The organism is Paenibacillus sp. JJ-223 (genome assembly GCF_927798175.1).
In the GTDB taxonomy this organism is placed as follows: domain Bacteria; phylum Bacillota; class Bacilli; order Paenibacillales; family Paenibacillaceae; genus Paenibacillus; species Paenibacillus hubeiensis.
In genome coordinates, this window is sequence record NZ_CAKMMP010000002.1 from 230,686 (window position 1) to 461,371 (window position 230,686).

Genomic DNA, 230,686 nt, shown 5'->3' on the forward strand with positions numbered 1-230,686 from the left:
ACAATAAGGGGGAGAAGCTCATGAACCTCTATTCAATACCTGGTCGTTTCCTGACCAACCCCGCAAAGATGGATCGTTTCGATTCGTTTCAGGATGATGCTTGGTGCTTTTTGACACGGCTCGCCTGAACATAGCATAATAATTGTAAATGAAACAACGGAAGGGAAGGCGGTATTTTGTCACGCAGCTCACTCGGCCGGTTTCTAAGCGGACCGTTCATCTTATTCACCGTGATCATGATGATCAAGAGCTCTCTCGCCTGGATCGTGATCTTCGACGATATTCCGGTATGGAAGCCCTTGTTGACCGAATTGCCGCTCATCTGGATCTGCTTCTGCCTGATCGAATGGTTTGCGGCTAAACGGCGCATGTGGGCGTACCTCGGATTGGATTTGCTCCTGTCCGGCATTTTTTTTGCAGCCATTATGTATTACAAATATTACGGGGTCATCGTCAATTACCATGCCCTGGCGCAAGTCAACCAAGTCACTGCGGTGAAGAGCAGCATGTTCTCCCTGCTTGATCCGTATTATCTGTTTATTTTCACCGATATTATCGTCATCGGAGGCATCCTGATCCGTCGTCGCATCCGGCATGGAGGCCTTGAACTCCCGGGGCGCATTCCGCTTGAGAAGCGTACCCGGAGACGGATTGCGTCCGTCATTCTCGTGCTCTCCTTAGTCGTTTGCTTGCTCAACATTTATCCCAATCGGGCTAGCATGAACGAGCTTATCCAGGCTGAACAGATGGGCATTCTCGGGTATGAGGCATTTACGATTCTGGCGGATCGGCCGAAAAAACCCGTCCCGCTGGAGGCGATCGACCAGAACGCCGTGAACGAGCTCAAGCAGACAACGAGCGTGCCTGCCGTCGTGGAAGCCGGCGCAGCCAAAGGCCGTAATGTCATCGTGCTGCAGTTGGAGTCATTCCAGAACTTCCTGATCGGGCTGGAAGTGGATGGGCAGGAAGTGACTCCGAATTTGAACGAATTGGCACGGAAAAGCCTGTATTTCCCGAATTTCTACCAACAGGTGGGACAGGGAAATACGTCGGATGCCGAATTTGTGGTGAATACGTCGTTTTATATTCCCCCAAACGGAGCCGCTTCAACAGTCTATGCCAGTAAAGAACTGCCCAGCCTGCCCAGACTGATGGGGGCAAACGGTTACCAGACGGCGACATTCCACACCAATGACGTTCATTTCTGGAACCGGGATCAGCTGTATCAAGCGCTAGGATTCGACCATTATTATGATTTGAAATATTTCGGAACGGAGGACACGGTTGCTTTCTCCGCATCAGATGAGGTGTTATACGCCAAAACGCTGGATAAACTGGAGGAAATGCAAGCTTCAGGATCTCCTTTTTACGCACAGGTCATCTCTATGTCGGCGCACCATCCTTATGAATTGCCTGAACGAAAGGTCGATATGACCCTTCCCGAACGATTCAAAAATACGCTGCCCGGCAACTACCTGGTGTCCCAGCATTATGCAGACAAGGCTGTGGGGACTTTCATCGAGGGACTGAAGCAGCGCGGATTGTGGGATAACAGCCTGCTCGTCGTATACGGTGATCACCTCGGCCTTCCGATCTACTCGCTCGACAAAGACGACAAAGCGCTCATGAAAGAGATCTACGGCCGCGAATATACGTCTGCGGACATGATCAACATTCCGCTGATCATCTCTTCGCCGGGCGTGGCGCCGGGAACGCAGCTCGGACAGATCGGCGGCCAGGTCGACATTCTGCCAACGATTGCCGGACTGACGGGTTTGTCCTTGGAGAATCAGCTGCACTTCGGGCAAGATCTGCTGAGGGAAGGCGGCAACCTGCTGCCGGAGCGTTATTATTTGCCTTCCGGATCGGTGCTGAACGATGCGTCATTGTTTATTCCGAAAACCGGGTATGGGGACGGCACCCATTATTCTTTGGAAGAAGCTGCGGCGAGAAACATGCTTGCGCTGAAACCGGCCGTGGATGACTCCGCACAAGATGAAGCCACTCCGGCCATGGTGAATGGCAATGCTGAGGAAGGTAACACTAAAGACGTTCATGCTGCTGATACCGTAAAAGCGGAGGATCAAACAGAGGATCATCAGCCAGAGACTGCTCAGGACGAGAATTCATCGGCAGCTTCCACGCCGTACATCACCAAAGAACAATATGAACGGGCACTGGAACTCATTCATTTGTCCAATAGTTATCTGAGCCAGCTCCCGGACCGAAATCAAGATCAATAACGCCATTATTCAATCTATATAAACCGCACTAATCATTCACACTAGGGCAATGCGAGTGCAGTACCATCTTCCGATCGCTGTTATCCCCAGATTTTTTGGATTCCCCTTTTCTAAGGGGAAAATCCGGTGATAAGCCTATGCTTCCGATGCAGCTTTCTTTCAGAAAGCTTTTAGAACGCTTTGCTTCTCCAGATTGGTTCTGCCTCTTCGTTAACGTGTGTTTGTTTTTTGCGGTTTATATATTCATGAAATGTCGAAAGCCCGCAGACGCGGGTCCGGTGACGGACTGCTCTGCGGGCTATTTTGTGTTAAGAACGGCTACTCTATGTTGCTCATCGTCTCATACAATGAATTACAACGGCAGCAGGGACACCTTGTTCCGTTCCGACAGCTTTGCCGCCATGTCCAGCCATTCCTGCGGTTTGTTCGGCAGTACGGCATAGTACCGGTTCAGGAAATCGTACACCAGGCTTGCCGGGAGCTCGGCCAGCTCCTCGTCGCCAGGCATGAAGCATAGATCCAATCCTCCCACCGCTTCGCCGTCTCCCTGCCAGGACGGATGAACATACGGGAAGTCGATCCGTTTGTATCCGAGGTGCGACAGCACCTCGCGGCGTACGTAAGGGTCCATCGGTTTAATGCCGCCGAACGAATGATCCTGGCTCAGGTACGGGTTGTAGATTTCGGCAAACATGCCGAACAGCTCTTTGCCGTTCGCTGCAGCGAGTGCCTGCAGGTCACGCTTCCGGTGGTTGGCCAGAAATGCGCCAATGCCAAGTCCTTCGCGGCCGATGATCGTGAAGTCGGTCATGGCCACGTTCCAGTCCTCGTAATAGCGATATTCGGTCGCACCTACAACCTGTCCTTCATGAACCGCCACGAATACGCGGATGCCCGGGTCTTCCAGCGGTTCCTTCCACAGCGGGAAGTCAAGCACTTCCTCAGGCGGGAAAATCTCCTTCATCAGGTTGTGCATCTGGGCGAACAGCGGGTCTTCAATCGATGTAATTCGTTGATATTCCATGATGACGGCCTCCTTATCATTTACATGCTTTTGAATGAATGATTGTTAAACGGAGCCACTGCGTGGTCAGAAACATCTTCCGATCGTTATCGTATAAATGTCCAATTCAACCAAGAATCGTTGACTTAAAAGTACTTTGCCGCACGTTACTTGAACGGATTGCGCCACTCCATCAGGGCGGCATAGTTGCAGGACTCCTCGTCGTCCAAATAGTCCGCCGCAACGCCCACGGGCATTCGCCCGCAGCGCAAAAGGAACGAGACGACCGGATCGCGAAGCTCTCCCGCGGTTACGCTCTCCAGGTACGCTTCTGCCGACATCTGTCCGGCAACGAGATGATACCCCGGCATCCGGCCTGCGCCCAGCAAGCGGTCCATCCCTTGAGCGATCACCAGATGGTACATCGCCTGCATCATAAGCTGGGCCAGCCCCCATTTGCGATACTTGGGACGAACGCAAAGATCGACGATATATAACGTATTGCCATCCGGCTGATGATTGCGAATATAACCGTCATCCGTCACTTCGGCCCAGGTATGCTGCGCCGGGTGATCAGGGTCCCAGTTCATGCGCAGCGACGTCATTGATCCTGCCAGCTCGCCATCCACTTCGATACATATGGCTCCGTGAGGATAATGCGCAATGTGGCTGGTGAGCTGCTCATGGTTCCACAGCAGCTCCTCCGGGTATGGCGGCGGGAAACTCTCCGCCTGAATGCGGATCAGCTCGTCGAAGTCGGCTGCGGCATAGCTGCGAATGACGGCCTTGGCCGGTCTGCCGTTCCGATCCGGGCCGGCAATGTACATCTCTTTCCGATACAAGCCATGCTGAGCCATCGCTGAACCCCCTTTCTGCCATAATCGAAGCACGTTTATTTCCAATCGGTGTACAGATCGGTACGACGGTCGCGCCATGTGGTAACCGAACCGCGTTCGCGCACCTCATACAGCAGATCAAGATCAAGGTCAGCCGTTACGAGCATGTCGTCATTGATTTCCCCTTCGGCCAAAATGCCGCGCGGCGGAAACGGTACGTCGTTCGGCGTAATAATCGCGGCTTGACCATAATTGGCCCGCATGAAGTCAACCGTTTTCAGGCTGCCCACCGTTCCGGTGAGTACAACATAGACCTGGTTCTCCACCGCACGCGCGTGGCTCGTATAACGGACGCGATAGAAGCCATGACGGTCATCCGTGCAGGATGGGCAGAAAATGACGTCAGCCCCTTTCGCCTTCGCCATGCGTACGATTTCCGGAAATTCAATATCATAACAAGTCAGCATCGCAATCCGGCCTTTATCCGTGTCGAACACCTCAAGCCCTTCGCCAGGCGCCATGTTCCATTCATCCACTTCCGTAGGTGTAATGTGGATTTTGGCTTGGCGCGCGATGCGGCCGTCCGGATAGAACAGGTGAGCCGTGTTGTACAGCTTGCCTTCACGGCGGATGACATGTGTTCCCCCGATGAGGTGCATGCCATACTTCGCCGCCAGCGACGTAAACAACTGTTCATACTGGTCCGTGAAATCCGGCAAGTCCTCAATGGTCAGTGCGTTACCCTGCTCATCCCCGATGGACATTAACTGCGTGGTAAAAAACTCGGGAAACAGCACGAATTCAGTGCCGAATTCGCTGGCTGCCCGTATGTAATGCTCGGACTGAGCAGCAAATTGCTCGAACGAGCCGATCGTTTCCAAATGGTATTGCACAGCGGATACCCGCAGTTTCATCGAACAAACACCTCCACCATAGTCTGATTTCATTTTACCAATGAAACCGTGATATTCCTAATCATTTCAGCTTCGATTGCGTAAACGAAATCCACTCCCTCGCGGCAAACGAAAGATAACGATCTTTGCGCCAGATCATGCCCAGCTGCCAAGGAATAACGGGCTCTTCCACGGACATGATCCGCACGCGCATATGGTCCACCTCGCGGCAGATCGTTTCCGGCAGCAGCGCCACTCCCAAATTGGCAGCCACCATCGAACTAAGCAGGTCCCACTGCGAGCTCTCATAGACGACGCGCGGCTGGAATCCCGCTCCCTGGCAGGCAGCGATAATCCGGTCGTGCAGCGCGAAGTCCTCCCTGAACAGCACGAAAGCATCATGCTCCAGTTCGCGCAGCGCAACCGTCCCCTTGTCGGCAAGCGGATGGGAAGGATGTACGAGCAGGTTCAGCTTTTCCTCCACGAATACGAAGTGATCGAGCACCTCGTCCACCGTGGGCAGCACGGCCACACCGATATCCAGCGCACCGCTGATCACGTCGGCCTCCACTTTTTTCGCGCCGTCTTCGAACAGTTCGATGGTCACTTGGGGAAATGCCTTGTGAAACTCGCCAATAATCATCGGGAAAAAGCTGGATCCCACCATCGGTGGCAGACCGATGCGCAAATGTCCCTTCTTCAGGTTCATCAGATCGTCCAATTCCGACGACAAGCTGCGGAACGACTTTTCGATTTCCTGCGCCTGACGGAAGAACACATGGCCCGCATCGGTCAACTCCACCCTTTTGCCGTAACGATCAAACAAGATCACGCCGAGCTCGTCCTCCAGGCTTTTTACCGTTTTGCTGATCGTGGGCTGTGTGATAAACAGCACTTCTGCCGCCTTGGTGAAGCTCTGCTGTCTCGCTACCTCGAGAAAATATTGCAAATGGCGAATATCCATCGTAATATGCCCACCCCTTCCATAGATAAATGGAATGATAAATATTCTTAATATGCATTTTACTCATGAAAGATGTCGCTGTAAAATTTGAAATGACAAAGCTTTATTACTTTCATTTTTCATAACAAACATGTTCTTCATTCACATATTCAAAGGAGGGTTTACCGTGAAAAAATGGGGCATTGGCATCGTGCAGGTTGCGCTGCTCATGGTGTTCTCGCTCGGGATGGACCAATTGGCCCGAGTTCTCCATCTGCCCGTCCCGGGATCGATCCTCGGCATGGTGATCCTGTTCCTTCTGCTCCAGGCCGGCGTCGTGAAGCTGCGCTGGATCGAGGTTGGCGCGGGCTGGCTCCTGGGCGAGCTGCTGCTGTTTTTCATTCCGTCGGCCGTAGGCATCATGAATTACGTGCCGATGCTGGAACAGGACGGATTGCAAATTTTGTTCATCGTGCTGTTAAGCACGTTTCTGGTGATGGCCTGCACGGGTCTCGTCGCCAGCCGAATCGCCAAAAGAAAGGAGCGTCATACGGGATGATCGGATTTCTTTGCTTGCTGCTCACGGTCGGCATTTACTGGATCGCCAAACGCATGTACCGCAGTCTGCCCAAAGTATATTTGTCACCGCTGCTCATCACACCGCTGATTGTCACGCTGGTGCTCATCGCTACAGGCACCAATTATGAAACGTACAGCATGGGCGGCAAATGGCTGAGCCTTTTGCTTCAACCGGCTACCGTTGCCTTCGCCGTTCCGTTATATACGTTTTTCCATGTGCTCAAAAAACACGTCTCGGAGATCGTCTTCAGCGTCATGACGGGCTCCGTGGTCGCGGTGTTGTCCTCGGCCCTGCTGGCCAAGCTGCTGCACCTCGACGCCGGGCTTGTACACAGCCTGATTCCGAGATCGATCACCACGCCGATTGCGATGAACGTCTCGGCCACCATCGGCGGCATTCCGGCCGTTACGGCCGTATTTGTCATCATGACCGGCTTGCTCGGCGCCACCATCGGCCCGTCCATCGTAAAAATGCTGCGCATCGAAGGCGAAATTGCCCGCGGCACGCTGCTTGGGACCGGGGCCCACGGCACGGGAACGTCCAAAGCGTTCGAATTCAGCTCGCTGACGGGCACCATCTCCAGCATCTCCATGGTGCTCGCCGCCTTATTCACCTTGGCAGTGGCCCCCCTGCTCTCCAAGCTTATTTTTCCGTAATATAATAGATGGAATTATCCCTTTTTTTTGAAATATAATTGTTGTAATAAAGCCCTTTCTTCCTTACAATAAGGACAGGTTTTCAAAGTTAATATTGCGGGGGAGATGCGATGAAAAGAACCGGAATGAAGAGATCTCTGGACCGCCTTGGACGAATTGTCCTTCCCAAAGAAATGCGGGATACGATGGAAATCCATATCGGCGATCCTCTTGAATTTTTCATTGAAGGGAAAGAGTTGATTTTAAGAAAGTACAAATCGACATTGTGTGTGTTTTGCGGAAACCTGGATACAGAAATGTATTTCAAAGAGCAATTCATCTGCCGGACCTGTGCAACTCAATTAAAACACCCGGAAGACACTCCCGAATGGTTCGTTCCTCAACCGAAAAAATCTCCTGCATCCGCGGAGCGTCCTGCTTCCGAATCCGCCCGAGCCGCTTCATCCAATTCGGACGAGAAAGCCGGCAACGAGTATCCGGACCTGCGGCCCAAAACGGCCCGCATGCTGCAGCAAATGAGAGAAATCGTTGAACAGCATCCCGGCCTGGCCCAGCAGCAAATTGCAGAGAAGCTTGGCATCAGCCAAGGACGCGTCTCCCAATTAAAGAAACTGCTATAATCGCGACATCAAAAACATATGGAGACTTCCGGGTGACCGGGATCCCGTTGCAAGAGAACCCTGAATAACATGCGGGTTCTTCTTTTTTTGGATCAAGCCAAAAAAAGAGGATTGCCGCGGATTCGGGCGTTCCTCTTTTTCAGTGTAAAGTCATATTATGAGATCGCCTGAAAAGCGTCGAGCTCCTCTTCCTCCATTTGGCGCATTCCGATCAGCAGCACAATGATATTCGCCACAAGCAGAATTGCAGGGAACCCTAAGGCCGCATATTGGCCATATATCAGATGGGTGCCCACAGCCCCAATCAGGATAAAAGTCAACAAACCGGCCGCAACCATGCGTGTACGCGGGATAAGCAGGCCCACGGCGCTCAGCAGCTCGACTGCACCGATGAGATACATCGTCCAGGCCGGATATGAAAATCCTTCGAAGGTCTGCACCATCATCTCCGATCCGCTTACCTTGTTGAACCCCGTCATCACGAACACCCCTGTCAAAATAACCAGCGCAATATAACCCAACATTTTCATTTCCATTCACTCCTGACGCATTATATTTGAATGTTCGAAAGCATCCTGCCAACGAAATGCATATTAAAAAGAATCTATGTAATAGCTGAGCAAACAGCTTTATTTTTAAAACAAATTTCTAGTATCGATAATTTAGTTGGTATTATTTAATACATTGTTATATTTTTATTATTTACTTACTTTTATGAAGCGAGTATATAATAATAACATTATTTAATCAAGTAATTTTTTGCGGAATGGTGTATAATACATACAAAAGGTATGTTACAGTAATAATTGTAGTAACTCTTTATTGACTTGCTTGTCCCCTTACCACGGTTCGAGTGACAGAAAGCCAAGCTCTTTATATATACAAATATGGATATGTCTTTACCGGAATTGAGGTGAATAGATTGAAGCTGAGAAAAAAAGCGCCGCCCAGCCCTTGCCTGATCACTCAGGCCATGGATATCATCGGCAAAAAGTGGGTGCTGCTGATCATGTATCAACTGCTGTCCGGCCCGAAACGGTTTACCGAATTGGAAGCCGAGATGGCCATCAGCGGCCGACTATTATCCGAACGCCTGAAGGAAATGGAGATGGAGGGCATCGTCTCGCGGCACATGTATCCGGAGATTCCTCCCCGCGTCGAATATGAACTGACCCCAAAAGGCAAAGCCATCGAACCTGTCATCAATCAAATTTATGGCTGGTCATCGGAGTGGCTCAAGAAATAGGCTTTATGGCTGCCTGCCGACAAAAACAACATGCTTTAACACAAAAAACGCCTGATTCTGGCTGACCCTTGCGGGTCGGTTCAGAATCAGGCGTTTTCGTTTATCGGATGAAGAGTTAGCGGACGTGGAGCTTTACAGGCAGGCCGGACTCGAGCGAAACCTGCGCCGCCACAGTGATTTCCTGCGTCCGATAAGCGTCTTCGTAGTCGGACAAAATGCGTGAGCGGTCGCCGGTGCGAAGCGCGTGAATGAACGCTTCATTTTCCCGTTCGTACGGATTGGCTCCCGCCGGAAGCTCATGGCCGGCCATCGGATGCGGCGCCGCAACGGGCAGCAGAAGCCGATCAGGCGTCCAATCCCACACGCCGCTAGCCGTGTAGAATTGCAGCCCCGCTCCGCCTTCTCCGTCCGGGAGCAGGCAGGTGTTCGCAATGCTTGCAATGGCGCCGCTTTGCAATTGGAGCGTGACATTGGCCACATCGTCCACGGTGACATTCTCGTGAGTCTCGTGCATGACTCGCTGCGCAGCGGCCGCGTATACCTCTGTCACCTCGCCCGCGCAGAAGCGCAGCAGGTCCACGATATGGGTGGTCTGCTCCACGAACTGACCACCCGATCCATCCTGGCGACGCCACCAGGCTACTCCCGGCATGCCGCCCATCCAGCGGCCAAGGGCCATGCCCACTTTTTGATTCTGCATCGCTTCCCGCAGCACCTGTGCAGCCCCTTGGTAACGGAAATGGTATCCCACCGATGTCAACATATTCGTCTTTCTGATTTCGCCAAGCACCTGCTGCGGCACATCCAATCCCGTGCTCAGCGGTTTCTCGACCAGGAACGGGACGCCGCGGCGAATCAATTCCAATTCAATCGCACCGTGGGACATCGGAGGCACGCAAATATAGACAGCATCCAGCTTCTGTCCATCCAACATATGTCCCAACTCTTCATACCCGGCAGCATCGTAGACGTTGGCCATGGCTTCCGCCTTTTCCAGTGATGTGCCAAGAACGGCAGCCACGCGCACGCCCTCCATCCGGGTCAATATATCTGCATGCACCTTGCTGAACCAGCCTGTGCCGATTATGCCAATCTGTAAAGTCATCGCTGCAGTCCCCTCTCCATGTTATACGCTTACATGTTCCATTCGACCCCCATTCGCTAAATCCTCCCTTAACGCCGAAACGAAACCTCGGACAACAATCGGTCCAATTCTTCGCCGTAATGCGAGGCCTGCTCCTCCGTCCAGTGCAAAACCTGGCTCATGTATGCGGCGACAGCGCCCTTCCATTGGCGAACTTCCCCGATCCGGAAAAAGAGAGCCCCTGTGCGCCGTACCCAGAAGTCCGCCGGCGTCGCTGCCATCTCTTCCTCCATGGCATAGCTTGCCATCAAGAAAAGTTCGATCGGCATGCCGTGCACCTCTGATCTGCCCCGCAGACCCGACAAACGTGCATAAAGCCGATCCACGTTGGAGCCATAGGTGCGGACCAGCCTTTCCGCGACGGCTCGCTCCAGCCCCAACGCTACGCCGTCTTTGATTTTGCGCTCCGCATAAACAGCATATCCTGCCGACCCGCCGACGTCTCCGCCGGAAATGGGCAGCCGCTTCGTAATGCACGGGCCTGCGGACCGGCCTGTTTCCTCTTCCAGTTGGCGGGCCGCCAGATCAACGACCATTTCGGCCATTTTCCGATAACCGGTAAGCTTGCCGCCTGCAATCGTAATCAATCCCGAGCGGGACACCCACACTTCGTCTTTGCGGGAAATCTCGGAGGGACCCTTTCCTTCCTCATGAATCAGCGGGCGCACGCCTGCCCAGGCCGACTCCACGTCTTCCGCCGTAACACGCACGTCCGGAAACATGTTCCGGATCGCCTCCAACACATACTCCCGGTCGGAATCGTCGATGAGCGGATGAGCCGGGTCATCCTTATATACCGTGTCCGTCGTTCCTACATAGGTTTTCCCATCCCGCGGGACGGCAAAAACCATGCGCCCGTCGGGCGTATCGAAATATACCGCCTGCCTGAGCGGAAAACGCTTGCCGTCAAACACCAGATGAATGCCCTTGGTGAGCTGCAGCGTCTTCCCTTGGCGGGAACCGTCCAACTCGCGAAGACGGTCCACCCATGGTCCCGAAGCGTTTATCACCTTGTCGGCATGCAGCATGCAGGTTCGTCCATCCAACTGATCGGTCGCCTGAATGCCAACGACTTTGCCGTCCTTCTTAATGAAGCCATCGGCCTTCACATAGTTGATGGCTTGAGCTCCGCGGCTCACCGCCTCTTTCATCACTTCGATCGTAAGGCGGGCATCGTCCGTCCGATATTCCACGTATAGGCCGCCGCCCAGAAGCTCCTGCCTACGAAGCAGCGGCTCCATATCCGAGACGGCACGGGCATTCAGCATACGGCGGCGTTCGCTGTACTTCACGCCCGCCAGGCGGTCGTAAACCATCAAACCGATGGAGGTGCTCAGCCGACCGAACGTTCCGGTTTTATAAATGGGCAGAAGCATGGGTTCCGGCGTCGTCACATGGGGTCCGTTTTCATAAACGACGGCTCGCTCACGCCCGACTTCGGCAACCATTTTTACTTCGAATTGCTTTAAATAACGAAGTCCGCCATGAATCAGCTTGGTCGAGCGGCTGGAGGTTCCGGCAGCGAAATCCTGCATCTCCACCAAAGCCGTCTTCAGTCCGCGCGATGCGGCATCCAGCGCGATGCCGGCTCCGGTGATGCCTCCTCCGATAATCAGTATGTCAAAATGTGCATTCGCCATTTCATGTAATACATCGGTTCGTTTTCCGGCCGAGAACGTTGCAGTCATCCGAATCGCCTCCACTGATTTCCATTCATTTTCTCCGCAAAAGGACAAAAAAAAGACCACGTCATGCGCCGCAGCGATAGCTGAGCGTTACGTGGTCTCTCCCGATCTCCAGACATCATTTTTTAACTTGTGCCTTAATCCTACCACACAATTTGGGCGGCGTGAAGGCCTGAAATGACACATTATTCAAAAAATTTTTGAATCCACCTTTTGCTATAGGGTGTAATTTCAATATGACCCACATACCCTTTTATTTCCCTTATTATGGTTACCCCAATTCTGCGGACCAGGAAAATTAAACCTGCCTCTTATGAATGATTTTCCACCATTTAATCACAGCTATTGTATATCTTTGTCGATAAAGTACAAATATCCACAACAAGGCCCGCCGGGTCTATTTAAACGCCATTGCCGCCCGGACTGCCCGCTGCCAACCCTTGTATAACTCCGTTCTTCTTTCCTCCGGCATGCTCGGACGGAACAAACGCTCCGTATTTTCATGATTGCTCAGCTCGGTTCTGCTCTTCCAGTAACCAACCGCAAGACCGGCAAGATAAGCCGCTCCCAAAGCCGTCGTTTCATTCACTGCAGGCCGCTCTACCGGCATGCCCAGAATGTCGCTCTGGAACTGCATGAGAAAATCGTTGGCCGCTGCCCCGCCGTCCACGCGCAAGGCCCCCACCTCGATACCCGAGTCCGATTCCATAGCCTCAAGGACATCCCGGGTCTGATAGGCCAGCGCCTCCAGCGTCGCCCGTATGAAATGCTCCTTGGTCGTGCCGCGCGTCAGGCCGAATATCGCACCTTTGACCTCGCTGTCCCAATATGGACTTCCGAGCCCCACAAAAGCCGGCACCATGTACACGCCATCCGTCGATGGGACGCGTGCTGCGTAGTCCTCGCTGTCACGCGACGAACGCAGCATCCGCAAGCCGTCCCGGAGCCATTGAATCGCCGAGCCTGCAACGAAGATGCTGCCCTCGAGCGCATACTCCACTCCGCCGTCGATGCCCCAGGCAATCGTGGTAATCAGCCCATGCTCCGATTGAACCGGCTCTTTGCCCGTATTCATCAGCATGAAACAGCCGGTTCCGTACGTATTTTTCATGCTCCCCCGCGTATAACAGCCTTGACCGAACAATGCGGCTTGCTGGTCTCCGGCCGCACCCGCGATCGGAACCCGGTGGCCGAAGAAATGATATTCCGTCGTGTGGGCATATACTTCGGAGGATCCCCTCACTTCCGGCAGCATCGCTTGCGGAATATCGAGAATGGCCAGCAGCTCTTCGTCCCATTTCAACTCGTAAATGTTGTACATCAGCGTACGGGAAGCATTGGACATATCGGTCACATGCGTCCCCCCGCTTAGCTTCCAGATCAGCCAGCTGTCGATCGTACCGAACAGCAATTCTCCGCGCTCGGCGCGTTCCCGCGCACCTTCCACATGATCCAGGATCCAACGTACTTTCGTTCCCGAAAAATAAGGATCTATGAGCAGCCCTGTTTTGCGATGGAATACGTCGTCCAGCCCTTTGGACTTGAGCTCCTCGCAAATTCCCGCCGTTTGGCGCGACTGCCAGACGACGGCATTGTAGATGGGACGCCCGCTTTCCTTGTCCCAGACCACCACGGTTTCGCGCTGATTGGTAATGCCGATCCCGGCAATTTGCGCCGGCTTAATGCCGCTCTCCGCCAGGCAGGAAGCCATGACGGCCAGAATGGAGCTCCAGATTTCGTTGGCATTCTGCTCCACCCACCCCGGCTTTGGAAAATACTGCGGAAATTCCTGCTGTGCCGTGTGCACGATCTCCCCGTTTCGATTAAACAAAATTGCCCTTGAGCTGGTGGTCCCTTGGTCAAGGGCCATAATATATTGATCCATCCTTGCATCCCCTCCTGCACGCATTCGTTATGTTCACAGCACTGTTCATTGCGATTTCACGCCGGGTTACTTTGTAAGCGTTTTCCCATAGTGTCGGATCAGATCGTCATTGGACGTCGTTACCGCTTGAGCTCCGGCATGAAGAGCCTGCTCGACCTCCTGTACGGAACGGATCAAACCGCCCGCTATAATCGGTATCCCTGTGTGTTCATACACCTCGGTAATGATATGCGGAATGACGCCGGGCAGCACCTCGATGTAATCGGGCCGCGTTTTGTCGAGCAGCTGATAGCTTTTTTCCAGTGCATTCGTATCCAGCAGAAACACCCTCTGAATCGCAGTGATCCCTCTTTGCTTCGCTTTCTGAATCACGCTCGCCCGCGTCGAGATCAATCCTGCCGGACGGATCTGCTGACATAGGAACTCTGCCGCGAATTCATCGTTTTTGAGACCTTGCACCAGGTCGGCATGCAGCAGCATGTTTTTGTCCCGCCGCCGAGCCTCGTTCAAAATGCCCTGAAGCTGGCCGATATGGGTATCCAGCAGAATGCCGTATCGGTACGGCCCTGCGATGATCGCTTCGAACTGCTTCATGTTTTTGGCCGCCGGTAACATGCATTGTCCCTCAAATGGCATGGAGCTCCCCCTTACATGATTCGGATGGTTCCATTGTATAATTGACAACTGTCGGTCAGCAAGATTTTCGAATACGAGAAATTATTTCAAATTTTAAGTATTCCGTGCATGAAAAAAGAACCAGTCAATACGTGACTGGCTCCTCGTTGTTTTTTATACGAATAAATTCGCATCTATTCATCAGGCATCAGGCGGGTCGAACAAACAATGATCTGCGGCGAAAGCTTCTTGGTTCTTTCGTTACGCCTGGGCATGCGGAAGAGAACTTGCTGCCACATCCCAAACATCACTTTCCGAAAGGTGGCCGGAACGATTGACCTTGGTTTGCAAATATTTCTCGTTATACGCCGAACGGTCCCCCCAGAGCGGAACGCGTCCGCCAACGTTCAGTCCAGCCTCCTGCAAGGCAGCCAGCTTGCGAGGGTTGTTGGTGATCAGAGTAACCGGCTCTGGACGCAGTGCGCGCAGCACGGCGATGGCGTCATCGTAATTGCGTGCATCGTCCGTGAATCCAAGCTGAAGGTTGGCATCTACGGTGTCCATGCCTTCTTCCTGCAGCAGATAAGCCATGGCTTTGCTGAACAAACCGATGCCGCGACCCTCATGGTTCGCCAAGTAGAACAAAGCTCCAGCGCCGTGAGCGGCAATCATCTTCATGGACTGCTCCAGCTGGAAGCCGCAGTCGCAGCGCTTGCTGCCAAAAATGTCGCCGGTATGGCAAATGCTGTGCATCCGAATGAGCGCTTCCGTGGCTTGGGCGAAATCGCCGTAAACAAGCACGCTGGATTGTTGACGTTCCGCCAGTTCAGCCGCCGCCAGTGATTCGATCAGTTCGCGGCTGTCCATCTCTTTCTCCGCCTTCATCCAGCTGTACCATTGGAAGATGCGTGTTTCGCCATCCAGATTCACCGGAAGCTTGATGGGGCCGACCAAGTATATAAATTCTTTTCCACTTGGAATAGTCTGTATTTTCGGGGCGAGCAATTGTATAGTATGCGAATTTATCATCGAAAGGTTCCTCCCGCTATGCGTTCTAAAGCTATTTTATGATTCGCGTCCGGGTAAGCGGACCACTTGAATAGGCATCTGCAGTGATATATATCATTGTCATCATCATTAGTTACTTTATGTAAGCAAGTTTAAAATAAAAATTAGATGGTGTCAAGTAACTTTTGTTTTTAAAGTAACTGACAAATCTATAACTAAATCATGGACACAAATTTGTGATTCGTTTCAGGAATATTGGTTATGAGTTTAGAAACTGCTCATACAATGATGGTGTAGTCGGCAAAATCCACTTTACTTCACGTTGGCATCTTAACCTTAAGGGGGTAGTGCATATGATCCGCCGAAAAAGAGCTTGCTGGGTCGCCGCATTCATGGCATGCGTTCTGCTATTGGGCGGGTGTTCCATTTGGCCAGGGCAGGACGATTCAGCGACCAGCAAAAAGGCAGCGCTTACATTGTGGTATTGGAACCGTTCCATTGACGACAAGCTGTTAGCCAAGGCACAGGAGCAGTTCCCCAACATTCAACTAACGGCCCAAAAAATCGGGGGCGACTTCAAAGCCAAACTCAAAACCACGCTTGCAGCCCGTTCCGGCGAACCGGATATCGTTGCGTTGAACGACTGGATCATGGAGCTCTTTCCGAGTGAGGACCGTTTCTATAACCTGTATGATCTCGGCGCGGGAGACATTGAAGACCAATATCTGGAGTGGAAGTGGAAACAAGGCGTGACGCCAAGCGGACAAATGATCGGATTCCCGATGGATACGGGACCAACCGCCCTGTTCTATCGCGAAGACCTGTTCCGGGAAGCCGGACTGCCGTCCGATCCGGATGAAGTATCCCGTCAGATCAACAGCTGGGAAGCTTATGCAGCGGCCGGCGAGAAGCTCAAGAATGCGTTCGGAGGCAAAGTGTTTCTGACCGACAATATTGGTAGCGTTTACAATCAAGTGTTGTCTCAAGGCACGGACCGCTACTTCCAGCCGGACGGAACGTTCCTTGGCCTGGATTCGCCTCTGGTCAAGACGAGCTGGGATACCGCGATATCCTTCAAGGAAAAGGGACTGCTGGCCAATGCCGACGGGTGGACTCCCGGCTGGAACGCAGCCATGAACAACGGGGAAATCGCCTCCTTCGTGGGCGCTGTATGGATGAAGCAAGTGCTGCAGGAGGCCGCCCCGGATACATCCGGCAAATGGAGGGTAGCCCGTGCGCCGGGCGGAGATGGCAACAATGGCGGATCCTTTTTGTCCATTCTTAAATCCAGCGAACATCCGCAGGAAGCTTTTGAACTGATTCGCTGGCTGCAAAATCCGGAAAACCAATTGGAACAATACCAGACGTTGAACCTGTTCCCGTCCGCGCCAAGCGTATTCGATTCGCCTTCCATGAAAGAGGAAGAGCCTTTCTTTGGCGGGCAAGCTACCGGAAGCGTATTTGCCGAATCGGCACAACACGTCCCGATTGCCTTCTTTGGCGAAAGGTATCCTTCCGTGCATGGCATCATTACGCGGCGCCTGAACGATATCGCCAAGCAGAATGCCAATCCGCAGCAAGTATGGAATGATACGGTGCAGCGCGTCGACCGCGAGCTGCAGCGTTAGGTTGTATGAATGGCACCGCCCATGCAAGGATGACCCGCAAAGGAGGAAATTCCCATGGCCGTAACTGAACCGCGTCTTACTCCGGATCAAGCCGGCGCACGCCCCGATCTGGATCGTCAGAAACCTCTCCTGTCCCGCATCTGGGAAAACCGCTCGTTATATGTAGCTATTTCGCCGTTTTATATTCTGTTTGCCGTCTTCGGACTCTTTCCGATCGGATTTTCATTATATCTTGCCTTCCACAAGTGGGATGGCATCGGCATCATGACCTATAACGGACTGAACAATTTCAAATACATGTTAACCGATGCCGAGTTCTGGCAGGCGGTGGGGAACACCTTTGCCATCTGGATCTACTCGACGATTCCGATGCTCTTCTTTGCCCTGATTATAGCCTTCCTGCTGCATGCACCGTTTGTGAAATTCCGTACCCTCTTCCGCGTCGGCTATTTCCTGCCTAACGTCACGTCCATCGTGGCCGTTGCCATTATTTTCGGGGCCTTGTTTGCCAACAATTACGGCTTCCTCAATTATTTGCTGCAATCGGTCGGCCTTCCGGTCGTGGAATGGCTGAATGCGCCATGGGGCATCAAGGTTGCGATTTCTTCCATGGTCGTCTGGCGCTGGACCGGGTATAATGCCGTCATTTACCTGGCCGGTCTCCAGAGCATTCCCCAAACGCTGTACGAAGCTGCCCGCATTGACGGGGCTTCGGGCGTGCAGTCCTTTTTCCGAATTACGATCCCGATGCTGCGGCCCGTCATTCTGTTCACAGTCATCACGTCGACCATCGGCGGCATGCAGCTGTTTACGGAACCGCAAATTCTGGTGGGCAATGACGGCGGATCAGGCGCTGCCGGAATGACGATCGTGCTTTATTTGTACCGGGAATCGTTCATCAACAACTATTTCGGATACGGCGCTGCCGTCGGGTGGGGCATGTTCCTGATCATCGCGCTGTTCTCGATCGTGAACTGGAAGCTCGTTCAAGGCAAGTCATCCTGATGTGACAAGGAGGAGCGCTCATGGCATCCAAACACCTCAAATCGTTCGTGCTTTATATCGGCTTGGCCGCAGGCATGATCATTTCGATGTTTCCGTTCTACTGGCTGGTCGTCATGTCTACCCGAACCACGTCCGACATTTATGCTTTTCCGCCCAGGCTCTGGTTCGGCAGGGAGCTATGGAACAACATCACCCGGGTGATGCAGCAAATCGACTTCTGGGGAGCTTTTGTAAACACGTTTCTCGTCGCAGCCACGGTCACGCTGCTGGTGCTGTTCTTCGATTCCCTTGCCGGTTTTGCCTTTGCAAAGTTTGAATTCCCCGGCAGAAAGTGGCTCTTCGTTGTGCTGCTCGCCACGATGATGGTACCTTCGCAGCTGTCGCTCGTTCCATCGTTCGTGTTGATGGCTACCTTCGGCTGGGTCGGCTCGTTCAAAGCATTGATCATTCCGGGCATGGTCAACGCCTTCGGCATATTCTGGATCCGGCAGTATGCGACCGAGTCGATTCCAAGCGACCTGCTCGACGCGGGTCGGATCGACGGATGCGGATTCTTCCGACTATACTGGAACGTTGCCCTGCCGATCTTGCGACCTGCCTTTGCTTTCCTCGGCGCCTTCACGTTCATCGGCGTATGGAACGACTATTTGTGGCCGCTTATCGTCCTGACCGACGAACGAAAGTACACGCTGCAGATTGCGTTATCCCAACTGAACGGGCTATACAACACGGACTATGCCATGGTTATCGCCGGCACGCTGCTGGCAGTCATTCCGCTCATCGTCATGTTCCTGTTCATCAGCCGCCAGTTCATCTCGGATATCGCAGCCGGGGCAGTAAAAGATTAATTTAAATTCCAGATACGGGTAATTTTGATCCGTCCCTGAATTCTGATATGCTTGATGGCAGAGTACCCACCAGACGTTTCAGAAAAGAGGGATAGCAACCATGGCTTCTTCACGTTATATGATCGGCGTGGATATCGGCACTACCTCCACCAAGGCCGTCCTGTTCGAACAAAACGGAACGATCGTGGCCCAGGGCAGTGTCGATTATCCGCTATACACGCCTACGCCTGCCATTGCGGAGCAGGATGCGGACGACATTTTCAACGCCGTCTTGGCTTCGGTCAAACAGGCTACCTCCACTGCAGGCATTCAGCCGGGCGAGGTCATGCTGGTGTCATTCAGTTCGGCGATGCACAGCATTTTGCCCGTAGATGAGCATGGCAAGCCGCTAATGCGAGCCATGACATGGGCGGACAACCGTAGCGCCGAATGGACGGAAGCGCTCAAAGCCGATATGAACGGCCACGAAATATATTTGCGGACCGGGACGCCGATTCACCCGATGTCGCCTTTGACCAAAATCATGTGGTTCACCCGGGAAGAGCCCGAGTTGTTCAAACGGACGCACAAACTGGTTTCCATGAAAGAATATGTATTCTACCAGCTGTTCTCCGACTACGTCATCGACCATTCCATGGCATCGGCTACCGGAATGATGAACCTGGAGAAGCTGGATTGGGACGAAGAAGCGCTCCATGTCGCGGGCATTACGCCGGAACACCTGTCCAAGCTCGTGCCGACAACCCATGTGATCAAACAAGGGTTGAATCCGGAACACGCCAAGGCGATGGGAATTGCCGAAACGACTCCTTTCGTGATCGGAGCAAGCGACGGCGTACTCTCCAATCTCGGGGTCAACGCCATCGATCCGGGCGTGGTCGCGGTCACGATCGGTACCAGCGGCGCCATCCGTACGGTCGTGGACAAACCCGTAACCGATCCGAAGGGACGCTTTTTCTGTTACGCACTCACCGAGAATGCATGGGTGATCGGCGGTCCGGTCAACAACGGCGGCGTGATCTTCCGCTGGATTCGCGACGAATTCGCCGCATCGGAGGTGGAGACGGCCAAACGGCTCGGCATCGATCCGTACGAAGTGCTTACCCGGGTTGCCGAAAACGTGCCTCCGGGTTCCGAAGGCTTGCTGTTCCACCCTTACATGACGGGAGAACGCGCCCCACTCTGGAATCCGAATGCGCGCGGCTCCTTCTTCGGCCTGACGCTGCATCACAAAAAGGAGCATATGATCCGCGCGGCGCTCGAAGGCGTGCTCTTCAACCTGTACACGGTGATGTTGGCCATCGAGGAAAAAATCGGACGCCCCGCCAAAATCCAGGCTACGGGCGGCTTTGCACGCTCCGAGCTGTGGCGGCAGATGATGGCCGACATCTTCGATCAGGATGTCATCATTCCGGAAAGCATCGAGAGCTCCTGCCTGGGCGCAGCCGTACTCGGCCTGTATGCGCTGGGCCGCATCGATTCGCTGAGCGCCGTATCGGGCATGATCGGTTCGACCCACCGGCACAAGCCGGACCCGGACAGCGTGCGTGTCTACCGCGAGCTGCTGCCGATCTTCATCCGCATCTCGCGCAAATTCGATGAAGAGTACGCGGACATCGCCGCTTTCCAGAACAAGGCTGCACGGCAATAAGCATCGCCTGATCACGGCAACGGCAGCGTTCCCGTGATCAGGGCGTAGAATCCGGCAGCCCTCCGGTATCGGGAGGGTTGTCGGTTTTCTTTTTTCTATGGTATCTCATCTCGCTTGGAGACCTTATTCTATATATGATGGGAGAATGAATTTCATGGACAAAAAAGCACTCAAAATATTGCAAAGTTTCTTCTGGGGAAACGGCGGATGGAAATCGCCGCAGACTCCTTTTACGGGGGAAGACTTCGAGTATGCCAAAAGCAAAGGCGTCATGTTCGACCCTCTCACCATTTCGCATGATGAAATCGTTCAGCGGCTGCACTCCATGCACCAGGAACACAACATCAAGGAACAGGCGGCCATCGCATTTCTGCACAGCCTGTCCACGCGAAAAGTACATCTTCGCAGCGCGCTCTCCAGTTGGGCCCTAACGGCGCCTTTGCCGCTGCATACCTACGGCGAGCGTCCGGCGCTTCACGCCAATTCCAGCGCATGTGGAGACTGCAACTTCCAACGGCTGCGTTCCGATCGCGAGTACGTCGCTCAGGACTTGAACGTCCTGAATTTTGAACGCATACGGTGGGGCGGGGTGCGCCATGATCTGCTGTTATACTGCCTGATGGATTTGGAGCTGCTGTTAACTGACGAAGATACCTATGAAGTAACCGATGCCGATATCGCCATCCTGCGCGGCATGCTGGAAACGATATATGCCTGTGAGTCTGGTGAGGGTGCTCGCAAGCTGGAGAAGCGGTGGAAAACCATCTTCCCGTCCAACCAATTTGAGCGCGATGCCATTCTGGAAATTTGGAGCGCAGCCGGCATTTTAGCTGAGACAGATACACCGCGCATCGGAAGAGGTGGTTCAAGCGATTTCCGTTTTGCCTCGACCTGGCAAGGGAATGACCGGTACAGTGAAGAAGCTGTGAAATCGTATTTCGGAGCCTGGCTTTCCTGAACTTACCACGATGGCGACAAGAGCTTCCGGGCAATAATGACAATAATGACATCGACAGACTTCCTGCCGAACTCGTATAATAGGGGAAATATGGAGATGGGAGTGAAACAAGCAAAGTTATGTTATATTTAGCTGCATTTCTGTTGTCATTTGCTGTCGTGGTTCTGCTCATTCCTCCGCTTGGGCGTCTTGCCCACCGTCTTGATTTCGTGGACAAGCCCCGCGAGGACGTGGAGCGCAAACTCCACAGGCAGCCCATTCCGCTGACGGCAAGCTATGCGATATTTACAGGATTTTTTCTTACATATATTTTGTTCACCAAACAGTTGTCTATGGAAACGGCCGCCCTGTTCGTCGGCGGGATGCTGCTTCTGACGATCGGCACCATCGACGATTGGTATAAAACGAAGGGCAAGGACTTTCCAGCGCTGCCCAAAATGATTATCCAGATTTCCGCGGCGGTGCTCGTTTTTGCCTCAGGCATCGCTTTTACGGGATTCGTTAATCCGCTGACGTCCGAATATGTCATGCTCCCGGTCTGGCTGCAGTTCATCCTGACCATTCTATGGATTTTCGGCGTAACTACCGTCATTAACTTTTCCGACGGTATGGACGGGCTGGCTGGCGGACTTTCGGCCATTTCCGCTGTCACGCTGTTCGTCGTAGCGCTGGCGAAAGGACAGGCTGATTCAGCCCTGATGTCCATCGTACTGGTAGGCGTCACGGTTGGTTATCTGAAATACAACAAGCCGCCTGCGAAAGTGTTCATGGGTGATGCGGGCGCAACCTTCCTAGGTTTCATCCTGGCAGTCATCGCTCTTGACGGAGCATTCAAGCAAGCAACGATGCTGTCGCTCTTTATTCCGATCCTTGCGCTTGGCGTACCGATCTTTGACAACATCTTTGTCGTGGTCAAACGTTTCCTGCAAGGAAAAGCGATCTACCAAGCCGATGCCAGCCAAGCCCACTATCGTCTGCTTCGGGCAGGCTTGAGCCATAAACAGGTCGTAGGCGTGCTCTATCTGATCAGCACATGCCTTTGCCTTTCATCGATCATTCTGCTGCTCGTCGAGCGATAGAAGATGTCCATCCCGGCGTCTGCCAGACTTTGCAATATTCAGTCGATGTTAGAGCGTGTGGCTTGGCAACCTGAAGCATGCAGAAAGGAACGATTCCCGCAGGGAATCGTTCCTTTTGGCTTTCATCTGAAGATGCCGCTGCACCCACTGCCTACTTCAGTTTTCATCGGATATCTTGAATGACGTTTTTGCCGCCGCTGCGACCAGATCTTCCATACAGCCGCTGCACGGTTTCTACGAACAATTTCGTCGCACTGGATGCTTCGGCAAACGAAGGCAAGGCCAGGTCTACCTCACGGTAGATTTTAGGCTCCAGCTTAATGGCCTTCAGTCCTGCCGGCAGCCCAGCGAGAAGCATGGTCGGCAGCAATGCCACGCCGAGCCCCTCCTGAACCATGTTCAGGCAAGCGTTGACGTTATGGACCGTGAAACTGACGTTCAGTCCTGCCTTGCTGCGCCGGAAGATGTCATAGATCGGCACCTCGTAACCGCCGTTGCAGATAATGAAAGCCACACCTTCAAGCTGGCGGATGGACAGTACGGTTTCGCTTGCAAGCGCATGGTCATCTCTGCACACAAGCTGCATCTCTTCTTCAAGCAGCGGAATGCTCTCGAATTCCCCCTGCTCCGATGCAATAATCAGGCCGACATCGATTTCGCGTTGGTCCAGCCACTCCCTAATGTCGTTTACCGTTCCTTCACGCAAGTCGAATTCAATGCCCGGGTAACGTTCGCGAATGTCGCGAATGACGCGTGGCAGCAGGTGCGTAGACGTCATTGGGAACGATCCGATGCGAATCTTGCCGATTTCCAACCCTTTCTCGGCAGCGACCAATTGTTCCATCTGTTCAAACTGCTTCAAAATGACGCGGCTCTGGACAAGCAGGCGGCTGCCGATATCGGTCAGCATCAGTCCTTGGCGGCGGTCGCGGATCATCAGCCTGACGCCCAGCTCGTTCTCCAATGCGGAGATGGACCGGCTGACGGCAGGTTGCGTGATGTTCAGCTTTTCCCCGGCCCGGGTGAAGCTGCCGGTTTCGGCTACTTGAACGAATAATTCCAATTGTGCTCTATTCATAACAATATGGTTATACTCCTTATGAATAACATGCATTTCAATCATGGGTGTTTATATTGTACCATGTAGTATACAGTATCATCCATCAGGACGATACATCGTGACTATCATGCGTCCGTGTTAGGTGCAATTAAGGAAAAGAGGGATTCACATGCAGCTTTCCCGTTTCAAAACGAACGTATATCTCGGCATTCTTGTCCTCCTGTGGGGCTGGAACTGGCCGCTCACGAAGTATGGGTTAATCTTTATGCCTCCACTTCTGTTTGCAGGCTTCCGCCTGCTGATCGGGGGCGTCATTCTCGTGCTCATCGCTCTTCCGCGGCTGCACATGCTGCGGCTAAAGGAGAACTGGCCCGTGTATGCCCTGTCCGCACTACTGAACATCGTGTTTTACTACGGTTTTCAGACCGTTGGTTTGGCCCATGCGCCGGCAGGCCTGTTCTCCTCCATCGTTTTCCTGCAGCCCGTGCTGATTGGCATTGGAGCCTGGCTGTGGCTGGGCGAGTCGATGAATGCCATCAAAATCGTCGGACTGGTGCTCGGCTTCGCAGGGGTCGCCACGATCAGCATCGGAGGCATCACGGGCAACGTCTCGGCAGCGGGCATCGCGTTGGCGCTGGCCTCTGCCATTAGCTGGGCCCTCGGCGCGATTTATATGAAAAAAAATGCGGCTCGCGTCGACGGGCTATGGATGACGGCAACGTCGGTATTGGCCGGAGGCATCGTGTTGACGGCCACGGGAAGCATCACTGAGAGCTGGGCCTCGGTGCGCTGGACGATTCCGTTCATGCTGGACACATTGTTCATTGCACTGCTGGTCATCGCGCTGGGATGGTTGCTGTATTTCAAACTGCTCGGCTCCGGCGAGGCCAGCAAGGTCGGTTCGTTCACCTTCCTGATTCCGCTGATCTCCATCCTGACCAGCGTGCTCATGTTCGGCGAGAGCGTCAGCCTGAATCTGATTGCCGGCCTGGTCCTGATTTTGTTCAGCATCGTGCTGGTTAATCGCCGCACAGCAGGACCGCAAACGGCTAAATCCTCAGCTTCATAAAAGCATCACCGCGTTGCTATAAAAAAATTTTTAGCCAAACTTGGGCTAAAAAGATAGGGATTCCCTCTCACATCTGGTATAATAGCAAAAAATTTCAGTAACTTGAGGGGATGACTATGGAATTTATTAGCACACGGGGAAATGTCGGCGGCATCGGTTTTGTGGACTCCATTTTGATGGGGCTTGCCGACGACGGCGGCCTGCTCGTACCGACGGCCATACCACAATTATCATCCGAAACACTTCAATCCTGGCAGTCGCTCAGCTATCAGGAGCTCGCTACGGAAGTGTTCTCGCTATACATTGGTGACGACATTCCGAAGGACGACCTTCGGAGACTGGTAGACGACAGCTATGGCACGTTCCGTCATCCGGAAGTAACGCCAGTGCGGCACTTGCAAGACAACGAATACGTGTTGGAACTGTTCCATGGGCCTACATTCGCCTTCAAGGACGTTGCTCTGCAATTCCTCGGCAACCTGTACGCTTACGTCTCCCGCAAACGCGACATCAAAGTCAACATACTCGGCGCTACTTCGGGTGATACCGGCGCTTCCGCCATTGAAGGCGTAAGCGGCAAGGAAGGCATCCGGATCTGTATCCTGCATCCGCACGGCAAAGTCAGCAAAGTGCAGGAGCTGCAAATGACGACCGTGCACAGCGACAACGTGCTCAACCTGTCCGTCGACGGCAACTTCGACGACTGCCAGCGCATTATCAAGGAACTGTTCGCAGACGTTGATTTCAAGCATCGTTATCACTTGCGTGCCATCAATTCCATTAACATCGCCCGTATTTTGGCACAAACCGTGTATTATTTCTACGCATACTTCCGTCTGAACAAGGCGAACGGAGCTACGATTAACTTTAGCGTGCCGACAGGCAATTTCGGCGACATTTTCGCGGGTTACCTGGCTAAACGGATGGGACTGCCGATCGGCAAACTCATCCTGGCTACGAATGAAAACAATATCCTGGAACGCTTCGTCAGCGAAGGCGTCTATCAGCCTGGCGCATTCCGCAGCACGCATAGCCCATCGATGGACATTCAGGTGGCAAGCAACTTCGAGCGTTACCTGTACTATCTGTACCAAGAGGATGCCTCCGCGGTTGTTGCGCTGATGGACCAATTCAAAAACGAAGGCAAAGTGGTCATCCCTGAGGACAAACTGGCCATCGTTCAGCGCGATTTTGCAGCTTATGGCGTTAAAAACCAGGAGTGTCTCGATAAAATCGCCGAAATTCATGCCGGCACGGGCTACCTGCTTGACCCGCATACTTCTTGCGGCGTTGTGGCCGCGGAGCATCGCGGCAGCCGGGATGAAATCAACGTGACCTTGGCCACTGCTCATCCGGCTAAATTCAACGAATCGATTGCACTCGTGAACATCGAGCAGGAGTACCCTGAGCAAATTCAGGCCTTGTTCGAGAAGCCGCAGTATCAAACGACCGTTGGCAATTCCAATGAGGAAATCGCCCAACAATTGGAGAAGTTTTTCTGATTCGATCCCATTGCAAAAACAGGCCGGCGCGAATATCCCACCGTATTCGCTGATCCCGGTACAAGCAAAGCCCGCATTCCATAAAGGAAGCGGGCTTTGCTGCGTTTTTGCGTCATTAAAGGGACTTCAAGAAGGCTTCACAAAAAGGCTTCATGCAGATCATCGCTTATATCTTCCGATTGAAAAGCGGCTCGGGCTTTTGCCAGGTCTGTGCCCAAGGCTCCCGTTTAGCGTTTCCCGCCCATCCCGGTCGATCCAGTTCCACCAAGCGACGATATCGTTCTTCCTTCGCCAGCAGCTGTTCGTGAGAGCCCCGCATCGCAATTCGCCCGTTCTCCATAAAGATCAGCTCATCCATCTGTTCGGCGCCCATCAGGTGATGGGTCACCCAGATCATCGTTTTGCCCTGCATGCTTTCCAGCATCGTGCGCATCAGCGCGCGTTCCGTCATCGGATCAAGCCCTACCGTCGGTTCGTCGAGGATGACAACGGGCGTATCGCGAAGCAGAACCCGCGCCAGCGCGATCCGCTGTCGCTCACCGCCCGAGAATCGTTGGCCCGTCTCCAGCATCGGCGTTTCGTAACCCAGGGGCAGCGACTGAATGAGGTCGGCAAGCCCTACCTGAGCTGCAACGCGGCGCAGTTGTTCGTCTGTCGCGTCCGGACGGCCGATCCGCAAATTGTTTGCCACCGTCGTATCAAACAGATGCGGATGCTGGTTTAATACGGAAATCACCTCAGGCAGGCTCTCGCCGAGGGACTGTACAGGCTGTTCGTTGAATAACACTTTTCCGGCGGATGGTTCAAGCGCGCCTTGAATAAGTTTAAGCAGCGTCGATTTGCCGCCGCCGCTCCGCCCAAGGATCGCCAGTCGCTTGCCTTGCGGCAGATGAAGCGTGAGTTCATGCACCGCGTCCTCGTCATCCTGGCCGTAGCGAAAGCTGACGCGGTCCAGGCGGATATCCGCTTTGTGCTTTGGATGGATACGGATGCGGATACGATGGTCAGACAGCCGTTCCAGGCTTGGCTCGGCAGGATTCGGCGACATGTGCTCCAGGCGGGGCTCGGCTTCCTTCTGCTGCCCTTGTTCGCCCTCGGTACCTTCCAACCGTCGCAAGCGGTCCAGCGATTCCCGATACCTCGGAATATGCTGGACCGCTTCGGACACGGGAAGTACCGCTTCCGCAAGCGGAAACACGACCAGCGCAAAGGCCGCGATCATCACTGCCGGGACATGCCCGGCAAAGGCTTGTCCGCCTGCCCAGATGGTGACGGAGCAGACCGTCAGGCCGATAACGCACTGGGCAAGCAGGTCGCGCCAGCGCGTCCATTGCTGCAATCTGCCGCGAACCTCATCGGCCCGCCCTTCCTCCGCCTCCTGCTGCAGGACGAATTTGCGTACGCGTCCACTGGCCATCCAGTCGCCAAGTCCCAATACGCCGTCCGTTAAGCGGGTGTACAGGTTGGCGTTTTCCCGTTTCATCCGCACATGCAGCTTCCATGTCATCTTAAGGGACAAGGCGGGCAGGATGCCTACCAAAACCAGCAGATACAGACCGATCCAAAGCGCGAATCCCGGGTCCATGCTGCCAAACGCCGCCACGGCTGCCGCATAGAGAATCAGCGAGGTAACCGCCGGGAATACGGTGCGCAGGTAGATGTCCTGCAGCCGTTCCACATCATCCGCCAATGCGCCCAGTACATCCCCGGCCCGCATGCGGGAACGCAGGAACAAGGCTTGCGGTTCAAGGATGCGGTACAGTTTCACGCGTTGCTCGGCAAGCACGCGCAATACCGCATCATGACCGGCGAGACGTTCGGCATACCGAAATACCGCCCGAAAGATGCCGAATGCACGCACGCCTACAATCGGCACATACACCATCAAGATGTTTTCCGGACGAAGGGCAGACTTGGAGATCAGATAGCCGGAGGTGAACAGCAGCATAACCGCGCACAGCGCAGCAAGCGTGCCGAGCGCTATAACGAGCACGAAGCGCCAGCGATGCCGGAACGCATGGGGAGCAATCCAGCCATCATGATGCGGCGCTTTGCCTTCCATTGCCTCCCCTTCATATCTACCTTGCATGTTACACCGCCTCCATCTGAGCCTGAACCATCTCATAATATACGCCTTTTTGGGCCAGCAATTGTTCATGCGTTCCCGTCTCGGCCACGGTGCCGTTCTCCATGACGATAATGCGATCCATATGCGGCATCCAATGCAGCCGGTGGGTCGCCAGAAATACCAGTTTTTCCTTGAACAATGGCAGCATTGTCGATTTCAGCTCGTATTCCGTCTCGACATCGAGATGTGCTGTTGGCTCATCCAGCAAAAGCACAGGGCGTTTGCTAATTAAAGCCCGTGCCAGCGCCACGCGCTGCTCCTGCCCGCCGCTAAGCTGTCTGCCCCCGGCTCCAATCAGCTCGTCGATTCCCCTTGGCAAGGTCGAAACCAGATGGCTTAATCCGGCAGCCTGAATGGCGCTCCACACCTCTTCATTTGAAGCCTCGGGCCTATAAAAACGCACGTTGTCTGCCAGACTGCCGCTGAAAATATGCGGATGCTGCGGAATGGCCGCCGTCTGCCGCCTCCAGGCCTCTGTCATCTCCAGAGACAACGGGCGGCCGTTGTACAGCATCTGCCCGGAAGTCGGCAGCACGAAACCTCCCAGCACGTCAACGAGGGTGGATTTGCCCGCCCCGCTCGCGCCGATGATTCCGACCTTGCCCATGCCGGTAACCTGGAAAGTCACGTCCTTCAAGGATGTTGGTCCACCGTCCTGATAGCTGACCTGTACATCCCTTAATGCCAACCTGCTGGCTGTATCCCATACCGGCAATGCCGCATCCCCTTCATCCATAGTGTCAGATGCCGGCTGATCGTTTAATGCGTGGATATAAGCCTCCTTCTGCTTCTGCTCGGCAGATTCCCCCTTCAAGATCATGTCGCGAATCGCTTCTCCGGCCTCTTTGCCGTCCAGCGTTGCATGATAATCCGCTCCCAGCATGCGCACAGGCAAAAAGTACTCGGGTGCCAAAATAAGCACCGTCAGCGCCGGAGCCAGCAGTATGCTTCCTTCTGTCAGGCGCAGCCCAAGGCTGACCGCCACCGAAGCGACCGACAGCATCGTGAAGAAATCCAGCGCGAACGAAGACAGGAACGCCATCCGCAGCGTAGACATCGTCGCTTTGCGGTAGCGCTCGCTCACCCGCATGATCGTCCCGGCGTGCCTGCCGCTTTGTCCAAGCGTTTTAAGCGTCTCCAGGCCGCGGAGCGTATCCACGAAATGGTTTGCCAGCGCCTTGTAGGACTTGAACTGCAAGTCGATTTTCCGCTGCGCCGCCAAACCGAGCAGAATGAGAAAACCGATCAGGATGGGCAGCGTTACGGCCAGAATCATCCCGGACATCACATCCAGCTTGGACACATACAACAATATGACCAATGGAACAAGTCCCATGCCCAGCATGCGGGGGATAAACAGCTCCAAATACGTTTTGTACTGCGTTGTCCCTTCCCGCGCCAGCGTGACCAAATGGCCCGTTCCTTCCGTCTTGGCAAAACGCGGCCCGAGCCGGAACCATTGCTCCACCATCTGCCTGCGCAAGTCGGTTCCCGTCTTCTCTGCATATCGCGACACGATCAACTGCAACCAGAAGGAGATCGCGTAACGGGCGGCAAATGCGGCCAGGAACAGCAGCAGCACAGGATACTGCGACGATACGGCAGCACCTTCAAATAAAGCGGTGATGGCCTGGGCCAGCCATTTGGCCTGCATGATGATGGCCATGGCCTGCAGCAGCACCAACGCCGATGCTAGTGCCAGCACAGGGCGCACGCCCGGCAGCTTCAGCAACCCCCTTCCCATCTCAGTACTCCAGATGATGCTGCTCGTTCAAGCGTTTGCGGAAAATGTAATAGCTCCAGATCTGATATCCCAGCACAAACGGCAGCAGCGTGCAGGCAACGATGGTCATGACCTTCAAGGAATAAGCGCCCGACGATGCATTATGTACCGTGAGGTTGAACGCTTCTCCTAACGAACTGATCATGACTCTGGGGAACAATCCGACAAACACGGAGGCAAACAAAATCGCAATGACGGCACCCGTCATGCCGAAAGCCCATCCCTCGCGTTGCTGCCGCACAAAATAGGCAGCGGCGGCGAGGGCAGCGGCACCGAGTGCCACCAGAATCCAAAGCGCCCATCCGCGGACGTCAAACATGTCCGTCATGAAATAGGTCAATGCGGCATAAAGCGCAAGAACGACTGCCAGCGGCAGCATCAGTTTGCGGGCCATGTGCAGCGCGCGTTCCCGGAGCGGTCCGACCGTGCGGAGCGAAGCAAACAACAGACCGTGCACCAGGCATAGCATCGTTACGGCAAGTCCGCCTACCACGGTGTACGGGTTTACGATATCCAGGAAACCTGCCCGAAGCTGCATGTCACCGTCAATCGGCAATCCCTTCATCAGCGTTGCGAATACTACGCCGAACAGGAACGGCAGCAGGGCGCTGGAGATAACAATGATAATGTCCCATGTCTTGCGCCAGCGCTGGTGTTTCATCTTGCTGCGGAATTCAAACGCCACTCCCCGTCCGATCAGAGCAAGCAGCACCACGACCAGCGGCAGGTAAAATCCGCTGAACAAGGTCGCATACCAGTGCGGGAAAGCGGCAAACATCGCACCGCCCGCCGTCAGCAGCCACACCTCGTTCCCATCCCAGAACGGTCCGATCGAATTGATCATCGTCCGTCGTTCCCGGTCTGTCCGCGCGATCAGTCCTGTCGACATGCCCACGCCGAAATCAAAGCCTTCCAGAAAGAAAAAGCCGATAAACAACACGGCAATCAGCACAAACCACAGTTCACTTAGTGACAACTGAATAACCCCCATCCATGCCGAACGGATCGGCCGATTCATCCTGTTCCTCCGATTGGTCGACCGCGTAAGGCCCTGCTTTGATTTTGCGAACGAACAGGTAGACCATCACGATGCCGAGAATCGTATAGGCTGCCGTAAAGGCAATCGTCGAGAACAAAATCTGTCCTGCCGTCACATTGGGCGATACCCCGGCTTCCGTCGTCATGTAACCGAAGACCGTCCACGGCTGCCGGCCCACCTCGGTCATGATCCAGCCGGCCGTGTTGGCGATAAACGGCAACGAAATCGCAAAAATCATCGATTTCATGAACCAAGGGCGGGCACCTTCCAGTTTCCGGCGAAGTGCCAGGTAACAGCCGTACAGCGCAAGCAGGATCATCAACCCGCCCGCAGCAATCATGATGCGGAAGCTCCAGAACGTCGTGCGCACAGGCGGAATGTAATCGCCAGGTCCGTACTTCTGTTCATACTCGGCCTGCAGCTCCTTCATGCCCGTTACGCTGCCGGAAAACTTGCTGTAAGACAGGTAACTCAGCAGCCCGGGAATTTTGAGTTCGCCCGAGTTTTCCTGCTTGTCCGGATCGATAAAGGCAACCACTGTCCATGGGGCAGGATCCTCCGTCGTCGTCCACGTTCCTTCGCTGGCAGCCATCTTCATCGGCTGTGTTTCGACCAGGTACTGCGCCTGGAAGTGACCGGAGAATGCTACCCCGATCGAAGAAACCAGCGCCACGACGATGCCGATATGGAACGATCTGCGGAACACGTCCACATCCTGCTTTTTCATCAGCTTAAACGCACTGATCCCGGTCACGACAAAAGCTCCTGTCATCAAAGCCCCGAAGATCGTATGCGGGAATTCGACCAGCAGCTGCCCATTGGTAATCAAGGCGAAGAAATCGTTCATCTCGGCCCGGCCGTTGTTGATCGTGAATCCGACAGGATGCTGCATGAAGGAATTCGCCGCCAAAATCCAAAGCGCGGACAGGAACGTGCCGGTAAACACCAGCCAGATGCAGGCCAGATGCACCTTTTTGGACAAGCGCTCCCACCCGAAAATCCATAATCCGATAAACGTCGATTCCATGAAAAACGCCAGCAATGCTTCAATGGCGAGCGGTGCGCCGAACACGTCGCCCACAAAGCGGGAATACTCGGACCAGTTCATGCCGAACTGGAATTCCTGCAGAATGCCCGTAACTACCCCGACGGCGAAATTGATCAGGAACAGCTTGCCCCAAAATTTGGCCATCGTCTTGTAAATTTCCTTGCCTTTGACGACGTACAACGTCTCCATGATTGCGACCAGCAGCACCAAACCGATGGACAGCGGCACAAAGAAAAAGTGGAAGATCGTCGTAAGCGCATATTGGATACGCGATAGCATAATCGGATCCATAACTTACCCCTTCTTTCTGTTCACATGCAAAATTTTCGCGTTTGGCATCGGTTTGTCTCCTTTGCCTCACCCTGCCAAACACGTCCTAATGAACGTTATTGTGCCAGATCGCTAAATTTGCACATGTGACAATTATCACAAACTTTGGCATGTCCACAAAAAAAAGTGATGGCGGTCACACAATTTATAAAAATTTAATCTTGGATATCAGGAAATCGAACCGGCTGATTCCCCGTTGCACCCCATAACAGTCGCTGCAGCACAACCCCAACCAACCCAATGAGAAACGTTGCTGCCCCAATGTAGACAAAGGTCAAACCAGGGCCGGCAGCCTGAATCAGAACACCTCCTGCAAGCGGGGCAGCGACTAGCACGATGCTCGACATGGAATTCTGAATGCCGAATACCCTGCCCACCATGTCCGGCGGGCTTTCCTTTTGCAGCAAATAATTCATGGTCACCATGGACAAGCCGTTGCCGAGACCGATGCATAGTCCCCAGAAGATGATCCACCCTTCATGCGTAGACGGTTCCAGCCAGCCAAGTCCGGCGATCCCCGCACCGATCAACAGAAAACCTCCCCCAAGCCCCCAACCGTAACTAATGCGCGACAAACGATTGAGCACCATGATGATGGCTACGGCACCTGCGCCTGCGGAAGCTCCGAGCCAGCCGACCAGCACCTCGTTGTCCGGCTTGATGCTTCGAAAGAGGGTGGCGAATTGATAATCGATCATAAGAATGGCCAACAGTCCTGTGCAGCCAAACCAAATCGTCCGGAATACCGCCGGTTTGCTGCGCAAAAAAATCCATCCTTCCTTCCACTGCGTTATCCACGATGCCTGCCGTGTTTGATCGTTCCCAGCCGCTTGGTCGACATCCGCGGACTTCGCCTCCTCCGTCAAACGCCTTAAGGGCCACAAGACCATCCCTGAAAGCAGGCGGCTGCAGGCATTGACGACAATGCAGGTTTGCGGCGAAAATGCCGCCAAAATCACGGCACCGAGCAATGGCCCTGCCACCTTGGAGCATTGGGCAACAAAGCCGTTCATCGAGGTGGCCTGCAGCAGGTGTTTTTCCGGCACGACTTGGCGTGTCAATGCCTGCTGTGCAGGAATGTGGAACACGCCCATCATCGCTCTCGCACCGAGCAATGGGAGCAGCCAGCCCGGCCCTGGCGCGAACAGAATGCCCACGGTCAGCAGCACGTTCGCCGCATCGCAAATCAGCATGATGTTCACCTTCGGCCACCGGTCGGCCAGCGTGCCTGCAATCGAACCGAACAGGATGCCCGGAATGGCCATGCATACGGGAACCAGAGCAATAATCAGCGGATCTGCTCCCCAGCGGTAAGCAATCATGACCTGGATGGCGAGTGCGTCGAACCAGTCGCCGAACGTGGCCAGCGCGTAGGCCAGGAACAACCGCACGAATCGTATATTTTTCCACAAGCTGCCTTGGGGTGCCGACGCCGATGAATGGGCGGCATGCTTTTCTTCAAATATTGTTGTCATGTTAGTCTCCTCCTGATCCAGTCCAGCAGCCTGGACGGCTGCATCTCTTATAACTGTGATCATATAGGAGCAATATCAGAGGAATATCAGAGGCCTTGGCCCGGGGAAAAAGAGGATAAAAATGTGCGGACTTCATCCAGCATTTGTTGTCTATAGACCGGAACTTCATAGTATTTGGCGATTTCTTCGGATACGATCTTGTATTTTCGCCGCAAACGGCCCTCAATGTGATGATGATCCATAAACAGCAGAATCTGCGAAGCCGAATTCAGGACCAACGGCGCATTCAGCGACATTTTCAACACGTCCAATCCGTCATCCAGCCTTTGCTCCGCCTCGCGCAGCCTGCCCTGTCTCAGCAACCAAAGGCCTTCCATGACCTGAAATCGTCCGACCTCTCGCAAATACGGAGCCTCCTTCAAACTTGCACGCAACGACGCAATCAACGGTTCCACGGCATCCTCACTCCCGCCCCACAGCTCGACATAGAGCCGTGCTAACGCAACCGGCAGCCTGAAGTTCACCAGGCCGTCCCGTTCCATCACTTCGTACGTTTCGACCAATTGCGATCTTGCGCGCCCATACCGTCCTGTTTCCGCATAAACTTCAACAATGTTGAGAATGCGCAGCTCCCGCTGCTGATCCACCGACAAAGCATGTGAGTTTAATGCTTTTTCATATAGCCGTAGAGTTTCCTTGGGTTCCGTCAAGGCATGCATGAAGATAAGCAGCCAGTACAGGCGATCCTCAAACGGAATTTCCTTCGTGGTGACCAGCCATTTCAGATCCCCTTGCACAAAGCGGATATACAGCCGGTAGAACGGGTCGATTTGGATGCCGAGCACATCCTGCTGTTCGATCAGCGTCAACATGGATTTTCCCTGGCCGAACAGATGATATTTGCGAAACAGGCCATGAACGGCTTCGCGCAGCTCCTGATCCGCTTCGGAAGGATTGGCAGGCATGGCATGAACAGGCATACGGATCGTCAATCTGTAGCCGTAACCGCGCACGGTTTCGATCATCACCTCTTCCCAGTCCCTTAACCTTTTACGCAGGCGATAGACATGGTCGTCCACGGTGCGCTCCACTGGATACTCCAGCGGCCATACCCGGTCAAGCAGCTGGCTGCGCGTAAACGCCTTTTCCTTGTTTTCGTAGAGAAAGCGGAGCAGCGCAAACTCCTTGGCCAACAGGCGAATGGATTCGGTACGGCGCGTTACGGTATATGATCCTTCGTCAAATTGCAATGACATGCACAGCGCCTCCTAATATATGCCGTCATCCCATAGGGATTTCATAAAATGTATACTCCATTATAGCCGTGCATCGCACAGTCTGCACAAAAACCCCTTTTGCAGAAATGCAAAAGGGGGAATCACCGCTGCAGCAGTGCTGCAATCGGCATCATTTTTGATTGTTGCGTTTTTGGGATTAACCCAGCACCACGCGGTCATCGGCCAGCGTTTTGCCGCTGATCCGCTCGAATTCGCCCAGCAGCTCGGGTACGGTCAGCGTGCGCTTGCGCTCTTCGCTTACATCCAGAATGATGCGGCCCTTATCCATCATGATCAGGCGGTTGCCAAGACGAATGGCCTGCTCCATGTTGTGGGTAACCATCAAGGTGGTCAGCCGCATCTCGCGCACCAGCGTTTCGGTCAGCTCCGTAATCAGTTCGGCACGGGCCGGGTCCAGAGCCGCCGTATGTTCATCCAGCAGCAAAATTTGCGGCTGGGTAAACGTCGCCATCAGCAGGCTGAGCGCTTGACGCTCGCCGCCGGACAACAGCCCTACTTTGGCGTTCGGGCGTTTGTCCAGACCGATGCCCAGCTTCACCAGCTGCGCGTTGAACAGCTCGCGTTTGGCCCGGGTGACGCCGAAGCTGAGTCCACGCCCTTTTCCCCGTTTATAGGCCATCGCCATGTTTTCCTCGATCGTCATATGCGGAGCGGTTCCTGCCATCGGGTCCTGGAACACCCGGCCGATCCAGCTGCTGCGACGATGCTCCGGCAAATGTTTGATGGAGCGTTCGTTGATTCGCACATCTCCCGTATCGGGCTTCATGACACCCGAGATGATGTTCATCAAGGTCGATTTCCCTGCGCCGTTACTGCCGATCACCGTGACGAAATCGCCGGGTTTCATCGTCAGGTTCACGCCAACCAGCGCGGTCTTCTCGTCGGTCGTACCCGGATTGAACAGCTTCGTTACTTGTGAAATCTCCAGCATGTCACATGCCCCCCTTCATCTGCTGACCGGATCCCTGCATCAGTTCTTGGGTACGCATGCGGGCGAGCCGCTTTTGCTTCATTGAACGGCGCATCGTCGGAATGACCAATGCGATGATCACGATGACGGCGGTGATCAGCTTCAGATCGGACGTATCGAACCAATCGACCTGCAGCGCCAAGGCAACCACGACGCGATAAATAATCGAGCCCACAACCGCGGCAAGGGTAGCCCAGAAAATAGTGCGCGCCCCCAGGATCGCTTCACCGATAATGACCGAGGCCAAGCCGATGACGATCATGCCAATTCCCATCGTAATGTCGGCAAAACCGGATTGCTGCGCGATAAACGCTCCGGACAGCGCAACCAGCCCATTGGACAAGCTGACGCCAATGATCGTTGTCACGTCGGTGTTTGCACCAAAGCTGCGAATCATGCGTTTATTGTCGCCGGTTGCCCGCAGTGCGAGTCCGATGTCCGTTTTCATGAACAAGTCCAGCATGATCTTGAATACCAAAACGACAATGATGATAATAACCATGACATGCTCGCCCGAAAACGGATTGTCGATGCCCATGATGGATTTGTTCGGGGCACCGCCCAAAATGCGCATATTGATGGAATACAAGGCAATCATCATCAAAATCCCCGATAACAATCCGTTAATCTTGCCCTTGGTATGCAGCAACCCCGTGCAGGCCCCGGCAATCATTCCGCAAACCATAGCCACCAGGCAAGCCACCCATGACGAATAGCCATTGGAAATCATCACGGCCGCCACGGCCCCTCCTGTCGTGAAACTGCCGTCTACCGTAAGATCGGGAAAATCAAGAATCCGAAAGGTAATGTATACGCCAAGCGCCATAAGCGAGTATAACAACCCGAGCTCAATCGCTCCTTCAATGGCACCCCAGCTGATACTGAACATATTGCTTCCTCCCATCTGTGACCGAAACATCTGTCAATGCAATTCCACCCAACTTAGCGCTCTCACCGAATGGCAAACACCGATTCCGGATACTCGGTTCTACTGTTATTCCACGACGAAAATTGTCGAAAAAAGGGAGGCGAACCCGTCTGAGCGTCCGCCTCGTATCTGACCCTCCGGAGCAAGTTCCGTCCGGTTATTGAATGATGTTTGCTGCCTGGTCCTTCACTTCGGCTTTCATTTCGTCCGTTACCGTGATGCCTTGCGCTTCAGCCGCTTTCAGGTTCAGGATCAGGTCCAGTTTGTCCGGTACGGTTACTTTCATTTCGCCCGGGTTGGTGCCGTTCTTCAGAATGTCGGCAGCCATTTCGCCCACTTGGTAGCCGTGATCGTAGTATTTGAAACCCACGGTGGCAAATGCGCCTTTTTCGACCGTATCGCGGTCACTGGAGAAGAACGGAATTTTGTTCTGGTTTGCAGTTTGGATCATCGTATCCACCGCACTTACGACGGAGTTGTCCAACGTGATGTAGAACGCATCCACTTTGCCCACGAGCGAATCGGTAGCTTGTTTAACCTCGGACGTGTTTGTTACGGCCGCCTTCACCAGCTTGATGCCGTGCTTGGACAACGCCTTCTCCGCATTGTTTGCCATAACGACGGCGTTGGGTTCCCCTTCGTTGATGACCAAACCTACCGTTTTGATGTCAGTCATGTATTTCGCGATGAAATCGGCCAATTGCACGATCGCTTCCGGGTTCGTGTCGGAAGCGCCTGTCACGTTGCTGCCCGGCTTGTCCAGATCCGTGACCAGTTTGGCTCCCAGCGGATCGGTTACCGCAGCAAACAGCAGCGGTTTATCTTTGACTTGTTGGGCCAATGCCAATGCAGACGGCGTGGCGATCCCCAGCACGAGATCATTTTTCGAGTCGCCGGCAATCTTCTGCGCGATGGACAGGTTGTTGGTGGAGTCACCCTGCGCGTTATTGTAATCGATCGTCAGGTTTTTGTTCTCTTCGATTCCCGCGTCCTTCAATGCAGCGATGAATCCTTCACGAGTCGCGTCGAGCGACGGATGCTCCACGATTTGCGAAATGGCGATGCGGTACGATTTCTCGGTGCTTCCTTCGTTGGCATTGCCCGTTCCCTCGGAAGCGGTATTCGAACTACTGCCATTGTTGCCGCAGCCTGCGGCGACGATCATGGTTGCAGCCATCATCAGAGACATCCAGAACTTTTTTTTCATGTGATAACCCCTCTCTACCTTCTCAAATTTGTGAGCCTTGTCGCGATCAACCGAGTGATGCGACAAGGCGGGACAAAACGAACGCTTCAACGCATTGTTGCTTTGATCGACAAAAGTAGACAAATGCAGACTTTTCGCATGCGACTGAAGTCCATGGCCCGTGTGTGAATTTTGTGTTTCCCTAATATTAAGGTGAGTCCTCTTTCCCGTCAATGGTTGATGCGCTTCCAATTTTGTTTTTTCGCTCACACGTGAGAGGAAACATGACACACCAAAAAGCCATCCGTACAAATCTACGGACAGCTAAATACATCATTTAGTGCATGGAAAGAGATTGATGAGCTCTCTCCCCCTACCCCTAACGAACCTCTCGCACCTTATTCAGACGATTTCCGCCCTCCCAGCATCCTAACAAACCTCAGACACCTTATTGTAGGCAACATGAGAGATATAGACGACACGATGGTGAATAGCGTGCCTGAGATTCGTAACCACAAAAACTAGCGAAATTCACCCGAAATAAGACGCCTCAGGTTCGTTACAGCTAAATTGCAAACACTTGGCCGATTAACAGGAAGCTGCCCGCAAGTTTCAATCCCCACAAAGGCCAAGCTTCGTCCATACAAAAAGGACTGCATTCCGGCAGCACCCCCTCGATGTATAAGCCAATTCTAACATGGCTTACTACAAGAGGGGAACGCCCCGGACAAAAACAGTCCCCGTTGTTCGTTTTATTCTCCCGACGCCTCACGTACCCGATAGGTGCATTTCTTGCCGCCGTCGGCGTAGCATTCCGTTCGTTCCACATCCGCTTGCAGCAGCGAACGGAACAGCTCCAGCTCGCAGCGGCAGGCCTGCTTGTGCACTCTGGCCACCTGTACGATCGGGCAGTTCAATTCGGTGATAACGTACGTGCCGTCTTCTTCCGCAGAAGAATCGGCCATATAACCGTTTGCGTTTTGAATGCGCGCCAGTTCCTCGACTCGTCCGGCCAGGTCCCGGCCTTCCATCTGCGGCATCCCGCTGCGCAGCAGCTTGTCGCGCCGGTTCTCGAACAGCGTGCCGATGATATCGCCGCCAACCGATTCGTTCAGCTCTTCCAGCAATTCCAGCGTAAGCGCCGGGTAGGATTTCGGAAAAAAACCGTCGCCCCGCGTCGTCAAATGGTACACGGAGGAAGGACGGCCAGCCGTCGCCCTCGCTTCGCGCACCTCGATCAGGCCGTCCTGCTCAAGCGCCGACAGATGGCGGCGAATCGCCATGCCGGTCAAACCCAGCTCCGCCGTCATTTCCCTGGCGGTTAACGTGCCTTGCCGTTTCAGCATGAACAAAATCCGTTCACGCGTCGTCATTTCATTTTCATGCTTCACATGCAGCACCTGCTCTCAGGCTTATGCGTGTACGGGCGCTGCCTCCCGGCAGGCATCCGAGCAAAAGCGGTTATGCGTCTCTTCGCAATCCTCGCAGCATACGTGCTGCAGGTTGCAGGTTGGACAGTTGATATATCGGTCATGCGTCGTTCCGCAGTGGTAACAGCTTGCGATAACGATATCTTCATCCGTACGGTTAATCGGCACGGAGATGCGTTCGTCGAACACATAGCATTTGCCATCGAACAGACGGCCCTGCACCTCAGGGTCCTTGCCATAGGTTACGATACCGCCCTCAAGCTGTGCCACATCCTGGAACCCTTCGTTGATCATGAAGCCGGTCAGCTTCTCGCAGCGAATGCCGCCAGTGCAGTACGTAATGATCTTTTTGTCTTTCATGTCGCCCAGATTCTCCCGAATCCACTCCGGAAATTCGCGGAACGACTCGACATCGGGACGGATGGCACCGCGGAAATGGCCGATTTCGTATTCGTAGTCATTGCGGCCATCGATGACGATGACGTCATCGCGCTGCAAATGCTCGTAGAATTCCTTCGGCGAGAGGCGTTTGCCGCTGACTTCGTTCGGGTCCAGCTCTTGGTCCACGCGGAAAGTCACCAGCTCCGCCTTGTGGCGAACAAAGATTTTTTTGAACGCATGCTCTTCGACTTCATCGATCTTGAACACCATGTCGCTGAACAGCGGATTGGCATGCATGTCCTTCATGTATTGCTCGGTTTGTTCCCATGTTCCGGACACGGTGCCGTTGATGCCTTCGGAGGCAATCAGGATGCGGCCCTTGACGCCCAGATCCTTGCAGTATTGCAGATGTTCCTGTGTCAACGTCTCGGCGTCATCGATCTTCACGAACTTATAATATAAAAGCACGCGGTACGCGCTCTTGCACATGTGTATCACCTGTTCCTGTTTTTATATGATGAAAAAGAAAAAGAAACAGCCGCCCGAAACCATGTCTCGAACTGCTGTCCTTAGCTTCGACCTGTATTCCTGCCCTTTAGTTTATCGGAGCGCAATACCTTAGTCAATATTAATGTATAGAAAGGGATGCAAGTTATGGAAGTGACAAATACGATTCGATGGGGTCTCTTCATTTGATTCGCTGCAACCGATAAATATATCAGAGATGGAATAATTAAAATTTCATTCATTTTTGAGGGCGAATTCATTACACTGAACTCAGAACAAGAGAGCCCAATGGTTTCGCAGCACCGAATATTTGCATTAGTCAGTCAGGATTAACACATTCATCGAGAAAATGGAGTGAACTTTTGTGATTGCACAACGAATCAAAAGAGCGGGCATTCTGTCGCTTGTCTTTCTGCTTGCCGTAAGCGGGCTTTCATCGGTCCTTCCCGTCACCCCTCGTGCCCACGCGGCGGCAGCAGAACCTCTTCTTGGAGAAATCAGGCTGTTCCCCTACGATGCTGCGCCTAACGGATGGGTGCCGGCCGAAGGCCAACTGCTCGCAATTTCTTCCAACACCGAGTTATTTTCCTTGCTGGGAGCCAATTACGGCGTGGGTGACAATCAGACATTCGTTTTACCGAATTTGTCCAACCAGGCTCCGGGAGGGACCAGATATTATATCGCCACAAACGGCATTTTTCCATCCAGAGAAGAAGGAAGCGGCATAGCCAATGCCGTCCTGGGCGAAATTCGCTTGTTCCCTTACTATTTTTCGCCTTCCGGCTGGCTGACGGCAGAAGGGCAGACCTTAGAGATTGCCAGTTTCCCGTCGCTTTATTCCCTGATCGGCAAGAAATACGGCGGAGATGGAGAAACTACGTTCCAGCTTCCTAACTTGCCGACTAATGAGCAAACCCCGCTTCATTATGCGATTTTCACAAATAGCACCTACTCCCCACTAACCGGCGGAACAGGGGACGAATACATGGGCGAGATTATTCCGATGCCCGTGCAAGTGAGCAATCCGGAATGGATTCAAGCCGATGGAACGCTGTTGACGATCAATGCCAATCGGGCTCTATTCGACCTGCTCGGAAACCGGTACGGCGGGGATGGGATGACTGGGTTCAAACTTCCCGACCTCACCGGCGACCCGTCTGGCATCATTTATTATATTTCCAAGGTAGGCGCTTCCCCGATCGGTGATCGGGCGTTGGCCAATAACGATCAATACTTAACCAATGGGGGCACGACTCTAACCGTTGCGTCACCAGGGGTTCTCGCCAACGATATCAACGTTTCAACGGCAAGACTGATCAATTCCCCAACGAACGGGGCAATTACGTTAAATTCGAACGGGGCTTTTATGTATACGCCGAATACCGGTTTTTCTGGCAATGACAGTTTCCAGTATATTGGCAGCGGCAGCATAGGCGACAGCAACGCGGCAACAGTCACGATCACCGTTACCGCGACAAATAAACCGGTCATTACCGGAGTGAATGACCAAACGACCTACAACGGTCCGGTTACGCCTGCGTTTGACGGCGGCACCGCACTGTTAAACGGTTCTCCTTTTACAAGCGGTACCTCCATCACCGGTGAGGGCAGCTACACCTTGGCGGTCACCAACAATGCCGGCACCACAACCGTGCATTTTGTCATCGACAGCACCCCTCCTGTCGTCATAGGGGTTGCTGATGATGCCGTCTATGAGACAGCGCCAACCATTGCCTTTAACGAGGGGACTGCCACGCTGGACGGTTCTCCTTTTGCCAGCGGTGGAACGGTAAGCCGTGAAGGAACACATGTCCTGGTTGTAACCGACGCCGCAGGTAACACAACGACAGTCGCGTTCAAATACTATACGCCGCGAACCGTCACCTTTGTCAGCAGCGGGGGTACAGATATCCCAGTACAAAGCGTTCGCTATGCAAGCAGGTTGACCGAGCCCGACGCGCCTTCCCGCACCGGGTACACCTTTGAAGGCTGGTTTACCGATTCGGAACTGACGCAAGCGTTTGATTTCGACAACACGACGATTACCAGCGACCTGACGCTGTACGCCAAATGGACGGTCCGCTCCTTCAACGTGCAGTTCAACACCAACGGCGGCTCGGCGGTCGACGGACAGCAGGTCGATTACAACGACTTCGCTCATCGTCCCGACGCGCCCTCCCGAACCGGGTATACCTTTGCCGGTTGGTTCACCGATTCGGAACTGACGCAGGCGTTTGATTTCGACAACACGACGATTACCAGCGACCTGACGCTGTACGCCAAATGGACAATCCGCTCCTTCAACGTGCAGTTCAACACCAACGGCGGCCCGGCGGTCGACGGACAGCAGGTCGATTACAACGCCTTGGCTCATCGACCCGACGCGCCTTCACGCACCGGGTACACCTTTGCCGGTTGGTTCACCGATTCGGAACTGACGCAAGCGTTTGATTTCGACAACACGACGATTACCGACAACCTGACGCTGTACGCCAAATGGACAGTCCGCTCCTTCAACGTGCAGTTCAACACCAACGGCGGCTCGGCGGTCGACGGACAGCAGGTCGACTACAACGCCTTGGCTCATCGACCCGACGCGCCTTCACGCACCGGATATACCTTTGCCGGTTGGTTCACCGATCTGGGACTGACGCAGGCATTTGATTTCGACAACATGCCGATCACCGACAACCTGACGCTGTACGCCAAATGGGCAGCAATTCCCGCGGAAAATACTGGCGGGGGTTCCGGCAGTTCGGACAGTTCTGGCGGTTTCGGCGGTTCGAGCAGTTCGGGTAGTTCGGGTAGTTCGGGCAGCTCCGGCTCCGTTTCCACCCAAAGTTCCTCCGACGCAGCCGTCTCCACCGATGGACGCCTGACTCTTGCCGCAGGGCAGCCAGGGCGGATCAGCCTCGGACCAGCAATAACGATGAATATTCCCAAAGGTGCCTCGCCGCAGGCAATGGTCATATCCATCAACAAGCTTGCCGATCCGGAGGCTTTGCTGACCAATCAGAAACGTTTGCTGAGTCCCGTGTACGAACTTCTGAAGGACTCCCCCGATCATTTCGGCGTGCCCGTAAACCTGGACATGGCATTCGACACCGCTTTGCTGGCAAGCAATGAACGGGCAGAAATCATGTATTTCGACGAACGGCAGAAGATATGGACGCCTGCGGGAGCTTCAAGCACTCAGGGCTCGCGCATTCAGGTCAATGTGGATCATTTCACCAAATTCGCTGTATTTGCCGTCGCCCAGCCCGAACAACCAGAACCCGCATCATTTCGGGATATCAAGGGACATTGGGCAGAAAATATCATCATTCAAGCCGTGCGCGAAGGAATCGTCAAGGGTTACAGCGATGGCAGCTTCAAACCCGGAAAGGCCGTGACCCGGGCGGAATTCGTCGTTATGCTGATGAACCGTCTACAGCTCCAATCTGATGATGCCACGGCACATTTCACGGATAACGAGGAGATTGGGTCGTGGGCGCAATCTGCCGTAGCACAAGCCGGAAGCCTGGGCTACATCCAAGGCGACGCAAGCGGCGCGTTCCGCCCGCAAGACCCGATCACTCGGGCTGAGATGGCCGTAATTGTGACCAATGTATTGGGCGCCGAAACGTCAGGGAATGCAGCGACTACGTTCGCGGACGATGCAAGCATCCCGGCATGGGCAAGGACGGCCGTTGCCTCCATGCAACGAGACGGCCTCCTGTCAGGCAGAAGTAATAACGAATTTGCCCCAGCGGCAAACGCCACTCGGGCAGAAGCGCTGAACGTATTGATGCAGATCAATCTCCCATAACGGGCTGATGCCCCAAACCGGAAAAGAGCCTCGTGCTTCGATGTCAATCCAATCGAAACACAAGGCTCTTCTGCATGGGCCGCCCAATCACTCCGAAATCGTAATGATCGAGGTGACGAAACGGTACGAATCATTTTCGAGCACGGACTGAGACAGCAGAATCCGATTGCCCTCCGGACTCCAGCTCAGCGGATCGGAGACGTTGTCCATGTCGGCGGAAATCTGGAATTGCTCTCCGGATTCCGTGTTGGACACGAACAGTCCTTTCTCGTTGTCGTTGTCCGAATTGATCGTATAGGCAATCTTCGAATCATCGCCGGACCAGCTTGTGCCGAAAATTTGGGTACCGCGCGCAAGCGTAGCCTTCTCATTGCCTTCCAGGTCAGTAAGCACCAGCGCCCGTTTCGTGTCGGCGGTTTTTTTCACGATGGCGAGCCTTGAGCCATCTGTGGACGGGATCACCCATTCCACGCTTTTCAGCAGCTGCTTCACTTCACCCGTCGCCGTATCCACCGAATTCAACTGGCCATCCTCACCCGTAATGTAATACACGAGGCTGCCTGAAGCCGCAATGCTGCGTGTATTGAAGCTTCCCGTCTCCACCAGCACTTTGGTATCCCCGTTCACGCTCGCCGAAATCAGCTGGCCCTGCATGTTCGGAAATACGACGTGATCGTTGTCCAGCCACGCTCCTTCGCCTACAAAACCTTCATCATCCCCTGTTGGCACCGTCTCTCCGCTGTGCAGGTTCAAAATGAACCCTTTGCCTGTCGCCTCCTGAGGCTCGCGGTAGAATACATGCTGACTGTCCGGCGACACCAGCGGTGCGCCCAAGCTCACTTCGCTTTCTTTCACCGGCGTATCGCTGGCCTTCGCCAAATCGTACATGTACAGATTGTGCGGATAACGCTGCTGCCCTTCGACGTTGACCGGTTTTAAGGATTTGTTCTCTTTATCCGTCAAAATCAGTTCATTGTTCAGCCACGCCACCCCGCGCATATTTTGCAGCTTGTCGATCTTCTCCAGTTTGAAACTCTGATATACCGATGTATTCGTATTGTCTTTAACCGTAATGTCCGTTCCCGAGCCAACATTCGTGCTGCCGCCCGACGTTCCCGCCCCGCATGCCGTTGCCGACAACAGCGCCATCGCCCCAAGCGTGCCCAAGGCCGCCTTCTTCCAATCCATGATGTCCCCCCCTGATTTGCTTTTCTAGGACCAAGCATACCTGTCCGATACTTCGAAAGTTAATCCGAGTTGTTTCCAACTTGTAAACTTGCGTCCGCCAACGGAAAAACCAATTCAAAGGTCGTCCCTTCCTCGTTCTGGTCGCCATTCGGCAACAGCCGGATCGCACCGCCCTGCTTCTCGACAAACTGTTTGACGAGGGATAGCCCAAGCCCTGTGCCCCCGGATTGCCTTGCCCTGTCTTTGTTGACCGTATAAAACGGCTCGAAAATTTTCTCGCGCGCCTCCTCCGGAATGGGGGCTCCCGAGTTGAAAATGCGAATGACCACCTCACGTTTCTTGATTCGCGGCCCGCCGTCGATCCGGATTACCCCGCCGGGCTCGTTATATTTGATCGCATTATCCAGCAGATTGATGAAAATGTGCATCAGGCTCTCCCGATCGCTGCGGATCGTTGCAGGCTGTACGTCCAGCTCCATGCACAAGACGAACTTCTCCGCCTTGCCGCGCATCCGGCCGCAGGCATCTTCAAGCAGTGCACGAATTTCCACATCTTCTGCCTGGTTCTCGAAATCGTATTTTTCGAGCGCGGACAGGTGCAGCACCTTTTCCACCATTTCGTACAACCGCTCGGTTTCTTTGCCGATGTTGTTCGTTGCGTCGTCCAACAGTTGGGGATCGTCCTTGTACATATCCAACAGCTCGACATACGCCTTAATGGAGGTTAGCGGCGTCTTGAACTCATGGCTGATGTTGCCGATATACTGCTTCTGCTGCTGTTCCAGCGCCTGCAGCTTCTCGATGGCCAGCTTGAGCTTGCGTTGTTCTTCGTCCATGGCCGCGATATTTTGCTGGATGGACGTGCTCATGTAATAGATCCCCTGGCCCAGATCCCCCAATTCGTCCTTGCGATTCACCGGCGATGCGGAGATATAGTTCCCTTCCCGAATGGAATCGGCTGACGACTTCAGCCTTGTGATCGCTACGGCGAACCGGTTGTAGAACAAGTAACCCAAGCCGAAGCTGAGCGCCACGACCACGATTCCTGCCCATATGAACAACTGCCGGATTCGGGCGTAGAACTCATGGTAGCTTGCGACGGAATACTGGATCTGCACGGCGCCCATCTGGCCTTCCGGGCCGTCGAGCGGCGCTACGTACAGCATCGTATCTCCCTGCTCGCGATAAGCGATTTTATTGTTCAAGGCATAGCTCAACAGTTCCCCGGCATCTGCGCGATCCCCGGCCATGATGGATGAACCGACTTGCCGCGCATTCAGGTCATATAGGGTAATGGGCAGCCCGGTTGAATTGGCCAGCTCCTGGGCGAGCCTGCGGCCGCTCTGCTGCAGAAAAGCCGACGGCTCCATCCGGACCGCTTCCGTATAATAAGATTGCCTTACGTTCAAATTGACCAAAAGCGTCTGCTGCGACAAAATGCCCTCGATCTGGGCCTGCTGATTACGCTCGATGCCGCGCAGCACCAGATAACTCAGCACAACTACCGTCAAGATCAGAAGCACGGCCAGAAAACCGCTAAACTTCAGCTTGATGCCGGCTCTCATGATGCTCCGCCCGCTTCCGGTGCGGACGCCTTGTATCCGATGCCGTAGACGGTTTGCAGCTTGCGTTGATCCGTATCGCCGATCTTTTTGCGCAGCCGCTGGATATGGATGTCCACCGTCCGGGTTCCGCCCGCGTACTCCATTCCCCACACCTGGTCAAGCAGGTCGTCCCGCGTATAAACGCGTTCCGGATGGGACATCAGGATGGCGAGCAGATCGAATTCCTTCGGCGTGAGCTCTACCCGTTCCCCACCCAGCGTCACGGTGCGATGCGCCACGTGAATGCGCAGGTTGCCGTTAATAAGAACCTGTTTTGCATCCTCTGCCGGAGCAGGAGCGGCACTCTTCTCCACGCGGCGCATCAACGCCTTCACGCGGGCAAGCAATTCCCGAATTTCGAACGGCTTGGTCATATAATCGTCGGCGCCCATCTCCAGACCGACGATCTTGTCGACGATGTCGTTTTTGACAGTAAGCAGGATGATGCCGATATCCTCCCGATCCTCCAGCCTGCGGCATACGCCATACCCGTCCAGTTTGGGCATCATCACGTCCAGAATCATGACCCGCGGGTGGAATGAAGCGACTTTAAGGAGCGCCTCTTCCCCGTCATTTGCCGTTTCCACCTCATACCCTTCGCGCCGCAGCGCATAAGAAATGGCACTGACGATGCTGGATTCATCATCGACCACAAGCACTCTTTTGTTCATATCCATATCATCCTTTGCTGCGATGTCATCAAACGCTTTCTGCATCTATGTTAACAAGGAGCTGCGGATTCGCCAACAATACCGGTCGTTCCTCCCCGAAAAGGGATTTTCCATTTTGCGGGGCAATGGCCGACGCCGCGGGCAGTAAGGACCTGCTTGTAATTTACGTTGATCCTCCCATTTCTAATCATTGGCATGGAAAAAAGAGCCTCTCCGATACTCGGAAAGACTCTGAATAAGCAGATAAACCGATGCCGCGCTGCGTTCGACGTAAAGGACTTCATGACCCTCGTTATCCAGCTGCCCGCATGTATTGCATACACGTACGAATTCTATCCCTATTCCTCAAAAGACAAGTTCGTCGGTTCATCCAGCATCTCGTACTCCGTGCTCATGTGCGTAAGCGGTGTGCTCGGATCGACCTCCTCGAAGCGGAAGCTGTCCACCCATACCTTGCCCGGGCCGCTCAGAATCACGCCAAACGATATGACGGCGCTGCCTTCGGGCACGTCCAGCACGATGCTGTACTGGTTCCATGGCTGCGTGCCGAGAATCGCACGATCATGCATGTTATCGAACTGCAGCACATCCTGCGCATGATTGTCCACGCGCATCCACAGGCTCGCAAATCCCTCTACCTTCTCGGTCCTCACGAAGCCCGTCAGCTTCATCCGCTTGCCGATGTACTTGTCCGCCTTGAACTGCTGCATCATCGTGGCAAATTCACCATCCCCCATCGGTGTCACCGCTTTTAAATATCCCGACGATGTTCCCTGGTGGACTACGGTCGGATCGATGCCCATCTCGTAATTTTGCGGATTGCTGCCTGTCAGTATCCAGCCTTTTACCTTCGTTGATTGGTTCATGCTTATTTCTCCTCCTCTGGTTCTGAATTTGAACAATTTCAGATCGAACAGCTTGCGAAATCGCCCTGGCGGCATGCCGTATATCTTTTTGAACGCACGGGTGAACGCTTCCTGACTCTCGAATCCGCACTCGAACGAAATGTCCAGAATGCCCATGTCGGTACTTCTCAGCAGCGTGGACGCCTGGCTCATTCGGCGGTGGCGAATGTAATCCGTTACCGTCATGCCTACTTCCTTCCGGAATACACGGTGATAATGGTACGGCGACAGCCCCGCTTCAGCGGCAATCTCCTCAAGCCCGAGCGGCTCATGCAGCCGGGTTTCGATCAAATACAGACTTTGTCCGATCATGGTGCTATAACGGCTCAAGCTTGTAACAGCCCCCTTCCATATCCTTACTATACGGGAAGGCACGTTTCACGTTTTGATCATTTTTGCGGAAAATGAAACAAGGAACAGGGTTCCACCCTCAACAAAAAACCGACCAAAGGAACGTTATTCCCTTGATCGGTGATGGTTGATCGCTAACTATCGCAGCGTCCGCTGTCCTAAACGGCAGGAACGGTCTGCGGAACATTTTCATCCTCGTCATGGTCCACAAGTCCATGCTTCTCCCATTTGCGGCTTTTCCAGCGGAAAAACATGATGAAGGCTCGCGTCCACTCGTCTGCGGCAATCGCCAGCCAGATCCCCGCAAGGCCCATGTTAAGCTGGAATACGAGCAGGTAACCGAGCGGCAAGCTCAGGCACACCATGGAGACCAGACCGATGTACACCGGAAACTTTGCATCCCCGGCAGCCCGCAGCGAGTTAATGATGACGATATTGGTCGTGCGCCCGGTTTCCAGCACAATGCTCAGCAGGATCACCTGCGCCGCAATGCGGATGACCTCCGGATTGTCCGTGAATATGCCCACGAGCGGCACACGGAAGGTGATGACCACCAAGTCGACCGCGATGGTGGCGATCATTGCCCATTTTACGCTTTTCCAAACGCGTTGGTAGGCACTCTCATGATCCTTTGCCCCGACGAACCGGCCGACCATGATCGCCGTACCCATGCCAATCGCCATGCTGAACAGGTAAATGTACGATGAAATGTTCGACGCATATTGGCGGGAAGCCAGCGCTTCCGCACCCAGAAACGTGGCGTAAAACAGGAAAACGAGCTGGCAAGAATGGTACATGATCTGCTCTACGGCAGAAGGAATGCCGATTTTCAAAATTTTCGCCACATAGTTTTTCGTGAATTGCAGGTAGAACTTGAATTCAACCCGTACTTCGGTAACCCGGTACAGCAGCCAGAAGAACAGGAGCAGGCACGTAAAACGGCTGATGACCGTCGAGATGGCCGCGCCCTCTACGCCCAGCGCCGGAGCGCCGAAATGGCCGAAGATCAGGATGTAGTTCAGAATGACGTGCATTACGTTCATCAGAACGGATACGTACATCGTTTCTTTCGTAAACCCGTACGTACGGATGATAGCGGCAAGCGAGTTGATCAATGCCTGCAGGAAAATAGCTCCCCCGACGATGTGCATGTACGACTTGGCGTACACAAGCACCTCGCCCTGCACGTTCATCTTTTCGAGCAGCAGCCCGCCAAACAGCAGGAACGCTCCGCTCAGCACTAAACCGATCAGAAGGTTAAGCGTAATCGCCATGCCCGTAATTTTGGACGCTTCAAGAAATTTCTTCGAACCGATATATTGGGCAACAACAATCGCTGCTCCGTTACCGATCACTTCGAGAATCAGGATGGCGATCGAGATAATCTGGTTGGACGCCCCGATCCCCGACACCGCATTGTCCGACACTGAACTGATCATTAGCGTATCGACCGTGCCCATCAGCATAAACAAAAATACTTCCAAAAAAATCGGCCAGGTCAACGCAAACAGATTCATTGATTTGCCTTGCTGCGGTGTCCCGGTCTCCGTAACGGCTGCACTCATGATGTCACCTCTTTAATTCCGTTGAAATGTTGGTCTTTCACTAATGACGACGCTGCAACAGTTAAAGATACTTATACAAACAAGGGGTATATTAGCACAACCTTTCTGAAAAAGCATCCGCTTTTACGAAAATAAATATTTTTATTTCAATAATATTGAAAATGTTTGAAAAAGCGCAGAAAAAGCCTGGACACATCTCATCCAGGCTTGCTTTGAAAGCGTCGGGTTCCATCTCCACGACGCTATTTATTTTACAGACCCTTGCGTAACCCCGGTAATGATCCATTTCTGCGCGAACAGATAGATGATGATCATCGGCAGCAGCGCCAGCAGGTATGACGCAAACGCCAGGTTAAAGTCGGTGTTGAACTGTCCTTGGAACACGTATTGCACGAGCGGCAGCGTATATTGCTTGGGATCGCTGATAATGATCAGCGGCAGCAGGAAGTCGTTGTACGTCGACAGGCAGGTCAGAATGCCCACCGTTGCGCTGATCGGCGCCATGAGCGGAAAGATGATCCGCCAGAACGTGCTCCAAGTGGTCGCACCGTCCACGAATGCCGCTTCCTCCAAAGCCACCGGAATGGACTTAATGTAACCGACATATACGAACACGTTGAATGCCAGTCCATAAACCGTGTGCAGGAAGGTCAGGCCCACCAGGTTTGTCATATCCAGCGAGGACGTCAGTTTGACGATCGGCAGCATGATGATCGGAAACGGAATGAACATCGCGCTGACGAAGTAGTAATACAGCCCTTTGAAAAATTTTCGTTTCTCCATTTTCCGCGCGATGGCGTAAGCCACCATCGAGTTCGTAAGCAGCGTGAGAATGACGGTGGATGCCGTCACCAGGGCACTGTTGCGAAACGCTTGGAAGAAGTTCGTCATGTCGATGGCGCTGGCGAAGTTCTCCCAGTGCAGCTCCGTCGGAAACGCGAAGACCGATTGGGCCATTTGCTCCGGATTTTTGAGCGCAATGGTCACCGTCATATAGAGCGGAAAGAGAATAAACAGCGTGCAGACAGCCACGATCAGCATGACCGGCCAGTTGGTGCGATTGCGGGTTCTCATCACAGATCCATCTCCCTTCTTTGCAGGAACCGGATTTGCAGAATCGAGATCACCGCAATGACGATGAAATAAATGACCGAGTTCGCTGACTGATATGCGTATTCGCCGCCTTCGAATCCTCCCGTATAGATCAGGTGCGAGATCGACTGCGTCGCCCGGCCTGGTCCGCCGTTCGTGAGCGCGACGATCTGGTCGAACACCATGAGCGAGTTTTTCATCGCCAGCACCATATTGATCGTGAAGAACGGGGCAATCAGCGGGAAGGTGATGCTCCAGAATTCGCGCCATTTCCCGGCACCGTCAAGGTTGGACGCCTCATATAGCGTACTCGGGATCGTCTGCAGTCCGGCTAAATACAGAATCGTGTTGAGCGCGACCGATTGCCATACCGCCACGATGACGATCCCGATCCAAGCCATGCTTTCGCTGCCCAGAATATTCGTCGACAAAGCGTTGATGCCCAGGTTCTGGCCCCAGATCGGGAACACGTTCGAAAACAGGTAATTGAATATGTAACCTACGATCAGCACGCTCAGAATGTTCGGCAGAAAGTAGATGCCCCGGAAAAAGTTGCGGAACTTGATCTTTGCATTCAGGCCGAGGGCAATCAGCAGGCTGAGGACGTTCGTCAGGATCGTGACCACGATCGCGAACTTAAACGTGAACCAGTATGCATGGCCCACATTGTCGTCCTGGAAAAGATAGAAATAATTTTTGAATCCGACGAAATCGTAGCTTTTGCCGAATCCGTTATAGTTCGTGAAGGAATAATAGATCCCCTGGAGGGCCGGCAGCGTCATGAACACAAAAAACAATACCACCGCCGGGACCGTCATCCAGTAAAAGGGTGCGATACGTCTGTTCATACTCCATCCTCCTTACGCAGCGTATCCCGGCTTAACGCCGGTTCGCCACCTTGTCCCATTCTTTGTCGAGTGTGTCGAGATATCGGTCGATGTCTTGGTTCTGCAAAAAGGACTGCACGATGGAATTCAGCTGCACCGCAGCCGGAATGTAGTGGTCCGCAAAATCGATGACCTTGCCCTGCTCGATGTATGGCATGAGCTCCTGCACGGCCGGATCGTCCTGCTTGACGCCCTTTACGGCGGAGAAGAGCGTTTGCTCGTCAATGTATTTGCCGATGTTTTCCGGTTTCAGCAGAAAAGCAATAAATTGCTCGGCCTGCTCCTTGTGCGGCGTATCCGCCGAAATCGTGAACAGGGAATCGATGCCGTTCACCAGCTTGATTTGGCTCGGATCATTGCCCGTCGGGAAGGGGAAGAAACCGATGTCGACGTTGGGATTGGCTTTGCGGATCTCGGAAATCGCCCAGGTTCCCTGGATGTACATATAAGCCTCGCCGTTCGCGAATGCCCTGTTTCCGTCGGAATACCCCTTGCCGAAGTTGTCGCCATGGCCGTAATTCATCAGCCTCAGCTGCTTCTCGGCCACCTCCTGGTACTTTTCCTTAAAGGTCACCTTGTTCTCCCGGCGTTCCAGGAAAAAATCGATGCCCACCAGGTTCGGCGCCAGGGCGTTGAACGGCAGGTTCGTTTGCCAGTCGTCTTTATACGTAAAGTAAAACGGGATCTTTCCCGCATCCTTGATCTTTTGCGCGGTCGCGATCAGCTCGTCCCACGTTTTGGGAACGTCCAATCCCGTTTCTTTGAAGAGTGTCTTGTTGTACATGATGCCGTTGGCGTTGGTTGCATAAGGGATGCCTGTCACCTTGTCCATACCCGTGACGTCCTTAAGCATTTGTATGTAATTCGGATCGATCGTTCCCAGCAGCGGGCTGTTCGTCAGGTCGGCGAATATGCCGCTTTGGGCCAAAATCGAGTACGTGTCCGTCGCACCCATCGCCATAATGTCGGGCACGTCGTTTTTGACGACCCGCGTCTTCAGCACCGTTTCTGCATCCGGCGGATTGATCTGGGTAACCTGAATATCGGGATGCGCCTCGTTAAACGCATTGATCAATTCGTCAAAGGTGCCCTTCGCTTCCGGTTTGTTCTGGAAAAACTCAAGCTGCACCTTGCCGCCGGCGGACTCCCCGCTTGATGTGCAGGCAGACAATAACGCAGCCAAGACGCCGCATAGCAGCATGATTCCGAGCGATTTGGTTAGCGTCTTTCTCATGTTGTACCTCCCTCGCCTTGTTGATATATGTACAGATATACCCACTCCGTACGTGAAATAACCATACCCTTAATCCAAGCAGGCACTCCAAGCATGGTGGTCCTTTACTTTTTATCTAAAACGGTTTCGGACTGTTTGAACCAAATGGCATGGAGCCCTGTCTAGGATTCGGCAGCGTATTATGCCTTACGAGGGCGACCTTTCACGCATAACAAAAAACCGCGTCCCGTGAAAGGAGGTTTAATCCCTCATCCACGAAACACGGTATTTGTTTGAACAGCTTCTATGCAAAAGCAAACCTCACACGCTGCGGGAGCAGCCCCTCGCAGCGTTTTGATCCATTAAAATTTCGGCAGCGAGTTGCGCAAACGCTTCTCGCGGTAATTGCGGAAAGCGCGAACGAGCATGCCCAACACCAGCAGCACCACGCCAACGTTGATCGCAACGTCCGCCAGATTGAGAATGCCGCGTCCGGAAGGAAAGACGAGAAAGTCCGTCACCTTCCCATATACGAAGCGGTCGATGGCATTGCCCAGCGCGCCGCCAACCATGAACCCGGCCCCCGCATTCATCAGCAGGCCGCGAATTTCTCCCTTTTTCCGGTAATACAGCACACCTGCCACGAACAGAATGGCAATGATGCCGAACAATCTGGCATTCCCCTGAAACATGCTGCCTGCCATGCCGCTATTCTCGTAATGGTGCAGCTGCATGCCGGAGTTCCCCAGCCGCATGTTCTCGCCAACCTCCATGTACATCCGAACCGCCAATTTGGTGCCCTGATCCACCAGAGTGACCAGCAGCGTTATAAAATAAAAAAGCATCGTCATGTTCCTCCTGCCATACTATCGCTATACTCAGCCATATATCCAACCGTCTCAATGTATCGTTAACAGCCGTACGTGTGCCTCTACTGTACCACAGCACCAAGCCTGAAACCAAACGGATTCTCCCTCAAAAAAGGAAAACCTACCCGAATGCCGCAGCATTGGATAGGTTCTTCTGCTTTTGTTATTTTATTGCGGAAAGCACGTCCAGCAGCATGGACTTGAATTTCGGCCGATCGATCGCCTCGCAGACGCGCACGTTCGGCTCTTTGCCGAAACGCCCGTTGATGTCCACGACGCTGTATCCGCGCGTCAACTCGCCTGCCGCTTCCACGTCGACGTAGTACTTGCCGGACTTCGTCATCACCGATTCGTCGGCAGCGACAGCCATGAGCAGCGTATCGGGATGCGTCGTTCCATTCAGCTTATGTACCGCCTTGTTGAATTGCATGACCACCTTGTTGATGGCCGTGAAAAATTGGCTGCCTGCCGTATCCAGCGCCGCGATTTCGGCATGATCATCGTCATCCATGACGGAATATTCGGTGCACATTTCCCAGCCGACCATCGTCATCGGAATGCCGGAATGCAGCACGATTTTGGCCGCTTCGGGATCCACGTAGAAGTTGTATTCCGCCGCCGGCGTAATGTTGCCGAGCGCATTGTTCGTGCCGCCCATGATGTACAGGTGGGCGATCTCCGGTACGATGGTCGGGTCCTTCTGGATCGCCATCGCGATGTTCGTCAGCGGCGCAATGGCCAGCAGCGAAATTTCGCCCGGGTTCGCGTGCACCTTCTCGATGATGAAATCGACCGCATGGCCGGTCTCGGGACGCTGCACCGCTTTCGGGAAATGAGCGCCGCCCATGCCGTCGTCCCCATGGACGTCCTCTACCGTGCGATGTTGGGCTTTGCCGTATGCCAGCATCGGCCGTTCATGGCCTTTGTAGACCGGAACTTTGCCCCCTTTTCCTGCAACCTGCACGGTGTAAAGCGCATTTTCGACTTCCTGGTCGAACTGCACGTTGCCGCCGGTAATCGTAATGCCCTCCACCTGAAAATGATGCAATGCCGTCAGGATCGCAATCGTGTCGTCTCCTGCCGTATCCGTATCAATGATGACTTTTCTCATGCTGAATCTTCCTTTCCTTGATGTTCAACCATACCTTTTCTGGTTCATTTTACATCAAAAAAGTGCCAATGACGATGGAAACGCCGATGATGATCGAACGCAGCAGCTGAGCCACGGCCATATTGCCCTTGGCAATTTCGTCGCATACGCGCATTTTCGGAGTCAGGAAATCGAATATAATATAAACCAAGCACAGAATAATAATTCCCAATACCGACCAGATCAACATATCCAGCCAGGAATGCGTGGAGAAGGACACCATGCCCACGATAATGCACAGCCCGAGCAGCTTGCTTCCCATGTACATTCCCGCCGCCTCATTGCCTTTAGCGATCTCCTCGCTGTCGTTATAACGGGTCAGTCTGCTGAACGCAAAATACCCGCACACCAGCACCACCAGCAAAATGCCGATGCCTATCGCCACGTTCAGCAGGTTCACTCCCAAATTTTCCATTGCCGTTCATCCTCCTCATCATTCATCCGTTCATTTCACCAAGCTTACCGAAGCGGCGCAATAATAGGCCATATCCCCGGTCACCTTCTCGCCGATCCGCGGCAGCACGCCGGCAAACCGTCCGCCGATCACAAATACGCCTGTCAGCAGATAACCGCTGTACCGCCCGTCTTCGGTCGCCATTTGCGCCCGTTCCATCGGGGCTAATTGCTGATAGATCTTGGGCTGGTTATCATAATACGCCGCGATTTCCGCATCGTCTTCATCCGCGGCATCGCCTTTGCTTGCAATGCACTCCTGCTGACGTTCCTGCAAGAAAGGGATGTGTTCTGTTCCGTGATTGGCACTTCCCGATGCAGGCTCCTCTCCGATCAACGAGGTGCCCCGCCCCTCGCGGCCCCAATAACTTTTGGCCACGTACGGGATCGATTGCAGCTCAAAAGGCCCGGATTCGAAATACGTCGGCAGCAGGTATTTTGAGATCACGGCCAGCTCCGCATCGTCGAACAGCCTGAAGCCGCAATACTCCGGCGTCTGCTCATTGCGTTCGTAGAGCGACCAGATCGCCGCCATGAATCCCTTGCTCTGCATCAGCACATGCTGGGCAGGGTTCATCAGGCCGAGGCGGCCCTCCTGCACCAGCTCCAGCAAAGCTGCGCCGATGTCCACACCCGTTTCTTCGTCGCGATCATCGATCAGATATTCCAGCGGATAAAGCCGGTACAACAGGTCGATCCGGCGGCCCTGATGATAGAGCGCCTCGCCAGGAACGATCTCCAGCTCTTCCAGCGGCGCGTAATGCACGTCGTACCCGGCCTCCCGGCACCTGTCCATCAGATATTGCGTGTTGGTGCGATCCTCCAGGTGGTCGCCGAACGACGTAAACGTTACCGTTCCCATTAGCCCGCGTCGCGCGTACTCCTCCAGCCAGCTGCGGAAGCAAAGGCGGATGCATTCGTCCATATCTGCGGAAGGCGAGGCCAGAGCGGCGCTGCCGTCCGCCATGCCGACCAGAATGCCCTCAAGCACGGCGGCTTCCGGAATGCCGGTAGGCGTATCCGTATTGTTTTCGATGCATTTGAAGCCAGCCTCGCCGATGATCCAGTCCTGACGGGTAATTCCCCCAAGCACCATCTCCATGCGGGCGGCCGGCACAAGTCCGGGATGGATACCCAACTGCTGCACCAGAAAGCCGTCCGGCATGTAGCGCTGGATGAAGCGCAGCACTTTGCCGTAAATGCCTTGTACAGCCTCGGCAGCAACGCGCAGCTCCCGCAGCTCGTCTTCGTTGTACACCGTCAGCGCAGGCACGCAATATTGCTTGCCGTACATGCGATGGTACGGAATGTGGCGCCCCGCTTCGCCTGCAAATACCTCCTCATGGCTGAAGGGCAGCTCATGAATCTGCCTCATGCCGCTTATCCCCCCGAACCGCCAAAGAAGCTGCCGAAGCCGCTCGATTTGGACTTGGAGCTTGAGCTGGATTTGCTGTAGCCGCTCGATTTGCTGGTGCTGGAGGAAGATCCTCCATAATAATAATGCCCGCTGCTGGAGTCGTATTCGCAACCCGTGTCATATTCGGGATCGCATTCGTCGTCGCTGCTGCAGCCGGACAATGCGGCCGGGACGGCCAGCATCAGCGAGAAGGCGATCAGCTTCGCGCGCGATCCGGCTTTGGGTGCATCGCTTCGACCTTCGTCTGCCATTACAGATCAACCTCCTTTACGAAAATAACGACTTTCCTGCGATCCGTATCCAATACCGAATACACGATCTCATAGGTAACGCCTTGGCGAACCAAGTAATGGTCCAGCAGCGCTTCCGCCAGTTCCATCGTGTACGACACGTTGGTACCGGGATCGAACTCCTGAAAAGCCCTTCCATCCCAGCGCATGTATTCCGCACCGTACGTGGAGGACACCCTGCACATGGCAAGGGCAGCGTCCGCAATCGCCGCACCATACTCCGCAGGTTTCTGGCTCTCGTAGTCCGCGACGTAGACGGCATGCTCCCGACCATCCTCGCATTCATTGGAGAGATGCGCCCACAGCCTGTTCTTCATCAGCGTAGCGTCGACCAGCTTGTGCACGAACAGCTCGTCGCGGGATAGCGACAACTGTTCCAATACGCCCGTTTCCATCCGCTTCTCATCCGACCAGTTCCGATAAGTCAATGCGTAATAAATAATGAGTCCTTCCCTTCTGTAAGCCCTGATGGAGCCGTTTCAAAATAATTACAAACGTATTTAACGCATGAGCAAGAAAAAAGTTACACACTTCTCCATGGAACTCAAAAAATCCCACCCTTGCGATAGACAAGGAAAATGCCGATCCAAGCCTGTTTAAAGAAATCACAATATCATTTAGCGAAATTTTTTGATTATATTATCGCTCGGAATGTCCTGTACATTAGAATCCGTCCACTGCATACAAAAAGCGATGGCGACGCCATCGCTTTCCAGTCATTTCGCTGCCGATGGCAGCATCGGACCTGTCTACAACTCGGCCCAACGCGCCAGCAGCTCATTGTGCTCGGAGGAACAGCGCTCCCGCTCGCTCCAAAGTCGGGCGAGCTCCTCGGTATCCGCAAGGGATTCCATCTGCCGGTCGAATTCCTGCATCTCCGCCTCCAGCGCGGCGATCTGCCGTTCCAGCTGCTCGGCCGTCATTTCGGGCTTTCCGCTGCGCGATGAAGCTGCGCCAGAACCGGCATCCAAGCGGGATGCGGAGGGAGAGGCAGCGGTCCGCTCCGCATTACGGGCGGTTTTCCCCGGTCGCGCACCAACGTCTTTGCCTGAATGCTCCGCTTCTGCCCGGCGGTGCAGCTGCTCCGCCTTTTTCGTGCGGTAAGCTTCAAAGTCGCCGAGGTAGGCCGTCATCCGCCCGTTCTCCAGCTCCCATACGCGCGATGCCAGACGATTGACGAAATAACGGTCATGCGAGATCGCCAGCACGGTCCCATCGTAATCGGCGAGCGAATCTTCCAACGCTTCCCGGGACGCGATGTCCAGATGGTTGGTCGGTTCGTCCAGCAGCAGCACGTTCGGCTTCCGCTGCACAAGCAGAGCGAGCCGCAGCCGCGTCCATTCGCCGCCGGAGAGCTGCCCTACCGAACGGAAGACATCTGCTCCGTAGAACAGGTATCGCGCCAGAATGCCTCTTGCCTCCCCTTCCTCGACGCCTGCCTCCAACCGGAAATGCTCCAGCACGGTGAGCTTCGGATCGGCCGGCTCTTCCTGCTGGGCCAGGTATCCGACGTCCACCCGCGCCCCCCACTCCAGCTTGCCGGCACTAGGCTGCTCCTCGCCGAGCAGCAGCTTGAACAGCGTCGTTTTGCCGGAACCGTTGCGGCCGATTAAGGCGATTTTGTCGCCGTATTCAAGCAATCCGGACACGCCGTTCAAGATGGTGCGGCTGCCATAACATTTCTGCACGTCATCCAGCACGGCTACCCGCCGCCCTGTCCGATCTTCCGTGCGCATGTCGAAGTCGGCGTTGCGGCGCTCCAGCACGGGACGTTTCACCTTCTCCATCCGCTCCAGCGCTTTGCGCATGGAAGCCGCGCGGCGGAAAAATTTCTCGTTGCCGCCGATCCGGCCCCATTCTTCGAGCTGGCGGATCGTCTCCTTCATCTTTTTGATCACCTTCTGCTGTTCCTTGAATTCCTCGAACTGCTGCAGCAATCGACGCTCCTTGTCCTGCATGTAATCCGTATAACCGCCTGCCGACGCATGCGCTTCCCCGTCTTCCAACTCAATGGTGCGCGTCACCACCCGGTCGAGGAAATAACGGTCATGGGAGATCAGAACGATGGTTCCGTCGTACTCCTTGAGGAATTCCTCAAGCCACTCGACCCGCTCCAGATCCAGATGGTTGGTCGGCTCATCCAGCAGCAGCAGGTCCGGCCTGACGATCAGCTGGGAAGCCAGCACGACGCGGGTCTGCTCCCCGCCGGACAAGTCGCCGAATGTCCAGCCGTAATGCTCCTTCGCAATGTCCAGCCCGTCTGCAATCTGGTCGATTCGCGCATCCATCTCGTATCCGCCTTGCCGCTCGAACTGCTCCTGCAGCGAGGCGTACCGTTTCAACAGCTTCTCCAGCTGGTCGGCATCCCCCGCGCAATCGGGGTCGGACATTTGCTGCTCCAGTTCCTTCATGCGGGCACGGCAGTCCGTCAGCTCGCGGAATCCGAGGCTCAGCACATCGAGCACCGTGTAATCGTCCAGTCCCTCAGGGATTTGGGCCACGTAGCCGATCTTCGTATCCCTTTTTATGGTCAGTTGTCCCTCATCGGGCTGTGCCAGCCGGGCAAGCAGCCGCATCAAGGTCGTCTTGCCGCTGCCGTTGCGGCCGATCAGGGCAACCTTGTCTCCTTCCATAATTTCAAACGTAATGCCGTCCAGCACCAGATGTGCTCCGTAATATTGGGTCAATTGTTGCGCGCTAATCATCATCATTGTTAGGTTCCTCCTATGGTATGGAAGAGCCCGACCGCAACACAAAAAGAGCCGCAGGAGGTTAGCTCCGCGGCCCTTCAGAATTCAAGCGCAAATTATCGCTTATCGTCCGAATGAGGTCAAGGCAGGCATCTTCTCGCTATGGTTAACTTCCGTATATTCAAAAATGGACAGACTTCTCCCGTTGTACGGAAAAGTATGAACAATGCCAGCCATAGCGATCGGCAGCTGGCTAATACGGTTGTTGACCATCTCGTGATTCACCTGTCTTCACCTCCTTGTCATAATTATTGCCAATATATCATAGCATCATGGCGAACTGCAAGCCCGATTTTTTCAGCGACCTGTTCTGCGCCGATGCGTTACAACCAGCGCAATCACCACGGACACGAAGGAAAGCAGTCCCGAAGCCAGAATGGACATACCCATCAAACCGTATCCAAGCCCGCTCCAGCCGCCGATGCGCGCACTGATCAGAATGATGGTACCCCCGCCCACGATCACGAATCCGGGCAAAACAAACTGAACCCACGTCAGCTTCCGACCCTGTAAACGATAGATGCTCCATCCGATCAGCAGTTGCACCGCGACCATCAGCAGCGTCCATAAGATCAGCACTCCCATACGTACTCCTCCTTATTCGCGATCCTGCCTTAAACCGGTACCGCGGGTCCCGCTTGGCTAGTTCAGCCATTGCGAGAAAAACGCCTGATACCCCTCTTTCATGATCGTGCGCGAGAACGCGCCGAACGCATACTCCCGGTTATCCTCCGATACCTTGCGCGGCGAGGCTGCCGCCATATTGACCAGCTCGAACCAATTGGCTTCGTTGCCTGCAAAGGCATGCGGGCCGCGAATGTGGCCGTAGCAGGCGTGCTCCGGTTTCACAACCAGCTTGCCCATGGCCATCGCTTCGGTCAGCGGCATCGCGAACGTATCGAAGGTCGAGCAGCTCCAATATACCTTGGCCGTGTTCATCAGGGTGAACACCTCGGCCTGCGTCAACGCAAACTTCAGCTTCACGTTGAGCGGAATGTCATACTTTTTCATGCTCTCCTCATAACGGCGGCCGCCGAATACCATGTATACGTCCTTGTCCGGGTTCTGCCGGGCATAGTCCAATACGAGGTCGGGGCGCCGGTTGGCCTCGTCGCGGCCGATCCAGAGCACCCGGTTATGGACGACCTGATCCGGGTCGTAATGCCGGCGTGCAAGCTCTTCGTCGAAGCCGATCGGAATGACGTTGACGTCATGTACGCCGAATTGGCGATCCAGCTCTCTTTTTAGAAAATCGGTCTGCACAATCGCCTTGTCCACCATCGTGTAAAATGGTTTCATCATTTCGTATCCGGTCAGCGCCGGGTCGGGGAAACTGTGCGGGAACAGCACGCTTTTGGGCAAAAACATGTTCAGGAAGGTAAAACCGGACACGGTATAAATGACATGCTCGATATGTTGACTGTAAATTTGGTCGAGCACGATGTCATAGTTCACCAAGTCGCCCTTCTCATGCTCATAGCCCGGAAGCCAGTCGTATCCGCTCACATGCCGCTCCGGCGAAATGAAGACGATCTCCACGCCCAGCTCCTGTCCGATCTGTTTCAGCCGCTCTGCAAACACGCGCGGGCCCTGTGCCTCCGCGAATTGGATTTTACGCATGATCAGTCCTACTTTATGCATACCTCATCCTCCTCATTCTATTCCGCGTTCCGGACGTTCATGCGGGCCCGTAGTTTGGCCAAATAACGCTGCCGCACATTGGTTCAACGCTGCCGCCGTCTCCCGCCATTGATTCCGCAGCTGGTCCTCCGGCCAAACGCAGTGCTCCCGCCGCAAATCGCCTTCGATCAGCCTTAACATCCAAATGGAAAATACGAAGGCATACGCATGATACCACTGTACGAAAGAAGACCGCTTCACCCGCTCTGCCCGCTCGCCATGCCGCTCACGTCCATCCAGATACGCTTCCAGCACACGCTCCCGCAGTTCGGGCGACACCCTGCGCGGAAAAAGCGGATGCGACAAGTCGATCAGATGGTAGACGTCCCATAACGGGTTGTTCAGATGGGCATGCTCCCAGTCGATGATGACGGTCCGCCCCTCTGAAGCGGCAATGTTGCCTGGATGAAGGTCGCCATGGCAAAGGACGGGCGATAATGCTGCCGATGACAAACGAATCCAGACCGGGATGCGTTTCCATTGATCCACAGTCAGGTGAATGCCCAGATTCGCCAGCATCTCGTTAACCGTTTGCCCTAGCTCCAACAACTCGTCCAGCATGCGATCCATTGGAGGCTTATGTCCATGGCGCGGAAGCCCGGCCCACTGCGCTGCAGGCAGCGAATGCCATCGGGCTATCTGCGCCGCAGCCGCAATCATTGTCTCCTCGCTGGAGTCATGCACCAGCCTGCCCAAGTCTTCATAGACGATCCAGCTTCGTTCAGGTGCGGTACCGGGCGAAGATGCCGCGATCAAGCGCGGGTAGATCGGCGGCAACGCGGGCAGCACATGCTCGGCCACCCACTGCTCTTTCCCATATTGGTCAGGATGGGTCAACGGTTTGAAAATATAACTGCATCCATCCGCACCGATGAACCGTTCGACGCATCGTCCGTTCCATCCCTGGTACAGCGTTTCCCGGCCCTTGACATGCCGCTCGTCCAGCTCCCCTTCGGTTGTAACCCATTGCTTCACTCGCAAATGTTCGTTCATCCGACACACCTTCCGTTCATATTCCGATCTGTCCTGCCATAGTTGTAATCATCATACTTTGAGCGCCTACCTGTCTGCAAGAATAAGCCAACCATCTTAACCCTTGCATTTTGGTTAGCGATCACTTACTATACAACCATGACAAACAAACCTCATGCTGACAGCAAAAAGAAAGATATTCTGAGAGCGGCTATGCGGCTCTTTGCGACCAAAGGCGTTGACGGCATTTCCGTCAAAGAGATCGGAGACGCTGCCGGGGTGACCGACGCGGCGATCTATAAACATTTCAAAAACAAGGATGCCGTCGCGCTCGAAGCGTTCACTCAATATTGCGCTGAATATACCGCCTTGATTGACGGATATGTCCGGCAGGAAGGGCCGGTTATGATGCGTTTCACCCAACTCATCACCGACGTGCTGCGTCTTCACGATGAAGACCCTTACGGGTTGCTGCTGATATCCCAGAACCACGAAATCTTTGCCGACATGGGCAGCAGCGACGATTACCGCCAGCCGCTCGACGCGCTCGCCGATTTGATCGAAGCAGGTGTGCAGACCGGCGAGTTGCCGGAGCAGAACGCAAGGTTCACCGCCGTGCTCTTGATCGGTGCCGTAACCAGCATGGCTACGGCCAGCATGCAAGGCGAGCTGCCCCAGCAGCTTGCCCCATACGCAGCTGAAGCGGCGCAGCGATTGGGAGCCATGCTGACGGCCCAACCGAATTTCGGATGATAACCAAAAGAACAGGTCATTCATGGCCTTTTCTTATGCCTATAAGGTTAGTAAACATTAACTAAAATAATGGAACGGGAAGTGTTTGCCCATGAAAAACGTATTGATCATCGAGTCCAACCCGGTCACGAACAGTTTTAACGGCACGCTGGCGGAAGCCTATCGCAAAGGCGCCTTGGCAGCCGGGGCCGACGTGCGCGTCATTCATCTCAACGAAATGCGGTTTGACCCCAACCTTTCGGGAGGTTACCGTGACAAAATGCCGCTTGAACCCGATCTCCTGGAAGCGCAGGAGCTCATCAAGTGGGCAGAACACATCGTGTTTGTCTATCCGATCTGGTGGGGAGGTCCGCCCGCGCTGCTGAAAGGGTTTCTGGACCGGATATTGCAGCCGGGATTCGGCTTCAAATATAAAAAGGGGAGCCCCTTGCCCGAACAGCTGCTTAAAGGCCGCACGGCCCGCCTGATTACAACGATGGACGGACCGCACTGGTACTTCAAGTTCATCCAAGGCCAGCCGGGCCACAACATGATGAAAAACTCCATTCTCCGCTTCTGCGGCATCAAACCGATCGGCATCACCGCGGTGGGCCAAGTGGGCAAGCTCTCGGCGGAACGCCGGCATTCCTGGGCCGGGAAAATAGAACGGCTCGGGCAGCGGCTGAGGTAGCCTCTCCGGCTCCGCCGCCGTGTTTTATTTTCATCCAGACGGACGGCATTCGCCCCACGCAAAAAATGCGGCCCCACAAAGGCCGCATTTCTCATTTTAGTTTGGCATGCGCTATCTTCTATAACTGAAGGAAAGCTTTTAGCGTCCGGTCGGATAGTCCAGGCAAGTATTCGTGCCCGTATTCGGGATACACCAGCAGCTCTTTCTCCGCAGCTATGCGGTTGTACGCCGCAAACTGGGTGGATGGCGGACAGACCGGATCGGCCAGCCCCGTGACGAACAGCACCTTTGCGCGAATACGGTCGGCCAGATTGGATATGTCGATGTACCCCAGCCTGCGAAACACCTCTCCCTCCCGCAGATGGTTCGGGTCGAACCAGCGGAAATAGTAGACGAGCTCCTCATAGGCTGATGTGGATGCCCCCAGCTCCCAGGCGCGCTTGTAGTCGGAGAGAAAGGGATAGACGGACACCGCCAGCTTCACGCGCGGTTCCAGTGCGGCACAGGCCGCGGCCAGCGCCCCTCCCTGCGAGCATCCGTATACGCCCACGCGGTCTTCATCCACGCCAGGCATCGCCATCAGAATGCGCACCGTCTGTACGGTATCGAGGAAAACCTGGCGGTAGTAGAGCTTATCCGGGTCCGGATCGTCCAGGCCGCGAATGATCTGCCCGCGAATGGTCGTCCCCTTCACGGACTGGTTATCCTCCGACAGGCCGCCCTGCCCCCGGCAATCGAGCGCCAAAACGGTCATGCCGTGGGCCGCATACGCGACCTTGTCGAACCAGTCGCCGCTGTCGCACGAGTATCCGTGAAACATCGCCATCGCTGGCCCTTGGTCAGCGGACGATCGGATCGGACGTGCCAGCTTGGCATGTACCCTTGCACCTCCCACCCCCGTAAAGTAGAGGTGGAAACATTCGGCCACCGGCGATTGGAATGATGCCGGCACCAGTTCATAGTCCAGCGGCTGGCGCTCCAGCTCCGCAAGCGCCCGTTCCCAATATACTTCGAAATCGTCCGGCTTCGGACTGCTTCCGCTGTAGGCTTTTAGTTGTTCCAAAGGCATATCGCCCATGCTGCTCACCCCTTCATGGTCAATCATCCCTGCCCGTCTGGAACGGGAGCAAGAATCTCTCCCCCCGCATCCGTTCGGGAAATTACAGGCGTCCTTCCTCTGTATCCCCGGGAATCACTTCGTTGGTTTCGATCACGTAGTTCACGATCTCGCCGACCGTTGTATACGCAACGCCGACATACGTATCTGCAGCGCCATAATAGATCGCGATCCTGCCGGACTCCGCATCATGCAGCGTGGCGCACGGGAATACCACATTGTCCACAAAACCCTGCTCCTCATACCATTGCTCCGGGGTCAGCACAAAGTTGGCGGAACGGTACTTCACCTTCGACGGCTCATCCAGATCCAGGATGACGGCACCCATGCTGTACACGAAGCCGTTGCATGTGCCGGTAACGCCGTGGTAGAACATCAGCCAGCCCTCCGACGTTTCGATCGGAGCAGGACCGCCCCCGATTTTGACCGATTGCCACCAGCCTTGGCCCCCCTTGCTCATCACATGGCGATGTTTCCCCCAATACACCAGATCCGGACTTTCACTGAGGAAAATGTCACCAAACGGCGTATGCCCGCTGTCGCTGGGCCTGGACAGCATGACATAGTTATCGTTGATTTTGCGCGGGAACAGCACGCCGTTGCGATTGAACGGCAGCATCGGATTTTCGAGCCGCACAAACGTTTTGAAATCGTCCGTCCGGGCCAGTCCGAGAGCAGCGCCATAAAAGTCGGTGCACCAAATGATGTAGTAGGCGTCCTCAACCTTCACCAGCCGCGGGTCGTACGCATAATTCGGCATGAAGGGCTCGCCTTGTTCGTCCACGAAGGCGATCCGTTCCTCCTCGATCGTCCAGCTCAACCCGTCTTCGCTTCTTCCCAGATGCAGGTGCGGACGGCCGTTGATTGTTTCGGCGCGGAACACGCCGATGAATTTGCCCTCGTATGGCACCACCGCGCTGTTGAAGACGCGGGCTACTCCCTTGGCCGGATTGCGTGGAATGACCGGGTTGGCAGAATGACGCCACACCGGACCCTCGAAGCCCTCCGGTTTATCCTCCCACGGCATGTTGGACAAGGCCTCGCCGACGATGCGAATTTCTTTCTTTTCGATGACAGTCATCGTATTGATCTCCCTTCATGTGAAATGATTATCGATCCGACTATTTGACCGAACCTTGCGTGAAGCCGTTATAGATGTATTTCTGCAGCAGCAGGAAAATAATCATGGTAGGAATGATAGCGATCATGATGCCTGCGCTGATGACCTCCCATTGGGAGCCGAAAGGGCCCTTGAACTTGAAGAGAGCGGTCGAGATGACCTGCAAATCGGTTTTGGGCATGTACAGGAACGGCGTGTAGAAATCGTTATAGATGTTGACCCCTTTGACGATAATGACGGTCACGATGGCCGGCTTGAGCAGCGGCAAAATGATTCTCCAGTAAATGGTGAAGTAGGACGCCCCGTCCAGCATCGCCGACTCGTCTAGCGCCGTGGAGATCGAACCCAGAAATTGCAGGAAAATATATACGGCAATAATGTCGGTGCCCAGATACATGACGATGGCCGCCCAGCGCGTATTGAACAGCTCCAGCGCATTGATAATCTGGAAGGTGGCGACTTGCGTCGTTACGCTCGGAATGAGCGTCGCCAGCAGAAAGGCGGTCAGCATCACCTTTTTGCCCCGAAAGTTAAAACGGTCCAGAATGTAGGCGATCATGGAACCGGTGAGCGTTGCTCCAATGATGGAGATGACCAGAATGATCAGCGTGTTTTTGAAACCTGTAAGCATGTTGCCGTCCACGAACGCCTTCGTGTAATTCGCGAAGTTAAGCCAGTTCTCCGGCGGGGCCAGCGGGCTGCTCGTTGCGTATTCCCCGTTGGTTTTGAAGGAGGCGAACAGCACGACCACAATCGGAATCAAAGCGACCAATGCGGCGATGATGAGCGAGGCATACTTGAAAATGCCCGCGAGCGTATATTTGGCTTGTTGCATGTTCAGTCCTCCCCTTTAATGGCGACGCGCTGGATCATCGTTACCACGATGACGATCAGCAGCAGCACGACCGCCATAGCCGAAGCCAGCCCCAGCTTGCCGTATTTGAAGGCCAGATGTACCGTCTGGATCACAAATGTCATGCTTCCGTTGGAGCCGTCAGTCATGATATATGGAATATCGAACGCGCTAATGGCGCCGCTGATGGCCAAAATCAGATTAAGCTGCAAAATCTTGACGATGCTCGGCAGGATGATATGCCGGAACTGCTGCCAGCGATTGGCTCCGTCAATATCAGCCGCTTCGTACACATCTTTTTGAATGGAGGAGATCGCTCCAAGGAAAATAATGAAGTTGAAGCCCATATATCTCCAAACCGACGCACTCGCCAGCGAAACGTTGATGATGTTCGGATTTCCGAGCCACAGCTGCGTATATTGACCGAGGCCAAGTGCGTTCAGCAATGTATCCAGCGTGCCGTCCGGCTTGAAGAAAAACAGGAAGATGAATCCGATCGCCACCCCGTTCAGCAGGTACGGGAAAAAGAGCACGCCCTTGAACAAATTTTTGCCTCGCAAATTGAAGCTCAGAATGGTGGCAAAATATAGAGCCAGCCCCATCTGCACAAACGTAGCCACGAAATAATAGGCACTGACGATGAATACTTTGAAATACTCCGGATCACTGAAGATGCGCGCGTAATTTTCGAAGCCGACATAGTCCATGCGCTTGCTGTATCCGTTCCAATCGGTGAAGCTGTACTTGAACATGTTGAACACGGGCAAGTAGGCGAAGGTAAACAAAAGTGCCAACGGCACGATGGAAAAAAGGATAATAATCAGTTTGCGTTGAGCCGAATAGCCCCAATCGGAAACCTTCAAGTATTTCATGCTCTCCACACCTCCCAGCGGATATCTCCGCTATTTGCAAAAACGTCGATTGAACGGCGTTCGGGAACATGCCGCCCGCCGCACGACTCCTGATCCAGACTGAAACGGCTTGCGATCCGGGTGTACGCTACCCGGCAAACGGAACCCGGCAGGCCCCGTTTCCCAGACAACTCCTTTTCTCTCTCACCGGATCGCAACGCCGACGGATGATTTACTTTGCGACTTCGGCACGCGCTTTGACCCACTTGTCGTTCAGGTCTTTCATGATATCGTCATAGGTTTCACTGCGATTGCCGATGGCGGCTTCGATGATGCGTTTCTTGAAGTCCGGCTGCCAAAGGCCGATTTCGCCTTCGTTGTCGATTTTGTCGATCAATCCTTCCTGCCCTTCCTTCGCCGGCGTCAGCGTCGAAAATTTCACGTCGCTGTATTGCTTCAGAATCGGAGGCAGTTCCGCGCTCTTGTCGGCGCTCATGCCGCCGCCCTGCTCGACGGCATAATTGGATTTGGCCAGGAACCAGTCGATCCATGCCTTGGCGGCCGGTTTGTTCTCGCTGTTCACGTTCATGCCGATGTTGTAGTCCGCGGAGAGCGGCACGATGACCTCGCTTGCATTGGTCGGGAACGGCAGAAATCCGATGTCGTCCGGTTTGTCGGTAAGATCCTGAATCTGCGTGATGGCCCAAGAGCCAAGCGCCATCGTCGCGATTTTCCCATTCGCCAGATCCGCCTTGGAGCTCTCCCAATCGGTTGTTGTCGGATCTTTCTCGATCAGACCGTTCTTGGCGGCATCATACAGCACCTTGTACAGCTCGTAATGCGGCTGACCTGGCACGAAGTTATCGTCGGTGTTCGGCTGTTCTACATTCACGTAATCGATGCTGCCGGCCACGGTAGGCAAATCCGATTCCCATTGGGTCAATGCCCAGCCTGATGCATAGTTCGTATAGAGCGGGATCGCATCGGTGTTATTTTTGATGACTTGCAGAGCGGCCTGAAACTGCTCCGGCGTTTTCGGCAATTCGGCAATGCCCGCATCCTTGAAGACCTGTTTGTTATAAATGATGCCGGAGAACGTAATCACCGTCGGAATACCGTACACCTTGCCGTCCACCATGCGTTCTTCGATGGCGGTGTATTTGTCCTTCAGCTCGTCGTACGTGCCAAGCGGCTCGAAGAAATCAGGAATATCCGCAATCGGCACACTGGTCGGAATCATAAGCACATCACCGTAATCCTTCGTGCTCATGCGAATCTTCACCTGACCCTCATAATCGGCCAATGCCTGAAAGTTGACCTTTACATCCGGATACTCCTTGTTGAATTCTGCGGCGTACTCCTTGAATACGGTGTCCACGATATCCGTCCGCTGCGTCAATACCGTAATTTCGCCTTTGATGTCGGCCGGGTCCGTGCTGATTTCTTCGCCTGCCGAAGTCCCGCCTCCCGACGAACATGCTGCAAGCAATGAAGTAATGAGCAGCATGGTGAGCAGCAGCATCCAACCTTTTGGTTTCTTCATGAAGCTTCGACCCCTTTCGAGTTATAAATTAAGTTATCGTTTAGGTTACAAAATGAATTCTATATTGGTAACGCTTACGTGTCAATATAGAGAAACATTGCTTCTTTTCGATGGAATGCATAACGGCTCATTGACATCCAACCTTCTCCCCCATAATATTATAAACTAAGGTTACCGATTACTTTATTTTATGTTTTAATCAAAATACGTTCATACCAAATCTGAAGGAGCGCTCATTCATGATCGAGGCAGCACAACTCAAACACGAAATCAAAGCGCACTGGGAAGAGAAAATTTTGCCTTTCTGGTCCGCCCTTAAGGATGACAAGCACGGCGGATACTACGGCTGGGTCGACAACGGCCTGCGCGTGAATCAGGATGCCCCCAAAGGCGGGATTGCAACCGCGCGCCAGCTATGGTCCTTTGCGGCCGCATATCGCGTGACGGGCGAAGCGAAATGGCGCGAGCATGCGGAGCACGCCTACCGATTTCTCGTCAATCATCTGCTCGATGCCGAGCACGGCGGGCTGTACTGGATGGTAGAGGCCGACGGAAAAGCCCTCGACACCAGCAAACATGTATATGCGCAAGCATTCGGGGTTTACTCGCTCAGCGAGTATTACCGAGCGACAGCAGACACCTCGGCGCTGGGGTTGGCTCGGGCCCTGTTTGACCTGATCGAGGACAAAGGTCTGAACAAGGAGCTGCCTGCCTACAAGGAGCAGTTCGACCGTCACTGGAACGAACAGCCCAATGAAATGTTAAGCGAAAACGGGGTCATCGCGGACTATACGATGAACACGCACATACATGTGCTGGAGGCGTACACCACCCTGTACCGCGTCTGGCCGGATGCCAGGGTGAAGGCTGCACTGGAGCGTTTGCTCGCCATTTTGCATGAACATGTGTACAACCCGGACACCGCATTTCTGGGGGTGTTTTTTGATAAACAGTGGAATTCCATCATTGACCTGCAATCCTACGGACATGACATCGAGGCGAGCTGGCTGATCGACGATACCCTTCGTGTGCTTGGACTGGATCAGCATCCCCAATATTCTTCGATGGTGAAGGATATTGCCTACAACATCGCCGCCGAAGCGATCCAGCCGGACGGTTCGCTCGCCAACGAGCGGGAAGACGGCCGCGTGGACGACACGAGAATCTGGTGGGTACAGGCCGAAGCGATGGTCGGTTTCTACAATGCATATCAGCGCACTGGGGATACTTCGTTTCTGGAGAAGGTAAGCGGATTGTGGAAATACACGAAGGAGCATATCGTCGATTCGCGTCCGGGCGGGGAATGGTTCTGGTCGGTCGCCGCGGACGGCACGCCAAGCCTTCACGAAATGGCCGGGCCATGGAAATGCCCTTACCATAACAGCCGATTTTGCATCGAACTAATCGAGAGGATGGGATAACGATGATACACCCGAAATATTATGACATGCTCGAACAACAAGAACTGCTGCTGAACCGTCCGAATGAGAAATGCGATTCTTTCTACAACGGCATATACGATCGATACCGCTATCCTGTCGTTACGCGCCATCACGTACCGCTGCACTGGAGATTCGATCTGAATGAGCAGACCAATCCGCATTTCATGGAACGGCTCGGCATCAATGCCACTTTGAATCCGGGCGCGATCTATCACGAGGGAAAATATATCTTGGTGGTACGAACCGAAGGATTGGACCGGAAATCCATCTTTGCGCTTGCCGAGAGCGATAACGGCATCGACGGATTCCGTTTCACGGGAGCCCCGCTGGTCTGGAACGACATTGATGCGGACGAAACCAATCAGTACGACATGCGGCTCGTCAAGCATGAAGACGGCTGGATCTACGGCATTTACTGTTCCGAGCGCAAGGACCCTGACGTGCCCGCATCGGACACGTCCAGCGCCGTAGCCCAGGCAGGGCTTGTACGGACGCGGGATCTCGCCACATGGGAGCGCCTGCCGAACATTCAAACGAAATCGCCGCAGCAGCGCAACGTGGTGCTGCACCCGGAATTCGTGGACGGCAAATACGCGTTCTATACCCGACCGCAGGACGGATTCATCTCTACAGGCACCGGCGGCGGTATCGCATTCGGATTGTGCGATGACATCCTTAATCCGAAGATCGACGAAGAGCGCGTCATGGACGAACGCCGCTACCACACGGTTTATGAGGTGAAAAACGGTCAAGGGCCCGCTCCGCTCAAAACCGACCGCGGTTGGATCCATATCGCTCACGGGGTGCGCAATACGGCCGCAGGCCTGCGTTACGTGCTGTACACGTTCGCGACGGCCCTGGAGGACCCGGCGCGAGTGATCGCCAAACCCGGCGGGCATTTCATCGCACCTTATGACGATGAGCGCGTAGGCGACGTATCCAACGTCATCTTCTGCAACGGCGCCGTAGTCAACGAGAAGGACGAGGTATTCATTTATTACGCATCCAGCGATACCCGCTGCCATGTGGCCACGACGACGTTGGATAAGCTGGTCGATTACACCTTCAATACGCCAGCCGATCCATATCGCTCCCTGGATTGCGCCATTCAGCGCGGCGAGCTTATCGCGCAGAACGAAAAACTGCTGCAGCTCCAAACAACCTGAAGCGCATCCGAAGAGACCGATCCTTCCGCTGGCCAGGAACGGCCTTCTTTACCCTCGAATTTCTTTATTCCGCGCGAGTAACGATGTATACTGATATGGATTGTTACTATGCATAACGAAATGAAGAAAACCGGTAATTGGAGGACTGCACACTGGACCTATACCGGCTTGAAGGGGGCGACCAAAGCTGAAGAACAACATCACCATGCGGGATATCGCCGACAGGCTCGGGGTCAGCAGTGTGACCGTCTCGAAAGCACTTAACGATAAGGAAGGCGTCAGCGACGAGTTGAAGGAGAAGATCAAGGCGCTGGCCGTGGAAATGGGCTACCGCTTCAACGCTGCCGCAAGGTCGATGAAGGAAGGCCTGACGCACAACATCGGCGTCATTATTCCCGAGCGCTTCACCGGGCCCGACCAATCGTTCTATGTCCGTGTCTTCCAACGGATTACGAAGCATCTGGAGGATCAGGGCTACTACGGCATCCTCCATATTTTGAACGAACACGACGAAAAAGCATTGACGCTGCCGCGGCTGTACAGCGAGAGCAAGGTGGATGGGTTCATCGTGCTGGGTCAGATCAGCAAAGAATACATCGAGCTGGTGCAGTCGATGGAAGCGCCGAAAATATTTTTGGATTTTTACGACGAACATGCGGATATCGACTCGGTGGTCACGGACAATTTCTATGCCGCATACGAGCTGACCAACTACCTCGTTCAGCAGGGCCATCGCCAAATCGCCTATGTCGGCAATCTGTATTCGACCAGCAGCATTCAGGACCGCTTCCTCGGCTATTACAAATCCTTGCTGGAGCACCGGCTTCCGCTAAACCAGGAACTGGTGCTCAACGATCGGGACGAAAGGGGAACCTTTGTCGAGATCGAGCTGCCCGAGGAATTGCCTACCGCTTTTGTCTGCAACTGCGATCAGGTAGCGCACCTGCTGGTGCAGAAGCTGACCTCCATGGGGGTTCGGGTACCGGATCAATGTTCCGTGGTCGGCTTCGATAACGACATTTACGCTATGCTGTCCGATCCAAAGCTCACCACAGTGGAAGTGGATGTCGAACATATGGCGCGAACCGCCGTACAATCCATTTTGAAAAAAATCGAGCAGCCTAACCGCAGCTTCGGACGCGTGCAGGTCAAGGGGAACATTATCTACCGCGATTCCGTCAGCACGCCGCCCGCTAATGCGGAGCATCCGCTATAAGAACTGTACCGCCCACCCGTTCCTCGGGATGCCTCAATCGCGGCTGCCCAAAGCGTCAGCCTACGCAGTTTGCTCGATCGTTCAAGCCCCGAATGGGTTTGAGCGCAGGCACAGCTTTGCACGTCGGTTCAACCGAATACAAACACCCCGCGAACGCGAACGTTCCCGGGGTGTTTGGCGTTGACTTGGCAAAGCAAAGTGCCGTTCAACTTCACCGTTTCTCAGCCATGTCTGGCAAACTGTTCTCGCCAGGCTCTTTTGCCGTTTAGTAGGCGACCTTCAACCAATTCTCCTTAGACCACGAAAGCTTGCCGGCACCGGCTCCGTTCGAACCGGAGAGCCGCGCGTTCAGCGTGGATGGATCGTCCACCGAATAGCTGTAAGGCAGAGACGAGAAGCCGTTCCACGAAAACGCCTTAATAGCTGCGGGGACAGGGCCAAGCGGGCTCCCCGTGGCATCGCTGTCGCCCCGGAACGAACTTCCGTCCAGCGAATAAATCGTGTCGGCAACCCGAATTTTGCCCGTATACGCTGCATCGGACGGATCGGTCTGATTGTTGCGGACCGGGTATACCACGTCCTTGATGACTGATTTTTCCACCAGCACGGCACCGCTTTCCGTCGAAATCGCTCCATTGCTGGTGACGTCGAACTTATACCCTTTGGACGAAATGGCCGAGGCCATGGCTGACGTAATTTTGCCCTTGGCCGCACGCGCTCCGCTTGCATCCATAATGATGTTGTACGCGTGCACATTGCCGCCGCGCAGGCGCGGCATGCGGTCCTGGATGTCTTTGTACAGGTTATGGTGCAGCGTCATGGACAGATTTGCGTTGGCCGCCTCAAGGCTGGTCGAGCCCACAAGATGCCCTTTTTTCTGCGAGGAAGCGACGGCGATAATGTCCGCTTTGCTCAGGCCCACGTCACTGCTGCGAAGATAGTTGTACATCGGGTAGGCGGATTTGTTTGCCTCGAGCTCGTTGATCTGCTGCGTAACCCAGCTATTCGAGCTGCCGTCGTCGCCTTTGAACAGAGACCAGGAAATGGTCACGCCGCTCGTTCCTTTTTTGGAATCCACGAGACCGTCATACGCTTTGTTGAATGTACAGTGATCGATCCAGACGCCGCTGCTTTCTTCCAGCGTAATGTAATCCCAGTCGTTTTTGTCGTAATCGCCCTTGGTCGACTCGTCCCACTCCCATAATTCATCGAATTCCAGATTGCGAATGACCACATTGGAGCTGCGTTTGATCGAGAATGCTGCATGTTTGATCTTGGACCCGTTGGCCGAAAAAATAGTCAGACCGTTAAAGCCGTCGATCGTCACCTTGCTGACGCCGGTCTGCTTCAACACGGGATGGGTCAGCGCATCGTTATGTTTGGCAAACGGGGATGTCTGCGCTGCGCTCGGAATTTCGTTCCAACCCAGATGGAGATCGTTCATGATCTCGACCACCTTGACGCCAGACCCTTTCTTGAGCGCTGCCTGCAGATCGTTCGCCGTATACACCTTCCGGTATTTGGCGGTATCCGATTCGCTCACGATGCCTCCGCCTGCATTGCCTTGGGAGAAGCCCGTCAGATTATAGTCGGCGTTTCCCGCCGCCTTCACATCCGACCCGCCTGCACCCAGAAGCGTGAAACCCAATGCAAGCGCCAGGGCCCCGCTGCACAACGTACGAATCTTGTTTCTCATAGAACGATGCCTCCCGATTCATAATGGAATGTGTTCGTTCGCCAGCCCTTTCCGGACCGCACGGACATGCTCCCAATGTAATTCGGGAAACCGGTTACGACAATAATCTCTGGATCACATTCATGTTTTTGAGGCGGAAAAGCGGCTGTGATCCACCTAAAGCAACCTCCCATCCTTCATGTTTAACCCTGCCTTGATCCAGTCTGAAATGCCTTCAGCATCAACAAGGTAAACCCTCATCCTAATTTCTACCTCATTCAACCATCATCTTCCAATTCCAACCTTTCCAGAATTCACGCGCTTAGTCGTAACGAGCCCTTATCCTGTTAGGGATGGGGATGCAAACGCTTATGGTCTTTGCACACCTTATACATGAATTTTGGGGTTTGGGCCTCTACACGATTTATGCATCCCAGGCACGCGAATGAGGGCGAAGCAAAGCATACATGCGCCATTCTTTTGAACATAGCGCGAGTACGCTTCGCTTCTCCCCCTGGAATCGTCAGATTTCCGCCAAATAAGACACCTCGGATTCGCGGTTCGTTGATTGTTGAGCTTTACCGCTTAATGGAACGCGTCCAGAATCCGCCATGGAACTGTTTCGGTTCCACCGTGATGACAAACGCCTTCGGATCGAGTGCCAAAATGGTCTGGTAGAGCAGCTTCTGGTTTTTGCGTTTAGCCAAAATCTCCATCACCAGCCGATCCCCGTCCCGGCCGCTGCCAACCCATGAGGTTACTCCGTATCCCTTATCTCTTAACGCATTCGCCAGGCTTCCGTCCATCTGGTTGCAGATCACCTTCACCGTGACGTAGCCCAATGCAATCTTCTCCTCGATCCATGCCCCCAAGAGCACGCCAAGTCCATACCCCACCGCATAGACGATCAACGCCGCAGGCTGCTTCAAATAACTGAGCACGAGATTGAGCCCCAACACGTAAATGACGATTTCGCCCATGCTGATCAGAGCTGCGATGTACTTTTGACCTTTCAGCGTCAGGATCATCCGCAGCGTATATGCCGACACGTACACGATCTGTATCGCGAAAATGAACAACAATATTTTAAACAATCGCACATCCCTCTCTTTTCCGAACCTGGCGGGCAGCATGCGAGAAAATACAACCTCGCTCCAACTCCGATTCGTTCTCTCGCCTGCATCTTCGTTCGACGCACCTTATCTTCATCATTGGACGTAAAGCACGAATTTTAAACGGGATGGACGAAATCTGCCCGGAAGGCATGAAAGTGCCGCGATGCGCGCGGCGGATTATGGACGTTCAGCGCCAGGAGGGAGGTTCAAGCTGCCGTCCGGAAGCCATCCCGGAGCTTGGCCGATAAAGCACCGTCCACAGCACAACATTGGCTACAAGCAATATGGCGAGATAGATCCAAATGCCTGCAGGCAAAGTACGCACCCATGCGTGCAGTCCCCACAGCAGGCCAATGACAGGCAAATACGCGAGAATGATCCATCCATCACTTTGCTGCGCCATGCTGAAGGACTGGGAGAATGGAGGCTGCTTCAGCAGCAGCTTGCCGGACGGCGGAATCAGCGCCAACGCGGTGAGCAGGATGACTATGAGATCAGGGACGATTCTCCACCCGAACGTCCAGCCGAACACGACGGCGTTAAGCAGATACATGGGCAGGAACATGTTGGTGGCGAACGCCTTCAGCGCCGCGCTGTACAATACCCCGTCATGCGCCAGCGGGGCGGCACGGAAGCTCCAGAATGCCTTGTAGTTCCCCGAAAATTTGAGCATGAGCACGACGGACATAATTAGAAACAACATGATATACATCGTATAGAACATCGAACTTTGCCTTAGCTCGCCCCACGACTCCGACTGCAAATAGGTGAGCCAGAACACGTAAGGCAGCACAAAGGATAAGCCGATGGAAGGATATACTTTGAGCTTGAATTCCCGTTCGTTCCGCATCATGTTCGCTGACAAGCGGAAGCAAGCCTGTTCTTCCCTAGAGCGGCACAACAATTGCGCGATGCGCCGATCCCAACGGCCACGCTTGCGCTTCGACGTTTGCCCGGAATGGGCCATTTTCTCCAGATAAAGCTCAAAGGACGGCATAAGCTTCACGTATGCAAACATGCCGATCATCGGGACAAGAACGCCCAGCGCGGTGAAGACGTAAATCCAAGCATTCCCGCCACCGCCTAACAACCATTCAAACGCAGACGCATACCACACCGGAGGGAGAAACATCTGCCACCAGTCTGGGGTATACACCATGTCTGTGTCGATGATGGAGAACGAGCGAATGACGAGCTGATATCCTACCGCGATGCTGATGGACAATGCGATTTGAACCGTGTTAATCATGTCCCTGAGCCTTTCCCCGTCCAGGAATCGCATCATGAACAAATAGACCAGGGATGTGCTTACGAGCACAAGCGATACCATCAGAATGAGCTCAACCAGAAAGATGACAAAAAAGATGATGCCATGTTTGACAAACGCAGCAACGAGCGGAGCGGCCGTCAAGGAACCGGTCAGCAGCAGCAAATACACGCCTGCATGGATGGCTCTTGCCAAGCCCACGGTTCGGGCGTTTACCGGTTTGGTCAAAATGATGTTGCGATCCCGGATATCCAGCAGCACCGCGGAAAAATCGGAAACCATCGACGTCATGATGATGAACATCAACATCGCCGTCACGATGCTCATGGACAGGATGTAGGGGCCCATATCCCAGATCATGAAAGGCACCATAATGATGCCCATCAACGCATAGAACCACAGGGAACGAATGTACATATTGCCGTCCTTGTTTTCCTTGGCTGCCCTGGACCCCGACAAAATGGTCGGCACCCTGCGTCCATCCATCTGGAACTTCACCTGCAAAATCAGACGCAGCATGTCGTAATCGGCTCCCGTGCGTTCGACCAGGCCGCGAAATCGGTCCAAGATCTGCAGCGAGCGAAAGTCCGGTCTCTCCACCATTCAGCCCACCTCCTGTACAATGGACACGAAACGCTCCGCAATCGTCTTATGTTCATTGAAACCCGTCAGCTGGTTGAATACTTCCTCCAGACTGCCCTCCTTGGACTGCTGCTGCAGCTCTCTGAACGTGCCGTCCGCCATGACGCGGCCTTCCTGAATGAGCACGATACGGCTGCTGATCTTCTCTACCACATCCATAATGTGCGAGGAGTAGAAGATCGTCGTACCCTTGGCCGAGAGCTGAGCCATAATCTCCTTGAATACCATGACGCTGTTGGCATCCAGCCCGCTGAGCGGTTCATCCAGAAACAGCAGATCCGGATCATGCAGCAGCGCCGAGATTAACAGCACCTTTTGCCGCATGCCTTTGGAGAAGGATGAGATGCGCGAATGATAGGATTTCTCCAGTCCAAAACAGTCCATCAACCGCTTCGCCTTATAGTCGGCCTCCTCGTACGGAATGCCGTACAGCTCGCCGGTAAACGTCAAATATTCCGCTGGTGTCAATTGTTCATACAGATCGGCCACTTCCGGCACGTAACCGATTCTGCGTTTGTATTCCACGCTGCCATCCTCTATATCTTGGCCAAAGATGCGGACCTTGCCCGAGAACCCCTGAACCAAACCAAGCATGATTTTGACGGTGGTGCTTTTTCCCGCGCCGTTGGGACCGATATACCCGATCATTTCTCCCCGATTTACCTCAAGATCAATGCCATTCAACACGTAACGCCCGCCATATCTCATGCGCAATCCTTCCATGGAAAGCACTTGTTGTTTATTCATTCGGTATTCCTTCCCTTCCATTTGTTATCTGCAATCCCACTATTTTACCACATTTAAGTGTTCAAAAAATGATACATTGTTCGCAATTCGTTTTCCTCCGCAGTTTCTACGATCGACAATGTGCCCCATCCATGCTTTGCAGCGCCGGTAGAACAGCAAAAAGACGCTTCCCCGGAAGCGCCTCCTCTGTTCAGGCACAGCAATGCCTTTTTATAGATAAAATTATATCGTTGGATTTAATCCTCATCATCGAAGTCCTGATCGAACTTCAACACTTTGCCCGTGTCGGCGTCGACATCGACGTCCGCCTCGCCCTGATCCGTTCTCAGCTCGACTTCGTACACATAGCGGCCGTCGTCATGGTCCAGCTCCACTTTGGTCACTTTGCCGCCGCCCACTTGTTTCAACGCGATGCTCGATGCTTGGGCTGCCGTCAGCTTTACTTCTTTGGAACCCGCAGCAACCGTGCCTGTTGTGTAATCGTCGTCATTGTCGTCATCGTCGTCATTAAGCACGGCAACAATTTTCCCGGTGTATGCATCCAAACGCACAACCGCATCGTTGCCTTTCCGGTCGATTTCGACCTCATAGAACGTTTGGCCGTTTCTGCGCTCCAAGTCCACATCGTCCACTTTCCCTTCAACCGCCTTCAAGGCTGCTGCTTTGGCCTGCGCTGCCGTCAACAGCGTTTCCGTGCCCGTTTGAGTCGTCACTTGCGAAGTCGGCTTCGACGCCTGCTGCGCGGATTGTCCACCGATGCCGCTGCTTGCCGCCGCTACGGCCGTTCCGCTCAACAATACTGCCGCCGATATCGTGCCAATCCAAAGTTTACGTTTGTTCATCATCATCCATCATCTCCTCATGTCATGTTCTGATCTCGTCTACAAATACAGCTTAACCCTTAAGGATGAGAGAGCATGGAGAACAAGATTAGAATTTGATGAGAAAACGACAAACCGGTTCGCGCCCCGCTCAATCGTCTTCCTTATCCCACGTAACCGAGCGGATGTCGCCGGAGATGGCGTTGACCTGCACCGTAGCTTCACGGCCGTCTTCCAGATCGATGTCTACCAAGTAATAAGCAATGCCGTCGTCGGTGCTGCGCAGTTCGATGTCATCGACCTCCCCAGGCACCCTTGCCAAAGCTTTGCGTTCGGCTTCCTTTTCGGTCAAAATGTGAGCCGCACTCTCCCCATCCGACTTCCGATCGGACGGCTGCAGTTTTTTCGAGGACAGCACCTTCCCTTCATAAGGGTCGATCGTCAATTCCGCACGACTGTTGTCTGCCGCTTGGACCACGGCCGTGTATACGGGGCTGCCATCCTTCTCGATCAGTTCCAGCGATTCCAATTGTCCCACGGTCTGATTCGATAGCTCCGTTTTGACCTGCTCCCGGCTTAACAGAGGTTTCTCCTCCGATCGCTCGCCGGCTTCCAATCGTTTGATGGCTTGCACGGTTCCCGTTACCGCATCCAGCTGAATGTCATACAGTCCCGTTTCGGAGCGAAGCTGTATCATATAGGTACGGTCTTTCAGCGTGGAGCTGACGATTTCCCCGGGGTACTGCTTCAGTACCGATTGCGCAGCTGCCTCGGCGGTCAACGTTGCCCGTCCGGATTCCCAAGGTCGCCACCACACAGCCGTCCATACAACAACTGCCGCCACAACGAGGCTCCCCACGATCCAGCCTAGAGCACGCAGCCCGACAGTGCCCTTACGTCCGCCAACCTGCGGGATCTGATCTTGCTTCTTCATCCGGGAATGCTGTGATAGATAACCGTTATGGCTATTATGATCGTTATGGCTGTTGTGGCTGTTATAGCCGTTATGCCCGTCCTCCATTCCATGTCCTCCTTCCGTGCTCTATGGGTATTATAAAAGGGAAGAATGAGAAATTCATGAGAACGGGACCTCCCGAGCTGCAGCCGGCAAAACGATGGACGCCTCAGTGCCTCGGCCGACACGGCTTGCAAGCTCGATTCGTGCACCTACCGCCTCGGCGATATCTTTCGCCAGCGAAAGGCCCAGCCCTGATCCGCTAATGCCTTCGCTGCGGGTTCTGGACTGTTCGACGCGATAGAAGCGGTCAAATACCTTGTCCAATTCTTCTTCGCGGATGCCGATCCCCCGGTCCACGATTCGGATCACGCAATCCCTTTTGCTTGCTTCGAGCCGGACAGCAATGTCATCCTCGCTATATTTGCGGGCATTATCCAACAGGATGAACAAAAGCTGTTTCAGCTTGCTTTCATCCGTAACTGCCCAGACGTTGTCTGGAGCTTCGCATGTCACTTTACGATGGTATGCCTCCCGAAAAGCCATGGCCGATTCCTGCACCAGTCGGGAAACATTCACCTTGTCCAGCCGCACATTCCACTGTTCGGGCTGCTTGGCCAGCTGCAGCAGTTGTTCGGTCATTTCCCGCATGCGGACCGCTTCCGACAGGATCGCATCTACCGCTTCCTCGAACACCTCCGGCTGCTCTTTGCCTCTCCGCTGCAGCAGGCTGGCGTAGCTTTCGATAATGGTAAGCGGGGTCTTCAACTCATGCGATGCATCGGAAACGAACCGTTCCTGCCGTTCAAAGTTCGATTCCAGCAAATCCATCATCCGGTTGAACGTCTGGCCCATCGTGTTCAGTTCATCCTTTGAACCCGCGCCCAGCACCAGGCGTTTAAACTGGCCGCTCGACTGAATGTCGCTCATGGTGTTCGTCATCTGTTGAATCGGCCGGGTCATTCGGTTGGCCAGAATCCGGCTGGCTGCGATGGCCGGGATCAACGCCACAACCGTGACGACGATCAGTACCGTGCGCAGCACTGCAAGGCGACTCTCCGTATCCGCAATGCTCTCGGTAACCTGCACGTTGACCACTTTGCCGTCCGGCCAAATCAAGGGCACGGACACCCACACGTAACCGGTCTGGTCGACGCGGATATATTCGGATTTTTTGGCGCTTTCGTATTTGTAGGGCTGCTTGCTCAGCTCCTCCTCGTTAAACGTCGTAACCGGTGGAGAACTGGTGCCGTCCTCGTTCACGATTCGCAGCATGCCGTTCAGCGGCGCATAAGCCCGAAGCAGATCGTCCGGCGGAATCGCATCCGCCGACTGGCGAACCCCGGACACAATCGATTCGGCCTCGGCCTCGATTCGTTTGATTTCATTATCCATGGACATCCATTCAAACACATAATAGATCGACAAATTCGCGGCGATTAGCAGCACGGCGAACAGGACGGAAGAGTACCCGTATATTTTGCTGCGCAGGCTCATATCGTTTCCTTGAGCACGTAACCCACGCCACGCACGGTATGGATCAAAGGCTGCGCGAAGCCGTTATCCACCTTTTTGCGCACATAGCGGATATAGACGTCCACCACGTTGGTATCGCCGTAATAGTCAAACCCCCAAACGGACTGTACGATCTGCTCGCGCGTCAGCACCTGGCGCTGGTTGCGCAGCAAATATACGAGCAGGTCGAACTCCCGCGGCGTCAATTCGATCGGCTTGCCGTTACGCAGCACTTCACGGGTTCCTTCGTTCAGCTTCAGGTCTGCCGCAGATAACCATCCGCTCTCCGGCTCCGCCATTCCGGCATCTGACACCTGACCGCCGTTTCCAGCCTCATTTGGTCCGCCCATCGAAGAAACCGCCGCCGATGCCGCCGCGGCGCTTAACCTCAATGCTGCACGTACTCTCGCAAGCAATTCCTCAATGCGGAACGGCTTCGTAATATAATCGTTGGCCCCCAGGTCAAGGCCCGAAACCTTGTCTTCCACCGAATCCTTGGCGGTCAGCAGCAAGATTGGAATCGATGCATCCTTTGCCCGGATGCGCCGCAAAACCTCGATGCCGCTCAAACCAGGCAGCATAATGTCCAGCAGAATCAAATCCCACTGACCGCCTGCATATTTCTCCAACCCTTCCGTTCCGCTGCCAGCCTTTCCTACGCGGTATCCCTCATATTGCAGCTCAATTTCCAGCAGGCGCGCAATTTTCGGCTCGTCTTCAATGACCAGCACGGCTTCATCCATGCAGCTTTCCCCCTTAATCCACTTTCCAGCTCCCATATCCGATATGCGTGCTACAGCTTGCCCAATGCATCCTCAATGGCATCGTTTCCGGCCACAAGATCGAATGCCCTGCGATACGTCTTCTCTTCCTGCAAAGATGCCGCGATAACGCGGGCAACATCCTCGCGCGGGATGCTTCCCGGCTTCAAGTCCGTGCCAACGGCCACTTTGCCGGTGCCCGGCTCATTCTTTAATCCGCCCGGGCGAATGATCGTGTAGTTTAGTTCACTGTCCAACAACGCCCGATCCGCATAGTGCTTTGCCACATAATAGGGCTTGATGGCCTGGGACCATTTTTCCCGCTGATCCGCGCCAAATGCGCTGACCATAATATATCGTTTGATTCCGCGTTCTTTCGCCGCTTCCATCGTTTTCACCGCTCCGTCCAGGTCGATCAGCAGCGTTTTGTCCGCTCCCGTGGAACCGCCAGAACCTGCCGTAAATACGACTGCATCGTGATCCTTCATCGCTTCGGCAAGCTCTTCCACGCTCCCCTCCAAATCGCCAATGACGACATGGGCGCCAAGCTGTTTCAACGATTCCGCTTGTTCAGCTTTTCGAACCATGGCGGTAACCCGGTGTGCTGCTTCTTTGGCCAACAGTTCTACCAGCAGTTTTCCGATCTGTCCGTTTGCTCCGATAACCAATATGTTCATCATAATACGCTCCTTCCGGTTATGGTGATATACGCCTTAATATACCATAACCAACCGTGGCTTTTATAACCGCTGAACAGCGCCCACTTTCTACTTGAACCAACGACGAAATAATCAAAAAGGCGCTCCCGAGGAGAGCGCCCTGTTGCATTGCTACGGTTATTAGTACGCCAGTGCGAACAAACCGTGAATATGGGACAAGTAACGGATGTTACTTGCTTCTTTCATCATTGTTGCAGGCAGGCCTTTCAGGCGAGTCTGGTTGCCGCCGATCATGCCGACAGCGTCTTTGCGACCCAAGCTTCCCAGTGTTCCGGAGAATACCGGCGTGAAGCTTTCCATTGCGCCACCTTTGAACATTACGCCCAGGTTGTGACCGATGGTTTCACCCATTTGCCAAGCCAGTTGTGCTGTTGGAGGGTAAGGACGAGCACCTTCGCTAGGGAAGACCACTGCGCTGTCGCCGGCAACAAACACGTCTTTGTGGGATGTGGATTGCAGAACTTCCGTAACTTTCGCACGGCCGCGATCCACTTCGATTCCGCTGTTGGCAACAACTGCATTACCTTGGACTCCGCCTGTCCATACAAGCGTATTCGTAGGAATGGAGCTGCCGTCTTTCAGCATTACTTCGTTTTCTTTCATTTCGGTGATCGCAACGCCGATAATGAAGTTTACGCCGCGTTTTTCCAAGCTTGTTTTTGCACGCTCAACCAGCTCTGGCGGGAAACCGGCCAGAATGGAAGGACCTGCTTCGACCGTGTAGAGGGAGATATCTTTGAAATCGATACCTTTCTCTTGGCATACGCCTGGCAGAAGGTCAGCGAATTCGCCGACAAGCTCGATACCCGTCAAGCCGCCGCCACCGATAACAAACGTAGCGTCTGCTTTGTTGCCGGATTGTTTGTAAGCATCCAGACGCGCTTCAACGTGTGCACGGATACGGTTTGCATCGTCAACGGATTTGAGCGTGAAGCTGTGCTCTTGCAATCCAGGAATTCCGAAGAATGCCGTTTCGCTGCCCAGGGCAACGACGAGTGCATCGTAAGAGTATGTGGAACCGCTAGCCATCAGCACTTTTTTCTCGTCAGGTTTGATGCTGTCCACCGTATCGATTTTCAGGTTCACGTCTTTGCCGCGCAGCAATTTCTCCAATGGAAGGGCAACCGCCTTTTCGGCGATGCTTCCGGCCGCAAGACGGTGCAGCTCCGTAATGATTTGGTGCGTAGGGAAACGGTTAACGACCGTAATAGTCGCTTCTTCCGGGGTCAAGTATTTGCGCGCAGTCAGCGCAGTCAACAAACCGCCGTAGCCGCCGCCCAAGATCAAGATTTGCTTCGACATATCCATCCTCCGTTCTTTCTAATCTTAACGCTGTTGTTGACGCTCGTTCAGAACACTCAGGAAAGCTTGAGCGAAACGAAGCGATTTTTGTACGTTTGGATCTTTCAGCATTTTAAGCATACCGAATAGACCGACCGTCGATTGGTCGACTTGTGCACGATCTCCTGCTTCGATGGCAGCGGAAGCTACACCTTTTGCAGTGTTCACTACAGGCTTGGCAAATTCGCCCATTGCGCTCATCGTATCGCTGATCAGAACTTTGTCCGTGGCGATGCTTTGTGCGAAATCGTAAGCTTTGGTCATTACCGTAACCATTTCAGCCAGTTTAGGCAGGTTCTCTACCAGTACGGTAAGGGACTCCTGTACCTCAGGCTTCATCAGTTGATCCAGCACGTCCAGGGACTGTTGCTGGTCGGCGCCTTCTGTTACCGGCACCTCTTGTTGAGTAGGCGATTGTGACATAAGAGAAAGTCCTCCTTTACTTTGGGATAGAAGTCCGCGACTTTCATGATGCCTGTCAATCAGAGCCGAACCAGGAATACAAACGATACAATACCAATGTACCAAATTTCACACAATAGAAAGAGCGCAGCCCTTTGGCCACTCTCACATTATGCATTGTATTTAGGTCAGCATTTTGCATCCTTTCTCTCCAAACGTGGATGGACGCAAAATACATAGGTCTATTGCGGACAACAAGTGTTGACACACAAAACGACAAGCAGGCCGAAATCGAACTCTATATCCTTATATTACACCTCTTGCACATGAACATGAAAAAGAAATTTTTTACACTTGTGAAGATATTGTGAACATTGTAACAAATCCGATTTTTTTGTCAAGTATTGCGGCTCGCCGGGCGGTCCATTTACTTCCATATGCTGCCTTTCACCCTACCATATATGGTATTAGGACAAGCTCCTATATGACCATATGTACGAAGCATCACACCGGTCACGATTTTTTTGAGGCTGATAAGAAGCCCTTCTTCCAAAATCATGGTTTTTCATGCAACGAAATGCGTCACTGTGGTTATTATGCAGCGCGCCTTGCCCGCTTATTCTTCGAAGTTTCCAACAACGTCTCTCCAGGCAGAAATAAGGAATGCACGGTGTGCATTCCTTATGCCAATGACATGAATAATCAAGGTTCCTGCCTCTCATTTTCCCCCAAGCAGCTTTCGAGGTCCCTGCGTCAGCTGTTTCGCCCGCCATTCCGCCAGCATGTTCTCCAATATAGCGATGGCGGACCTTTCAAGCGTCTCAACCTGGTCAAGCAGCCTCATCGCCTGATTCGCGTTCATTTCGTCATTCGGGCGTCCGCCCTCAGGAAAAGGAAACAGGCTTGCAAGCCCATCCAGCCTGTCGGTCATCGTGCGGTAGATTTCCTCTGCATCCAGGCAGAGGGCACTGAAGTCGGCATATTCTGGTTCACTCGCCCACTTTTCGGATAGCGTTTTGAGATATTCAGCCGCATAATACCGCGCATCCTGCAGAACGGCCAGATTATAGGCATTGCCATTGGGTTCGATCCGCCCGCAGCGAAAAGCGTTCCGCCAGGCTTCATAAGCCTCCAGACCGCTAACCGTATCCTGCAAAGCATAAGGGTCCTCTCCGCGGTAGTGAGCCAATGCAGCTTCCAGGGCCCCGCCTACGTCCAAAATTCCATTCGAGCCCGCGGCATCGGCCGCCAGCACGAAAATTTCCTGGTTCAATCCACGCCCCAAATGGTCGACCGGATAAATGCCAGCACGAATGTAATCCGCGCCATATAAAGTATGATTTGAACTGTTATATCCGTAGATGAGCCCGAACTCCGGAATATTCAAATCCCAGACAACGGCTGGAACACCACGGTCAATCGAGTAGTGGATCAAGGAAACGGCACTGGCCAACCGCTGGTCCAGGGGCCTTTTTTCCTTCGCTTTGCCTTCGCGCAGCGCCGGATCAAGCAGGTTGGCATTGAGTCCCGCTCCGGTTCCCACCCCCTCGACGGAATATGAAGGAAACCCCATGAAGCGTAAGGCTCGCGATAGCACTTCTTTGAAATGATATGCGGTTGGACCGGCGATATGGATATCCTGCGGGAAAAGTGTCAATCGAAACGCCAGTCCGCTCATCCCCATCACCATGGGCAAGGACAAGGCTGAGCCGGTGTACAGCAGCATTTCATGCAGCGTTTCAGCGGCTGAGCTCCAGGATTGCGGGCTGCGAAAGAACCCAGGCTCACGCAAAATGACCTGTTTGCTGCCATAAGGCGCCCGTTCGGCCAGTACATCGTTTAACGAAAGACGGATATGGCGCTGAGCCAGCTTTTTGCGCCCCCGGGACAACAGCTGATACGTGTTGGCGAGAGTGAGGTCCAACGCGGCAGCAATCTCTTGCGGTGAACGCTCCTCCATAAGATAAGCATGCATGACGCCGCGTTCCTTGCCGCTCAGTCCATGAAGCAGTTCGTGAAACCGTCTGAGCTGCTCGCGCTCTGCAAGCCTTTGCTCCGGGTCGGCATCGCCGCTGGTGATGACAAACGAATCGCAATTCGCCCCGTCCCCCCTCCCGTTCCTGTTCCAACAGTGCGGGGGAGCGCCCTCATTGGGCAGGAAGGCCTCCGTTAATGCCGACAAACTGTACTCCTTCTGCCGATCCTGCCGCCGCATCCGGGAGTACGCCTGATTTCGCACGATGCGCTGTACCCAGGCCGAGAACCGTTCCGCATCCTGAAGCTGCTCCAGATAGACAAAAGCCCGAATCAACGACTCCTGCAAAATATCCTCAGCGAGATATGCATCCCTCACCAGGGAACGCGCATAGCCGAATAGCCGGACCCGGTAACGTCGCACCAGCTCTTCGAATGCAGCCGAATCGCCAGATTTCGCCTGCTTGATGAGAACAATATCCTCAAGCACGGATAATTCTGTACACTGCGCATGCGCTTCCCTGTCCAAATGATCCATGGATCGCTTCAGCGTAGATTTGTTCACGTCGATTCTCTCCTTCCCAAGATGCATGTTTCAGACTGGATACAGCAAGGCTACAGCTGAAGCAGAGCCTCTTCGATGGCAGCCTCCGTCTCGGCCAGTGCTTCCATCGCATCTGCCGCCGCTTGCCAGTGACGGGCAGCAAGGCGGGATTGACACTCGCCAAACTGTCGGGATTGTTTGTACTTCAAGCCCGATAGCTGACCATGATTATTTTTGAAAAAGGAGCCGTAATCATGGGCGCGCCGCGCACCTACAGGCAGGGCAAAATATACGTAATGACTCCATTCGTCCATATCAATCGCGCCATCACGGATCTGGTTTGCCTTATGCAGTATTGCCTGTTTTCCTGTCCGCCCGGATTCCGCGGCCTTGGTCTGATACTGATTTTGCATCGTTTCCCTGAACCAGCTCAGCACGCGCTGATGCAGTTCCTTGACGTCAAGTTGCTCAACCCGCTCAGGGCCTGACCAAAAACGATAGGCACCCGGACTCCAAGGAAATACGCCTCCCTTCCATGCCTCGTTCAGCTGTTCCAGTGTCAGGCAGACATAAGGAAAGCCTGCGGGGTCATGGAGCCAGACTTCATGCTCTCGTATCTCCAGCGCCAGCACATAATGGTCGCACCCGCCAAGATTGTTATGGTTCGGGTTATACACCAGTTTGCCCATATCCAGAGGCCCAAGCATAACCGGGCCTTGATCCAGCGCCTCCCCTAGCTCATACAGAGGTAGTGCAGTGCCCTCCTCCTGTACCCGATGCTGCACGCGGAAGCCCAGCAGTTCCATCGCCCTCGTGATGCCCGAATCCGGAGTTTCGGAGCAATTGTCAAAAAAGAGCAATCCACTGGGTATCAGATGCGCTCCCAGCGAGAAACCACTGGCCACTTCGAGCAGTCCCGGCTCAATGGTCTCTCCCTTGGCCGCCAGCATCATGGCTGCCGAGTTGGCGTAGCAGTACGCTCCATTTCCGATATATGCATTCATATCATACCATCCTCCCTTGAAGTTGAAGAAGCACCGCCATTCAGTGCCTATACTTGATTGACTCCGGAAGGGATCGATTTCTGACAGCTTTTTCAACAAAAAGACGTACGAAGTGAAGAAAGGTTTCCACGCTCGGCGTTTAAAACATGCGCATCCCGGTTAATAAAGGACTACACTTCCGATGAAGGAGATGATCGACATGAGCAATTCGGCTAGCGACAAGATCAAGGCAGGCGTGAACAAAGCCAAGGGCGAGATCAAGGACCAGGTCGGCAATGCAACGGATGACAGATCCCTTCAGGCAGAAGGCAAGATGGACAAAGCCAAAGGGGCGGTCCAAGACAAAATTGCCGATGTAAAAAAACATCACTAACCGTTCGCCAAGAGGGCGATATCTAATCGTTGCGATTCATCCAACAACAGGATGAGGGCATCCCGGTCCGTTACTACATGTTTTTCGTCCATAAGTACGGTGCGGACACGTTAAAAAGCCAAGGAAGGCGTTCGGATCCATCGACCCTTCCCTGGCTTTTTTGCTTTTGTCAGACGGCAACAACTCCGTATCTCGCCATATCCACAAGAAAATCGCGGTTCTCTCTGGAGCAACCATACTGCTTTGCGAACTGTCGCACCCAATCCTTATGTGTTTCATACCAAACGAATGTCCGCTCGAGACCTTCTTCAAGCGTCGTTTGCGGCTCCCAGCCCAGTTCGGCGCGCAGCTTGCCGGAATCGATAACCAGGCTTGACCCTCGGGAATTGGTCGGCTCTTCTTCAGACAGGTTTACCCGTCCTGACGGTTTCAAATTTTGAAGTTCCCGTCCGATCTCTTGCATGGTTGTGCCCACGCCCGAAGAAATATTGTAGACATGGCGCTCCCGCCCATGATGGAGAATCAATTCGATGGCACGCAGCGCATCTTCTATATACAGGAAATCCCGGACGGCAGAACCCTGTATATCCAAAGGAAGGCCGGCGATCATTCTGGCCATGTTGCGGGGCACGACCCGGTCAGGCAATTGCCACGGCCCGTAGAGGTTGGTGAGTCGAAAGACTTTTACGGAAAGCCCGTAACATTGGGCATAGGATTGAGCCAGCATTTCGCAGGCTACCTTGGAGGCGGAATAAGGGGATACCGGCGCATACTCATCCGATTCGCGATATACCTTCCCATGCTGCCCGCCATACACTTCAACGGAAGAAGCAAGGATAACCGGAATGCGATGATCGGCTGCGTGCTGCAGAACGGACTGAGTGCTTGCCGTATTGTTTTGAAACACTTCAACAGGCCGGTGGTACGAGTAATCGACATGAGGCATTGCCGCAAGATGAATGATGCAATCTGTGTTTTCAGGCCATTTCAAACCGCCGCTTATCAGATTATGAGCGATAAGATGCATCGTTGAGCTGTTCGATCCCATGGAGAATCGCTGGCAATAATCATCGAGATCGATCAAAGTAAGGCCATGTCCCCGCTCCGCCAAATAACGGGCGAGATTGAATCCAACAAATCCGGAAGCACCTGTAATGACAATGTTCACCAGTTCATCCCTCCTAGGCCATCATTGTATGCTTGAATCGTACATGCAATGATTATACCTCAAAACGATACAATTCGTATCGTTTTTTCATGCGTTTTCAGAGTTCTTTGTCCGCAGCGTCGGGAATGGGTAATACTTAGTGAGGTGATGCATAGATGAATTCAAAAGAGGCTGGCGTGGATACCCTGTATTTCAAGGATGACGGGATCATTCCAAACAACCCCATTTTGCCTGTTCTGCTGTACCGGCATGTTTGGGCAGCCCAACCGGTTGAAGCCGAACATCTCCTGAACAGGAACGGTTGGGGAAATAGCTGGACCAACGGCGTATTTGATTTTCACCACTACCATAGCAATACGCACGAAGCGCTTGCGGTCATCCAAGGATCGGCAAAGCTCTTGCTCGGCGGAGAGCATGGGCAGCCCGTTTGGGTTGAAGCAGGGGATGTCATCGTGCTGCCTGCCGGAACAGGCCACAAACGCATGGAAAAAAGCCCTGACTTTCGCATCGTCGGGGCTTATCCGGAAGGAATGAACTACAATCTTAAGACTGGCGAACGATCTGAACGACCAGCGGTGCTGCATGAAATTCGGGAAGTGCCCTTGCCTCTTACCGACCCCGTGTACGGCAGTGGGGGCCCGCTGGTAGAGCATTGGGGCAAATTGCGGGGATAGGGGCCGCAAGCAGCCGGCATGGCGCGCGACCTCCATTGTTTAGGGGATATCCCCTCAGGAGGAAATCGACTCGCCTGCCGGTGGATCCAGCTTGCTTACATCCTCGCGTTCGGAAGAACGGGTAAAGTGGCGTTCCAGCTTGCGGCTGGCCCACAGCGAAATCGCAATGAACAGCAGTACGCCCAGCCAGCGCACGGGATGCTCAAGGAACTGCTCCACGTTTGAACCGATATATGTCACGCAGAAGATCATGATCGCTTTCCCCAGCCCGACTGCCACCAAAAAAGAGGCCAGTCTCATTCTTGCGATGCCTGCAGCCACATTAATGATGACAAACGGGCCCACCGGGAAGATGCTTAGCAAAAACACATATCCCATGGCATTGCGCCGGATCCATACCATGCTTCGCTGTACGCGCGGTTTGTTGGACCAGCGTTCCACGAACCTGGATTTGCCGACTTCCCTGACCAGCAGGAACGTCACCGTGCAGCCCAGCACGATTCCGATCCATGAATACAGGAATCCGGCCCACAATCCGTACACGGCTCCGTTTATCCCCACGATCAGCAAGGTCGGCAACGGCGGCACGAACGACTTCATAAATGTCAGCAAAATGCCCGGCAATGGTCCGAGCGAGCGAAACTTCTCCATCCAGAACCGGATGTTCTCTTCCGTGATGTACGACATGATGTCCAAGGTCGTCAGAGTCATGCTCTCCCTCCATCCGTCAGTATTCAAACCTTTATTCGAAGGCGTTGATTCTCATAAATGCGCTCACCCAAGTATAACGTAGAAGCCAGTCCCGAATGGATGTTAATTTGATGAAATTTTAGCTTCTCGGCGTGTTTACGCCCGGCATTAGCGAACCGTTTTTTTATGTACTTGCTGTTTAGACAAAAAAAGAGCCTAATGGCCCTTTTCTCATTCCATGATCACATTCATTTCTTCCTCTATCGTGTTCATCTCATCCTGTATCGCGTTCATCTCTTCCTGATGGGCTGCATTCCATTCGGGTATGCCGGAGCGCATGAACTCGTCCGCATCCATCGCCGCCTTGGACTGGTTGCACAGATTGCAGGCGCACACGCAGTTCATCGGCGTGGTATGACCGCCCTTGGCCCGAGGGAGAAGGTGATCGATCGTGTCTCCATAGGAACCACAGAAATAACAGGTATATCTGTCACGATTCAGAATATATCGCTTGAAGTCCTTGTTGCTGAACAATCGGCGAATCGTATATCGATTGACAACGACGGCGGCCTTCTCCTTCACGAGCGTTACCGCAAGCTCCATCTCGACTTCCTGATGCCAGCGCCGCCCCTTGTCCGTCTTGCCGCGCATGCGTACCAAGCCCTGCCTGTTCGTACGCAAAAACGAAGGGTCTTCCGGGTCCAATACCGAAGGTTTCGCCGCAGCATGGCGACGCGGGCGACCATCCGCGACGGCACTTCGGTTGCGATTGGCATGGGCAGCTGCCGGACGTTTGCCGTCACTCGCGGCAGCCTCTCCATCTGCTGATTCCTTTCGTGCGGGGGATGCTTCTTGACGCCCGCTCTCCGCCCGGACCAACGGGCGTGTGCCTGCCTCATCCCCTGCAGACTGTTCGGCTATCGCCTGCAGTTCCGGACGTTTGCTTTTGCGTTTGCGCCTTCTCCGCTTTCGTTTGACGGTTGCGGAATCAGCAGCAACAGCAGCTGCAGGTATGCTTGCCGTCCCGGAATCGGGTTCGGTTGCGAGACCTTCCGTGATAACCGGCGATCGTGCAGGCTTCGGAGATGCAGCTGTTGCACTGTCGAAAGCTGCGGTTTTGGCACGTTTTTTTCGCGGTTTGCCGATGCCGGACGCGCCCGATAAATCCTTGGTCTCAGATGAAGCTCGCCCTTCGTCTCGAGCCTGAAGCGCTGCGGCATCCACACTTCTCTGCCCTGACCATGCCGGTCCGCTTGCCAGCCCGGCCATCGGCTCACCCTTATTCGCGCCAAGTTGGCGACAATTGCGGCAGGCCCCGCGTCTGGAGCCGGCACCAGCCCTTTTTCCGGTTCTGCGCCGAAAAGCGGACAACGGGTAGGTATGTCCGCAATATGTACATGTTTTGGTCTGTCTGGCCTCATGTTCTGTCATGCTGTTCCGGAAAGGGGCTGTGCCCATCTCCATGATGTCACCTCGATTCCGTATGAATCCGGTTTCTTTCCATTGTATCACATCCGATAAGAAAACCTCTAACGGAGGCATTCAGGGAGTCAGACTGCTTTTCGAAGACGGATCGGATTAAGATTGCATCGTTAAGCCCTGCCGAACGGTCTAATTCCGGCAATCCTTATACCAGCACTCCTGTGCGATTTCCGGACCGTTCTCCGTTCCGTTTCCCTGCGCTCGTCCGCATTCGCGCAATATATGTTCCACATACTCAAGTATATCTTCAACTGCTTTTCCGCATTGTTCGCATGTCTTCATTCGAATCACCTTATTTCCAAAATTGGTTTCATGTCCACACCCTTCTTACCCATTATACACCAGAATGAAACACCTGTTCTCATTTTTTTCGAAAAACGCTGTACAAAGCGTAAACAAAAAAACCGTATCCCTAACCCTAAGGTCGACAAGGATACGGTTTATTATTCCATGCAGGATAGACGTTAACGAACGTCCACCTGTCCCGGATTGCTTTGAGGTACCAAACGCGGTTTGGGCTTCGGCAGATTTCCGAAAATGACCCAAGCGAACGGGATGAACCTCGCTGTCAGGGCTACCACGATCCACGAGGCAACGAGTGCGATGCCGAAACCTCCCGCATACCACAGATGCACCAGCCAAGATGTTCCCGTTTGCGGCGGAAACTCGCGATAGACCAGCAGGAAGAACGGATGAATCAGGTAGATGCCGAACGACAAAGCCCCAAGCGAGCTCAGCGGCTTCACGAGGAATTTCGGACCCTTGCGGTACAGCAGGTAAGAAATCTGGATGAGCACCAGCGCGCAGGCAAAGGTGTGCACATTCCACAACAGCTCATAATACAGCGTATTGTACGTAGCTATTTTCATGCGAAGCAGATAGTAGATGTATACATGGCCGAGACCTGCCCCGATCCATACAATCCATAAGGCAATCCATGAAGCTACGCGGCCTGTGGTCGCATTTTCGCGGCTAACGATAAACCACTGCTTGATCTTCGGAAAATACACCCCGATGAATGCTCCTAGCATGAAGTAGGAGAAGTAAGAGAATGCCCAGCTTCCTTTGTTCGGTACCTGGAATCCGTATTTGTTGCTTACGATGAAGGCCCATTGAATAAGCAGCCCGATCGGCACGGACCATTTAACGACGGCGGGATATTTCTTGAGCAGCCATAATACCAACGGAAAGAGCAGGTAAAACTGCATGTTGATAAACACGAAGTACAAGTGCGTGTAAGCTTTGCCCGTAAACAACTTGCTGATGAAGCTGATGGCCGATTCCCCGAACGGACGCCCCTGATAATGCGTAACGTGAAGAATCACGAAGTAGAACAGGGAGAACAGGAAATAAGGCAGCAAGATATACACGAACCGTTTCTTGTAGAAGTTGCCGATCAACTTCTTGTCGAGCGGACGGGAATAATAGTTATAGAACAGCACAAAGCTGCTCAGAAAAATAAAAGAAGGCGTACCATACTTCATGAAAATGTTAATGAAATTGTACAACCAGTAGTATCCCGATTCCGTCATGTCAACAGTGGCATATGAAGTCGAGTGCACGCACAGAACGCCGATAATGGCCATGGCGCGGACCAGATTCAACTCCGGTATTCGTTCTCTTTTGATCGTTTCTGTCATGTTTTGCGTTTCTCCTTAATTATTTCGTCAATAACGTATTGCGATAATCTCAATCTCTATTAAAAAGCATATAGCTTAATAAGGGTAGTCCAACTTCTTAAAAATTCCTGAATTTTCAACTTTTTTTGCCATCATAAAATTTCACCAAATGCAAAAAAGACCGCAACGACGCGGTCTGGAGGAATAAAGCGGAATCAACCTGTATGCCAAAAAAATTATTGGCTGACGGGGATGAATATGGAAAACTCAGGTTCAGGATCGTACGGGTCCTGATCCATCGGGTACACCTCATAATGGGTAAACGGCTCGTTCAACGCTTTGAAGCCTTGTTGCTCGATCCAGGCATAAATATGGTTGTAGGATGCCTCGATGCTCTGTCCTTTGACATGACTGCATGTGGCATAGGTCTGTGCAGGTACATCCATGCGCAGCATGCCTTCGGGAACCGAAGCCTCTTGTTCCGCTTCAACCTCGACAGCGACAAGATGCGAAAAATGAGTTTCCGTCATATGATAGGACAGACCTAGCAGTTCCTTTGGATGGAGAACACCTTCAATTTCCGGCAATCGCCGTTTGAATTCCATCTGCACGGCTCGAATGCCACCGGCACCCGCCTCCGCAAATGTTCCCTCCCACTTCAATCCGATGACTACCGCGGCATCCTTATGCAGAAGCATCGCTTCGTTGACCTGATTCATCGTTCTCCTCACCCTTTCAACATTGGTTCTTGTTCACGCATGCTGTCTTTGTTGTCGCTAGCCTGACTCTATTTTATACTAATATAATGACAAATTCTGTCACAATAAAAAACATTTCTTCCTAAGGAGCGACCGGTATCATGACCAAAACGCAGCGCTTGATCGAACTGATGATGCGGGTATATGAGAAACGAACCTTTACCGTGGAAGACATGGCCTCCGAGTTCGGCGTATCCTATCGGACCATGCTGCGGTATTTGCACGAGCTCAGCGGCATGGGGGTACCTTTGTATGCAGAGGCCGGCAGGGCCGGAGGGTATTCCTTGCTGCCCTCTGCTGCACGAAAAGGAATCATGACCGATTCCATACAGCCGGCCGCCGATCCATTCCGGCGCGTATTACGTCCCGAGATCCACATTGTCGGCATCGAGTTCCAAGCCCCCTTCACAGCCGTGTATATGGCCAAGGTCATGATCCCCAGGTTATGGTCGGAACTGGAGCGCAGGCGGCATGAAATCGTTCGTCAAAAGCAAGCAGGGAACAGTACGGGCGTTACGCTGAGCCGTTCAAAGATATATCGTTACGTGGCCGGGGTGGAGGTGTCGCACCTTCACGAAATACCGCAGGGTATGGTCGGCTTGACCCTTCCTGCGTGCGAATATGCTGTTTACACCCACCAGGGCGGCTCCGACCGGGCTGAAACCGATCAAACCTTCTTATGGTTGGCAGAAAAGCTGAGGCAACGCGGGTTGGAGCCGAACATGACAGCTTACTCGTTGGAATCAAGGCATTCCGGCGATGCGCAGTCCATGGACATTTACATCCCCTTACTCGATAACGCTGCAGAAGGCGTAAGCCCATAATCCGTTCATAAACCTCGTTAGCTCCCTGCCGCGAAGTCTAAGGTTCTTATAAAATACAAAAACCACAGGATTCTCCCGGCATTCCGTCGGAGCATCGCTGCGGCTTTTGACATGCTATCGTTCTATTCGGAATCAGGCGTGGCCTTCCACGACCCGACCGAGCTTCTGTACAATTCCAGTCCAGCCCTGAGACATTTTCTCTCGTACGATGGCGTGAGCCTGCCCAAACTCGGTCAGCTTGTCCGCATCCCAGCCGTCGTGAATCAACGTGAAGTCCGTGCTCTCCCCATGCGCTTCAAGCTCGAAGGTCAGCGTCCAATCTTTCCCCCAACGAAAAGAGAGCTTATGCAGCGGCTGCACTTCGGTGACCTCACAAGGGGATTGACCAAATGGTCCTGCCTCCAAAATGAACTTGTGGCCCACCACAGGCTCCAAGTTGCTGGGCATGAACCAGGAAGCCATGCCTTCGGACGTGGACACGATATTCCATACCTTCTCCGCAGGGGCCTGCAGCGTGAGTTGTTGCCGGATTGCCGGCAATGCACTTGATGATTCCATATCTTCGCCTCCTTGGCAAGGTTATTGTTCTCTGTACACTTTGTTTCAAACGTTGCTCCTACCACTATATCCGGGGATCGTGCAAATATGCAAATAAGCCGGTGCATGGCATCTCCATGCATCGGCCCGGCCTCAATCAGTATCCACGTGTATATTGCTGCGCAATGGCTGCCTGCTTGACGTCCGCACCCAACTTCAGTGCGGCATGGTTGGCCCAATACGGATCACGCAGCATGCCTCTGCCTACCGCCACGAGGTCGGCATCGCCGTTGCCGATCACGGCTTGAGCAAGGGAGGCGTCATCCAGCAAACCCACGGCAATGACCGGGACGCCGAGCTCATCTCGGAAACGGCGGGCAAACGGAACCTGGTACCCCGGATAATTGCCCGGCTTCCGCGTTCCAGACGGGCCCTCGCCGCCGGAACTGATGTGGAACATGTCGACGCCCGCTTCCTTGTATGCCCGTGAAATGTCGAGGGTATGGTCGATATCGTAGCCTCCGTCGGCGTATTCCACGGCGGAAATGCGCATAATAAGCGGCATGGTATCCGGCATCACCTTTTTAGCCGCACGAATGATTTCGCAGCCGAAGCGCGACAAATCTTTACCGTATTCGTCCTCGCGATGATTCATCAGCTTGGAATGGAATTGGTGGATCAGGTATCCGTGCGCCCCGTGAAGCTCAATCGCGTCTACACCCGCTTGAACTGCTCGCCGTACGCCGTCCGCGAATTTTTGCACCATGACCTGAACCTCTTCCGTGCTCAGCGCACGTGGAGTCTTGAAGTTTTCGCCAGGGAACGTCACTACGGAAGGAGCCACCGGCTGTTTGGCATCCTCTGCTTTTCGCCCTGCATGCGCGATCTGGATCGCCACTTTGGAGCCATATGCATGCATTCCATTCACAAGCTTGGCAAAAGCGGGAATATGCTCATCGGACCAAATGCCCAGGTCATTGTCGGTAATGCGCCCGTCCGGTTCCACATCGGTCATCTCAATGACGATCAGGCCGGTTCCCCCAACCGCCCGGCTCACGTAGTGAACGTGATGCCAATCGTTGGGAATGCCGTCTTTCGCCGTTACGGAGTACTGGCACATCGGTGCCATGACCACGCGATTATTCAACTCGAGCCCCTTGAAGCGATATGGCGAAAACAAAGATTCTGTCATTTTCTCATCATCTCCTAAGTAAATCGTTATTTATTTCAATGTCCTGAAACACGATCGGAAAACAACCCATTCGTCATTCAATATCTTATTATGAACCTGATCAGCATAATTACAAGTACGGACATTTTTTACCGCTCTACTCTTTTTATACTTAACCCGGCCCGCGCGAACCCCATCCAAAACATGGTATGATATTTGCAAACCGTTCTGAAGGAGTGATACGGATGAAAGATATTTTAATCCAAAGACTGACCACCTATGCCCAAATGGACACCCAATCCGACGAAAACAGCGAAACCTGCCCTTCCACGCCAGGCCAATTGGAGCTCGGCAAACATCTGGTCGAAGAATGCAAAGCCATCGGTCTGCAAGACGTCACCATGGACGAGAACGGTTATGTCATGGCAACGCTGCCTTCCAACACGGATAAGGACATCCCGGTCATCGGCTTTCTGGCCCACCTGGACACCGCAACTGACTTTACGGGCAAAAACGTCAAACCGCAAATCCTTGAAAATTACGATGGACAAGACATCGTCCTTAATGAAGAATTGGACGTTGTTCTGTCCGTCGCCGAGTTCCCTGAGCTGCATGAATACAAGGGGCATACATTGATGACGACGGACGGCACCACGCTGCTCGGCGCGGATAACAAAGCAGGCATCGCCGAAATCATGACGGCCATGGCTTATCTGATCGAGCATCCGGAGATCAAACACGGGAAGATCCGCGTTGCCTTCACGCCGGACGAGGAGATCGGTCGGGGACCGCACCGCTTCGATGTGGCAGCATTCGGGGCCAAGTACGCATATACGGTCGACGGCGGTCCGCTTGGAGAATTGGAGTACGAGAGCTTTAACGCCGCAGCCGCCAAAATTACGATTCGCGGCACCAACGTGCACCCCGGAACGGCAAAAGGCAAGATGGTGAACTCGGCCAAAATCGCGATGGAGCTGAACAGCCGTCTGCCGATCAAAGAGGCCCCCGAGTTTACGGAAGGCTACGAAGGTTTCTATCATTTGTTATCGATTGAAGGAGACGTGGAGCAGACCCGAATGAGTTACATTATCCGGGACTTTGACCGCAACAGCTTTGAAGCCCGCAAATCCACGATGCAAACGATTGTGGCCGAACTGAAAACCAAATATGGCGAAAAGATCGTTACGCTCGAACTCAAGGATCAGTATTTCAATATGCGGGAAAAGATCGAGCCTGTGAAGCATATCGTGGATATTGCCCATGAAGCGATGACGCGGCTGGACATCGAACCCGTCATTCGTCCGATTCGTGGCGGAACGGACGGATCGCAGCTCTCCTATATGGGCATGCCTACGCCGAACATCTTTACCGGGGGAGAGAACTATCACGGCAAATTCGAATACATCTCGGTCGACAATATGGTTAAAGCAACGAAGGTTATTATTGAAATAGCGAAGCTGTTCGAGGAACAAGACGCGAAGTAAACAACGTCCTTCACTTTCTCGGCAGTGCACGCCTCACGCCGCATGCCGGCTAGCAAGTCAACGCAACCTGCAAAGAGCACCCTCAGCAACGATCGGGGGTGCTTTTATGCATGGGCATCGCTCACGTTGCTCCCGTTTATCCGTTTCGGACCATTATTCGTACATGTTCCCCCCGGCGATTTCCCGCAGCTGCTCAACATCCCGAACCACGATCTTTTTCTGTTCTTTGCGGATGATGTCCCGCTCGCACAGATCCGAAATGACGCGGTTTAAATGCCTGTAGCTCGTACCTAACAGATCGGCAAGCTCCGTCAAACGGGAGGTCTGGATCTCCTCATTGACTTGTCCCCCTTGCTCCATCGTGGATAACATGTAACTGGCAAAGCGGCTTTCTACCGGATATAACAAGTTCAGGCTCGAAAAATTGGAGAACGTATAAAGCTTGTGGGTTATATGGCCAAGCATGAAATGGAGAAATTTTGGATTGCTGGCATACGTGCTTTGCAGGAAATGGTAGCTTATACCAAGCAGCAAGCTTTTGCTCACCGTTTGCACCGTGTTTTTGGCCTCCTTGCCATTAACGAGCTCCAGATCGCCCACCAAAGCAGGCGGAGTGGAGAAACGAAGCAGCAACGATTTCCCGTTAGGCGACGTCGTATAAATCTTAAGCTTGCCTTCGACGAGAAAATACAGACGATCGGGCCGTTCGCCTTTGGAACAAATGATTTCTCCCTTGGAAGCTTCCAACAGCCTTAACTCGCCAAGGGCAGCTTCATTCAACACCTGATCCAGACCATGCTCTCTCGCAAGCCGACGAACCTGTTGAAAGTCCAATATTTCTTTCATACCGAATAACCTCCTGCGTCATCTTTTGAAGGCCAGTCATGGACACATGTCCTGTTTTTGATATATGTACATAGGAATATCTTGATATAAAAATAGTTACTATTAGAACTTATATCCAGCACCACGATATAAATGGATGTTTCACTGAAAATATTACGTTAAACATTCACAAATTTATCTAAAATACAGTTAATGATAGCGCACTCTTATCCGATGATATATACAGTTTGTTCACCTTTTGTAGACATCACTCCAGCCAGGAAAGGAACATCAGCCATGAATATTATAGAAGCTCTTACGAAATCCCTGCCTTACATCAGCCGAATTCTTAGAGAACCCATCGGCCTTTCATTATATGATCATGAAAAGGTAGTCGACGTGATCACCAACGAGAAGTTCAGCCTTGGTTTCAAGCCGGGCGAGCCGCTCCTCGATAACTTCAAAAACTTCTCCGCTTTGGTGAATGGTCGGGAAGCCTCGCTTACCAAAGTGCCGGCAGAAGTGTACGGATTCGAAATGGACGTGCTCAGCATCCCGATTTTTGACGACGAAAATAAGGTCGTTGCCGTGTTCTCCGCATCCTACGATCAGTCCAATCAAAATCATCTTGAAGCCATTATCCAAGAAAACCAAGCGATTAACAGCCATCTGGTGGACATGGTGCAGCACGTTGCCGCTCATGCCGAAGAATTGCAAGCGACCAGCGAGCAAATTCTCGAGAACACACGCCTGGCCGTGCAAAATTCGAGTCAGATCAACAAAGTCGCCGGCTTTATTCGAGAGATTTCGGAGCAGACCAACCTGCTTGGCTTGAACGCCGCCATCGAAGCCGCCCGCGTGGGTGAAGCAGGTGCAGGATTCGGCGTTGTGGCGTCCGAAGTCCGCAAGCTCTCGATCGATGCCAAACAAGCCACGACGGATATCGATGCCAGCCTGAAAGACGTGCAGCATGTCATCAAACAAATGGAGGTTGAGGTATCGCAGATCGCGGCTTCTTCCCAAGAACAAGCAACGCTTGTACAGTCTTTCACGGATGTGATCGAAAAGTTGAACGCAACCGGGGAGCGCATGAAACTGCTCGCAGACCAACTCATCAGCTACACGGTTGAAGCCAAGTAATCCGTTATGCAAACAGGACTTCCAGGAAAACTACGTAAGTAGGATCTCCTGGAAGTCTTGTTTACTTTATTTCAATTTATAGAAAACGCATGAATCAACCACGCTAGGCCACTACGAGCGCAGTACCATCTTCCGATCACTGTTGTCCGCAGATGGCGATTCCGGCTCCCAACATTCAACCTCGCCCGGAATGCGGATGCGGTCGCGGGTGAAGACCGGGTCCCGCCCTTCTGCCTTTTGCCTCTTGTAATCCTTCAACGCTTCAAACGTTACTTTAGACAGCATCAGGATTGCGATCAAATTCACCACAACCATCAGCCCCATGAACAAGTCGGCCAAATCCCATACCAGCTGCACCTTGGCAACGGCACCAAACACGACCATCGCAATGACGCAAACGCGGTATAACCAGAGCCATCCTTTATTGGACTTCAGGAATTCGATGTTCGTCTCCCCGTAATAATAATTGCCGATAAGCGTACTGAAAGCAAACAGAAACACCATAACAGCCAAAAAGCCGGAAGCCCATGATCCGATATGCACGCTTAATGCCGCCTGGGTAAGCTCAATTCCGCCCAAATTCGATCCTTCGTACAATCCGGACATCAAGATGATCATGGCCGTGCTTGTGCAAATGATGAGCGTGTCGGTCAATACGCCAAACGCCTGAATGAGCCCCTGCTTGACGGGGTGCGAAGTATCGGCCGTTGCCGCAGCGTTCGGCGCGCTCCCCATCCCCGCTTCATTCGAGAACAAACCGCGTTTGACGCCATTCATGAGGGCAGCACCGAGCGTCCCCCCCGCCACTTGCTCGAACCCGAAGGCATTTTTGACGATCAACGCAATCATTGCAGGCAGTTCCGTGACGTTCGACAGCACCACGAAGGCAGCCACGCCGATGTAGAGCACGGCAAGCACGATGACGATGTATTCGGAAGCTTTGGCGATGCGTTTGACCCCGCCCCAGATGATCGCGGCGAATATTACCGCCATAATGATGCCCACCGTCAGACGATCCGTGCCAAACGAATTTTGAAAGGCAACGGTGATCGTGTTGGACTGCACCGCATTAAACACCAGACCGAACGAGAGAATGATCAGGACGGCAAACAGCGCACCCATCCAGCGTTTTCCCAACCCCCGTTCCATGTAATAAGCCGGTCCTCCTCGGAAACCACCGTTGTCCCGGACTTTATAGATTTGGGCCAGCGTGCTCTCCACAAAACTGGAAGCCGCACCGATGATGGCGATGATCCACATCCAGAACACCGCCCCCGGACCACCCAAAGCGATGGCCAACGCAATGCCCGTAATATTGCCCGTGCCCACGCGCGCAGCCATGCTGATGCAAAACGCCTGAAACGGCGATATGGTGCCCGGCTTCTTGCTCTTCGGCTCGGTAAGCACCTTCACCATGTCTCCAATCATGCGAAACTGCATGAATCTCGTTCTCGTGGTAAAATAGACCCCGCACACGACCAACAAAATAATCAATAACTTGGACCATAGAAAATCGTTGAAAAACATGACGATATCTTGTATTGTTTGCTCCATCAGCACTGCCCCTTATCTTCTATAATTCATTCGAATCGGCGATCTGCCCGGCTCTCGGGCTTTCATATACACATCCTGCACTGCCGTTTGCATCATTTCGCATATGCTTAAAGTAACGATGTTACTTATAGTACGGGAACATCTACCGAAATCGACATTTATCTACGTGTGATGGGCAAAATTTTTGTTATAAAGTGATATTCGGCCATATGTTGTGACTTTACTTGACACGATGAGGATGATAGGCGCAATGACCGCCACTCATCAGAAATGTATGCATGTTTCTGAGACACACCGCCAAAACAGGGCATACTGTGGGCAAAGATAGGATGGGGAGACATCGGATTTTGTGCAAGCCGTTCGCAAATAGGTCGCTTGTGATCAAGAAAGGAGGAAGAAGGTTGAGGTATTTTATCGTGGATGACGATCAAGGAATCCGTTCCATGCTCGGTGATATTATAGAGGATGAAGGACTGGGTGAAATTGCCGGCGAATCCGAAGACGGGATGCACGTACACGCGGAGCTGCTTGAGCTGAACAAAGTGGACATCCTGCTGATCGATCTGCTTATGCCGCAGCGTGATGGTATTCAGACGATCCGCGCGCTTGGAAACCGTTTCGGCGGGAAAATCGTCATGATTTCGCAAATCGAATCCAAAAGCATGATCGGGGAAGCTTACTCGCTTGGCATTGAATACTATATTACTAAACCGCTCAACCGCCTGGAGATCGTATCGGTACTCCGCCTTGTCAACGAGCGGTTGAGAATGCAGCAGTCGATTCAGGAAATCCAGCGCACGCTTCAAGGATTGACAGGGATTCAAGGGTCTGAGCGCCAAAGCGGACAGGCCGCCGAAAAAAACATTACGACCGCGGGACATCATCTGTTATCGGAAATGGGCATGGTGGGGGAAGCGGGCAGCAAAGACCTGCTCGACATGCTGGAGTTTCTGGAGGAAACCGAAACGGAAGAGCATAAGCTATCCCCGTACATGTTCCCTTCCCTTAAGGATGTTTTCCATAACGTTGCCTTGCGCAAACTGGGAGCAGACGCGTCTCCCGCTGAGATCAACAAGGAGATCAAGGCTGCCGAACAACGCGTTCGCCGCGCCATTTTCCAAACGCTCAGCCATGTTGTTTCGCTCGGGCTTACAGACTATACCCATCCCAAGTTCGAAAACTACGCATCAAAGTTTTTTGATTTTACCGAAATCCGCAAAAAAATGCTGGAGCTGCAAAACAACGTCGAGCCATCCTTGTCCCAAACAAGGATCAACACCAAAAAATTCGTTCAAGTGCTGTACCTTGAAGCGAAACGCCTTCTGCAGCATTGACCGCCACATCCACAAACAATGCGGACATGTCCTGACCGGAAGTGCACAGCGCTATCGCTGCCTGCTGCTCCCGGCCATTTGCATGTCCGCATTGGGATAAAGCTATATGAAAAAGAAGATTAGCATGAGAAATTAAATCGGCCTGACCCCAGCCTTGCTTCCATGTTTTCGATGATATTCGTTGATCAGCTCGTCCAATGCCATGGACTGCCGAATGACATCCGGATGCCCTAGCCCACCTTTGTTATGTTCCACCAGCATGTGCAGGTTATGTCTCGCTTTTTCGATTTGACTTTTCAGATCCAAACTCATTACCATCACCCGAGACCTCCTTAATACTGTGATATAGTTTAGGTTTTGCTGTCAATCTTCGGTTGGATTAACATATGGCATCATCGGCTCGGGTGCGGCTGCATCACCCATTTTTTGAGATTCTTTACGGATATAGTAACACATTAAGGCACAATTTGACTCTATAATATCAAAAAATAATGACGAAAAACCCCAAATCCCCCCTCATTCATAGCCATATATGGGATCACATCGTTAATAGGCGTCTATATATTGTGTTCTAGTACAACATGAATCGAATGCTGCAAAATACTAGAAATGGAGTAATAACCCGATGGATTACGATCACAAATTCCAATGTGACTATACTGTGAATATTACCCACTTGTCGCTTTTTATGACATCACATTTGCAAGAAAAATGAATTTCTTGTCCATGTAGACCAAAAAGCACCCCTCTGTCGAGATTCGACCCGCATGGGCCGACCCAGATTGCAGAGAGGCGCTTCTCCTCATTTGCCAACCGATCAATTCGTTATCGCTTTGTGATCTGGATTATTCAAGGTCTGACGGTTACCTTCAAGACATCACTCTTTACCGATCCACTTTCATTGATCCATTCCACAACATACTCATATTCCCCCGGAGCTCTGTCCGAGATCGTCACCTTCGCCTCTTGGGCATTAGGCGTGGCTGCCGTCAGCGTCTGTGCATCGATCTCTGCTCCGTTCTCATACAGGCGATATGAGGTAGCATTGGTGCCCCACCACATATTGATGGTAATGATGTAATTGCCGTCGCCATCCCAATTGTCGGATGAAAGCACAGGTTGGCCTGGCGATGCATCCGCAACCGTCACGGTGAGCGGCGCACATTCGGTCGTCCCTTTGGCATTTATCAGCTCACACGTGTAAACATATGTGCCGTTGACTCGTCCTGAAATGTCCGTGACCGCCTTCTGGGCCGATGGCGTCGACGCAGCAAGCTGCTGGGTATCGATCAGCTCGCCGTTCTCATACAATTTGTATTCGGTACCGTTGTTTCCCCACCACATGTTCATCGTGATCGTATAACTTCCATCAGCGAGGCCATCTCCATGCGTGTTATTATCGGACAACACCGGCATTCCCGGTGCCCCGTCTGCCTGATCCGCAGTCACGACCGTCACTTCGACCGACAATTCGGTGGCCAGACCGGCTCCATTCACCGCTCGTGCAGTGAACTTGTGTTTGCCGACCAGACCCTTCAGACTGATTTCGTCACCCTGTTTCACCAGCTCCCCATCCCAGGTCAGCACCAGTTGGGTAATGCCCGATTCGGGATCTTCGGCTTGGACGTCCACCTTCAATACTTCATCTTCCTTCATTTTCTCTGCAGGCAGTCCGGAAATGACCGGAGGGGTTGTATCCTCGGGGGCTTGCGGTTCACCGACATAGCGAATGCTCGGTGCTGCAGGCTGTTCCATGCCTACGCCAAGATGAAAACCCGTATGCGGCGGTTGGTTATAGGCAACATTTTGCCATGCTACGCCAAGACGATACACCGGATCATGCATCAGCGTGCGAATTCTCACGTCCGTCTCATCCGTTGTCGTGTAGATGCGGAGCTCCGAGCTGTCCTCGCTGCGCCACATCACTTCCTCGCGCCAATCGCCGAACAGGTCAGCCTGCAAGCTCGGATTGGCTTTGGTGCCGTTATTGGAGGCTGATCCCGCAGCCGTGAGCAGGTTCACCGTGGTTTGATTTTCGTAGTCCCATTTGTCGACTCGAATGCCGTCCTGCAGCTCGCGCAGCAGGTCCCCGTCCCACCAGATGCCGAAATTCGTGGAAGAAGGAATATTTGCGGAGATCAGTTCCCCCTGGGCACTGTACAGACCGGTAATCGGGATATGCTGTTCATTCGTAATGGTTGCAGCCCATACTTCCGATCCCGGGTAATTCGGATCGATGTCTGCCGCCATACCGCGTCCGGTATCCATGCCGGTGAATACGCCCCAAAGCACTTCTCCTGTCGCTGCATCGCGCATTTCCATTCCGTACTGCGAGCTTTTGTTCTCGTGCACGCCGAACACTTCCAATCCCGAACGCGTCGGATCCAGATCGCTTAAATGCATGGCATCCCCGTGGCCGAGCTTGGTGTTGTACAACGGTTTGCCGTCATCATCGATCGCCATGGCACCAAACGTAATTTCGTCCTTGCCATCTCCGTCGACGTCGGCAACCGACAAATTATGATTGCCTTGACCGGCATACTCCGCGTGCCCTTCATCATTGGAATCGAAACGCCATACCTGGCTGAGTTTGCCGTCGCGGAAGTTATAGGTTGCAAGCACGGTGCGCGTATAATAACCGCGGCTGAACATGGCGCTTGGACGTTCCCCGTCCACATAAGCTACCGCTGCCAGGAAGCGGTCTACGCGATTGCCGTATCCGTCTCCCCATGAAGCCACGTCCCCACGCGGCGGATCATAGTCCACCGTATCGAGAGCAGCTCCGGTCCTGCCGTCAAACACGGTGAGGAACTCGTCGCCGAGCAAAACATACCCCGAGCTGTTGCGGTGGTCGGCATCGGCGTCGCCAATCACCTTGCCCTGCCCGTCGACGGTGCCGTCGGCAGTACGCATCATCAGCTCTGCCCGGCCATCGCCGTCAAAGTCGTATACCAAGAACGGAGAGTAGTGAGCCCCTGCGCGAATATTCCGCCCCATGTCGATGCGCCACAGCCTGGTTCCGTCCAGCTTGTAAGCGTCCATGTACACGATGCCCGTGTATCCGGCCTGGGAGTTGTCTTTAGCGTTAGATGGATACCACATCAGCACGATCTCGTACTCTCCGTCACCGTCCAGGTCACCCACGCTGGCATCGCCAGCATGGTACGTATATGGCTGACCATCTTTCGTATAGGCATCCGCTGGCTTCTGCAGCGGTATCGGCAAATACTGCTCCTGCCATACGCCGAACTCCTTGGTCGCCGCTTTTTCAATGCCATTCAACACACTTGTAATGCGGTATTTGGAATTCTCCGTTCCTTCCGCATCGGTATAGTTCGTGCTATTCGCGATCGGCTCCTCATTCAGCTTTTCTCCGTCGCGATATACGTTGAATGCAATGGATTCAGGGTCGAGGCCCAGCATGCGCCAGCCGAGATAGTTGCCGTTATCCGTCCGAACCGCTACCGGTGCGCGATCCAAATACTCCATCTCGCGTTCCAGCTTCGTTGCGACAGGCGTCTCAAGGACGGCCGACAGCTCCGATACGCCGCCCGCATTGACGGAAGCGACTTTGTAGTAATAAGGAATCGTGCTCAGAATCGTGGAATCCGTATATGTCGTTTCTTTGGTTCGACCGATCAGGTCGTAAGGTCCGTCTGCCTTGACCGCTCGATAAATCTGATATGAACGTGCACCTGCAGCTTCATTCCAGCCGATGGTGGCATCGTTCTTGTTAATGTTCTGCAACGTTAAGCCGGAAGGGACTTCGGCTTTGTCGACGGTGGAATCAATGGTCGATACGGACAAGGCATTGGAAGTTACCGATTCCGTCCCCGTGCTGTCCACGGCTGTAACCGTGTATACATATTCTCCGCCCAGCTCCACTTCGTTGTCCACGTAGACGGTCTCTGCCGTCGTAATCAGCAGCTCGGCCTTGGAGGCTCCGCCGGATTGGCGATACACCTTGTACTCGGCCGCATCCGCCGCCGCTTCCCATGATAGGGCAGCCGTAATCGGATCGGCGTCGAGGTTCAATTCATCCAGCTTCAGGTTTGCGGGAGCCGTCAATACGGGCGTGATCTCGATCCCGTTCAAATGCGCCGTTTGTCCGCTGAACACCAGATTCATCTGTCCATCCTGAACCGTGACTTGGTTGAACACCTTTTCGGCAATATTTTGGGCGCCGGAGGAGACGGTACCGTAATCTTTGCCTTCGATGTTAACGTTCGTTCTGGCCGATCCGATCCAGTCGCCCGTATACGTCTTCACCGAGTACGTTCCGTTCGGCAAATCCACCTTGAATTCGTACGACCCGCCGAAATAAATGACGAAATCGCGGCGCAGGTCATCGGTGGCGCTGCCACGGTCCCGATCAGCCATATTGGCTGAAGAGGTCAGGCCGTAACCCCGTTCCGGCGTATAAATCGTATTCCGATTGACCTCGGTGTACCCTGCAGCTACCGGCGAGCCGACCGGGCCGAAATCATAACGGTAATTGGCCGATTTGGTCGTAAAGCCGACTTCATCCGAAGCTTCCGATTCGCCGCGTCCGTTCACGGCAGTAACTCGAACGGTGTAGGATTGTCCTTCGGCCAATCCGCTAAGCGTAAGCGTAGGCACGGTGGCCGTTCCTGCCAGCTTGTAGGCTGATTCCGGCTCGGATGCCAGTTTCCGGTACACTTTGTAAATATCAGCGGCGTCATCAGCCGTCCATTTCAACACAGCCCCTGCGTTGCTGATGCTGCCTGCTCTAAGATCCTGCGGTTTGGCCGGCACTTCGGCCGGAACCTGCGCATCCTTGACGGCGGCGGACAACGGAAGGTCCAGCTCACGGATGGCACCGGCAACAAGCCTTGCGATCTGGATCGCTCCGTATTCCTGGAAGTGGGTATTATCCGTTGCGCCGTTCGGGAAGGCCTGGTAGATACCCGCCGGCACATGAAGGAATACCGATAAGGTCGCCTCCGGCCCGATGGAATCGTAATATGCGATGCTAAGCGCGCTGAGATCGATCAATTTCACGTTTTTCTCGGCCGCGACTTCCTTCATCGCCTGCACGTATTCAGGGAAAGACACATTAAATTTGCCCGTATCCGCGTTGAAATCGCGGCGTCCCATCGGCGTCACCAGAATTGGCGTAGCACCCCGCTGCTCCACCCCGTCTATGTAAGTCTTCAGGTAGTTTTTGTAATCGGCGGGTGAGGCGTAGCGATCGGGAACGCTGATCGTTGCGTCGTTATGCCCGAATTGAACCAGGAGGTAATCGCCCGGACGAATGGCGCGCAAAATTTCATCCAGCCTGCCTTGGAAAATAAATGACTTGGAGCTGCGTCCGCCGATGGAATGGTTTTTGATCTCCACGGCATCACTGAAGAACGATGGCAGCATCTGGCCGTATCCGGCTTGAGGTTTCCAGTACGGGTCATACGTCTGCATGGTGGAATCGCCCGCAAGGTACAGCACCGGTTTGCTCCCAGCCTCCCGCTCAGGCAACCTTTCAATCGTAAGCGCATTCAATTTGGCGGCCGTTCCGGCGAACTCAAAGTTCATCTGCCCGTCCACCAGCGCAATGTCGAAGCTCATCTCCAAAAATTCACCAGCCGCTTTGGCCGTGGGCAGCACCTTATCCATGCTCTCCACCTTGATGGCAATGTCCGTATTCCCTTGCGGGTCGCCCGCCACCAGGGAAACGGTGTAATCGCCATTCGGCAAATCAACCTTGAAGCCTGCCCCTTCGGCCAGCAAGGCAAAGTCCGATTTGATCGGATCTTCCGTGCCCCGATCCTGTACCGTAACTTTAGACAGATCCGTGAAGCCGTAACCCGCCCCGGCAGAATAAGCAGCGCTCGCGTCAACCGCCGTATATCCGTCTGCCGTCCCTCCCGAACCGAAGTCGTATTTATGAAAGATTGCATCGGCAGCATTCCCTTCGGAAGCAGCCGCACTTACCGTTGTCATGCCAAACATCGTCCCCCAGCCCATGCTGGAGATGGTAAACACCCATATGAGCAAGATCAAGCCGATTCGTCGCGTCTTCGCGATCATCAATACCCATCCTTTCGTCATCTCATGATTGAATGATTACAGACAAATTGATGAAACCACTAAACAAGTAAGCGCTTGCAATATGTCGTATCCAACGTTTTTCTTCTCTGATTTATGTCATTTCCGGGCCCCGCATCGGCCCGCCCGCTTCCCTCCCCATACCAAAAGTAAATTACTTTCTAGATACTATCCTTTCTCCCAGGGAATGAACATGTAATTTTCCGTCTTCTTCCATTAAAAAACCGATTTTTTGATGTATTACCCTTGCTCAAAACCGTTTCAGTGGATCAGCACCGCCATAGCGATAAATGTCCTTTTCAATCATCAACCATTCAGTTACAATAGGGCAATGTGTGTCCGGACCCGGCGGATACAAATTTAAACCATTCAAGGATGTATGCTTCGCACCATCCGATTTGAACCATTGGAGGCTTATCAACAACTATGCAAACCGATTCACGCACTCAAGTCAAAATCATAAACGCCGATCCCAGCGCGATGGGATTATTCGGGCTGGCCATCGTCACTTTGGTCGCCTCTTCCCAAAAGCTCGGCATCACGGAAGGGCTTAGCTACGCGATCCCATGGGCGATTTTCCTCGGCGCGTTCGCGCAGTTGTTCGCTTGCATTCAAGATTCGAAAAGAAATAACACCTTCGGTACAACGGCCTTTGGCGCATACGCATTTTTCTGGTTTGCGATGGGGGCAAACTGGCTGATCAAAATGGGCGTGTTCGGCTCCACTCTTGCGGAACAAACCGATGGCAAGCAGCTCGGATTCGCTTTTGCCGGATATTTGATCTTCACCCTGTTCATGACGCTGGGCGCCGTGGAAGCGAACAAGGTATTGCTGATCATTTTCATTCTGATCGATTTCCTGTTCCTGGGCCTTACCTTCGACGCCTTCGGCATTGCCCCGCATATTTTCCATACCATTGCAGCCTATGCCGAGCTGTGCATCGGAATCGTATCATTGTACGGTACGGGAGCTTCGGTGCTGAACGCCCACTTCGGGCGAACGTTCCTGCCCGTTGGTGGACCATCCGGCATTTTCAAAGCCAAGGCTTAATAATATAGAAACCGCATAAATAAACCACACCAGGCTACTGCGATTGCAGTACCATTTTCCGATCGCTGTTATCCTTTTCGAAGGGGTGTCCCGAAAGTCATCATCGATGACTGAGGGACGCCCCTCTTTTGTTCAATGCTCGAACATTTCCCCATTTCATTCAAGCACTTTTCCTTTTCAAGCATCGGGAAGATGAAGGTATTGTCGAACGAAGAAGAACGAATTAGAATTTGAGAATGTGCAGCTGACGTCACATCGAAGTTAAAAGACCGCTAACAATCAAAATGTAAGCACTTACAGATTGAAAGGAAACGTGAACCTCATGATCGATTCCCGTAATTTAAACACACTTCGCAATCAAATTTTTATCGGGTCCCTATTTGTCATGATGCTTGTTCTCGGCTCCATTGCTTTTATTCTGTATCAGCAGGTTTCCGTTCTGCTTAGAAACAATGCGGAAAGCCACATTGAGCAGACCGCTATTCAGACAACAGGCAAGCTGGAGGCTTTAGTGAGCCAAATTGATACCTGGACCTCTCAAGTCGCGACGGATCCTTCTGTCCAGCTTTACTTGGCTCAGGAGTCCGCAGGCGGGACACTCAGCTTTACAGAGAGACAAAACCTGCAGGAAGAGGTGCGCAAGCTGGAAGCTTACGCAGCCTCCATCCGCTCCATCGAAATTTACACGAAGGAATACCGTAGACTTCTGCCGCTGGATGATGTGCAGCTGGATCAGCGCGTAGAACACGGACTAGTGGATGAAGCAGATCGAGCACAGGGCAGACTGGTCTGGTTCGGCATTGATCCGCGGGATTCTCACAGTGTCGTTGCGATCCGCAACATCAGACTGATCAACCAGTCGTTTGAGGCAGCCGGTTATTTGGTCGTACGTATCGATAAAAGCTACTTTCAGCTCACCGATACCCAATCCAACAGCAATCGGCCGCTGGAGTACATGAATTTGTTCGACGGAGCCGGCAAGCCTATTTCGATCGCTCCCATGCCAGGCATCAGCGCGAATATTCAAGCGCACCAGCTTCAATCTTCCATTCAGCTGGACGGTAAATCGTATATCACGGTGACGAAGCCTTCGGAAAAGACAGGCTGGAACCTGGTCATTTTATCCCCGGCAGATTACAAGGCAGAGGGCATCAGCCTGCTTCAAACCGTCATTATCGTTTCAGGCATTGGAGGCGCCCTGCTGTTCATCATCCTGTCCTTTTTTCTATCTACAATGATTACGAAGCCCATTCTGAACTTGATTAAGGTGATGCGGAATTCCAAATTCGGGACGTTAAAGCCAAGTACAGTTACCTCTGCCACACTTGAAATACGGGAGCTGAACAACACATACAATCAGATGGTGGACAGAATGAATGAGCTCGTAGAGGTCGTGTATCAAAAAGAAATTTTGCAAAGCCGTACAGAGCTTAAAGCGCTTCAGTCTCAGATCAACCCCCATTTCTTGTTTAACACGCTGGAAGCCTTCTACTGGGCGCTCGACGAAAAAGGAGAGGATGAGCTGGCTGAGAGTGTCATTGCGATGTCCGGTCTGTTTCGCTATGTCATTAACCGGGGGGATGAGGACGAGTGGGTGGCTATAGATCATGAGCTGACGCATGCTGAGCGTTACTTGACGATTATGAATATTCGGATGGGAGACAGGCTCTCCTGGAGTATCACATGCGATCCTTCATTACGATCTGTTCCTATACCCAAGCTGCTGATTCAGCCCCTTGTCGAAAATGCCATTCTACATGGAATTGAACAGCAAGTCGGCCCAGGGAGCATTGAGCTGACGGTTTCTCCATCAGAACGTCCGGGATATACGCAGATTATAGTCAAAGACAGCGGACCGGGAATGGACGACGAGAAGATTCAATCCCTATACACGGCCATGAAAGAAGGACGTTCGGCTTCTTCAAAAGGAAAGGGCATCGGCATTGCCAACATCTACGGAAGATTAAAGCTTAGTTACAGCACCAAGGAACCTGAAATGCGTATAACGAGCCAAGCAGGAAAAGGAACCGTCATTGCACTTACGATACCAAATGAACCGGGAGGGTCTTTTTATCATGAAGACAATACTCATTGTGGATGATGAACCGAGAACCAGAGAAGGCATACGGAAAACGCTAGAATCTTGGTCATCCGGACAGCACACGATCCATATTTTATCGAGTGCAGTAGAAGCGTTGGCATGGCTGCAGGTGAATCATGCCCATCTTGTCATTACCGATATTCGCATGCCGGAAATCAGCGGGCTCGATTTGATTGAACAAATCCATTCATCCCCCTCCCCTCCTGTCGTTATTGTCATTTCAGGGCATGCCGAGTTTGATTACGCCCAAAGAGCGCTGAAATACGGTGTAGTCGAATATTTACTCAAGCCGATCGACAAGAAGAAGCTCGTTGCGGCGGCGGAGCTGGCTCTTAAGCGTTATGAGGACCAGAACCAAGTAGAGCAGATGAAAAAGCTGGTCGATCCAAAATTGATGGAGACCGCTCAAGAGAATCGTATGTACAGCACATCGATTCGGGAAGCGATGGATTACCTTGATCAGCATCTGAACGAGCCGGTATCCCTGCGTGATCTGTCCCGGGTGCTTCATATGAATACAAGCTATCTTAGTTCCCTGTTCAAGGAGCAAACCGGCCTTACCTTCAGCGATTATATGACTCGCAAGAGACTTCAACGCGCCAAGGAGCTCCTCGTGAATACGAGACTTTCCATTAACGAGATTTCGGAGCTCGTCGGATACCAGACTCCGAAATATTTTGTGAAAGTGTTTCGAACAGCGGAGAATGTAAGCCCGGGCAGGTATAGAGCGAATCTGCAAACCAGCTCGGAGGAGAAAATCCAATAAAAGTGGTATTACACCCAAAGCCTGTTACGTTATGCGCTTACAAAAGCTTTGCTACAATTCAACTAGAGTCGATAAAGCGGTTTCACAACCGACCAAGATCAATAAGCAAAGGGGATGTAAACGTGTTCAAATCTAGTAAAAAGTGGACGTTTATGATCATGACGCTATGCTTCGCCATCGCGCTTGCCGGCTGTGGCAGCAGCGGCAGCAATGGCAGCGCAAATGGAGATGAAGGTGTCTCGGACGGCGATAAAACAACAATCAGCTTTATGCATCTGTGGCCTGAGGGTGTATCTGCCGGACAAAATAAAATCGTAAATCAAATTATTCAAGATTACCAGACAGAAAACCCGAATGTAACGATCAAGACAGAAGTGCTGGACAACGAACAGTATAAAAACAAGCTGAAGGTACTCTCTGCTTCCAATGAATTGCCTGATGTCGGCATTACCTGGGCTGCAGGCTTTATGGCCCCTTATGTTGAAGGCGGACTGTTCACTCCGTTAGATGATCTGCTGGACGGTGATTTAAGCGGAAAATTTGTAGAAGGAACAACGGAAGCCTTCAATATTGATGGCAAGACATACGGTCTGCCGCTGGAGTTTAACATTACCCCTGTTTTCTACAACAAGGCTATTTTTGAACAGTATGGACTGAAAACACCGCAATCGTATGATGAATTGAAACAGGTTATTACTACTCTTACCGACAACGGTGTTGCTCCCATTGCGCTCGGCAATAAGGACCGCTGGACAGGATCTCTCATTTACATGTTCCTTGCTGAACGCTTTGGCGGACAAGAGGCGCTTGCTAAAGCGATTAACGGCGAAGGCTCCTTCTCCGATGAAGGCTTGCTCAAGGCGGCAGCTGAAGTACAGTCACTCGTAGACAGCAACGCTTTTATTAAAGGCTTTAACGGGCTTTCCAATGAAGAAGCCAAATCCGAGTTCCTGAATGGAAACGCAGCAATGTACATCATGAGTACTTGGGAGCTTCCTAACTTTACAACGAACGAGGAAATCCCTCAGGAATTCCGCGACAGCGTCGGTTTCTTTAAATTCCCTGCAGTCGAAGGCGGCAAAGGAAGCGTTGACAGCTGGGTAGGCGGACCCGGCGTAGGATTGTTCGTATCTGAGAATTCCAAAGTCAAAGAAGAAGCAAAGAAATTCGTAGAGTATTTTGTAGCTAAATGGGGTGAGCAATCTGTTACCGGCGCAGGTGTGATCCCGGCAACTAAAGTAGACACTGCTTCACTTGAGCTCCCTCAGCTGTATATTGACTTGTTCAACGAAATGAACAAAGCAACCAGCATTACTTTGTATGCCGATGTGCAGATGCAGGCATCAGCGGCTGAAACCCATCTGAATCAAATCCAGGCATTGTTTGGCAAAGCGGTGACTCCTGAAAACTTCGCTGCCGAGCATGACAAGGCTATTTCCGGGAAGTAACCAACAAGAATAACCATCAAAATCAGGTGAGCTGGCCCGGTTCTTGCACCGGGTCAGCTTATTATGCAGAACGGAAAGGAGTTTGACTCAAATGGATAAGGTAATGTCTAACAAGAAGATGATCGCACTCTACGTCCTTCCATCCCTGCTGTTAATTTTGGTGCTCGTTTATATCCCGATTCTGTTAACTGGATATTACGGCCTGCATGAATGGAACGGAATAGGCGCCATGAAATTTATCGGATTGGATCACTATAAGGAGCTGCTGCAGGACAGCGTATTTTGGAGCAGCGCTTGGCACTCCCTCTTGCTCGCTTTCTTCTCAGGCTTAAGCTTGATTATATATCTGGCTGTGGCTATGGTTGTAGCGGGTCGCATTAAGGGAGCTAATCTGTTCCGCAAAATCTATCTCGTCCCGATGCTGCTGTCCTCTGTTGCTATTGCACAGCTGTGGCTTCGGATGTACCATCCGACAAACGGGGTTATTAACAGCTTTCTGACGTCCATCGGCTTCGAGGACCCTCCTGCATGGCTGGCAGACCCTTCACTTGTACTGATTGCGCTCTTTATTCCCATCCTATGGCAGTATGCAGGTTTCTATATTCTGATCTACTACTCTGCACTGAAGAACATCCCGACATCGCTTGAAGAAGCGGCAAAAATCGACGGCGCTACAGGCATACAGATTGCCCTTAGAATCAAGCTTCCGCTTATTATGGAAGTCATTAAGGTTACCATCGTGCTATCCCTTGTGGGTTCGCTTAAATATTTTGACTTGATCTACGTCATGACAGGCGGCGGGCCAAACGGCTCAAGTGAAGTTATGGCCTCCTACATGTACAGCGAGGCATTTAAATCCTACGACTTCGGATACGGCAGCGCCATCGGCTTTTTCCTGCTCATTATCTGTCTTGTCGTGACCTGGATCATTCGTAAATTAACAGCGACCAAAGATACGATTCAATACTCATAAGGAGGTAACACATCATGATGGAAAGCACTGCCCGGCTTGGCGGATCTGCGCAATCCGGTTCCGGTATACTAAAAAAGACCGGATACTCGCTTCTATACATTATATTGATCGGGGTTGCAGCATTCCAGCTGTTTCCACTCGTATGGCTGCTGCTCTTCTCGCTCAAAAATAACCAGGAGGTATTTAACCTGCCTCCGCTGTCTCTACCGGCAAATCCGAAGTGGGAAAACTATGCAAAGGTATGGAACTCAGGCAATATTGATGTTTACTTTTTCAACAGTGTTTGGATAACCGTGGCAGCAACAATCATCACCGTGGTGCTTGGAAGCCTTGTGACCTTTGCCATCACCCGGATGAAATGGAAGGGCAGCTCTCTTGTCCTCGGCCTGTTTATGGTCGCGATGATGATTCCTGTCCATTCCACATTAATTCCGTTGTTCAGCATGTTTAACAAGGTCGGCCTGACGGATCATCCGCTTTCACTGGTGCTCTCCTATGTCGCCTTTAATATGCCGATTACGATTATGATCCTGCTGGGTTTCTATTATGCGCTTCCTAAAGAGGTCGAAGAAGCGGCCGTAATCGACGGGTGCAGCGTTAACCGAATGTTTTTCCGCATCGTTCTTCCGATGACAAGCTCTGTTATTGCCACAACAGGAATCATCAACATGATTTATAACTGGAATGAATTCATCTTCGTAAATACGTTTATCAGCTCCGATCAATATAAAACACTGACCGTTGGCGTCCAGAACTTTATCGGCCAGTACACAACCGACTGGGGCGCCATCGGTGCGACGCTGATGATCAGTATTCTGCCGATTCTCGTTGCCTACATGTTCCTCAGCGACCGGATTGTTGAGGGAATGGCGGCAGGAGCCGTAAAAGGCTGATGTAGAACAGGCTGTTTATGCGATTAATACAAGAAGCTCCGAACCTCTTGCGCAGGATTAATCCTTTGCGGAGAGACTCGGAGCTTTTTTAACACATGTTTAGATTACGCTTCGTTGCTCTTGTAGATGAAGTAATCAAAATCGGCAGGCAGGCTTTGGCCTGATGTGTCTTGAGAACGCATGCCCACAAATGCGCCGGTGAAGAAGCCGCCGCCTTGAATGTAATCATCCGACAGCTTGTGAGATTGGAACTGTACTGGAATAGTCGACCAATTCCGGCCATCCCAAGAATAAGAATACTCGTAAATGTCGTACTTCACATCGACACGCAGGTATACGTACTCCGCTTCGTCCGGGATAACAATCTCCTGCCCCTGCAGAGGCTGGGAGAACGTGAAGTTATCACATACTGCAAGCTCCAGCACCCTTCCCTTTTCCTCATTCCAGGTAATCTGGCAGGAGGTCCAGTTCTGGGTATTGTAGTAGTTTGCAAGTCCTGCCGATTGCTGGAAAGTCGTTGGATTAAACGCAACTTTCGTCTCCGCTGTAAAGCGGAAATGCTGCCAGCGTCTTGCGATGAAGGCCTGCGTAAACTTGGACGAGAAGGACTCTTTGCCGTACAATCTCAAATGCCCCGGGCGATCCGTCAATGAGAGAACCGAGCTGCCAAGCGGAATACGCAGGCTTTGGAAATGCAGATTCAGCTCTTCGCTGTCAAAATCGTCTTTTTCCGGGAAGTCAGGATCCCACTTGACCTCTTCCATATTCGGGCCTTCGATCTGAAGGGAAGGCTGGTTGCCGCCGACGACGTAAGGCCATCCGTCTCTCCATTCAAGGCGTTGAATCGCTGTTTCACGACCGAGCGGACAGTATCCTCTCGGATCAAGGAGCGGATGTCCTTCTCTCGAAAGAGGTCTTCCTGTCAAATGGACAAGGAACCACTCGTCGGTGTGCGTATGCACGATGGAAGAGTGCCCCGCCTTTTGCAGCGGATTCCTCGGATGTGCAAAGGACGAAATGAGTGGATTCTCCGGATGCACTTCATAAGGTCCGCGTAGATCTCGGGAACGGGCCAGCGTGGAGCAATGATCATACTTCGTTCCGCCTTCCGCAGTGAGCAGGAAGTAAACACCGTCAATTTTGTACAAATGCGGAGCTTCTGTCAGCTTGATACTGGTTCCTTTAAAGATAATCTCTGCTTTGCCCACCAGCTTCTGCTGTACCGGGTCAAATTCCTGCAGAGCAATTCCGTAGAAAGGGTGATTTCCAACACGCTGATCCCAAACCATATTGACAAGGTACTTTCTGCCGTCCTCGTCGTGGAACAGGGAGGGATCAAAGCCTGAGCTGTTCAAATAAATCGGTTCAGACCATTCTCCGTCAACGGTGTCACAGGTAACCAGGTAGTTATGAGAATCTTTCCACTGTCCCTCCGTCACTTTAACATCCGTGTAAATAAGCCAGAACTTCCCGTCACAGTAAGACAATGCTGGCGCCCAAATGCCTCCTGAATCGGGATTTCCCATCATATTCAGCTGGCTTAGACGATTTAAAGGCCTTGATACGAGCCTCCAGTTCTTCAGGTCTCTTGAATGATAGATTCCTACACCCGGAAACCATTCAAATGTCGATACTGCAATATAGTAGTCCTCCCCGGCACGGCAAATGCTTGGATCCGGATTGAACCCAGTCAAGATCGGATTCTGAATAACAGCCATCGTTTTGCTCCTTTGCATTACGGATAATCCTGTCTGCTGGCACTATATTTACCCTTCTTCTTCAACAGGCAGAAATCCGTGAAAATTTAGTAGTATACTGTAATCATAGCAAAGTTATTCATACTTACCCATATCCAGAAGAAGTCACTATTTACCCAAATCAAGCAAAAGTTTGCTGACCTATTGGAAGGTGCATCGATTATGGAACGCAGAGAAAATGTGATAAGAGATCATAGGGGGAACAAAGAGGAATATAAAGGAACTGAGTTTATGCTGCCTGATATGAATTCAACCTTCCGTGTCTTTGCTGCCCATTACCGCACCGTAGATCATCATTGGAGCTATCCTGTTCACTCTCATCCCTTCTTCGAGGTAAACCTCGTTTTATCCGGTACTCAAGAGATGAAAGTGAATGGGCAGCATTTTACACAACAGCCAGGCGACCTGCTGCTCCTTATCCCGGGAGAGGAACACGAAAGCTATGCGGCCGCTCACCGAGGCATGACTTATTACTGCATTCATTTTGATGTAGATGAACCGGATTTCAGAGAGCTGCTATGTGCCAGGGTCAGTCCTTTCTCAGCCTCAGACAGCGAGCTTAGCAACGCGATTCGTCCCGCACTGGACAAACTGATTATGCTTACGCTGGAGGGAGCTGGCGTGAGCGTCCAGTCCCGCATGATAATCCTGTCCGCCTTGTTTGAGCTGTTCGGAACACTCAGCCATGTCCTGTCTCAGGAAGGGCACGGCATCTCGTCGCAAATATCCCCCACCGCTTCCTATGTTGCCTCCAGGCTGGAGCAGATCGTCGGCGACATGGACAGTGAGGAGGGGGAAATTCGAACCCATGAAACGATTGAGTCCATAGCACAAGACGTCGGATACAGCACATCTTCAGTCAATCGCATGTTTACCCGTTCATTCGGCTTATCGCCAAGACAGTACATGTCTATGCTGATGCTCAAAAAGGCCAAGTTGCTGCTCATGAATCCCGAGACGTCCATCAAGGAAATTTCCTCTAGACTGGGCTATAAAAATATCGCTCATTTCAGCAGGCAGTATAAACGCTGGACAGGGGAATCTCCAAGCCAATTCCGCGACAGATTCCACAAATAATGGACCGCTTACGCACATGGCGAAGACAGGATAGACTAATTCCGGAAGACCGAGGCATTCGGCAGCTTCAGCGGTCGACATCCTGTTTCCGATCGATCGTCGGACTCGGTAATGCTGGGATCTGTTCGCAACCTGGACGGGCCGGAGTTCGATGAAAATATTCGTGTAGGTGATTCGCGAGGATCTGAAGACAGGGGAAAAGAAAATCGCCGCAACGGCCTTTCTTACCTTTGTGGCTTTGAACGAAAATAAACGCAAGCTGATCGTACCCAGGATCAATCCGGAAACGGAAGAGGAGAAAAAACGATATGAAACCGCTCCTGTACGGGCAGTCATGAGAAGGCAGCGGCGGGAAGAGAGCAACAAATTTGCCGACTTCCTGACCGTTAGCTGCCCTTGGGAATAATGCTTCCTATGTGGTCGAAGCCGGATATGTGGACAGCGTTCTGCGATCCGGCAGCTCCCCGCCCATAGTCAGGCACCACTGCCGATAAATGCGGTATGCCGATCCATCCTCAAGCAAGCCCTGACATGTATAAATGCCTTCCTCGATGGAACTGACGCGTCCCATCGCATACAGGCGAAAGCCTCCATTAAGCGCAACCTGGTTGATAAAAGCAACATGCGCTTCACCGCTCAATACCGCTTCGGCAACCTCCAGCTGCTTCTTCGCCGTCCACGCCAGCTCGGGTGCAGGGATATCCAAATCGTACGCCGCTGGGTCCACGAGCTCCAGCTGCATCTCCCCATTTTCCACGCCGTATACCCGCGTAGGCCGATCAATATACAAGTCCTCGGAGCCTTCCATGCCCTGAACGACATAAGCGCGGCGGTACCGGAATCGGGTAAGAAGCTTGGCGATCCGGTCCAGGAACGTATTATGGAACACGCCGAACACGAGATAAGGGGAGTGGTTGAAATCAATCAGCTTCTCCGCCGTATTGAACACCGTACGGAATCCCAATTCCTCCCGGAGCGGTCTAAGCTTACGCAGCGGCGCGCACCAGTCCTCGGACGATACATACATGACCCCGGTCCGCAGCGCAGCTTCCCTTGCATCCTCGCGATCCATCTGCCGCGGATCAATCCCGGCTTCCCGCAGCAGTACAGGCAAAGTCACCCCCCACTTGGGAGGCAAAGGCTCGCTGCCGTGCAGCGTGACCCGTGCCCCTGAAGCGGCAAGCACAAAGGCGGTCGGATACGTCGCCATGAACGATTTGGTTCGGCCGTCATACGGACCTGCGCAATCCAGCCCGTCTTCGAAGACGGCCATTCGCTCCGCGCCGTTACGGCAGGCATGCACAAACGCCTCCAACTCTTCCACGTTCTCCGTTTTCATGCGCTCGGCCATCAGGAAGGCGGCTGTCTGCACCGGAGATACTTCCCCATTCAATATTTTACCCGCAACCGCAAACGCTTCTTCGTAGTTCAAATCGCGCGCACCCCGTTTGCCCCGTCCAACCTCTCTAAGTATGGCAGACATATCCACAATGAATCCCCCTTCCGAATTAAGACTGAAGCAACTGATGGGCCTTCACGATTGCCTTAGCCACATCCACCATCCGTTTCCGTTCATCCATCGCTTTCCTGCGCAATTGATCATAGGCTTCCGATTCGGAGATATGCCTCATCTCACACAGAATGGCTTTGGCCATATCGATCCATTTCCGGTCCTCCAGCCTGGAATGGAGCTGCTGGCGTTCCCGTTCCCACTGCTTGCGTTCCATATAATGCCTGGCAGCAAAGTGGAGCGTCCAATGAATCTCCGCCCCCGCCATGGAAGGGGTGAGCATTCCATCGAAGGCAACACCGACCTCGCAAACCTCAGCGGATGTCGAAACCGTATCGGGTGCACACCACCAGAGCAGCGGTGTTCCCGTTTTGCCCTTTCCCAAGCAATCAGCCCAATGTTCTGCCTCGGTCAGAGGTAAATGTAGAACAGAAGCATCCACTTCGCCGGCCAACTTGAGAGCATCTTGCTCATTGCTCGTAACCTGAACATGATACCCGTTAGCCCCCAGCAACTTCTCCGGTGTCGGAGGGATCATGTCGGATGAGGCGAATGGAGGCGGCGACACACGGATGACCAATATAGAACGCATGGCGGATCAATCCCTCCCACTACTTAATCGGAAATTTGCACAAAATCGCAATGTAAGCGTTTCAATCGTTAATTTATGTCACATCGAATGACACTTTTCACTTCAATCGCCTTCATGTAATTCGAGACGAGCTTTTCGTTCAACGACCGATTCTGACGCCTAGGCAGCTCGCTTCATAGAAGCAAACGACCGGCTGATACACCCAATGTAAACATAATTAACTTCAAATTTCAATTACTTTTTTGTGTTAACTATGTTGACATATTGAGATGGATATTCTATAGTTAGCCATAACAACACCATATGATATCGATCACAGTTACAACGGCGTAGCTGGTGAAAACGGCAAAGAAGCCTGTTTTGCAATCTCGGAGTCAAGGGATGCGCATGTATGCGCACTCCTCCGGGGCATGACAGGCTTTTTCTATTTCAGGCAAGGCTGCAGGAATCACGCAGAATGGACCAAGGGGGTTATCGACATGAGTACAATGAAAAAACTGGTGCTGGTCGGCAATGGCATGGCGGGCATCCGCACAATTGAACATATCCTCAAGCTTGCACCGCACGCTTACGAAATTACCGTTTTTGGCGCGGAGCCGCATCCCAATTACAACCGGATCATGCTCTCCTCCGTACTGGCCGGCGGAACGAGCATTGAAGATATCGTCATCAACGACTGGAGCTGGTACGAAGAACATGGCATCCGCGTCTATCCAGGCGACCCTGTCATTCACATCGATGCCGATCGCAAGGAAGTGTTATCCCAAGCCGGCGTGCGGGCGAGTTATGACGAACTGATTCTGGCAACCGGTTCCCAAGCATTCATCCTGCCCATCCCGGGCTCCGACAAAGAAGGCGTCATCGGCTTCCGTGACATCAAGGATTGCGAAACGATGATGCAAGCGTCTCAAAGCTACCGCAAAGCTGCCGTCATTGGCGGCGGACTATTGGGCCTGGAAGCGGCGCGCGGATTGCTGAATCTTGGGATGGACGTTACCGTGATTCATATCAACGGTCATTTGATGGACCGGAACCTCGACCTTCCGGCAGGATTGATGCTGCAGCGGGAGCTGGAAGCACAAGGCATGAAGTTCCTGTTAAACAAACAGACCGAGGAAATTACGGGCAAAAAACGGGTTAAAGCGCTGCGTTTCACTGACCAATCGGTCCTCGAAGCCGATCTTGTAGTCATGGCCGTCGGCATTCGGCCGCAGATCGATCTTGCCCGCAAAGCAGGAATCGAGGTGAATCGCGGCGTCATCGTCGACGATTACATGAACACCAGCATCCCGGGCATCTCGGCTGTAGGCGAATGCGCAGAGCACCGGGGCATCGCCTATGGACTTGTCGCTCCCTTATACGAACAAGGGACGGTGCTCGCGAAGCGGCTTGCCGGCGCGGCAACCCAGGGTTACGAAGGGTCGGTGACCTCCACCAAGCTGAAGGTGTCCGGCGTAGATGTGTTCTCGGCAGGACAATTCAAGGATTCGGCCGATACCCGCAGCATCCGGATCCAGGACGACGTGGACAATGTCTACAAAAAGATGGTGATCAAGGATGGCCGGCTGATCGGAGCCGTACTGTTCGGCGATACGACCGACGGCGCCTCCCTCTTCTCCCTCATCAAAAGCGGGGAGAACATCGGCGGCCGCGAGAAGGAAATTCTGCTCGGCGTGCCTGCTGGAGGCGGATCAGGCAGCGGCCCGTCCGCAGCCGAGCGCATGGCGGCCATGCCGGATGACGAGATCGTCTGCGGATGCAACGGAGTCACCAAAGCGGCCATTGGCGATGCCGTGCTGAACAAAGGCTGCAATACACTTGGCGCAATCAAATCGTGTACCAAAGCCTCCGCTTCCTGCGGAGGGTGTAAGCCCATCGTGGAATCGCTGCTCGTACACTTTGCAGGAGATGCCGTCGGTGAACAGGTGAAAGAAGGCATCTGCGGATGCACCTCCCTCGATCGTGACGAGATTGTCGCAAGCATCAAGGAGATGGGCCTCAAGAGTGTCAAAGAGGTCATGAACGTGCTCGGCTGGAACGAGCCAGAAGGCTGTTCCAAATGCCGTCCGTCCCTCAATTATTACCTCGGCATGATCTGGCCGGGCGAATATGAAGACGAGCGGGTATCGAAATTCACGAACGAGCGGTACCATGCCAACATTCAAAAGGACGGCACATACTCCGTCATCCCACGTATCTATGGCGGCGTCACCTCTCCTGCAGAGCTGATTAAAATTGCCACCGTAGCCGAGAAATACGACGTGCCGATGGTCAAATTCACGGGCGGGCAGCGTCTCGACCTGCTCGGCGTGCAAAAGGAAAACCTGCCGAAAATATGGGAGGAACTCGATATGCCTTCCGGCTTCGGTTACGGTAAAGCGCTGCGGACGGTCAAAACATGCGTAGGCTCCACCTTCTGCCGTTTCGGCACGCAGGATTCCATCGAAATGGGCATCCGCCTGGAGAAGAAACTCGACAAAATGGTGGCTCCGGCCAAAGTTAAACTGGCCGTATCCGGCTGCCCGCGAAACTGCGCGGAAGCCACGATCAAGGATCTCGGCGTCGTGGCGATCGATGGCGCATGGGAAATCCATGTCGGCGGCAACGGCGGCGTCAAGGTTCGCGCGGCCGAACTGTTATGTACGGTGAAGACCGATCTGGAAGTGGAAGAATGGACGTATGCCTACTTGCAATATTACCGCGAGAACGCTCGCTGGAACGAAAGAACGGCAGCCTGGATCGAGCGGGTCGGACTGGACCACGTGAAGGAAGCGCTGGCGGACCGGGACGTGCGGCTGGCCTTGATCGAAAGACTGGAGCTGACACTGGGACATACCGTTGATCCTTGGAAGGAAATTATCGAGAACGACGAGCTGCGCAAAAACTTCACGCCGCTGGCCAACGTGCAGCCTGCAGCCCACTAGAGAAGGAGGAACAGCAATGGATCGATTGCGAATTGGACATCTGGCGGACATCGAGGAAAAAGGAGCTCGCACCTTCATGATCCGCGATACGGAAATCGCCGTATTCAAGCTAAGCGATGGCAGTCTGCATGCAGTGGAGAATCGGTGCCCCCATAAAGGCGGGAGGTTATCGGAAGGCATGGTATGCGGCACGGCCGTTCACTGCCCGCTGCATGACTGGAAAATCGACCTTCGGAGCGGCAAAGTATATGAACCGGACGATGGGTGCCTGAACACGTACAAAACCGAAGTGGATAGCAGCAGCGGCGATATTTACATTACGATTGCAGGATAAGCGACAGCGTGGTCGGAAGCAATGGCCGACATTTCATCAAGGAGGAATGGCTCATGAACCAAAGCAACCGAGGCTCCCGGGGGAGCGTCAGCATCATCGGAGCGGGCCCTGGCGATCCTGATCTGATTACGGTCAAAGCGCTGAAATGCATTCAAAGGGCCGATGTCATCCTGTATGACCGTTTGGTAAATGACCGGCTTCTCGCCGAAGCGCCGGAGGATGCCTTGCGCATCTACTGCGGCAAAGCTCCTGGCTTGCACTCCATGACTCAGGAGATGATCGGACGCATGCTGGTAACCCATGCCCTTGAAGGAAAAAGGGTCGTGCGCCTCAAGGGAGGCGATCCGTTTGTCTTTGGCCGCGGCGGCGAAGAGGCTCTGGCGCTCGCCCAAGCCGGCATCGATTACGAGATCGTGCCCGGCATCACTTCGGCGACGGGCAGCTCCGCGTCCTCCCAAATCCCGCTCACCCATCGCGGACTCTCCTCTTCGTTTGCCTGCATCACCGGAACGGGCAGCGATGGCAGAGCTTCTTCCGTCCGATGGGACCTGCTCGCGCACGGCGTCGATACGCTGGCGATCTATATGGGAATAAGCCAGCTGCCCCATATTCAGCAGGAACTGCTTCGGCACGGCAAAAGCGGCTCCACTCCGGCCGCGTTGATCGAACGAGGCACCACGTCAGCCGAACGTGTCATTACCGGTACGCTGGCCGACCTGCATATGCTGGCCGTATCCGAAAAGATCAGCAACCCGGCGCTGATCGTCATCGGCGAAGTCGTGAAGGTTCGCGAACAATTGCTGCATCTGCAGTCTTCCGCGGAGTCCTCCATGACAGGTTAAGGTATAGCCCTCACTCCCCTCGTGCTCATTAATCCGACAATATGCGCTCGTGAATCGTCCGACCCTTCTGCCCTGGCTCGATCAGCAGACGGGTCGGTTTGATGTTGATCAGAGCCGTCAATTGTTCTCCCATATAGTGCGCCGAATATTTGAATCCCGTCTCCGCCCAGTGCATGATGACGCCCACAGTAGCCGAAACGAGATAGCTCAACATGATGTCATAGTTGATCGTCTGCTCGCTATCCTCGGTCACCAGCACGAAATCCTTGGTCAGATACGTTCTGAACATGCTGCACAGTCGCGAATTCATGTCGTTATGCATCGTCATGAGCGCCCGAAAGATGTCCTGATGGGCCTCGATATATTCAAATACAGGCATGGTGGAAGGCAGCATAGCCGTCATGTCCACCTCTTTCAAATTCATATACGGTTCGGCATATGCCCTCCCCACGCCTTGCATGAAATCCTCCAACATAAACTCAAGCAGCTCGGGTTTGCCCGGAAAATGCAAATAAAACGTGCCGCGATTATAATCTGCGCGTTCCGTAATATCGCGAATCGTTACCGCATCTACCCCTTTTTCCAAAATCAAAGACACGGCCGCAGCGATAATTGCATCCTGCGTCCTGCGTGCCCTCCGATCATGAGGATGGTGTATAATCAACATTTTCGCCTCCTTTGTCCATTATTGCAGCCTAAATGAACACTGCTTACATGAATGTACGATAGCGGACATTTTCATCGTCAATGATTATTGTCACAACTTTGTGTATATCTTAACATTAAGACAGGAAGTACAGATGACCATTTGTACCATTCATCAATAGGCCCACCAACCATTTTATACACAAGGAGAGATTTAATCATGAGCACATCCTATACACAAACAGCCGTTATCACAGGAGCAGCCGGAGGCATCGGCAAAGAATTGGCACGTCGTCTCGCCGAACGCAAAATCAACCTGGTTCTCGTCGACTTGAACGAAGAAGCCATCCAACAAACGATTGAAGAACTTCAACTCGACAAAGAACATGTCATCGCGGTCAAAGCGAACGTATCCCAAGAAGAAGACGTTAAAAACTACGTGAAACAGGCGGTTGACAAGTTCGGACGCATCGACTACTTTGCCAACAATGCAGGCATCGAAGGCCCTACCGGCCTGATCGAAGACCTGAGCGTCGAAGCGCTCGACCTCGTATACAACGTGAACGTACGCGGCGTGTTCCTTGGACTGCAGCATGTCATTCCGGTCATGAAACAACAAAAATCCGGCGCGATCCTGAACACGTCTTCCCTCGCCGGCCTGATGGGCGCACCGGCAGTATCGCCATACATCATGTCCAAACATGCGGTCATCGGATTGACTCGTACGGCAGCCAATGAGCTTGCATCGTTCGGAATCCGTGTCAACGCCGTTCTGCCGGGTACAATCAACACACGCATGATGCGCCAAATCGAAGCCAATTCCGGCGACGTGGAAGGTTATCAAGATGCGACAGTAGCCAGCATTCCGATGGGACGTTACGGCGAACCGGAAGAAGTGGCTGCCGTCATGAACTTCCTTCTATCCGAAGAAGCTTCTTATGTAACGGCCTCGTTGTACACCGTCGATGGCGGGATGATGGGGCAATAAAATAATAAGATAGATCTGCTTGCTTGGAATCCCTCAAACCAAAAGACCTGTATCAGCATCGCCAGCGCGGTGGTGATACAGGTCTTTCGTTTTCTTTTGGGCATGTGACGACGGCCTCAACACGCCAATTCCTCACAGCTCTTTAATCTACGTATCCGGCGTGTCCTTTCTCGATCAGGTAATCCATTTCGGCATCGAGAATGCTCTCCACCGTCAGTTCGTCCAGCTTGACATCCTTGCGGCCAACAATGTAGTCGGCCAAATCGTCGCCGTCAATGTCCACGTCGCCTTTGGCGTTCTGATGGGCGCGGTTGATATATTCCTGCTCATGCTTCAGGACAAGCGCGATATCCGCTTGGCCGGCCTTCGTTTTGTCTGCGATATATTGCATCATTTCCTGCTCGTTGATTGCATTTGATTCTGACATGTTATGTTGTCCACTCCCTCGGTTCTTTTCCTTCTGTTATTGTAGCATAGCCATGCCCCAAGCAGGCATGCATTATGCCTGCTTCGCCAATTTTGCCGCCATGGTGCTGCTTATTGCGGCAACCGGACATAGAAAGTAGCGCCTTCGCCCACAACGCTTCGGGCAAAGATTTCGCCCCGATGCTGTTCTACGATGGAACGCGCAATGGCCAGTCCGAGTCCATGGCCACCATGCTTTCGAGCCCTGGAAGCATCTGTCCGATAGAAGCGGTCGAAGATTCGCTCCAGATGTTCTGGCGCGATCCCCTCACCGGTATTGGACACGGCAAGCTGAACGCCGTGATTATGGTATTTTTTCAGCGTCAGATTCACCGCCCCCCGGGGACCGGAGTATTTCACGGCATTATCGAGCAGAATGAGAATGACCTGCTGGATCTGCTCGCTGTTGCCATTCACCATGAGTTCAGGCTCCACGCTGTAATCAAGGGATATGTTTTTTTCGAAAATAACGGCCTCCATCGTCAAAATCACGGTCTCCACCACCTCGCTCAGATTAAAGCGGGCATGGATCATGCTTGCTCGGCTATCATCCATTTCGGTCAGGTACAGCAGGTTGCTCGTCAACCCGGCCATCCGTTCCGTTTCCGATTTGATGTAATGCAGCCATTTCGATTGGTTGGCAATCGTATCTTCGCTGTTGGCCAGCAGTACGTCGGTATTGGTATTAATGATGGCCAGCGGCGTTTTCAACTCATGGGATGCATCGGCAATGAACTGCTTCTGTTTATCGAAAGCTTCCCTCACAGGGGCAATTGACCGGTTCGCAAAATAACGACTCAGGAAAAAAATGACGATCAACATCACCAATCCTACAATGGCAAATGTATAAACCAGGTTCGTCAGAATGCCTTGCTGCGCCGTAACGTCCATAAATACGATCATGTTGCTTGCACTGCCGGAATCGACGACGTACGCCCACTCCGTTCCGTTCAGCGAAAACTGTCCGACTGCACGGCTCGACCGTTCGGAACGGTCGACTTTCGCGAGCGCCTCTTCATAGAAGCTGTCTTCCGCCTCGAATCTGGACTGCTTCTCCGTCATGTTCCACTGGCTGTCCGTCTTTACCATGAACGACAAGGAACGCGAAGGCGGAGAATTGGGGTCGTCCATGGGGCCTCCCCCGAACCCCGGCGAACGCATGTCTCCCAAGCTGCTGTTTCCCTGTCCGTTATGCGACATTTTGGGCGCATGATAGAAGTCGGATACTTTGTACAGCTCCATGTTCGTATCCCGCTGCACGTTCTGATACGTGATCACATAGATGGTCGTGAAAGCAACCAGCATCATGATGGAGATGGATACCAGATTGACGACCAGGAATCGGTTCCGAAGCTGCCGGAACATCAGGAAGTCTCCTCAAGCACATAACCTACGCCCCGAATCGTATTGATCCGAACTTCGGAGTGCAGAAACGTCAATTTTTTGCGCAAAAAGGAGATGTACACTTCGACGTTGTTGTATTCCACGTCGGAGTCGAAGCCCCACAGCTTTTCGATGATCTGCTCCTTGGACGTAATCGCCTGCTTCCGGGTAATCAGCAGTTCGAGCAGCTCGTTTTCCTTCAGGTTCAGCTTGATCTCTTTGCCTTGTACCTTCAGCTTCAGCTGCGCGGTGTTCAGTTCGATGTCCCCAAACTTCAACGCATCCTCGGGTACAACCTCGCCCTTCCGTCTCAGCGCCGCCCGAATTCGGGCCAGCAGCTCCTCTGTCGCAAACGGCTTGGCGATATAATCGTCTGCGCCGTAATCCAGTCCGGCGACCTTGTCCGAAATTTCCCCTTTGGCCGTCAGCAAAATGACCGGCGTATGATTTCCTTCTGCACGCAGCTTCTTAAGTACGGTAATGCCATCCATTTCCGGCATCATGATGTCCAGCAGCAGCAGATCGTAAATGCCGCTGAGCGCATTATCCAAACCCGATCTTCCATCATGTACGATATCCACGGAGTAATTGTGTTTTTTCAATATTTGCGACACGGCTTCTGCCAGGTGAACCTCATCTTCCGCAATTAATATTCTCATCGTCTTTCCATCCCTCTGCATGTGAATTGGTTTCCTATGTTTTCTTCTATTATACCTGCTCATTGTATCCTTCCAACCTTGAATCAACCTTAATTCGGAGACTCTTCCCCCCTTATCAATAAACGGGTTTGGCCCTTGTTCCAAATTTTTTTCACACAACTATTATAGGAAGGTAAAGAAATGTTAACGGAATGTAAAACCATTTAAGATTCATTCAAGGTTGGCGCTCTAAGATACAGACATAACAGCAAGACATGATGCACCACAACATACAAAACACAGCGAAAGGAATGACATGAAATGGCGATTGAAGTATTCAACCGATACGAGAGCAAATACCTCCTGACGGATGAGCAATACGAAGCCTTCTACAACGACTTGCTGCATTATATGGAACTGGACGAGTACAACAAAAAGCATGAGTTCTACTCCATAAGCAACCTCTACTTCGACACGCCGCAGGATTCGCTGATCCGGGCCAGCCTTTCCAAACCGAAATACAAGGAGAAGCTGAGACTCCGGGCCTACGGCGTACCCGAACAGAATGCCAAGGTATATCTGGAGATCAAAAAGAAAGTGTTCGGCCTGGTGAACAAACGGCGCACCGCGTTGAAGCTGGACGAGGCTTATGAATTCGTCCGCACCGGACAGGCGCCTGACCTGGCTGATTATATGAACAAACAAGTCGTTGAAGAAATCAAATATTTCCTCCGCCTGTACGACCTGGAGCCTAAAGTTTATCTGGCTTATGAACGCAAGGCGCTGTTTGACAAAAACAGCCGCGATCTCCGGATCACCTTTGATACCAACATCCGCAGCCGCCGATATGACCTGAAACTGGAGCAAGGAGATTACGGCGAACCGCTTGTCGAGGATGGGCGATGGCTGATGGAGGTCAAAGCGGAAAAAACCGTTCCGTTCTGGCTGTCGCAGCTGCTGTCTGAGCACGGCTTGTACCGTGTCGGGTTCTCCAAATACGGCAATGAGTTCAAACGACTGGCGAGAACCACCAACTTGAATTACCAAGGCGAGCGCATGCTCGTACCCGGCACGGACTTCAATCCGGCCATGCAACCAAATCAAAAGATCAGAGAAAGAGAGAGTGTAGTATATGCTTGATTCCATTTTCAGTTCCGCCCTGACCGATACCACCCTGACATTCAGCAGCGCCGTACTTACGATTGGCCTGGCCATCCTGATGGGGGCCATCATCAGCCTCACATACATGAAGACCAACGCTAACACATACTCGCAAAGCTTCACCTTGACCATGGTTGTGCTCCCCGTCATCGTCGCCATCATCATCCTGCTCATCGGCAGCAACGTAGCCCGCGCCTTCAGCTTGGCCGGCGCCTTCTCCATCATCCGGTTCCGAAGTGCGCCCGGCGACCCGAAAGACATTGCTTACGTCCTGTTCACCATGGCTTCCGGTCTGGCCTGCGGTGTCGGCGCTTTCGGATATGCAATCCTGTTCACCATCATCTTGTGTGTATTGATGTTTGTACTGAGCCACTTCAAATTCGGCGCCAAGAAGAGCCAGCAAAAATTGCTTAAAGTCACCATTCCCGAAAATCTGAGCTATGAAGAAGCTTTTGACGAAGTCTTCAAACAATTCAATGTGCAGTATCAGTTGAACAAAGTGAGAACGACCGAACTTGGCAGCTTGTACGAACTGGTTTACCTCGTCCACATCGGCCAAAACGTCAATCAAAAGGAATTCCTCGACGCCGTTCGTACACGCAACGGCAACCTGGACATCTCCCTGAACATGGCCCCGACGCCAGAATATTAAGCACCACACATTTCTAATAATGAAGGGAACGATATTGTATGAATAAGAAAACATGGATTGCAGGAAGCAAATTATGGTCCGTCGTCATGATTGCCGCCATTGCTACGGCATGCGGCGCCCCCGCAGCAACCAATACCAGCGCCAGCGCGGCAACCACATCAACTGCGGTGACAGCTTCCAAATCCGTCACCGCCAATGAGCAAACTTCCGTTAAATTCGCCGACCTCGTCTCATTGGATGCGGATGACACCAATGTAAGCTGGAGCGAATCCGATGCTACAACCATCAAACTGAACGGCACGACGGCAGCCATTACCGGTTCGGGTGCCAAGGCAGCGAACGGATCGGTGACGATCTCCGAAGCCGGAACTTATGTACTGAGCGGCAAACTGACAGACGGCCAGATCATCGTCAATGTGACCGACAAGGAGACCGTGCACATCGTGTTGAACGGCGTAACGATCCATGACAACGACAGCTCTGCCATCTACATTCAAGAAGCGAAGGGCAAAGCCGTCATTACGCTGCAGGAAGGCACCGTGAACACCTTGTCCGACGGCAAAGAGTATGTATATGCCGACGACGCCACGGATGAGCCTGATGCAGCCGTCTACAGCAAAGGCGACCTGACCTTTAACGGAACGGGCACGCTGAATGTCACAGGCAATTACAACGAAGGCATTACGAGCAAAGACGATCTGAAAATCGTCAGCGGCACATTTAACGTTAAATCGGTAGGGAGCGGCATCAAAGGTAAGGACATGCTGGCTATCAAAGACGGCAATATTACCGTGGATGCCGGCGGGGACGGTATTAAGTCCAACAATGACACGGATGCGGACAAAGGATTCGTAGCCATTGCAGGCGGTACATTCAACATCACCAGCGCCAACGACGGCATTCAAGCAGAGACGATGCTTGTCACGGATGGCGGTACATTCAATATCGTCACCGGCGGCGGCAGCGCCAATGCACCCGAGAAAGTGGAAGAAGGCCCTAGCGGGGGCGGCTTTGGTGGAGGACGGTTCGGCGACGGCATGACTCCTCCGGATAGACCTTCGGGCGATGGCAGCTCGACTTACGGAACACCTTCATCGGGATCGGCTTCTACCAGCTCCAGCGGTTCGGCAACGGCAGCCCCAACAGCGCCGCCAACCAGCCAAAGCACAATGAAAACGGACACCACTGGCAGCTCCACCGATGCGAGCACGACGGAAACGACGGATACCACCGAAACCGAAAGTACAAGCGCCAAGGCGCTCAAAGCAGGAACCAACATTGTCGTGAATGGCGGTACGTTCACCATCGACGCGATGGATGATTCCGTACACAGTAACGGCAACGTCACCGTGAACGATGGCAAACTATCCATCCTCACTGGCGATGACGGGCTCCATGCCGACCTTACCCTTACCATTAACGGCGGTACAATCGACATCGACAAGAGTTATGAAGGCCTTGAAGGCAGCATCATTAACATGAATGGCGGCGACGTCGATCTGATCGCTTCGGATGACGGCGTGAATGCATCTGGCGATGGAACCGCTGCTACAGCGACAACGGACGCCGCGACAGATACTTCTGCGGACACAAGCACGGATGACGCTGCTTCCACAGAAGCAACAGACAGCACAACAACAGCAGATTCCGCAACAGACAACGGCGCTCCACAAGGCTTCGGCGGTCCTGGCGGCGGCGGAAACAGCAATAACGAGCTGAACATCACCGGCGGTACACTGACTCTTGATGCTGGCGGCGACGGGCTGGATTCGAACGGTTCGATCACGATGACGGGCGGTACAGTTATCGTGAACGGCCCGACAACGGACGGTAATGGGCCACTCGACTATGACGGTACCTTCGAAATGACGGGCGGATTCCTCATCGCTGCAGGCAGCGCAGGCATGGCTCAAGCTCCTGGCGACACATCGAGCCAGTATTCTATCGGGATGACATTTACCGATACGCAAAAAGCAGGCACGCTCGTTCATCTGGAAGACAGTGAAGGCAATACGATCATGACCTTTGCGCCAAGCAAATCCTATCGCTCCGTCGTCATCAGCTCTCCGGATCTGAAAGAAAACGGAACGTACACGTTCTATACGGGCGGTACATCGACAGGAACCGAAACAGACGGCCTGTACACCGACGGCACTTACTCGGGCGGTACCAAAGTAGTTGAATTCCAAACGTCCAGTGTCATTACCTGGGTCAATGAATCCGGCGTAACGACTGCTCCATCGGGCATGGGCTTTGGCGGTGGCGGTCGCGGCATGGGCAGACCGGGAAGCAGCACCCAAACTCAAGGCGGAACGACGGAAACGACGGGAACCGTCGTGGATAACAGCACGACAAGCTCCGAGAAGTAAGCACGCCTCCCGGCAGCACAGGATAAAAAAACAACCTAAGTCCACCAATATGGGCTTAGGTTGTTTCGTTGTCGGATCGTTGTGCGGTCATGTTGTGGCCAATATCAGCCCGAACAAACTTTTTAAAATACATACACGTACACCTTGGTGCGCTGCGCATCCCTGCACGTAATCGTACGCAGCGGCTTCTTGCCCGGCAGCGCAAAACAGACGCTGATCACCCGCGCTCCCGGAGGAAGCTCCTTGCTGAACTTGTCCATAAGCCGTTCCATCGCGCCAGGGAACAAATAACAAATAACCCCGTCGGCATGCTCGTAGGAACTGCTGTAGATATCTCCCCGCAGGAAACGGAGGCGCCCTTCCAGCGACTGGCGCTGGCCAAGCATTCGGCGCAGCCGGATACTCAGGAATGCCAGCAATCGGGACGACCATAGCGGCACAAGCGAGTTTTCGATGCCCAATAACCGTTTGCCCGGACAATGCCGAACGACGTCAAGGCTTAGCGTCCCCCAGCCGGAGCCTGCCTCAATCAAATCGCCGTAACCCGGAATGCGATTGACCTCCCGGATGACCGCCCTTCGGACCACCCCGGACGTCGGCATGGGCGAAATGCCGTTTTTCCAACTATAAAGTACGATGGATATGACCGCCAATAACACGATAACAGCCATAATCCACGGGAGAAAATGAATGGCCAAAGGAAACCCTCCCCGGCATGTACTCCTATTCCGTCAGCCGATCGCATTTTGAACATGCGATTTCATGTACACGCCTTTTTTGTACACCGACTTGATCGTGAAATGCTCTCCCAGCTTCCGGTTCGTCCGGTAAATGAGCGAGTTGATCTCGTCGATCCCCACCGGATCGCTCTCGACGATGCTTCGCTCGGGCCATACTTGGCTGACGATCTGCTCCCGGGTCACAAAATGATCGAGCTGGCTGTACAGCAGCTTGAACAACTGGAATTCCTTTTTGGACAGCGGAATCTCCAGCGTGCCCACCTGCACCGTCTGCAAATGATCGTGTACCCGCACACCCTCGCCGAACAAATCCGCGATCCGGTATTCTCTCGTTTCCTCGATGTCGCTCTCGGCGCGAAGCTGGATGAGCCCATTCACGAGCGTGATGCTGTCCCCTTCAGCAAACGGATATTTCTCGAAAGGAACGAGCCTCTGCCCGTTCAGCTCGGTTCCGTTTTTACTGTCCAAATCCTCAATCCACAACTGATGCAGCCCATCGTAATGAATCCGGCAGTGCAATTTCGATATCAATTGATTGTATACGGATAGGTCCGATTCGCCGCTACCCGTGTATCGCCCCACCGTAATGGATCGGTTCTTGGCAACGTAAGCGAAAGAACCGTCGCTCTCCTGGCCGGGCGTGCGAATGACGATTTTGGCCGTCTCCCGCATGACTGATTCCCCCTTTGAATAGGGCTTTTCCTCTGCCTGGCTTGTCCAATGACAGCTTCATCAGATTTGTTCCATTGTTTGCACGCATTGCGATATTTATAGTGTATACAGGCACCCTTCAGGCCTTTTCCATTTTGGCATTCGCAAACTCAAGCATATCCACCAGAGAGGTACCCCAAATGAAAAAAAAGAACGTTTTGATCTATGTGCTGCTGGCATTTGCCTTGTCCATCACGTTAACGGTATTGTCCCACATGAACGGAGATGACGGTGAGTCGCTCCAAATCACTCCGGCTGCCGAAACGTCCTGGATCAAGTAACCCGTCCATCGGCGCATTGGCGTCAATCCAGCCCACATGCTTTCATTCCATTCTATTATAACGCGAAAAGCGCAAAAAGCGTTTCATTAATGTCATGGAGACGAAACAGGCCCCATCGACTGCCATACGGCAGCCAGGGGACCCGAATCATGTCACTCCGCCATTTCGTTTGATAACTTACGAGGCACGGCCTGCCTGAAGAAACTAAGGAGCAATTCCCCCGTCGCGATCAGACGGCCCCTGCGAAGCATCCCCATCAGGCTTTGCTTTGTTCGGCTGAGCCTCTTCCATTCGGCTCGACACTTTCTGATACAGGTAGGAAATGCCGAGCAATAACACTCCAAAGCTGAAATAGGCGATGATTTTGCTGCCTGCAGTCAACAGGCTAACATCATAGAACACCATTTTCCCGGTAGACAGCAAGGTTAACCCCAGTCCCAAACGGCGAATCATCACGTATCTTCTGCGGAAACCGTAGGCAATGTACAGAATAGCCAGCAGCAGGTAGACTAGGCTGAACAGCAGGCCCACATCCCCCCACTGGAATTGTACTGTCAAAAATACCGTAATGATGCCCAGCAAGTACACCCCGGCAATCACGGGATACCACTCTATGCTCTTGAACTGTCCGCGTATTCCCGATATCAGCAGATCCCTTCCTGCAAAGAAGACACCTGTATTGAAAATGATGAGCACGATCAATCCCACGATTTCCGCTGCCGTGTGGTGCTGCGTATCCGGCTGAAGCGCCGGCATCGTCAACGTCACCGCCAGGGCCATAAAGCAGCCTACAATGTGTAAAAAGTTCGTATAATACCGCACCCAGCGATCCTGCAGCAGCTTCACTTTGTTCAATCCGTAAGCAAGGGCAATCGTCAGGGCAGCCAACAGGATCAGCTTGTAGAACATGTATAACACGAACGACGCATCCACCGCACGCACATATAGCTCATTCGATTCGTACAGAACATAGAACCAAAGGTTTACAAGCGAGGCATATTTGAATGCAGCCAGCGCCCCGGCTTCGAAAGCGCCGTAGCGCCTTTTTTCCCGAGAGAACGCCCCACGATCTGCCAGCGCGTAATACACTGTGATCCATATCGCCCCCAGCGTGACGCACGAATATTTCAGCATGAAATAGGACCTGTCACTGATAATGAACTGTGCCAGTACGTCATAGTACACAAACGTAAAGATACACAGCAATGTCACGCCCCAACCGGCCCGTTCCACGGCTCTGAACCGTTTCAGATGCCCGAACGTCACGAGCAGGACACCTTCGATGAGCCAGCCCATGGACAACCATTTGGCTCCAAACTGGAACGGAATGATCAGAATGGCAAAGGTTAACGAGGTCACGTAAAACAGCAGCGTAGTCTGTTTCTCTTGAACCATGCTGCGCTGCACGAATCGGGCCAGCCCGAAGTAAACGAGACAAAATACAAGTGCCAGCACACCATGAGCGTCTTCCCAGCCTTGCGCGCCGAAAAGCAGGTACAGCATCAGACAACTGATGCTCGTATTCAGGGCCAGCAAAGCAAAATCCCACCAGGTCAATTTCACCTTGTGTTTGAACGGGTAGGCCAGCGTGATGCCCAGATACAGGGCAAACGTCACGACGGAATAGCCCATGGCCATGATATGGCTTGGCGAGAGCCACAACAGAATCAGCATGCATGGCGTATTGAACAAAAAGCTGATGTAATGCACGACGGGCCACCGTTTACCGAACGATACCCATGCAATAATGCCGTTTAACAGCAGCAAATAAACCATCGCTGCATACACCGCGTTCCCGTGAAATCCGAAATAGCCCAAATACGAGAAAAACGGCAAATATCCGCCCACCAGGCCGAGCGAACAAATCGTTCTGGATTGGTACCTCAGCGATAGCAGCACTGCTGCGGCCGATACCAGCACGGATAGTCCAAGTGCTGGGTACAGCCCTATGATGCCCAACAGGAAATAGCTGTAGAAGATCGAACCAAACAGCACCGAAATACCTCCACCGAGCAAGCCCATGGCAAAGGTTTGCCGTTTGCGCCGGAACAACCACTCGCCGCCCCCAAGCATGAGCAGCCCAAGCAAAAAGAAGGCAGCCCCCTTCATGTGGTCGTTAAACCATGCGGCATACGAGTATCGGAATGCGGCCCCTACACCAAGGATGATGAGCAGGATGGCTACCTTGTTGATCCAGCTCAGCCCGATTCGCATCTCCATCCGATTTTGGCGAATCCGCCGCTGAATCGTTTCTTCGCTCAGTTCTTCCTCCGCCATATGCTCGTATCCCCGTACCATCTGCTGCCGTACCGCTTCCTCCCTTTCCAGCAACGTTTGCCTGCGCGCATCGATACGTCTCTTCACCTCTGCAGCGAGATAAGCGATTCGCTCCGTGAGTTCGCCCGCTTCTTCCTGCAGCTCCCGCTCCGCGTGATGATACAGCCCGTTTAATTGCGCCCTGGTTCGGTGTTCGTGAGCGTCCAGACGATCGCGGTGCACGGCCGTCCTGCCGTGAAAATACGTCTCCATCTTCTCACGGGATACCCGGATCAGATTGAGCTTCTCATCCAACATTTGCTCCGACAACGCCATCCGCAAGCGGGCGTTCTCTTCCTCCATGCTCCGCATTCTGGCTTCCAGTTGTTCTAACCTAAGCCTGTTGGCTTCATCCTTCTCCCTCAACTGTTCGTTTTGCAGAATCAAATCATCGGACTCATACTCCTGCAGCAGGGCGTTATACTCCCTTACCAGCTGCTTCTGTTGCTCATGGACGTGATGAAGCCGATCCTTAAATTCCTTCATGGACTTCCTCCATTGTTTGTCAAATAATGTTTTCCTTTATTTTACTATATCCATGTCAAAAAATGAGGTTTTAATGCTAACTTTCCATCCCATAGACATGGAGAGCCCACACCACTAATAGACGGATTATCATATAAAAAAGCATCAGCACTCCAGGTTTTTGAAATAACAAACGCCAGGAATATGCTGATGCTTACTTATTTAATCAATGTTGATTTATATAGAACTTATCTTTTCATTCAACAGCTTTAGTGAGCCGCTTTAGGGATAGGTTTTTTCAAGAATACCCCGTAGGATAGTGCACCCAAGAGCAGCAGACCTGCGCCTAGTAAAAATACATTATTAAAGCTGCCTGTCGTATCCAAAATGTATCCGGTTACAATCGGTGCAAGCGCAGCTCCCAGGAATCCGCCAAAGTTCTGGATCGCACCCAAGGAGGCTACTTGTTCACCAGGAGCAATGTCTGCGGCCAGCGTCCAAATCACGCCGGATGGCAGCTGCGAAGCAAAGTAACCCACGGATAACAATACGATGCTCACCACCGTACTATCGATGAACGGTATAGGTGCTACCGAAGCTGCGGCCAGAATGGCTCCGCCAACAATCGGAACCTTGCGTGAGGTGACAGCATTGACCCCTTTACGAATGAAAAAGTCCGAGATCAACCCGCCCAGCAGAACTCCGATAATTCCGGCTACGAACGGAATGGATGCAATCCAGCCGGTTTCTTTCAACGTAAAGCCCTGCTCCTTCTCCAGATAGCTCGGAAGCCATGTCAGGTATACCCAGATGGTAAACATAATACCAAAGTTTCCGACAATCATAAACCAGGTACTTTTATGTTTGAATAATGAACCCCAGTTTGCTTTGGGAGCTTCAACAGCGGCTTTGCCCTCTGTACCCGGGTTCTCGTCTGCAACAGCTTCCGGCCCTTTGATCATCTGCTTCTCGGCAAATGTCGGATCACGGTATACCTTGAGCCAGATCAGCATGATAATCAGACCAATGACGCCGACAAAAATGAACATACCTCTCCATGTCATGGTTAACATCAGAACAGTCAACAGCGGCGGTGCGATTGCGTTGGCGATCTGTGAACCGGTATTAATAATAGAAGTAGGCAGTCCCCGCTCACTTTTGGCAAACCAACGCTCGGTCACCTTCAGGCCGGAAGTGAAAAAAGGAGATTCGGATACACCAAGCAGCATCCGCATCGCGTATAACAGGGAATAGGTGTTGGTGAAAGCACTAAGTATGGTAGCAGTAGACCACAGTCCCGATGCCCATGCAAACATCTTTTTGGGGCCAAACTTGTCCACCAGCCAGCCGGCAGGCAAATTCGCCAATGCATAAGGCCATAGAAAGGCGGACAACAGCAAACCCATCTGAGTGGAAGACAGCCCGAATTCTGCTGCAATGGTTGTATTAGCAATGCTAAGGTTGGATCTGTCCAAATAATTTACAACTGCACCCAGCAGCAATAACAGAATAATTCCCCATCTCAAACCCACTTTCGGAGCTTGAGGTACCGAGGCAGGGGATGGCGATGTTTTTAACGTTGCCATTGAACTCACTCTCCTCAACTTATAAATATCAAATAACTTAAATTATATATAATGAATAAATATGGGAATAAAGGATTATAGCTAAGCCTTACTGCTCTCCAAAAATACGCAGCAGCCATTGAAGTATGCGTTTTCATAACAGTGTTAAAACTTTCGTTAATTCCAGCATTGCTTGCATTCCGTACCTATGCGTTCACAACGGTCAGCATGATTTCTGCCCTGATCGTTGTGAACCTCATTCGCACGGTAATGTATTTGCTTGAAGTTAATTAACGCGCGGCCGCTACTGCCTGCAGAAACTCTTCAGCCGCCTTCGTTACTCGCCCGTAATCACCGGAATCCTTGGCGGCTTTGGTGATATAACTACCCACACCAACACCAACACAACCGGCAGCGATCCATTCATGGACATTTTGCGGTGTTACTCCGCCAGTAGGGGCAATCGCGGCTTGAGGCAACGGCGCAGACATCGCTTTTACATATTGCGGCCCTACAGCTTCTGCCGGGAACAGCTTGACGATATCTGCACCTGCTTCAAGAGTCTCCACGATCTCCTTGGCCGTGAACGCACCACTGACCGTGACCGCCTGGTAACGATTAGCTATCTTGATCATGTCGGGATTAAGCTGAGGACTGACCAGCATCTCTGCCCCTGCCAATATGGCAGCTCGCGCCGTTTCACCATCCAAAATGGTACCTGCACCGATCAGAATACCTTTGGAACAATATTTTCGTGATAAAACCTTGATCACATCCAAAGCTCCCGGCACACTCATCGTAATTTCCAGTGCCCGAATGCCTCCTGCAATTGCCGCCTCTGCAACAGATAGCGCTTCTTCCTCATTGTCCGATCGAATGATCAGTACAATTCCGGTTTCGGCAATTGTGTTCATATTCTTCAGCTTTCGCCACATATCTGTGCCCTCCTCATTCCATATGTCTATTGGTAATACCATGTGTATATTGGGTTTTGGGTTCGCTTCGACCTACTCTTGTGTTCGCGGATATAACCGATCACCGCTGTAACCCAGTTGAGCTGAAAGCTTCCATGCCGCTTCTTTGACCAGCTTTACAATGTTTGCTTCACGTTCCGCGGTCATGGTGGAATACATGCTGGCCACACTGATTGCAGCTACAGGTTCGTCCCACTGATCATAGACAGCAGAGCCAATGCAATACATCTCAAGATGATCCTCCCGGTCATCGATAGAATAACCACGCTCGCGAATCTCCTGCATGTCCTGCAAAATATCGGGAATGGTTACTTTGGAGTAGGATGTACGCGAAGGGATCTCTCCTTCTCCCAAAATCTCCAAAACCTTGCTTGTCGGGAGGGCCGCAAGCAGCGCTTTGCCCAGACCCGTAGTATGCATATATCGGCGGGAGCCCAGCTTGGCTGTCGGCCGCATCACCGAATAACTCTCCGCTTTGTCCAGGTAGACAATCCGTCCCTTATCCTCAATGCCAAGAAAGGCCGTGCTGCCCGTCTGACGATTCAGCTCTTGAAGCAAAGGTCTGGCCATGTGAGGAACACCCATGTTGGACAAATAAGCCATGCCTGTCTCAAACACCGCTATACCTAGGCGGTATGTTTTGAGACGCGCATCATCCATTTCAATAAATCCTTTGTGCAGCAAGGTTTGCACCAATTCGAACCCGCTGCTTTTGGGCATGTTCATCTGTTTGCAAATTTCATTCAGTGTTAGCGGAGTACCACTCTTGGCAAATAAAACGAGTAAATCTGCAACACGCTCCGCAGATTTATTCATGCGAATATTGTCCATGTTATCTCCTTCAAATTCTTCGACGTCGAAGTTCGCATATGTGAACTTATTTCACATCACCGAACGATGCCCTCATTATAGATCAGCCCCTCGGAAAATTTCAACCGCTTTCTTAAAACTTTTTTTGTTTATCCTTTTTCCTCAAAAGGGATTGTATTTCCGAGAAAAACAGTATACTCTAGAAGCGAATGTTCACCAACGCGAATCAGGTTCGCATATACGAACCAAAAAAACACAAAAAACACCCATGATCTAAATGGTCTGGGTATCTTTTTAGGGGGGAACCTCATGAAACCTGTTCTGATTTTTCTGATCGGCTCCGCTGGCTCGGGCAAATCCACGATCGGCAAAAAACTTGCCGCCGAGCACCATTTTTGTTATCTGGATAAAGATGTGGTGTGCAACACTTTCACAGGAAAGCTTCTGGAAGCACACGGCTACTCCCCTCACGAGCGCGACGGCAACACCTATTACCGGGATACTGTTATGGATCTGGAGTATGAAACGTTATTAAACGTGGCGAACGACAATCTGCAATTAGGCAGATCGGTCATTCTTGACGCGCCTTTTGTTGGATATTTTCATAAAAGCGATTACATTGATGGATTAATCTCCAAGTATGGCTGGGAAGAGGTTATTCCTGTCGTGTTACGAGTTGATGTGAATGCAGATGTTCTTCAGCAGCGGATCAGAAGCCGTGGCCTGGAGCGAGACAAGTGGAAACTGGAACACTGGGATACCTTTGTCCAAGGAATACAGGCGAATATATGTATGTGGGAAAATATTGATCTCATCGCCGTAGATAACAGCTCAGAGGATTTTGATCTGAGGCATCTGGCTTCTCAGCTGCCTTTATCTGTCGTGCCATCTTGATGTCATAACGAAAAAGTACACGGAACGCGTTAGGCTTCCGTGTACTTCCCTATTTTCATAATGTAAATAATGAAGAGCTTGTTGCTTCTTACGTTCTAGCTCTTATCCGTCGCGCCGGTTTCATCCGTTGATTCCGGTTCAATGACGGTTTCAGCATTCGGGTCCAACCAGCTGGCAATCATGCCTCTCGCATACTCCAGATCACTCTCCGACAGGTCATAGTACCATGTACCGCTTCGCATTGCCCCGTCGCCTTTCAGCATATAATTGCTGATGGCAGGAATGCTGTCCTTCATGTACAACATCTCGGCAAAATCGATGATAAAGTCCGAATTCATGTTGGTCGTAAAATTGCTTCCGGCAATTTTGATGACGTCCGGGATTTTGGTCAAATTTTTGACTTCAAGCGCACGATTCATGAATGCACTCAGAAATATGCGCTGCCGCATCGTCCGGTTGAAATCCGAATCCTCGCGATAACGGACGTACCCGAGCGCCTCTTCCCCGTTATAGATCGGTTTGTTCGCCGCCACAAATAACTTCTCGTGGGACTTTAACTTGTTTTCAATGTCTTTTTTGATCGGCAGCTCCACGCCACCTACGGCATCCACGATATCCTTGAGACCGTTGAAATTGATCGCGGCATAGAAATCGACCTTGTTTTGCAGCAGCTGCTCCACCGTGTCTATCGCCATTTTGGCTTCACCGTGGGCATATGCCGAGTTGATCTTCGATTTCACGTCCCGGCCGACGATTTCCGTATAAGAGTCTCGCGGAATGGATAACAACAATACCTTATTGTCTTCCGGGCGCACGACAGAATAAATGATGGTATCCGAACGGCTTGGTTCATTATCCCTCTGATCGATGCCTAAAAGCAGCAAGGAAAATGGGTCGGTATGTTTTACCACAGGCTCTTCTTCCGCATCTCCCACAGGTTTGAAGGACTCGTCCAGCACATCTTTAACGGTATCCGATGCGAACAGTTTAAACCCCAGCAGGACCAGATCTTTCCTAAACACGAATCCGAGGCCCCCCAATAAAATCAAAACGCTGAACGCGATCAGCAAGGGTTTCTTCCATGACTTCTTCGGTTTTTGCGGCTTCTTTTTGCGGTCCATCCGGCTTAGACTTGCGATACTGTTTTCCATCATATCTCCTTTGTATACGCGTTAATAGAATCATTTAACTACAATAGTAACGTGTTTTCAACAAAATAAGTTATAATCGGCTATACAACCGTTGACATAAAAAGGAGCGATACCCATGCAATATCGACGTCTCGGAAACAGCGGCCTGCGCGTATCGGCCATCGGGCTGGGCACCAATGCCTTCGGCAAACGGTCGGACGAGCAGACCTCCATTCGCATTATTCATGCCGCACTGGATCGCGGCATCAATTTCGTGGATACCGCCAACATCTATGCCGGAACCGAATCGGAACGCATCATCGGACTGGCGCTGGAAGGCCGCAGAGAGCAAACCGTGCTCGCGACCAAAGCGGGCTTGCCTCGGCATGACGGCCCCCATGGACGCGGCTCTTCCCGTCTCCACCTCCAGCAGGAGCTTGAACAAAGCCTGCGCCGCCTGAAAACCGATTATGTAGACCTCTACCAGATCCATACGTTTGATCCATATACGCCTTTGGATGAAACGCTGCGTACGCTGGACGACATGGTTACTTCCGGCAAAGTGCGCTACATCGGGGCTTCAAACTACGCGGCCTGGGAGCTGATGAAAGCTCTGGCCACGAGCGAATCGAAGGGATACGTACGCTATATTTCCACGCAAACCAGCTATTCGCTGGCAGACCGGACGCCGGAAGTGGAACTCGTTCCCCTTTGCCTGGATCAGGGCGTAGGCATTATTCCGTACTTCCCGCTGGCCGGCGGTATCCTGACCGGCAAATATAATTCCGAATCCGGCGTGCCGGTCGGTTCAAGGGCGGATACGGACCCTTCCTTTAACCGCTTTTTGCAGGAACGGAACATCACGCTCGGCCAGCAGGTCAGCGAAAAGGCCGCCGAATACGGATGCTCGCCAAGCGTCCTTTCCCTGGCCTGGCTGCTGAACCGCCCGGCCGTATCCACCGTCATCGTCGGGGCTACGCGTACCGAGCAGCTAGAGCATAACCTGAGCAGCCTGGAATTGGAACTCACCGATGAAATGATGGACGGGCTGGATCAACTCAGCCAGTCTTTCCGCCATGGCGAACCGTTCGCGACCTATCGCATCGATGGATGACACTTGGCAACCCGAAAAACCCCTTCTGGCTCATTTCAGGCCAGAAGGGGTTCTTCACTATAAGGAAACCCGGACATGCAACCACGCGTCATTAATGATTGAGCCGATCAGTTATTCGGAGGATTCGGTGAACGATGAATGATTGATGAATTGCTGCAACGTTTTCATGAACTCTTCCCTGCGCTCGCCCACCCGACCAAAAAATTCCCGATCCGCGGCCTCTACGACCTGAATTGCCTCAAGCGCCAGCTTCGCTCCCGCCTCTGTCGTGTGAATAATGTTGGCACGCGTATCGGTATGGTGGCGTGACCGCGTGATCAGCCCTCTTTTTTCAAGCGTACGCAGTACTTGCGAGGTTACGTTAACATCCACATTGGCAAATTGGGCAATCTGAACCTGAGTGACTCCCTTTTCTTCGTGATCCCGTTCATTGAGCCATGAAACGGCATGCAGCAATACAAATTGGGGCTGCGTCAGGTTCATGGGCTCCAGCACCCTGCGAATTTCCTTTTGCCACATCGTCGTCACTTGCCACAGCAGGTGTCCGGGACTTTCTTGTGCATTTTTAAACTGTGAGCCTGTCATCTCATCTTCCTCCATCATTGATACTTGGGGCCTGACCGCCATCGCTGTTCGCGTATCAAAACATCACCATGAAAACATGCTTTCAGCATCATTTGTGCCATCCTTCGACACATAGACTAGGGCGCAGAAGCCTTGGCGATTGGATCCGGGTCCATGTAGTGTAATAACGCCTGGATATTGAAATCCGTTGCAAACCGTATGCGTATTCATCATTTCCTAACGCGAAGGAATGAACTGCTTCACCCATTGCCCGAATCCTTGAGGGTTTCGGCTCTGGATCAGGACGATACCTTCTCCGCGGAATCGGCATACAAGGCCTTCCCCGCTGGTTACGCTGGAGAACCACCCTTGCGAAGCTTTTTCAATCCGGTAGTCCATGTACTGGGGCCACGCCACCAAATGGGCATTGTCCACGATCACTTCCTCACCCGCCGCCAATGGAAGGGCATGAATGGCCCCGTATGACGACAGAAATACCGTGCCCCGGCCGCTGATCTCGACGATAAAGAAGCCCTCGCCCGAAAATAGCCCCTTTTTCAGGTTTTGCATCTTGCTGTGGACTTGAATGCCCTCCGTGCCTGCGAGAAAGCCGTCTTTCTGCACATATAGGGAATACGAGCCGTCCAGTTCGACCGCTTCCACGCTTCCTATGCTGGAGGGCGAAAGCAAAATTTCGGCGGGACCGCCGACTGCAGTTAATTCCTGAAAGAAAAACTTCTCTCCGCTAAGCATCCGGCCAAAACCGGCGAGCATGCCGCCTTCCGCAGAACCTTTCAATTCGACCGTCGGCGTCATGGATACCATAGCGCCGCTTTCCGCCTTGAATCGTTCCCCGCGCTGCAGACGAACGCGAAGCATCGCAAACGCACCCTCATGCAAAATTTCGTAATTCATCGTTCCTCAGCTCCTTGGATGAAATGCATTAGAATCGGTTCCAACAATCATATAACGTCGGTGGAATAAGTACCGAAAGAATAATTCATAATAGCATCTGCAGGGAACAAAAATCCACTGAACGAAAACCTGCGGTCTGTACCCTAGTCTCTTCCAATGTTATATAAACTTTAATTTCGTATTTTACTATATTATAATATATTGAGTCCAATTCAATCTATATAGATTCAATCGGATCATATTTAAATTATTCATCCATATCCCTTTGTTTAGGGTTGGATATATCAATCCAGAGGAGGTCATTCCATGACAGCACAACATCTACAATCGACGGTAACCTTACATAATGGCGTTCGTATGCCTTGGTTCGGCCTGGGCGTATTTCAGGTAAACGAGGGCTCCGAATTGATTGCAGCGGTCAAAAAGGCCATCGAGCACGGCTACCGCAGCGTGGATACGGCCGCCATCTATGGCAACGAAGCCGGCGTCGGCCAGGCGATTGCCGAAGCGATGAAAGAATACAACGTGAAGCGTGAGGAATTATTCATTACGTCCAAAGTATGGACGGCTGATCTCGGATATGAGGAAACGCTCGCTGCCTTTGACGCAACCATGAGCAAGCTGGGGTTGGAATATCTGGATCTGTACCTGATCCACTGGCCAAAAGCTGGCAAATATAAAGGTGCCTGGAAAGCGATGGAGGAGCTGTACAAAGCCGGCCGCATCAAAGCCATCGGCGTCAGCAACTTCCAGATTCATCATTTGGAGGACTTGCTGCAGGATGCGGAAATCAAACCGATGGTCAATCAGGTCGAATACCATCCCCGACTGACCCAGGTAGAACTCAAAGCCTTCTGCGACCAACACGGCATTCAGCTTGAGGCCTGGTCCCCGCTCATGCAGGGACAACTGCTGGATAACCCGGTCCTGACCGAGATTGCGGCCGCCAAAGGAAAAAGCGTGGCCCAGATCATTCTGCGCTGGGATCTGCAAAACGGCGTCGTCACCATTCCGAAGTCCACCAAGGAACACCGCATTATCGAAAATGCGTCCATCTTCGACTTCGAATTGACGAAGGAAGAAATGGATCGCATCTCCGGGTTGAACGAAAATGTTCGCGTCGGTCCCGACCCGGATAACTTCAACTTCTAAACCACGACAGATGTTGTATCCGAGCTAATCAATCACACCAAGCAGCTAGACCAAACAAGCCAATGGATTGCCCGCTTTTCGGGAAGTCCATTGGCTTGTTTGGCGCATCAACCCATATCGCAGTGAAAGAACCCGCACCCCGGCCTTCTGCATCCGTCGATAACCGAATTACCGAGCAAAGGGCCGCCAATGATCCTCTCCTGCCACAACCAAGGCATCTGCATATTCTGCCGCCTCTTCGTCGCTCAGCACTTTGGCCCAGGGCACACGCTCTCCGGCCTCGGCTGCTCCGGGTCCGCTGCTTTGATATTCGGCGTAGAGCACGGTAGACTCGGCCTCGCTTTTGTTCCAATTATGCCATCCTTCACGCCTTAGATGCGGGCCCATCCAGCAGTGAAGAAAACATGTTTTGGCATCGTTGCGCCATGGCCGACCCAAATAAACGGATCGGGGCGGAGCGTCGCCGGTAAGGCGGCAATTGCTGAACACATAGCCGTACCGGACTCCCTCCGGCGTGGAAGCCGCCGTGATCCAACCGTTCACTTCCCCCTGCGGCATCTCTTGGCCCGAAAACCTGTTCTTGGAGAAGATTTCACACCCTTGAAACAACGCCGTCGCCGAACCGAAAATGAAATCAACGTCCCCTTCGATGTAACAATCCTCGTAATATTGACGAAGCTTGCGCCGCTCCAGCCCATCGCGAGGTCCGCCGAAAAAACTGCGATCCATCGGCTGCTCCGGCAGCGGTCCGGTAAAGAGCGTATCCTGATGTCCGATGAAATGACAGCGCCTGAACGCGGCCCGGTCTCCATCGACGTAAGCGGCGATGGCCTGACCGACCTGCTTGCCCGGGCCAGCCGCGTTCACGAACGAAATGCCTTCTGCGATAAAATCGTCCGCGGCAATCAAAACGGTATATGAATGGAACGTATGGTAGAGCTCGCCGTTCGGAAAACGTTTAAGCGCATAGTCATCATAAGTAATGACCGTGTTATCCGCCCCTTCGCCGACAAGGCGAACGCCCTCCCTGTCGATGGTCAGCTTCTCTTTGTACACCCCGGCTCTAATGGATATGACCGCCTCCCCGGAAACATCGGCCGGAATGGCATTTAACGCCGACTGAATAGTGCGATAATCTCCGCTTCCGTCCATGGCCACCGTGCAGCGGTATGCCGTCTTCCCTGATCCGTCCATCGGCTGAAACGTCGCCATCCGTTCATCCTCCTTCTTTCATTTCTATTCCATGTTCCTGAAAGTGAAGCCTCATCCCCGGCATGGCCCCACCGAGCTGCGATGGTACAGCCTGGGCTGGATCACGACCGGAACATCCACCTCTTCGTCCCGGATCAACGCTACGATTAACTCCGCCGCTTGCACGGCCAGTTCATCCAGCGGAGGGCCGATCGTGGTCAGCGCCACTTCCGCATACTGCATGTCCGGCAGATCGTCATAACCAATAAGAGAAACGTCCCCCGGAACGCTATAGCCCGCTTCGAGCAGCGCGCGCAGCGCCCCCCGAGTCACCAGGTTGTTCAGACCGATGAAAGCCGTTGGCGAATTCGAATCGAACGCATGCTTGCGGATCGCAAAGTACCCGTCTTCCCAGGAAGAGTGGGCTGGCAGCACATGGCCCGGATTGAACGCCAGACCGGTGCGCTGCATGGCCTCGCGATACCCCTCCAGCTTGATATGCTGGGAGTTTCCGATAAATCCGATGCGCTGGTGCCCCAATCCCTTCAAATGTTCCACCGCGCGGAAAATGCCCTCTTTGCGATCAATTTTAATGTAGGGGGAATTGGGGGTCTCATCCGTGCCCAGCACGAAGCAAGGCATGTTCAGGGAAGCAAAACCTTTCCAGAACGTCTCCCGGTTGTTCAGTGCAAAATCCCACAGAATGCATCCATCCACACGAAGCTGGCTGAAGATGTCCAGACCGTCGTCGGCTACGACGAGAATCATCTGATACCCCCGCTTTTTCAGTTCCGCATGCAGATTCCCCGAGATTGTAGAGAACAAAGGATTGCTAAGTTCGTCCAATACAAAGCCGATAATGCTGCTCCTGCCTGTCGAAAGCTGGCTCGCAAGCATGTTTTTGCGGTAATGATGCTTCTCCGCGATAGCGAGCACTTTCTGTCTCGTCTCATGTTTGATGCGGGGGTCGCCATTCAGCGCCTTGGATACGGTGCTGTAGCTCACCCCCGCCAATTTGGCAATGTCCTTAATTGTTATCAAACGTCCTACACCTCAAAAGGGTTATTTTTGTGCGGCCATGTAGCGGTCATATTGGGCCTGCCTTCCGGCAATGACCTGCTCGACGTTCATGTTTTTCAACGTTTCGATGTAACTGTCGAACTGATCCAGCCCCAGCTCACCGCTGATGAATTTGAAATTCATCTCTTGTACATACGTGGTAATGTCAGGCATGGTTGTGCTTTCAATTGAGGCTTCGTCCGGCAGCGCGTACACAAACGGGAACGGTTCATGCACGTACTTCTCCAGTTCTTTGTCCAAGCTGGAGTGCCACTCCGGCACAACCGCATCGGCTGAGTCGGTGGACTGAATGTTCGGCAGATTCACCGGACCGATGCCCAGCTTCTGAATGTATTCGTTGTCCTTGCCTTTGTCCGTGAATTTCTTCTCGCCATTCTCTTCCGTATACGTGTCGTCTTTGATGCCCCATGTATACATGGTCTGGGCTTCCTCGCTGACTCCGTAATCGAGGAATTTGAAGGCGAGATCCGGATTTTTGCTGTTTTTCGAAATGCCGAAGATGCCGCTCACCGGCGTGCGTCCAATGTAGAACTGATCTCCGTGCGGTCCCTTCAGCGGCGCGATGCCTTTGAATACAGGCTCTTTGGGATCATAATCCTTGAACAGCGGGCTGTATACCATCGACTGGTACCAACTGAAGTTGAACGTCACCCCGGTCACGTCCTGCGAAATGCGGGAAGTCACCTGATCGCCCGTCGTGCTGGCATAATCAACCGTCAGCAGTCCTTCTTTATAAAGACCGTTCAGATACGCCAAATACTCCTTGTATGCCGGCTCGTAATAGCTGAAATGCACCTTGCCTTGATCATCGGCATAGAAGTTGTTGGACAGATCCAGACCAAAGGCCGGCCCAAACGCCATCGGAATAAACTTGGATTCCATGGAAAGCGGAATTTCATCGGCTTTGCCGTTTCCATTCGGGTCCCCAGCCTTGAACGCGCGCAGCATGGCGGTAAATTCGTCCAACGTCGTTGGCTCCTGCAGATTCAGCTTGCCCAGCCACCGCTGGTTGATCATGAATAATGGCATATAGTTCCGGGTCAGCGTTTGCTGCGGCACATAATACATTTTACCATCCGGCGTGGTCAGACTTGCCTTAATGGACGGTGATTTTTCATAAATTTTCTTCAAATTGACGCCGTATTTCTCGTACAGCTCATCCAGCGGGAGAAAAAGGCCGCTATTGATATACTTCATTAATTGGTCCTGATCCGGCAAATAAACGATATCCGGCAGGTCCGATCCGGCCGCCAGCCGCGGGCTGACCGCGTCGGCGTAGTTTTGCGGCGGAATGAGGTCCCAATCGACCGTGACGCCGGCATTTCCTTCGATCTTTTTGACGATTTCAGCTGTGGAAAGGTCCACGTTCGTTGTCCAGGCATTGGTCGCCAGAATCGACAGCCTGGCATCCGGCGTGTCGGTCACCGGGCCGGCTCCCGTGTAGTTATAGCTCGACTCTGCTTCCGCCGAAGCTCCTCCATCAGCGCTTCCTCCCGTCCCCCCGCTGCTGCAGCCTGCCAAACTGATCGCCAGCCATGCAAATAATGCGATTTTGCTTGCCCCTTTGAATTTCATCCGTCGACTCCTCCCTTTTCATGAACAACACATGATTAGATATGGCTTGCGGGTAAAGCTATCCTTTCACGGCTCCGAGGGTGATGCCCTTGACGAAATACCGTTGGATAAAAGGGTAGATCATGACGATGGGAACGATGCTGACCACAATGGATACATAACGCACTTGGATGGTGGATACCGCCAGTGCATTGCTGGTCATCGCGCCGCCCATTTTCTGCATGACCTCGGGGGAGGCCATGACAAGCACCCTGCGCAGAAACATCTGGAGCGGCTGCATATCCTGTTTCCCCAAATAAAGCAATGCGGTAAAAAAATTGTTCCAGTGAAACACGGCATAATACAGTGCCAGCACGGCCAACGTAGGCTTGATGATGGGCACGGCCAGCCGGTACAGCATCGTAATCTCATTGGCCCCGTCAATACTCGCGCTTTCGAATATTTCATTCGGAATGCCTTCCAGTGCGGAGCGGCAGATCATAACGTTAAACGTAATGACCAACACGGGCAGTACCATCACCCAACGGGTGTTATACAGGCCCAGCGAGTTAATCAGCATGTATGCCGGAATCAGGCCACCGGAGAAATACATCGTGAATGCGATGAAAAAGTTAAGTTTCCTGCGCAGAAAAAATTGCGGCCGGGATAACGGAAATGCAGCCAGACATGTGGCCACTACATTAAGCAGCGTGCCCACCACGGTATACCAGACCGTATTGTAGAAGGACACCCACAGTTCACGGTATTGCAGCACCATCTTGTATCCGGACAGCGTAAATTCAACGGGGAACAGAGACACCTTCTGTTTGTCGATGGCATCGACGGAACTGAACGAAATGCTGATCACATATAGAAAAGGATACAGGGTGACCACCACGGCAAGAATGGTCAAAATGTGAACCAGAACGTAAAATAACCGGTCGCTTGCGGAAATCTTCATGTTTCGCCTCCTTTGAAGTTAGAAGCTGCGACGAAATCAAGTACCGCTAAGTTTCTCGCAGCTTCTTAATGATGGGCTTACCATAAGGACATCTTGGTCAATCGTCGCGTCAGCGTATTGGCTGCCAGGACGAGAATAAACGTCACGATGGAGTTGAAGAGGCCGACGGCGGTCGCAAATCCGTAGTTTTGTCCGATAATTCCCATACGGTAAACATAAGTGGAGAGAACATCAGCGGTATCGTATGTAGCGGGATTGTAGAGCAGGTACACCTTTTCGAAGCCTACATTCATGATGCCGCCCAACGACAGCAATAACAGGATCACAATCGTGGGTTTGATGCTCGGCAGCGTCAGGTGCCACAGCTCCTGAAATTTGTTGACACCGTCGATTTTGCCGGAATCGTACATTTCGGAGTCGATGCCCATGATGGCAGCGATATAGATAATCGAGCTGAAGCCGAAGCTCTGCCAGATGTCCGAGCTGGTGAAAATGGTACGGAACCACCCCGGCTCCATCATGAAATTGACGGGATCCATGCCAAGCTTCATGATCAGCGTGTTGACGATGCCATCGGTCGGAGAGAGAAAGTTGATGATCATGCCGGCGACAACCACGGTCGAGATGAAATGGGGAAGATACGTCACGGTCTGCGCGAAACGTTTGAACACCCGGTTTTTGATTTCTACAATGCAAATCGCGAACAGGATCGGAATCGAAAACCCGAAGAGAAGCGGAAGGAATGCAAGCAGGAACGTATTCCGCAGCAGCCTCCAGAAATAGATGGAATGCACGAATTGATCAAACCACTTCAGACCCACCCATTCTCCGCTGAACACGCCCTGACCCGGCATAAAATTCCGGAAGGCCAGCAGAACCCCGGGCATTGGAACATACATAAACACGACGTAATACAGAAAGATGGGCGAGAACATCAGCAGCAGGTATTTGTCGCGCCGCATCAGCTTGAACAGCGCCTCCCACCGTCTTTTCACCTTGAATCAGCTCCTTCTCTTCATAAATTACAACGTTTGAAATTTCGAACAAATTTATAGATAAACCAGATGGAATATCTCATAATTAAATAGGATACGTACAAAAATTTATGCTGGATGTTTATAATTACAACGTTGTAATTTTGCCTTAAATGAATACGCTTACATAACATTTTACCCATCATAGCAGAGCCTCCACAATTTAGCAATAAACAAATCCGTCGGAAGCCACTATTTTTTTGTACAACTAGCCCCTTCAAATCACAAAAAACGTAATGCCTTACGCTCCTTCTACAGAGCAGGCATTACGTCTGACGCCGGTATTCGGTGGGTGTTAAACCCTTGAGCCGCAGAAAGGCCCGATAAAATTGGTCGATGCTTGAGAATCCGCACTGCGCACAAATATCCGTCACTTTTGCCTGCGTTCGGCGCAATAACATCGAAGCCTGTTCCACCCGCAGCCTCAACACATATTGATGCGGGGTCGATCCGGTCATCGCTTTGAACGAACGCATGAAATGATACCTGCTCTGATGCGCAACGGCAGCCATCGAATCAATGTTCATTGCACCGGATGTATAACTGTCGTGAATATATTCAAGCACCCGGGTCAAATGTGTGTCTGCGGTCCCCAGGAAAAAACCGTCCACTCGCGCAGGCTTAGCCGAAAGCAATCCTTCTTCCCGGGGGGAATGCTCCCGCCCCTTCAACAAACCGTCCAGATACCTTTGCACCTTGAATTCAAGCTCCTGCATTTGAAGCGGTTCCGGTGCATCCTCCAGCAGAATGGCGCTACAGCTTCTGAACAACGTGTTGATCTCCCGCGTATCGAATACATGCAGGCTCTTCACCTCCTGCTGCCGATGTTCCCGTTCTCCATCCTTCCCACCGGCCACAGGAAGGCTGCGAAATTTGATGACGATAACGCTCGTATCCGAATCCATCTGAAAAAAGTGCTCGGTTTGGGGATGCGCCACAATGGCCTTTCCGGCAGCGAGTTGATAGGCACGGCGTTCCTGAACGAAATCGCATATTCCGCTCACGGGCATCGTGACCTGATACCAGTCGTCATGGACATGCGGTTCATTGGCAAAACGGCCCGAAGCTTTCCATAGTTCCAGATCGTTCATCATTATGTTCAATTCCATATTGTTCTCACCTGCTGACATTATAGCAAAAAGTGCGTACTTTCCCAGCACTTTTCGCAAAGACAAACCGTTTGCGATCTTCTATGATGAGTAGAAAAATCTTCGAGGTGATTTCCATGGCCCAGACGGCCTACATGAAATTGCAAGTGAACCACGCCGCAAACTGGGCACTGGCCGGCGTAAGCTTCGCTCATCTGCTCAACGACGCGATGCAGACGGTCGTTCCGGCATCGTTCCCGCTCTTCCAGCAAACGCTGCAGCTGAGCTTTGCGCAAATGGGATGGATCGCGTTTATGCTGAACATTACCGCATCCGTTCTGCAGCCGTTGATCGGCTATATGTCGGATCGCAAACCGATGCCGATTCTGCTGCCTGGGGGCATGCTCTGCTCGCTGCTCGGCATGCTGGGATTCGCGCTATCCACCGAACTGTGGATGCTGCTTGTGTCGGCAGCCCTGCTGGGCGTAGGCTCTTCCGTGCTCCATCCGGAATCTTCCCGTGTTGCGCACATGGCTGCAGGCAAAGGACGTGGGCTGGCCCAGTCGATTTTTCAGGTTGGAGGCAATACCGGGCAAGCTTTGGCGCCACTGGTCGTTGCTTACCTGATCCTGCCGCGCGGGCAGCACAGCTTCCTGTGGCTTATTGGTCTGGCCCTGGCGGGCATGCTGATTCAGACCTATGTCAGCCGGTGGTACAAAGACAGGCTGGCCCTGCAGCAGGCGAGCTCGGAAGCGAAGCGGTCACTTAAGCGTCAGGAACAGGCCGGAGGCTCAGCAGTATACAGCAAAACGTTCATTGCCTTTACGCTGGGCATTCTGATCCTGCTTCTCTTCTCCAAGTTCGTCTATTTGGCAGGAATGACGGGATATTATTCGTTTTATTATGCCGACCATTACGGCTTATCGTTGTCCCAGGCGCAGATTTGCCTGTTTATCCTTCAATTTGCGGGCATGGTCGGCACCCTGATTGGCGGTCCTTTGGCCGACCGATTCGGACGTAAGCCGATGATCTGGTTTTCCATTGCAGGCACGGCCCCTTTCTCGATCCTGCTCCCTTATGCAGGTCCGATCTGGGCCATGGTGCTTTGCGCATGCATCGGCATCATCCTGATGTCCGGATTTAGCGTAATTATCGTCTATGCGCAAGAGCTGCTGCCAAATCACATCGGTACGGTATCCGGCCTGTTTTTTGGACTTTCCTTCGGCATGGCGGGACTGGGGTCCGTCGTGCTGGGCTCCCTGATGGATGCCACCAGCGTCGCTTGGGTCATCCAGTTGTGTTCTTTCCTGCCGCTGCTGGGCGTGTTCGCCATCTTTCTGCCCAAAGGAAAGCAGGCAGCCGCCTGATTGCGGTTGAACAATGGCGAGCATTCGGTCTACAATGTACAAAAGCTGACATATAAGCATGAATCGCAAAGACGGCATTTTCAGGAAAACGAGGAATAGGTCAATGGAAAGAAGGGTAACTGACATGATGATTGATGTGCAGCATGTAACGTGGAAAAGAGGGCCGCTCACCTTGCTGAACGATGTGACCTGGCAGGTGGGCGATGGCGAGCACTGGGCCCTGCTTGGCCTGAACGGGTCGGGCAAAACAACGCTCCTCAACATGATTACCGGTTATTTGTGGCCGACCGAAGGCAGCATCTCGGTGCTGGGGCACACGTATGGAGACGTCGACTTGCGTCAACTACGAAAGTCCATCGGCTGGGTCAGCTCCTCCCTGCAGGAGAAGCTGTACGGAACGGATCGTACGCAATACGTCGTGATCAGCGGCAAACACGCCACGATTGGACTGTACGACAAGTTGGATGATAACGACCTCGATCAAGCCAGACATTGGATGAATATGCTCGGCTGCGGGCACCTCTGGGACCGCGAATACCGCACCTGTTCGCAGGGAGAGAAGCAGAAGCTGCTCATCGCCCGCGCGCTGATGGCCAATCCGCGCATTCTGATTCTCGACGAGCCGTGCAACGGCCTCGATCTGTTCTCCAGGGAACAGCTGTTGAACAGCATCAGTGCATTGGCTGCCAGGGAAGATACGCCTTCGCTTATTTATGTCACCCATCACACCGAAGAGATTCTGCCGGCTTTCCGGCACAGCCTGCTGCTGCGCAGGGGCGAGGTGGTCGAGCGCGGACTCACCAAAGACCTGATGAACGTGGATGTGCTGACCCGTTTTTTCGAAGCCCCGGTAGAGGTCGACTGGCACGGTGAACGCGTGTATGTGCGTGCCGCGCAGTCATCATAACTCAAGCCATTTATCCATACGATGTGTACAACCTGTGCAGAAACGCCTTTGTCATGCCCCGAATGATTTATCCACATGTGGATAGATATCGGGGCTGTTCCCTTTCAACGGTTATCCCCACAAATTGTGCATACCTCTCCCGTAAATGTGCAAAACGTCGCGCAGTATGCCACGCCTAACGCAAAAAGACCGTCTCCGAAACCAACCGGAAAACAGTCCTTTACGTTTAACAAGCGACATCAGCCAAAGCGCTGGGTTTTGTACCACTTTGTTTCCCTGCGGAGAATTTTGTCCCCGATCAGGGAGATAAATGCCTTCACGGAAATGATCAGGAATAACTGGGCATACGTGAAGTAGGATATGCATGCCACGATAAAATTCCGTGTGTTCAACTGCCCGATATCGGCCGAAAGCGCCAGCGTGATTTGCAGAACATAAATGTAATACATGAGTGCCCAGGCAATCACGAGGTATACGTACACGTCTCCGGCAAACTGGAACGGCGAGACGACATCAGGATTGAATAACGCAACAATCTGATAAATGATGTTGGATACGAAAATGATGTCCGATACGAGAATGGCGATCATGAACCAAAAATAGCTTGCCGCATAATAAAGCACATGCAGCTTGATTCTCCAACTGGTACGGTCAAACAGGTGTTTCACATTATCGATGACCACCTGGTAGTTGCCTTTGGACCAACGCTGTCTCTGTTTCATGTAAACCTGCAACTGCTCCGGCTCCTGCTGATAAGCCTCGGCACGCGGAGCCAGCGCGATAAGCTGCCCACGCGTGAGCACATCGAAGGAAACCGCCGTATCCTCCGTAATCGCGTCCGGGTCCCAGCCTCCGATTTCCCTGATCAACTGGGATTTGATGATATAGTTGGTTCCGGGAATCGTACCCAGCTTGAACAGTTCCCACAATCCGGTATGGTGGACGCGCTGCACGGTCACAAGCTCGAGATTGATACAATGGGAGAGAAAGTTCTGTCCACGATTGCGGGCTTTGTTCCGGCCAAAAACAGCGCCGTGCTTCTCCGGGTTTTCAAGCGCTTTTTGCACCAGAAATAACAATGCGTTGCGTTCAGGCGCGGCATCGGCATCATATACGCAAATCCATTCGCCCGTGGACATTTGAAGAGCGTCATTCAACGCTCCGGATTTGCCGCCCGCGCCGGTTCGCTCAAGAATCGTGAAATCCCGCTCGGCATAGCTCGTATTGGCCTTCAGTTTTTTCAAGCGTTCGGCCGTATCGTCCGTGCAGTTGTCAGCAATGACAATGACCTGCACCTTATGCTCAGGATAATTCAAACGTAGAATATGCTCCACGGTAGACACAATGACAAGCCCTTCGTTATGGGCGGGCACCAACACCGACACCGTTGGAAAGTGATCCATATTCACGGGAATTTCGATGGGTTGCTTTTCCTGGCGATGAATGAATCGAATGGCCCCGGCCATGATGATAATGGCTTCGGTCACGGAGATCCAGATGCTGAGAATGGACAGCAATAACACGGTATCAGCCATTCATTCTCCTCCGATCATATTTTCTGTTGATCCGTTCCCGGAAACGCAGCGTAGCCACGGTCAGTATAAGGATCGAGATGATAAAAAAACTGCTTACCGCAATGCAAAGCGGGATAAACCAGGATACATAATCCATGGATGATCCTCCCCTTCAGTCTAGATGTATTCTCCAATAAGGTCCGTTTCCGTGTTGCGCTCAAGAGCGGCGATTACCGCATCGACATGTTCGTACTTGTCAAACTGCTCTTTTTGGAACACCAATGCCCCGGACTTGATCACGGTTTGCAGCTCGTTTCCTTTTTTGTCGATAAACTGGAGGTTCATCATGGCATCTCTGATTCGCTTCGTCATCTCCGGCAAAAAGTCCGCATTGGTCATCGGACATAAAATAACGAAACGTCCGCGATCCACATAAAACTTATAATCCTCATACCGGATCTGCTTCTGAATCGTATTCGATAGTTCCTGCAAAAATTGGGCATAACGGACGGAGCCGAGCGATTCCTGCACCAGCGACAAAAACTCGATTTTGAACATGGCCATGCTGAAGCCGTATTGGTCCGAGTAACGCTTTGCCAAATTGCTCTGTTTGATGACCGTATCGGCAAAAGCCTCGCGATTTCCCAGCGACGTATCGAGGTCAACCTCGGGATTGCGGTCCTGCAGCTCCTGCAATCGCTCCATCACGCGTGCGCTGCGTACGAGCCCTACCTTGATAAAGGCTGCCACAGCCACGTTAGCCGGAATGAGCAGCCACCAGGAAAACGAGATGACGTTCACATCGGCATACGTTACAAGCCATACAAAATAAGACACCAAATAAATAAATCCAATGACGACAGAGACGCCTACCGGTATAACAAAACCAACGACCAGCGCGCCAAGGGCAGCGATGCTGAATACAACATCAATCAGAGTGTAGCTTTGATTGAGATACAGCTTGAGATAAACGAGCAGCTGTTGAATGACCGCTAACCCGATCAAAATGGCATAACCCCAAGCCATGCGAAGGATGGGCGCTTTGTTTCTCATGGTTCCCTTCTTTCCAGACGTTTTTCCAAACGTTATTTCGCTAATTTATGACACCGTTTGACAATTATATACTAGCATAAACAATCGTAATTGAAATGAAAATTTTTATATACTATTTTCATATACTATTTCAAGAAATGATACAATTTCGTCTCTCCGAGCAAAGCGACAAGGTTATCAAACATATGCGTATTCCCGCCCGAAACGTATCCTCCCGGATAGCGTGAGTCTTGATCCCGCAATTTCACCATCTGTTTGTACAGCTGCTTCGCCCACTTGGGATCGTCTGCCCGAATGGCTAGCTCGATGGCAAGACCGTAAACGGCAGGCGACTCATAAGTAACGGAGGGCGTGCGCTGGGTACGGTTGTATTGGCCCGGAAGGTAGTGCAGCCGGTTCATTTCCTTTTTCAGAAAAGTGATCAGTTTGTCGGGTTTGCGCGGGGTCTCCATCAAATGGTTGGCAATGATCAATTGGTCGATCAAATTTACCGTATCGCTATATGCAAATTGTTTGGTCGATGGATCAAAGGTTTTGGCATAAAACACGCCATCATCAGGCATGCTTTGAAGCAGGCCTTTGTATTTGCCATAGGTCCCCGGCTGCAGCATTTCATGCGACTCCATCGCTTTCAGGGCAGGCAGATCCACATAGACCAGGCTTAATAGATCCGACGAATAACCATTGGAGAAATCATGGAAATCGACATAGTATCCATGCTGCTGCACGAATTCCGTCAACACCCGAGAGATGGCGGCTGCCGTTTGCAGCTTGTCCTCTCTCCCGTCGGCCCACTGGTCGGCTGCGGCCAACAAGGCATTCACGATGCGGAAATCATCGCCAAGCGCATTGGTCGTCACATGCGATGTTCCATCCGCATCCAGCTTCCAGGCTATGTACTTTTGCGGCATGAGAAAATACGTTTTTAACAATGTATAACTCTGCTCAAACATGGCCTGATCATTTTTGGCCACCGCATATTGCATCCACAGGCCGATCGACTCGGACAGTGCTTCACGTCCTGCGACGATATCGGGATTCTCCGAACGCGCGTCCTGCAAATAAGAGGCCAACGTGCCATTGGGATTGGTCATATGATTTTGGATAAACGATGCCGTGGGGGAGTTTTCGTTCATCACGAATCTTTCCTTTAACATAAAAATCACCGCCACCAGCACAACGGTTGCCACCACCAATGCTGGAATCCAGATTCGCCATGTACGTTTCATACTTTCCTCCTGATTCTGAATCTCGTGTGCCGCCTTCTGATCACGAGCATCCCCGAAACAAGTTCGGCGCACGCCCAAGGGATGTAATTCAGCATGTGTAGGCTTCATTCGGTGGAATCCATGTAGGCTCTTCGGCCGCCTTTCTTGACGAACTTCCAATCCACTTCAATATTGTGGCGCATCCGGCGCAGCAATCGGACCGCTGTTTCGATCTCTTCAGGCGTAAATCCGGCAAGCGTAACCTGGTCCGAATGCACGCCTTCCCGGCGAATGAATTCCCAAGCTTCCAGTCCCGCCTCGGTGGGATAAAGCAGCTTGTTCTTTTTATTGCCCTGCTGAGGCTTCTTGACGATAAAACCGTCCGACTCCAGTTTACTGATGGCCCGGGCAGCCGTCGTCCGGTCAACCTTGATCAGCTCGGCCAGCTGATTGGGGATAATGCCGGGATTTTCGCAGATGCGATAAAGATAAAGGTACTGTCCCCGGGACAGGTTCAGGTGCTGAAACTCGATGTTGCTGATGGAATCGAGACAGCGGGCAATCATGCCGATTTCGCGCAAGACCTCTTTCAAGCTCATTCACGCCTTTCTATACCTTTTGTTGCATTCGCAACATAGTTGGTGTTATAACTAAAACATCTGATTGATGCAACTCACAGGAGACAGACCACGTTTAGCGGTTGTTTTACTTGCAATATCAGGATGCTTTAGCTCCGATGTCGATTCTCGCTGATATTATAACTAAACATCTGATGGTGCAACTCTCAGGAGACAGACCACATTTATCGGTTGTTTTACTTGCAATATCAGGATGCATACGCTCCGATGTCGATTCTTGCTGATATTTCAGGACAAGTTCAGTGTACCATGCCGAAAAGGGTTATTACCGACCAAAGGGGACATTTTCATGAATACTACGGTGACAGAAGTTCAAAATCAGGAACAATTGGAAGCCTGCTTTGCCATTCGCAAAGCCATTTTCGTTGAAGAACAAGGGGTGCCGGCAGAAGACGAGTTCGACCAGTACGATGCGCTTCATACGGAAGCCCGTCACATCCTTGTACATGTCGATGGGGAGCCTGCCGCCTCGGCCAGACTGCGTGTTGTCGAGCAAACGGCCAAGCTGGAGCGAATCTGCGTTATGATGGAATATCGCAAGCACGGTCTTGGAAGAGTGCTCATCGACAAGCTGGAACAAATGTCCTTGGATCAAGGGTTGGTCAAAGCGAAACTTCACGCTCAGGTACAGGCCTCCGGCTTCTACGAACGACTTGGATACGCCCCGGCTTCGGACGTTTTTCTGGAGGATGGCATTCCGCACTTGCTCATGACCAAAACATTGAATTAGGGCTGTTCGCGAGCGAAATCGCCACAATACGCCCAAAGATAACGCAAAAACGCCTATGCACCTACTTCTACAAAGTGGAGTGCATAGGCGTTTTATTCGCTTTAGTGCCTTTGCAGTAAGCCCGCAGTCACAGCTTCATTGGCATGCGCCCAGACACTACTGCCCCAGCGCCAGTTGACCTGGCTGCTGTTTTTTCATCTGTTTGCTGCGCAGCTGTCCGCAAGCGGCGTCGATATCTGTGCCGTGCTCCATACGCACCGTTGCATTGATGTCGTTTTTCTTCAGCGTATCATAGAATCCGAGAATCGATTCCTCCGTACTTCGCTGATACTGGCTGTGTTCATCGACCGGGTTGTACGGGATCAAGTTCACGCTCACCATGCTCTTCCGGCTGGAAAGCAATTCGGCCAGCTCGGCCGCATGCTCGCGTTGATCATTGACATCGCGCAGCAAAATATATTCGAACATGATGCGTTTGTTCGTCGTTTGCAGGTAATAATCCACGGCGTCCATCAGCTGCTCAATCGGGAACGCACGGTTGATCTTCATGATCCGTGTCCGCAGCTCGTTGTTCGGCGCATGCAATGAAATCGCCAGATTCACCTGCAGGCTGCTGTCCGCAAACTCCTTGATTTTGTCCGGCAGTCCGCTTGTGGAAACGGTAATGCGTTTCGCCGCAAGCGCAAGACCCTTCCGATCCTTGATCACTTCGATAAAATCGGACATGTTCTGGAAGTTGTCGAACGGCTCACCGATGCCCATCACCACGATATTGGTGACGCGTTCGCCTTTGCTGGCCGCATCCAGATGACGCTGCACGTGCATGACCTGTTCAACGATCTCTCCGGCAGACAAGTCCCGGCTCTTCTTGATCAGGCCGCTCGCGCAGAAGCTGCAGCCGATGTTACAACCCACCTGCGTGGTTACGCAGACGGTCAAGCCGTATTTTTGCCGCATCAAGACCGTTTCGATCAGATTGCCGTCATAAAGGCGGAGCAGAAATTTGACCGTGCCGTCGGCCGACTCCTGCTTCACGTGTTCGCTGACCGAATTCATCGTAAAATGCTCGGCCAGCACGTCAAGACACTCCTGGCGCACATCGGTCATATCCGTAAAATCGCGAGAGCGCTCCTGATATAGATGTTCCCAGATCCGGGAGGCACGGGATTTCTTCTGTCCATGCTCCGGCAGCCAGGAACGCAATTGATCTAAAGTTAATCCATAGATGGATGGTTTGTTCATTATGCTATCCTCTTTTCGCAAAAAGCATATGGTCTATTGATGAACCGCAAGCCAAACGTCTTTCGATAAACTTCCTAATATGGAGACAGACTGCGTTTCGCTCAAAAAACCTCTACACCTTATTGTCCCAAAATTGCAAAAGGAACACAAGGCCTTTCGCTTTTCTTCCAAGAGGTTTTATGGTTGGTAAAACTGAACAATACATGTCCAGGGTGCGGGTGAATTGCCCGCCCTTGGTTTTAAAAATGAATGATGCCTGACGTATGCAGCAATACCAGGAACACAAGAACGGGCGCTACATACCGAAGCATGAACAGCCATACTTTGAACCAGCCGGCGTTCAAGCCGGAGGCTTCGGCTGCATTTTTCCAGAAGTAACCCGCAAAAATGGTCACCAGCAATCCGCCAATGGGCAGCAGGATGTTGGAAGCAACAAAGTCCATCCAGCTGAACACGTCCGTGCCATTGATTTTCAGCTCCGGCATAAGTCCCATCGACAATGCGGCCGGAATGCCTACGATAAAGACAGCGAGGGAAAGCACCCAAACGGAGCGGCTGCGGCTCCACGACAGTCTTTCCATAAAGTATTTGACCGGCACCTCCAGCAGCGATACAGCCGAAGTCAACGCCGCAATGGCCAGCAGCACGAAGAACAGTCCGCCGAACAAGAAACCCAGCGGCATCGCCGAGAAAGCCGCAGGCAAAGCGATGAAGATGAGCGATGGTCCTTGGTCAGGCGCAATGCCGAACGAAAACGTCGTCGGGAAGATAATCAGCCCTGCAATGAAGGCATATAACAAGTCACCCGCGCCGACGGCGACGGTAGCCGCTCCAAGGGATTGATTCTTGTCTACATAAGAGCCGTATGTGACCAAGATCCCCATCCCCAGCGACAGGGAGAAGAAGGCATGTCCGAGTGCCACAAGCGCCGATTCGGTCGTTAATTGCGAGAAGTCGGGGTTCAGGAAGAACGATGCTCCCGCTCCTGCTCCAGGCAATGTCAATGCGCGAACCATCAGCACGAGCAACAATACCAGCATCGCCGGAATCAATACTTTGTTGAATTTCTCGATCCCGCCGGATACCCCTTTGGCAACGATCAAACCGGTAATGAGAACGGAAACGAGCTGCCAAACGATCGGCAAGTATCCGCCCATAAAGGAACTGAATTGCCCGGCAAAGTCCTGATTGTTGTACAAGGCTCCGCTAAAGGATGTTACCGCGTAATGCAGGGTCCAGCCTGCAATGATGAGATAAAACGACAAGATGATGAACGGCGTCAGCACCTGCAGCAATCCTGCAGCCAGCCATCCCTTGCCTCCGCCTGCCTTGATGAAAGCCGTGGCGGCGCTTCCGCGGCCGCTGCGTCCAATCGCAAGCTCAGCCAGCAGAACGGGCAGACCGATCAACAGAAGACAGACGATAAAGAGCAGGAAGAATGCCGCTCCCCCGTTTTCCCCCGTGATATAAGGGAACTTCCACATATTTCCCAAACCCACCGAGCTGCCGATCGCAGCCAGGATGAAACCTGCGCGTGAGAAGCGTTCCCCCTTGCCGGAGCTGTTTGGATCCAAATTGGAATGACCTAAATTCATGTATCTACTCCACCTGTCCTAAATTTATTTCGTTATTATATACTACTCTCCGTGTCAGGTCATTCAAAAAATCGAAATAAGTCAAAATGTTATTTTATTACAATGACTTGGCACAAAAATATGCTGCCTTGCCCTCTATTCAGATTAACCAAATTTGGCCATGATGCGCTTTTTGCGACTCATTTTCTTTTCCCCATGGTCAAATACAATCCGTTTCCTCCGGGATCGTGTTTCGTTCTCGGAGAGCAATATAGAGTCTCGTTATGTTCCCTCTTCAAAAGCAGTGTGGGTCAATGTCCTTGCCTTTAAACAACAAGTTGCCGCGAATGTAACCAAACCACAATAAAGAAGGGGCGAACAACCAAAGAGTTGGTCGTTTGCCCCCAAGAAGTCAGGTCATACCGTTTTGATTTCAAGCAGCTCGTATTTGATGATGCCCATCGGCGCATTGACGTGAATGACGCTTCCCACTTCTTTGCCCATTAATTCCTTGCCGAGCGGGCTTTCATAGGAAATTTTGTTGTCCGCCACGTCCGCTTCTGCCGGACCGACCAGTTGGTACTCCAGTTTTTCCTTAAACTCGATGTCATTTAATACCACGGTAGAACCGATGCCCACCCGGTCCGAATTCAGGTTGTCGGCCGAAACCACCCGCGCCTTGGTCAGCATCTTCTCCAACTGCAAAATCCGAGTTTCCATAAATGCCTGATCGTCTTTGGCTGAATGATACTCACTATTCTCCTTCAGGTCACCGTAACTGATCGCAAGCTTCAGACGCTCAGCCAATTCCTTGCGCTTGACCGTCTTCAATTCCCTCAGCTCGTCCTCCAGCTTTTGCAAACCTTCCTGCGTCAAAATAACTTCATCATTAGCCATATTTCACATCTCCTAATCGTGCATTCTTCTTCTATTCTAACCTATATCCATTCCAAACGGGTAAAATACCCGTGAAAAAGAATTTAGGCCGTGTAAAACGGAGGGCATTTCCTTAAAGGAAAGCCGCTTCCGTATGCCGAATACAACCGTTAGGTGATGACATATGACAATGACGATGAACATGCATATTCTCTCTGTCCCAGCGGTACTAAACGAAGAACATTGGAACCTGCTTCTCTCTCAAGTCTCTTCCGAACGACGGGAAAAAGCGGCCCGCTTCGTGCATCGGGTCGATGCGTACCGCTCTGTACTCGGGGAAGTACTCGCAAGGGTCACGCTGGGACAAAAGCTTGGGCTGCGACCGGATGAATTGTCCTTCACGCAGAATGCCTACGGCAAACCGTCCCTGCTGACCCGCGATCCGGATGGCGATGTGCCGTTCAACCTATCCCATTCCGGCAGCTGGATCGCACTTATCTCGGGCGGCCGGGCTCCGCTTGGCGTGGATGTAGAGCAAATCGCCCCGATCGACATGCACATTGCGGAACGTTTTTTCTCTAAAGAAGAGAACGGCTATTTGGCCACATTGCCTGCAGCGGCTCGGCTGGAAGCCTTTTACCGGTTATGGACGCTTAAAGAAAGCTACATCAAAGCCGTTGGCACAGGGTTGTCCATGCCGCTGGAGTCGTTCTCCATCCTGCCCGACGGAGCCGGGCATTGGCATTGTCCCCAAACCAGGGCGTATCGCTTTTTCAGCCAGCGTCTGGATGACAATCACATGCTGGCAGCCTGCTCGACCGCGGGAGAGCTTCCGCAACAACCGGAGATTGTAACGATGGAAGAAATCCTTGAGGGACTGGTGCGTTGATATGCGCATCGTTCCCCTGGTTCATATTGAACTTCACATCGTTCCATTGCCGATAGCGAATCAAATTCCTCGTGGCGCGCTTCTCAATTCGCACCCTCGTGTACCATACCAGGCGCGCCCTGCTCGTCACATAGGCTGAGCGGCTTCAGATCGGTCCACTGCTCGGCGATATAGTCCAGGCAAACCCGCCGTTTGGCCTTGCCCAGCATCATCGTCCAGCCCGCCGGAATCTCAATGGATGCCGGCCAGAGCGAATATTGGCCCTCGTCATTCATCAATACCACGTAGTTGCCATCCTCCCGTTCAAACGGGTTCGTCATAGGTGTATCCCCCTTTAAAGCGTATAAAAGCAAATGGATCGGATTCAAAACGCAAGGCTTTGCCCCGCCCGTCCAAGGGGCGAGCGGAGATCCGCTTCGGCTGAACTTAGCCGTCGCTGCGTTTGCCCAGTGCATCGAGTTTGGCCGCGAGTGTGCGGCATATCTCCTTAAGCGGCCCGGGCTGGCACAGGTCCTTGTGCCTGCAATGGATATCGTGGCGCTCCATGCCGCCGCCGACATATTCGTTCCACATCTCGGGATCGATGGGGTCGAACCAATCGGGAATGATGGTGGAACGGAAGAAAAGCAGCTTGCCATCGAAGCGCGACGGCTTGTATTCGCCCAGGATGCGCACGGAATTTTCGTATGTCCTGCGCAGCTTCATGATCGTTTCCTCGTCGAGGCTGGCCAGCGCACTGCCCTCGCTGCGCAATATGCGCATCGCCGTAGACATGTCCAGCGGCGCATCGCCGATGCTGTTCGGATCGTATCCGCCCAGTGCCAGCAAGGCGGTCAGCGCCTCTTCCTCGTCCGGTTCGCCCCGGATCGGCAAGTAATGGCTCGGATACGAATCGAGCATGGCCAGCAGCTCGACTTCCTCTCCCTCGGCCTGCAGCTGCACGGCCATGGCTTGGGCGACATTGCCGCCCAGCGACCAGCCCAACAGGCGATATGGCCCTTGCGGCTGGATGGAACGAACGTGGCGGATGTAATCCGCCGTCATCGCATCCAGCGTGGCCGGCAGGTCTTCGGCTTGGGCGATGCCGCGGGCCTGTAACCCGTAAATCGGAACATCCATGCCAAGATGCTTCATCAACCCGGCATAACACCAGCTAAGTCCCCCGGCAGGATGGATGCAGAACAATGGCGACTGCTCCCCATGTGGTCGGAGCGGCAGCAGCACTTGAAGCGAACCCGTGCCCGATTCGCCATCCATTTTCAGCCGCTCCGCCAAACCTGCCACGGTCGCCGTTTCGAACAGGATGCCGATGCCCGGCTCCTTGCCGAGCGCTTCCCGAATTCGGCTCATAAGACGCACGGCCAGCAGGGAATGCCCGCCCAGTTCGAAGAAGCTGTCGTCGATGCTTACACCGCGAAGGCCCAATACCTCGGCGAACAGGTCGCAAAGAATCTCCTCCTGCGGATTACGCGGTGCCCTGCCGCCCGCGGCGAGCTGCATCTCCGGCATCGGCAGGGCTTTGCGGTCCAGCTTGCCGTTCGGCGTCAGCGGGATCGCCTGCATGACAACCACTGCCGACGGCACCATGTAGTCCGGCAAACTTGCCGATGCATGGCGACGCAGTGCAGCCCACTCCGGCGGCGATGCGTTGTCCGCTGCGGGCACGACATACGCGACGAGGCGCTTGTCTCCAGGCTGATCCTCCCGCACGACGACCGCTGCCTGAGCAACGCTCGCATGGCGGGCCAATACAGCCTCAATTTCGCCCAGTTCGATCCGGAAACCGCGAATTTTCACCTGCTGATCCGCGCGGCCCAAATAATCGAGCGATCCGTCATGCAGGCGTTTCGCCAGATCGCCCGTCCGGTACATCCGGGTTCCCGGCGGTCCGTACGGATCGGCGATGAATCGCTCTGCAGTCAACTCCGGCCGGTTCCAATATCCGCGCGCAAGGCCTGCTCCGGCTATATACATCTCACCCGCGACTCCGGTCGGCACCGGTTGCAGCCGCTCATCCAGCACGTACACCCGCAGATCGGGAATCGCGCAACCGATCCAGCTGCTTGCCCCTTCGTCCGCGCTGCCCCGATGCAGTTCCTTGTAGCTCACATGTACCGTCGTTTCGGTAATGCCGTACATGTTGATCAGCTTCGGCGCATCGTCGGCATGGCGTGCGTACCAATCGTCCAGCCGTCCCAGTTCCAGCGCTTCGCCGCCGAAAATGACGTAACGCAGCGACAGCTCCCTTCCGATGGCAGGCTCCTCGCGATCCGCCTGCATCAGCTGGTAGAAAGCGGACGGCGTCTGGTTCAATACCGTTACCCGCTCTTCGGCGAGCAAACGAAGGAATGCTGCGGGCGAGCGGCTGATTTCGTGCGGAACAACGACAAGGCGTCCGCCGTGCAACAAAGGCCCCCAGATTTCCCAAACGGAGAAATCAAAAGCATAGGAGTGGAACAGGGTCCACGTATCGCTTGCATCGAATTGATACCAATGCTGCGTGGCATCCAACAGCCGAATGACATTGTGCTGGGGTATGACCACGCCTTTTGGTTTGCCTGTCGATCCCGACGTATAAATCATGTAGGCCGGGCTGAACGGCGACATGCGGCCGTTACGCTCGTCGTCAGACACATTACGAGCTGGTTGGGCGTTCAATCGTTTAACAGTTTCCTCATCGTCCATGAGAATGCAGGACACCGATTCGACGTTCGGAAGCAGCGCCCTTACCCCGCCGATGGCAATCAGGACGCGGGGATTCGCGTCGGTCAGCATGTGAATCAGCCGGTCTTCCGGATAATTCGGATCAAGGGGGAGGTACGCGCCCCCTGCCTTCAGAACGGCGAGAATGCCGACCACCATATGGATGGACCGCGGCAGCGCGAGCGCAACCATCTGCTCGGGAGCGACGCCCTCGGCGATCAAAAGCCTCGCGAGCCGGTTGGCACGATCGTTCAGCTCCTGGTATGAGATGTGCTGCTCCCCATGAATCAGCGCGACATGGTCCGGATGAGCGGCCGCCTGCACCTCGAAACGTTCGGCAATGGTCGCTTTTGCTTGCTCCGTTTCATCGATTTGGCTCGCCCATTCTTGCTGGAGCGCAGCCCTCTCCTTCGGTGTGATCACCGGGAAGGAGCCGATGGCCGCATCCGCGTGCCATGCGGCATGATCCAGCACTTGCCGCAACCGTACAGCTATTTCTTCTGCCGTGGAGCGGCGGAACAGGTCGGTGCTATACTCCAGCACGCCCGATATGCCAGCTGGCGAGCCGTCATGCCCGCGCTGCTCCGTCAATTCGACCGTCAGATCGAACTTGGATGCGCCAACGCCATGCACCAGCGTTTCTGCCGTAACTCCCGGCAGATCAAGCGGGGTGTCCGGCGTATTTTGGAGCACCAGCATGATTTGGAACAACGGATGTTTGGCGCGGGAACGCGGAGGATTGATTACTTCCACCAGCCGCTCGAACGGCAGATCCTGATGCTCGTATGCCCCCAGATCCACGGTACGCACGCGTTCCAGCAATTCGCGGAACGTTGGGTCACCCAGAGTGCTGGTACGCAGGACAAGTGTGTTGATGAACATGCCGACCACCTCGTCGAGGGCATCGTCGTTCCTGCCGGCGATTGGCGTTCCGATCACGATATCCGTGCCTGCACCCATGCGGGTCAGCAGCACGTTCAAGGCGGCATGCAGCACCATGAACAGGCTGACCTTATTCTCGCGTGCCAATGCCATGAGCTGGCCGTGAAGCTCAGGGCCGATGGCAAACGGAACCGTATCGCCCTCATAGCTGGATACGACCGGACGGGCATAATCGGCAGGCAGCGTCACCTGCTCCGGCAGACCGTCAAGATGATGTTTCCAGTAGTCCAGCTGCCTCGCGATCAGGCTGTCCGCACGCTGTTCGTCGCCAAGCAGCCTGCCCTGCCATGCCGCATAATCGGCATATTGAATGCGCAGCGGGCTCCATGCCGGCGCATGTCCCAGCAGCCTTGCCCGATATGCTTCGGATACGTCCCGCAAGAGCGGCGATAGCGACCAGCCGTCGCCTGCGATATGGTGGAGCAGCAGCAGCAGCACATTCTCCTTTGGAGCGATCTTGAATAGCGTTGCGCGGAGGCAGGTTTCCTCCGACAGCTCGAAGCTGTAACGCGAGGCTTGCAGCAGTAAACCTGGCAGCATATCCTCCTTGGCCGAAACGGTCTCAAATCGAATGCGGGTACGCTCGTCGGTTTTCGGCAAAATGCTTTGGCTCGCTGCGCCCAGTTGTCGCGGATATAGCGTTCGCAGCGGCTCATGCCGATCGATGACGTCCTGCAGCGACGCACGCAGGACGGCTTCATTCAGAACGCCCGACAACCGCGCCACAAGCGGGATATTGTAGGTCGGGCTGGGTCCTTCCAGGCAATACATGAACCACAACCTTTGCTGCGCAAAAGACAGCGGAATGCTGCCCTTCCGGGAAATCGGCTGAATGGATGGCCGTGCCGTCTGGGCATGATCTAGCCTTCTTGCCAGGGCGGCCGCCGTCGGAGACTCGAACAGAACGCCGATGTTCAGCTCGACGCCGAATATATCACGCACGCGTGCCGTCACTCTTCCCGCGAGCAGGGAGTGGCCGCCAAGCGCGAAGAAATCGTCGTCGATGCCGACTCGGGCAACGCCAAGCACTTCCGCGAACAGGCTGCAGATCATCTGCTCCTGCGGCGTCCGCGCGTCCCTGCCTTGGGATGGGGACAGGACGGATGGAATTGGCAGGCGTTTGCGGTCGATCTTTTTATTTGGCGTCAGCGGCATTTCAGACAGCTGCATCCATGCAGCCGGTACCATGTAGTCAGGCAATGCCTCGGCCACGCGGCTGCGCAGCTCGGTCAGTTCAACATGCCCGGAGGCCTCGGCCGCAACGACATAGGCAGCCAGCCGTCGCTGCCCAGGCTGATCCTCTCTCGCCATGACCGTGACCTGGGCGATGCCCGGAATCCTTGCGATCACCGACTCGATCTCGCCAAGCTCGATGCGAAAGCCGCGAATTTTAATCTGATGATCCGCGCGTCCCAAATAATCAATCTCCCCATCGGGAAGCCATCTGGCCAGGTCCCCCGTACGGTACATCCGGCTGCCCGGCAATCCGTACGGATCGGCAACGAAGCGCTCGGCCGTCAGGTCCGGTCTGCCCAGATAACCGCGCGCAAGTCCATCTCCGGCGATGTACAATTCACCGGCTACGCCCGGCGCCGCTGGCTGCAGCCCCTGATCCAGCACGTAAAGGCGGGTATTCCCGACCGGACCGCCGATCGACGGTTTGCCGGAATGCTCCGGCTTCATGCGTCCTGCCGTGGAGTAGATCGTCGTTTCGGTTGGGCCGTATTGGTTGTTGACCTGACAGCCCATCTCCTCCAACGCTTGCTTCAGCTCGGCCGTCAACGCCTCGCCGCCGGTAATGACCGTCAATCCGTCAAATCGTCCGGGACGGCTGTTCACCAGCGACTGCCATAACGTCGGGGTTGCCTGCATGATGGTCGTTCCCTTCTCCCTCATTTGCCGGGCAAGGGCAGCCGGGTCAAGGATCGTTTCCTTTTGCGCCAAATCGAGCCGCGCGCCTGTAACCAGCGGCAGGAACACCTCCATGACCGAGATGTCGAACGCAATCGTGGTAACGCCCATCCAGCGATCATGAGGACCTACCTTCAGGCGGCCACGCATGTCCTGAAGCAGGTTGGACAACCCCCGATGGGTCACGGCTACGCCTTTCGGCTTGCCGGTGGAACCGGAGGTATAAATGATGTATGCCGGATTCTCCAACGATGCCGGAACCGTCCGATCCTCCTGCTCGGGATTACAGTCGGGCTGCTCTTCCAGCTCGGCCTGAACGGCGGGATCATCCAATCGCATGACAGACACTTGCATATCGCGCAAACGGTCTGGCATACTGTGCTCCACCGTGATCAGGCATGCCGGTTCGGCATCGGACAACATGTAGTTCAGCCGATCTATCGGATAATCCGGGTCAAGCGGAAGATAAGCTGCCCCTGTTTTATGAACCGCCAGGATTGCTACGACCACATTCAGCGATCGGGGAAGGGCAATAGCCACGATTTTCTCCGGACCAGCCCCGAAACGGCGGATCAGCGCATGTGCGAGACGGTTGGCCTGTTCGTTCAATTCGGCATACGTCAGCGTATGGCCCTCGCAGGTTACGGCCTCCGCGGAAGGCGTCCGGCGAACCTGCTGCTCGACCATGGCTGCCGAATGCAGCTGGGGAACGCCCTGATCGGTCGCATTCCACCCTTCAAGCACTTGTTTCCGCTCTGCCGGAAGCAGTACATTCAGATTGCCGACCGGCTGGTCTGCGGCGTTCTCTTGAACAATGGTATCGAGCAAGCGTAAATATCGGAGCTGATGCGACCGCAGCTCCTGCTTGCCATAGATCAACGGATTGGCATCCATATCAACGCGCAGTCCATGACCATGCCCCTGATCCACCACATGGATGGCCAGATCGTCTACGGGCCCTGTCGATAGATTGTGGATCATGCCGGGCTGCCCGGCAAAGTTCAGCTCATGATGGAAAGGCATCACGTTGATCATCGGGCCGAACAATCTGCGATGTTCTCCGAGAAGTCCCAGGTCCCTGCGCAGGTCCTGATGACGATATCGCTGATGCTTGCGCACGTTGCGGATCTCCTGCACGATCTGCTTCAAGAGACTGTCCAGCCGTTGTTCCGGCTCCACGTTCAGGCGAAGCGGCAGCACGTTCATCACCATGCCGGGCACCCGCAAAGCTGACGTTCCCAAACGGCTCATGACAGGCAGCGCCAGAACGACGTCTTGCGTCCCGGTCATGCGGTGTACGTAGACGGCGGCCGCGGCTACGAGCAGATCCGGCCAGGTTACGCCGTACCGCGAAGCCGCGGACTGCAACCGTTCGCGATCCGCGTGGGACAACACGGCACTCTCGCGCAGGAAGCTGTCGGCCGTTCGCGGCGCGCCTTCGCCGAGACTCACGATGTCCGGCGCATCGGCGAACCGTTCCAACCAGAACTGCCGGTCCCGCTCCCTGGCGTCGGACGAATGATAGGCGGCATCCTCGTCCAGAACGGAGCATAGCGGGCCAAAAGAAATTCCAGTCTGCACGGCTTCATCGTTTGCCCTGCCGTCCACCATTGCCGTGTACAGCTGGGCCACCCGCCGTGCAAGGAGCGAGACGCCATAACCGTCGATCGCGATATGGTGCACGCGCTGATACCAGTAATAACAGTCGTCCGAGATGCGGAAGAGCGCCTCCCCGAAAAGCGGACCGACGGCGAGATTGACGGTCTGTTCCATATCCCGTTTCATCCAAGACCATGCCGCCTCGTTCGGTTCCGGTTCGTTCCGTACGTCGATGACATGGAATGGCCATTCCTCTGAGCCGCCGTTTGGCGCCTGCCAGGGTCCCTGCTCATTTTCGCCAAACACCATGTTCAGCGATTCGGCCTCGGCAACCGCCTGACGCAAGCTTGCCTCGAAACAAGCGGCATCCACATGCCCTTGAATCACGACGTATTCGCCGGTGTTGTACATCGGATTATCCGGGTGCAATTGCTGCGCATACCAGATGCCGGCTTGGGCGGAGGACAACGGCATCATGGCATTGCGGCAGGGAGAGAGCTTCGCAGCCCGGCTCAAAAGTAGTCTCCGTTCGGCAGTACTTTATGCGGCGCTCCCGCATTCATCAGGCTTGCCCATGCTGCCAGCGTCGGGGTTTCCGCCAAATCCACGAAGCTCACGTCTCTGCCCGCCATGCGGAAGCGCTCGGCCAGGCTCATCATTCGAATCGAATCCAATCCCCACACCTGGATCAGGTCGTCTTGGTCGCCAAGGTGCTCCGGCTGCTCCTGCAGCATTTCCGCTACCTGGCTCCGCAGTTCATGCAGCGTCGCCGATGCGGCCCCATGTACGTCCAGAACCTCGGCGTTCGTGATGGGCGGCTCGCCTGCCAGTCCGCTCTGTCCGCTACCTTTGCTCGCCCCGGTACCGTAAACCGTGCCGGCGGATGAGCCCAGCGCAGCGGCCGCTTGCTGCGTGGTCAGCGTGACCGCGCAGCGCTCGGCAGCATACGTCAGTGCCATGCGATGCTTCTCCGCGGAAAAATCGGCGACCGCATCCGCCACCAGAAACGCCTGGATATCTTTCATGAATGCCTCGCAGGACGTCATCAGGCAGCCGATATGGGCATATATGCCGCAGATGATCAACTGATCGCGCCCCTGCTCCTGCATCCATTCCAGCAAGTCGGTCTTCTGGAAAGCGCTATAACGCCACTTGGTCATCAGCGTATCCTGCGGAGCAGGCGCCAGCTGTTCGATGACCTGCTTTTGCACCGGACCGCCGTCGATGCCCGCCCCCCAGAAATCGAGCTGCAAGCCGCGCTGCTCCGCCGTCTGTCCGCCAGGCTGGGCCGAATACACGACAGGGATGCCGAGCTCGTGACACTTCGAGCGAAGCTGTGTTATATGCTCGATCAATTCGGTAACGGGAGAAGCCCCGGCCGTAAAAGCATCCACGAAATATTGCTGCATGTCATGAATCAGCAGCACTGCGCGTTTCGCATCCGGAGTCCAGGCCACCTTGTTGACAGGAAGCTCCGATTCAGTAGGCATGGCATATGGCTTAATCACTGGTAGTCCCATGAATATCCCTCTTTTCAGCATAAATTTGGATTCATCCATCCATGATCGCATGACCAACGTTTAGGATTGGACAAAGGAAGATGGGTGCAATAACCGCTCGCGCAGCGCCTTTTTGCTGACTTTGCCTACGCCCGTCTTGGGGAAAGACTTCACGAATTCGAAGCGGTCGGGAATTTTGTAGGCAGCCAGCCCGCGTTCACGCAAGAATGAACGTAATTCTGTCGCTGTCGGCATGGCCCCATCTTCTCCGTTCGGAACGATAAAAGCGCACGAGCGCTCGCCCAGATAATCGTCAGGCATGGCTACCAAGGCAGCGTCGTGAACCCCTCCATGCGCCAGCAGGTGATTTTCCACTTCCTCCGCAGCCACTTTGTCGCCGCCACGGTTGATCTGGTCCTTCGCGCGTCCCTCGACCACGAGATATCCATCCTTCGTAAAGCTGGCAATATCCCCGGTCCGGTAGAACCCGTCCGCCGTAAAAGAACGGGCATTATGATCCTCGGCTTTGTAATATCCGCGTATCGTGTAAGCTCCCCGTGCCAACAAATGCCCGGATTGCCCCTGTTCTACCTCAACGTCCTCGTCATCCACGATTTTCAACTCGTCGTACGGCGACATCGGTTTGCCCTGGGTATGGATAATGACGTCCTCGGGATCGTCGAGCCGCGTATAATTTACCAGCCCTTCGGCCATGCCGAACACTTGCTGCAAGGTGCATCCCAGCACCGGTTTCACACGTCCTGCCACTTCAGCGCTGAACTTGGCTCCGCCCACCTGCAGTACTTGCAGCGAAGGGAATCTCTTCCCTCTAGCGGACGCGGCGTTAAGCCATACGAGCGCCAAGGGAGGCACGAGCGCGGTGATCGTCACCTGGTGCCTGTCAATCAGCGGAAAAGCCTCGTCCGGACTGGAGCCGCGGGAAAGCACGACCCGGCCTCCGGCATAGATCGTACCCAGAATACCCGGCGAGCTGAGCGGATAATTGTGGGCGACCGGCAGTACGGCCAAATACACGCTGTCCGGGCTCAAACCGCACACCTCCACGCTTCTGCGCAGACTGTAGATGTAATCGTCGTGCGTGCGAGGGATCATCTTGGGCAAACCCGTACTGCCGCCCGACAACTGCAGGAAGGCCACATCGGAACTGAGCGGCCGCTCCGCTTCCGGCAAAGCGACCGGTTCAACGTACAGATCGGATAGCGCCGTGTATGGACCGGCCTCTCCGGCAACGATGACATGCCGAAGCCCGGGTACTTCCGCCTGAACCTCTCCGGCCAGCCCGCGGTAATCATAACCGCTGTCGATGTCCGGAATGACATATGCCTCCGCTTCGGCAAAGCGGGCAAAATATGCGATTTCGCTTTTCCGATGCAATGGAAGAGCAAATACGGGCAATGCTCCCAACCGAAACAACGCAAATATCACTTCAATAAAAGCCGTGATGTTGGGCAGCTGCACGATGACCCGATCCTGCTTTCGAATACCCATCGCATGAAACCCTGCGGCGAGCCGATTCACCCGTTCATTCAACCCTTCATAAGTTAACGCTCCATCGTCGCCAATAGCGGCTACCCGATTGCCATATAATGCCGCGCGCTGATGCAGCATCTCGCCAAACGTGATGCCTTCCCAGCAACCCGCCTGGCGATACTGTTCCGCGAGTTCCTCCGGCCAACCCTGAAATCCTGGCAGCATGCTCATTCCTCCCTTGTAGCTCCTGCTGATTGCAATCCCATCGCACGCAGCATCGTGCCAAATTTCGCCGCAGTCTCCGCAAGTTCTGCTTCCGGCGTGGAGCCAGGGACAATTCCAGCTCCTGCATACAGCCGGAGCTGATGACCCTGCACTTCGGCACACCTGATCGCAACGGCCCATTCGCCATCGCCCCTGCTGTCGCACCAGCCGACCATTCCGGTGAACAGCCCCCGGTCAAACGGCTCTTGTGCCTGAATTTCATCGCGTGCATCTTCCACGGGCGTGCCGCAAATGGCCGGCGTCGGATGAAGGACAAAAGCCAGCTCCAACGATGTTGTGGCCGCATCAGCAAGCTCTCCGTAAATATCCGTGGAGAGGTGCCACATGGTACTCGTCTGAATGAGCGATGGCTCCTCAGGCACGGTCAGCTCTTTGCACAGCGGGCGCAATGCAGCCGCAACCGCATCAATGACGACGGCATGCTCGTGACGATCCTTGGCTGACGCCAGCAAAGCTTCAGCACGGCGTCGATCTTCTTCCGGGTCACCACTGCGTGCAGCCGAACCCGCCAAGGGATTGACTCTCACCCGCGTTCCGGTCCGGGTGACCAGAAGCTCCGGACTTGCTCCGAGAAACGTCCGTGGTTTGCCTTTTTCGCCCACACTAATGACGCGATTATCCGTTGTTACTATACTTTTTGGTAATTGCGATTTACGCATCGGGACGGCAAATGTGTAACCATGCGCATTATCCCTAAAGAGGTTACGCAGCAGTTGATGCGTATCCACCTGCGTCTCCGACGTCACGCACAGGGTGCGTGCCAGAACGATTTTGCTCAGTTCTCCTGCATTCAGACGGGTCAGGACGCTCCGTACGCTTTGTTCATAGACCGCCGCGGCCGGCTCTTCTTCAATGCTGCAATTCCCTGCTGCCGGCAGCCTCTCGCGCATGCGGTCCGAGTCTGCAGGCGGCTCCGCCCACTGCACGCTTTCGGGAACATACAGTTCCACGTCAGCACGCCGCGGATTGAAAGGGATGGCTCCAACCGCAACCGGGTTTACTCCCCCTGCCTGCTTCGCCTCGTTCAGCAGCCCCTGAATCCGATGCAACAGACCTTGAATCGGCTCGTCATACCGCAAGCCGGGATTGGGCTGTTCATCCGTATCCAGAGCATTGCCCCCTATTGACGAAGAAGGCGCATCAGACAACCTTTTCCATTCCCCTTGAGCCAGCATCGTATGCAGCGGCGATGACCAGAAAAAGGATTTGCCTTCTTCGTATTGCTCCAACAGGCGAAGCGCGGAAGTCGCAGCAACAGCACTTGCTTTGGACATTCTCATCATCTCCTTGGATTTGGTTTCAAGCACCAAGTGTGGCGCCTCCATCGATGCGCATGTCATGCATCGTGATATGTCTGGCCTGGTCGGATGAGAGGAAAAGCACCGCATCGGCAATATCCGCCGGATCGGCCAGCCTGTTCAGCGGAATGCCTAATCGATACGCATCCAGCGAGCCGGCAATGGCCGCTTCTGCGCCATGCTCGTCCTTCCACAATAAACGCTGCATCTCGGTATCAGTCGAGCCGGGCGACACCACATTGCAGCGGATATGGTCCCGTGCATGTTCCAACGCAAGGCACTTGGTAAACTGGGTGGATGCCGCTTTCGAAGCCGCATACGCCGACATGTGCATTCGCGGTACGGCAGCGGCGTTGGACCCGACAGTGACGATGCTCCCGCCCCGCCTTGCAGCCATTCTGGCCACAACGGCGCGCGATACGTAAAATACGCCATGCGTATTCACCTCAAAGGTTCGCAACCACTCCTCATCGCTAAGTTGGCCCACTCTGCCCATGTGCAAAATCCCCGCCGCATTCACCAACATGCCAATCGGCCCGAGCTCCTCTTCAATGCAAGCAACGCCATTCTCTACAGCCATACGATCGGAGATATCCATTGGATAAGCGGCTGCCCGGCAGCCTTGAGCACGCAGGTCGGTAACCAACAGCTCAAGCCGTCCTGCCTGAAGGTCAACCGCCGCCACGACTGCTCCCTGTGCAGCGAACGCCTTGGCTACGGCCTCACCGATGCCTTGGGCTGCTCCGGTAACCAACACCACTTTGCCCTCGATTCCCGTATAACTCACCAGACATCCTCCATTTCTCTGTATCGATTCAGCTTCCCGCTCTGCAGCCCTTATCCCTGCTCGTGCTCCCTCTTCATATCGGTTCCTTCATTTGCGTGTATCCCTCCGCCACTCTCCATCCGCCGCAATTCTCACCTCTCCGGGCTGCAGGCAAAACGGATCGTACGGCTAATCAGAAACGGAAGCACCGAAACATGGTTTTCATCCTCGAACTCGGTATATCTAATCTCCAGCCCCGTGAGCTTTAACGAGGATAAGCGGTCGGCAAGGCTGGAGGCCTTGTCGTTGTTTCGCGCGGGATGGGTTTTCTCATGCTCCCCCATGCCGATCCAGACCCTCGCGTCGACCGGCCCCTCCTTCATTCGTTCAACGAACCTTCGCTCTTCCGACTGCATCACCTCTTGGTTCCAATGGAGCGATGGGCTGCCTGCAATGTAGTACCGAAACGCACCCGGCCTCGTAAACAACGCATGGATCACGAAAAGCCCGCCAAGCGAATGGCCGAAAATGGCCTGCCTGTTGCGATCGATCCGGTACTGCTGCTCAATGTCCGGCTTCAGCTCCTGCTCGATAAAATTCAGAAACGCATCCGCGCCCCCCTGTTCCGGAATGGGCGTCCCATCCGACTTGTGGGTGTACGCCGTCGTCGCCTGCGGCGTGAAGTCGTAGTACCGATGCGGAGAAAACGGCCCTGCCGTTTCGTAGCCGATGCCTACGACGATCGCAGGAAGGGCTCCGGTCTTTTCCGGCCTGCGGCCTTGGATGCGGACCGCTTCAACCATCGTGCCGAACACGGAGTTGGCATCGAGCAGGTAAATGACCGGATAACCGTTCGGCGGAGGCGGTTCTGCCGGTTGGTGCACCATGATTCGGTAGGCATGCCTGCCGGATTGCGATGTCATGGTCCATTGTTCGGAACGCGGTACGAGTATGGTACTGCGGGCAATCGGGTTAAGGGTTCCGGTAAGGGAAGAGTCGGGTTGAAACGTCATTGCAGGTGGTTCCTCCTTGTGATTCGGCTTATATAAGACAACGATCGTTTATATGAGATTGATTCTCATTACCAATTATAAGAGAGTCATGCAGGTGCTCCCATGGACGATATCCAGAAATGATTTTGACTATCTCCATATCTTGATCCGATCGATTCAAATGCGTGCCTTTTACTTGCATGAAAAAAAGCCCGGCCACAGGCAGACAGAACGGAAAATGCCTTCGTTCCCTCTGCTGTGGGGGCCATTGGTTGTATACCTTGCGATGCTAAGGTCCACGAGATCTCTTGGACCAATCCGAACTTAAGCTCTCATGATGGTTACTGCTGTGTGATTGCTTTCAACGTGTCGTCAATGACGTGACCGTAAGCAATCAGCCCGCTGCCAAGCCATGGCGCAGGATCGACGTTGTACACCTTTCCATCTTTGACTGCGGGCATGCTCTTCCAGACGGCGGTATCGGTCATTTCCTTCATGCTGCCCACGCCTTGTTCCACGGTGAAAATGTAGTCGGCATCGATTTCCGGCAGCACTTCCGTCGATACGATCGCGCTGTTCTCCGTTTCGACCAAAGCAGGCTTGCCCAGACCAAGCTGCTGATATACAACGTAGCCGCTGAAATAGTTTCCGCCCATCATGCTGATGCCGCGCGGAGCAAACCGAATGATCGCCGCCTTTTTACCTTCGGCCACTTTGGAGATTTCGGCTTTGGCTGCATTCACCTTGGCATGGTACGTTTCGATGGCCTGCTTGGCTTCAGCCGTCTTGCCCAGCAGGTCACCAATGATCTCCAGCGATTTTTCCACATCGCCCGATGCATTGTTGAACACGTAGGTCGGCGCGATTTTGGAATAGCTCTCATAAACGCCGTTCTCCGCATAGTTGGCCGTATGCAAAATGATGAAATCCGGATTGTACGCCATGAGCGCTTCCGGCGAAGGCAATCCGCTGGAGAAATCGAGGGTTGGCACCCCGCTTAACTGGTCCTGCAAATAAACGTGCCCCTGCGTACCTGCCGCCCATTGGGCTACCGGTTTGACGCCGAGCGTCAGCAGCGAGTCTTCAAGATAGGGGGCAAACACACGCTCCACCTTGGCAGGTACTACGACATCATGTCCCAGTTCATCCTGCACCGTTCGTTCGCTGGCCTTTTCTGCCGGCTGTTCTTCCTCCACAACCGTCTCCGTCGATGCCGGGGTGGTTGCTTCCGCGGTCTGCTGCTCCTTTCGGTTCTCGCCCGACTCGGAACCCGAACCGCAAGCAGCAAGCAATCCTGTCATTAAAATCAACACCAGCGACATCAGGATTCGGGTGCTGCAGAAGGTGCGAGCACCCGACCGATGAACGGATTTTTTTCTCTGTTGAAACATTGGACATCCCCCTTGATAAACATTCTCATTTATATAGAAGGATTATATGTCATGTCGCCCGGGAATCGCCATGGACGGTATCCAGATGCCGATTTGGACAATATCCCGTAAACATCAGCAGAGCTTCTTCCAGCATACGCATCACCCCGACCGCAGAATAATCAAGCCAGGGGTCGCCTGCGATCAGGTGTACTTTATACTGACGCACAGCCTTGAGCCCGCGCCATGCAGGAGCATGCTGCAAACTGAGCCAATGTGCACGTGAAGCCGCCTCGGGGCACACCATCACCATAATCCGGTCCGGATTCAGCTCTGCCAGCTGCTCTAGCGTCAAAGGGGCGTTTGCCCTTACGTCAGGGAATGTATCTAAACAAAGATCGTGGTACAGCACCTCTCGGATGCCGGGATTGCTATAGAAATATAAATACTGTCCGTAAACACGGATGACGGCGACCTTTTCGCGGCCTACCTCCTTTTGTACGGCTTCGCGTGCCTGGCCCACCCTGCGATCATAAAGTTCAATCCATTGCTTGGCCTGTTCCTCCCGCTCAAGGAACGAGGCAATCGTGCGTAGTTCGCCGCGCCAATCCGGGTTGTTTCTGTGCACGATGCAGCATGGCGCAATTTTCCTCAATTTGTCCTGATCGGCCGCGCTGATCTGGTCCGTGCCGATAATAGCATCCGGACGAATGTGGACCAACCTTTCGACATTGGCATCGAACCGCCAGCTCGTATACGGGTCTGTCAGCTTAAGATGGCACTCGATGTCTGTGCGATGCGCATTATAATAATAAGCCGTCCACTTGGGATCAATGGGTGCGGCGACAGGCATGATTTGCAGGGCAAGCAGTTGTCCCGTCACGCAGGAGGAGCAGATTGCTATCCGTTTGCGAGCCGTCTTGGCATAATCGGAAGGAGACACGCCCACTTCTTTCTTGAACTTCCGGCTGAAATAAAACTCGTCGCTATACCCTACCTTGAGCGCAATGTCCCGCAGCTTGTGGCCTGATTCCTTCAAATAACGTTTGGCCCGGTTGATCCGGAGATCCGTCAAATACTCCATTGCACTCTGCCCGTACGTCTTTTTGAACAGATCCACGAAATATTTCGGGCTGATGCTGGCTTCCTGCGCCAGATCGGCAATCGTCAGCGGTCGGTCGAAGTGCTCATCCATATATGCTTTCACCTTGGCAAGATCCGTCTTGGGGCTGCGGCCGGCAGCAGGCACGGAACCGTCTGACCGCGAACCATCCTCCAGTAACATGTGGCCACTCCTTTCGATCTGCTTGATGAGTATGAAGATTCGATAAAACTGTGATATCATTCATAACGAAAATGATAATCATTATCAATAAAATTATCATATTCTTTTCATCTCAGTCAATCCATATATGGAAAAAATAACACACCTGATGGCATCAGCATCAGAAGCTTACAGGAAAGGGGGACGCGCTGATTTCATCCTCCATGGCTTCATTGTTCTGTGAATTTTGTATTGAATACATATTAATCCATACAGTAAACTCCAAGGTGAACGTTTGTTGAATTCGCCATTAAAGGAGAATCCCTTTAATAATCTCAGCTATTAATGCCAGTAATATGGAAATGAATGAAGGAAAAAGGTTAGAGTTTACTTTGATGACTGGAGGAGAAAGCGATGTCCACGATTAAAGAAATTTCGGAGAAAACCGGAATTACCCCATATACTCTTCGATTTTATGAACGGGAAGGAATTCTGCCATACGTCAAGCGCGATTCGAGTGGCAATCGATTGTATGACGAAGAGAGTATGGAATGGCTGAATTTTATTTTGGCGCTGCGAGCGACGGGCATGCCGCTTGCCGAGATCAGGAAATACGTGGATTTATACCAAGAAGGCGAGAGCACCCTTGAGATACGTAAACAAATGATGCTTATGCACAAGGAAAAAGTGGAGAAGGACCTCTCGGAAACCATTAAATATTTGGAGCAAATCAATTACAAACTGGCACTTTATGACATGCAGGAAAAAGGATTGGCCAAGATGCTGCCCTAGATGTTGGTTTGCAGCATTTCACTCTAAAATGGAGCGCGTTTCCCCGATGGGGACGCGTCTTTTTTGGTGCTTATATTAGAGTGAGCTCTAATATATTTTGCGCTTTTATCCCCTTAAAATTTCCATTTTATGTCCTGTATCATCAAAAATACCACGAATTTATGGGAATTCCGCCTATTCAAATTATTTAATATTCGAGACTTGACTTATATTAAACTCTAATTGATAACCTTGAAGCAAGCCAACGATGAGTGGCTAAACCAAGAACAAAGGAGAAGTACATATGAACACAAAAGTAGCAATCATTACAGGTGCAAGCAGCGGAATGGGAGCGGCCACGGCGAAACTTCTCGCTCAACACAACATTAAAGTCATGCTTGCCGCTCGCCGTGAAGACCGATTGCAGCAGCTGCAAGAAGAAATCCGTAACGCTGGAGGTGAAGCCAGCTACAAGGTGACTGACGTCACTTCGCGTGTTGATCTGGAAGCATTGGCGGATGAAACGATTAAAGTTTATGGACAAATTGACATTTTGATTAATAATGCGGGGATCATGCCTCTTTCGTTCTTCAAAAATTTGAAGGTCGACGAATGGGAGAGAATGATCGATGTGAACATTAAGGGCGTTCTCTATGGGATGGCGGCAGTGTATAAACATATGGAAGAACGTAATGAGGGACATATCATTAATTTCTCGTCCATTGCGGGACATATCATCTTCCCTTCAAGCTCTATTTATAGTGCGACCAAGCATGCTGTACGGATTCTAACAGAAGGTATGCGAACCGAATTGGGATCCACACAAAATATTCGGACAACACTCATCTCCCCCGGTGCGGTAGAGACCGAGCTCTACGATACCATTACTGATAACTCCATTTATCCAGCATTGGAGAAATTGGGCAGCCAGGAATGGAGCCAACTTGACCCAAGCGACATTGCGAGAACGATACTATTTGCAATCCAGCAGCCGACTAACGTAACTATTAACGAACTGATTGTACGCCCAACGTCTCAAAGCTTATAACATGGTCGCCGATCGCCAAGAACATGTCATTTCATAGGATAAAGAGTCAAAATTCACGCTAATTTCAATTTTTGCGACAAAAATTTCAAAATAGTGGTTAACTTCCCTGTTTTAAAGTGGTACTATAGGGGTATGAGGAAGAAATTGGGCACTATGACACATGTCTTTTTATCAACTTCGTTCATTTGAACTAACCAGGTTGGCCCTCTTTTTCATACTGAACGCTGTGAAAAGCGCGCATATCGGTCGTTCAGTGATAGTTTTTCAGATTTCCCATCCATTCGACAACAATTGGAAGACCCATTAGAACGAATGTAGTAGTACCATAGATTTACCATAGCAATGCCACATTCCCTTAGCAAGCAAGATTTAAGTTTCAATATAGCCATCCATGTAGCACGAATCAGAGGGACAGATAGCTATCGAATCCAGATCATGTAGCCTGATAACGAGAAGTGGGAATTTATAGCGTTAGAATTCTAGAAATAAGGAAGCAGTCGTCATCAGCCCGGCAGAAGCCAGGGCTTTTTGTCGTGCCTGTATAACCTGGACCACTCCGGCACAGAATCGGAGGTATCGTGGTTCTTTCTGGCGGGTTTATAATATGGCAAGATACCATTAAGGGAGTGATGGGATGTATTCCGATCTGCAGTTGACGGATGACCGCCCTGTATATATACAAGTCAAGGATTACATGAAACGGTTGATGCTCAAAGGCGGCCTGCAGGCGAAGCAAAAGCTTCCCTCCACCCGTGAACTAAGCACCCTCATGAAAGTGAGCCGCAGCACCGTCCTGCTCGCCTATGCCGAGTTGGAGGAAGAAGGGCTGATCTATGCGGTCAAAGGAAAGGGCAACTACGTCAGTCCTTCCATCGGGACCCCGGAAACGGAGACGCCGCCCTGGGAACCGGACTGGTCTGACCGTGTCAGCGACTACGCCCTTCAAGCTGAACAGCTTGACCTGATGAAGCACGGATCCGGAGCGGAGCGAGGCGAGATTTCCTTTACCAGCATCGCCCCGGACGAGAAGCTATTCGACCTGCATAACGTGAAACGGGCCTTTCTCGACCGCATGTCGCTGGAAGGGGAAGTTCTGCTTAATTACGGGTATGCCAAAGGCTACCGCCCCTTGATGCAATATTTGCTCAGATACATGGAAAACAAAGGCGTCGATCTGGAAGGCAAAGATATTTTGATCACCAACGGGTTCACCGAGGGTTTTGACCTTGTGCTGAGCGCTTTGCGCAAACGAAGCGGCCGGGCATTATGCGAAAATCCGACGCACCATACGGCCATTAAAAATCTCAGGCTCCATCAGTTTGAGCTCACAGGCGTCGATATGGAATCCGATGGGCTGAATTTAAAGCAATTGGAAAACAAGCTGGCTTCGGATACGTACGATCTGGCTTATCTCGTCCCGTCCTATCACAATCCGACCGGCATCGTGACCTCACCGGCCAAGCGGGCCGAGATTATCCGGCTTATGAACCAGTACAAGGTGCCGGTCATCGAAGACGGGTTCAACGAAGAACTGCGCTATTCCGGATCGCACGTTTCCCCGCTGATTACAAGTGTTGGCAAGGGCTCTGGACTGATCTACCTGGGCAGCTTCTCGAAGGTGCTGTTTCCGGGGCTGCGAGTAGGCTGGATAATCGCTGATCAAGCATTAATCGACTTTTTGGAAAGCATGAAGCGTGCGCGAAGCATCCATACCTCGACGCTGGATCAATCATTGCTTTATCAATATTTAAGCAATGGCCATTTCGAGAAATACCTGAAACGGGCACGCACCGAATACAAACGCAAATACGAGCTGGTCGTGCGCTGTCTTAAGCAGCATCTGCCCATGTGCAGAATATCCGGGGAAGGCGGACTTCACTTGTTCGTTCAGTTCCCTGAGGCGTTCAGCACGCGAGAGCTGCTGGAAGCATGCAAGGCAAAAGGGGTTACCTTTATGCCGGGCGATACTTTTTACTTGGAGGAAGGCCAGGGACAGAACACCATGCGTCTCGGCTTCTCCAGGGTGAGCGACGAAAACATACGCAAAGGCATTCGCATTATCGGTGAAATAGCGGCCAAATGGCGCTGATCCGACATGGGTGCAGAACGTGCACCCGAAATCATAAGGGAGGGCATTACATGAAAGTGGGCGTGATTATGGGCGGAACATCTTCGGAGCGGGATATTTCCCTGCTGACCGGAAAGGAGATGATTGCCCATCTCGACAGGCAAAAATACGAGGTCGTCCCGGTGGAGATTAACAGCAAACGCGATCTCATTGACAAAGCAGCCGGTTTGGATGTGGCCTTGCTTGCTCTCCATGGAAAATACGGGGAGGACGGCACCGTACAAGGCACGCTCGAATCGCTCGGCGTACCCTATACGGGATGCGGCGTGCTCGCAAGCAGCCTGTGCATGGACAAAGACTTGTCCAAACGTATTATCCAACATGCGGGCGTAACCACCGGAGCATGGCTGCAAGTGAGCAGCCTGGATGAACTGTCCGGGCCTTCGGTACAACAGCTGTCGTACCCGGTCGTCGTCAAACCCAATTCGGGCGGCTCCAGCATCGGCACGCAGATCGTGCGTGAAGAAGCAGGACTGCGCTCTGCGGTAGAAGCAGCTCTGGCTTGGGACGAAACGGTGATGATCGAGCAATATATCGAGGGCGACGAGATCACCTGCTCCATTCTTGACGGCCGTATGCTTCCGGTCCTGTCCATTCGCACGAACGCAACGTTCTTCGATTATGAAGCTAAATACAGCGACGGCGGGGCCGTCGAACAGGTTATCGAACTTCCGGCCGATCTGCATCAGCGCGTGGAAGCGGCGGCTCTCGCCTGTTACCGGGCCTTAAAATGCAGCGTCTATGCACGCGTCGATATGCTGATTAGGGACGGCATCCCTTATGTGCTTGAAGTGAATACCCTCCCTGGCCTTACCAGCAACAGTTTGCTTCCCAAAAGCGCGGCAGCGGCCGGTTTATCGTTTGCGGGTTTGCTAGATTCCATTATTGATTTATCGTTGAAACAACGGGCGAAGGAGGCTGCATTGGCATGAGTCTGGATGTCAGCATACGGCACAGTACGGAAAACGATATACAGGACATGGTTATTCTCATGGATCAACTTGGTTATCCAACCACCTATGCCGAAATGAGCGAGCGTTACCGCCATCTTGCGTCAGACGCCAACTTTACGACACTGATCGCCGAAGTGCGGGGACGCGCCATTGGGCTGATCGGCCTGCAAACCTCATATATGTATGAAAAAAACGGGCGTCATTGCCGCATCATGGCACTGATCGTGCATGATCAGTTCAGAGGTTCGGGCATCGGCACCCGGTTGATTCAAGCCGCTGAGCAATGGGCAGCGGAGCAGGGCGTATTTTCCCTGTCCCTGAACAGCGCCAACCGCGAGGAGCGCCAGGCTGCCCACCAGTTTTATCGCGCGATGGGATATACAGACGGCAGCACCGGCTTCAGCAAAACACTGCGAGTTCCGCAGCACGTTTAACAAATGGATCTTATCCTATTGAAAAGCCCGCTCCCGGACATCATGCCGGAAACGGGCTTCTTTTTTCAATCGTTTTTTTCACCCGATTTGCATCTTTCATAAGCCGCCAGCAAATCCTCCACAGCTACCCCGTCGATCTTCATGCCTTTCACGCTGCATCCGTCCAGCTGCACGCCGGACAAATCGCAATCCCGAAATACAGTACCGGCAAGGTCGCAGCGCTCCCACTGCATGGGCCTTCTCTCTGCGCCAAGATGCGTATCGCGAAATGGATGCCATCCAGCGCACCCCATTCCACCACGCTTCCGCTTAAACGCAAATCTGCTAGCAGCATGTCGGTCATGTTCAAATTCGTAAACCGGCTGCCGCTCAAATTGCAATCCGTGACGCGCAGGCGGGACAGATTGCTGCTGCTGATTCTTCCCTCTTCCAAATGGGCCTGTATCCATTCGACGGAGCCTTCATCCAACATGGGTTTCGGAACAGACCGATGCAAACGTTTCTCATACCCATACTCATCCTTGGAGCTATATAACCGCTCATACCCCATCTTCTCGTAAAAGTGGTGATTGTTCGGTTGCCGCCCGGACGTCTCCAACCTCCATACCGCAACCTCGGGATATGCGGCCTCAATAAGTCTCACGACCTGAGCCCCGACTCCCCGGCCCTGCCACGCGGGATCGATAAAGATTTTGTCGAGCCGCGCATAAGCACGCCCCAACACCTGTACGCTCACTCCCCCGATCAGGCAATCGCCCAGTTCGACCGTAAAGTAATCCCACTCGCGAATGACGTAACGATGCATGTGTACCGACGAATAGCCGGGCGGACACAGGTTGGGGTCCAGATCATCCGGCCCTTTGGACCATTCTTTCATTGCTTGGTCAAATGCACGGGTACAAGTCTCCGTCAGCATGGCGGCGTCTTCCATCTGGGCTCGGCGCAGACGTACCCGTGCTGGCGGTTGATCATTGCCTGTCTGGCCTGATTCCTTGCCGATCAGTTCAAAATAATCATAATCCGCTCCATCGGCCAGCCTTCGGCGTGAAACCAATCGAAAGCCCGCGTGCTCCAGCACCTTGCGGGAGGCCATGTTAAATGGTTTGACGATGCCTACGATTCGTTCCAAACTCGTATGCTCGAACAGATGTCGGCTGATGGCCCGAACCGCCTCGGTCATGTATCCCTTGCTCCGATGATCACGGGAAATCGCATACGCGACTTCACGGTCGGAAGCGTCCAGCATGTCGTTGGGAAATACGCCGCACCAGCCGATCACGCGTTGATCCACATTGTGAATCACTGCCAGCATTACACGCACATCTCCCGGATCGAATTGCTCGTAACTCCCAATCACAAACTGCAGGAAGCCTTTCAGTTGCTCGACAGTCATCTTCCACTCGGGCAAAACATTCGTAATCTCCGGTTGGGCAATCAGGCACAACAGCTCGGCTTGATCTTCCATGGTAAAAGGACGAAGAGAAATATGGCTGCTCTGGATAAACAAATGATGGTTCATATACAAACACCTCTGGGGATTATTTTGGTGATGACGCAAAAAAGGCACCTCCAATCGAGGTGCCCCCTTCGTTTCATCGTTTCAGAAACGCCGAGGTTCCTCGTAACGGGTAAAAAAGGACACACGTATCCCGTAGACCAATCCACGGAATTTTTTAAATGTGCACTTCATCGCCATTACAAGAAATCCGGCATATTCCGAAATCCCCTTTCATGAACATCATTTCAAATGAAATCAAATCTTACTTGCGTTCGATCCAAAGCCAACCTGCATCGTCCTCCGTCACTGTTGCGCCAAGCGATTCGGCTGCAAACTGGAGCGGTACATAGGTTTTACCATCTCTGCCTACAAAGGCAGATCCCGTCATTCTCACTTCTTTCCCCGCTACGGTTGCTTGATCCGAATTCAGAGTCAAGATAACCTCATTCCCGGTAATGTCGTCGATGACGACGATTCGATCCGATCCTTTGGTCCACTTCACTTCGGCATCCAACTGCTCGGACAGGTAACGAACGGGAACAAACGTGACTCCGTCAACGTCGACTGCACCCGAATATTCGTCATCCGTTTGGAGCATAACCGTTTTGCTTGTAATGCCTGCTTCGTTTTTGAGCAAGTCATAGATGACGGAATCCGATTCGAAGTTGCGCAGGAATTGACCTGGCGTAATACCCGAATCTTCCACATCGATTACGCCGTTCGTTGTATCGACCGCATTGACCGCAACCGTGCCGCCAATGTTCCACATCTCGCTCACGCTCGACAATGTCGCGGATTTAATGGGGAGGAACTCGGAAGCCGGCAGCGCCACTTTCAAGTCAAGGCTTTGCTTGCGGATGTTCTGCGCACTGTCCAGATAGAGGTCCAGCTTCAGTACGGTGTCTTTGCCAAGCACCGTCTTCAGTTCAGGCGTGTCTGCGAGAAGCTGCTTCAGCCCCTCATCGTAACTTGCGAGCAATTCATCCAAGCCTGCTTTTACCATGCCGTACATTGCCGTTACTGCCGCATCGCGGGATTCGGGCACGATCGCGGCAAAAGCGTCATCTTCGGCGCCCTCCACCGTATTCACGGCTTTAATCACCGGATAGAATACGTCATACAGGTCGCCAATCAGACTTTTGAGTCCTTCTTCATCCTTCGCCACACTGGTGAGGAACGGCTTAACCAGCGCCAGCAGTTCTTCGCCGTTAATCTCCACATGCAGTTTGGAAAGGCTGAGCGATTCCCCGTGAACCGTTTCCTGTACAGAATTCACGGAAATGTTTGTTGGATTGGACAGATGTTTCAGCATAAATGCCAGCATTTTCGGAGAGAGCTCCTCGATTTGCTTCTCGAACGCGGCCGTATCCAAACCGAGCAGGGCATCATTGCCTGCAAGCGATATGTAGAGCGGCTTTTTCGCGCCATCTACATCAAACACGATGGCCGACTCGTCCATCGACAGATGGAAAGGCAGCTTTTTGTCCTGAATGCTCAGCGCGCCCTCAATGGAGGCCGTCTTGGAATCTTTCAATTTGGCATCCGTAATATTCAGGGATAACGAATTAATCAGTTCTATCATCTCAAGGTCATCGTCCGAATCGATCCATTCGGATGCCGGTTCGAGCTTTATGTTCAGCGTTTGATTGGATTCAGCGGATTTCACTGTTGCATTGTTCTCAATGGCTTTACCAACGTCAACCCCACCTACGGCTTGGCACCCCGTAAGCGTAACCATAATCAAAATGAGCGGTATGGCGATCCATTGCGCAAATTTGCGGTTAATAATACGATCTCCTCCTTTTTCATGGGCGAAATGTCGTTCATTTCTATTATGGAGGCAGAGGTAATTGTTGTAAATGATATTGATGCAAAAATTCCAAAAAAAGTTAAACATCCGGCGATCATGTGAACGAATCGGGATAATACGCAATGGATCAGATCCATTCATCAGGGATCTCCCATTTAACACAGACGTCAAAGTACTGCATGTGTCGGAAGATACCGCATCCATTGCAGCTCATTGACGGCAGGACGTTCATCCGCCTCGGGATAGAGGGTGGACCACAATGTGGTTTGTTCGACCACAAGTCCCGCTTCGTTCATTCCGCCCTTCATAAAGGCGCATTGACTTATGGAAACATCTGTATGAGAATCTAAATAGTCCAACCTTTTCAACCTAGCCTATAAAAGGAGAATGCATATGATGTCATCCCCCAACATTCCATTAAGCACCGGGCAGAACACAGCCATTCCGTCAGCCGCCCAACTGCAAGTAACGATCCAATGCGATTCGGGGCCATCAACGCTCGATGTCAGTTGTTTCATGGTCAACGAGCGGGGCCATGTTCCTTCCGACGACTACTTTGTATTTTACAACCAGACCTCGGACCCTCATCGCAGCGTAGAGCTGCAACAGATGGAGGCGCGCAAAACTACTTTTGCAATCGACACTGACAGACTTCGCCAGGCCCCCGTCGAAAAGTGCGTTTTCACCGCTACCCTGGATGAAGGCGGCACTTTCGCTCAGGTCCGCAACTGCCGGGCCATTGTACAAGCAGGGCAACAGCAAATTACATATGAGATTACCCAGGCAACCGCCGAAACGGCATTGATTTTCATCGAAGTGTACAAACATAACGGCGAATTCAAGGTACGCGCCATTGGACGCGGCTTCTTCGGGGGGCTTAAACCACTCGCTGAATCGTTCGGCGTAGAAGTGGAAGGCAACCCTGGACCTGAGGTGGCTGCTGCCACAGAGACTCCTGTACCGCCTGTTGCCGAACCTGAGCCAGCCCCGTTAAACCTGACCAAAATCGATTTGCTTAAACGAAAAGTGAATTTGTCCCTGCAGAAGAAGCAGTCCGAACCGATCCGGGCACGCGTAGCGGTTGTATTCGACGCCTCCGGCTCCATGTACCACCTGTATCGCAACGGAACCGTGCAAGAAGCGTTCGAACGCATTCTGGCCATTGCTGCAGCCTTTGACGATAACGGCGAACTGGATGTTTGGTTTTTTGCCAAAGACTTCTTGCGTGCACCGAGCGTAACCGCGCAGGATTATGAAAACTACATCAATCGCGCATATACTTTGGGAAGCAAGGGCGGAACCAACAATGAGCCTCCTGTAATGGAAGACGTCATCCGCAAATATACGGTGGAGGAACCCAATGTGCAGATTCCAACGTATATTATCTTTTTCAGCGATGGCGGCGTAGGCAACAAAGGAAAAATCACACGGTTGATCACCGAAAGCTCTACCAAAAATCTGTTCTGGCAATTCGTTGGCCTGGGACGAGCCAATTACGGCATTCTTCAGAAGCTGGACGACATGCCTGGCCGATTCATCGATAATGCCAACTTTTTTGAGTTGGACGATATTTCACGGATCAGCGATGAAGAATTGTATGACCGCCTGCTGGGCGAATTCCCTGCCTGGATTAAGGAAGCTCGTTCCAAAGGCATTCTGGCTTAAAGATGGAGCCTTGCAATCATAGGTACATCCCCTAAGTCCTTTTCAAATTCGATATCACCAAAAATAACTGCAAAAAAGACGCTAACCATGGAGTAACCACGGTTAGCGTCTTTTGGCGTTTAAGTTAAGCTTGGGCCTGCTCCGCTTCCCAGCGTGCGATTTCAGCCCGTACTTTCGGCGCAACTTCTTTGCCGAGCAGTTCGATCGCTCTCATGACATCGGCATGAGGCATCGTGCCGAGCGGGGTATGCAGCATGAAACGGGTAATGCCCACTTGTTTGCGCAAATAAATGATTTTTTCGGCGACGGTATCGACATCTCCGACATACAACGCGCCTTCAAGCGAACGAGCGGCGTCAAAGGTCGCCCGACTGTAATGTCCCCAACCGCGCTCGCGTCCAAGAACGTTCATGACGGCTTGCGTTGGCGGGAAAAACTTCTCTACTGCCTCTTCCGTCGTATCGGCAATGAAACCATGCGAGTGAGAGGCAACCGTCAGCTTGGATACGTCATGTCCGGCATGTTCCGCCGCTTTCTTGTACAGCTGCACCAGTGGCGCGAATTGGGTTGGGCGACCGCCGATGATGGCCAGCACAAGCGGCAATCCGAGCAAACCTGCGCGCACGACCGACTCCTGGTTGCCGCCGCTGCCGATCCAGACTGGCAGTTTTTCTTGTACCGGGCGCGGATAGATGCCCAGGTTGTTGAAAGAAGGACGATGTTTGCCTTCCCAGGTTACTTTTTCGGAGTCCCGCAGTTTCAGGAGCAAATCCAACTTCTCGTCGAACAGTTCATCATAGTCGTTCAGGTCATAACCAAACAGCGGGAACGATTCGATGAACGAACCACGTCCGGCCATAATTTCCGCGCGCCCGTTCGAAATGCCGTCCAGTGTGGCAAAATCCTGATACACCCGCACAGGGTCATCCGAGGACAATACCGTCACTGCACTTGTCAGGCGAATACGTTTCGTTTGGGATGCTGCCGCTGCCAAAATAACGGCTGGAGAAGATGCCGCATAGTCCACGCGATGATGCTCGCCTACTCCGTATACGTCCAAGCCTACCTCATCCGCAAGAACGATCTCTTCCACGACTTCGCGAATGCGCTGCGCATGGCTGATCACCTCTCCCGTTTTGACGTCCGGCGATGTTTCTACAAAGGTACTGATTCCGATTTCCATGCCTAATTCCTCCCTTATGATTAATGTTCCGTATTTACTGCTCATCTATTTCTAACGTATTGTAAGCTAATAACATTTCGTTAATAACTACTCTAAACGATTTGAGATAAAAAAACAAGTGCCCTCTGCTCAGGTACGCAGAGGGCTTTGCAAGGATCTACCACGCAGATTGTTTAGCTGCTGATCCTGCCTAGATTTTTTTCACAAACTCCGACTTCAGCTTCATTGCGCCGAGGCCGTCGATCTTGCAGTCGATGTCATGGTCGCCTTCGATCAGGCGGATGTTTTTAACTTTCGTCCCCATTTTGACGACGAGCGAGCTGCCTTTCACCTTTAGTTCCTTAATGACGGATACGGTATCCCCGTCCTGAAGCACATTGCCGTTCGCGTCGCGGACGACCTTTTCCTCTTTCCCGGCCGTTTGTTCGGATTCCGGATTCCATTCATGTGCGCATTCGGGACATACCAGCATGAAACCATCCTCGTACGTATACTCGGATTTGCATTGCGGGCAATTTGGCAAATTGGACATATGTATTTAGCTCTCCATTTCTATGATGGCTTCCTCGCAAGTATACGGGAATATGCGCCGTTGTTCTACCTCTGGATCGAAGGTTAATGGAAAGAAGGAGTGTTTGCCATCCGGGAACAAGACCATCTGGCTCATCGTTTAAACTAAATTTAAGGTTGGCACGTTCCTTGATTTAAGGTAAACCGCTTATGATGGAGATCCGGAACAACTTTCCATGTTAATATTGTAAGCATGCAGTCAGAACATATATGATTTTTTCAGAAAAAGGAGCTTCCCTGTATGACACCCTATGTGTTTCCCGTTAAAACCGCTTTTTTCATTTTTCTTATCGCTGCCATGTTTTTGTTGATTCCTTGGCTCATTTACGGCTATCGCAAGGACGGTTTTTTTAGCTGGTCCCGCTTTGCGATCAGTTTTTCGTTTGTTTTCTATATGCTTGCCGCCTACTGCCTCGTTATTCTGCCGATGCCCGAAACCCGCAACAATTGCGCACAGCAGGCGGCGGACGCCGTTTATTACAACCTGATCCCGTTCACCTTTATCAGCGACATGTTCAAAGAAACGCCGATGAACTGGTCGCAGCCGTCCAGTTATATGGCAATGATCCGCAGCAGAGCTTTTTTGCAGGCCCTTTTCAACGTATTTCTGCTCATGCCGCTCGGAGTATATATCCGTTATTTCATGCAGCAACGATCCCACTGGAAAAAGGCGCTGATCGCCGGATTCGGGCTCTCCCTATTTTTCGAACTCACGCAAATTACGGGTCTGTATGGCTACTTTGCCTGCCCCTATCGGCTGTTCGATATCGATGACCTGATGCTGAATTCGTCCGGCGCCGTGCTTGGTTTCCTGATTGCGCCTATTTTGCTGGCCATGTTCCCTTCCAGGGCGCACCTTCAAGCCAAAACCGAGCAGATTGTCGAGCAGAATAAAGTATTTCCGGTAGCACAGCTGCTTGCGTTAATGATCGATGCGGCAGTCATCGCGCTGTTATCCAACCTGTTTTCCATATTCAATTTGGCTTCAGGCAGCAATATTGTCACCGGGGCCGTCAACACAACGCTAGCCATGATGATCCTGCTCTTTTTCGTTCCAATGGCACGGGGTGGCAAAACGCCAGGATCCGCATTTATGCGCTTCCGTTACGTCAATATCAGCACAGGGCAGCCTTCCTTCAAAACGTTGTTCAAAAGATGGCTGGCACTGTATATTCCCTGGCTCATTCTTAGCGCGATCCGAATCATGAACGAGTATGCAGTCATCCAAAATGCATATATCCCCGAAACCTATCAAGTGTGGATATCGGTCGGCATATATGGCCTGTACATGCTTGCCTGCATCGTTCTGGCTTTCCATCTCATACTCGTCCTCTTCTCGCGGGGTAAACGCAACTTCTATTTTGATGAAGTGTCCGGCACGAAACCTTCGCGTAAATAAGAAATGCTATAAGCTTTAGTAAATAATCCATCAAACATTCGATGGGTTATTTTTTTTTGGGGGGAGTTTTGCTGTCGTTGTCATCCTCTATTTTCACGTAAGATGGGGAATTAAACAAAAATAAGATTCCAGGTTAAGGAAAACTATTATATGATGAAGCTATGGAAAACTAACAATATAATAGTCGGGGATGGTATTCGATAAGATGGGCCTAATAACTAAAATCAAAGATATGAGTTTATTCAAAGAAGAGGATAACTCAGCCAATAGCTTTATACTATACGTAGCGCTATCTTACTTTGTATTAATTCCATTTGCCCTATTCGGGGCCTTTAATAATGTTTCCTTTCTGATTTCATTCGCATTTTCAGGCCTTTTCTTTACCTTGTATGATATGACATCAAAAAAAAGTGGATTCATGTTATTTTTAGGTATTCTATTTACAATAACTATTCCTCAAATTCTCCAATTAAAAGCGATCCATCGTTTTCTGAATTGGATATTGACTAGCTTCAACACCTTCTTCTCTTCTGAAATCAGCTCAACGTCAATTAGCAATGCTCTCACCATTGCGAGTTTAGGACTCGTCCTGTTTAGCTTATCGAAGAAAAATAGAAAAATAAAGGAGATTAACGCTGAAAACATCCGATTGAACGAAACCATTGATCAACAAAACGATTGGACAATGAAATTTGAACAGATCAATCAGCTTGATGAGATTGAAGAACAAATCATTGCTTTAACAGAACTTATTGAAAGTGCGACCGATCCATTAATTTTAGCAAGAGCGTATGCCATGCGGGGGAGTGCGTTAAGAAAAAACGGCATGTTATCTGAGGCTTTAGAAAGTCTAAATATATCCATTAATCTAAATCCTGGTTTTGCTCAGGCATATAACAGTCGTGGAATTATCTATAAAGATAAAGAACTCTATGACAAGGCTATACAGGACTACAGCAAAGCTATCGAGTTGAATCCGGATTACTCTATAGCCTACTATAATCGTGCCAATGTTTTTGGCAAGAAAAAACTCTATGATAAAGCTATACAGGACTATAGCAAAGCTATCGAGTTGAATCCGGATTATTCCATAGCCTACAACAATCGCGCTAATGCCTTCAGTAAGAAAAAACTCTTTAATGAAGCTCTAGCAGATTATAATCAGGCCATTGAGTTGAATTCAGATTATTCACTTGCATATAACAACCGAGGGATACTTTTTAGAAATATGGATCTCTATAGCGAAGCCTTACAAGATTATAACAAGGCCATTGAGTTGAAACCGGATTTCGCTGAACCTTATTTGGGTCGGGCCAACCTCTTTTTAAAGAAGGATCTCCATGATGAAGCGCTGCAGGATTATAGCAAGATCATTGAGTTGAAACCGGACTATGCTGAAGCTTACTTCAATCGTGGCAATCTCTTTTTCAAGAAGGATAGCTATGATAGAGCCTTGCAAGATTATAGCAAGGCCATTGAGTTAAAATCGGATTACGCTGAAGCTTATAATAATCGGGGCTATACATATAGAAAAATGAATCTCTATGAACAAGCTCTTCAGGATTATAAAAAGGCCTTCGAGTTAGGAGCTAAATTTCCCGAAAACCTTCCTGTCATTATTGAAGAACTGAAAAAAAATATAGTTGAAGCTGCTTCAAGCTTAGAAGAATAGTTGCATCGACCTCATACAGTAAAAATTTCAAACGGCACCCCTTCGGGTGCCATTTTTATAATGCGGCTCTATACAAATTATTTCGTTTCAGGCAGTCTCGTTCATGCCACTACAATCCAAATTGTACGAATATACTTGTTAAGTATTCTACATCTAGACACCCAACCGTTTGCGTTTCTCCGCTTCCGGATCGTGTTCGAGCTTGATCTCGTGATTAAAGATCATCGTTGCACGATCCTGTTCATACGTCGGCCATTCCATGCCGGCTACTTGAGGCTGACCCGTTTTGGCAAAAGCAATCCATGCATCCTGCACCCGAAGCGCGAGCGCGGCGGCAGCCGCGTCCGGCTCGGCCTTCATGAATTTCAATGCATGCAGCGTATTGAATACAAAGAACATTTCGATGCTGTGAATCGCTTTTTTGAGAAGCGGGTGCTCCGGCATGACCCAATCAAAACGATACATCCACACCGGTGCATGCTTCTGCTGGGCAGCAGCATATTGGAGCGATGAACGCCAGAAGAACATATCGGTCATGGCCTGGGCCTGTCCGTCCGCCGTTTTGGGATAGCTGTCGGCAATAGCCTTGCGATCGGCAAGGTCTGGCGCCATGAAGTCGACTCCGCGCACCATGTCGATCTGCTCGGAAAATGGCGTGTCGGGCTGGATAAACAGCGAACCTTCATCGAGCGTCGTACCGATCAGCACCGAAATATCCCGGGCTGACCCTGCGGCAACGGCCTGAAGCGGAGGTTGCGGAAGCGTATCGCCATCCAGCACCGGCTGAAACAGCAAGGCCATTCCTACACCGCTTTGCTCTTTGAACCTCTCGGCAGCTTCGACGATCCGCTCTGCCGGGATGTCCTGCAGCTTGTGCAGCTCGTCCGCACCGATGCCAAGCATCTTCAGCACGCCTTCACGCACCCCGTTAGCCTGCTCGGCAGGCATGAACTGCGATGCGCCGCTTTCCATAATAGCGCGCCGGAACAGGCCCTTGGCCGCAGGCATCGCCATCAGGGCAGCAATGCTCATGCTGCCCGCCGATTCACCGAATACGGTAACGTTGGCCAGGTCCCCTCCGAAAGCGGAAATGTTATCCTGCACCCATTGCAGCGCAGCGACCTGATCCAGCAATCCCGCATTGGTGGCGTACGATTCCCCGAGCGGCGACATATGCAAAAATCCGAGCGCCCCGAGACGATAATTGATCGTGACTACGATCAAATTGCCTCGTACGGCCAAGGACGTGCCGTCATATACGGGTAAGCTGCCCGAACCGGTAACGAAGGCACCGCCATGAATCCACACCATGACCGGGAGGGGATGATCGCTTTCTTTTTCCGGAGCCCAAACGTTCAGATACAGGCTATCCTCGGATTCCCGAATCGCTCCCTCAGCTTCTTTCAGGTGAGAACTGCGCGGCTGAATGTTTTCCGGCCCGTAAAACCGGGCTTCGCGCACGCCTTCCCATGATTCCGGAGGAACCGGGGCTTTGAAACGCAGTTCATCCACTGGCGGCTTGGCATAAGGAATGCCTTTCCATGCGTTCGCTCCATGCGAATTTTCGCCCTCCACAATCCCGTAGCTGGTCATCACTTGAAGTTTTCTCATTCCGCGTCTACATCCTCTCTATTGAGTAGTGTTCCGACATGTATCGGTACGATCAACTTGCAGCAATCCATGGAAAATTTTATCTACCTTTTGAGTATAGAACGCATATGTACCCTTTTACAACTTCCCCCAATTCACGCTTCATCCAACGTTTCACGTGGAACTTTTTATGACACCGGCCCTTCTTGCGCACGATTCCATGTGATCCAAATGATGATCACGAGCGATTTTAGTTCAAAGTCTGCTGTCCCTCAAATAGTTCACCGTAAACTCAGCGCCCTCAATCCAGCTCCCTTTCACGAGGCCCCTGCCCTTCACGACGACGCGATCCGCATAAACCTCCACATGCAGCCCTTGGCTTCCTTCCAAATGTTCATCATCGTCCGTCCACAAATAGGCGACAGAGGAGGCGTTGAACATCGTTGGCATGTGATCGCCGCCTTAATAATAACGAGATTTTTTATCCTGTTTTTCTTGCTGACGTATAACTTCGATGATCCGAAAGGCTTATTCCGAGTTTTGGCGGTCCATCATTTTGAGCCGGGATCGGCATGCTCCTGATCTTTACGCGGTCTATAATCCCGCAGCAGCCCCTCATAGATCAACTCCAGCCGCTCGTTTTGACGAAAATCATCCGGCGTCACCAATGCAGGCAGCTTGTTCCACAGCTTGATCCCCGATCGCTGCAAAATTTCAGCCACAAACTGCGAGCAGAAATACGAGTTGCTGAACTCCACCGGTTCTTTAAGCGTGATGCCAATGACGCCGAGCAGATTGTACATGAACTTCTGGCGGCTGCGGATGAAGATGTGCAGCACGCGTTTCATTTTTTCCACCTCGCGCTCGGTCACCTTCAGCTCATAAATGACACAAGTCGTGTCCGGAAATTTGCTGAACGTGCCCTTCTGGATATCTTCTTTCACAAAGCCGCCGCTGAGCGGATTGTTTGGATGTTTGCGCCCAAAGCTGTATAACTCGGAAAGTTCCCGATTGAATGAAATGGATGCATGATTATAGGGTGCGCGCGTGTAAGTCTGAATCATTTTGGTAAACAAAGTACCTGTATTAGTCAACAAAATATAAACCGAACGATCCGGTGTCATCGCAAAATTACCCCTTATCAAGTGTCGAGTATTCCTTCATAATAACATAGGAACCCTATAATGGAATCTCACATCCCGACAAGCAGGTGATATCGCCAAGTGAATAGCACGCTTTTTACGCTTACGCTCATCTTTTCAGCATTACTACTCGTACATATCGGTTATAAAACCGTGTCCCGACTTCAACCGGACAAGGATTACTCGGGCATCGGCAATAAAATCAAAACCTGGTGGGGCATGTTCGTTATTTTTTGTCTCGCCACATTGTTCAACCCCATTGTCTCCCTAATATCGCTCATGGTGCTGGCGTTTTTTGCGCTCAAGGAGTATTTCTCCATGATTCGCACGCGCAAAGCGGACCGCCGATTGTTTCTATGGGCATACCTGGCCATACCGGTGCAATTTTACTGGATCTACATCGGATGGTACGGCATGTTTATCGTATTTATTCCGCTGTATGTCTTTCTCGTGCTGCCGCTGCCAAGGCTGATCAACAAAGGCACGGTCGGTTTCCTTCGCAGCGTAAGCTCGACCCAGTGGGGCCTCATGCTGATGGTGTTCGGGTTAAGTCATCTTGCGTACTTCCCCTTTGCCACGCCGGAATACGGCTCCAAGCTCGTATTGTTTCTGGTTGTGTTGACGCAGCTGAACGATGTGGTGCATTATTTGGCTTCTCTCTATTTGGGCAAACGCAAAGTGGTGCCTACCGCCAATCCTTTTTTGACCTGGGAAGGGTTCCTCTGCTCCTTCGTTGTGACCACGGCCGCATCTTACTTTATTCACCCATATATGACACCGTTTAATTGGGAGTTCTCCATTTTTATCGGTATACTGATCGCGCTCGCAGGATTTTTCGGCAGCTTGACGGTATCCGTGTTGAAAAGGGACCTGTTGATCGGCGACGACACCAAATTCGACGCATTGAAAAAGAGTTACCTTAGCCGGGTCGACAGCTTGACCTATACGTCCCCGGTCATGTTCCATGTCGTTCGTTATTTCTTTGACTTCATGTAGCGTTGTGAAATCATATCTCGTTTATCAGCAACGTTCGGACTTGATGATAAAAGCAAAAGCAGCCCGCCGGGCTGCTTTTTGCATGCGCTTTTCGGTACAATCTCGAAGCTTTTTGGCCTCCCTGACCGCCTTGAATGTGCCGACAGCGACCGTCTTTTGGCACGACCGAACGATGCACATCACACACTGGCAATCATCTGAATAAGGCTCCCGCCGTTAAAGAGGCAATGCCACTTCGGTTTCGACCCGGACCTCATCGCTGCCTTGACCATCCGTATAAACCAGGGTCACTTTTCCGCTTTCCCCTTTCATTTCGCCCGTGTATTGGAAGCCTGAGATCTGACGCTTCTCGTCAATGTAAAAACCCTCTTTGCCGCTTTTGGCGTGCTGAACCGCTTGTCCGTAATTATCGATGACCGTAATCTGGTTGGATGTCCAACGCAGTTCGGATAGTGTATACCCTTCAGGCACCTGTCTGACCGTGAATTCGAAACGCTTGTGTTTGGCCAGTTCGTCCGTCTGATGAAGTTCAATGGACATCAACGAGCCGACTCCTTCCGAATCGTTGGCCTTGGCAGACAGCCGTCCTTCTTCAACCGCTTCCGGGTTCTTGTTTTTGGCAGCCGCATTCGGAACCGAGTTTGGACCCGCTTGCTCGATGGGCTGTTTCGATTGGGGATACGCGTGTTCCTGCACCGACTCCTTATTGTTTATGGCGCCGCATCCGCTGACCAGCAACGTTGATCCCAGAATCAGCACGCCAAGTGCGTTGATGTTGAACCTGCTTTTATTCATCTAAAGCTCCTCCATCCTGTCTGTAATCCTTTCGTCGTGGCAACAAGCCAAACGTTCCCTATATTCATTCAATACCCATATCATTCCTCATGAAGCTCCTTGATATGTAAGCAGAAGAGACATATGCTTTTCCGCGCAAAAAAAACCGGCTATCCGGCAAAATGGCGATGATGCTCCATCTTTCGGATAACCAGTAGTATATTTGGACTATATGTAAGTTTATTGCTCATGCTGTTTCGATCAGGGTAACGTCAGAACTTGTCCAACCTGAATGGAGCTGGAAACCAGTTCATTGTATGCTTTGATCTCTTCAATGTAATCTCGCGTATCCATATCATCCGGCTTATACTTCACTGCAATATTCCAGAGCGTGTCGCCCTGAGATACGACGAGTTTGCCTCCAAGTGCCAGACGGTCCTCTTTGCCTCCAGCAAATACATTCAATACCGTGCTGCATCCGATGAGGATGATCAAAAAAACGATCAAGCTTTTTATCAAAACTGTGGGCATTTTCATACGCGGCCATTTCTTTTTGAAATCGCCTATGCCAGATTGGGCCGTTTCCGGGTTTACCGATTCGTAAATGCTCTGATACGTGGAATACCTCATCATCCAACCAACCTCCAAACCTTTGTTTCACAATGGCGTTAATAAACGTGGATCGAATCCCCAAGGGCACATGGACCTAACCATTTTCTTTTTATAGGTCTATAATACCATCTGCATCTCAACAAATTCTAAACAACGACAGGAAGCGTCAAATCGCTCGACAAAAAAATCCGTGCCTGAATTTCGGCGATGCAAAAATCATATTTGGGTATAATCGAGATACAAACTTCCCGGTAAGGACGTGAAAGCCCGATGCTCGACTTCGAAAAGAAAAAAATTTATTATCAGGCCCTGCTGGCCAAGGATACGGAATACGAAGGACTGTTCTATGTTGGCGTCAAAACGACGGGCGTGTTCTGCCGTCCCACTTGTCCGGCTCGCAAACCCAAGTTCGAGAACTGCGAATTTTTCGATACTGCGCAGCAAGCGTTGTTGGCCTCATATCGCCCATGCCAGCGTTGTCGTCCGTTATCCCATCCCAACCAGGTGTCGGACATTGTCCGCCTGCTGGTGGAAGCGGTCGAGAACAATCCGGAGAAACGTTGGAAAACCGAGGATTTCAGACAACTATCCATAGATGAATCCACGGCAAGGCGACAGTTCAAGAAGCGGTTCGGCATGACTTTCGTGGAGTATGCTCGCGCCCGCCGTATGGGGCTTGCCCTGAAAAACATTCGTTCAGGGCGACCCGTGATCGATGCGCAGCTGTCCACGGGTTACGAATCGAGCAGCGGCTTTCGGGATGCCTTTTCCCGAATCATGGGTGCTCCACCCACACAAATCGATGACGAGCATGTATTAAAGGCGGCCTGGCTGGATACCCGGCTTGGTCCCATGATGGCGATTGCCGACGACGATGCCTTAGTTCTGCTGGAGTTCGTGGATCGCCGGGGATTGGAACGGGAAGTGGAGCGATTGCGGCTGCGAACGAAACGCGCCATCGTTCCCGGCGTTACCGGCCCCATTATGTCGATCGAGAAAGAGCTCGAAGAGTATTTTGAAGGTACCCGCACCGAGTTCCACACCCCGTTGTCCTGTTTAGGAACACCATTTCAAAAAAGCGTATGGGAGCAGCTGGTCGCAATTCCATCAGGAGAAACACGTTCCTATCAGGATATTGCCGTCATGTTGGGCAAACCGTCCGCATGCAGGGCCGTCGCCCAAGCCAATGGAGCCAACCAGTTGGCCATCGTCATTCCATGCCATCGCGTGATTAACGCCAGCGGCGATTTGGGTGGATACGGGGGCGGGCTGAATCGTAAAAGCTGGCTGCTCCAACATGAAAAACGGATGGAAGAAACGATCCGAGGAATAGATCGGGGACAAGCATAATCCAACGTAAAACACACTACTCCAAAAAACGCAGCATCAAAGGAGAGAACACTTTTATGAATTCCGCCGCAGAGCAAGCATTGTCATTTCGCAGCATGCACGTCAAAGGAGATCCGCTTATCCTGGTCAATGTATGGGATGCCGGAAGCGCGGTCGCCATTCAGTCAGCCGGAGCCAAGGCTATAGCCACCGGCAGTTGGTCTGTTGCAGCAGCTCATGGCTCGCAGGATGGTGAAGCACTGCCTTTCGAACTGGTCATTGCCAACCTGAAGAGGATCGCGGCAAGCGTAGATCTGCCTGTTACGGTCGATATTGAGGGAGGGTATGGGAGGTTTGTGTCAGAAATTAGCGAAAATGTGCAGCATACGGTCGAATCCGGTGCCATCGGCATTAACCTGGAAGATCAAATTCCGGGTGGGGAGGGCCTATATTCTATTCAAGAGCAGCATCTGCGATTAAAGGCAGCCCGGGACGGTGCCGATCAAACCGGTGTGCCCCTGTTCATCAATGCCCGCACGGATGTCTTTCTCCAAACTCCCCCGGCTAGTCATCGTGAATGGGTCGCAGACGCCATAGAGCGGGCTTATGCCTATGAACAAGCCGGGGCGGACGGATTGTTCGTGCCCGGACTGCAAGATCCGGATAGCATCAGGGAACTGTGCGAGCAGTGTGCCCTGCCCGTCAATATTATGCTGACTTCACGCAAGCCAACACCTGCTCAACTTGGTGAATTAGGCGTTGCCCGAGTCAGCTACGGGCCTTATCCTTACCAACACATGATGGAGGAACTTTCAAGGTTGGGCCAAGAACTTTTATTGCACCGCTAAACTCGGATATCCCGTCCACCATGTATAATTAAAGCGAAAATAAAGCAGCCCGGTATGGACTGCTTTATTTCCACTTATATTTTACGAATCCAATGTTTACCTAATGGCAATTTCCTGCAATCGTTTTATACGTTCCATTTACCAGTGTCAGCTTTTACGCCCCTTCATCACAAGCGGAGCATTCTTCATCATGGGATAGGTCGCGAGCATCAGCCCTAGACCCAATACGCCGCTCACGATGAACAATACCGTTTTATTGGCTTTCATGATCCATTCCACAAATAAGCTCCAATCCACCTGCGTAAGTACAAGCGTTAAGACCACACTCAGTCCAAAGAACAAAATCAGAAAATTGCGCATCCCCAATCGGAGCCAGCCTACCGTTATAAATAACGATAATCCCAGCAGGAAAAATCCAACCATTAGATCGGTCCACAAGTAAGGAAAGAAGTGAAAATCTTTTACGTACAGAGCCCCAGCACTATAAAAGGTGACGCCCAACGAGCCGTATTGATGAAGCAGATCCATAATCAGATAGATCAGGTTTAACGTCGTAATGGCGACAACAACCATCCAGACCGAGATCAAGTAGAACGACTTAAGAAATTGAGTCCGCGTGCTCCCCATGCCAATCGCAACCGGGTACACGTTAACGATCCCCACGATGGCAAATGCAATGATTCCTCCATACATCGGGCCGAAAAGCGTTGTCGGGAAAGCAGCACCGAAAATGTATCCTATCGCAAGATAGATGGCCGTCAGCGCAAGCGTGATGTACGCAAACATTTTATAATGCCACACCATGTCTTCCATGATCATGCGATTTGTGCCTTTTGCAACATTCATGGACGAACCTCCTCATGCTTTCTGGTTACGTTAACCAGGTAATCCTGTATTGCCGCCTTTTCGATGGTTACCCCATATTCGCTGGCTTTTTCTTTCCAGGCTCCAGAGTACACTGCGTCGATCATGACTTTGTGCGTGCTGCCCAGCCGGGATGATTCCAGGATAGGGGAGCCCGCTGCAACTCGTTCAATAGCGCTAATATCCCCTGTTAGAAGAATACCTCTCTCGCGCATTTCCTCCATGGATTGATGCAGCAATATGTTGCCCCCATGAAGAACGATCAAGGATTCGCATAAAGGCTGAATTTCCTCAATATGATGGGACGACAGCAGCATCAATCGCGGCTGATCCTCGTACGTTTCCAGCAAAGCGCGATAGAAAAACTTCCGCTTCTCAGCGTCCAAGCCATTGGTGGGCTCGTCAAGAATCGTAATATTTGCGCGGCTGGATAATCCAAGAATGATCTGGGCCGCCGTTTTCATGCCTTTGGAAAATTTAGCGATTTTCCGCTTCAGCGGCAGTTCAAACATATCCACCAGTCGCTCTGCCAGCTCCTGATCCCATTCGGGATGAAAATACTGGCCGTATCGCATCAAATCAACCATGCTCCAGTTTCTCCCGAAAGGATGATTCTCCTGGACATAACACAGATTCTCCTGTGCAGCCAAATTGTCGTACGGCTCATGACCCATGATCCGAATCGTTCCCTGCTCCGGCCGCTGATGGCCTGCAAGCAAACTCATCAGCGTCGTTTTCCCTGCGCCGTTCCTCCCCCACAATGCACTGATGACCGGTTCGTCTTCCCGCAGCGTGAGGTTCTTCAAAACAGGCGTTCCCTGGTAACCGTACTCCACTTGTTCCACGTGTATCATGACTCACTCTCCTTATCGCTCTTGCCTTTGATCAGGTCGATGATTGCTTCTTCACTCATGTGAATGCGTTTGGCTTCCTCAAGCAAAGGTTGAATGTATTCCTCGTAAAAATGCTGCCTTCGTTCTTGAAGCAAAGTATCCCGCGCTCCTTTTGCGACGAACATGCCCAGTCCCCGCTGTTTGTAGATAATGCCTTTGTCCGCTAACGACTGCAGCCCTTTCCGCGCCGTAGCAGGGTTGATATTGTAAAACCGCGACAGCTCATTGGTGGAAGGAACCTGTTCCTCAGCCTTTAAGCGGCCTTCTACGATGTCATCCATAATCATCAGGGCGATCTGATGAAAAATGGGCTGTGATTCGTCCAGATTCGATTTCATGCAAATCCAACTTTCATCATTGAATTATTGATTCAGGCCAAGTTAATCGGTTAGTTACTCATGTAACTAACCATACTACAAAGAAGCCACGATGTAAATAGTCCTTTTTCTTAAACGCGCCCATTTCTTTCGCTACGTCTGCGGTTTATGGATTGGACTTTTTTTCGTGGCACGATAATATTTATTCATCAGCTCGTCCAGCACTATAGATTGCCTTATCACTTCCGGATGCTGGAAACTCCCGTACTCCCGTTCCTTCACGTACAGCAGTTCCCTGGCAAGTTCAATCTCCAATTTCAATTCCGTACAATCCATAACCTCCTCCTTCTGTCACATTTTAACGGAATCTGTCGATCGCAAGATTGTACGGGATATCGCATACTTATTCTTCCAACAAAAGAAAAAAACGTCCCCTGGCAAGCTGAGGACGTTTTCTGCCGGCATACGTTTTTTACGATCCGAATCCATGGTCTGCGGTGCGCATAATATCCGGATTGGACGTCGTCAGACCTCGATCAGGACCATCAGATTGAGCACCAGGAGCTACAATGGCAATAACAATGCTAAACATGACTATCAGCGAAGCAAACTTCCTCATCATTGAGTTTCTGCACCTCACTAATCAAATTTTTGTATTGCTGCATTGCTTCATCGGTCGCATAATCCCTATACTGTTCAAACAACCCGATACTTTTAAGCATACCCCGGCCATCATGAATTTCAAGAGCAAACTTCATACTATTCAAGGCATACTGTAAACCTTTGATAAAATCGTCCTTCCGTAAATAATATGAAGCTAATCCTCCCATTAGACGAACATAGCGATCATCGGTAACCTGTTTGCTCACTTTGCCGATCCGGTTGCTTTGCTCCTGATATGACAAATGTGATTTAAACTTTTCAAGCACGAAATCGATGTTCATATCGTAGCGGTTGGCGGCCGTCACAATGTCGCAAAGCGCCGGAAAGACTTCATTTTCCCTGTTGGAGATGTACCCTACATAATCGGGCAGCACCTCGAAACGACCGGCCATCAATTGATATACATAGCGATTGCCCTCAGCCCATTCCTGGAATTGATGCATTACGATTCGTTCTTCCTCATCAGGCTGCTTCACCCAACTGCTGTCTGCGTAACGAGAAACGAAATCAAGCGCCCTGTCGTACTCCTTAAGATGATAGAGCGCGCTTCCTGCAGCCAGATCGGAATATAAAATATAAAAAATAATCGGTTTTTTCGTTTCTTCCTGCTTGTTTCTCCCATTCAGTTCATAATGAACCTTAGCCTTCACCTTTAATTTTTCGGACAATTCCTGGACCTTCATCCAGCGGTGCAGCGCTCCGAACGCATTGATCAATTCGTTCAGCGCATCCAGTTGATAGCGTTCATCCAATCGATCGACGTAATACTCGAACCTGGAAGCGATAATGAGGTTCTTCTGGCGGTCTTTGCCCAGGCCCAGCTTAAATAGGCGATATTGGCAGAGTGCAAGCCGTTCCGAATGCTGCATTTTTTCACTTTCGGCAATCGTTTCGTACAAAAGAACGGCCGCTTTGAATTTTCCGCCACCGTAAAACTCCTCTGCGACTTCAAATAACAAAGGTATATAGGACAGATTATCCATCATCAACCGGATAACCTCTTCAATGCAATTCAATTTGTCCAACTCTGCACATCGATGGAGGAATGGACCAAGCCTGCGCCAGTCCGGCGTGGAGTGAACGAAACACTCTTCGATGTACAGTTCGTAATAGTAGCCCTCATCCAGCTGCATGGCCGCCGTAATACGGTCCAGCTGCTGCATCGAGATCGGGCGGTTTTTGTTTAATATGTTGCTAAGCGTGCCTGAATTGATGCCTGACAGCTCGGAAAACAGACTGATCGACATCCGTTCCCTTTTCAAGTATGATTCCAAATGATCGCGTATCGTGGTTGCCGACTCCAAACGAACACCACCCTCCAAAGTAAGCAAAACGCCTATTGACGTACATTTAAAGAAGACAGACCGCGACTTGCGGTTCTCATAAAAACCATAAACAGGATCAACGACATTTCAAAGTAATTATATGTAGGAATTGATCGAGGGTCAATAAGTTTCCTTTCAACTAATTTGTATTTATTACAATTTAATCCTTTTAAATATACAAATCTCTCATTCTATTTTATACGCTGGAAACTACGGCAATCAATATCAAAACCAAATGAAAAACACGAGCAAAACATGCCCGTGCTTCCCATGTTATTCAAGTATTCTACATCCACGAATCTCGCTTACGGCAAAATGTTGCCTGCTGCGCGATAAATGTCATACCATTCCTGACGGGTAAGATCGATCTCGCCGGCCTTGATGCAGTCTTGCAAACGGCTAACGGTCGTCGTTCCCGTCACCGGCTGCATTTTGGCCGGATGACGCAGCAGCCAGGCAATGGCAATCGTTGTATTGGTCACACCGTATTTCGCGGCAATTTCGTCGATCTTGGCATTCAGCTCCGGGAACTTCTCGTTGCCAAGGAATACGCCTTCGAAGAATCCGTATTGGAACGGGGACCATGGCTGAATCGTAATGTCGTGCAGACGGCAATAATCCAGCACGCTGCCATCGCGGTTGACGGCGGCGTCGTTCTCCATATTCACGTTGATCCCGCTGGAGATCATCGTTGTATTCGTAATGCTCAATTGAAGCTGGTTGGCAACCAGCGGTTGTTTCACATATTTTTTCAACAGTTCGATCTGGTTCGGATTTTGGTTGGACACCCCGAAATGGCGCACTTTGCCTTCGCGCTCAAGCAGATCGAATGCTTCGGCCACTTCCTCCGGCTCCACCAGAGCATCGGGACGATGCAGCAGCAAAACATCGAGATATTCGGTTTTGAGGCGTTTCAAAATACCGTCCACCGAATTCAGGATATGTTCTTTGGAGAAGTCGAACATGCCCTTGCGAATGCCGCATTTGGACTGGAGAATCAGATTTTCCCTCACTTGGGGATTCATCTGGACAGCTTCGGCAAAAATCTCTTCGCACGTCCCTGCCCCGTAGATGTCGGCATGATCAAAGAAGTTCGCGCCCGCTTCGATGGCCGAGTGGACGAAATGCTCCGCTTCCTTGCTGCTCAGTGCATTGATTCGCATGCAGCCCACGGCTACAACCGGCACCTCAAGCGAGCTGCTTCCAAGCTTTATCGTTCTCATGATGATTCCCCTCCATATCAAATCGTAATGATCCTATGAACTACCAGATGGCTTGCACAGATGATGTTCCTCTATGATTGTGACATATATGCGCAACCGTTTTCAATGGATTTATGGAAAACTTATATGGAATAATGGACGATTTACGGCGAATGAGGCCTGCAACGCATTTTTTTGCGGCAAGGTTCAAGAAGTGTGCAGGCGGGGGCTGGTTTCGTATAGAATAGAAATGTAGAAGACGGAACGCTTTTCGGGGCTGTTCCTTTTCCGTGGAGCCTGGTTAATAACTAAGAAGTGATTTTTACATAGACCTTGCGTGTTTGCTAAACGAATCTTGAATTCAGGCGGAGGGAGTTCATGCAATGAAAAGAATAGCTCTTTTATTTGTCATATTGATCCTCTCGATCGGAGGAGCCGGACAGGCGATGGCCTACCCCATGTCCGAGCAGAAGAGTAGTATTGTGGAAGATCCCGCATTGGAAACCGGGCTCAAGCTCATTTTGAATAAACCCGTCGATGCCAGCCTGACCCCGTCCGATCTTCAGCAATTGACCGTAGTCGACCTGAGCAACATGGGGATCCAGAGTCTCGCCGGGCTTGAGTATGCAACGAATCTGACGCATCTGCGCTTGTACGGCAATGAATTGAGTGACCTCACGCCGGTTGCCCATCTGACGAAATTGCGGGAAATCGACGTGCGCAACAACTATATTACATCGATTGATGCTCTTGGCGAATTGCAGAACCTTGGACGGCTGTACATCAGCAACAATTCGGTGACTTCCATTGCCGTTGTTCGGGCTTTTCCGAGACTACATACATTCTTCGCCAGCGGAAACGGGATAACGAGCATTGCGCCGCTGGAACATGCGCATGATTTGAAACGAGTCGAGGTTGCCAACAATCAGCTCACAGACCTTTCGCCCATTAGCGGCCTTACCAAATTGCAATCCCTTAACGTTGCGAACAACCGGATTGGATCATCCGGCTCCTTGTCCGAGCTTCCGGAGTCGCTGCTCCAACTCAACGTCGCAGGCAATGATATCGTTGATGCCGAACCGCTCGCCCATTTGACCAACCTGCGGTCGCTGGACGTATCCAACAATCGGATCGAACAAATCGAGGCCTTCGGGGCATTGAACAGCCTGAAGGAGTTGAACGCGGAATCCAACCAGATTTATGATCTCCGACCGCTCGCAGCGCTGAAAAAATTGCAATCGTTGAAGCTTGCAGATAATCGAATATGGGATCTGAGCCCGATTGCGAAGCTGAATCTATCCTCTGGACTGACGAATGGCGTGCAGGATATTTCTGCCTCATCATCCGCCATAGGCTCTCTCGTCCCGATCAATGAAATCGAGCCTGCACCATTGACGATTCAGCATAACTACCTGGACATTTCCAGCGGCAGCCAAACCATGCAAATGCTGAACCAGCTTAACGTTCGCGAGCAGAAACGTTCTCCGCAGGGCAGTATTCAAAGGTTGACCGAAGGGTCGACCACGGCATACGTCGGAGAAAAACCCTATGCATTGGATGCTGCCCCTTTCATCGATAAAGGCAGGACTTACGTTCCACTGCGCTTTGTTTCCGAGCATCTGAACGCAAGCGTGGACTGGCATCCCGCCACAGAAGAGGTCATTATTTCTCAGGGCGATCAGGTCATTCAATGGGCGGCTGGCCACCGGCAAGTGAACGTGAACGGCAATACCATCGTAAATGATGCCCCATTGCTGATTCAAAACGGCAAAGCGTTCGTTCCGGTCCGGTTCATTTCCGAGCAGCTGGAAACGACGGTCGGTTATCTGGCCGACAGCAGAACCATTCTGATTTTCGCAAACAAACCACCGGCGCAGCAGCCGGCTTTGCAACCTTAATCATAGGCGCAGCCGCGTACCCGTTTATTTCAATATCAGTGAACTCCCTGCCAAGCTTCGTTTTGGCAGGGAGTTTGGTTATCCATCCAAAGCATAACCGTGGATTTGGGTAAATTTCACGTGGTTTGGCACATCCTTTTTTGATCAGCTAACTGATATACTGACTGTATTGAAACATACTATGGTTCTCGCGAGGAGGAACTGGACATGTCCCTGAAGGTGCGCGCGTATTCGACGACACCGGATACCCCGTGGAAGGAAAGTGTATTAAAACCAACAAATGAAAGCGCTAACTTGAAAGTGTCGGACGAACTTTACCAGGAGGTGGAGGGGTTTGGCGGATGTTTTAACGAGCTTGGGTATATAGCCTTGTCCCATCTGAACGAAGAGCAGCGGCACGAACTCTTCCACTCCCTGTTCCACCCTGACGGTGAACATAAATTCACGATTTGCCGACTGCCCATCGGTGCAAGCGATTACGCGGCAGAATGGTACAGCCATAACGAAACCGATGGCGATTTGGCCATGGAACATTTTTCGATCGAACGAGATTTCAAATATTTAATTCCTTATATCAAGGAGGCCTTATCCTACAATCCGAACCTGCAGCTATTCGCTTCTCCATGGAGTCCGCCGACCTGGATGAAAACGCCGAAAGCCTACAACTACGGCACGCTGCGCTGGGAAAAGGATATTTTGGATGCATATGCGCTGTATTTCGTGAAATTTGTGCAGGCGTACCAAGAAGCCGGGATAACCATCCATCAGGTCCATGTGCAAAACGAGGTTATCGCGGATCAGAAATTCCCTTCCTGCAAATGGACGGGCGAACAGCTGCGCGAATTCATTGCGGAGCACCTTGGGCCTGCATTCGAAAAGCACGGCCTGGACACGGAAATCTGGCTGGGCACGATCAATGCCCCCGATCCCTGGGAAGAGCTGATCCACAAAAAAACGAACGATTTCGACGAGTATGCCGGGCTTGTCCTTAGCGATCCCCAGGCATACTCCTACATTAAAGGCGTCGGTTATCAATGGGCGGGGAAACACGCCATACAACGCACGGTAGCGAGCTATCCCGAACTCCGGTACATGCAAACCGAAAACGAGTGCGGCGATGGAAACAACTCCTGGATGTACGCCAAGTACGTATTCAATCTGTTTCAGCACTATTTCGCCAACGGAGTGAATGCATATGTGTACTGGAACATGGTTCTTGAGCCCAAAGGTCGCAGCACATGGGGATGGGAGCAAAATTCCATGGTTACCGTCGATCCGGCAACCCAACGGCTGATCCGCAATCCGGAATACTACGTCATGAAGCATTATGCCCACCACATCGTTCCTGGTGCGCGCCGCGTCGGGCTATCCGGCCCCTGGAGCGGCAAAGCTACGGCTTTCCGCAACCCGGATGGGAGCCTGGTCGTTGTTATCAACAATCCGTTCAGCGATAACCGGGAGCTGCTGCTTGCCCATGCGGGCCAGACATTCCGAATTGAACTGGAAGCCGAGTCTTTTAATAGCATCGTCCTTTCGACTTCTTGATAAGGCTGCCATATTCGGCAATAAAAAATGGAACCAAAAAACAACCATCATCGGCCCGAAAAGGCATCGAAATGGTTGTTTTGTATGGTTTCGATATTGACTCCGCTTGTCCCCAATGTCCTTTCGCATCATCAAAGTCCTGCGGACTCCAATTGACGGACCAGGACGCTTGGGGATGTTCCTCATTGGATTGCTATTTGCCAGCCCCTCCTCTCATGTTGTTATTTAGGGAATTCAACACTTTAATTCGAGGCCATGGAAAATAACAAAATTCTCCATATCAATTAATACTATATCATCGGCGCCTTGACAAAAAATAGACGAATATCGACAGTTTGTTGTTGTCGTTCTTTGGAGTAATGTGTAAATTGCGCAAGCGATTCAGCAGGAAACACAGCGATTTTTGTCGAAAGTAACACCCACTATGAAAAAATCAAACACGTCCACTCATCTCAAAATGAAATATATCTGGATCATCTTGATGACCTTTGCGGTATTAGTCGGCATGCGCTGGTTCTGGACCCATCAAATGTTCCCCATTCTGCGGGATCATTCTCCTGTAAACGGCGAGCTTGATTTGCGAAATGTCGATTTGGACAGCGCACCGTTGATGTACCTGAACGGCGAATGGGATTTCTACCCTCATCAGCTGCTAACCCTTAAGGAAATCCGATCCGGAAAATACGATTCCATCCCTATACAGGTGCCCGGAGACTGGGGAGATGCGCTTAACAACAGCGATAATACCTCTTACGGGTACGGTACTTACAGGCTGCAAATTCGGATGAACCCGATTCCGCAGCCCGTTTCATTTTGGTTCAAGAAACTCCAGGCATCGTCCGAAGTGGAAATCAACGGCGAAACCGTATCTGCATTAGGTACAATCGGCGATACCCCCGAGCAATACAAACCCAACAGTCTATCATTCACCCCTTCTTATGACGGGAACACAACGAAGATTGACTTGGTCGTTCGGATTGCCAACTTTGACAGCCCGCATAAAGGAGGGATCATGGTGCCTGCCTATTTCGGATCACAGGCCGCCATGGACTTTTCCCGCTGGTATTCGATCGGCTTTCAGCTCTTTATATTTCTCGTGTTGATGCTTCACGGGATCTACGCCGGCATCCTTTTCTTGATCAACCCGTGCGAAAAATCCTTATTATACGCCTTGTTGGTTACCGTATCGGTAGGTATAGCCATTTTGTCCGCACACGATAACATTCTGATGCTGTGGTTGCCGCTCAATTACACATGGGGACTGAAAGTTCACCTGATTGCTCTGTTAGCCCTAAGCATGTTCATTATTTTATTGTTCCGAAAATTCACGACGCGACGTTCACCCAGCCGCTGGACCCGCATATACCTTGCCATGCTGCTTGCCATGATGATCCTGACTACCGTTTCGCCGGCGTCCTTCATTTACGAAATCATCCATTATCGTATCTTTGATTGGCTGTATTGCACCGCATTCGTCTGGTTTATAACGCTCTCGGTCAAAATGGTCGGACAACAGCAGAACGACCAAGACATCATTTTCATACTGGTGTCCGCTTCCTGCATCATTTCCAACCTGTTATGGAGCTTTGCGGAACTGTCATTTAACGTCACGACGGTCTTCTATCCGTTTGATTTGGTCATGGCCCTCGCGGGATTCTCGACGTATTGGTTCAAAAAATACTTCCGCAATGCCAGATTGAACGTCGAGCTGAATGAACAGCTGATCAAAGCGGACCGCATCAAGGATCAGTTTCTGGCGAATACGTCCCATGAGCTAAGAACTCCCTTGCACGGCATCATGAATATCGCCCACAATGTCGTCTCGCAAGAGAAAGGCCGGCTGCATCCCGGCAGCCTGCAGGACATGAATCTGCTGATCACGATCAGCCGCCGCATGTCGCATCTTATTGGCGATCTGCTCGATGTCGTCCGGCTCAAGGAGCACCGCATCAAGCTGCATCCCGAGCCGATCCGGGTTCAGTCCATTGTGCCCGGAGTCATGTCCATGCTGCAGTTTATGACTGAACGCAAAACCATAACGTTGCATAACGACATTCCCGATTCGCTGCCCGCTGTCATGGCGGACGAGAAACGACTGGTGCAAATTTTGCACAATCTGATCCATAATGCATTGAAATTTACGGAGACCGGCATGGTGACCCTCTCTGCCGAGGTACGGGAAACAAAGGCGATCATCCATGTTTCGGACACGGGCATCGGCATGGACAAGGAGACCCTTTCGCGCGTTTTCTCCCCATACGAACAAGGCCTGTCCGGAGATGGCCATGAACAGGGCATTGGGCTCGGGCTGAGCATCTGCCAGCAGCTCGTTGAACTGCATGGCGGTACGCTGAGCGCTCGCTCCGAACCTTCCAAAGGTTCAACGTTTACGTTCAGTTTGCCGCTGGCCAATACGGATCTCAGCCAGGTACAACCGGGAATACGGATGGAACCGTGGGAAGAAGCAGCCTCTCCCTCCACGAAGCTCTCTGCCGCGGCGAAATCAGGTTCAGAAACCAATGTGGCCGAATGGTCCGAGCAGAACACGAAGGCAGCTCACGCCTCACCTGCGGTTCTTCCTTTGCTGCAGGAAAGCCCGATTCACATTTTGGCCGTCGATGACGATCCGATCAACCTGAAGGTACTCGTCAGCATGCTTTCGTCTGAGCCTTATACCGTGACGACGGCCCATTCTGCCCGTGAAGCGTTGGAGCTGCTGGACACCCGACAATGGGACCTGCTGGTCACCGACGTGATGATGCCTCAGATGTCCGGATACGAGCTGACTCAAAGAGTACGTGAACGCTACTCCGTCTCCGAGCTGCCCATCTTGTTGTTAACGGCTCGCAGCCAGCCTTCGGACATCTATACCGGTTTCTCGTCCGGAGCGAACGATTACGTGACGAAACCAGTGGATGCGCTGGAACTGAAATACCGGATTAAAGCGCTGATCGGGCTGAAACAGTCCATCAACGAACGGCTTCGGATTGAAGCTGCCTATCTGCAGGCCCAGATCCAGCCTCATTTTCTGTTCAATACGCTGAACTCCCTCATTGCATTAAGCGATATCGATACAGAGAAGATGCACAAATTCGGGGATGCGTTTGCCTCCTTTCTAAGAATCAGCTTCAACTATCTCAATACGGGAAAACTGGTGGAACTCCCTCATGAGCTGGAGCTGGTTCAGGCCTATCTGTACATTGAACAGGAACGGTTCGGAGAACGATTGTCCATCATCTTGAATATAGAGCCTGGCCTGAACATCTTGCTGCCTCCGCTTTCCGTTCAACCCTTGGTCGAGAACGCCGTTCAGCATGGGTTGCTGGGAAGAGCGTCGGGCGGAACGCTAACCCTCACCATTGCCCGTGAGAAACAGAGTCAGGCCGTGCGGGTCGAGGTTCACGACAATGGCGTCGGCATGGACTCCCAATTGGTCAAGCAGCTGCTGGACGTTTCGATGCAAGGGAAACAGGGCATCGGGGTTGCCAATACGAACCGCAGGCTGATTCAGCTCTACGGACAGGGGCTGACCATTCGCAGCGAACCGGGGGCAGGTACATCCGTCTCGTTCGTTATCCCTTATCAACAGCCTGAATCCCATGAACATGCCAGGTCTTGACCATGACAAGACCGGAAACCTGCGCCCTTCGTCAAGAAGGGGGTTTTTGCGCTCTCCAGCTGCCCTTGGGAAGGCGCTCTTCCCGCTGCAGCTCGCCCGAACCAGATTGAATTCACTCCGGCGAGGAATGTTCACTTGCCTATTTGGCCATTTTTTGTAAAATAATTGATGTAAGCGCTTTATTTCAAACTCTTGGGGAGGTGCTTGAGATGGGAAACAGGAAGACGGCTTGGATTCTGGCTTTCGCTTTGACTCTCACGCTGCTAGGCATGTATGCCGAACGAACGGAAGCGGCAAGTGCAACGATCACCAACGGTACCGATTGGCTTGATACCGCAGGCAACCCCATTCACGCCAACAGCGGCAACATTCTCAAAGTAGGCAGCACGTACTACTGGTACGGCGAACACGCCGTGAGCGGCAAGTTTGACAGTGTTAATGTATACACATCCACCGATCTGAAAAACTGGACGTTTCGGAACGCCATCCTGACCAAAGACTCGGCAACCGAACTGGCTTCCAGCAAAATCGAACGTCCCAAAGTGATCTACAATCCCTCGACGGGCCAGTATGTACTATGGGCACACTACGAAAACGGCACCGATTACAGCCTGGCCAGGGTTGCCGTAGCCACCAGCAGCACGCCGGACGGCAAATTTACGTATGAGGGCAGCTTCCGCCCCATGGATCTTGAATCCCGCGACATGACCGTATTCGTGGATACCGACGGCACGGGTTACCTCTTGTCGGCTTCTCGCAAAAACGGCGGGGCTAACGATACGATGGCCCTGTTCAAAATGAACGACAGTTATACGGGCGTGGATTCCTTCGAGGGCTGGCTGTTCGAGAACGCCTACCGCGAAGCCCCGGCCGTCGTCAAAAAAGGCAACCGCTATTACCTCTTCACCTCCCAAGCCTCCGGCTGGTACCCTAATCAGGGTGCATACGCCACAGCAACATCCATGTCCGGACCCTGGTCAACGCTTACGCCTTACGGAAATCCTTCTGCCTTCGGATCGCAAATCCATGATATTGCCACCATTACAGGGAGTACGACAACGACCTACATCTACATGGGTGACCGCTGGAATCCGCTCAATCTCGGCGAACACAAACATATATGGTTGCCACTCACCTTGAATGATAACAATGGAACTGCCTCTCTGGAATGGAGCAAAGAATGGAGCATCGATGCGGCCAGCGGAGTCGTGACCCTGCCCAATCTAGTCAATCACGCCCAAGGCAAAACAGCCGCAGCCAGCTCCGTCGCTTCCGGCTCTTCTGCTTCAAATGCCAGCGATGGCAATTACCAGACTTCATGGGCGGCATCGTCCAATACGTGGCCAGCCTGGTGGCAGGTCGATTTCGGTTCACCCCGAACGATTACCGAAATCGACATCTCCTGGTTCATGTATAAAGGTTCCGAAGGATACTACAAATATAAAATCGAAATCAGCAACGATGGCATCAACTACTCCACCATTGACCGCACGACCAATACAACATACGGCTTCACCACGGACGCAGTCCATTTTACGGCCCGTTACGTGCGCATCAACATGGTTAATGCTGTTCTGTGGAACAACCCGAGCAACTGGTACACACCGACGCTGCACGAAGTGAAGATGCTGGGCCCATCCACGCCCGATGCCGTCAACTACAGCCGTTTCAATTCCCAGAACTATCCTGACCGGACCATCCGCCATGCCGATTTTGCGGCCCGGATCGATGCAAACGTCTCGCCCGAACTCGACTCCCACTTCAGGGTAGTACCTGGCTTAGCCAATTCCGGCAGCGTGTCCCTGGAATCGATTAATTATCCGGGCTACTTCCTCAAGCGCAATAACAGCAACAAAATCGTGCTTGAAGTTTACAGCGATACCGCTGAATACAAAGGCGACGCCACCTTTCTCATCCGTCCGGGCTGGGCCGATCAAACGAAGGTATCGTTCCAATCCTACAGCCAGCCTGGCAGCTACATTCGGCATTACAATTACGTGCTGCAACTCGACACCGTGACCGCGTCCAGCAGCGCCACGTTAAAAAGCGATGCCACTTTCGCAAGAACGGACTTCTAGGACACCATATTCGCCACATAAATAAAAGGTCGCTTCCGACCCGGATTCAGGGGAAAGCGGCCTTTTATCCATGATTCCCATAAACTGTATGGATGGGCGGATAGTTGTGCTGTATAATTTTCCCCAAACCATAATGGAAGGAGATGTTGTATTTTCTAATGAAAACGAAAAGTTCCACACCGAGGAAAAGACGTTTACCTGCAATCCTTGCTTATAGCTTCGCCGTTCTTCTTTTAGTATCAGGCACGCTGGGAGCCTTCGGACCTTCCAACCTACCCAAGGCATACGCGGACGGCAATGTCACCACAGGATACTCCAAAGATCAGCTGGACGCGTTAAATTTTCTGAACGAGATCCGCGCCAAGGTCGGCGTGCCGCCCGTTCGTTTGAATCCGTATGTCACCCAGGCAGCGGAAGCCCATGCTTCGTACTATAATAGGAACCATGCCCAGCATCCCAATCTGAGTGCCCACTCGGAGCAAGCGGGAATGCCTGGTTTTAAAGGCGTAAATATCAAGAACCGCATCGAGGCGGCCGGATTTGTCGCCCAAAATCGCGGATTTGCCTATGGCGAGGTCATGCATTACCATCAGAAAAGCAGTTCCCAAGCCGTGCAGGGATGGCTGGATACCGCTTATCACCGCAAAATCATACTCGATCCCAGTTATGACGAGGTTGGCATCGGTCTGGTCGACGGCACGGCCGTAATGGATTTTACGGGTTCAGGTTCCCAGCCGGACAATGGAAACATGTCAGTTTACCCCTATGACCGTCAAACCGATGTACCCGTTGGTTTCTATGGGTTGGAAAGTCCGAATCCACTACGGCAGTTCAATGTGGAATTCTCGGGCTACATTATCTCTGCGTCTACAGCCGCAACCATTAACCGTTACCAGGCAAAAATGACTGACCAACAAGGAAACGAGGTTCCTTTGCATGAAGAATTGTACGGGAGCACATTATTTCTGTATCCAAAATCCGTTTTGAAAGGAAACCACACCTACACCGTAACGCTTGAGCTTTTGAGCGGTAAATCAGCGGAAGCGCTGCGCAAAACGTGGTCATTCACTACCGGAAAAGGTCATAGCTTGACCGAACTTGGCCCATATATGAAAGAAGTCACTCTGAACCAGGGAGAGCAGCTTCAACTAAAATGGAGAAGTTTTTATGATGATGGATCATGGGAAGATGCAGAGACAGGAGTCAGCTACATAACGAGCAATCCCAAGGGGCTTAAAGCATCCACAAATGGCATGATTCATGGCATATTGCCTGGCGAGTACACGCTGAAGGCTACGCTCGAAGGGAAGTCAGCGCAGGCTAAAATCAAAGTTTACCCCAAATGGAAGACTAAAACGTACAGCAAACCAATTAACAAGCTGCCTTCCGACATTCAGGGACATTCCCTTCAGGAAGCATTGGAGTGGGGATTGCGCTCAGGCATCGTGAGCGTTGATGGCCAGGGACAACTCAAGCCTGATTCAACCGTAAGCGAGTCGGAATTCTGGATCATGTTGCTGAAAACGTATAACGTCGACATTCAGTCTTATCAGAAGGGAAAAGAAAGCCTTGCCGACACTGCTTACCGAATCGCCAAAGACCGTAATTATCCGCTGCTGGGCCTCAAAACGGCTTCATTACGCGACAAACCGATCAATCGCCAGCGCATTGCCGAAATCGTGTCCGCTGCAGACGGCATGCATTTCATCGGCTCCAACGCGGTCAGGTACGTGCTAGCCAAGGACTACGTCCGCGGAGTCACGGAATTGTCTTACTCGGGATATGAGAGCGAGAGCACGGTAACCCGAGCAGAAGCGTTGAACATTCTGAAACGCCTTCAGAGCTCCCTGGGCACATTGAAAGGCAGACCGGCGGAACCGACAGATCAATTGGCTCTGCCTAAATTGCCGGAAAAGGTAATGTATGTCAAACCGGCCGTTTTCGAGGAACAAAGCTTGTTTGCCCAATATGACAAAGGCGGAAAGCTGATTGTGGAAGGCCAGTTTTCACAATTGAAAGACAGAACGATCCTGTTCAAGGTTCAAGAACACACCGTTACCGGTTCCCAACATATTGAGGATGTGCAGGTTACCTTTGATAGCAAAGGATACTTCCATATCGAGCCTGGCACGTATTCTCCGGACCAGCTTAACCTTTACTTGTATGCACCGTCCGCCACCTTTTTTATATCTGTGAAAAAGGACACGATGAATCTGTCGCAATATTCTACGCCTGCAGTCCAATAAAACGAACGAAAAGACGATTCCTATATCGATAGTGTACAGGAGTAGAGAACGGTTCCAGCCACTTCTTCTGTTGTTCCCGGCCTGCCTCCTTAATCCGGTCTAACCGGGCATATTTAATAGAAGACAGGGGAAAAGAGCGACAAAAACAACCACTGACGGCTTTAGGCGGTCAGTGGTTGTTTTTGAATAAACTTGCTTACTTGTCAATCAAATTGGTCGTTTTCAGCAATCTTGCGATCAGGGCCGTCACTTCCGCACGCGTCATCGTTGATTTCGGGCTGAGGGTGGTGCCTTCGCCCTGAATGATCCCTGCTTCGATCAATTGCGCCACATCCGCCTTGGCCCAGTTCGATACGCTCGCACCGTCTTTATATTGGGACAGAGCAGAAGTATTCTGACTAGCCGCAGCTTCGGATTTAATCAGGCGATACGCACGGGCTACCATCGCGAAGCCCTGCTCTCTCGTAATTGGCTGGTTGCCGTAGAAGTTGCCATCATCATAACCGCGAACGATATCAAATTCATCCGCAATCGCGAGGGCATTTCCGTACCAGGCGGAAGTCGGTACATCCGGGAAGTTAATCTGCGACGCTTCCTGACGCATCAGACCCAGGCCGAGGACCACGATCTCCGCGAACTCGGAACGGGTTATGCTGCGATCCGGCGAGAACGTGTTATCCCCGTTCCCCTTCAGATCCAGTCGTGCGGCAACGTTATTCACATCCGCTTGACCCCAATGGGTTTTCACATCTGTGAAATCCTGCGGATTCCAGATTACCGAGTACGTACCGCTGCTGCGCAAATCATGGATTTGTGCATAATAACGATTGCCGATCTTCGTTACAACGGTTGGCAGGTGATATACGCTGCCGTCCGGATTCACTACAACGCCTGTCGTAATCCGGTTCGGATCGATGCCTTCCGGCAGGGCGATGTATTTGGCCGCATATCCGTTCAATTGGCCGGATCCTACGGTTTTACCGCCATGGTTAAATGTCAGATTCAGATCAACCGGATCAACCAGCAGCTCATAACCTCCCGCCGCTGCCTTGTTTTTCGCAGCTGCAATCAAGGCATCCGAAGAACGCTTGATATCGATGCGAACCCCGATATCGCTCAGCGCTGCATTGCCCAATTGACCAGCGACGGAATTCAGGTTCATTTTTCCGACAGGTACCGGATAAATGGCCAGCGGGTTGCTGATTTTCAGGTTTGCGCCCTTATCGTTCAGTTTCTTCAAGATGTCCGCCGTCAAGCCGTCAACCGTCATATCCCCTTCATTTGGCGAGTGAATCGTCAGATCCTGGCTTGTACCTTCCGATACAGCTTCACCCAGCTTGTTCGGGTCTACCTTAACTGACGTTGTCGTACGGCCGTCTGAGGTTGAAGTTGTGCCTGTTGCAAACGGATTGTCTTTGCCGTTCAAAGTTACGTCCAGATTGCCTTTTGGAGCTTCAGGCGTACTTGGTGTTGCTGGAGTAGTTGGCGTTGTTGTTGGAGTCGAGCTTCCGCCACCTCCGCCTCCACCACCGGTGTTGCCGTTATTTCCATTATTGACTACACGGAAGACGGTCAGCGTATAGATCTTCTCCCTACCATTAACGGTAACCTTGACATTAATCGTGTTGCTGCCTTCATTCAAAGGCAATTCACCGTTTTCTTTACCGCTCGTCGCGTCCGTCCAGGCACCATTGTTGAGCGAAAACTCAATTTTGGCGTTCGGATCCAGACCTGCAAGCGAATCCAGTGTTGGTGTGAAATATACACTGTACGTTGCAGTAGTCGCGGTGTAATTGTACGTGTTCTCAGCAAAAGCCGGTGACAGAGGTATCGAAGTTTTATCATTGGCGTTCAGCTCGAGACCGACAAGATACGATTTTTGAGCAGAATCGACTACGATTGTTTTGGATTGTTTGGTTACTTTTCCATTTCTCACTGCCGTTACATCCACCGTATATTTTCCATCCGGCAGTTCTTTCGATGGGGTAAAGCTCCAGTTTCCATCTTGATCCGCTTCCACTTCCCTTGTTTCAATCACATTGCCGTTCTCATCCTTCAATTCAACGGTGACTTTCGAATCCTGGTCTGCCACGCCTTTGAGTTCAGGCTTGGACACGTTTACCAGCCCACCGCTCGGCTCGGTGATCAACAAAGGTTTCAGAAGCTCACGCGCTGCCTGTAATTCCTCAAATGCTTTATTGACTTCTTCTTGTGTTTTGTTTTTGTTGTCAAGCACGGCTTTGGCGTCTTCCAGAGCTTTTTGATACGCTGGCCATTCCTCTGCCATATAATCTTCCTGGTTCAGTTGATTCCCTTCTTCAACGGCCTGCTTAAGATCGGTAATGTTAACAATGGTAACGGATTTCTCGGCGATGATATCCAAATTTTCGTCGTCCTGCATGCCGCCGTATTCAATGACGTAGCCTGTAACACTATTGTCTACGGGGTAATCGTTCCATTGTCCTGCTTCGTTTCCAGGTCCGTAAATATGAGCTACATATTCTTTGCCGTCATAATCGTTAGGTTCGCCGCTAGCCCAGTTGGCATACCCCAGTTTGGTGCCGCCTAGATAACCTTGATAGAATTTCAGACCTTTTTCGTTGTCCGCTTTGCCTTCCGGTCCGGTTACCCAGCGCCAGTCGCCATTGGTCTTAGCTTCACCGTTTTTGCGCTCGATATCTTGTGCGCCAATCCAGCCAACGCCCAATGTTTTATCTTTTACAAACTCGTTCTCTTGTGCATCCGTAATCGTGACCAGATATCCTTCCCGTCCGAAATAATCGTCGGCGGCAGCCTCAGCCTTCGCGGCTTCCCAGGTAATATTGCTTCCTTTATTTACAAATTTATAAAAATGACCATTAGCATCATAAGGGAGGGCATCACCCAAGGCAAATCTAACGGTTCTGGCAGACGTATTGCTGGAAGTGGTTGAGAACTTGACACTGGACAATACCTTCATGTAATCTTCCGCCGAAGCATTTCCTGTCAATGTCAAGACACCATTCTTCGCTTCATAATTTCCTTGAATTCCTGCCACTGCGGTATATGACAACAAATCCCCTGCCTGAAAATTTTCAATCATCACGGTGGCAGCGTTCAAATTGGTTGTGTAAGTAGAATCCTGAATCTGAATTTGAGGATCAATAACTGAGCCTGACGATGTCTCTCCGTCAACAATATCGTAGCTGGTTGTACCACCTGATGTGGAGATTAAAGCTTCGCCTGCATCAGCCGCGCTGACATTCGTCGGGACTACCGGTAAACCGCCAACGGTCAGAGCAGCTGCGAGAACTAATGCTCCATGCTTTTTCTTAAGAGACTTTTTGCTTTGTTTGGACACGTTCTTTTCCCCCAATTCCTTTATTAGACTGTTCGATATGGATGAATCTTTTTTGACACTTTTCTATGGGAAAACGTTTTTCTTTTTCGCAACCTCCTTATTTTTTTTTAACGTTTAATCTGGTTGTGTTCAGGGTTGGGATTGCAAAAATAAAATTCTATTCTCATAAATCCCTTTCAATTTACCTGGGATCCTATGGTCGGCAATCCCGCAGTTTCTGTAAGTCGTATTATAAAGACCCAGTCTATACAAAAACTATACAAATCATCTAAAGCGTTAAAACAAAGAAGCCGCCATTTTGGCGACTTCTTCAGCGACGATGATCTTGTCTCTAAGGCAGTTCCTGCAGCAAGGCAGACGAACAACCGACTCTTTCAGTTTTTACATAAAAGCGTTTGTTTCCTGGCATCCTCATCAAGAACATTGCGTTTGAAAACCCTTACTGGACCGAAACTGTAATGACATCGATATTTGGCCCCTCCATCGTTTTTGAAGTGTACCCTTAGAATAGACATTGGGAGAAAACCCCGGGTTTAGATGAAATTTTTAGGGGTGTATTTTTTGAGACAGTAGTTTTAGGTGTGAACACGGAGCAGGGAGCGTGTATAATAAACACAACCTGTAATGCTCTGGAGGAGATAAGATGACAATATTTCTGAACCTGACTGGACCCATTTTGGAAGGATAGCGCCTACCGGTCCACAAACTGCGTGTTTCCTTCATGAACGAAGGTGCCAAACTCATGATTCATCATCAAGTTATTCCCATGAAATACGATAATGCTGCCCAAATTAACGATATCGCTGCGCTGGAGCAGCAGTGCAAGCAGCTCGATTCCGCTTGCCTCAAGGCCGATCTGGAGCATCTGACCAAGGAAGACGGCGACCATGGGCTTTTGTGCTATCACAACGGTCAATTGGTCGGACTTCTAAGCTGGTATCCATCGGAAGGCACAACAGGAAGCATCAACGCTGTGGTTCATCCGCATTACCGACGACAAGGCGTCTTCCATAGCTTGCTTGAACGAGCGCGGGAGGACATGCGGCCTCTCGGCATCCACCGGCTAAGCTATCGCGTGCCGCAAAGCCATCCGGCTGGAATGGCTGCCGTTCAGGCGTTTGGCGCTGCATATGACCGTTCGGAGTATGCGATGAAGCTCCAGAATGATGCGTCTGCAAAACAAAGTCAAACGGTTTTCTCTTCCGGACTTGATCTGACTGCCGCAGAACCGGAAGATCTGGAGTTCATGATCGCCTGTTCATCGGCTGCATTCGGCGATCCGGAAGATTGGACGCGCGACTATTTCAGGCACACCGATGAACCGAGCCGGCCCACGTATGTGATTCGCAAAGAAAATGAGCCCGTAGGACTGATCCGGGTCAACGTCATCAACGATTCGACGGGGTTCATTCACAACTTCTGCATCCTGCCTGCGCGTCAGGGAGAGAAGCTGGGACGCGCCGCGCTCACTTTGATGGTACACCGATTGCTGGAGCAAGGTTATACGGACATTCGGCTTTCCGTCGTAACGGAAAATGAACGTGCCCTAAGCTTGTACCGGAGCGTCGGATTCGACGTGACCACGGAATATAAATATTTCATCGGCCCGATCTGAACGGGCACGGAAAGGAGATGTTCCCCCGCTAAGGGAGGACATCTCCTTTTTTCACAATGACCCGAAGTTCCCGAAACGAAAGACGAGCTTCTCTCCGTCAAAACCGCTGAGCTGCCACGTTCTTTGGCGCCGGATTCGTGAACAGTTCCCATTTGCCGCGGAAACGGTCAAAGCTCATGGCCGCAGCCTGCTCCGCAATGCCCAATCCCCGGAATGGACGCAATACAAAAAACTCATGAACGAAGTAATCCGTACCTTTGGAGCAATGCGGCGGGGTGGCGATCAAAGTAAATCTGGCAGGGAGATCATCTATGGTGATGAGAAGCGGATAAAGGCAACCTTTTTTCTCCCACCACACGTTCTGAACGTCGTACTGATCCTGCTATGTTCTGTATTCATCGCCATTATGGTGGAATGATCGTGCCGGTTTATGCTTACAGCATGAATTGCTTGGTCAGGTTTCCTTTTTGCCGTACACGATTTTGCGGATGCTATCGTCCGAAAGGCAAAACTGTCCGGCCAGGTCGGCCATGCTTGCACCGTCGGCAAATTGGGCGCGAATCTGCTCGTTTCGTCGTCGGACCAACGCCCTGGCGCCGGAGTTCTCGCCCCATTTTCGATGCATTTCCTTCGGTTTCGGAATATAGATCAACCCGCCCGGAAAATGCTGCTGCACCAGCTCCACAATTTCCGCAGGCAGTACGGTATGTGCATTCACGTATTTCAATTCGCTCCACTCCTTAAAATAAAGTTTTAAGGAAGCAGAGTCCTGAAATGAACGTTTGCCGCTAATCAGGCTTGGCGGTGGTGTTTATTAAGCTCCATGCAAAACAGCCGCCGCTGTTCATCCTGTGGACTCTGCATGGAGCGGCGATCCAATCTTCTTACGGGTTTTACCATGGTATCACCCCCTTCTACAAATATTGGTTCAAACTGCTCGCGAGCAGTTCCTTGACGGCTTCCTTCAGCCCATCCGGGCGAATGACCTCTACCTCAGGACCGTAGGATAGCAGCCTGCGAGCCGTGTACGGCATCTCTTCATGCGGAACCCGTCCGCGCCACGTATTCCCTTCAACGGTTTGGAACAATGGATCGGACCCGGCCAAGCGTTGGCCGAAATCGGTAAAACGAAGCACCACCTCTTCGCCAGAACGCCCATCTTCGGCTCGAAGCCATGCTTGCAAATGCGGAACCGTGTCATCCGTCTGCTCAAGCACCCGGAGCGCCTTCATGCGATCCGTTCGGTACAGCAGCACCCGCTCGCGTCGCCGGGCCGGCATATACCAATACCCGTCATCGAAATAGATGCCGAGCGGGTACGCCTCGACTGTTTTCTCTCCGTTCCGGGAGTGATAGGTAAACGCAATGGCCCTCTTTTCCACCGCCGCTTGCAAAACGCCAGTCGTCACCGCTTCGGGCGCAACCGAGGGACGCTGCATAAACGTGATATGCCGCCTCATCCGTGCGATCAGTTCCTGCACGTCTTCGGGCAAACTGCCGAAATATTGTTCGGCCAGATGCTCCCGAATGGAACCATAAGGGAAGTCCGGAACCCGTTCCAGATACTCCAGCATCATGAACAACCCGAGCGCCTCGGTTTGCGTCAATTGCAGCGGGGGCAGAATGCGGTTGGGGAGCACCCGGTACCCGCCATGAACGCCTACCTCGGCGTACAGGGGAAAGCCCAGCTCCTGCAGATCGTTCAGGTCGCGTTGAATCGTCCGGACGGACACTTGAAATCGCTCCGCGAGTTCGCGGGCGGTAAACTTTTTGCGCGAATCCATCAGACGCATGATGGCCAGTTGCCGATTATTCATTTTACCCCGCCTAACTACGTCATCTTATGTCGTAATTATAGTTTACCATAGTGTTATATCGAAAGGAGTGATCAATACTATGCCAAAACGTAAAACGATTCTGTACATTGCCGCAAGTCTCGATGGATACATCGCCAAACCGGACGGTTCGGTGGATTGGCTGCACGACGTAGAAGGAGATGG

At 52.5% G+C, this 230,686-nt stretch carries 193 protein-coding genes and 5 pseudogenes (1 of these 198 cut by a window edge); 67 read left to right on the top strand and 131 right to left on the bottom strand.

Features of this window, described 5'->3' with window-relative positions; genetic code table 11:
• Window positions 1-176: 176 nt before the first annotated feature.
• On the top strand, window positions 177-2,243 hold the full coding sequence (locus L6H98_RS04595; protein WP_356722651.1) for an LTA synthase family protein: 2,067 nt from the start codon (window positions 177-179) through the stop codon (window positions 2,241-2,243).
• Between the two features lie 352 nt (window positions 2,244-2,595).
• On the opposite strand, the gene L6H98_RS04600 is transcribed toward L6H98_RS04595, so the two are convergent.
• The 4 genes from L6H98_RS04600 to L6H98_RS04615 all read right to left on the bottom strand — a co-directional run bounded on the left by L6H98_RS04600 (window position 2,596) and on the right by L6H98_RS04615 (window position 5,939).
• Entirely contained in the window at window positions 2,596-3,267 is a 672-nt protein-coding gene (locus L6H98_RS04600; protein ID WP_236413262.1) for a GNAT family N-acetyltransferase, read from the bottom strand.
• Window positions 3,268-3,413: 146 nt separating this feature from the next.
• Entirely contained in the window at window positions 3,414-4,103 is a 690-nt protein-coding gene (locus L6H98_RS04605) for a GNAT family N-acetyltransferase (RefSeq protein ID WP_236413263.1), read from the bottom strand.
• Between the two features lie 35 nt (window positions 4,104-4,138).
• Window positions 4,139-4,996, bottom strand: a complete 858-nt coding sequence (locus L6H98_RS04610) for a carbon-nitrogen hydrolase family protein (protein ID WP_236413264.1) — start codon at window positions 4,994-4,996, stop codon at window positions 4,139-4,141.
• A gap of 61 nt (window positions 4,997-5,057) precedes the next feature.
• Window positions 5,058-5,939 carry a LysR family transcriptional regulator gene (locus L6H98_RS04615; protein WP_236413265.1) on the bottom strand — a complete coding sequence of 294 codons (882 nt, stop codon included), beginning with the start codon at window positions 5,937-5,939 and terminating at the stop codon, window positions 5,058-5,060.
• A gap of 166 nt (window positions 5,940-6,105) precedes the next feature.
• Between L6H98_RS04615 and L6H98_RS04620 the strand changes: the two genes are divergently transcribed.
• From L6H98_RS04620 to L6H98_RS04630, 3 genes are all read left to right on the top strand, one after another.
• Window positions 6,106-6,477: a CidA/LrgA family holin-like protein gene (locus L6H98_RS04620; protein WP_236413266.1), complete on the top strand. Its 372-nt coding sequence runs from the start codon at window positions 6,106-6,108 to the stop codon at window positions 6,475-6,477.
• Window positions 6,474-7,154, top strand: coding sequence for a CidB/LrgB family autolysis modulator (locus L6H98_RS04625; RefSeq protein WP_236413267.1), 681 nt, complete (start codon window positions 6,474-6,476; stop codon window positions 7,152-7,154). Before L6H98_RS04620 ends, L6H98_RS04625 begins: the two co-directional genes overlap by 4 nt.
• 110 nt (window positions 7,155-7,264) lie before the next feature.
• On the top strand, window positions 7,265-7,774 hold the full coding sequence (locus tag L6H98_RS04630) for an AbrB/MazE/SpoVT family DNA-binding domain-containing protein (protein ID WP_236413268.1): 510 nt from the start codon (window positions 7,265-7,267) through the stop codon (window positions 7,772-7,774).
• A 155-nt stretch (window positions 7,775-7,929) separates the two neighbouring features.
• Here the strand turns inward: L6H98_RS04630 and L6H98_RS04635 are convergent, their stop codons facing one another.
• The gene (locus L6H98_RS04635) at window positions 7,930-8,304 is read right to left on the bottom strand and encodes a DoxX family protein (protein WP_236413269.1); all 375 of its coding nucleotides are present in this window, start codon (window positions 8,302-8,304) and stop codon (window positions 7,930-7,932) included.
• A gap of 443 nt (window positions 8,305-8,747) precedes the next feature.
• Between L6H98_RS04635 and L6H98_RS04640 the strand changes: the two genes are divergently transcribed.
• A complete protein-coding gene (locus L6H98_RS04640; protein WP_236413730.1) occupies window positions 8,748-9,020 on the top strand; it encodes a helix-turn-helix domain-containing protein in 273 nt (90 codons plus the stop codon).
• 115 nt (window positions 9,021-9,135) lie between these two features.
• Here L6H98_RS04640 and L6H98_RS04645 read toward each other — a convergent pair whose 3' ends face one another.
• The 5 genes from L6H98_RS04645 to L6H98_RS04665 all read right to left on the bottom strand — a co-directional run bounded on the left by L6H98_RS04645 (window position 9,136) and on the right by L6H98_RS04665 (window position 15,378).
• Entirely contained in the window at window positions 9,136-10,125 is a 990-nt protein-coding gene (locus L6H98_RS04645; RefSeq protein WP_236413270.1) for a Gfo/Idh/MocA family oxidoreductase, read from the bottom strand.
• Between the two features lie 68 nt (window positions 10,126-10,193).
• Window positions 10,194-11,852 carry a glycerol-3-phosphate dehydrogenase/oxidase gene (locus tag L6H98_RS04650; RefSeq protein ID WP_236413272.1) on the bottom strand — a complete coding sequence of 553 codons (1,659 nt, stop codon included), beginning with the start codon at window positions 11,850-11,852 and terminating at the stop codon, window positions 10,194-10,196.
• A 394-nt stretch (window positions 11,853-12,246) separates the two neighbouring features.
• Window positions 12,247-13,734, bottom strand: coding sequence for a glycerol kinase GlpK (gene glpK, locus L6H98_RS04655; RefSeq protein ID WP_236413274.1), 1,488 nt, complete (start codon window positions 13,732-13,734; stop codon window positions 12,247-12,249).
• A 66-nt stretch (window positions 13,735-13,800) separates the two neighbouring features.
• Entirely contained in the window at window positions 13,801-14,370 is a 570-nt protein-coding gene (locus L6H98_RS04660; RefSeq protein WP_236413276.1) for a glycerol-3-phosphate responsive antiterminator, read from the bottom strand.
• A 240-nt stretch (window positions 14,371-14,610) separates the two neighbouring features.
• Window positions 14,611-15,378: a GTP cyclohydrolase II gene (locus tag L6H98_RS04665; protein WP_236413278.1), complete on the bottom strand. Its 768-nt coding sequence runs from the start codon at window positions 15,376-15,378 to the stop codon at window positions 14,611-14,613.
• A gap of 332 nt (window positions 15,379-15,710) precedes the next feature.
• Between L6H98_RS04665 and L6H98_RS04670 the strand changes: the two genes are divergently transcribed.
• The 6 genes from L6H98_RS04670 (at window position 15,711) to L6H98_RS04695 (ending at window position 22,526) form a co-directional block, all read left to right on the top strand.
• Window positions 15,711-16,985, top strand: a complete 1,275-nt coding sequence (locus tag L6H98_RS04670; protein ID WP_236413280.1) for an ABC transporter substrate-binding protein — start codon at window positions 15,711-15,713, stop codon at window positions 16,983-16,985.
• A 54-nt stretch (window positions 16,986-17,039) separates the two neighbouring features.
• Window positions 17,040-17,990 (top strand): sugar ABC transporter permease, encoded by a 951-nt coding sequence (locus L6H98_RS04675; RefSeq protein ID WP_236413282.1) that lies wholly within the window; start codon window positions 17,040-17,042, stop codon window positions 17,988-17,990.
• 20 nt (window positions 17,991-18,010) lie between these two features.
• On the top strand, window positions 18,011-18,838 hold the full coding sequence (locus tag L6H98_RS04680; RefSeq protein ID WP_236413284.1) for a carbohydrate ABC transporter permease: 828 nt from the start codon (window positions 18,011-18,013) through the stop codon (window positions 18,836-18,838).
• A gap of 100 nt (window positions 18,839-18,938) precedes the next feature.
• A complete protein-coding gene (gntK, locus tag L6H98_RS04685; RefSeq protein WP_236413286.1) occupies window positions 18,939-20,489 on the top strand; it encodes a gluconokinase in 1,551 nt (516 codons plus the stop codon).
• 154 nt (window positions 20,490-20,643) lie between these two features.
• Complete coding sequence (locus L6H98_RS04690; RefSeq protein WP_236413288.1) at window positions 20,644-21,447, top strand: hypothetical protein; 804 nt, start codon at window positions 20,644-20,646, stop codon at window positions 21,445-21,447.
• A gap of 119 nt (window positions 21,448-21,566) precedes the next feature.
• Window positions 21,567-22,526, top strand: coding sequence for an MraY family glycosyltransferase (locus L6H98_RS04695; protein ID WP_236413290.1), 960 nt, complete (start codon window positions 21,567-21,569; stop codon window positions 22,524-22,526).
• Window positions 22,527-22,689: 163 nt separating this feature from the next.
• On the opposite strand, the gene L6H98_RS04700 is transcribed toward L6H98_RS04695, so the two are convergent.
• Window positions 22,690-23,604 carry a LysR family transcriptional regulator gene (locus L6H98_RS04700; RefSeq protein WP_236413292.1) on the bottom strand — a complete coding sequence of 305 codons (915 nt, stop codon included), beginning with the start codon at window positions 23,602-23,604 and terminating at the stop codon, window positions 22,690-22,692.
• Window positions 23,605-23,755: 151 nt separating this feature from the next.
• On the opposite strand from L6H98_RS04700, the gene L6H98_RS04705 reads away from it, so the two are divergent.
• A complete protein-coding gene (locus L6H98_RS04705) occupies window positions 23,756-24,655 on the top strand; it encodes a DMT family transporter (RefSeq protein ID WP_236413294.1) in 900 nt (299 codons plus the stop codon).
• Window positions 24,656-24,771: 116 nt separating this feature from the next.
• On the top strand, window positions 24,772-26,157 hold the full coding sequence (gene thrC, locus L6H98_RS04710) for a threonine synthase (protein WP_236413296.1): 1,386 nt from the start codon (window positions 24,772-24,774) through the stop codon (window positions 26,155-26,157).
• 166 nt (window positions 26,158-26,323) lie between these two features.
• Here thrC and cydC read toward each other — a convergent pair whose 3' ends face one another.
• The 11 genes from cydC to L6H98_RS04765 all read right to left on the bottom strand — a co-directional run bounded on the left by cydC (window position 26,324) and on the right by L6H98_RS04765 (window position 40,642).
• On the bottom strand, window positions 26,324-28,246 hold the full coding sequence (cydC, locus tag L6H98_RS04715) for a thiol reductant ABC exporter subunit CydC (protein WP_236413298.1): 1,923 nt from the start codon (window positions 28,244-28,246) through the stop codon (window positions 26,324-26,326).
• A 1-nt stretch (window position 28,247) separates the two neighbouring features.
• Complete coding sequence (gene cydD, locus L6H98_RS04720; RefSeq protein ID WP_236413300.1) at window positions 28,248-30,029, bottom strand: thiol reductant ABC exporter subunit CydD; 1,782 nt, start codon at window positions 30,027-30,029, stop codon at window positions 28,248-28,250.
• 1 nt (window position 30,030) lies between these two features.
• Window positions 30,031-31,086 carry a cytochrome d ubiquinol oxidase subunit II gene (cydB, locus tag L6H98_RS04725; protein ID WP_236413301.1) on the bottom strand — a complete coding sequence of 352 codons (1,056 nt, stop codon included), beginning with the start codon at window positions 31,084-31,086 and terminating at the stop codon, window positions 30,031-30,033.
• The gene (locus tag L6H98_RS04730) at window positions 31,031-32,446 is read right to left on the bottom strand and encodes a cytochrome ubiquinol oxidase subunit I (protein ID WP_236413302.1); all 1,416 of its coding nucleotides are present in this window, start codon (window positions 32,444-32,446) and stop codon (window positions 31,031-31,033) included. The genes cydB and L6H98_RS04730 overlap by 56 nt, the downstream gene beginning before the upstream one ends.
• Before the next feature lie 194 nt (window positions 32,447-32,640).
• On the bottom strand, window positions 32,641-33,960 hold the full coding sequence (locus L6H98_RS04735) for an MFS transporter (protein WP_236413303.1): 1,320 nt from the start codon (window positions 33,958-33,960) through the stop codon (window positions 32,641-32,643).
• Between the two features lie 86 nt (window positions 33,961-34,046).
• Complete coding sequence (locus tag L6H98_RS04740) at window positions 34,047-35,216, bottom strand: winged helix-turn-helix domain-containing protein (RefSeq protein WP_236413304.1); 1,170 nt, start codon at window positions 35,214-35,216, stop codon at window positions 34,047-34,049.
• A gap of 178 nt (window positions 35,217-35,394) precedes the next feature.
• Window positions 35,395-36,189 carry an ABC transporter ATP-binding protein gene (locus L6H98_RS04745; protein WP_236413305.1) on the bottom strand — a complete coding sequence of 265 codons (795 nt, stop codon included), beginning with the start codon at window positions 36,187-36,189 and terminating at the stop codon, window positions 35,395-35,397.
• Window position 36,190: 1 nt separating this feature from the next.
• Window positions 36,191-37,117 (bottom strand): ABC transporter permease, encoded by a 927-nt coding sequence (locus L6H98_RS04750; protein ID WP_236413306.1) that lies wholly within the window; start codon window positions 37,115-37,117, stop codon window positions 36,191-36,193.
• A gap of 196 nt (window positions 37,118-37,313) precedes the next feature.
• Window positions 37,314-38,363, bottom strand: coding sequence for an ABC transporter substrate-binding protein (locus L6H98_RS04755; RefSeq protein ID WP_236413307.1), 1,050 nt, complete (start codon window positions 38,361-38,363; stop codon window positions 37,314-37,316).
• A 731-nt stretch (window positions 38,364-39,094) separates the two neighbouring features.
• Window positions 39,095-39,733 carry a winged helix-turn-helix transcriptional regulator gene (locus tag L6H98_RS04760; RefSeq protein ID WP_356722652.1) on the bottom strand — a complete coding sequence of 213 codons (639 nt, stop codon included), beginning with the start codon at window positions 39,731-39,733 and terminating at the stop codon, window positions 39,095-39,097.
• A 21-nt stretch (window positions 39,734-39,754) separates the two neighbouring features.
• Complete coding sequence (locus L6H98_RS04765) at window positions 39,755-40,642, bottom strand: rhodanese-related sulfurtransferase (RefSeq protein WP_236413310.1); 888 nt, start codon at window positions 40,640-40,642, stop codon at window positions 39,755-39,757.
• Between the two features lie 382 nt (window positions 40,643-41,024).
• Here L6H98_RS04765 and L6H98_RS04770 point away from each other — a divergent pair, with 382 nt between their 5' ends.
• Window positions 41,025-44,468, top strand: a complete 3,444-nt coding sequence (locus L6H98_RS04770; RefSeq protein ID WP_236413311.1) for an InlB B-repeat-containing protein — start codon at window positions 41,025-41,027, stop codon at window positions 44,466-44,468.
• A gap of 87 nt (window positions 44,469-44,555) precedes the next feature.
• Here the strand turns inward: L6H98_RS04770 and L6H98_RS04775 are convergent, their stop codons facing one another.
• From L6H98_RS04775 to L6H98_RS04865, 19 genes are all read right to left on the bottom strand, one after another.
• A complete protein-coding gene (locus L6H98_RS04775) occupies window positions 44,556-45,656 on the bottom strand; it encodes a hypothetical protein (RefSeq protein WP_236413312.1) in 1,101 nt (366 codons plus the stop codon).
• A gap of 59 nt (window positions 45,657-45,715) precedes the next feature.
• Window positions 45,716-47,221 carry a HAMP domain-containing sensor histidine kinase gene (locus L6H98_RS04780; protein ID WP_236413313.1) on the bottom strand — a complete coding sequence of 502 codons (1,506 nt, stop codon included), beginning with the start codon at window positions 47,219-47,221 and terminating at the stop codon, window positions 45,716-45,718.
• Complete coding sequence (locus L6H98_RS04785) at window positions 47,218-47,931, bottom strand: response regulator transcription factor (RefSeq protein ID WP_236413314.1); 714 nt, start codon at window positions 47,929-47,931, stop codon at window positions 47,218-47,220. Before L6H98_RS04785 ends, L6H98_RS04780 begins: the two co-directional genes overlap by 4 nt.
• A 338-nt stretch (window positions 47,932-48,269) precedes the next feature.
• Entirely contained in the window at window positions 48,270-49,148 is an 879-nt protein-coding gene (locus L6H98_RS04790) for an AraC family transcriptional regulator (protein WP_236413732.1), read from the bottom strand.
• 197 nt (window positions 49,149-49,345) lie between these two features.
• On the bottom strand, window positions 49,346-50,752 hold the full coding sequence (locus tag L6H98_RS04795; protein WP_236413315.1) for an MATE family efflux transporter: 1,407 nt from the start codon (window positions 50,750-50,752) through the stop codon (window positions 49,346-49,348).
• Window positions 50,753-50,998: 246 nt separating this feature from the next.
• Window positions 50,999-51,826 carry a carbohydrate ABC transporter permease gene (locus L6H98_RS04800; RefSeq protein ID WP_236413317.1) on the bottom strand — a complete coding sequence of 276 codons (828 nt, stop codon included), beginning with the start codon at window positions 51,824-51,826 and terminating at the stop codon, window positions 50,999-51,001.
• Window positions 51,826-52,692, bottom strand: a complete 867-nt coding sequence (locus tag L6H98_RS04805) for a sugar ABC transporter permease (protein ID WP_236413319.1) — start codon at window positions 52,690-52,692, stop codon at window positions 51,826-51,828. The genes L6H98_RS04800 and L6H98_RS04805 overlap by 1 nt, the downstream gene beginning before the upstream one ends.
• A 31-nt stretch (window positions 52,693-52,723) precedes the next feature.
• Window positions 52,724-53,965 carry an extracellular solute-binding protein gene (locus L6H98_RS04810; protein ID WP_236413322.1) on the bottom strand — a complete coding sequence of 414 codons (1,242 nt, stop codon included), beginning with the start codon at window positions 53,963-53,965 and terminating at the stop codon, window positions 52,724-52,726.
• Between the two features lie 341 nt (window positions 53,966-54,306).
• Window positions 54,307-54,789: a signal peptidase II gene (lspA, locus tag L6H98_RS04815; protein ID WP_236413324.1), complete on the bottom strand. Its 483-nt coding sequence runs from the start codon at window positions 54,787-54,789 to the stop codon at window positions 54,307-54,309.
• Window positions 54,790-54,976: 187 nt separating this feature from the next.
• Window positions 54,977-55,924 (bottom strand): nucleoside hydrolase, encoded by a 948-nt coding sequence (locus L6H98_RS04820; protein WP_236413326.1) that lies wholly within the window; start codon window positions 55,922-55,924, stop codon window positions 54,977-54,979.
• 49 nt (window positions 55,925-55,973) lie between these two features.
• Window positions 55,974-56,378, bottom strand: coding sequence for a DUF350 domain-containing protein (locus L6H98_RS04825; RefSeq protein WP_236413327.1), 405 nt, complete (start codon window positions 56,376-56,378; stop codon window positions 55,974-55,976).
• A 30-nt stretch (window positions 56,379-56,408) separates the two neighbouring features.
• Window positions 56,409-57,791 carry a glutathionylspermidine synthase family protein gene (locus L6H98_RS04830; RefSeq protein ID WP_236413328.1) on the bottom strand — a complete coding sequence of 461 codons (1,383 nt, stop codon included), beginning with the start codon at window positions 57,789-57,791 and terminating at the stop codon, window positions 56,409-56,411.
• A gap of 5 nt (window positions 57,792-57,796) precedes the next feature.
• Window positions 57,797-58,084 carry a hypothetical protein gene (locus L6H98_RS04835; protein ID WP_236413329.1) on the bottom strand — a complete coding sequence of 96 codons (288 nt, stop codon included), beginning with the start codon at window positions 58,082-58,084 and terminating at the stop codon, window positions 57,797-57,799.
• Entirely contained in the window at window positions 58,084-58,518 is a 435-nt protein-coding gene (locus L6H98_RS04840) for a hypothetical protein (protein WP_236413330.1), read from the bottom strand. The genes L6H98_RS04835 and L6H98_RS04840 overlap by 1 nt, the downstream gene beginning before the upstream one ends.
• 354 nt (window positions 58,519-58,872) lie before the next feature.
• On the bottom strand, window positions 58,873-60,834 hold the full coding sequence (abc-f, locus tag L6H98_RS04845) for a ribosomal protection-like ABC-F family protein (RefSeq protein WP_236413331.1): 1,962 nt from the start codon (window positions 60,832-60,834) through the stop codon (window positions 58,873-58,875).
• Window positions 60,835-60,936: 102 nt separating this feature from the next.
• A complete protein-coding gene (locus L6H98_RS04850; protein WP_236413332.1) occupies window positions 60,937-61,098 on the bottom strand; it encodes a hypothetical protein in 162 nt (53 codons plus the stop codon).
• 72 nt (window positions 61,099-61,170) lie between these two features.
• On the bottom strand, window positions 61,171-61,458 hold the full coding sequence (locus L6H98_RS04855; RefSeq protein ID WP_236413333.1) for a hypothetical protein: 288 nt from the start codon (window positions 61,456-61,458) through the stop codon (window positions 61,171-61,173).
• Window positions 61,459-61,515: 57 nt separating this feature from the next.
• On the bottom strand, window positions 61,516-62,514 hold the full coding sequence (locus L6H98_RS04860; protein WP_236413335.1) for a glycosyltransferase: 999 nt from the start codon (window positions 62,512-62,514) through the stop codon (window positions 61,516-61,518).
• 12 nt (window positions 62,515-62,526) lie between these two features.
• Window positions 62,527-63,546: an aminoglycoside phosphotransferase family protein gene (locus L6H98_RS04865; protein ID WP_236413337.1), complete on the bottom strand. Its 1,020-nt coding sequence runs from the start codon at window positions 63,544-63,546 to the stop codon at window positions 62,527-62,529.
• Between the two features lie 138 nt (window positions 63,547-63,684).
• Here L6H98_RS04865 and L6H98_RS04870 point away from each other — a divergent pair, with 138 nt between their 5' ends.
• Both L6H98_RS04870 and L6H98_RS04875 read left to right on the top strand, forming a co-directional pair.
• The gene (locus L6H98_RS04870) at window positions 63,685-64,278 is read left to right on the top strand and encodes a TetR/AcrR family transcriptional regulator (protein WP_290371418.1); all 594 of its coding nucleotides are present in this window, start codon (window positions 63,685-63,687) and stop codon (window positions 64,276-64,278) included.
• Between the two features lie 91 nt (window positions 64,279-64,369).
• The gene (locus L6H98_RS04875) at window positions 64,370-64,948 is read left to right on the top strand and encodes an NAD(P)H-dependent oxidoreductase (protein ID WP_236413340.1); all 579 of its coding nucleotides are present in this window, start codon (window positions 64,370-64,372) and stop codon (window positions 64,946-64,948) included.
• A 118-nt stretch (window positions 64,949-65,066) separates the two neighbouring features.
• On the opposite strand, the gene L6H98_RS04880 is transcribed toward L6H98_RS04875, so the two are convergent.
• The 6 genes from L6H98_RS04880 to L6H98_RS04905 form a co-directional block, all read right to left on the bottom strand.
• Window positions 65,067-66,026 (bottom strand): alpha/beta fold hydrolase, encoded by a 960-nt coding sequence (locus tag L6H98_RS04880; protein WP_236413342.1) that lies wholly within the window; start codon window positions 66,024-66,026, stop codon window positions 65,067-65,069.
• An 82-nt stretch (window positions 66,027-66,108) separates the two neighbouring features.
• Window positions 66,109-67,146 (bottom strand): glycoside hydrolase family 130 protein, encoded by a 1,038-nt coding sequence (locus L6H98_RS04885; RefSeq protein WP_236413344.1) that lies wholly within the window; start codon window positions 67,144-67,146, stop codon window positions 66,109-66,111.
• Between the two features lie 40 nt (window positions 67,147-67,186).
• Window positions 67,187-68,020 carry a carbohydrate ABC transporter permease gene (locus L6H98_RS04890; protein ID WP_236413345.1) on the bottom strand — a complete coding sequence of 278 codons (834 nt, stop codon included), beginning with the start codon at window positions 68,018-68,020 and terminating at the stop codon, window positions 67,187-67,189.
• A gap of 2 nt (window positions 68,021-68,022) precedes the next feature.
• On the bottom strand, window positions 68,023-68,910 hold the full coding sequence (locus tag L6H98_RS04895; RefSeq protein WP_236413346.1) for a sugar ABC transporter permease: 888 nt from the start codon (window positions 68,908-68,910) through the stop codon (window positions 68,023-68,025).
• Window positions 68,907-69,080, bottom strand: a complete 174-nt coding sequence (locus L6H98_RS04900) for a hypothetical protein (protein WP_236413347.1) — start codon at window positions 69,078-69,080, stop codon at window positions 68,907-68,909. Before L6H98_RS04900 ends, L6H98_RS04895 begins: the two co-directional genes overlap by 4 nt.
• 41 nt (window positions 69,081-69,121) lie before the next feature.
• The gene (locus tag L6H98_RS04905; protein ID WP_236413348.1) at window positions 69,122-70,432 is read right to left on the bottom strand and encodes an ABC transporter substrate-binding protein; all 1,311 of its coding nucleotides are present in this window, start codon (window positions 70,430-70,432) and stop codon (window positions 69,122-69,124) included.
• A gap of 239 nt (window positions 70,433-70,671) precedes the next feature.
• Between L6H98_RS04905 and L6H98_RS04910 the strand changes: the two genes are divergently transcribed.
• The 3 genes from L6H98_RS04910 (at window position 70,672) to L6H98_RS04920 (ending at window position 74,256) form a co-directional block, all read left to right on the top strand.
• Window positions 70,672-71,853 (top strand): AGE family epimerase/isomerase, encoded by a 1,182-nt coding sequence (locus L6H98_RS04910; protein ID WP_236413349.1) that lies wholly within the window; start codon window positions 70,672-70,674, stop codon window positions 71,851-71,853.
• A gap of 2 nt (window positions 71,854-71,855) precedes the next feature.
• Window positions 71,856-73,040 (top strand): glycosidase, encoded by a 1,185-nt coding sequence (locus L6H98_RS04915; RefSeq protein ID WP_236413350.1) that lies wholly within the window; start codon window positions 71,856-71,858, stop codon window positions 73,038-73,040.
• Window positions 73,041-73,245: 205 nt separating this feature from the next.
• Complete coding sequence (locus L6H98_RS04920; protein WP_236413351.1) at window positions 73,246-74,256, top strand: substrate-binding domain-containing protein; 1,011 nt, start codon at window positions 73,246-73,248, stop codon at window positions 74,254-74,256.
• A gap of 265 nt (window positions 74,257-74,521) precedes the next feature.
• Here L6H98_RS04920 and L6H98_RS04925 read toward each other — a convergent pair whose 3' ends face one another.
• The 13 genes from L6H98_RS04925 to L6H98_RS04985 all read right to left on the bottom strand — a co-directional run bounded on the left by L6H98_RS04925 (window position 74,522) and on the right by L6H98_RS04985 (window position 89,738).
• Window positions 74,522-75,952, bottom strand: a complete 1,431-nt coding sequence (locus tag L6H98_RS04925; RefSeq protein ID WP_236413352.1) for a hypothetical protein — start codon at window positions 75,950-75,952, stop codon at window positions 74,522-74,524.
• Window positions 75,953-76,509: 557 nt separating this feature from the next.
• Window positions 76,510-77,025, bottom strand: coding sequence for a DUF2179 domain-containing protein (locus tag L6H98_RS04930; protein ID WP_236413354.1), 516 nt, complete (start codon window positions 77,023-77,025; stop codon window positions 76,510-76,512).
• Between the two features lie 208 nt (window positions 77,026-77,233).
• A complete protein-coding gene (locus L6H98_RS04935; protein ID WP_236413355.1) occupies window positions 77,234-78,916 on the bottom strand; it encodes a hypothetical protein in 1,683 nt (560 codons plus the stop codon).
• Window positions 78,917-79,702, bottom strand: a complete 786-nt coding sequence (locus tag L6H98_RS04940; protein ID WP_236413356.1) for an ABC transporter ATP-binding protein — start codon at window positions 79,700-79,702, stop codon at window positions 78,917-78,919.
• 236 nt (window positions 79,703-79,938) lie between these two features.
• Window positions 79,939-80,550 (bottom strand): PepSY domain-containing protein, encoded by a 612-nt coding sequence (locus L6H98_RS04945; RefSeq protein ID WP_236413357.1) that lies wholly within the window; start codon window positions 80,548-80,550, stop codon window positions 79,939-79,941.
• Between the two features lie 124 nt (window positions 80,551-80,674).
• The gene (locus L6H98_RS04950; RefSeq protein ID WP_236413358.1) at window positions 80,675-81,544 is read right to left on the bottom strand and encodes a PepSY domain-containing protein; all 870 of its coding nucleotides are present in this window, start codon (window positions 81,542-81,544) and stop codon (window positions 80,675-80,677) included.
• 54 nt (window positions 81,545-81,598) lie between these two features.
• Window positions 81,599-82,975 carry a HAMP domain-containing sensor histidine kinase gene (locus L6H98_RS04955; RefSeq protein ID WP_236413359.1) on the bottom strand — a complete coding sequence of 459 codons (1,377 nt, stop codon included), beginning with the start codon at window positions 82,973-82,975 and terminating at the stop codon, window positions 81,599-81,601.
• Window positions 82,972-83,736 carry a response regulator transcription factor gene (locus tag L6H98_RS04960; RefSeq protein WP_236413360.1) on the bottom strand — a complete coding sequence of 255 codons (765 nt, stop codon included), beginning with the start codon at window positions 83,734-83,736 and terminating at the stop codon, window positions 82,972-82,974. The genes L6H98_RS04955 and L6H98_RS04960 overlap by 4 nt, the downstream gene beginning before the upstream one ends.
• 50 nt (window positions 83,737-83,786) lie before the next feature.
• The gene (locus L6H98_RS04965; protein ID WP_236413734.1) at window positions 83,787-84,431 is read right to left on the bottom strand and encodes an SDR family oxidoreductase; all 645 of its coding nucleotides are present in this window, start codon (window positions 84,429-84,431) and stop codon (window positions 83,787-83,789) included.
• A 162-nt stretch (window positions 84,432-84,593) separates the two neighbouring features.
• Complete coding sequence (locus tag L6H98_RS04970) at window positions 84,594-85,775, bottom strand: NAD(P)/FAD-dependent oxidoreductase (protein WP_236413361.1); 1,182 nt, start codon at window positions 85,773-85,775, stop codon at window positions 84,594-84,596.
• A 24-nt stretch (window positions 85,776-85,799) separates the two neighbouring features.
• Window positions 85,800-86,237, bottom strand: a complete 438-nt coding sequence (locus tag L6H98_RS04975; protein WP_236413362.1) for a DUF1641 domain-containing protein — start codon at window positions 86,235-86,237, stop codon at window positions 85,800-85,802.
• A 697-nt stretch (window positions 86,238-86,934) separates the two neighbouring features.
• Window positions 86,935-88,755 (bottom strand): RNA polymerase sigma factor, encoded by a 1,821-nt coding sequence (locus L6H98_RS04980; protein WP_236413364.1) that lies wholly within the window; start codon window positions 88,753-88,755, stop codon window positions 86,935-86,937.
• 50 nt (window positions 88,756-88,805) lie between these two features.
• Complete coding sequence (locus tag L6H98_RS04985) at window positions 88,806-89,738, bottom strand: hypothetical protein (protein ID WP_236413366.1); 933 nt, start codon at window positions 89,736-89,738, stop codon at window positions 88,806-88,808.
• A 199-nt stretch (window positions 89,739-89,937) separates the two neighbouring features.
• On the opposite strand from L6H98_RS04985, the gene L6H98_RS04990 reads away from it, so the two are divergent.
• Window positions 89,938-90,111 carry a CsbD family protein gene (locus L6H98_RS04990; RefSeq protein WP_236413367.1) on the top strand — a complete coding sequence of 58 codons (174 nt, stop codon included), beginning with the start codon at window positions 89,938-89,940 and terminating at the stop codon, window positions 90,109-90,111.
• Window positions 90,112-90,280: 169 nt separating this feature from the next.
• Here L6H98_RS04990 and L6H98_RS04995 read toward each other — a convergent pair whose 3' ends face one another.
• On the bottom strand, window positions 90,281-91,279 hold the full coding sequence (locus L6H98_RS04995) for an NAD-dependent epimerase/dehydratase family protein (protein WP_236413368.1): 999 nt from the start codon (window positions 91,277-91,279) through the stop codon (window positions 90,281-90,283).
• A 155-nt stretch (window positions 91,280-91,434) separates the two neighbouring features.
• Here L6H98_RS04995 and L6H98_RS05000 point away from each other — a divergent pair, with 155 nt between their 5' ends.
• Entirely contained in the window at window positions 91,435-91,953 is a 519-nt protein-coding gene (locus L6H98_RS05000) for a cupin domain-containing protein (protein ID WP_236413369.1), read from the top strand.
• 54 nt (window positions 91,954-92,007) lie between these two features.
• Here the strand turns inward: L6H98_RS05000 and L6H98_RS05005 are convergent, their stop codons facing one another.
• The 4 genes and pseudogenes from L6H98_RS05005 to L6H98_RS05020 form a co-directional block, all read right to left on the bottom strand.
• Window positions 92,008-92,664, bottom strand: coding sequence for a TVP38/TMEM64 family protein (locus tag L6H98_RS05005; RefSeq protein ID WP_236413370.1), 657 nt, complete (start codon window positions 92,662-92,664; stop codon window positions 92,008-92,010).
• 210 nt (window positions 92,665-92,874) lie between these two features.
• A pseudogene (locus L6H98_RS05010) lies at window positions 92,875-93,324 on the bottom strand (HNH endonuclease); the annotation flags it as partial.
• 1,265 nt (window positions 93,325-94,589) lie between these two features.
• Window positions 94,590-95,765, bottom strand: coding sequence for an acyltransferase (locus L6H98_RS05015; protein WP_236413371.1), 1,176 nt, complete (start codon window positions 95,763-95,765; stop codon window positions 94,590-94,592).
• Window positions 95,766-95,980: 215 nt separating this feature from the next.
• Complete coding sequence (locus tag L6H98_RS05020) at window positions 95,981-96,463, bottom strand: GyrI-like domain-containing protein (protein WP_236413372.1); 483 nt, start codon at window positions 96,461-96,463, stop codon at window positions 95,981-95,983.
• A gap of 140 nt (window positions 96,464-96,603) precedes the next feature.
• Here L6H98_RS05020 and L6H98_RS05025 point away from each other — a divergent pair.
• A pseudogene (locus L6H98_RS05025) lies at window positions 96,604-96,792 on the top strand (HTH domain-containing protein); the annotation flags it as partial.
• A gap of 24 nt (window positions 96,793-96,816) precedes the next feature.
• Entirely contained in the window at window positions 96,817-97,326 is a 510-nt protein-coding gene (locus L6H98_RS05030) for a GyrI-like domain-containing protein (protein ID WP_290371424.1), read from the top strand.
• A gap of 132 nt (window positions 97,327-97,458) precedes the next feature.
• On the opposite strand, the gene L6H98_RS05035 is transcribed toward L6H98_RS05030, so the two are convergent.
• Window positions 97,459-97,884 (bottom strand): SRPBCC domain-containing protein, encoded by a 426-nt coding sequence (locus L6H98_RS05035; RefSeq protein ID WP_236413373.1) that lies wholly within the window; start codon window positions 97,882-97,884, stop codon window positions 97,459-97,461.
• A 136-nt stretch (window positions 97,885-98,020) separates the two neighbouring features.
• Window positions 98,021-99,055, bottom strand: a complete 1,035-nt coding sequence (locus L6H98_RS05040) for an NADH:flavin oxidoreductase/NADH oxidase (protein ID WP_236413375.1) — start codon at window positions 99,053-99,055, stop codon at window positions 98,021-98,023.
• Window positions 99,056-99,279: 224 nt separating this feature from the next.
• On the opposite strand from L6H98_RS05040, the gene pepT reads away from it, so the two are divergent.
• Window positions 99,280-100,518: a peptidase T gene (gene pepT / locus L6H98_RS05045; protein WP_236413377.1), complete on the top strand. Its 1,239-nt coding sequence runs from the start codon at window positions 99,280-99,282 to the stop codon at window positions 100,516-100,518.
• Window positions 100,519-100,671: 153 nt separating this feature from the next.
• On the opposite strand, the gene L6H98_RS05050 is transcribed toward pepT, so the two are convergent.
• Window positions 100,672-101,364 (bottom strand): cyclic nucleotide-binding domain-containing protein, encoded by a 693-nt coding sequence (locus tag L6H98_RS05050; RefSeq protein WP_236413378.1) that lies wholly within the window; start codon window positions 101,362-101,364, stop codon window positions 100,672-100,674.
• A 276-nt stretch (window positions 101,365-101,640) separates the two neighbouring features.
• Between L6H98_RS05050 and L6H98_RS05055 the strand changes: the two genes are divergently transcribed.
• Window positions 101,641-102,483, top strand: a complete 843-nt coding sequence (locus L6H98_RS05055; protein ID WP_236413379.1) for a methyl-accepting chemotaxis protein — start codon at window positions 101,641-101,643, stop codon at window positions 102,481-102,483.
• Window positions 102,484-102,594: 111 nt separating this feature from the next.
• On the opposite strand, the gene L6H98_RS05060 is transcribed toward L6H98_RS05055, so the two are convergent.
• Window positions 102,595-104,037, bottom strand: coding sequence for an alanine/glycine:cation symporter family protein (locus tag L6H98_RS05060; RefSeq protein ID WP_236413380.1), 1,443 nt, complete (start codon window positions 104,035-104,037; stop codon window positions 102,595-102,597).
• 401 nt (window positions 104,038-104,438) lie between these two features.
• Between L6H98_RS05060 and L6H98_RS05065 the strand changes: the two genes are divergently transcribed.
• On the top strand, window positions 104,439-105,371 hold the full coding sequence (locus L6H98_RS05065; protein WP_236413381.1) for a response regulator: 933 nt from the start codon (window positions 104,439-104,441) through the stop codon (window positions 105,369-105,371).
• Window positions 105,372-105,503: 132 nt separating this feature from the next.
• On the opposite strand, the gene L6H98_RS05070 is transcribed toward L6H98_RS05065, so the two are convergent.
• Both L6H98_RS05070 and L6H98_RS31245 read right to left on the bottom strand, forming a co-directional pair.
• Window positions 105,504-105,689 (bottom strand): aspartyl-phosphate phosphatase Spo0E family protein, encoded by a 186-nt coding sequence (locus L6H98_RS05070; protein ID WP_236413382.1) that lies wholly within the window; start codon window positions 105,687-105,689, stop codon window positions 105,504-105,506.
• Between the two features lie 531 nt (window positions 105,690-106,220).
• Window positions 106,221-111,416, bottom strand: coding sequence for a fibronectin type III domain-containing protein (locus L6H98_RS31245; RefSeq protein ID WP_290371419.1), 5,196 nt, complete (start codon window positions 111,414-111,416; stop codon window positions 106,221-106,223).
• A gap of 444 nt (window positions 111,417-111,860) precedes the next feature.
• Between L6H98_RS31245 and L6H98_RS05090 the strand changes: the two genes are divergently transcribed.
• The 6 genes from L6H98_RS05090 to L6H98_RS05115 all read left to right on the top strand — a co-directional run bounded on the left by L6H98_RS05090 (window position 111,861) and on the right by L6H98_RS05115 (window position 118,665).
• Window positions 111,861-112,484: an acetate uptake transporter gene (locus L6H98_RS05090; protein ID WP_236413383.1), complete on the top strand. Its 624-nt coding sequence runs from the start codon at window positions 111,861-111,863 to the stop codon at window positions 112,482-112,484.
• A gap of 322 nt (window positions 112,485-112,806) precedes the next feature.
• Window positions 112,807-114,585, top strand: coding sequence for a sensor histidine kinase (locus L6H98_RS05095; RefSeq protein ID WP_236413384.1), 1,779 nt, complete (start codon window positions 112,807-112,809; stop codon window positions 114,583-114,585).
• Window positions 114,560-115,351, top strand: coding sequence for a response regulator (locus tag L6H98_RS05100; protein WP_236413385.1), 792 nt, complete (start codon window positions 114,560-114,562; stop codon window positions 115,349-115,351). Before L6H98_RS05095 ends, L6H98_RS05100 begins: the two co-directional genes overlap by 26 nt.
• Window positions 115,352-115,473: 122 nt before the next feature.
• A complete protein-coding gene (locus tag L6H98_RS05105) occupies window positions 115,474-116,799 on the top strand; it encodes an extracellular solute-binding protein (protein ID WP_236413387.1) in 1,326 nt (441 codons plus the stop codon).
• A 91-nt stretch (window positions 116,800-116,890) separates the two neighbouring features.
• Window positions 116,891-117,772: a sugar ABC transporter permease gene (locus L6H98_RS05110; RefSeq protein ID WP_236413388.1), complete on the top strand. Its 882-nt coding sequence runs from the start codon at window positions 116,891-116,893 to the stop codon at window positions 117,770-117,772.
• Window positions 117,773-117,786: 14 nt separating this feature from the next.
• Entirely contained in the window at window positions 117,787-118,665 is an 879-nt protein-coding gene (locus L6H98_RS05115; protein WP_236413389.1) for a carbohydrate ABC transporter permease, read from the top strand.
• Between the two features lie 104 nt (window positions 118,666-118,769).
• Here the strand turns inward: L6H98_RS05115 and L6H98_RS05120 are convergent, their stop codons facing one another.
• Window positions 118,770-120,383: a glycoside hydrolase family 43 protein gene (locus L6H98_RS05120; RefSeq protein ID WP_236413390.1), complete on the bottom strand. Its 1,614-nt coding sequence runs from the start codon at window positions 120,381-120,383 to the stop codon at window positions 118,770-118,772.
• Window positions 120,384-120,653: 270 nt separating this feature from the next.
• Between L6H98_RS05120 and L6H98_RS05125 the strand changes: the two genes are divergently transcribed.
• Both L6H98_RS05125 and L6H98_RS05130 read left to right on the top strand, forming a co-directional pair.
• Window positions 120,654-121,499: an AraC family transcriptional regulator gene (locus L6H98_RS05125; RefSeq protein WP_236413391.1), complete on the top strand. Its 846-nt coding sequence runs from the start codon at window positions 120,654-120,656 to the stop codon at window positions 121,497-121,499.
• A 118-nt stretch (window positions 121,500-121,617) separates the two neighbouring features.
• Window positions 121,618-121,905, top strand: a pseudogene (locus L6H98_RS05130) (acyl-CoA thioesterase); the annotation flags it as partial.
• Between the two features lie 6 nt (window positions 121,906-121,911).
• On the opposite strand, the gene L6H98_RS05135 reads toward L6H98_RS05130, so the two are convergent.
• Together L6H98_RS05135 and L6H98_RS05140 are read right to left on the bottom strand one after the other, a co-directional pair.
• Window positions 121,912-122,982 carry an anthranilate phosphoribosyltransferase gene (locus L6H98_RS05135; protein ID WP_236413392.1) on the bottom strand — a complete coding sequence of 357 codons (1,071 nt, stop codon included), beginning with the start codon at window positions 122,980-122,982 and terminating at the stop codon, window positions 121,912-121,914.
• A gap of 25 nt (window positions 122,983-123,007) precedes the next feature.
• Complete coding sequence (locus L6H98_RS05140) at window positions 123,008-123,601, bottom strand: ANTAR domain-containing protein (protein WP_236413393.1); 594 nt, start codon at window positions 123,599-123,601, stop codon at window positions 123,008-123,010.
• Window positions 123,602-124,080: 479 nt separating this feature from the next.
• Between L6H98_RS05140 and nirB the strand changes: the two genes are divergently transcribed.
• From nirB to cobA, 3 genes are read left to right on the top strand one after another with little or no spacing between them, the layout of a single operon-like run.
• On the top strand, window positions 124,081-126,525 hold the full coding sequence (gene nirB, locus L6H98_RS05145; RefSeq protein WP_236413394.1) for a nitrite reductase large subunit NirB: 2,445 nt from the start codon (window positions 124,081-124,083) through the stop codon (window positions 126,523-126,525).
• A gap of 16 nt (window positions 126,526-126,541) precedes the next feature.
• Window positions 126,542-126,859, top strand: coding sequence for a nitrite reductase small subunit NirD (gene nirD / locus L6H98_RS05150; RefSeq protein WP_236413395.1), 318 nt, complete (start codon window positions 126,542-126,544; stop codon window positions 126,857-126,859).
• Window positions 126,860-126,912: 53 nt separating this feature from the next.
• Complete coding sequence (cobA, locus tag L6H98_RS05155; RefSeq protein WP_236413396.1) at window positions 126,913-127,701, top strand: uroporphyrinogen-III C-methyltransferase; 789 nt, start codon at window positions 126,913-126,915, stop codon at window positions 127,699-127,701.
• A gap of 28 nt (window positions 127,702-127,729) precedes the next feature.
• Here cobA and L6H98_RS05160 read toward each other — a convergent pair whose 3' ends face one another.
• A complete protein-coding gene (locus L6H98_RS05160; protein ID WP_236413398.1) occupies window positions 127,730-128,368 on the bottom strand; it encodes a TetR family transcriptional regulator in 639 nt (212 codons plus the stop codon).
• A gap of 198 nt (window positions 128,369-128,566) precedes the next feature.
• On the opposite strand from L6H98_RS05160, the gene L6H98_RS05165 reads away from it, so the two are divergent.
• On the top strand, window positions 128,567-129,334 hold the full coding sequence (locus tag L6H98_RS05165; RefSeq protein ID WP_236413400.1) for an SDR family NAD(P)-dependent oxidoreductase: 768 nt from the start codon (window positions 128,567-128,569) through the stop codon (window positions 129,332-129,334).
• Between the two features lie 142 nt (window positions 129,335-129,476).
• Here the strand turns inward: L6H98_RS05165 and L6H98_RS05170 are convergent, their stop codons facing one another.
• From L6H98_RS05170 to L6H98_RS05180, 3 genes are all read right to left on the bottom strand, one after another.
• The gene (locus tag L6H98_RS05170; protein ID WP_236413402.1) at window positions 129,477-129,761 is read right to left on the bottom strand and encodes a hypothetical protein; all 285 of its coding nucleotides are present in this window, start codon (window positions 129,759-129,761) and stop codon (window positions 129,477-129,479) included.
• 110 nt (window positions 129,762-129,871) lie between these two features.
• On the bottom strand, window positions 129,872-131,164 hold the full coding sequence (locus L6H98_RS05175) for a HAMP domain-containing sensor histidine kinase (protein ID WP_236413404.1): 1,293 nt from the start codon (window positions 131,162-131,164) through the stop codon (window positions 129,872-129,874).
• Window positions 131,164-131,841, bottom strand: a complete 678-nt coding sequence (locus tag L6H98_RS05180; RefSeq protein WP_236413405.1) for a response regulator transcription factor — start codon at window positions 131,839-131,841, stop codon at window positions 131,164-131,166. Before L6H98_RS05180 ends, L6H98_RS05175 begins: the two co-directional genes overlap by 1 nt.
• Before the next feature lie 300 nt (window positions 131,842-132,141).
• Between L6H98_RS05180 and L6H98_RS05185 the strand changes: the two genes are divergently transcribed.
• From L6H98_RS05185 to L6H98_RS05195, 3 genes are read left to right on the top strand one after another with little or no spacing between them, the layout of a single operon-like run.
• Window positions 132,142-132,960 carry a polyphosphate polymerase domain-containing protein gene (locus L6H98_RS05185; RefSeq protein ID WP_236413407.1) on the top strand — a complete coding sequence of 273 codons (819 nt, stop codon included), beginning with the start codon at window positions 132,142-132,144 and terminating at the stop codon, window positions 132,958-132,960.
• On the top strand, window positions 132,953-133,633 hold the full coding sequence (locus L6H98_RS05190) for a DUF4956 domain-containing protein (RefSeq protein WP_236413408.1): 681 nt from the start codon (window positions 132,953-132,955) through the stop codon (window positions 133,631-133,633). Before L6H98_RS05185 ends, L6H98_RS05190 begins: the two co-directional genes overlap by 8 nt.
• A 38-nt stretch (window positions 133,634-133,671) precedes the next feature.
• Window positions 133,672-136,002 (top strand): carbohydrate-binding domain-containing protein, encoded by a 2,331-nt coding sequence (locus L6H98_RS05195; RefSeq protein WP_236413409.1) that lies wholly within the window; start codon window positions 133,672-133,674, stop codon window positions 136,000-136,002.
• Between the two features lie 122 nt (window positions 136,003-136,124).
• Here L6H98_RS05195 and L6H98_RS05200 read toward each other — a convergent pair whose 3' ends face one another.
• Together L6H98_RS05200 and L6H98_RS05205 are read right to left on the bottom strand one after the other, a co-directional pair.
• On the bottom strand, window positions 136,125-136,700 hold the full coding sequence (locus L6H98_RS05200; RefSeq protein WP_339275217.1) for a class I SAM-dependent methyltransferase: 576 nt from the start codon (window positions 136,698-136,700) through the stop codon (window positions 136,125-136,127).
• A 33-nt stretch (window positions 136,701-136,733) separates the two neighbouring features.
• Window positions 136,734-137,414, bottom strand: a complete 681-nt coding sequence (locus tag L6H98_RS05205) for an FHA domain-containing protein (RefSeq protein ID WP_236413410.1) — start codon at window positions 137,412-137,414, stop codon at window positions 136,734-136,736.
• 179 nt (window positions 137,415-137,593) lie between these two features.
• Here L6H98_RS05205 and L6H98_RS05210 point away from each other — a divergent pair, with 179 nt between their 5' ends.
• Window positions 137,594-137,734: a hypothetical protein gene (locus L6H98_RS05210; RefSeq protein ID WP_236413411.1), complete on the top strand. Its 141-nt coding sequence runs from the start codon at window positions 137,594-137,596 to the stop codon at window positions 137,732-137,734.
• 204 nt (window positions 137,735-137,938) lie between these two features.
• Here the strand turns inward: L6H98_RS05210 and L6H98_RS05215 are convergent, their stop codons facing one another.
• From L6H98_RS05215 to L6H98_RS05230, 4 genes are all read right to left on the bottom strand, one after another.
• Window positions 137,939-140,536 carry a DUF2339 domain-containing protein gene (locus tag L6H98_RS05215; protein WP_236413412.1) on the bottom strand — a complete coding sequence of 866 codons (2,598 nt, stop codon included), beginning with the start codon at window positions 140,534-140,536 and terminating at the stop codon, window positions 137,939-137,941.
• 248 nt (window positions 140,537-140,784) lie between these two features.
• Window positions 140,785-142,101 carry an MFS transporter gene (locus L6H98_RS05220; protein WP_236413413.1) on the bottom strand — a complete coding sequence of 439 codons (1,317 nt, stop codon included), beginning with the start codon at window positions 142,099-142,101 and terminating at the stop codon, window positions 140,785-140,787.
• Between the two features lie 269 nt (window positions 142,102-142,370).
• On the bottom strand, window positions 142,371-143,015 hold the full coding sequence (locus L6H98_RS05225; RefSeq protein WP_236413414.1) for a bifunctional 2-keto-4-hydroxyglutarate aldolase/2-keto-3-deoxy-6-phosphogluconate aldolase: 645 nt from the start codon (window positions 143,013-143,015) through the stop codon (window positions 142,371-142,373).
• Window positions 143,016-143,087: 72 nt separating this feature from the next.
• Window positions 143,088-143,885 carry an IclR family transcriptional regulator gene (locus L6H98_RS05230; RefSeq protein WP_236413415.1) on the bottom strand — a complete coding sequence of 266 codons (798 nt, stop codon included), beginning with the start codon at window positions 143,883-143,885 and terminating at the stop codon, window positions 143,088-143,090.
• Window positions 143,886-144,173: 288 nt separating this feature from the next.
• Here L6H98_RS05230 and L6H98_RS05235 point away from each other — a divergent pair, with 288 nt between their 5' ends.
• Entirely contained in the window at window positions 144,174-144,758 is a 585-nt protein-coding gene (locus tag L6H98_RS05235; protein ID WP_236413416.1) for an ATP-binding protein, read from the top strand.
• A gap of 95 nt (window positions 144,759-144,853) precedes the next feature.
• Here the strand turns inward: L6H98_RS05235 and L6H98_RS05240 are convergent, their stop codons facing one another.
• Window positions 144,854-145,912, bottom strand: a complete 1,059-nt coding sequence (locus L6H98_RS05240; RefSeq protein WP_356722653.1) for an LCP family protein — start codon at window positions 145,910-145,912, stop codon at window positions 144,854-144,856.
• Window positions 145,913-146,024: 112 nt separating this feature from the next.
• On the opposite strand from L6H98_RS05240, the gene L6H98_RS05245 reads away from it, so the two are divergent.
• A complete protein-coding gene (locus L6H98_RS05245; protein WP_236413417.1) occupies window positions 146,025-147,002 on the top strand; it encodes an aldo/keto reductase in 978 nt (325 codons plus the stop codon).
• A 111-nt stretch (window positions 147,003-147,113) separates the two neighbouring features.
• On the opposite strand, the gene L6H98_RS05250 is transcribed toward L6H98_RS05245, so the two are convergent.
• Both L6H98_RS05250 and L6H98_RS05255 read right to left on the bottom strand, forming a co-directional pair.
• Window positions 147,114-147,587, bottom strand: a complete 474-nt coding sequence (locus L6H98_RS05250; protein WP_236413419.1) for a MarR family transcriptional regulator — start codon at window positions 147,585-147,587, stop codon at window positions 147,114-147,116.
• Window positions 147,588-147,803: 216 nt separating this feature from the next.
• On the bottom strand, window positions 147,804-148,481 hold the full coding sequence (locus L6H98_RS05255; protein ID WP_236413421.1) for a TIGR00266 family protein: 678 nt from the start codon (window positions 148,479-148,481) through the stop codon (window positions 147,804-147,806).
• 306 nt (window positions 148,482-148,787) lie between these two features.
• Between L6H98_RS05255 and L6H98_RS05260 the strand changes: the two genes are divergently transcribed.
• The gene (locus tag L6H98_RS05260; protein ID WP_236413423.1) at window positions 148,788-149,633 is read left to right on the top strand and encodes an aldo/keto reductase; all 846 of its coding nucleotides are present in this window, start codon (window positions 148,788-148,790) and stop codon (window positions 149,631-149,633) included.
• A 168-nt stretch (window positions 149,634-149,801) separates the two neighbouring features.
• On the opposite strand, the gene L6H98_RS05265 is transcribed toward L6H98_RS05260, so the two are convergent.
• From L6H98_RS05265 to L6H98_RS05290, 6 genes are all read right to left on the bottom strand, one after another.
• The gene (locus L6H98_RS05265) at window positions 149,802-150,845 is read right to left on the bottom strand and encodes a pectinesterase family protein (RefSeq protein ID WP_236413425.1); all 1,044 of its coding nucleotides are present in this window, start codon (window positions 150,843-150,845) and stop codon (window positions 149,802-149,804) included.
• 51 nt (window positions 150,846-150,896) lie between these two features.
• The gene (locus L6H98_RS05270) at window positions 150,897-151,865 is read right to left on the bottom strand and encodes a LacI family DNA-binding transcriptional regulator (RefSeq protein ID WP_236413426.1); all 969 of its coding nucleotides are present in this window, start codon (window positions 151,863-151,865) and stop codon (window positions 150,897-150,899) included.
• 21 nt (window positions 151,866-151,886) lie between these two features.
• Entirely contained in the window at window positions 151,887-153,479 is a 1,593-nt protein-coding gene (locus tag L6H98_RS05275) for an extracellular solute-binding protein (RefSeq protein WP_236413427.1), read from the bottom strand.
• 58 nt (window positions 153,480-153,537) lie between these two features.
• The gene (locus L6H98_RS05280) at window positions 153,538-154,419 is read right to left on the bottom strand and encodes a carbohydrate ABC transporter permease (protein WP_236413428.1); all 882 of its coding nucleotides are present in this window, start codon (window positions 154,417-154,419) and stop codon (window positions 153,538-153,540) included.
• Between the two features lie 77 nt (window positions 154,420-154,496).
• The gene (locus tag L6H98_RS05285) at window positions 154,497-155,414 is read right to left on the bottom strand and encodes an ABC transporter permease subunit (protein WP_236413429.1); all 918 of its coding nucleotides are present in this window, start codon (window positions 155,412-155,414) and stop codon (window positions 154,497-154,499) included.
• A gap of 305 nt (window positions 155,415-155,719) precedes the next feature.
• Window positions 155,720-156,562 carry a helix-turn-helix domain-containing protein gene (locus L6H98_RS05290; RefSeq protein WP_236413430.1) on the bottom strand — a complete coding sequence of 281 codons (843 nt, stop codon included), beginning with the start codon at window positions 156,560-156,562 and terminating at the stop codon, window positions 155,720-155,722.
• Between the two features lie 116 nt (window positions 156,563-156,678).
• On the opposite strand from L6H98_RS05290, the gene L6H98_RS05295 reads away from it, so the two are divergent.
• The gene (locus tag L6H98_RS05295; protein WP_236413432.1) at window positions 156,679-157,908 is read left to right on the top strand and encodes an MFS transporter; all 1,230 of its coding nucleotides are present in this window, start codon (window positions 156,679-156,681) and stop codon (window positions 157,906-157,908) included.
• Between the two features lie 124 nt (window positions 157,909-158,032).
• Window positions 158,033-158,815: an ABC transporter ATP-binding protein gene (locus L6H98_RS05300; protein WP_236413434.1), complete on the top strand. Its 783-nt coding sequence runs from the start codon at window positions 158,033-158,035 to the stop codon at window positions 158,813-158,815.
• Between the two features lie 239 nt (window positions 158,816-159,054).
• On the opposite strand, the gene L6H98_RS05305 is transcribed toward L6H98_RS05300, so the two are convergent.
• The 5 genes from L6H98_RS05305 to L6H98_RS05325 form a co-directional block, all read right to left on the bottom strand.
• Window positions 159,055-160,350 (bottom strand): glycosyltransferase, encoded by a 1,296-nt coding sequence (locus tag L6H98_RS05305; RefSeq protein ID WP_236413436.1) that lies wholly within the window; start codon window positions 160,348-160,350, stop codon window positions 159,055-159,057.
• Window positions 160,343-160,486: a hypothetical protein gene (locus tag L6H98_RS05310; protein ID WP_236413438.1), complete on the bottom strand. Its 144-nt coding sequence runs from the start codon at window positions 160,484-160,486 to the stop codon at window positions 160,343-160,345. Before L6H98_RS05310 ends, L6H98_RS05305 begins: the two co-directional genes overlap by 8 nt.
• A gap of 20 nt (window positions 160,487-160,506) precedes the next feature.
• Window positions 160,507-161,382, bottom strand: coding sequence for a diguanylate cyclase (locus L6H98_RS05315; protein ID WP_236413439.1), 876 nt, complete (start codon window positions 161,380-161,382; stop codon window positions 160,507-160,509).
• Between the two features lie 125 nt (window positions 161,383-161,507).
• Complete coding sequence (locus L6H98_RS05320; protein ID WP_236413440.1) at window positions 161,508-162,611, bottom strand: glycosyl hydrolase family 8; 1,104 nt, start codon at window positions 162,609-162,611, stop codon at window positions 161,508-161,510.
• 104 nt (window positions 162,612-162,715) lie between these two features.
• Complete coding sequence (locus L6H98_RS05325) at window positions 162,716-163,183, bottom strand: MarR family transcriptional regulator (RefSeq protein WP_236413744.1); 468 nt, start codon at window positions 163,181-163,183, stop codon at window positions 162,716-162,718.
• A 334-nt stretch (window positions 163,184-163,517) separates the two neighbouring features.
• On the opposite strand from L6H98_RS05325, the gene L6H98_RS05330 reads away from it, so the two are divergent.
• Window positions 163,518-163,958, top strand: a complete 441-nt coding sequence (locus tag L6H98_RS05330) for a GNAT family N-acetyltransferase (protein ID WP_236413441.1) — start codon at window positions 163,518-163,520, stop codon at window positions 163,956-163,958.
• Window positions 163,959-164,114: 156 nt separating this feature from the next.
• On the opposite strand, the gene rlmN is transcribed toward L6H98_RS05330, so the two are convergent.
• From rlmN to greA, 3 genes are all read right to left on the bottom strand, one after another.
• Window positions 164,115-165,200, bottom strand: a complete 1,086-nt coding sequence (rlmN, locus tag L6H98_RS05335; RefSeq protein WP_236413442.1) for a 23S rRNA (adenine(2503)-C(2))-methyltransferase RlmN — start codon at window positions 165,198-165,200, stop codon at window positions 164,115-164,117.
• A gap of 239 nt (window positions 165,201-165,439) precedes the next feature.
• Window positions 165,440-166,795 (bottom strand): sodium-dependent transporter, encoded by a 1,356-nt coding sequence (locus L6H98_RS05340; protein WP_236413443.1) that lies wholly within the window; start codon window positions 166,793-166,795, stop codon window positions 165,440-165,442.
• A gap of 396 nt (window positions 166,796-167,191) precedes the next feature.
• Window positions 167,192-167,671: a transcription elongation factor GreA gene (gene greA / locus L6H98_RS05345; protein ID WP_236413444.1), complete on the bottom strand. Its 480-nt coding sequence runs from the start codon at window positions 167,669-167,671 to the stop codon at window positions 167,192-167,194.
• Between the two features lie 163 nt (window positions 167,672-167,834).
• Between greA and L6H98_RS05350 the strand changes: the two genes are divergently transcribed.
• Window positions 167,835-168,539, top strand: a complete 705-nt coding sequence (locus L6H98_RS05350; protein ID WP_236413445.1) for a 4'-phosphopantetheinyl transferase superfamily protein — start codon at window positions 167,835-167,837, stop codon at window positions 168,537-168,539.
• Between the two features lie 83 nt (window positions 168,540-168,622).
• On the opposite strand, the gene L6H98_RS05355 is transcribed toward L6H98_RS05350, so the two are convergent.
• The 9 genes from L6H98_RS05355 to L6H98_RS05395 all read right to left on the bottom strand — a co-directional run bounded on the left by L6H98_RS05355 (window position 168,623) and on the right by L6H98_RS05395 (window position 184,680).
• A complete protein-coding gene (locus tag L6H98_RS05355; protein ID WP_236413446.1) occupies window positions 168,623-168,859 on the bottom strand; it encodes an MbtH family protein in 237 nt (78 codons plus the stop codon).
• 106 nt (window positions 168,860-168,965) lie between these two features.
• Window positions 168,966-176,171, bottom strand: a complete 7,206-nt coding sequence (locus L6H98_RS05360; RefSeq protein ID WP_236413746.1) for a non-ribosomal peptide synthetase — start codon at window positions 176,169-176,171, stop codon at window positions 168,966-168,968.
• A gap of 35 nt (window positions 176,172-176,206) precedes the next feature.
• Window positions 176,207-177,214 (bottom strand): isochorismatase family protein, encoded by a 1,008-nt coding sequence (locus L6H98_RS05365; RefSeq protein WP_236413447.1) that lies wholly within the window; start codon window positions 177,212-177,214, stop codon window positions 176,207-176,209.
• Window positions 177,215-177,274: 60 nt separating this feature from the next.
• Window positions 177,275-178,909 carry a (2,3-dihydroxybenzoyl)adenylate synthase gene (locus L6H98_RS05370; protein WP_236413448.1) on the bottom strand — a complete coding sequence of 545 codons (1,635 nt, stop codon included), beginning with the start codon at window positions 178,907-178,909 and terminating at the stop codon, window positions 177,275-177,277.
• 2 nt (window positions 178,910-178,911) lie between these two features.
• A complete protein-coding gene (gene dhbC, locus L6H98_RS05375; RefSeq protein ID WP_236413449.1) occupies window positions 178,912-180,243 on the bottom strand; it encodes an isochorismate synthase DhbC in 1,332 nt (443 codons plus the stop codon).
• Between the two features lie 25 nt (window positions 180,244-180,268).
• A complete protein-coding gene (locus L6H98_RS05380; RefSeq protein WP_236413450.1) occupies window positions 180,269-181,054 on the bottom strand; it encodes a 2,3-dihydro-2,3-dihydroxybenzoate dehydrogenase in 786 nt (261 codons plus the stop codon).
• Window positions 181,055-181,185: 131 nt separating this feature from the next.
• Window positions 181,186-182,046: an alpha/beta hydrolase-fold protein gene (locus L6H98_RS05385; protein WP_236413452.1), complete on the bottom strand. Its 861-nt coding sequence runs from the start codon at window positions 182,044-182,046 to the stop codon at window positions 181,186-181,188.
• A 320-nt stretch (window positions 182,047-182,366) separates the two neighbouring features.
• On the bottom strand, window positions 182,367-183,416 hold the full coding sequence (locus L6H98_RS05390; protein WP_236413454.1) for an ABC transporter substrate-binding protein: 1,050 nt from the start codon (window positions 183,414-183,416) through the stop codon (window positions 182,367-182,369).
• A 49-nt stretch (window positions 183,417-183,465) separates the two neighbouring features.
• Window positions 183,466-184,680: an AraC family transcriptional regulator gene (locus L6H98_RS05395; RefSeq protein ID WP_236413456.1), complete on the bottom strand. Its 1,215-nt coding sequence runs from the start codon at window positions 184,678-184,680 to the stop codon at window positions 183,466-183,468.
• A gap of 393 nt (window positions 184,681-185,073) precedes the next feature.
• On the opposite strand from L6H98_RS05395, the gene L6H98_RS05400 reads away from it, so the two are divergent.
• The 5 genes from L6H98_RS05400 to L6H98_RS05420 all read left to right on the top strand — a co-directional run bounded on the left by L6H98_RS05400 (window position 185,074) and on the right by L6H98_RS05420 (window position 189,993).
• Window positions 185,074-185,451 (top strand): MerR family transcriptional regulator, encoded by a 378-nt coding sequence (locus tag L6H98_RS05400; protein ID WP_236413458.1) that lies wholly within the window; start codon window positions 185,074-185,076, stop codon window positions 185,449-185,451.
• Window positions 185,452-185,734: 283 nt separating this feature from the next.
• Window positions 185,735-186,478, top strand: coding sequence for an SDR family oxidoreductase (locus tag L6H98_RS05405; RefSeq protein ID WP_236413460.1), 744 nt, complete (start codon window positions 185,735-185,737; stop codon window positions 186,476-186,478).
• Window positions 186,479-187,112: 634 nt separating this feature from the next.
• Window positions 187,113-188,567: a PLP-dependent aminotransferase family protein gene (locus L6H98_RS05410; protein WP_236413462.1), complete on the top strand. Its 1,455-nt coding sequence runs from the start codon at window positions 187,113-187,115 to the stop codon at window positions 188,565-188,567.
• A gap of 50 nt (window positions 188,568-188,617) precedes the next feature.
• The gene (locus L6H98_RS05415; protein ID WP_236413464.1) at window positions 188,618-189,538 is read left to right on the top strand and encodes a D-alanine--D-alanine ligase; all 921 of its coding nucleotides are present in this window, start codon (window positions 188,618-188,620) and stop codon (window positions 189,536-189,538) included.
• Window positions 189,535-189,993: a GNAT family N-acetyltransferase gene (locus tag L6H98_RS05420; protein ID WP_236413465.1), complete on the top strand. Its 459-nt coding sequence runs from the start codon at window positions 189,535-189,537 to the stop codon at window positions 189,991-189,993. The genes L6H98_RS05415 and L6H98_RS05420 overlap by 4 nt, the downstream gene beginning before the upstream one ends.
• Window positions 189,994-190,058: 65 nt before the next feature.
• Here L6H98_RS05420 and L6H98_RS31355 read toward each other — a convergent pair whose 3' ends face one another.
• From L6H98_RS31355 to L6H98_RS31250, 4 genes and pseudogenes are all read right to left on the bottom strand, one after another.
• Window positions 190,059-190,442: a pentapeptide repeat-containing protein gene (locus L6H98_RS31355; RefSeq protein WP_356722655.1), complete on the bottom strand. Its 384-nt coding sequence runs from the start codon at window positions 190,440-190,442 to the stop codon at window positions 190,059-190,061.
• Between the two features lie 83 nt (window positions 190,443-190,525).
• Window positions 190,526-191,512, bottom strand: a pseudogene (locus tag L6H98_RS05425) (GNAT family N-acetyltransferase); the annotation flags it as partial.
• 241 nt (window positions 191,513-191,753) lie between these two features.
• Entirely contained in the window at window positions 191,754-193,442 is a 1,689-nt protein-coding gene (locus L6H98_RS05430; protein ID WP_236413470.1) for a copper amine oxidase N-terminal domain-containing protein, read from the bottom strand.
• A 26-nt stretch (window positions 193,443-193,468) separates the two neighbouring features.
• The gene (locus tag L6H98_RS31250; protein WP_290371420.1) at window positions 193,469-193,597 is read right to left on the bottom strand and encodes a hypothetical protein; all 129 of its coding nucleotides are present in this window, start codon (window positions 193,595-193,597) and stop codon (window positions 193,469-193,471) included.
• Between the two features lie 97 nt (window positions 193,598-193,694).
• Between L6H98_RS31250 and L6H98_RS05435 the strand changes: the two genes are divergently transcribed.
• On the top strand, window positions 193,695-194,966 hold the full coding sequence (locus L6H98_RS05435; protein ID WP_236413471.1) for a VWA domain-containing protein: 1,272 nt from the start codon (window positions 193,695-193,697) through the stop codon (window positions 194,964-194,966).
• A gap of 124 nt (window positions 194,967-195,090) precedes the next feature.
• On the opposite strand, the gene L6H98_RS05440 is transcribed toward L6H98_RS05435, so the two are convergent.
• Window positions 195,091-196,149, bottom strand: a complete 1,059-nt coding sequence (locus tag L6H98_RS05440) for an LLM class flavin-dependent oxidoreductase (protein ID WP_236413472.1) — start codon at window positions 196,147-196,149, stop codon at window positions 195,091-195,093.
• A 190-nt stretch (window positions 196,150-196,339) separates the two neighbouring features.
• Window positions 196,340-196,681 carry a zinc ribbon domain-containing protein YjdM gene (locus tag L6H98_RS05445; protein ID WP_236413473.1) on the bottom strand — a complete coding sequence of 114 codons (342 nt, stop codon included), beginning with the start codon at window positions 196,679-196,681 and terminating at the stop codon, window positions 196,340-196,342.
• A gap of 279 nt (window positions 196,682-196,960) precedes the next feature.
• Between L6H98_RS05445 and L6H98_RS05450 the strand changes: the two genes are divergently transcribed.
• Entirely contained in the window at window positions 196,961-198,118 is a 1,158-nt protein-coding gene (locus L6H98_RS05450) for a VanZ family protein (RefSeq protein WP_236413474.1), read from the top strand.
• A gap of 205 nt (window positions 198,119-198,323) precedes the next feature.
• Window positions 198,324-199,790 carry a tetratricopeptide repeat protein gene (locus tag L6H98_RS05455; RefSeq protein ID WP_236413475.1) on the top strand — a complete coding sequence of 489 codons (1,467 nt, stop codon included), beginning with the start codon at window positions 198,324-198,326 and terminating at the stop codon, window positions 199,788-199,790.
• 153 nt (window positions 199,791-199,943) lie between these two features.
• Here L6H98_RS05455 and L6H98_RS05460 read toward each other — a convergent pair whose 3' ends face one another.
• The 3 genes and pseudogenes from L6H98_RS05460 to L6H98_RS05470 all read right to left on the bottom strand — a co-directional run bounded on the left by L6H98_RS05460 (window position 199,944) and on the right by L6H98_RS05470 (window position 202,504).
• Window positions 199,944-201,401, bottom strand: coding sequence for a carboxylesterase/lipase family protein (locus L6H98_RS05460; RefSeq protein WP_236413476.1), 1,458 nt, complete (start codon window positions 201,399-201,401; stop codon window positions 199,944-199,946).
• Between the two features lie 234 nt (window positions 201,402-201,635).
• A pseudogene (locus L6H98_RS05465) lies at window positions 201,636-201,848 on the bottom strand (metallophosphoesterase); the annotation flags it as partial.
• Window positions 201,849-201,931: 83 nt separating this feature from the next.
• The gene (locus tag L6H98_RS05470) at window positions 201,932-202,504 is read right to left on the bottom strand and encodes a hypothetical protein (protein WP_236413478.1); all 573 of its coding nucleotides are present in this window, start codon (window positions 202,502-202,504) and stop codon (window positions 201,932-201,934) included.
• A gap of 99 nt (window positions 202,505-202,603) precedes the next feature.
• Here L6H98_RS05470 and L6H98_RS05475 point away from each other — a divergent pair, with 99 nt between their 5' ends.
• Window positions 202,604-203,518, top strand: a complete 915-nt coding sequence (locus tag L6H98_RS05475; RefSeq protein WP_236413480.1) for a phosphatidate cytidylyltransferase — start codon at window positions 202,604-202,606, stop codon at window positions 203,516-203,518.
• A gap of 216 nt (window positions 203,519-203,734) precedes the next feature.
• Here the strand turns inward: L6H98_RS05475 and L6H98_RS05480 are convergent, their stop codons facing one another.
• Window positions 203,735-204,313, bottom strand: coding sequence for a hypothetical protein (locus tag L6H98_RS05480; protein ID WP_236413482.1), 579 nt, complete (start codon window positions 204,311-204,313; stop codon window positions 203,735-203,737).
• A 240-nt stretch (window positions 204,314-204,553) separates the two neighbouring features.
• Complete coding sequence (locus tag L6H98_RS05485; protein WP_236413484.1) at window positions 204,554-204,925, bottom strand: LysM peptidoglycan-binding domain-containing protein; 372 nt, start codon at window positions 204,923-204,925, stop codon at window positions 204,554-204,556.
• A gap of 249 nt (window positions 204,926-205,174) precedes the next feature.
• Here L6H98_RS05485 and L6H98_RS05490 point away from each other — a divergent pair, with 249 nt between their 5' ends.
• Together L6H98_RS05490 and L6H98_RS05495 are read left to right on the top strand one after the other, a co-directional pair.
• Entirely contained in the window at window positions 205,175-206,254 is a 1,080-nt protein-coding gene (locus L6H98_RS05490; RefSeq protein WP_236413486.1) for a trifunctional transcriptional activator/DNA repair protein Ada/methylated-DNA--[protein]-cysteine S-methyltransferase, read from the top strand.
• Window positions 206,255-206,310: 56 nt separating this feature from the next.
• On the top strand, window positions 206,311-207,081 hold the full coding sequence (locus L6H98_RS05495) for an isocitrate lyase/phosphoenolpyruvate mutase family protein (RefSeq protein WP_236413487.1): 771 nt from the start codon (window positions 206,311-206,313) through the stop codon (window positions 207,079-207,081).
• A gap of 147 nt (window positions 207,082-207,228) precedes the next feature.
• On the opposite strand, the gene L6H98_RS05500 is transcribed toward L6H98_RS05495, so the two are convergent.
• The 6 genes from L6H98_RS05500 to L6H98_RS05525 all read right to left on the bottom strand — a co-directional run bounded on the left by L6H98_RS05500 (window position 207,229) and on the right by L6H98_RS05525 (window position 212,366).
• Complete coding sequence (locus tag L6H98_RS05500) at window positions 207,229-207,927, bottom strand: hypothetical protein (RefSeq protein WP_236413489.1); 699 nt, start codon at window positions 207,925-207,927, stop codon at window positions 207,229-207,231.
• A complete protein-coding gene (locus tag L6H98_RS05505) occupies window positions 207,924-208,799 on the bottom strand; it encodes an ABC transporter ATP-binding protein (RefSeq protein ID WP_236413491.1) in 876 nt (291 codons plus the stop codon). Before L6H98_RS05505 ends, L6H98_RS05500 begins: the two co-directional genes overlap by 4 nt.
• Window positions 208,796-209,176, bottom strand: coding sequence for a GntR family transcriptional regulator (locus tag L6H98_RS05510; protein WP_236413492.1), 381 nt, complete (start codon window positions 209,174-209,176; stop codon window positions 208,796-208,798). Before L6H98_RS05510 ends, L6H98_RS05505 begins: the two co-directional genes overlap by 4 nt.
• 132 nt (window positions 209,177-209,308) lie before the next feature.
• Window positions 209,309-209,491, bottom strand: coding sequence for an aspartyl-phosphate phosphatase Spo0E family protein (locus L6H98_RS05515; RefSeq protein ID WP_236413493.1), 183 nt, complete (start codon window positions 209,489-209,491; stop codon window positions 209,309-209,311).
• Window positions 209,492-209,739: 248 nt separating this feature from the next.
• A complete protein-coding gene (locus tag L6H98_RS05520; protein WP_236413494.1) occupies window positions 209,740-211,122 on the bottom strand; it encodes a helix-turn-helix transcriptional regulator in 1,383 nt (460 codons plus the stop codon).
• A gap of 326 nt (window positions 211,123-211,448) precedes the next feature.
• On the bottom strand, window positions 211,449-212,366 hold the full coding sequence (locus L6H98_RS05525) for an aldo/keto reductase family oxidoreductase (protein WP_236413495.1): 918 nt from the start codon (window positions 212,364-212,366) through the stop codon (window positions 211,449-211,451).
• Window positions 212,367-212,728: 362 nt separating this feature from the next.
• Here L6H98_RS05525 and L6H98_RS05530 point away from each other — a divergent pair, with 362 nt between their 5' ends.
• The 5 genes from L6H98_RS05530 to L6H98_RS05550 all read left to right on the top strand — a co-directional run bounded on the left by L6H98_RS05530 (window position 212,729) and on the right by L6H98_RS05550 (window position 223,731).
• Window positions 212,729-214,243, top strand: a complete 1,515-nt coding sequence (locus L6H98_RS05530) for a leucine-rich repeat domain-containing protein (protein WP_236413496.1) — start codon at window positions 212,729-212,731, stop codon at window positions 214,241-214,243.
• 207 nt (window positions 214,244-214,450) lie between these two features.
• The gene (locus tag L6H98_RS05535; RefSeq protein WP_236413497.1) at window positions 214,451-215,788 is read left to right on the top strand and encodes a glycoside hydrolase family 30 beta sandwich domain-containing protein; all 1,338 of its coding nucleotides are present in this window, start codon (window positions 214,451-214,453) and stop codon (window positions 215,786-215,788) included.
• 424 nt (window positions 215,789-216,212) lie between these two features.
• Window positions 216,213-219,407, top strand: a complete 3,195-nt coding sequence (locus L6H98_RS05540; RefSeq protein ID WP_236413499.1) for an ATP-binding protein — start codon at window positions 216,213-216,215, stop codon at window positions 219,405-219,407.
• A 269-nt stretch (window positions 219,408-219,676) separates the two neighbouring features.
• The gene (locus L6H98_RS05545; protein ID WP_236413748.1) at window positions 219,677-221,485 is read left to right on the top strand and encodes an AbfB domain-containing protein; all 1,809 of its coding nucleotides are present in this window, start codon (window positions 219,677-219,679) and stop codon (window positions 221,483-221,485) included.
• Window positions 221,486-221,643: 158 nt separating this feature from the next.
• Complete coding sequence (locus tag L6H98_RS05550) at window positions 221,644-223,731, top strand: CAP domain-containing protein (protein ID WP_236413501.1); 2,088 nt, start codon at window positions 221,644-221,646, stop codon at window positions 223,729-223,731.
• A gap of 196 nt (window positions 223,732-223,927) precedes the next feature.
• Here L6H98_RS05550 and L6H98_RS05555 read toward each other — a convergent pair whose 3' ends face one another.
• Entirely contained in the window at window positions 223,928-227,071 is a 3,144-nt protein-coding gene (locus tag L6H98_RS05555; RefSeq protein ID WP_236413503.1) for an S-layer homology domain-containing protein, read from the bottom strand.
• 742 nt (window positions 227,072-227,813) lie between these two features.
• Between L6H98_RS05555 and L6H98_RS05560 the strand changes: the two genes are divergently transcribed.
• Window positions 227,814-228,686, top strand: a complete 873-nt coding sequence (locus L6H98_RS05560; RefSeq protein ID WP_236413505.1) for a GNAT family N-acetyltransferase — start codon at window positions 227,814-227,816, stop codon at window positions 228,684-228,686.
• Window positions 228,687-228,783: 97 nt separating this feature from the next.
• On the opposite strand, the gene L6H98_RS05565 is transcribed toward L6H98_RS05560, so the two are convergent.
• The 3 genes from L6H98_RS05565 to L6H98_RS05575 form a co-directional block, all read right to left on the bottom strand.
• Window positions 228,784-229,044 carry a hypothetical protein gene (locus L6H98_RS05565; protein WP_236413507.1) on the bottom strand — a complete coding sequence of 87 codons (261 nt, stop codon included), beginning with the start codon at window positions 229,042-229,044 and terminating at the stop codon, window positions 228,784-228,786.
• 96 nt (window positions 229,045-229,140) lie between these two features.
• Window positions 229,141-229,404: a CD3324 family protein gene (locus L6H98_RS05570; protein WP_339278503.1), complete on the bottom strand. Its 264-nt coding sequence runs from the start codon at window positions 229,402-229,404 to the stop codon at window positions 229,141-229,143.
• 196 nt (window positions 229,405-229,600) lie between these two features.
• Window positions 229,601-230,503: a YafY family protein gene (locus tag L6H98_RS05575; RefSeq protein ID WP_236413511.1), complete on the bottom strand. Its 903-nt coding sequence runs from the start codon at window positions 230,501-230,503 to the stop codon at window positions 229,601-229,603.
• 79 nt (window positions 230,504-230,582) lie between these two features.
• Between L6H98_RS05575 and L6H98_RS05580 the strand changes: the two genes are divergently transcribed.
• On the top strand, window positions 230,583-230,686 hold the beginning of the coding sequence (locus L6H98_RS05580) for a dihydrofolate reductase family protein (RefSeq protein ID WP_236413513.1). 430 nt of this gene lie beyond the right edge of the window; 104 of the gene's 534 nt are visible here — the first part of the coding sequence; the start codon lies at window positions 230,583-230,585; its stop codon lies beyond the right edge, outside the window.

Coding starts and splice junctions, on each gene's coding strand:
- L6H98_RS04600 (WP_236413262.1), bottom strand. CDS start 3,267: ATGGAATATCAACGAATTACATCGATTGAAGACCCGCTGTTCGCCCAG.
- L6H98_RS04605 (WP_236413263.1), bottom strand. CDS start 4,103: ATGGCTCAGCATGGCTTGTATCGGAAAGAGATGTACATTGCCGGCCCG.
- L6H98_RS04610 (WP_236413264.1), bottom strand. CDS start 4,996: ATGAAACTGCGGGTATCCGCTGTGCAATACCATTTGGAAACGATCGGC.
- L6H98_RS04615 (WP_236413265.1), bottom strand. CDS start 5,939: ATGGATATTCGCCATTTGCAATATTTTCTCGAGGTAGCGAGACAGCAG.
- L6H98_RS04625 (WP_236413267.1), top strand. CDS start 6,474: ATGATCGGATTTCTTTGCTTGCTGCTCACGGTCGGCATTTACTGGATC.
- L6H98_RS04630 (WP_236413268.1), top strand. CDS start 7,265: ATGAAAAGAACCGGAATGAAGAGATCTCTGGACCGCCTTGGACGAATT.
- L6H98_RS04635 (WP_236413269.1), bottom strand. CDS start 8,304: ATGAAAATGTTGGGTTATATTGCGCTGGTTATTTTGACAGGGGTGTTC.
- L6H98_RS04640 (WP_236413730.1), top strand. CDS start 8,748: ATGGATATCATCGGCAAAAAGTGGGTGCTGCTGATCATGTATCAACTG.
- L6H98_RS04645 (WP_236413270.1), bottom strand. CDS start 10,125: ATGACTTTACAGATTGGCATAATCGGCACAGGCTGGTTCAGCAAGGTG.
- L6H98_RS04650 (WP_236413272.1), bottom strand. CDS start 11,852: ATGACTGCAACGTTCTCGGCCGGAAAACGAACCGATGTATTACATGAA.
- glpK (WP_236413274.1), bottom strand. CDS start 13,734: ATGGATCAATATATTATGGCCCTTGACCAAGGGACCACCAGCTCAAGG.
- L6H98_RS04660 (WP_236413276.1), bottom strand. CDS start 14,370: ATGCCATTTGAGGGACAATGCATGTTACCGGCGGCCAAAAACATGAAG.
- L6H98_RS04665 (WP_236413278.1), bottom strand. CDS start 15,378: ATGATAAATTCGCATACTATACAATTGCTCGCCCCGAAAATACAGACT.
- L6H98_RS04670 (WP_236413280.1), top strand. CDS start 15,711: ATGATCCGCCGAAAAAGAGCTTGCTGGGTCGCCGCATTCATGGCATGC.
- L6H98_RS04675 (WP_236413282.1), top strand. CDS start 17,040: ATGGCCGTAACTGAACCGCGTCTTACTCCGGATCAAGCCGGCGCACGC.
- L6H98_RS04680 (WP_236413284.1), top strand. CDS start 18,011: ATGGCATCCAAACACCTCAAATCGTTCGTGCTTTATATCGGCTTGGCC.
- gntK (WP_236413286.1), top strand. CDS start 18,939: ATGGCTTCTTCACGTTATATGATCGGCGTGGATATCGGCACTACCTCC.
- L6H98_RS04690 (WP_236413288.1), top strand. CDS start 20,644: ATGGACAAAAAAGCACTCAAAATATTGCAAAGTTTCTTCTGGGGAAAC.
- L6H98_RS04695 (WP_236413290.1), top strand. CDS start 21,567: ATGTTATATTTAGCTGCATTTCTGTTGTCATTTGCTGTCGTGGTTCTG.
- L6H98_RS04700 (WP_236413292.1), bottom strand. CDS start 23,604: ATGAATAGAGCACAATTGGAATTATTCGTTCAAGTAGCCGAAACCGGC.
- L6H98_RS04705 (WP_236413294.1), top strand. CDS start 23,756: ATGCAGCTTTCCCGTTTCAAAACGAACGTATATCTCGGCATTCTTGTC.
- thrC (WP_236413296.1), top strand. CDS start 24,772: ATGGAATTTATTAGCACACGGGGAAATGTCGGCGGCATCGGTTTTGTG.
- cydC (WP_236413298.1), bottom strand. CDS start 28,246: ATGCAAGGTAGATATGAAGGGGAGGCAATGGAAGGCAAAGCGCCGCAT.
- cydD (WP_236413300.1), bottom strand. CDS start 30,029: ATGGGAAGGGGGTTGCTGAAGCTGCCGGGCGTGCGCCCTGTGCTGGCA.
- cydB (WP_236413301.1), bottom strand. CDS start 31,086: ATGAATCGGCCGATCCGTTCGGCATGGATGGGGGTTATTCAGTTGTCA.
- L6H98_RS04730 (WP_236413302.1), bottom strand. CDS start 32,446: ATGGATCCGATTATGCTATCGCGTATCCAATATGCGCTTACGACGATC.
- L6H98_RS04735 (WP_236413303.1), bottom strand. CDS start 33,960: ATGACAACAATATTTGAAGAAAAGCATGCCGCCCATTCATCGGCGTCG.
- L6H98_RS04740 (WP_236413304.1), bottom strand. CDS start 35,216: ATGTCATTGCAATTTGACGAAGGATCATATACCGTAACGCGCCGTACC.
- L6H98_RS04745 (WP_236413305.1), bottom strand. CDS start 36,189: ATGCTGGAGATTTCACAAGTAACGAAGCTGTTCAATCCGGGTACGACC.
- L6H98_RS04750 (WP_236413306.1), bottom strand. CDS start 37,117: ATGTTCAGTATCAGCTGGGGTGCCATTGAAGGAGCGATTGAGCTCGGG.
- L6H98_RS04755 (WP_236413307.1), bottom strand. CDS start 38,363: ATGAAAAAAAAGTTCTGGATGTCTCTGATGATGGCTGCAACCATGATC.
- L6H98_RS04765 (WP_236413310.1), bottom strand. CDS start 40,642: ATGTGCAAGAGCGCGTACCGCGTGCTTTTATATTATAAGTTCGTGAAG.
- L6H98_RS04775 (WP_236413312.1), bottom strand. CDS start 45,656: ATGGATTGGAAGAAGGCGGCCTTGGGCACGCTTGGGGCGATGGCGCTG.
- L6H98_RS04780 (WP_236413313.1), bottom strand. CDS start 47,221: ATGAGAGCCGGCATCAAGCTGAAGTTTAGCGGTTTTCTGGCCGTGCTT.
- L6H98_RS04785 (WP_236413314.1), bottom strand. CDS start 47,931: ATGAACAAAAGAGTGCTTGTGGTCGATGATGAATCCAGCATCGTCAGT.
- L6H98_RS04790 (WP_236413732.1), bottom strand. CDS start 49,148: ATGATCGGACAAAGTCTGTATTTGATCGAAACCCGGCTGCATGAGCCG.
- L6H98_RS04795 (WP_236413315.1), bottom strand. CDS start 50,752: ATGAGTGCAGCCGTTACGGAGACCGGGACACCGCAGCAAGGCAAATCA.
- L6H98_RS04800 (WP_236413317.1), bottom strand. CDS start 51,826: ATGAGAACCCGCAATCGCACCAACTGGCCGGTCATGCTGATCGTGGCT.
- L6H98_RS04805 (WP_236413319.1), bottom strand. CDS start 52,692: ATGAACAGACGTATCGCACCCTTTTACTGGATGACGGTCCCGGCGGTG.
- L6H98_RS04810 (WP_236413322.1), bottom strand. CDS start 53,965: ATGAGAAAGACGCTAACCAAATCGCTCGGAATCATGCTGCTATGCGGC.
- lspA (WP_236413324.1), bottom strand. CDS start 54,789: ATGCTTTTTTATTTTATAACGCTGCTGGTCACTCTGGTGGATCAGGGC.
- L6H98_RS04820 (WP_236413326.1), bottom strand. CDS start 55,924: ATGAGAAAAGTCATCATTGATACGGATACGGCAGGAGACGACACGATT.
- L6H98_RS04825 (WP_236413327.1), bottom strand. CDS start 56,378: ATGGAAAATTTGGGAGTGAACCTGCTGAACGTGGCGATAGGCATCGGC.
- L6H98_RS04830 (WP_236413328.1), bottom strand. CDS start 57,791: ATGAGGCAGATTCATGAGCTGCCCTTCAGCCATGAGGAGGTATTTGCA.
- L6H98_RS04835 (WP_236413329.1), bottom strand. CDS start 58,084: ATGGCAGACGAAGGTCGAAGCGATGCACCCAAAGCCGGATCGCGCGCG.
- L6H98_RS04840 (WP_236413330.1), bottom strand. CDS start 58,518: ATGGAAACGGGCGTATTGGAACAGTTGTCGCTATCCCGCGACGAGCTG.
- abc-f (WP_236413331.1), bottom strand. CDS start 60,834: ATGATGATGATTAGCGCGCAACAATTGACCCAATATTACGGAGCACAT.
- L6H98_RS04855 (WP_236413333.1), bottom strand. CDS start 61,458: ATGGGAGTGCTGATCTTATGGACGCTGCTGATGGTCGCGGTGCAACTG.
- L6H98_RS04860 (WP_236413335.1), bottom strand. CDS start 62,514: ATGCATAAAGTAGGACTGATCATGCGTAAAATCCAATTCGCGGAGGCA.
- L6H98_RS04865 (WP_236413337.1), bottom strand. CDS start 63,546: ATGAACGAACATTTGCGAGTGAAGCAATGGGTTACAACCGAAGGGGAG.
- L6H98_RS04870 (WP_290371418.1), top strand. CDS start 63,685: ATGACAAACAAACCTCATGCTGACAGCAAAAAGAAAGATATTCTGAGA.
- L6H98_RS04875 (WP_236413340.1), top strand. CDS start 64,370: ATGAAAAACGTATTGATCATCGAGTCCAACCCGGTCACGAACAGTTTT.
- L6H98_RS04880 (WP_236413342.1), bottom strand. CDS start 66,026: ATGGGCGATATGCCTTTGGAACAACTAAAAGCCTACAGCGGAAGCAGT.
- L6H98_RS04885 (WP_236413344.1), bottom strand. CDS start 67,146: ATGACTGTCATCGAAAAGAAAGAAATTCGCATCGTCGGCGAGGCCTTG.
- L6H98_RS04890 (WP_236413345.1), bottom strand. CDS start 68,020: ATGCAACAAGCCAAATATACGCTCGCGGGCATTTTCAAGTATGCCTCG.
- L6H98_RS04895 (WP_236413346.1), bottom strand. CDS start 68,910: ATGAAATACTTGAAGGTTTCCGATTGGGGCTATTCGGCTCAACGCAAA.
- L6H98_RS04905 (WP_236413348.1), bottom strand. CDS start 70,432: ATGAAGAAACCAAAAGGTTGGATGCTGCTGCTCACCATGCTGCTCATT.
- L6H98_RS04910 (WP_236413349.1), top strand. CDS start 70,672: ATGATCGAGGCAGCACAACTCAAACACGAAATCAAAGCGCACTGGGAA.
- L6H98_RS04915 (WP_236413350.1), top strand. CDS start 71,856: ATGATACACCCGAAATATTATGACATGCTCGAACAACAAGAACTGCTG.
- L6H98_RS04920 (WP_236413351.1), top strand. CDS start 73,246: ATGCGGGATATCGCCGACAGGCTCGGGGTCAGCAGTGTGACCGTCTCG.
- L6H98_RS04925 (WP_236413352.1), bottom strand. CDS start 75,952: ATGAGAAACAAGATTCGTACGTTGTGCAGCGGGGCCCTGGCGCTTGCA.
- L6H98_RS04935 (WP_236413355.1), bottom strand. CDS start 78,916: ATGGTGGAGAGACCGGACTTTCGCTCGCTGCAGATCTTGGACCGATTT.
- L6H98_RS04940 (WP_236413356.1), bottom strand. CDS start 79,702: ATGAATAAACAACAAGTGCTTTCCATGGAAGGATTGCGCATGAGATAT.
- L6H98_RS04945 (WP_236413357.1), bottom strand. CDS start 80,550: ATGATGATGAACAAACGTAAACTTTGGATTGGCACGATATCGGCGGCA.
- L6H98_RS04950 (WP_236413358.1), bottom strand. CDS start 81,544: ATGGAGGACGGGCATAACGGCTATAACAGCCACAACAGCCATAACGAT.
- L6H98_RS04955 (WP_236413359.1), bottom strand. CDS start 82,975: ATGAGCCTGCGCAGCAAAATATACGGGTACTCTTCCGTCCTGTTCGCC.
- L6H98_RS04960 (WP_236413360.1), bottom strand. CDS start 83,736: ATGGATGAAGCCGTGCTGGTCATTGAAGACGAGCCGAAAATTGCGCGC.
- L6H98_RS04965 (WP_236413734.1), bottom strand. CDS start 84,431: ATGAACATATTGGTTATCGGAGCAAACGGACAGATCGGAAAACTGCTG.
- L6H98_RS04970 (WP_236413361.1), bottom strand. CDS start 85,775: ATGTCGAAGCAAATCTTGATCTTGGGCGGCGGCTACGGCGGTTTGTTG.
- L6H98_RS04975 (WP_236413362.1), bottom strand. CDS start 86,237: ATGTCACAATCGCCTACTCAACAAGAGGTGCCGGTAACAGAAGGCGCC.
- L6H98_RS04985 (WP_236413366.1), bottom strand. CDS start 89,738: ATGAATGCATATATCGGAAATGGAGCGTACTGCTACGCCAACTCGGCA.
- L6H98_RS04990 (WP_236413367.1), top strand. CDS start 89,938: ATGAGCAATTCGGCTAGCGACAAGATCAAGGCAGGCGTGAACAAAGCC.
- L6H98_RS05000 (WP_236413369.1), top strand. CDS start 91,435: ATGAATTCAAAAGAGGCTGGCGTGGATACCCTGTATTTCAAGGATGAC.
- L6H98_RS05005 (WP_236413370.1), bottom strand. CDS start 92,664: ATGACTCTGACGACCTTGGACATCATGTCGTACATCACGGAAGAGAAC.
- L6H98_RS05015 (WP_236413371.1), bottom strand. CDS start 95,765: ATGACAGAAACGATCAAAAGAGAACGAATACCGGAGTTGAATCTGGTC.
- L6H98_RS05020 (WP_236413372.1), bottom strand. CDS start 96,463: ATGAATCAGGTCAACGAAGCGATGCTTCTGCATAAGGATGCCGCGGTA.
- L6H98_RS05030 (WP_290371424.1), top strand. CDS start 96,817: ATGACCGATTCCATACAGCCGGCCGCCGATCCATTCCGGCGCGTATTA.
- L6H98_RS05035 (WP_236413373.1), bottom strand. CDS start 97,884: ATGGAATCATCAAGTGCATTGCCGGCAATCCGGCAACAACTCACGCTG.
- L6H98_RS05040 (WP_236413375.1), bottom strand. CDS start 99,055: ATGACAGAATCTTTGTTTTCGCCATATCGCTTCAAGGGGCTCGAGTTG.
- pepT (WP_236413377.1), top strand. CDS start 99,280: ATGAAAGATATTTTAATCCAAAGACTGACCACCTATGCCCAAATGGAC.
- L6H98_RS05050 (WP_236413378.1), bottom strand. CDS start 101,364: ATGAAAGAAATATTGGACTTTCAACAGGTTCGTCGGCTTGCGAGAGAG.
- L6H98_RS05055 (WP_236413379.1), top strand. CDS start 101,641: ATGAATATTATAGAAGCTCTTACGAAATCCCTGCCTTACATCAGCCGA.
- L6H98_RS05060 (WP_236413380.1), bottom strand. CDS start 104,037: ATGGAGCAAACAATACAAGATATCGTCATGTTTTTCAACGATTTTCTA.
- L6H98_RS05070 (WP_236413382.1), bottom strand. CDS start 105,689: ATGGTAATGAGTTTGGATCTGAAAAGTCAAATCGAAAAAGCGAGACAT.
- L6H98_RS31245 (WP_290371419.1), bottom strand. CDS start 111,416: ATGATCGCGAAGACGCGACGAATCGGCTTGATCTTGCTCATATGGGTG.
- L6H98_RS05090 (WP_236413383.1), top strand. CDS start 111,861: ATGCAAACCGATTCACGCACTCAAGTCAAAATCATAAACGCCGATCCC.
- L6H98_RS05095 (WP_236413384.1), top strand. CDS start 112,807: ATGATCGATTCCCGTAATTTAAACACACTTCGCAATCAAATTTTTATC.
- L6H98_RS05100 (WP_236413385.1), top strand. CDS start 114,560: ATGAAGACAATACTCATTGTGGATGATGAACCGAGAACCAGAGAAGGC.
- L6H98_RS05110 (WP_236413388.1), top strand. CDS start 116,891: ATGGATAAGGTAATGTCTAACAAGAAGATGATCGCACTCTACGTCCTT.
- L6H98_RS05115 (WP_236413389.1), top strand. CDS start 117,787: ATGATGGAAAGCACTGCCCGGCTTGGCGGATCTGCGCAATCCGGTTCC.
- L6H98_RS05120 (WP_236413390.1), bottom strand. CDS start 120,383: ATGGCTGTTATTCAGAATCCGATCTTGACTGGGTTCAATCCGGATCCA.
- L6H98_RS05125 (WP_236413391.1), top strand. CDS start 120,654: ATGCTGCCTGATATGAATTCAACCTTCCGTGTCTTTGCTGCCCATTAC.
- L6H98_RS05135 (WP_236413392.1), bottom strand. CDS start 122,982: ATGTCTGCCATACTTAGAGAGGTTGGACGGGGCAAACGGGGTGCGCGC.
- L6H98_RS05140 (WP_236413393.1), bottom strand. CDS start 123,601: ATGCGTTCTATATTGGTCATCCGTGTGTCGCCGCCTCCATTCGCCTCA.
- nirB (WP_236413394.1), top strand. CDS start 124,081: ATGAGTACAATGAAAAAACTGGTGCTGGTCGGCAATGGCATGGCGGGC.
- nirD (WP_236413395.1), top strand. CDS start 126,542: ATGGATCGATTGCGAATTGGACATCTGGCGGACATCGAGGAAAAAGGA.
- cobA (WP_236413396.1), top strand. CDS start 126,913: ATGAACCAAAGCAACCGAGGCTCCCGGGGGAGCGTCAGCATCATCGGA.
- L6H98_RS05160 (WP_236413398.1), bottom strand. CDS start 128,368: ATGTTGATTATACACCATCCTCATGATCGGAGGGCACGCAGGACGCAG.
- L6H98_RS05165 (WP_236413400.1), top strand. CDS start 128,567: ATGAGCACATCCTATACACAAACAGCCGTTATCACAGGAGCAGCCGGA.
- L6H98_RS05170 (WP_236413402.1), bottom strand. CDS start 129,761: ATGTCAGAATCAAATGCAATCAACGAGCAGGAAATGATGCAATATATC.
- L6H98_RS05175 (WP_236413404.1), bottom strand. CDS start 131,164: ATGTTCCGGCAGCTTCGGAACCGATTCCTGGTCGTCAATCTGGTATCC.
- L6H98_RS05180 (WP_236413405.1), bottom strand. CDS start 131,841: ATGAGAATATTAATTGCGGAAGATGAGGTTCACCTGGCAGAAGCCGTG.
- L6H98_RS05185 (WP_236413407.1), top strand. CDS start 132,142: ATGGCGATTGAAGTATTCAACCGATACGAGAGCAAATACCTCCTGACG.
- L6H98_RS05190 (WP_236413408.1), top strand. CDS start 132,953: ATGCTTGATTCCATTTTCAGTTCCGCCCTGACCGATACCACCCTGACA.
- L6H98_RS05195 (WP_236413409.1), top strand. CDS start 133,672: ATGAATAAGAAAACATGGATTGCAGGAAGCAAATTATGGTCCGTCGTC.
- L6H98_RS05205 (WP_236413410.1), bottom strand. CDS start 137,414: ATGCGGGAGACGGCCAAAATCGTCATTCGCACGCCCGGCCAGGAGAGC.
- L6H98_RS05210 (WP_236413411.1), top strand. CDS start 137,594: ATGAAAAAAAAGAACGTTTTGATCTATGTGCTGCTGGCATTTGCCTTG.
- L6H98_RS05215 (WP_236413412.1), bottom strand. CDS start 140,536: ATGAAGGAATTTAAGGATCGGCTTCATCACGTCCATGAGCAACAGAAG.
- L6H98_RS05220 (WP_236413413.1), bottom strand. CDS start 142,101: ATGGCAACGTTAAAAACATCGCCATCCCCTGCCTCGGTACCTCAAGCT.
- L6H98_RS05225 (WP_236413414.1), bottom strand. CDS start 143,015: ATGTGGCGAAAGCTGAAGAATATGAACACAATTGCCGAAACCGGAATT.
- L6H98_RS05230 (WP_236413415.1), bottom strand. CDS start 143,885: ATGGACAATATTCGCATGAATAAATCTGCGGAGCGTGTTGCAGATTTA.
- L6H98_RS05235 (WP_236413416.1), top strand. CDS start 144,174: ATGAAACCTGTTCTGATTTTTCTGATCGGCTCCGCTGGCTCGGGCAAA.
- L6H98_RS05240 (WP_356722653.1), bottom strand. CDS start 145,912: ATGATGGAAAACAGTATCGCAAGTCTAAGCCGGATGGACCGCAAAAAG.
- L6H98_RS05245 (WP_236413417.1), top strand. CDS start 146,025: ATGCAATATCGACGTCTCGGAAACAGCGGCCTGCGCGTATCGGCCATC.
- L6H98_RS05250 (WP_236413419.1), bottom strand. CDS start 147,587: ATGACAGGCTCACAGTTTAAAAATGCACAAGAAAGTCCCGGACACCTG.
- L6H98_RS05255 (WP_236413421.1), bottom strand. CDS start 148,481: ATGAATTACGAAATTTTGCATGAGGGTGCGTTTGCGATGCTTCGCGTT.
- L6H98_RS05260 (WP_236413423.1), top strand. CDS start 148,788: ATGACAGCACAACATCTACAATCGACGGTAACCTTACATAATGGCGTT.
- L6H98_RS05265 (WP_236413425.1), bottom strand. CDS start 150,845: ATGGCGACGTTTCAGCCGATGGACGGATCAGGGAAGACGGCATACCGC.
- L6H98_RS05275 (WP_236413427.1), bottom strand. CDS start 153,479: ATGAAATTCAAAGGGGCAAGCAAAATCGCATTATTTGCATGGCTGGCG.
- L6H98_RS05280 (WP_236413428.1), bottom strand. CDS start 154,419: ATGAAGATTTCCGCAAGCGACCGGTTATTTTACGTTCTGGTTCACATT.
- L6H98_RS05290 (WP_236413430.1), bottom strand. CDS start 156,562: ATGGAATTGAACATAATGATGAACGATCTGGAACTATGGAAAGCTTCG.
- L6H98_RS05295 (WP_236413432.1), top strand. CDS start 156,679: ATGGCCCAGACGGCCTACATGAAATTGCAAGTGAACCACGCCGCAAAC.
- L6H98_RS05300 (WP_236413434.1), top strand. CDS start 158,033: ATGATGATTGATGTGCAGCATGTAACGTGGAAAAGAGGGCCGCTCACC.
- L6H98_RS05305 (WP_236413436.1), bottom strand. CDS start 160,350: ATGGCTGATACCGTGTTATTGCTGTCCATTCTCAGCATCTGGATCTCC.
- L6H98_RS05310 (WP_236413438.1), bottom strand. CDS start 160,486: ATGGATTATGTATCCTGGTTTATCCCGCTTTGCATTGCGGTAAGCAGT.
- L6H98_RS05315 (WP_236413439.1), bottom strand. CDS start 161,382: ATGAGAAACAAAGCGCCCATCCTTCGCATGGCTTGGGGTTATGCCATT.
- L6H98_RS05320 (WP_236413440.1), bottom strand. CDS start 162,611: ATGAAACGTACATGGCGAATCTGGATTCCAGCATTGGTGGTGGCAACC.
- L6H98_RS05330 (WP_236413441.1), top strand. CDS start 163,518: ATGAATACTACGGTGACAGAAGTTCAAAATCAGGAACAATTGGAAGCC.
- rlmN (WP_236413442.1), bottom strand. CDS start 165,200: ATGAACAAACCATCCATCTATGGATTAACTTTAGATCAATTGCGTTCC.
- L6H98_RS05340 (WP_236413443.1), bottom strand. CDS start 166,795: ATGAATTTAGGTCATTCCAATTTGGATCCAAACAGCTCCGGCAAGGGG.
- greA (WP_236413444.1), bottom strand. CDS start 167,671: ATGGCTAATGATGAAGTTATTTTGACGCAGGAAGGTTTGCAAAAGCTG.
- L6H98_RS05350 (WP_236413445.1), top strand. CDS start 167,835: ATGACAATGACGATGAACATGCATATTCTCTCTGTCCCAGCGGTACTA.
- L6H98_RS05355 (WP_236413446.1), bottom strand. CDS start 168,859: ATGACGAACCCGTTTGAACGGGAGGATGGCAACTACGTGGTATTGATG.
- L6H98_RS05360 (WP_236413746.1), bottom strand. CDS start 176,171: ATGATGCCGTTGTCCTCCGCCCAAGCCGGCATCTGGTATGCGCAGCAA.
- L6H98_RS05365 (WP_236413447.1), bottom strand. CDS start 177,214: ATGGGACTACCAGTGATTAAGCCATATGCCATGCCTACTGAATCGGAG.
- L6H98_RS05370 (WP_236413448.1), bottom strand. CDS start 178,909: ATGCTGCCAGGATTTCAGGGTTGGCCGGAGGAACTCGCGGAACAGTAT.
- dhbC (WP_236413449.1), bottom strand. CDS start 180,243: ATGTCCAAAGCAAGTGCTGTTGCTGCGACTTCCGCGCTTCGCCTGTTG.
- L6H98_RS05385 (WP_236413452.1), bottom strand. CDS start 182,046: ATGACGTTTCAACCCGACTCTTCCCTTACCGGAACCCTTAACCCGATT.
- L6H98_RS05390 (WP_236413454.1), bottom strand. CDS start 183,416: ATGTTTCAACAGAGAAAAAAATCCGTTCATCGGTCGGGTGCTCGCACC.
- L6H98_RS05395 (WP_236413456.1), bottom strand. CDS start 184,680: ATGTTACTGGAGGATGGTTCGCGGTCAGACGGTTCCGTGCCTGCTGCC.
- L6H98_RS05400 (WP_236413458.1), top strand. CDS start 185,074: ATGTCCACGATTAAAGAAATTTCGGAGAAAACCGGAATTACCCCATAT.
- L6H98_RS05405 (WP_236413460.1), top strand. CDS start 185,735: ATGAACACAAAAGTAGCAATCATTACAGGTGCAAGCAGCGGAATGGGA.
- L6H98_RS05410 (WP_236413462.1), top strand. CDS start 187,113: ATGTATTCCGATCTGCAGTTGACGGATGACCGCCCTGTATATATACAA.
- L6H98_RS05415 (WP_236413464.1), top strand. CDS start 188,618: ATGAAAGTGGGCGTGATTATGGGCGGAACATCTTCGGAGCGGGATATT.
- L6H98_RS05420 (WP_236413465.1), top strand. CDS start 189,535: ATGAGTCTGGATGTCAGCATACGGCACAGTACGGAAAACGATATACAG.
- L6H98_RS31355 (WP_356722655.1), bottom strand. CDS start 190,442: ATGGATACAGGCCCATTTGGAAGAGGGAAGAATCAGCAGCAGCAATCT.
- L6H98_RS05430 (WP_236413470.1), bottom strand. CDS start 193,442: ATGAATGGATCTGATCCATTGCGTATTATCCCGATTCGTTCACATGAT.
- L6H98_RS31250 (WP_290371420.1), bottom strand. CDS start 193,597: ATGAACGAAGCGGGACTTGTGGTCGAACAAACCACATTGTGGTCCACC.
- L6H98_RS05435 (WP_236413471.1), top strand. CDS start 193,695: ATGATGTCATCCCCCAACATTCCATTAAGCACCGGGCAGAACACAGCC.
- L6H98_RS05440 (WP_236413472.1), bottom strand. CDS start 196,149: ATGGAAATCGGAATCAGTACCTTTGTAGAAACATCGCCGGACGTCAAA.
- L6H98_RS05445 (WP_236413473.1), bottom strand. CDS start 196,681: ATGTCCAATTTGCCAAATTGCCCGCAATGCAAATCCGAGTATACGTAC.
- L6H98_RS05450 (WP_236413474.1), top strand. CDS start 196,961: ATGACACCCTATGTGTTTCCCGTTAAAACCGCTTTTTTCATTTTTCTT.
- L6H98_RS05455 (WP_236413475.1), top strand. CDS start 198,324: ATGGGCCTAATAACTAAAATCAAAGATATGAGTTTATTCAAAGAAGAG.
- L6H98_RS05460 (WP_236413476.1), bottom strand. CDS start 201,401: ATGAGAAAACTTCAAGTGATGACCAGCTACGGGATTGTGGAGGGCGAA.
- L6H98_RS05470 (WP_236413478.1), bottom strand. CDS start 202,504: ATGACACCGGATCGTTCGGTTTATATTTTGTTGACTAATACAGGTACT.
- L6H98_RS05480 (WP_236413482.1), bottom strand. CDS start 204,313: ATGAATAAAAGCAGGTTCAACATCAACGCACTTGGCGTGCTGATTCTG.
- L6H98_RS05485 (WP_236413484.1), bottom strand. CDS start 204,925: ATGATGAGGTATTCCACGTATCAGAGCATTTACGAATCGGTAAACCCG.
- L6H98_RS05490 (WP_236413486.1), top strand. CDS start 205,175: ATGCTCGACTTCGAAAAGAAAAAAATTTATTATCAGGCCCTGCTGGCC.
- L6H98_RS05495 (WP_236413487.1), top strand. CDS start 206,311: ATGAATTCCGCCGCAGAGCAAGCATTGTCATTTCGCAGCATGCACGTC.
- L6H98_RS05500 (WP_236413489.1), bottom strand. CDS start 207,927: ATGAATGTTGCAAAAGGCACAAATCGCATGATCATGGAAGACATGGTG.
- L6H98_RS05505 (WP_236413491.1), bottom strand. CDS start 208,799: ATGATACACGTGGAACAAGTGGAGTACGGTTACCAGGGAACGCCTGTT.
- L6H98_RS05510 (WP_236413492.1), bottom strand. CDS start 209,176: ATGAAATCGAATCTGGACGAATCACAGCCCATTTTTCATCAGATCGCC.
- L6H98_RS05515 (WP_236413493.1), bottom strand. CDS start 209,491: ATGGATTGTACGGAATTGAAATTGGAGATTGAACTTGCCAGGGAACTG.
- L6H98_RS05525 (WP_236413495.1), bottom strand. CDS start 212,366: ATGAGAACGATAAAGCTTGGAAGCAGCTCGCTTGAGGTGCCGGTTGTA.
- L6H98_RS05530 (WP_236413496.1), top strand. CDS start 212,729: ATGAAAAGAATAGCTCTTTTATTTGTCATATTGATCCTCTCGATCGGA.
- L6H98_RS05535 (WP_236413497.1), top strand. CDS start 214,451: ATGTCCCTGAAGGTGCGCGCGTATTCGACGACACCGGATACCCCGTGG.
- L6H98_RS05540 (WP_236413499.1), top strand. CDS start 216,213: ATGAAAAAATCAAACACGTCCACTCATCTCAAAATGAAATATATCTGG.
- L6H98_RS05545 (WP_236413748.1), top strand. CDS start 219,677: ATGTATGCCGAACGAACGGAAGCGGCAAGTGCAACGATCACCAACGGT.
- L6H98_RS05550 (WP_236413501.1), top strand. CDS start 221,644: ATGAAAACGAAAAGTTCCACACCGAGGAAAAGACGTTTACCTGCAATC.
- L6H98_RS05560 (WP_236413505.1), top strand. CDS start 227,814: ATGATTCATCATCAAGTTATTCCCATGAAATACGATAATGCTGCCCAA.
- L6H98_RS05575 (WP_236413511.1), bottom strand. CDS start 230,503: ATGAATAATCGGCAACTGGCCATCATGCGTCTGATGGATTCGCGCAAA.